This window comes from Yoonia sp. 67-2, from assembly GCF_035117555.1.
Classification (GTDB): Bacteria; Pseudomonadota; Alphaproteobacteria; order Rhodobacterales; family Rhodobacteraceae; genus Yoonia.
Genome location: NZ_JAYKPK010000008.1, coordinates 1 through 211,979, shown reverse-complemented (window position 1 = coordinate 211,979; position 211,979 = coordinate 1). Strand labels below are relative to the sequence as shown.

General features: G+C 60.7%; 219 protein-coding genes, 2 riboswitches and 1 other annotated feature. Of the genes, 102 read left to right on the top strand and 117 right to left on the bottom strand.

All coding sequences use genetic code 11. The annotated features are described in order from the left end of the window. The first annotated feature begins 115 nt into the window (after positions 1 to 115). Genes VOY09_RS14245 through VOY09_RS14235 form a run of 3 tightly spaced genes read left to right on the top strand, consistent with a single transcriptional unit; the run spans position 116 to position 3,679 of the window. Positions 116 to 934, top strand: coding sequence for a Mu transposase C-terminal domain-containing protein (locus VOY09_RS14245; protein WP_322894354.1), 819 nt, complete (start codon positions 116 to 118; stop codon positions 932 to 934). Continuing rightward, positions 924 to 1,874 carry an ATP-binding protein gene (locus tag VOY09_RS14240; protein WP_322894355.1) on the top strand — a complete coding sequence of 317 codons (951 nt, stop codon included), beginning with the start codon at positions 924 to 926 and terminating at the stop codon, positions 1,872 to 1,874. The genes VOY09_RS14245 and VOY09_RS14240 overlap by 11 nt, the downstream gene beginning before the upstream one ends. Next, positions 1,871 to 3,679 (top strand): TniQ family protein, encoded by a 1,809-nt coding sequence (locus VOY09_RS14235; RefSeq protein WP_322894356.1) that lies wholly within the window; start codon positions 1,871 to 1,873, stop codon positions 3,677 to 3,679. Before VOY09_RS14240 ends, VOY09_RS14235 begins: the two co-directional genes overlap by 4 nt. A gap of 339 nt (positions 3,680 to 4,018) precedes the next feature. Here VOY09_RS14235 and VOY09_RS14230 read toward each other — a convergent pair whose 3' ends face one another. After that, entirely contained in the window at positions 4,019 to 4,744 is a 726-nt protein-coding gene (locus VOY09_RS14230) for a class I SAM-dependent methyltransferase (protein ID WP_323811287.1), read from the bottom strand. 27 nt (positions 4,745 to 4,771) lie between these two features. Continuing rightward, the gene (locus tag VOY09_RS14225; RefSeq protein WP_322894358.1) at positions 4,772 to 5,854 is read right to left on the bottom strand and encodes a glycosyltransferase family 61 protein; all 1,083 of its coding nucleotides are present in this window, start codon (positions 5,852 to 5,854) and stop codon (positions 4,772 to 4,774) included. A 610-nt stretch (positions 5,855 to 6,464) separates the two neighbouring features. Between VOY09_RS14225 and VOY09_RS14220 the strand changes: the two genes are divergently transcribed. Then, positions 6,465 to 7,595, top strand: a complete 1,131-nt coding sequence (locus tag VOY09_RS14220; protein WP_322894359.1) for a Hint domain-containing protein — start codon at positions 6,465 to 6,467, stop codon at positions 7,593 to 7,595. Positions 7,596 to 7,605: 10 nt separating this feature from the next. Here the strand turns inward: VOY09_RS14220 and VOY09_RS14215 are convergent, their stop codons facing one another. Both VOY09_RS14215 and VOY09_RS14210 read right to left on the bottom strand, forming a co-directional pair. Then, positions 7,606 to 10,725, bottom strand: a complete 3,120-nt coding sequence (locus tag VOY09_RS14215; protein ID WP_322894360.1) for an efflux RND transporter permease subunit — start codon at positions 10,723 to 10,725, stop codon at positions 7,606 to 7,608. Further along, positions 10,722 to 11,864 carry an efflux RND transporter periplasmic adaptor subunit gene (locus VOY09_RS14210; RefSeq protein ID WP_322894361.1) on the bottom strand — a complete coding sequence of 381 codons (1,143 nt, stop codon included), beginning with the start codon at positions 11,862 to 11,864 and terminating at the stop codon, positions 10,722 to 10,724. The genes VOY09_RS14215 and VOY09_RS14210 overlap by 4 nt, the downstream gene beginning before the upstream one ends. Positions 11,865 to 12,099: 235 nt before the next feature. Between VOY09_RS14210 and VOY09_RS14205 the strand changes: the two genes are divergently transcribed. The 4 genes from VOY09_RS14205 to VOY09_RS14190 are packed head-to-tail and all read left to right on the top strand — an operon-like array spanning position 12,100 to position 15,450. Next, entirely contained in the window at positions 12,100 to 12,843 is a 744-nt protein-coding gene (locus VOY09_RS14205; RefSeq protein WP_322894362.1) for a 5-oxoprolinase subunit B family protein, read from the top strand. After that, positions 12,843 to 13,862 (top strand): biotin-dependent carboxyltransferase family protein, encoded by a 1,020-nt coding sequence (locus VOY09_RS14200; protein WP_322894363.1) that lies wholly within the window; start codon positions 12,843 to 12,845, stop codon positions 13,860 to 13,862. Before VOY09_RS14205 ends, VOY09_RS14200 begins: the two co-directional genes overlap by 1 nt. Before the next feature lies 1 nt (position 13,863). Then, a complete protein-coding gene (locus VOY09_RS14195; protein ID WP_322894364.1) occupies positions 13,864 to 14,622 on the top strand; it encodes a 5-oxoprolinase subunit PxpA in 759 nt (252 codons plus the stop codon). 15 nt (positions 14,623 to 14,637) lie between these two features. Further along, a complete protein-coding gene (locus tag VOY09_RS14190; RefSeq protein WP_322894365.1) occupies positions 14,638 to 15,450 on the top strand; it encodes a bifunctional allantoicase/(S)-ureidoglycine aminohydrolase in 813 nt (270 codons plus the stop codon). A 28-nt stretch (positions 15,451 to 15,478) separates the two neighbouring features. Here the strand turns inward: VOY09_RS14190 and VOY09_RS14185 are convergent, their stop codons facing one another. Beyond that, a complete protein-coding gene (locus VOY09_RS14185; protein WP_322894366.1) occupies positions 15,479 to 16,504 on the bottom strand; it encodes an NAD(P)/FAD-dependent oxidoreductase in 1,026 nt (341 codons plus the stop codon). A 47-nt stretch (positions 16,505 to 16,551) separates the two neighbouring features. On the opposite strand from VOY09_RS14185, the gene mnmD reads away from it, so the two are divergent. After that, positions 16,552 to 17,232, top strand: a complete 681-nt coding sequence (mnmD, locus tag VOY09_RS14180) for a tRNA (5-methylaminomethyl-2-thiouridine)(34)-methyltransferase MnmD (RefSeq protein ID WP_322894367.1) — start codon at positions 16,552 to 16,554, stop codon at positions 17,230 to 17,232. Continuing rightward, positions 17,219 to 18,103, top strand: coding sequence for a DMT family transporter (locus VOY09_RS14175; RefSeq protein ID WP_322894368.1), 885 nt, complete (start codon positions 17,219 to 17,221; stop codon positions 18,101 to 18,103). The genes mnmD and VOY09_RS14175 overlap by 14 nt, the downstream gene beginning before the upstream one ends. A gap of 6 nt (positions 18,104 to 18,109) precedes the next feature. Here VOY09_RS14175 and VOY09_RS14170 read toward each other — a convergent pair whose 3' ends face one another. Beyond that, positions 18,110 to 20,071: a lytic transglycosylase domain-containing protein gene (locus VOY09_RS14170; RefSeq protein WP_322894369.1), complete on the bottom strand. Its 1,962-nt coding sequence runs from the start codon at positions 20,069 to 20,071 to the stop codon at positions 18,110 to 18,112. A 163-nt stretch (positions 20,072 to 20,234) separates the two neighbouring features. Between VOY09_RS14170 and dapA the strand changes: the two genes are divergently transcribed. The 6 genes from dapA to VOY09_RS14140 all read left to right on the top strand — a co-directional run bounded on the left by dapA (position 20,235) and on the right by VOY09_RS14140 (position 25,834). Then, positions 20,235 to 21,107 (top strand): 4-hydroxy-tetrahydrodipicolinate synthase, encoded by an 873-nt coding sequence (gene dapA, locus VOY09_RS14165; RefSeq protein WP_322894587.1) that lies wholly within the window; start codon positions 20,235 to 20,237, stop codon positions 21,105 to 21,107. A 23-nt stretch (positions 21,108 to 21,130) separates the two neighbouring features. Beyond that, on the top strand, positions 21,131 to 21,604 hold the full coding sequence (gene smpB, locus VOY09_RS14160; RefSeq protein ID WP_322894370.1) for an SsrA-binding protein SmpB: 474 nt from the start codon (positions 21,131 to 21,133) through the stop codon (positions 21,602 to 21,604). Positions 21,605 to 21,676: 72 nt separating this feature from the next. Then, complete coding sequence (gene sseA, locus VOY09_RS14155) at positions 21,677 to 22,543, top strand: 3-mercaptopyruvate sulfurtransferase (protein WP_322894371.1); 867 nt, start codon at positions 21,677 to 21,679, stop codon at positions 22,541 to 22,543. After that, positions 22,543 to 23,727: an amino acid aminotransferase gene (locus tag VOY09_RS14150; RefSeq protein ID WP_322894373.1), complete on the top strand. Its 1,185-nt coding sequence runs from the start codon at positions 22,543 to 22,545 to the stop codon at positions 23,725 to 23,727. Before sseA ends, VOY09_RS14150 begins: the two co-directional genes overlap by 1 nt. A gap of 114 nt (positions 23,728 to 23,841) precedes the next feature. Further along, on the top strand, positions 23,842 to 24,801 hold the full coding sequence (locus VOY09_RS14145; protein WP_322894375.1) for an L-malyl-CoA/beta-methylmalyl-CoA lyase: 960 nt from the start codon (positions 23,842 to 23,844) through the stop codon (positions 24,799 to 24,801). A 70-nt stretch (positions 24,802 to 24,871) separates the two neighbouring features. Beyond that, positions 24,872 to 25,834: an acetyl-CoA carboxylase carboxyltransferase subunit alpha gene (locus VOY09_RS14140; RefSeq protein WP_322894376.1), complete on the top strand. Its 963-nt coding sequence runs from the start codon at positions 24,872 to 24,874 to the stop codon at positions 25,832 to 25,834. Positions 25,835 to 25,848: 14 nt separating this feature from the next. Here VOY09_RS14140 and VOY09_RS14135 read toward each other — a convergent pair whose 3' ends face one another. Genes VOY09_RS14135 through VOY09_RS14120 form a run of 4 tightly spaced genes read right to left on the bottom strand, consistent with a single transcriptional unit; the run spans position 25,849 to position 28,739 of the window. Next, on the bottom strand, positions 25,849 to 26,457 hold the full coding sequence (locus tag VOY09_RS14135; RefSeq protein ID WP_322894378.1) for a pyridoxamine 5'-phosphate oxidase family protein: 609 nt from the start codon (positions 26,455 to 26,457) through the stop codon (positions 25,849 to 25,851). Then, positions 26,450 to 27,178: a lysophospholipid acyltransferase family protein gene (locus VOY09_RS14130; protein WP_322894380.1), complete on the bottom strand. Its 729-nt coding sequence runs from the start codon at positions 27,176 to 27,178 to the stop codon at positions 26,450 to 26,452. Before VOY09_RS14130 ends, VOY09_RS14135 begins: the two co-directional genes overlap by 8 nt. Further along, a complete protein-coding gene (locus tag VOY09_RS14125; RefSeq protein WP_322894588.1) occupies positions 27,175 to 28,044 on the bottom strand; it encodes a cell division protein FtsX in 870 nt (289 codons plus the stop codon). The genes VOY09_RS14130 and VOY09_RS14125 overlap by 4 nt, the downstream gene beginning before the upstream one ends. Positions 28,045 to 28,064: 20 nt before the next feature. Beyond that, positions 28,065 to 28,739 carry a cell division ATP-binding protein FtsE gene (locus VOY09_RS14120; RefSeq protein ID WP_322894381.1) on the bottom strand — a complete coding sequence of 225 codons (675 nt, stop codon included), beginning with the start codon at positions 28,737 to 28,739 and terminating at the stop codon, positions 28,065 to 28,067. Positions 28,740 to 28,905: 166 nt separating this feature from the next. On the opposite strand from VOY09_RS14120, the gene VOY09_RS14115 reads away from it, so the two are divergent. After that, positions 28,906 to 29,634, top strand: coding sequence for a zinc-ribbon domain-containing protein (locus VOY09_RS14115; RefSeq protein WP_322894382.1), 729 nt, complete (start codon positions 28,906 to 28,908; stop codon positions 29,632 to 29,634). Here VOY09_RS14115 and VOY09_RS14110 read toward each other — a convergent pair. The 4 genes from VOY09_RS14110 to argH all read right to left on the bottom strand — a co-directional run bounded on the left by VOY09_RS14110 (position 29,631) and on the right by argH (position 35,265). Further along, entirely contained in the window at positions 29,631 to 32,144 is a 2,514-nt protein-coding gene (locus VOY09_RS14110) for a TIGR02302 family protein (RefSeq protein ID WP_322894383.1), read from the bottom strand. The genes VOY09_RS14115 and VOY09_RS14110 overlap by 4 nt on opposite strands. A 42-nt stretch (positions 32,145 to 32,186) precedes the next feature. After that, the gene (gene lysA, locus VOY09_RS14105; protein WP_322894385.1) at positions 32,187 to 33,455 is read right to left on the bottom strand and encodes a diaminopimelate decarboxylase; all 1,269 of its coding nucleotides are present in this window, start codon (positions 33,453 to 33,455) and stop codon (positions 32,187 to 32,189) included. 9 nt (positions 33,456 to 33,464) lie between these two features. Next, the gene (locus tag VOY09_RS14100) at positions 33,465 to 33,779 is read right to left on the bottom strand and encodes a DUF2834 domain-containing protein (RefSeq protein WP_322894589.1); all 315 of its coding nucleotides are present in this window, start codon (positions 33,777 to 33,779) and stop codon (positions 33,465 to 33,467) included. Between the two features lie 97 nt (positions 33,780 to 33,876). Further along, positions 33,877 to 35,265 (bottom strand): argininosuccinate lyase, encoded by a 1,389-nt coding sequence (gene argH / locus VOY09_RS14095; RefSeq protein ID WP_322894386.1) that lies wholly within the window; start codon positions 35,263 to 35,265, stop codon positions 33,877 to 33,879. 13 nt (positions 35,266 to 35,278) lie between these two features. On the opposite strand from argH, the gene VOY09_RS14090 reads away from it, so the two are divergent. Further along, positions 35,279 to 35,839 carry a TlpA disulfide reductase family protein gene (locus tag VOY09_RS14090; protein WP_322894388.1) on the top strand — a complete coding sequence of 187 codons (561 nt, stop codon included), beginning with the start codon at positions 35,279 to 35,281 and terminating at the stop codon, positions 35,837 to 35,839. On the opposite strand, the gene VOY09_RS14085 is transcribed toward VOY09_RS14090, so the two are convergent. Beyond that, on the bottom strand, positions 35,836 to 36,405 hold the full coding sequence (locus VOY09_RS14085; RefSeq protein WP_322894389.1) for a YqgE/AlgH family protein: 570 nt from the start codon (positions 36,403 to 36,405) through the stop codon (positions 35,836 to 35,838). The two genes, VOY09_RS14090 and VOY09_RS14085, sit on opposite strands and share 4 nt — an antisense overlap. 103 nt (positions 36,406 to 36,508) lie before the next feature. On the opposite strand from VOY09_RS14085, the gene VOY09_RS14080 reads away from it, so the two are divergent. After that, the gene (locus tag VOY09_RS14080) at positions 36,509 to 37,306 is read left to right on the top strand and encodes a protein-disulfide reductase DsbD domain-containing protein (RefSeq protein WP_322894390.1); all 798 of its coding nucleotides are present in this window, start codon (positions 36,509 to 36,511) and stop codon (positions 37,304 to 37,306) included. A gap of 55 nt (positions 37,307 to 37,361) precedes the next feature. Here the strand turns inward: VOY09_RS14080 and VOY09_RS14075 are convergent, their stop codons facing one another. The 4 genes from VOY09_RS14075 to VOY09_RS14060 all read right to left on the bottom strand — a co-directional run bounded on the left by VOY09_RS14075 (position 37,362) and on the right by VOY09_RS14060 (position 43,590). Continuing rightward, positions 37,362 to 40,757 (bottom strand): efflux RND transporter permease subunit, encoded by a 3,396-nt coding sequence (locus VOY09_RS14075; RefSeq protein WP_322894391.1) that lies wholly within the window; start codon positions 40,755 to 40,757, stop codon positions 37,362 to 37,364. Then, complete coding sequence (locus VOY09_RS14070) at positions 40,757 to 42,208, bottom strand: efflux RND transporter periplasmic adaptor subunit (RefSeq protein WP_322894392.1); 1,452 nt, start codon at positions 42,206 to 42,208, stop codon at positions 40,757 to 40,759. The genes VOY09_RS14075 and VOY09_RS14070 overlap by 1 nt, the downstream gene beginning before the upstream one ends. A 72-nt stretch (positions 42,209 to 42,280) precedes the next feature. Next, positions 42,281 to 42,823, bottom strand: a complete 543-nt coding sequence (gene moaB / locus VOY09_RS14065; protein WP_322894393.1) for a molybdenum cofactor biosynthesis protein B — start codon at positions 42,821 to 42,823, stop codon at positions 42,281 to 42,283. Continuing rightward, the gene (locus VOY09_RS14060) at positions 42,820 to 43,590 is read right to left on the bottom strand and encodes a uracil-DNA glycosylase (RefSeq protein ID WP_322894394.1); all 771 of its coding nucleotides are present in this window, start codon (positions 43,588 to 43,590) and stop codon (positions 42,820 to 42,822) included. The genes moaB and VOY09_RS14060 overlap by 4 nt, the downstream gene beginning before the upstream one ends. A gap of 104 nt (positions 43,591 to 43,694) precedes the next feature. Between VOY09_RS14060 and VOY09_RS14055 the strand changes: the two genes are divergently transcribed. The 4 genes from VOY09_RS14055 to plsY are packed head-to-tail and all read left to right on the top strand — an operon-like array spanning position 43,695 to position 47,082. Beyond that, a complete protein-coding gene (locus tag VOY09_RS14055) occupies positions 43,695 to 44,651 on the top strand; it encodes an aspartate carbamoyltransferase catalytic subunit (RefSeq protein ID WP_322894395.1) in 957 nt (318 codons plus the stop codon). Positions 44,652 to 44,655: 4 nt separating this feature from the next. Beyond that, on the top strand, positions 44,656 to 45,171 hold the full coding sequence (locus VOY09_RS14050) for a hypothetical protein (RefSeq protein WP_322894396.1): 516 nt from the start codon (positions 44,656 to 44,658) through the stop codon (positions 45,169 to 45,171). Positions 45,172 to 45,193: 22 nt separating this feature from the next. Then, positions 45,194 to 46,477 (top strand): dihydroorotase, encoded by a 1,284-nt coding sequence (gene pyrC, locus VOY09_RS14045; RefSeq protein ID WP_322894397.1) that lies wholly within the window; start codon positions 45,194 to 45,196, stop codon positions 46,475 to 46,477. Then, entirely contained in the window at positions 46,477 to 47,082 is a 606-nt protein-coding gene (gene plsY, locus VOY09_RS14040; protein WP_322894398.1) for a glycerol-3-phosphate 1-O-acyltransferase PlsY, read from the top strand. The genes pyrC and plsY overlap by 1 nt, the downstream gene beginning before the upstream one ends. A 115-nt stretch (positions 47,083 to 47,197) precedes the next feature. Here the strand turns inward: plsY and VOY09_RS14035 are convergent, their stop codons facing one another. Genes VOY09_RS14035 through VOY09_RS14020 form a run of 4 tightly spaced genes read right to left on the bottom strand, consistent with a single transcriptional unit; the run spans position 47,198 to position 50,696 of the window. Further along, on the bottom strand, positions 47,198 to 48,568 hold the full coding sequence (locus VOY09_RS14035) for a glutamate--cysteine ligase (RefSeq protein WP_322894399.1): 1,371 nt from the start codon (positions 48,566 to 48,568) through the stop codon (positions 47,198 to 47,200). A gap of 58 nt (positions 48,569 to 48,626) precedes the next feature. Then, the gene (locus tag VOY09_RS14030; RefSeq protein WP_322894400.1) at positions 48,627 to 49,145 is read right to left on the bottom strand and encodes a hypothetical protein; all 519 of its coding nucleotides are present in this window, start codon (positions 49,143 to 49,145) and stop codon (positions 48,627 to 48,629) included. Beyond that, complete coding sequence (locus VOY09_RS14025) at positions 49,138 to 49,977, bottom strand: GNAT family N-acetyltransferase (RefSeq protein ID WP_322894401.1); 840 nt, start codon at positions 49,975 to 49,977, stop codon at positions 49,138 to 49,140. Before VOY09_RS14025 ends, VOY09_RS14030 begins: the two co-directional genes overlap by 8 nt. Further along, positions 49,974 to 50,696, bottom strand: a complete 723-nt coding sequence (locus VOY09_RS14020; protein WP_322894402.1) for a 16S rRNA (uracil(1498)-N(3))-methyltransferase — start codon at positions 50,694 to 50,696, stop codon at positions 49,974 to 49,976. The genes VOY09_RS14025 and VOY09_RS14020 overlap by 4 nt, the downstream gene beginning before the upstream one ends. 12 nt (positions 50,697 to 50,708) lie before the next feature. Between VOY09_RS14020 and ubiA the strand changes: the two genes are divergently transcribed. From ubiA to VOY09_RS13990, 6 genes are all read left to right on the top strand, one after another. After that, on the top strand, positions 50,709 to 51,674 hold the full coding sequence (ubiA, locus tag VOY09_RS14015) for a 4-hydroxybenzoate octaprenyltransferase (protein ID WP_322894403.1): 966 nt from the start codon (positions 50,709 to 50,711) through the stop codon (positions 51,672 to 51,674). Positions 51,675 to 51,729: 55 nt separating this feature from the next. Then, positions 51,730 to 53,634 carry an OmpA family protein gene (locus VOY09_RS14010; RefSeq protein ID WP_322894404.1) on the top strand — a complete coding sequence of 635 codons (1,905 nt, stop codon included), beginning with the start codon at positions 51,730 to 51,732 and terminating at the stop codon, positions 53,632 to 53,634. A gap of 14 nt (positions 53,635 to 53,648) precedes the next feature. Further along, entirely contained in the window at positions 53,649 to 53,975 is a 327-nt protein-coding gene (locus VOY09_RS14005) for a hypothetical protein (protein WP_322894405.1), read from the top strand. Between the two features lie 5 nt (positions 53,976 to 53,980). Then, positions 53,981 to 54,739: an NAD(P)H-dependent oxidoreductase gene (locus tag VOY09_RS14000; RefSeq protein ID WP_322894407.1), complete on the top strand. Its 759-nt coding sequence runs from the start codon at positions 53,981 to 53,983 to the stop codon at positions 54,737 to 54,739. Positions 54,740 to 54,817: 78 nt separating this feature from the next. After that, positions 54,818 to 55,435: an FMN-binding negative transcriptional regulator gene (locus VOY09_RS13995; RefSeq protein WP_322894408.1), complete on the top strand. Its 618-nt coding sequence runs from the start codon at positions 54,818 to 54,820 to the stop codon at positions 55,433 to 55,435. A gap of 157 nt (positions 55,436 to 55,592) precedes the next feature. Next, entirely contained in the window at positions 55,593 to 56,147 is a 555-nt protein-coding gene (locus VOY09_RS13990) for an AAA family ATPase (RefSeq protein ID WP_322894409.1), read from the top strand. 112 nt (positions 56,148 to 56,259) lie between these two features. Here VOY09_RS13990 and VOY09_RS13985 read toward each other — a convergent pair whose 3' ends face one another. Then, positions 56,260 to 57,207, bottom strand: coding sequence for an L-threonylcarbamoyladenylate synthase (locus tag VOY09_RS13985; RefSeq protein ID WP_322894410.1), 948 nt, complete (start codon positions 57,205 to 57,207; stop codon positions 56,260 to 56,262). A 113-nt stretch (positions 57,208 to 57,320) separates the two neighbouring features. Between VOY09_RS13985 and VOY09_RS13980 the strand changes: the two genes are divergently transcribed. Both VOY09_RS13980 and VOY09_RS13975 read left to right on the top strand, forming a co-directional pair. After that, a complete protein-coding gene (locus VOY09_RS13980) occupies positions 57,321 to 59,027 on the top strand; it encodes an acyl-CoA dehydrogenase (protein WP_322894411.1) in 1,707 nt (568 codons plus the stop codon). Beyond that, a complete protein-coding gene (locus VOY09_RS13975; RefSeq protein WP_322894412.1) occupies positions 59,027 to 60,067 on the top strand; it encodes an MBL fold metallo-hydrolase in 1,041 nt (346 codons plus the stop codon). The genes VOY09_RS13980 and VOY09_RS13975 overlap by 1 nt, the downstream gene beginning before the upstream one ends. On the opposite strand, the gene VOY09_RS13970 is transcribed toward VOY09_RS13975, so the two are convergent. Continuing rightward, entirely contained in the window at positions 60,051 to 60,290 is a 240-nt protein-coding gene (locus VOY09_RS13970; RefSeq protein ID WP_322894413.1) for a DUF6356 family protein, read from the bottom strand. The two genes, VOY09_RS13975 and VOY09_RS13970, sit on opposite strands and share 17 nt — an antisense overlap. Before the next feature lie 105 nt (positions 60,291 to 60,395). On the opposite strand from VOY09_RS13970, the gene VOY09_RS13965 reads away from it, so the two are divergent. Both VOY09_RS13965 and hchA read left to right on the top strand, forming a co-directional pair. Beyond that, complete coding sequence (locus VOY09_RS13965; protein ID WP_322894414.1) at positions 60,396 to 60,857, top strand: Lrp/AsnC family transcriptional regulator; 462 nt, start codon at positions 60,396 to 60,398, stop codon at positions 60,855 to 60,857. Positions 60,858 to 60,961: 104 nt separating this feature from the next. Beyond that, positions 60,962 to 61,825 (top strand): glyoxalase III HchA, encoded by an 864-nt coding sequence (hchA, locus tag VOY09_RS13960; protein ID WP_322894416.1) that lies wholly within the window; start codon positions 60,962 to 60,964, stop codon positions 61,823 to 61,825. Positions 61,826 to 61,843: 18 nt separating this feature from the next. Here hchA and VOY09_RS13955 read toward each other — a convergent pair whose 3' ends face one another. Continuing rightward, positions 61,844 to 62,725 (bottom strand): LysR family transcriptional regulator, encoded by an 882-nt coding sequence (locus tag VOY09_RS13955; protein ID WP_322894417.1) that lies wholly within the window; start codon positions 62,723 to 62,725, stop codon positions 61,844 to 61,846. Positions 62,726 to 62,797: 72 nt separating this feature from the next. Between VOY09_RS13955 and VOY09_RS13950 the strand changes: the two genes are divergently transcribed. The 3 genes from VOY09_RS13950 (at position 62,798) to VOY09_RS13940 (ending at position 63,793) form a co-directional block, all read left to right on the top strand. Next, a complete protein-coding gene (locus tag VOY09_RS13950) occupies positions 62,798 to 62,959 on the top strand; it encodes a hypothetical protein (RefSeq protein ID WP_322894418.1) in 162 nt (53 codons plus the stop codon). A 72-nt stretch (positions 62,960 to 63,031) separates the two neighbouring features. Next, positions 63,032 to 63,166 (top strand): aa3-type cytochrome c oxidase subunit IV, encoded by a 135-nt coding sequence (locus tag VOY09_RS13945; RefSeq protein WP_322894419.1) that lies wholly within the window; start codon positions 63,032 to 63,034, stop codon positions 63,164 to 63,166. A 9-nt stretch (positions 63,167 to 63,175) separates the two neighbouring features. After that, on the top strand, positions 63,176 to 63,793 hold the full coding sequence (locus VOY09_RS13940; RefSeq protein ID WP_322894420.1) for a hypothetical protein: 618 nt from the start codon (positions 63,176 to 63,178) through the stop codon (positions 63,791 to 63,793). Here VOY09_RS13940 and VOY09_RS13935 read toward each other — a convergent pair. Beyond that, positions 63,780 to 64,115 carry an AzlD domain-containing protein gene (locus tag VOY09_RS13935; RefSeq protein ID WP_322894421.1) on the bottom strand — a complete coding sequence of 112 codons (336 nt, stop codon included), beginning with the start codon at positions 64,113 to 64,115 and terminating at the stop codon, positions 63,780 to 63,782. The two genes, VOY09_RS13940 and VOY09_RS13935, sit on opposite strands and share 14 nt — an antisense overlap. After that, positions 64,112 to 64,834: an AzlC family ABC transporter permease gene (locus tag VOY09_RS13930; protein WP_322894422.1), complete on the bottom strand. Its 723-nt coding sequence runs from the start codon at positions 64,832 to 64,834 to the stop codon at positions 64,112 to 64,114. The genes VOY09_RS13935 and VOY09_RS13930 overlap by 4 nt, the downstream gene beginning before the upstream one ends. A gap of 61 nt (positions 64,835 to 64,895) precedes the next feature. Between VOY09_RS13930 and VOY09_RS13925 the strand changes: the two genes are divergently transcribed. The 5 genes from VOY09_RS13925 to VOY09_RS13905 all read left to right on the top strand — a co-directional run bounded on the left by VOY09_RS13925 (position 64,896) and on the right by VOY09_RS13905 (position 69,585). Continuing rightward, positions 64,896 to 65,777 carry a formate dehydrogenase accessory sulfurtransferase FdhD gene (locus VOY09_RS13925; RefSeq protein ID WP_322894424.1) on the top strand — a complete coding sequence of 294 codons (882 nt, stop codon included), beginning with the start codon at positions 64,896 to 64,898 and terminating at the stop codon, positions 65,775 to 65,777. 73 nt (positions 65,778 to 65,850) lie between these two features. Next, positions 65,851 to 66,432, top strand: a complete 582-nt coding sequence (mobA, locus tag VOY09_RS13920) for a molybdenum cofactor guanylyltransferase MobA (RefSeq protein ID WP_322894425.1) — start codon at positions 65,851 to 65,853, stop codon at positions 66,430 to 66,432. Further along, the gene (mobB, locus tag VOY09_RS13915) at positions 66,429 to 66,920 is read left to right on the top strand and encodes a molybdopterin-guanine dinucleotide biosynthesis protein B (protein ID WP_322894426.1); all 492 of its coding nucleotides are present in this window, start codon (positions 66,429 to 66,431) and stop codon (positions 66,918 to 66,920) included. The genes mobA and mobB overlap by 4 nt, the downstream gene beginning before the upstream one ends. Next, complete coding sequence (gene glp, locus VOY09_RS13910; RefSeq protein WP_322894427.1) at positions 66,920 to 69,007, top strand: gephyrin-like molybdotransferase Glp; 2,088 nt, start codon at positions 66,920 to 66,922, stop codon at positions 69,005 to 69,007. Before mobB ends, glp begins: the two co-directional genes overlap by 1 nt. Next, a complete protein-coding gene (locus tag VOY09_RS13905; RefSeq protein WP_322894428.1) occupies positions 69,007 to 69,585 on the top strand; it encodes a GNAT family N-acetyltransferase in 579 nt (192 codons plus the stop codon). The genes glp and VOY09_RS13905 overlap by 1 nt, the downstream gene beginning before the upstream one ends. On the opposite strand, the gene mbfA is transcribed toward VOY09_RS13905, so the two are convergent. After that, positions 69,582 to 70,559, bottom strand: coding sequence for an iron exporter MbfA (gene mbfA, locus VOY09_RS13900; protein WP_322894429.1), 978 nt, complete (start codon positions 70,557 to 70,559; stop codon positions 69,582 to 69,584). The genes VOY09_RS13905 and mbfA overlap by 4 nt on opposite strands. A 151-nt stretch (positions 70,560 to 70,710) precedes the next feature. Here mbfA and VOY09_RS13895 point away from each other — a divergent pair, with 151 nt between their 5' ends. Next, a complete protein-coding gene (locus VOY09_RS13895; protein WP_322894430.1) occupies positions 70,711 to 70,890 on the top strand; it encodes a hypothetical protein in 180 nt (59 codons plus the stop codon). Between the two features lie 93 nt (positions 70,891 to 70,983). Then, positions 70,984 to 71,607, top strand: a complete 624-nt coding sequence (locus tag VOY09_RS13890; protein ID WP_322894431.1) for a TetR/AcrR family transcriptional regulator — start codon at positions 70,984 to 70,986, stop codon at positions 71,605 to 71,607. Here the strand turns inward: VOY09_RS13890 and VOY09_RS13885 are convergent. Both VOY09_RS13885 and VOY09_RS13880 read right to left on the bottom strand, forming a co-directional pair. Then, positions 71,604 to 72,341, bottom strand: coding sequence for an NYN domain-containing protein (locus VOY09_RS13885; RefSeq protein ID WP_322894432.1), 738 nt, complete (start codon positions 72,339 to 72,341; stop codon positions 71,604 to 71,606). The genes VOY09_RS13890 and VOY09_RS13885 overlap by 4 nt on opposite strands. A 25-nt stretch (positions 72,342 to 72,366) precedes the next feature. Continuing rightward, positions 72,367 to 73,479, bottom strand: a complete 1,113-nt coding sequence (locus tag VOY09_RS13880; protein ID WP_322894433.1) for an S-(hydroxymethyl)glutathione dehydrogenase/class III alcohol dehydrogenase — start codon at positions 73,477 to 73,479, stop codon at positions 72,367 to 72,369. Positions 73,480 to 73,578: 99 nt separating this feature from the next. Here VOY09_RS13880 and VOY09_RS13875 point away from each other — a divergent pair, with 99 nt between their 5' ends. The 4 genes from VOY09_RS13875 to VOY09_RS13860 all read left to right on the top strand — a co-directional run bounded on the left by VOY09_RS13875 (position 73,579) and on the right by VOY09_RS13860 (position 74,947). Then, positions 73,579 to 73,848 (top strand): I78 family peptidase inhibitor, encoded by a 270-nt coding sequence (locus VOY09_RS13875; protein WP_322894434.1) that lies wholly within the window; start codon positions 73,579 to 73,581, stop codon positions 73,846 to 73,848. A gap of 38 nt (positions 73,849 to 73,886) precedes the next feature. Continuing rightward, positions 73,887 to 74,222, top strand: a complete 336-nt coding sequence (locus VOY09_RS13870; protein ID WP_322894435.1) for a DUF2794 domain-containing protein — start codon at positions 73,887 to 73,889, stop codon at positions 74,220 to 74,222. A 120-nt stretch (positions 74,223 to 74,342) separates the two neighbouring features. Further along, positions 74,343 to 74,498, top strand: coding sequence for a hemin uptake protein HemP (gene hemP / locus VOY09_RS13865; protein ID WP_322894436.1), 156 nt, complete (start codon positions 74,343 to 74,345; stop codon positions 74,496 to 74,498). Continuing rightward, complete coding sequence (locus tag VOY09_RS13860) at positions 74,495 to 74,947, top strand: hypothetical protein (RefSeq protein WP_322894437.1); 453 nt, start codon at positions 74,495 to 74,497, stop codon at positions 74,945 to 74,947. Before hemP ends, VOY09_RS13860 begins: the two co-directional genes overlap by 4 nt. On the opposite strand, the gene VOY09_RS13855 is transcribed toward VOY09_RS13860, so the two are convergent. The 3 genes from VOY09_RS13855 to VOY09_RS13845 form a co-directional block, all read right to left on the bottom strand. Further along, positions 74,944 to 75,759: an NlpC/P60 family protein gene (locus VOY09_RS13855; protein WP_322894440.1), complete on the bottom strand. Its 816-nt coding sequence runs from the start codon at positions 75,757 to 75,759 to the stop codon at positions 74,944 to 74,946. The two genes, VOY09_RS13860 and VOY09_RS13855, sit on opposite strands and share 4 nt — an antisense overlap. Beyond that, positions 75,756 to 77,135, bottom strand: a complete 1,380-nt coding sequence (locus tag VOY09_RS13850) for a leucyl aminopeptidase family protein (protein WP_322894441.1) — start codon at positions 77,133 to 77,135, stop codon at positions 75,756 to 75,758. Before VOY09_RS13850 ends, VOY09_RS13855 begins: the two co-directional genes overlap by 4 nt. Before the next feature lie 73 nt (positions 77,136 to 77,208). Next, positions 77,209 to 77,625, bottom strand: a complete 417-nt coding sequence (locus VOY09_RS13845) for a hypothetical protein (protein WP_322894443.1) — start codon at positions 77,623 to 77,625, stop codon at positions 77,209 to 77,211. A gap of 111 nt (positions 77,626 to 77,736) precedes the next feature. On the opposite strand from VOY09_RS13845, the gene VOY09_RS13840 reads away from it, so the two are divergent. The 3 genes from VOY09_RS13840 to VOY09_RS13830 are packed head-to-tail and all read left to right on the top strand — an operon-like array spanning position 77,737 to position 79,681. After that, positions 77,737 to 78,384 carry a carbonic anhydrase gene (locus VOY09_RS13840; protein WP_322894444.1) on the top strand — a complete coding sequence of 216 codons (648 nt, stop codon included), beginning with the start codon at positions 77,737 to 77,739 and terminating at the stop codon, positions 78,382 to 78,384. 9 nt (positions 78,385 to 78,393) lie between these two features. Continuing rightward, on the top strand, positions 78,394 to 79,371 hold the full coding sequence (locus VOY09_RS13835) for a sodium-dependent bicarbonate transport family permease (protein WP_322894446.1): 978 nt from the start codon (positions 78,394 to 78,396) through the stop codon (positions 79,369 to 79,371). Position 79,372: 1 nt separating this feature from the next. After that, on the top strand, positions 79,373 to 79,681 hold the full coding sequence (locus tag VOY09_RS13830; protein WP_322894447.1) for a P-II family nitrogen regulator: 309 nt from the start codon (positions 79,373 to 79,375) through the stop codon (positions 79,679 to 79,681). Between the two features lie 46 nt (positions 79,682 to 79,727). Here the strand turns inward: VOY09_RS13830 and zapE are convergent, their stop codons facing one another. The 8 genes from zapE to greA are packed head-to-tail and all read right to left on the bottom strand — an operon-like array spanning position 79,728 to position 85,933. After that, on the bottom strand, positions 79,728 to 80,789 hold the full coding sequence (gene zapE, locus VOY09_RS13825) for a cell division protein ZapE (RefSeq protein ID WP_322894448.1): 1,062 nt from the start codon (positions 80,787 to 80,789) through the stop codon (positions 79,728 to 79,730). Beyond that, positions 80,786 to 81,697 (bottom strand): ornithine cyclodeaminase, encoded by a 912-nt coding sequence (locus VOY09_RS13820; RefSeq protein WP_322894449.1) that lies wholly within the window; start codon positions 81,695 to 81,697, stop codon positions 80,786 to 80,788. The genes zapE and VOY09_RS13820 overlap by 4 nt, the downstream gene beginning before the upstream one ends. Continuing rightward, positions 81,694 to 82,317 (bottom strand): HAD family phosphatase, encoded by a 624-nt coding sequence (locus VOY09_RS13815; protein WP_322894450.1) that lies wholly within the window; start codon positions 82,315 to 82,317, stop codon positions 81,694 to 81,696. Before VOY09_RS13815 ends, VOY09_RS13820 begins: the two co-directional genes overlap by 4 nt. Positions 82,318 to 82,329: 12 nt before the next feature. Next, entirely contained in the window at positions 82,330 to 82,776 is a 447-nt protein-coding gene (locus VOY09_RS13810; RefSeq protein WP_322894451.1) for a YaiI/YqxD family protein, read from the bottom strand. Next, complete coding sequence (gene fghA / locus VOY09_RS13805; RefSeq protein ID WP_322894452.1) at positions 82,773 to 83,603, bottom strand: S-formylglutathione hydrolase; 831 nt, start codon at positions 83,601 to 83,603, stop codon at positions 82,773 to 82,775. The genes VOY09_RS13810 and fghA overlap by 4 nt, the downstream gene beginning before the upstream one ends. A gap of 5 nt (positions 83,604 to 83,608) precedes the next feature. Continuing rightward, a complete protein-coding gene (locus VOY09_RS13800; RefSeq protein ID WP_322894453.1) occupies positions 83,609 to 84,544 on the bottom strand; it encodes an AEC family transporter in 936 nt (311 codons plus the stop codon). 4 nt (positions 84,545 to 84,548) lie between these two features. After that, positions 84,549 to 85,448, bottom strand: a complete 900-nt coding sequence (locus VOY09_RS13795) for a hypothetical protein (RefSeq protein ID WP_322894454.1) — start codon at positions 85,446 to 85,448, stop codon at positions 84,549 to 84,551. Positions 85,449 to 85,462: 14 nt separating this feature from the next. Next, complete coding sequence (gene greA, locus VOY09_RS13790) at positions 85,463 to 85,933, bottom strand: transcription elongation factor GreA (RefSeq protein WP_322894455.1); 471 nt, start codon at positions 85,931 to 85,933, stop codon at positions 85,463 to 85,465. A 201-nt stretch (positions 85,934 to 86,134) separates the two neighbouring features. On the opposite strand from greA, the gene VOY09_RS13785 reads away from it, so the two are divergent. After that, complete coding sequence (locus VOY09_RS13785) at positions 86,135 to 87,781, top strand: electron transfer flavoprotein-ubiquinone oxidoreductase (RefSeq protein ID WP_322894456.1); 1,647 nt, start codon at positions 86,135 to 86,137, stop codon at positions 87,779 to 87,781. Here the strand turns inward: VOY09_RS13785 and VOY09_RS13780 are convergent. The 9 genes from VOY09_RS13780 to VOY09_RS13740 all read right to left on the bottom strand — a co-directional run bounded on the left by VOY09_RS13780 (position 87,766) and on the right by VOY09_RS13740 (position 96,935). Next, complete coding sequence (locus tag VOY09_RS13780; protein ID WP_322894457.1) at positions 87,766 to 88,983, bottom strand: PLP-dependent aminotransferase family protein; 1,218 nt, start codon at positions 88,981 to 88,983, stop codon at positions 87,766 to 87,768. The two genes, VOY09_RS13785 and VOY09_RS13780, sit on opposite strands and share 16 nt — an antisense overlap. 76 nt (positions 88,984 to 89,059) lie before the next feature. Further along, positions 89,060 to 90,403, bottom strand: coding sequence for a S41 family peptidase (locus VOY09_RS13775; RefSeq protein WP_322894458.1), 1,344 nt, complete (start codon positions 90,401 to 90,403; stop codon positions 89,060 to 89,062). Between the two features lie 13 nt (positions 90,404 to 90,416). After that, positions 90,417 to 91,484: a hypothetical protein gene (locus tag VOY09_RS13770; protein ID WP_322894459.1), complete on the bottom strand. Its 1,068-nt coding sequence runs from the start codon at positions 91,482 to 91,484 to the stop codon at positions 90,417 to 90,419. Next, on the bottom strand, positions 91,481 to 92,995 hold the full coding sequence (gpmI, locus tag VOY09_RS13765; protein ID WP_322894460.1) for a 2,3-bisphosphoglycerate-independent phosphoglycerate mutase: 1,515 nt from the start codon (positions 92,993 to 92,995) through the stop codon (positions 91,481 to 91,483). The genes VOY09_RS13770 and gpmI overlap by 4 nt, the downstream gene beginning before the upstream one ends. Positions 92,996 to 93,095: 100 nt before the next feature. Then, positions 93,096 to 93,566 carry a 23S rRNA (pseudouridine(1915)-N(3))-methyltransferase RlmH gene (gene rlmH, locus VOY09_RS13760; RefSeq protein ID WP_322894461.1) on the bottom strand — a complete coding sequence of 157 codons (471 nt, stop codon included), beginning with the start codon at positions 93,564 to 93,566 and terminating at the stop codon, positions 93,096 to 93,098. Continuing rightward, positions 93,566 to 94,024, bottom strand: a complete 459-nt coding sequence (rsfS, locus tag VOY09_RS13755) for a ribosome silencing factor (protein ID WP_322894590.1) — start codon at positions 94,022 to 94,024, stop codon at positions 93,566 to 93,568. Before rsfS ends, rlmH begins: the two co-directional genes overlap by 1 nt. Before the next feature lie 89 nt (positions 94,025 to 94,113). Next, positions 94,114 to 95,139 carry a zinc-binding dehydrogenase gene (locus VOY09_RS13750; RefSeq protein WP_322894462.1) on the bottom strand — a complete coding sequence of 342 codons (1,026 nt, stop codon included), beginning with the start codon at positions 95,137 to 95,139 and terminating at the stop codon, positions 94,114 to 94,116. Then, on the bottom strand, positions 95,136 to 95,924 hold the full coding sequence (locus VOY09_RS13745) for an exodeoxyribonuclease III (RefSeq protein ID WP_322894463.1): 789 nt from the start codon (positions 95,922 to 95,924) through the stop codon (positions 95,136 to 95,138). The genes VOY09_RS13750 and VOY09_RS13745 overlap by 4 nt, the downstream gene beginning before the upstream one ends. Positions 95,925 to 95,945: 21 nt before the next feature. Next, on the bottom strand, positions 95,946 to 96,935 hold the full coding sequence (locus tag VOY09_RS13740) for an asparaginase (protein WP_322894464.1): 990 nt from the start codon (positions 96,933 to 96,935) through the stop codon (positions 95,946 to 95,948). A gap of 195 nt (positions 96,936 to 97,130) precedes the next feature. Here VOY09_RS13740 and VOY09_RS13735 point away from each other — a divergent pair, with 195 nt between their 5' ends. Then, the gene (locus VOY09_RS13735) at positions 97,131 to 97,661 is read left to right on the top strand and encodes an invasion associated locus B family protein (protein ID WP_322894465.1); all 531 of its coding nucleotides are present in this window, start codon (positions 97,131 to 97,133) and stop codon (positions 97,659 to 97,661) included. Between the two features lie 128 nt (positions 97,662 to 97,789). After that, positions 97,790 to 98,965: a 23S rRNA (adenine(2503)-C(2))-methyltransferase RlmN gene (rlmN, locus tag VOY09_RS13730; RefSeq protein ID WP_322894466.1), complete on the top strand. Its 1,176-nt coding sequence runs from the start codon at positions 97,790 to 97,792 to the stop codon at positions 98,963 to 98,965. A gap of 34 nt (positions 98,966 to 98,999) precedes the next feature. Here the strand turns inward: rlmN and VOY09_RS13725 are convergent, their stop codons facing one another. From VOY09_RS13725 to VOY09_RS13695, 7 genes are all read right to left on the bottom strand, one after another. Next, entirely contained in the window at positions 99,000 to 100,118 is a 1,119-nt protein-coding gene (locus VOY09_RS13725; RefSeq protein ID WP_322894467.1) for a Gfo/Idh/MocA family oxidoreductase, read from the bottom strand. Positions 100,119 to 100,128: 10 nt separating this feature from the next. Next, on the bottom strand, positions 100,129 to 100,875 hold the full coding sequence (locus VOY09_RS13720; protein WP_322894468.1) for a sugar phosphate isomerase/epimerase: 747 nt from the start codon (positions 100,873 to 100,875) through the stop codon (positions 100,129 to 100,131). Between the two features lie 19 nt (positions 100,876 to 100,894). Beyond that, positions 100,895 to 103,261: a beta-mannosidase gene (locus VOY09_RS13715; protein ID WP_322894469.1), complete on the bottom strand. Its 2,367-nt coding sequence runs from the start codon at positions 103,259 to 103,261 to the stop codon at positions 100,895 to 100,897. Beyond that, entirely contained in the window at positions 103,261 to 104,340 is a 1,080-nt protein-coding gene (locus tag VOY09_RS13710) for an ABC transporter ATP-binding protein (protein ID WP_322894470.1), read from the bottom strand. The genes VOY09_RS13715 and VOY09_RS13710 overlap by 1 nt, the downstream gene beginning before the upstream one ends. A 3-nt stretch (positions 104,341 to 104,343) precedes the next feature. After that, positions 104,344 to 105,243, bottom strand: coding sequence for a carbohydrate ABC transporter permease (locus VOY09_RS13705; protein ID WP_322894471.1), 900 nt, complete (start codon positions 105,241 to 105,243; stop codon positions 104,344 to 104,346). Then, complete coding sequence (locus tag VOY09_RS13700) at positions 105,236 to 106,129, bottom strand: sugar ABC transporter permease (protein ID WP_322894472.1); 894 nt, start codon at positions 106,127 to 106,129, stop codon at positions 105,236 to 105,238. Before VOY09_RS13700 ends, VOY09_RS13705 begins: the two co-directional genes overlap by 8 nt. Positions 106,130 to 106,197: 68 nt before the next feature. Then, positions 106,198 to 107,424 carry an ABC transporter substrate-binding protein gene (locus tag VOY09_RS13695; protein WP_322894473.1) on the bottom strand — a complete coding sequence of 409 codons (1,227 nt, stop codon included), beginning with the start codon at positions 107,422 to 107,424 and terminating at the stop codon, positions 106,198 to 106,200. A 203-nt stretch (positions 107,425 to 107,627) separates the two neighbouring features. Here VOY09_RS13695 and VOY09_RS13690 point away from each other — a divergent pair, with 203 nt between their 5' ends. Next, on the top strand, positions 107,628 to 108,671 hold the full coding sequence (locus VOY09_RS13690; RefSeq protein ID WP_322894474.1) for a LacI family transcriptional regulator: 1,044 nt from the start codon (positions 107,628 to 107,630) through the stop codon (positions 108,669 to 108,671). Here the strand turns inward: VOY09_RS13690 and VOY09_RS13685 are convergent. Together VOY09_RS13685 and VOY09_RS13680 are read right to left on the bottom strand one after the other, a co-directional pair. Next, positions 108,654 to 109,139 carry a gluconokinase gene (locus tag VOY09_RS13685; RefSeq protein WP_322894475.1) on the bottom strand — a complete coding sequence of 162 codons (486 nt, stop codon included), beginning with the start codon at positions 109,137 to 109,139 and terminating at the stop codon, positions 108,654 to 108,656. The genes VOY09_RS13690 and VOY09_RS13685 overlap by 18 nt on opposite strands. A gap of 1 nt (position 109,140) precedes the next feature. After that, positions 109,141 to 109,986 carry a TIGR00730 family Rossman fold protein gene (locus VOY09_RS13680; protein ID WP_322894476.1) on the bottom strand — a complete coding sequence of 282 codons (846 nt, stop codon included), beginning with the start codon at positions 109,984 to 109,986 and terminating at the stop codon, positions 109,141 to 109,143. A gap of 83 nt (positions 109,987 to 110,069) precedes the next feature. Here VOY09_RS13680 and dapD point away from each other — a divergent pair, with 83 nt between their 5' ends. From dapD to VOY09_RS13665, 3 genes are read left to right on the top strand one after another with little or no spacing between them, the layout of a single operon-like run. Continuing rightward, a complete protein-coding gene (gene dapD, locus VOY09_RS13675; protein ID WP_322894477.1) occupies positions 110,070 to 110,897 on the top strand; it encodes a 2,3,4,5-tetrahydropyridine-2,6-dicarboxylate N-succinyltransferase in 828 nt (275 codons plus the stop codon). Further along, on the top strand, positions 110,848 to 111,180 hold the full coding sequence (locus VOY09_RS13670; protein WP_323811285.1) for a hypothetical protein: 333 nt from the start codon (positions 110,848 to 110,850) through the stop codon (positions 111,178 to 111,180). Before dapD ends, VOY09_RS13670 begins: the two co-directional genes overlap by 50 nt. Continuing rightward, positions 111,177 to 111,509, top strand: coding sequence for a hypothetical protein (locus VOY09_RS13665; protein ID WP_322894480.1), 333 nt, complete (start codon positions 111,177 to 111,179; stop codon positions 111,507 to 111,509). The genes VOY09_RS13670 and VOY09_RS13665 overlap by 4 nt, the downstream gene beginning before the upstream one ends. A gap of 66 nt (positions 111,510 to 111,575) precedes the next feature. On the opposite strand, the gene VOY09_RS13660 is transcribed toward VOY09_RS13665, so the two are convergent. The 5 genes from VOY09_RS13660 to VOY09_RS13640 form a co-directional block, all read right to left on the bottom strand. Next, a complete protein-coding gene (locus VOY09_RS13660) occupies positions 111,576 to 112,442 on the bottom strand; it encodes a D-amino-acid transaminase (protein ID WP_322894481.1) in 867 nt (288 codons plus the stop codon). Beyond that, entirely contained in the window at positions 112,439 to 113,401 is a 963-nt protein-coding gene (dgcA, locus tag VOY09_RS13655) for an N-acetyl-D-Glu racemase DgcA (protein WP_416236749.1), read from the bottom strand. The genes VOY09_RS13660 and dgcA overlap by 4 nt, the downstream gene beginning before the upstream one ends. Before the next feature lie 55 nt (positions 113,402 to 113,456). Beyond that, complete coding sequence (dgcN, locus tag VOY09_RS13650; protein ID WP_322894482.1) at positions 113,457 to 114,458, bottom strand: N-acetyltransferase DgcN; 1,002 nt, start codon at positions 114,456 to 114,458, stop codon at positions 113,457 to 113,459. A 148-nt stretch (positions 114,459 to 114,606) separates the two neighbouring features. After that, on the bottom strand, positions 114,607 to 115,959 hold the full coding sequence (locus VOY09_RS13645; protein WP_322894483.1) for an ammonium transporter: 1,353 nt from the start codon (positions 115,957 to 115,959) through the stop codon (positions 114,607 to 114,609). A 25-nt stretch (positions 115,960 to 115,984) separates the two neighbouring features. Next, complete coding sequence (locus VOY09_RS13640; RefSeq protein ID WP_322894592.1) at positions 115,985 to 116,323, bottom strand: P-II family nitrogen regulator; 339 nt, start codon at positions 116,321 to 116,323, stop codon at positions 115,985 to 115,987. A gap of 269 nt (positions 116,324 to 116,592) precedes the next feature. Between VOY09_RS13640 and VOY09_RS13635 the strand changes: the two genes are divergently transcribed. Further along, positions 116,593 to 118,755: a PBP1A family penicillin-binding protein gene (locus VOY09_RS13635; RefSeq protein ID WP_322894485.1), complete on the top strand. Its 2,163-nt coding sequence runs from the start codon at positions 116,593 to 116,595 to the stop codon at positions 118,753 to 118,755. An 11-nt stretch (positions 118,756 to 118,766) separates the two neighbouring features. Here the strand turns inward: VOY09_RS13635 and VOY09_RS13630 are convergent, their stop codons facing one another. Then, the gene (locus VOY09_RS13630) at positions 118,767 to 119,132 is read right to left on the bottom strand and encodes a hypothetical protein (RefSeq protein WP_322894487.1); all 366 of its coding nucleotides are present in this window, start codon (positions 119,130 to 119,132) and stop codon (positions 118,767 to 118,769) included. A 195-nt stretch (positions 119,133 to 119,327) separates the two neighbouring features. Here VOY09_RS13630 and VOY09_RS13625 point away from each other — a divergent pair, with 195 nt between their 5' ends. The 5 genes from VOY09_RS13625 to VOY09_RS13605 are packed head-to-tail and all read left to right on the top strand — an operon-like array spanning position 119,328 to position 122,891. Next, positions 119,328 to 119,789: a RidA family protein gene (locus tag VOY09_RS13625; RefSeq protein ID WP_322894488.1), complete on the top strand. Its 462-nt coding sequence runs from the start codon at positions 119,328 to 119,330 to the stop codon at positions 119,787 to 119,789. Then, entirely contained in the window at positions 119,786 to 120,538 is a 753-nt protein-coding gene (locus VOY09_RS13620) for a glycerophosphodiester phosphodiesterase family protein (RefSeq protein ID WP_322894490.1), read from the top strand. The genes VOY09_RS13625 and VOY09_RS13620 overlap by 4 nt, the downstream gene beginning before the upstream one ends. Before the next feature lie 31 nt (positions 120,539 to 120,569). Next, positions 120,570 to 121,748 carry a GNAT family N-acetyltransferase gene (locus tag VOY09_RS13615; protein ID WP_322894492.1) on the top strand — a complete coding sequence of 393 codons (1,179 nt, stop codon included), beginning with the start codon at positions 120,570 to 120,572 and terminating at the stop codon, positions 121,746 to 121,748. Continuing rightward, entirely contained in the window at positions 121,745 to 122,044 is a 300-nt protein-coding gene (locus tag VOY09_RS13610) for a 4a-hydroxytetrahydrobiopterin dehydratase (RefSeq protein ID WP_322894494.1), read from the top strand. The genes VOY09_RS13615 and VOY09_RS13610 overlap by 4 nt, the downstream gene beginning before the upstream one ends. 1 nt (position 122,045) lies before the next feature. Further along, positions 122,046 to 122,891: a mechanosensitive ion channel family protein gene (locus VOY09_RS13605; protein ID WP_322894495.1), complete on the top strand. Its 846-nt coding sequence runs from the start codon at positions 122,046 to 122,048 to the stop codon at positions 122,889 to 122,891. A 29-nt stretch (positions 122,892 to 122,920) separates the two neighbouring features. On the opposite strand, the gene VOY09_RS13600 is transcribed toward VOY09_RS13605, so the two are convergent. Continuing rightward, positions 122,921 to 123,412 (bottom strand): peroxiredoxin, encoded by a 492-nt coding sequence (locus tag VOY09_RS13600; RefSeq protein WP_322894496.1) that lies wholly within the window; start codon positions 123,410 to 123,412, stop codon positions 122,921 to 122,923. 76 nt (positions 123,413 to 123,488) lie between these two features. Here VOY09_RS13600 and VOY09_RS13595 point away from each other — a divergent pair, with 76 nt between their 5' ends. Both VOY09_RS13595 and rsmD read left to right on the top strand, forming a co-directional pair. Continuing rightward, on the top strand, positions 123,489 to 124,703 hold the full coding sequence (locus VOY09_RS13595) for an NAD(P)/FAD-dependent oxidoreductase (RefSeq protein ID WP_322894497.1): 1,215 nt from the start codon (positions 123,489 to 123,491) through the stop codon (positions 124,701 to 124,703). Beyond that, on the top strand, positions 124,700 to 125,263 hold the full coding sequence (gene rsmD / locus VOY09_RS13590; protein ID WP_322894498.1) for a 16S rRNA (guanine(966)-N(2))-methyltransferase RsmD: 564 nt from the start codon (positions 124,700 to 124,702) through the stop codon (positions 125,261 to 125,263). The genes VOY09_RS13595 and rsmD overlap by 4 nt, the downstream gene beginning before the upstream one ends. Here rsmD and VOY09_RS13585 read toward each other — a convergent pair. From VOY09_RS13585 to VOY09_RS13560, 6 genes are all read right to left on the bottom strand, one after another. Beyond that, positions 125,251 to 126,147: a 4-(cytidine 5'-diphospho)-2-C-methyl-D-erythritol kinase gene (locus VOY09_RS13585; protein WP_416236750.1), complete on the bottom strand. Its 897-nt coding sequence runs from the start codon at positions 126,145 to 126,147 to the stop codon at positions 125,251 to 125,253. The genes rsmD and VOY09_RS13585 overlap by 13 nt on opposite strands. Further along, positions 126,104 to 127,795, bottom strand: a complete 1,692-nt coding sequence (locus VOY09_RS13580) for a tetratricopeptide repeat protein (RefSeq protein WP_322894500.1) — start codon at positions 127,793 to 127,795, stop codon at positions 126,104 to 126,106. Before VOY09_RS13580 ends, VOY09_RS13585 begins: the two co-directional genes overlap by 44 nt. 242 nt (positions 127,796 to 128,037) lie before the next feature. Beyond that, positions 128,038 to 128,544 carry a hypothetical protein gene (locus VOY09_RS13575; protein WP_322894502.1) on the bottom strand — a complete coding sequence of 169 codons (507 nt, stop codon included), beginning with the start codon at positions 128,542 to 128,544 and terminating at the stop codon, positions 128,038 to 128,040. Beyond that, complete coding sequence (locus VOY09_RS13570; protein WP_322894593.1) at positions 128,541 to 129,782, bottom strand: folylpolyglutamate synthase/dihydrofolate synthase family protein; 1,242 nt, start codon at positions 129,780 to 129,782, stop codon at positions 128,541 to 128,543. Before VOY09_RS13570 ends, VOY09_RS13575 begins: the two co-directional genes overlap by 4 nt. A 29-nt stretch (positions 129,783 to 129,811) precedes the next feature. After that, positions 129,812 to 130,747 (bottom strand): acetyl-CoA carboxylase, carboxyltransferase subunit beta, encoded by a 936-nt coding sequence (accD, locus tag VOY09_RS13565; protein WP_322894503.1) that lies wholly within the window; start codon positions 130,745 to 130,747, stop codon positions 129,812 to 129,814. 54 nt (positions 130,748 to 130,801) lie between these two features. Continuing rightward, positions 130,802 to 131,707, bottom strand: a complete 906-nt coding sequence (locus tag VOY09_RS13560) for a CPBP family intramembrane glutamic endopeptidase (protein ID WP_322894504.1) — start codon at positions 131,705 to 131,707, stop codon at positions 130,802 to 130,804. 108 nt (positions 131,708 to 131,815) lie between these two features. On the opposite strand from VOY09_RS13560, the gene ilvD reads away from it, so the two are divergent. The 8 genes from ilvD to VOY09_RS13520 all read left to right on the top strand — a co-directional run bounded on the left by ilvD (position 131,816) and on the right by VOY09_RS13520 (position 139,963). Continuing rightward, entirely contained in the window at positions 131,816 to 133,549 is a 1,734-nt protein-coding gene (gene ilvD, locus VOY09_RS13555; protein WP_322894506.1) for a dihydroxy-acid dehydratase, read from the top strand. Positions 133,550 to 133,553: 4 nt separating this feature from the next. Beyond that, positions 133,554 to 134,141 carry a dihydroxy-acid dehydratase gene (locus VOY09_RS13550; protein ID WP_322894507.1) on the top strand — a complete coding sequence of 196 codons (588 nt, stop codon included), beginning with the start codon at positions 133,554 to 133,556 and terminating at the stop codon, positions 134,139 to 134,141. A gap of 42 nt (positions 134,142 to 134,183) precedes the next feature. Further along, a complete protein-coding gene (locus tag VOY09_RS13545) occupies positions 134,184 to 134,957 on the top strand; it encodes a DUF6478 family protein (RefSeq protein WP_322894508.1) in 774 nt (257 codons plus the stop codon). Positions 134,958 to 134,975: 18 nt separating this feature from the next. Further along, positions 134,976 to 135,341 (top strand): hypothetical protein, encoded by a 366-nt coding sequence (locus VOY09_RS13540; protein ID WP_322894509.1) that lies wholly within the window; start codon positions 134,976 to 134,978, stop codon positions 135,339 to 135,341. Positions 135,342 to 135,440: 99 nt separating this feature from the next. Continuing rightward, positions 135,441 to 135,929, top strand: a complete 489-nt coding sequence (locus tag VOY09_RS13535) for a fasciclin domain-containing protein (RefSeq protein WP_322894510.1) — start codon at positions 135,441 to 135,443, stop codon at positions 135,927 to 135,929. A 77-nt stretch (positions 135,930 to 136,006) separates the two neighbouring features. Continuing rightward, positions 136,007 to 138,031 (top strand): NADPH-dependent 2,4-dienoyl-CoA reductase, encoded by a 2,025-nt coding sequence (locus VOY09_RS13530; RefSeq protein WP_322894511.1) that lies wholly within the window; start codon positions 136,007 to 136,009, stop codon positions 138,029 to 138,031. 165 nt (positions 138,032 to 138,196) lie between these two features. Next, on the top strand, positions 138,197 to 139,102 hold the full coding sequence (locus VOY09_RS13525) for a LysR family transcriptional regulator (RefSeq protein ID WP_322894512.1): 906 nt from the start codon (positions 138,197 to 138,199) through the stop codon (positions 139,100 to 139,102). 117 nt (positions 139,103 to 139,219) lie between these two features. Continuing rightward, on the top strand, positions 139,220 to 139,963 hold the full coding sequence (locus tag VOY09_RS13520) for a GGDEF domain-containing protein (protein ID WP_322894513.1): 744 nt from the start codon (positions 139,220 to 139,222) through the stop codon (positions 139,961 to 139,963). Positions 139,964 to 139,967: 4 nt separating this feature from the next. Here the strand turns inward: VOY09_RS13520 and VOY09_RS13515 are convergent, their stop codons facing one another. Genes VOY09_RS13515 through VOY09_RS13500 form a run of 4 tightly spaced genes read right to left on the bottom strand, consistent with a single transcriptional unit; the run spans position 139,968 to position 142,912 of the window. Beyond that, positions 139,968 to 140,888, bottom strand: coding sequence for an OmpA family protein (locus VOY09_RS13515; RefSeq protein ID WP_322894514.1), 921 nt, complete (start codon positions 140,886 to 140,888; stop codon positions 139,968 to 139,970). 8 nt (positions 140,889 to 140,896) lie between these two features. Beyond that, a complete protein-coding gene (locus VOY09_RS13510; protein ID WP_322894515.1) occupies positions 140,897 to 141,463 on the bottom strand; it encodes a peroxidase-related enzyme in 567 nt (188 codons plus the stop codon). Then, positions 141,453 to 142,193 carry a GNAT family N-acetyltransferase gene (locus VOY09_RS13505; protein WP_322894516.1) on the bottom strand — a complete coding sequence of 247 codons (741 nt, stop codon included), beginning with the start codon at positions 142,191 to 142,193 and terminating at the stop codon, positions 141,453 to 141,455. The genes VOY09_RS13510 and VOY09_RS13505 overlap by 11 nt, the downstream gene beginning before the upstream one ends. Further along, the gene (locus VOY09_RS13500; protein ID WP_322894518.1) at positions 142,190 to 142,912 is read right to left on the bottom strand and encodes a competence/damage-inducible protein A; all 723 of its coding nucleotides are present in this window, start codon (positions 142,910 to 142,912) and stop codon (positions 142,190 to 142,192) included. The genes VOY09_RS13505 and VOY09_RS13500 overlap by 4 nt, the downstream gene beginning before the upstream one ends. 126 nt (positions 142,913 to 143,038) lie before the next feature. Here VOY09_RS13500 and map point away from each other — a divergent pair, with 126 nt between their 5' ends. The 3 genes from map to VOY09_RS13485 all read left to right on the top strand — a co-directional run bounded on the left by map (position 143,039) and on the right by VOY09_RS13485 (position 146,462). Beyond that, complete coding sequence (map, locus tag VOY09_RS13495; protein WP_322894519.1) at positions 143,039 to 143,851, top strand: type I methionyl aminopeptidase; 813 nt, start codon at positions 143,039 to 143,041, stop codon at positions 143,849 to 143,851. A gap of 3 nt (positions 143,852 to 143,854) precedes the next feature. Further along, positions 143,855 to 145,351, top strand: a complete 1,497-nt coding sequence (locus VOY09_RS13490) for an alpha/beta hydrolase (RefSeq protein WP_322894520.1) — start codon at positions 143,855 to 143,857, stop codon at positions 145,349 to 145,351. A 76-nt stretch (positions 145,352 to 145,427) separates the two neighbouring features. Beyond that, positions 145,428 to 146,462 (top strand): TRAP transporter substrate-binding protein, encoded by a 1,035-nt coding sequence (locus VOY09_RS13485; protein ID WP_322894594.1) that lies wholly within the window; start codon positions 145,428 to 145,430, stop codon positions 146,460 to 146,462. A gap of 2 nt (positions 146,463 to 146,464) precedes the next feature. Here VOY09_RS13485 and VOY09_RS13480 read toward each other — a convergent pair whose 3' ends face one another. Continuing rightward, the gene (locus VOY09_RS13480) at positions 146,465 to 147,463 is read right to left on the bottom strand and encodes a polyprenyl synthetase family protein (RefSeq protein ID WP_322894521.1); all 999 of its coding nucleotides are present in this window, start codon (positions 147,461 to 147,463) and stop codon (positions 146,465 to 146,467) included. 55 nt (positions 147,464 to 147,518) lie between these two features. Here VOY09_RS13480 and VOY09_RS13475 point away from each other — a divergent pair, with 55 nt between their 5' ends. From VOY09_RS13475 to VOY09_RS13465, 3 genes are all read left to right on the top strand, one after another. Continuing rightward, on the top strand, positions 147,519 to 147,737 hold the full coding sequence (locus tag VOY09_RS13475; protein ID WP_322894522.1) for a DUF2007 domain-containing protein: 219 nt from the start codon (positions 147,519 to 147,521) through the stop codon (positions 147,735 to 147,737). Continuing rightward, the gene (locus VOY09_RS13470) at positions 147,709 to 148,485 is read left to right on the top strand and encodes a tRNA1(Val) (adenine(37)-N6)-methyltransferase (RefSeq protein ID WP_322894523.1); all 777 of its coding nucleotides are present in this window, start codon (positions 147,709 to 147,711) and stop codon (positions 148,483 to 148,485) included. The genes VOY09_RS13475 and VOY09_RS13470 overlap by 29 nt, the downstream gene beginning before the upstream one ends. A 118-nt stretch (positions 148,486 to 148,603) precedes the next feature. Beyond that, positions 148,604 to 148,771: a DUF465 domain-containing protein gene (locus VOY09_RS13465; RefSeq protein ID WP_322894524.1), complete on the top strand. Its 168-nt coding sequence runs from the start codon at positions 148,604 to 148,606 to the stop codon at positions 148,769 to 148,771. Positions 148,772 to 148,857: 86 nt separating this feature from the next. On the opposite strand, the gene phbB is transcribed toward VOY09_RS13465, so the two are convergent. The 3 genes from phbB to VOY09_RS13450 all read right to left on the bottom strand — a co-directional run bounded on the left by phbB (position 148,858) and on the right by VOY09_RS13450 (position 151,752). Then, the gene (gene phbB, locus VOY09_RS13460) at positions 148,858 to 149,583 is read right to left on the bottom strand and encodes an acetoacetyl-CoA reductase (protein ID WP_322894525.1); all 726 of its coding nucleotides are present in this window, start codon (positions 149,581 to 149,583) and stop codon (positions 148,858 to 148,860) included. Positions 149,584 to 149,642: 59 nt separating this feature from the next. Next, positions 149,643 to 150,818, bottom strand: coding sequence for an acetyl-CoA C-acetyltransferase (locus VOY09_RS13455; protein ID WP_322894526.1), 1,176 nt, complete (start codon positions 150,816 to 150,818; stop codon positions 149,643 to 149,645). Positions 150,819 to 150,957: 139 nt separating this feature from the next. Next, positions 150,958 to 151,752 (bottom strand): EAL domain-containing protein, encoded by a 795-nt coding sequence (locus VOY09_RS13450; protein WP_322894527.1) that lies wholly within the window; start codon positions 151,750 to 151,752, stop codon positions 150,958 to 150,960. An 83-nt stretch (positions 151,753 to 151,835) separates the two neighbouring features. Between VOY09_RS13450 and VOY09_RS13445 the strand changes: the two genes are divergently transcribed. Beyond that, complete coding sequence (locus VOY09_RS13445) at positions 151,836 to 152,417, top strand: DNA-3-methyladenine glycosylase I (protein ID WP_322894528.1); 582 nt, start codon at positions 151,836 to 151,838, stop codon at positions 152,415 to 152,417. Here VOY09_RS13445 and VOY09_RS13440 read toward each other — a convergent pair. The 9 genes from VOY09_RS13440 to VOY09_RS13400 form a co-directional block, all read right to left on the bottom strand. Further along, the gene (locus tag VOY09_RS13440; RefSeq protein ID WP_322894529.1) at positions 152,403 to 152,843 is read right to left on the bottom strand and encodes a molybdenum cofactor biosynthesis protein MoaE; all 441 of its coding nucleotides are present in this window, start codon (positions 152,841 to 152,843) and stop codon (positions 152,403 to 152,405) included. The two genes, VOY09_RS13445 and VOY09_RS13440, sit on opposite strands and share 15 nt — an antisense overlap. Then, the gene (moaD, locus tag VOY09_RS13435) at positions 152,843 to 153,088 is read right to left on the bottom strand and encodes a molybdopterin converting factor subunit 1 (RefSeq protein WP_322894530.1); all 246 of its coding nucleotides are present in this window, start codon (positions 153,086 to 153,088) and stop codon (positions 152,843 to 152,845) included. The genes VOY09_RS13440 and moaD overlap by 1 nt, the downstream gene beginning before the upstream one ends. Continuing rightward, complete coding sequence (gene pgsA / locus VOY09_RS13430; RefSeq protein ID WP_322894531.1) at positions 153,085 to 153,672, bottom strand: CDP-diacylglycerol--glycerol-3-phosphate 3-phosphatidyltransferase; 588 nt, start codon at positions 153,670 to 153,672, stop codon at positions 153,085 to 153,087. The genes moaD and pgsA overlap by 4 nt, the downstream gene beginning before the upstream one ends. 88 nt (positions 153,673 to 153,760) lie before the next feature. Then, entirely contained in the window at positions 153,761 to 155,617 is a 1,857-nt protein-coding gene (gene uvrC / locus VOY09_RS13425; protein ID WP_322894532.1) for an excinuclease ABC subunit UvrC, read from the bottom strand. Positions 155,618 to 155,902: 285 nt separating this feature from the next. Beyond that, positions 155,903 to 156,679 carry an SDR family oxidoreductase gene (locus tag VOY09_RS13420; protein WP_322894533.1) on the bottom strand — a complete coding sequence of 259 codons (777 nt, stop codon included), beginning with the start codon at positions 156,677 to 156,679 and terminating at the stop codon, positions 155,903 to 155,905. After that, the gene (locus VOY09_RS13415) at positions 156,676 to 156,843 is read right to left on the bottom strand and encodes a hypothetical protein (RefSeq protein ID WP_322894534.1); all 168 of its coding nucleotides are present in this window, start codon (positions 156,841 to 156,843) and stop codon (positions 156,676 to 156,678) included. The genes VOY09_RS13420 and VOY09_RS13415 overlap by 4 nt, the downstream gene beginning before the upstream one ends. Further along, positions 156,840 to 157,631 (bottom strand): S49 family peptidase, encoded by a 792-nt coding sequence (locus VOY09_RS13410; RefSeq protein ID WP_322894535.1) that lies wholly within the window; start codon positions 157,629 to 157,631, stop codon positions 156,840 to 156,842. The genes VOY09_RS13415 and VOY09_RS13410 overlap by 4 nt, the downstream gene beginning before the upstream one ends. A gap of 47 nt (positions 157,632 to 157,678) precedes the next feature. After that, a complete protein-coding gene (locus VOY09_RS13405) occupies positions 157,679 to 158,440 on the bottom strand; it encodes an ABC transporter permease (protein WP_322894536.1) in 762 nt (253 codons plus the stop codon). After that, positions 158,437 to 159,363, bottom strand: coding sequence for an ABC transporter ATP-binding protein (locus VOY09_RS13400; RefSeq protein WP_322894537.1), 927 nt, complete (start codon positions 159,361 to 159,363; stop codon positions 158,437 to 158,439). The genes VOY09_RS13405 and VOY09_RS13400 overlap by 4 nt, the downstream gene beginning before the upstream one ends. A gap of 209 nt (positions 159,364 to 159,572) precedes the next feature. Between VOY09_RS13400 and VOY09_RS13395 the strand changes: the two genes are divergently transcribed. Next, positions 159,573 to 160,124, top strand: coding sequence for a thermonuclease family protein (locus VOY09_RS13395; RefSeq protein ID WP_322894538.1), 552 nt, complete (start codon positions 159,573 to 159,575; stop codon positions 160,122 to 160,124). 2 nt (positions 160,125 to 160,126) lie between these two features. Here VOY09_RS13395 and VOY09_RS13390 read toward each other — a convergent pair whose 3' ends face one another. Next, positions 160,127 to 161,098: a type I glyceraldehyde-3-phosphate dehydrogenase gene (locus VOY09_RS13390; protein WP_322894539.1), complete on the bottom strand. Its 972-nt coding sequence runs from the start codon at positions 161,096 to 161,098 to the stop codon at positions 160,127 to 160,129. Between the two features lie 306 nt (positions 161,099 to 161,404). Here VOY09_RS13390 and VOY09_RS13385 point away from each other — a divergent pair, with 306 nt between their 5' ends. From VOY09_RS13385 to VOY09_RS13300, 18 genes are all read left to right on the top strand, one after another. Further along, positions 161,405 to 161,827 carry a hypothetical protein gene (locus tag VOY09_RS13385; protein ID WP_322894540.1) on the top strand — a complete coding sequence of 141 codons (423 nt, stop codon included), beginning with the start codon at positions 161,405 to 161,407 and terminating at the stop codon, positions 161,825 to 161,827. After that, entirely contained in the window at positions 161,824 to 162,519 is a 696-nt protein-coding gene (locus VOY09_RS13380) for an FHA domain-containing protein (RefSeq protein WP_322894541.1), read from the top strand. The genes VOY09_RS13385 and VOY09_RS13380 overlap by 4 nt, the downstream gene beginning before the upstream one ends. Beyond that, positions 162,503 to 162,685 carry a hypothetical protein gene (locus VOY09_RS13375; RefSeq protein ID WP_322894542.1) on the top strand — a complete coding sequence of 61 codons (183 nt, stop codon included), beginning with the start codon at positions 162,503 to 162,505 and terminating at the stop codon, positions 162,683 to 162,685. Before VOY09_RS13380 ends, VOY09_RS13375 begins: the two co-directional genes overlap by 17 nt. After that, positions 162,685 to 163,842 (top strand): hypothetical protein, encoded by a 1,158-nt coding sequence (locus VOY09_RS13370; RefSeq protein ID WP_322894543.1) that lies wholly within the window; start codon positions 162,685 to 162,687, stop codon positions 163,840 to 163,842. Before VOY09_RS13375 ends, VOY09_RS13370 begins: the two co-directional genes overlap by 1 nt. 151 nt (positions 163,843 to 163,993) lie before the next feature. After that, a complete protein-coding gene (locus VOY09_RS13365; RefSeq protein ID WP_322894544.1) occupies positions 163,994 to 166,078 on the top strand; it encodes a dynamin family protein in 2,085 nt (694 codons plus the stop codon). Then, a complete protein-coding gene (locus tag VOY09_RS13360; protein ID WP_322894545.1) occupies positions 166,078 to 166,878 on the top strand; it encodes a hypothetical protein in 801 nt (266 codons plus the stop codon). The genes VOY09_RS13365 and VOY09_RS13360 overlap by 1 nt, the downstream gene beginning before the upstream one ends. Positions 166,879 to 166,939: 61 nt before the next feature. Next, positions 166,940 to 167,302 carry a hypothetical protein gene (locus VOY09_RS13355; RefSeq protein WP_322894546.1) on the top strand — a complete coding sequence of 121 codons (363 nt, stop codon included), beginning with the start codon at positions 166,940 to 166,942 and terminating at the stop codon, positions 167,300 to 167,302. Then, a complete protein-coding gene (locus tag VOY09_RS13350; RefSeq protein ID WP_322894547.1) occupies positions 167,292 to 168,092 on the top strand; it encodes a hypothetical protein in 801 nt (266 codons plus the stop codon). Before VOY09_RS13355 ends, VOY09_RS13350 begins: the two co-directional genes overlap by 11 nt. Positions 168,093 to 168,205: 113 nt before the next feature. Further along, positions 168,206 to 169,411: a zinc metallochaperone GTPase ZigA gene (zigA, locus tag VOY09_RS13345; RefSeq protein ID WP_322894548.1), complete on the top strand. Its 1,206-nt coding sequence runs from the start codon at positions 168,206 to 168,208 to the stop codon at positions 169,409 to 169,411. 64 nt (positions 169,412 to 169,475) lie between these two features. Next, positions 169,476 to 169,745 carry a DUF6525 family protein gene (locus tag VOY09_RS13340; RefSeq protein ID WP_322894549.1) on the top strand — a complete coding sequence of 90 codons (270 nt, stop codon included), beginning with the start codon at positions 169,476 to 169,478 and terminating at the stop codon, positions 169,743 to 169,745. A gap of 67 nt (positions 169,746 to 169,812) precedes the next feature. Further along, entirely contained in the window at positions 169,813 to 171,045 is a 1,233-nt protein-coding gene (locus VOY09_RS13335) for a putative DNA modification/repair radical SAM protein (RefSeq protein ID WP_322894550.1), read from the top strand. Further along, on the top strand, positions 171,042 to 172,460 hold the full coding sequence (locus tag VOY09_RS13330) for a UdgX family uracil-DNA binding protein (RefSeq protein ID WP_322894551.1): 1,419 nt from the start codon (positions 171,042 to 171,044) through the stop codon (positions 172,458 to 172,460). Before VOY09_RS13335 ends, VOY09_RS13330 begins: the two co-directional genes overlap by 4 nt. Positions 172,461 to 172,477: 17 nt before the next feature. Further along, positions 172,478 to 173,806, top strand: coding sequence for an AarF/ABC1/UbiB kinase family protein (locus VOY09_RS13325; RefSeq protein ID WP_322894552.1), 1,329 nt, complete (start codon positions 172,478 to 172,480; stop codon positions 173,804 to 173,806). Positions 173,807 to 173,857: 51 nt separating this feature from the next. Next, positions 173,858 to 175,075 carry an FAD-binding domain-containing protein gene (locus VOY09_RS13320; protein ID WP_322894553.1) on the top strand — a complete coding sequence of 406 codons (1,218 nt, stop codon included), beginning with the start codon at positions 173,858 to 173,860 and terminating at the stop codon, positions 175,073 to 175,075. Continuing rightward, complete coding sequence (locus VOY09_RS13315; protein WP_322894554.1) at positions 175,072 to 175,995, top strand: NAD(P)/FAD-dependent oxidoreductase; 924 nt, start codon at positions 175,072 to 175,074, stop codon at positions 175,993 to 175,995. The genes VOY09_RS13320 and VOY09_RS13315 overlap by 4 nt, the downstream gene beginning before the upstream one ends. Then, positions 175,985 to 176,689 carry a bifunctional 2-polyprenyl-6-hydroxyphenol methylase/3-demethylubiquinol 3-O-methyltransferase UbiG gene (ubiG, locus tag VOY09_RS13310; RefSeq protein ID WP_322894555.1) on the top strand — a complete coding sequence of 235 codons (705 nt, stop codon included), beginning with the start codon at positions 175,985 to 175,987 and terminating at the stop codon, positions 176,687 to 176,689. Before VOY09_RS13315 ends, ubiG begins: the two co-directional genes overlap by 11 nt. Next, positions 176,686 to 176,895 carry a DUF2805 domain-containing protein gene (locus tag VOY09_RS13305; protein ID WP_322894556.1) on the top strand — a complete coding sequence of 70 codons (210 nt, stop codon included), beginning with the start codon at positions 176,686 to 176,688 and terminating at the stop codon, positions 176,893 to 176,895. The genes ubiG and VOY09_RS13305 overlap by 4 nt, the downstream gene beginning before the upstream one ends. A 71-nt stretch (positions 176,896 to 176,966) precedes the next feature. Further along, positions 176,967 to 179,480, top strand: a complete 2,514-nt coding sequence (locus VOY09_RS13300; protein WP_322894557.1) for a cation:proton antiporter — start codon at positions 176,967 to 176,969, stop codon at positions 179,478 to 179,480. On the opposite strand, the gene VOY09_RS13295 is transcribed toward VOY09_RS13300, so the two are convergent. The 3 genes from VOY09_RS13295 to VOY09_RS13285 all read right to left on the bottom strand — a co-directional run bounded on the left by VOY09_RS13295 (position 179,464) and on the right by VOY09_RS13285 (position 184,449). Next, positions 179,464 to 181,287 carry an SLC13 family permease gene (locus VOY09_RS13295; RefSeq protein ID WP_322894558.1) on the bottom strand — a complete coding sequence of 608 codons (1,824 nt, stop codon included), beginning with the start codon at positions 181,285 to 181,287 and terminating at the stop codon, positions 179,464 to 179,466. The genes VOY09_RS13300 and VOY09_RS13295 overlap by 17 nt on opposite strands. Positions 181,288 to 181,308: 21 nt before the next feature. Further along, the gene (locus VOY09_RS13290; protein WP_322894559.1) at positions 181,309 to 182,685 is read right to left on the bottom strand and encodes a GntP family permease; all 1,377 of its coding nucleotides are present in this window, start codon (positions 182,683 to 182,685) and stop codon (positions 181,309 to 181,311) included. Positions 182,686 to 182,793: 108 nt separating this feature from the next. Continuing rightward, the gene (locus VOY09_RS13285) at positions 182,794 to 184,449 is read right to left on the bottom strand and encodes a BCCT family transporter (protein ID WP_322894560.1); all 1,656 of its coding nucleotides are present in this window, start codon (positions 184,447 to 184,449) and stop codon (positions 182,794 to 182,796) included. A 170-nt stretch (positions 184,450 to 184,619) separates the two neighbouring features. Between VOY09_RS13285 and VOY09_RS13280 the strand changes: the two genes are divergently transcribed. Further along, positions 184,620 to 185,417, top strand: a complete 798-nt coding sequence (locus VOY09_RS13280) for a potassium channel family protein (protein WP_322894561.1) — start codon at positions 184,620 to 184,622, stop codon at positions 185,415 to 185,417. Between the two features lie 106 nt (positions 185,418 to 185,523). On the opposite strand, the gene VOY09_RS13275 is transcribed toward VOY09_RS13280, so the two are convergent. The 11 genes from VOY09_RS13275 to VOY09_RS13225 form a co-directional block, all read right to left on the bottom strand. Next, on the bottom strand, positions 185,524 to 186,387 hold the full coding sequence (locus tag VOY09_RS13275; protein WP_322894562.1) for a universal stress protein: 864 nt from the start codon (positions 186,385 to 186,387) through the stop codon (positions 185,524 to 185,526). Positions 186,388 to 186,399: 12 nt separating this feature from the next. After that, positions 186,400 to 187,890 carry a SulP family inorganic anion transporter gene (locus VOY09_RS13270; RefSeq protein WP_322894563.1) on the bottom strand — a complete coding sequence of 497 codons (1,491 nt, stop codon included), beginning with the start codon at positions 187,888 to 187,890 and terminating at the stop codon, positions 186,400 to 186,402. Between the two features lie 49 nt (positions 187,891 to 187,939). Next, positions 187,940 to 187,996: a sequence feature (sul1 is cis-regulatory element that is thought to sense ions involved in sulfur or methionine metabolism; They are found in Alphaproteobacteria), on the bottom strand. A 90-nt stretch (positions 187,997 to 188,086) separates the two neighbouring features. Beyond that, positions 188,087 to 188,878, bottom strand: a complete 792-nt coding sequence (gene thiD, locus VOY09_RS13265) for a bifunctional hydroxymethylpyrimidine kinase/phosphomethylpyrimidine kinase (RefSeq protein WP_322894564.1) — start codon at positions 188,876 to 188,878, stop codon at positions 188,087 to 188,089. Positions 188,879 to 188,980: 102 nt separating this feature from the next. Beyond that, positions 188,981 to 189,075: riboswitch (TPP riboswitch) on the bottom strand. 112 nt (positions 189,076 to 189,187) lie between these two features. After that, positions 189,188 to 189,973, bottom strand: coding sequence for an MBL fold metallo-hydrolase (locus tag VOY09_RS13260; RefSeq protein WP_322894565.1), 786 nt, complete (start codon positions 189,971 to 189,973; stop codon positions 189,188 to 189,190). Position 189,974: 1 nt separating this feature from the next. Then, the gene (locus tag VOY09_RS13255; RefSeq protein ID WP_322894566.1) at positions 189,975 to 190,646 is read right to left on the bottom strand and encodes a hypothetical protein; all 672 of its coding nucleotides are present in this window, start codon (positions 190,644 to 190,646) and stop codon (positions 189,975 to 189,977) included. Further along, positions 190,643 to 191,257, bottom strand: a complete 615-nt coding sequence (locus tag VOY09_RS13250) for a cysteine hydrolase (protein WP_322894567.1) — start codon at positions 191,255 to 191,257, stop codon at positions 190,643 to 190,645. Before VOY09_RS13250 ends, VOY09_RS13255 begins: the two co-directional genes overlap by 4 nt. Before the next feature lie 10 nt (positions 191,258 to 191,267). After that, positions 191,268 to 192,068, bottom strand: a complete 801-nt coding sequence (locus VOY09_RS13245; protein WP_322894568.1) for an ABC transporter permease — start codon at positions 192,066 to 192,068, stop codon at positions 191,268 to 191,270. After that, positions 192,068 to 193,036, bottom strand: coding sequence for an ABC transporter permease (locus VOY09_RS13240; RefSeq protein ID WP_322894569.1), 969 nt, complete (start codon positions 193,034 to 193,036; stop codon positions 192,068 to 192,070). Before VOY09_RS13240 ends, VOY09_RS13245 begins: the two co-directional genes overlap by 1 nt. Continuing rightward, positions 193,033 to 194,094 (bottom strand): ABC transporter ATP-binding protein, encoded by a 1,062-nt coding sequence (locus VOY09_RS13235; protein WP_322894570.1) that lies wholly within the window; start codon positions 194,092 to 194,094, stop codon positions 193,033 to 193,035. The genes VOY09_RS13240 and VOY09_RS13235 overlap by 4 nt, the downstream gene beginning before the upstream one ends. Before the next feature lie 4 nt (positions 194,095 to 194,098). Beyond that, positions 194,099 to 195,187: an ABC transporter substrate-binding protein gene (locus VOY09_RS13230; RefSeq protein ID WP_322894571.1), complete on the bottom strand. Its 1,089-nt coding sequence runs from the start codon at positions 195,185 to 195,187 to the stop codon at positions 194,099 to 194,101. Between the two features lie 82 nt (positions 195,188 to 195,269). Further along, complete coding sequence (locus VOY09_RS13225) at positions 195,270 to 195,437, bottom strand: hypothetical protein (RefSeq protein ID WP_322894572.1); 168 nt, start codon at positions 195,435 to 195,437, stop codon at positions 195,270 to 195,272. A 16-nt stretch (positions 195,438 to 195,453) separates the two neighbouring features. On the opposite strand from VOY09_RS13225, the gene VOY09_RS13220 reads away from it, so the two are divergent. Continuing rightward, positions 195,454 to 196,524, top strand: coding sequence for an isopenicillin N synthase family dioxygenase (locus tag VOY09_RS13220; protein ID WP_322894573.1), 1,071 nt, complete (start codon positions 195,454 to 195,456; stop codon positions 196,522 to 196,524). Between the two features lie 80 nt (positions 196,525 to 196,604). Here VOY09_RS13220 and atzF read toward each other — a convergent pair whose 3' ends face one another. Genes atzF through VOY09_RS13185 form a run of 7 tightly spaced genes read right to left on the bottom strand, consistent with a single transcriptional unit; the run spans position 196,605 to position 206,016 of the window. Beyond that, positions 196,605 to 198,383: an allophanate hydrolase gene (atzF, locus tag VOY09_RS13215; RefSeq protein WP_322894574.1), complete on the bottom strand. Its 1,779-nt coding sequence runs from the start codon at positions 198,381 to 198,383 to the stop codon at positions 196,605 to 196,607. Then, on the bottom strand, positions 198,380 to 201,886 hold the full coding sequence (locus VOY09_RS13210) for a 5-oxoprolinase/urea amidolyase family protein (RefSeq protein ID WP_322894575.1): 3,507 nt from the start codon (positions 201,884 to 201,886) through the stop codon (positions 198,380 to 198,382). Before VOY09_RS13210 ends, atzF begins: the two co-directional genes overlap by 4 nt. A gap of 3 nt (positions 201,887 to 201,889) precedes the next feature. Beyond that, positions 201,890 to 202,486, bottom strand: coding sequence for an urea amidolyase associated protein UAAP2 (locus VOY09_RS13205; protein ID WP_322894576.1), 597 nt, complete (start codon positions 202,484 to 202,486; stop codon positions 201,890 to 201,892). Continuing rightward, positions 202,486 to 203,292 (bottom strand): urea amidolyase associated protein UAAP1, encoded by an 807-nt coding sequence (locus tag VOY09_RS13200; RefSeq protein WP_322894577.1) that lies wholly within the window; start codon positions 203,290 to 203,292, stop codon positions 202,486 to 202,488. The genes VOY09_RS13205 and VOY09_RS13200 overlap by 1 nt, the downstream gene beginning before the upstream one ends. After that, the gene (locus tag VOY09_RS13195) at positions 203,292 to 204,113 is read right to left on the bottom strand and encodes an ABC transporter ATP-binding protein (protein ID WP_322894578.1); all 822 of its coding nucleotides are present in this window, start codon (positions 204,111 to 204,113) and stop codon (positions 203,292 to 203,294) included. Before VOY09_RS13195 ends, VOY09_RS13200 begins: the two co-directional genes overlap by 1 nt. Then, a complete protein-coding gene (locus VOY09_RS13190) occupies positions 204,110 to 204,928 on the bottom strand; it encodes an ABC transporter permease (protein WP_322894579.1) in 819 nt (272 codons plus the stop codon). The genes VOY09_RS13195 and VOY09_RS13190 overlap by 4 nt, the downstream gene beginning before the upstream one ends. A gap of 14 nt (positions 204,929 to 204,942) precedes the next feature. Beyond that, positions 204,943 to 206,016 (bottom strand): putative urea ABC transporter substrate-binding protein, encoded by a 1,074-nt coding sequence (locus tag VOY09_RS13185; protein ID WP_322894580.1) that lies wholly within the window; start codon positions 206,014 to 206,016, stop codon positions 204,943 to 204,945. A gap of 66 nt (positions 206,017 to 206,082) precedes the next feature. Beyond that, a riboswitch (guanidine-I (ykkC/yxkD leader) is annotated at positions 206,083 to 206,191 on the bottom strand. A gap of 496 nt (positions 206,192 to 206,687) precedes the next feature. On the opposite strand from VOY09_RS13185, the gene VOY09_RS13180 reads away from it, so the two are divergent. Beyond that, on the top strand, positions 206,688 to 207,554 hold the full coding sequence (locus tag VOY09_RS13180; protein ID WP_322894581.1) for an aminoglycoside phosphotransferase family protein: 867 nt from the start codon (positions 206,688 to 206,690) through the stop codon (positions 207,552 to 207,554). Between the two features lie 19 nt (positions 207,555 to 207,573). Here VOY09_RS13180 and cysW read toward each other — a convergent pair whose 3' ends face one another. From cysW to VOY09_RS13155, 5 genes are all read right to left on the bottom strand, one after another. Next, positions 207,574 to 208,392 carry a sulfate ABC transporter permease subunit CysW gene (cysW, locus tag VOY09_RS13175; RefSeq protein WP_322894582.1) on the bottom strand — a complete coding sequence of 273 codons (819 nt, stop codon included), beginning with the start codon at positions 208,390 to 208,392 and terminating at the stop codon, positions 207,574 to 207,576. Then, positions 208,389 to 209,237, bottom strand: a complete 849-nt coding sequence (cysT, locus tag VOY09_RS13170; RefSeq protein WP_322894583.1) for a sulfate ABC transporter permease subunit CysT — start codon at positions 209,235 to 209,237, stop codon at positions 208,389 to 208,391. Before cysT ends, cysW begins: the two co-directional genes overlap by 4 nt. Positions 209,238 to 209,241: 4 nt before the next feature. Next, positions 209,242 to 210,240, bottom strand: a complete 999-nt coding sequence (locus VOY09_RS13165) for a sulfate ABC transporter substrate-binding protein (RefSeq protein WP_322894584.1) — start codon at positions 210,238 to 210,240, stop codon at positions 209,242 to 209,244. Next, positions 210,237 to 211,346: a sulfate/molybdate ABC transporter ATP-binding protein gene (locus VOY09_RS13160; protein WP_322894585.1), complete on the bottom strand. Its 1,110-nt coding sequence runs from the start codon at positions 211,344 to 211,346 to the stop codon at positions 210,237 to 210,239. Before VOY09_RS13160 ends, VOY09_RS13165 begins: the two co-directional genes overlap by 4 nt. Positions 211,347 to 211,684: 338 nt before the next feature. Then, positions 211,685 to 211,825, bottom strand: coding sequence for an entericidin A/B family lipoprotein (locus VOY09_RS13155; RefSeq protein WP_322894586.1), 141 nt, complete (start codon positions 211,823 to 211,825; stop codon positions 211,685 to 211,687). Positions 211,826 to 211,979 lie beyond the last annotated feature (154 nt).

The window sequence follows — 211,979 nt, the reverse complement described above, 5'->3', positions numbered from 1 at the left end:
GCATCACACCCGTCATGAAATTGAATATGGCTGCATGAATTCTACGGATGCACCCCGTTAAAAAAGGGGAGATTACCGCTTCTTCCGGACGGTCGGTCATAAGTTGATGCCACTCTTGTCAGGACGCACGTTCTTCAACCCAGTCGAACGAGCGGATTATCCGTCGGGAAAGCTGGCTTGCCTAAGCGATGACGATCTCATCGGCATTCTTTTGACCTTCGTTGTCGACATCTACCACAACGAACTGCATGGCTCACTCTACGGCGAAACCCCTGCGAACTGCTGGAAGCGGCTCGTTAAAGAGCAAGGTGTCTTGCCTGTCCCTGACGGGCTGGCACTTCGCAAGACCTTTGGTCGCCCGCTCGTGCGCAAACTTCGTGGTGACGGGGTGCGCTTTGCAGGCCTCTCCTACAGCTGCGAGGCTCTGCGTGACGCGTTCCTTCACTCGCCCGAACGCGAAGTGGAAATTCGTGCTGACCTTTTCGACATAGGATGGATCGCGGTTCGGGTCGGCGATACGTGGCGCGCTGCCATCTGCAATCATCGCGGGTTCGACGGTGTAGCATATACCGACTGGCAGGAAGCCTGCCGGGCGTTGCGGGTGAAACATGGCAAGGCTGCCGTTTTGTCCGAAGATACGGTCCACCGGGCCTTAGCCCGAATTTCCGCAACCAATCGCTCAGCCATGCTGCGCATGCAGCTGACCCCTTTCCACATCACCGACGAGGAAGTCGAGCGGAATGAAAGGTCACTACATTTCTCGCTCAGCTCGTCTTCAAATGTGGGATCCACCTCGCCTCTCACCAACGACCCATTGAATGACGGCTTGGAAATTGTCCCCGCGCTCGAGCCGCTGGCTCTTGGCGCGATACCGGAAAAGCAAACGCCGCCGACACAGACGCCGCGCCGCAAATGGGGTTTTGATGATGTGTAAGTTAATTATCCAGACGGCACAGCGCATTACAGATTTGCGCGGGCGCTTCATACGACATGAAAGGTACGAACCTTTGCAGGCGCGGTTCCAGCTGTTGATCGAGAAGCGACTGGCTGACATCGCTGCAGGGCGGACAACAGATGCCCACGGAATCGCGCTGTCCGGAGCCTCAGGGACCGGCAAGAGTCGCGTCATGGCGCAACTCCTCAACACAGCACTTGCTGATCTGTCAGCATCAAGCTTTCCAGAGGCCTCGATCATTAGCCTTCGCGTACCCTCTCCTGCCACACTGAAATTTGTAGGCCAGATGGTTCTCAGGGCACTTGGCTACAACCTCACGACAGAGCGGCAGGCTTGGTACATCTGGGATCTCGTACGCCATCAGCTTCGAGCCAGAAAAGTTCTGTTCCTGCATCTGGATGAGGCGCAAGACCTCAGCTCACGCGGTACAGCCAAAGAACTGAACGCTGTTGCTTCCATGCTGAAGACACTGATGACCGACGAACACTGGCCGGTCGGCATTTTACTTTCGGGGACGGAAGAGCTGGAAACAATTCTAAATCACGACGCGCAGCTCGCACGGCGGATGGATATGGTCCACTTCGGACCACTTTCAGCTGTCCACCATGCCCCGGACGTCATTGGATTGGTGGACGGTTATGCCCAGAGAGCCGGTATCATCGCAGATGCTGGCGTATCGCTCCCTGCGTTTGCAGAGCGCCTGATACACAGCGCAGCATTCCAGTTCGGCCTTGTTATCGAGATCATCATAGCAGCAATCGAAGTCGCTCTACTCGAAGAAGCGGCGGCGCTGACACAGGCGCATTTCGCAACCGCATATGAAATTCGTTCGTCTTGCGCTGACGCGTTCAACCCGTTCATCGTTCGGGATTACTTCAAGATTGACGCTCGCAAAGTTTTCACCAGGGAGATGCAATGATGCCTTCACATTTCGCCAAGTTGGCCCTCACCGTACCGCATGTTCCTGGAGAAACGGCAACTTCGGTCGCCTCACGCCTAGCGCTTCTGAACGGTGCGCCACGATTGATTGCCTTCTGTTCTGACCTCGGGATCAGCCACTCCGGTCTCACAAACGGTCGCGAAAAGGAAATCCGGGACATTGCCGCGCTGGCCGGTCATGATGCGGACACTTTAGTTTTTTGGACTCCTCAGCACTTCGAAACTCGATGGTTTCGATTGGGGCGCAAACGGCTGAAGTTCACGGCGTTTTCCCGCACGCAGTTACGAGCTTGCCCGATGTGCGCCAGCGAAGGGCTAACCACGGACATCCGAGTAGATGTCGGACATCTGGGCCTCTGGCAGCTGAGCTCAATCCGTTCCTGCGCAAAACACCGTTGCTTGCTCGTCTCCCTGCCAGTGACAAGCAGTGACAAAAATGTCTTTGATTTTGCACGCCTTGTCGAAAACCATAGGTTCCAAGCACCCGTGCTGGATCCTTTGGACTCTGCCCTTGAGGCCTACCTCGCCCAACGGATCTTGAATGGCCCCGCCAGCAGCTGGTTAGACACACTCCCCGTTCACGTCGCCGCTCAGACCTGTGATAATCTGGGTGTTCTACTGACGCTCGGGCCTGATGCAAAACGATCAGAAATTTCAGATAAAGAATGGAGAGCCGCGGGTGACGCTGGCTACCATGTCCTGAAGGACGGACCGGATGGCTTGAATGCCGCACTGCGCGACCGGAAAGTCGGGCACATAAATGAAACAGGGCGATATCGCACTCGCTACCGGTTCTTCTTTGATTGGCTGCGCTTCAGGGATGAGGACCGTGATTTTGACGTTATCCGGGATCTGGTTCGCGACTTCGTCTGGAGAAACTTTCCAGTCGCACAAGGGGCACTCGTGCTTGGGAAACCGTGTCCCGAGCAACATGTTCACTCGCTGTCAACGGCTGCGATCGCCACTGGGATTACCCGCCGCCAGCTAGGACGCCGCCTCTGTGTCAAGGGCTGGGCACGCCCAAGCAACGGAACAAACGGTATCGAGTTGCTCGATTTCATTCCAACCAAGGTGGTCGACAGCATCAAGTCCGAGTTCTCCAGCCTGCTCAACGCAACCGAAGCCGCCGCCTATCTTGGCATTAAACGCTTCATGCTGACAAAGCTAACCCAGCCGCAGCTCATCCCACTCTTCATGTCCCAAGCCAAAACCTATCCGCTATATCAGCAGGCAGATTTGGAAGACTTTCTTGCGCGCCTGGGGCAACTGCGTCAGCCATACACTCCCATTGCCGGATGGCTGGAAATCGCAACCGCCGCACATCGGCTGAAAATCACGACAGAGCGCGCCGTTACGCTCATTCTATTGCATAGACTATCGCTGCGCTCTGAGCGCAAACATGTGGTCGGGTTCCGGGATTTTTACGTCGTGCTGACAGACCTGCGTAATGCGCTAACCCTACCTGAGCATGGTGCAGTTCACCCAGCCCGCGCTGCGCAACTTCTCTGCCTGAAGCCCAAAACCGTGACTGCACTGATTGAGCACAACCACATCAATCAGATAGTCATGCCGGAACCAACAACCGGCAGAGAGATCGCGTATGCGTGCCCGGTGTCAATCAAGCTATTTGCTGAAAGATATGTTTCTTTGAAAGAACACAGCAAAGAAAATCGCCTTTCACCGGCAGACCGTCACATACGTGGCCTCGAGCTCGAACCCTACCAGCTCGACATCAGCGCAGAAACAGAGCCGATCTACCAACGGGAAGACATCTTTCACATCTGACAGACTTGGGCCGGCGGTTTCGCCGGCCTTTCTTTGACCTTTGTGGGAAAAACTATGTGGCAAAAATGGAAGGGTAGATGCTTCAATGGGAACAATGGGTGTTGATTTTGTTGAGTTTTTCAGGCCAAAGATGGAACATCTATGTGGCAGTTTTCATCATTTTAAGTTTCTGACAGTGTTTCTTCCAGTTTTTGAGGATGGAACATCTGTGGAATGGGACCTTGCCTGCGCTACCCGATACCTGCCATCTTTCAGACCCGATCCTGACGGACTTGCCGTGACCATTCTGGCAAGGTCGACACCCGCACGCACCAATGCGCAGGCAACGTCCGTTCACCCTTACGGCGTGATCTTTTCGGGCTTCAACGCTGCGGCTTCGGGCAGCCTGACATCTGAAAACAGCGGATATCCGGCAGCAATGAATGTGCTGGTGACCTCATAATCGAACAGGGCGTTAAACGCATCCAGTCCGAATTCCTGCAATGTTGTTGTGGTGTAACATTCAACGATTTCGGCATAATTTCTCTCCAGCACCTGTGATTGCGGGTCAAGCTTGCTGATGAGGACAAGCCCGGTCGGGGCCGCATCCAGCACCGTGATCTGCAGATCGGGGCGGTAATGCTTCAAAATTGGAATCAGCTTCCAGACATCCCCCGTCCAGGCCTGTTTTGGCATGGCCGATAAATCTCGGGTCGTCATCTCATGGCTGAACGGGCAGCAATCGTGCAGGGCGATCACGCCCTTGGGGTCGCTGGCTTTTTCTGCAGCCATGAAATCACGCAGCAGAAATTCGAACAAATGCATGCCATCCAGAAAGCTGAAGGACAGTTTCACTTTCATCGCCTTGAGAAAATCACTGGCAAAGAAATCGTCACTGGTTTGCTGGAAAACATGCAGCGCAGGCTTGCTGCCGATCACATTTGTATCGCAGCGGAAAAACGGGTCGACGGCAATTGTCTTGCCACGGGCATTGGCAAAGATACGCCCGGTCCGACACCCTATTTCCATATACCAATCGAACAAGACATCGCGGTGCAGCGCCGCCATGAACGTTGTGTATTTCATACCATTGGCTTGTTTGAACATAACCACTTACCCTTTCCGCCGTGCGTCACGCCGTTGTTTTAACCACTTGTTCCTTTGGCCTGTATCCATCAGCTCTTCGTCTGGCGACAGACCGGCCGTTAAGGACCTGTCAAGCTGCGCCTGCGTCGGGCCGTGCCAGCCCATCCCAGAGATCAGCCCGAGCCGGGTCAGGCCATCGCGCAGGGCAGTGAAATCCAGCACTGACAGCCCCAGATGCCCGCCCCGCCGCGGCGGCCACCAAAGCGCGCTGATCGCGTTGATGGCGATGGTGGGGCTGCCGGGACGATCAGCCATTTGTGCCAGCATGACATCTGGCAAAACCGCGCGCCGGTGGATCACCGCTGACAATTGACCGGGTTGTCGGATCAAGGCGAAAAGATGCACGGCAGAGCCTTCTGCAAAGATCAATTTTTCGGCCGCCTGAAAGGTCGCGATCTGATGCGCCAGACTATGGGCCTCTGGCCGGTAAATCTCATACCCTTCGTCGGCCAAAAGCGTTTCAAGATGCTCTTCGCAGGCGTATCGCCCCATCGCCGCACCCAGCCCGGATCGCGTGACATAAACTTTGCGATTTGGGTCAGGCAGGGCTTTTGCAGGCCAGCGGCTGTCAATCCAGTCATAAAAGGCCGGACGACCCGTACCCCCCAAACATTCGCCAAAGCGTTCCTCGGCACTATGCAGCGTTTCAAAGCGCAATGCGCCTTGGGTGATCACGACCGGGTTTAAAACCCCCAAGGACCGCAGGATCATCGACACGAAACCATAATTGGGCGATCTGGGCATAGGCTTTTCGCCGTACACAATGACCGTCTCACGCGGGAGCGCATCAAGCGCCCAAAGTCGCCCGAGAGAATTCAACAGCACAAAGCCGAATTGCTTGTCGACGCTGCCCGCAAAAAGCGCCGGACCAAGAACCATCGTCGCATTTCTTTGTGCCGCGGCCCGATCCGGGGCCCTTGTTGTCCATGGTGTCGTGCGGATCGCGCAATCAGGCAAAAGGGCGCCATCGGCATCATAGACGCCAAAGCCTGTTGTCAGACGGTCGATCTGATGCCCGGGCAGCAAAAAGGCGTTCTTGAATGTCTTCATCTACGCAACTTGCTACATTACCCGCGATCACGACGCCTGCGTTTTACAATCGGTAGCCGCAACCATCCGGCATTCCCGAGCGCCCTGAGGCTCGTCGGAACCTTGCCTAGTTTTACTGACGGATCAAGTGATTTGCGTCCGAAGCCGGGCAAGGGGAACCGCATGCTATTTCGGCTGCTGTGTAAAGCGGGCCCATGTTGACCAGCATGCAGCGGCAGTGGCGGTGATGAAATCCCCCAAGGATCGGTGCATCAGGTCATCAATCGTTGCGGGAGCGCAATTTCTATCGACACCCGCCCATGGACGGTCATTTCCCAAATAGCTTTGCCGCAGAATCCGTTTTGGGAATGGCTAGCCAGAATGAAACGTTTACGAAGCTGTAATTGCAGCGCGACCTAACGTCGAAAGCTGGCAGGCCCCGCGGCGGGTTTCCAATCAAGAGTTGCAGACGAGGTAAAATCGTTGTAGATTTTTGGAACTTATTGATTTGACTATGTTTTTGTAAATAATATTCGAAGAATAGGACTATTTGACCGGGTCAAACCATTTGGCCGAGCCTTTTCTATTTCAGGACAGATATTCGCTTAACGATTAAAGAAAGATGTTACTCATGGACCGAGACAATGTCGTAATCCTTCTCACCGGGGATCAAATCGCGACGCTTTCACGCGAGCCGACCAATCAAAATAACAGCAGTGATGCCGATTTCGGCATGAAGCTCGACGGTGTTACAGCGCTGAGCGATGAAAACACTGTTTACCGTCTGGTGTGGTGGGCGAATAACAACAATGTCGATCAGTATTTCGTCAACGGTCAGCGATGGCGGCTGGAGGCCTTTACAGGATCAGGTGATCCGGCCAGCAGCCCAGACCAAAGCAATTGGACCGTTGTGCCCGGCCGCGATGAGATGTCACCGCGCCCGGATCTCGTGGGCGGATTGGGTGGTGGTGACGAATATATCGTCTTTGCAACCAATGCCGGGCATATGATTTACAATATCAACGGCGGCTTTACGAAGACGCCAAGCAATCAGGTCTACCTCCAGGCAGATGAAAATGGCGATCCGGAAAGCGGCACCGAAAACCGCGAGCTGAATTTCAGTGATTCCATCAACGCCTTTACGCCGATCTGCTTTTGTGCGGGGACGCTCATCGCAACCGATGAAGGCCCCGTGCCAATCGAAAACCTCAAAATCGGTGATCTTGTCGTGACGCGGGACCACGGCCTGCAACCGATCCGCTGGATCGGGCGCAGCGAGATGAGCCTCGCCCAGACGACGATTTTCCCAAAGATTTTGCCGGTCCATGTCGCGGCTGGCGCGATGGGGCCCGGCCTGCCCCGGCGTGATCTGTGGCTGTCGCCCCAGCACCGCGTGATGGTCAGGTCAAAGATCGTCGCCCGCATGACCAATCAACCAGAGGCGCTGGTCGCCGTCAGGCAATTATGCGCAACGCCCGGCATCACCCAGATGACCAAGCCGCAAGCGGTGACCTATCTGCATCTGCGCCTTGACCAGCACGATATGGTCTGCGCCGAAGGCTTATGGGCCGAAACACTGCTGCTTGGGCCGCAGGCCTTGCGCAGCATGGGGCCAGCAGCCCGTCAGGAACTGGCGCTGATCTTTCCCGGCGTGACCGAGGATCTGCAACAGGCCGCGCGACCTGTCATCTCTGGCCAGAATGGCCGCAATATGGCGCAGCGCCACGTCAAGAACGACAAGCACCTGCTGGACCTGCCCTGAGGCCGCCGCCTTATTCCGCCGGGGCCAGCGCCGGACCCGGCAGATGCCGCTTGGCGCGTTTTTCGCCCAGCATCAGCATCGCAGGGGTGACCAGCAACGTCAGCACGGTCGCAAAGACCAGCCCACCGGCAATGGCGCTCGACAGTTCCGTCCACCATTGCGTGGACGGCGCGCCATAGACAATCTCGCGCGTGAAAAAGTTGATGTTCAGACCGATCACCATCGGCAGCAGCCCCAGCGCTGTGGTCAGCGATGTCAGCACGACCGGGCGCAAACGCTGGGCACCGGTGCGCAACGCCGCCTCTAACGCGGATTGACCTGCGGCGCGCAACTCATTGTAGGTGTCGATCAGCACGATATTGTTGTTCACCACGATCCCCGCCAGCGCGATCACCCCGATGCCGCCCATGACAACGCCAAAGGGTCTGCCGGTGATCATCAGCCCCAAGAGCACACCAGCGATGGAAAAGATGATCGCCGACATCACGACAAAGGCCTGCCAGAAACTGTTGAACTGGGTCAGCAGGATCAGGAACATCAATCCGATGGCCGAGATAAAGGCCCCGATGAGGAAGATCATGGATTCCGCCTGATCCTCGGCCTCACCACCAAACACGACGTTGACGCTGGGCGGCAGGTCCAGTTCATCAATCGCCGCCTGCAAGGCCAGCGTCTGATCATTCGCCAGAATACCCGGTGCCACATCGGCAGAAATCGTCAGCACGCGCGCCTGATCGATCCGCGTGATCACGCCAGAGCGCGGTGCGGGATTGAACGACACGAAATTTGAAATCGGCACCAGACCTACGGATGTCGGCACGCGCAACGATTCCAGTTCTGCCAAGGTTCGGCTTTCAGCGGGGAAACGCACGACAATATCCACCTCGCCATCGCCATCCTCGGGGCGGTAATTGGCAACGTTGATCCCGCGCGTCAGCAATTGCACCGCTTGCCCCAGCAAAGCGACATCAGCACCGCTGCGTGCCGCCTCTGACCGGTCCACACCGATCTGCCATTCCACACCGGGGCTGGGGCGCGAATCGACGATGTCGGTAAAGCCACCGATCCGGCCCATCGCATCAAGGATCGCCTCTACCGCGGCGGTCTGGTCGGCATCGATATTGCTGAAAACCTCCAGATTGATCGGTTTGCCACCACCCGGCCCGCCCGCATCGGTCTGGACCTGCACCTCGATCCCCGGGATCTGGGCCATATCGGCCCGGATATCCTCGGCGATCAGGGCGACAGGGCGGCGGGTGTCCCAATCAGTCAATTCCAGTTGCAGCCCGCCGATTACATCGCCGCCTTCGCGCGAGCCGCCGGAACGGGCATAGACGCTGGCGACCTCATCATATTGTTCGAGTTGCGCTTCGACCTGACGGATCAGGGCATCTTGTTCAAAAACGGAAAAATTGTCTTTGGCCAGAATTTCGACCTGCGCATATTCCGGCTCGACCTCGGGAAAGAATGTCAAACCATTGCCGAAATGGCCGTAAGCGACAAAAGACGCCACCAGCGCGATCATCGCCATGCTGAGCGTGGTCCAAGGCCGCAGGATCGACCATTCCAGAACCCGGATATAACCGCCAATGAAACCCGTCATATCACGCGGATCGCCTTGTTCGGCGGCATGCAATTGTGCTTTGGCCTTTGCTGTCTGACCTTGACGCTTGCCGATCATGCCGCCCACTACGGGGATAAAAATCAGCGCCATGAACAAAGAGGCCGACAGGGTCACGATCACTGTGATCGGCAGGAATTTCATGAATTCACCGACAACACCCGACCAGAACAGCAGCGGAAAGAACACGCAAAGCGTTGTCGCGGTCGAGGCGATGATCGGCCAGGCCATCCTTTTTGCCGCGCGGGCATAGGCGGTTTTGGCATCGTCACCTTCATGCAGATAGCGGTCGGCCAGTTCGACGGTGACAATCGCCCCGTCCACCAGCATCCCGACCACAAGGATCAGTGAGAACAGGACCACGATATTCATCGTGAAGCCCATGAAATAAAGCACAGCGACGCCGGTCAGAAAGGCCCCGGGAATGGACAGCCCGACCAGCACGGATGACCGCAGGCCCAAGGCATAGACAATCACGATCATCACCAGAATGATCGCGGCGATCACATTAGCCTCAAGATCGGACAGCATCGTCTTGACGGTTTCGCTTTCGTCCAGCGTATAGCTGATTTCCACGCTGTCAGGCCATTCCTGACGTTCGCGGTCGATCACTTCGCGCACCGATGCGACAGTGTCGATAATATTGGCCCCGGCGCGTTTCTTGACCTCCAGCGCCAGCGCTGGCTGGCCATCGATCCGGGCAAAGCCGGTCGGGTCCTCGAACGTGCGGCGGATCGTGGCGACATCGGCAAAGGTCACCACGGTCTGGCCGCGCGTGATGATCGGCAGATCCATCACATCCTGCACGTTTTCGATCAATCCCGGCACTTTCAGCACGATGCGCCCGGCCTCGCTTTCGATGGCACCGGCGGCGATCAACTGGTTGTTGCGGGTGATCGAATTGATCAATTCGTCAAAGGTCAGGTTATAGGTTTCAAAGACAGTCGGGTCGATCAGCACCTCAAGCAATTCATCGCGCTTGCCTGCGACATCCACCTCCAGCACGCCGCCCAGCGCCTCGATCTCGTCCTGTAGATCGTCGGTGATGGCATTCAGCGTGCGTTCGGGGACCGGGCCGGACAAAACGACCGTCAGGATCGGAAACAGGGCCGTATTGATTTCATTCACAGTCAGGTTCACGCTGTCGGGCAGGTCATTTTCGGCCCGGTCAGCGGCTTGGCGCACATCATCAAGCGCCTCACCGGCATCATAGCCGGGCTCAAATTCCAGCTGGACGGTGGCAAAGCCTTCGCCAGCCTTGGCGATCATGGTTTTCAGCCCGGTGAGGGAGGCAAATTCCGTCTCCATCGGGCGGACAAGCACATCTTCGGCATCCTGTGGCGAAATGCCATCCAACGTGGTCGAGACATAGACGATGGGGATCGTGACCTCTGGATTGCTTTCCTTCGGGATCGCCAGATAGGCGGCCGCGCCGACCAACAACAAAAAGCCAAGGATCAGCCCGACAACTTTGCTGCGGCTGAAAGACGCGTCGATGATCCCGTTCACGGCTGCACCAAGGCGGTCATATCCTGTGCCTGAACGCGTGGATCAACGGCATCGCCATCGGTGACAAACCCTTGTCCGATGGTGATGATCCGCGCCGCGTCTGGCAGGCCAGCGACCCAGACACCATCGGTCTGGGCGCGCACAATCTCGACCAGCGAAAATACCACCCGGTTGTCGTCATCGACGGTTTTGATCCCCAATTCGCCATTGGTGCCCAGCGACAGCACGGCGGGCGAAACGAAATGCCCACGCGCTTGCCCGGTCGGCAAGGAAACCCGCGCGCTGAGCCCGGCAGGCATGACGCTGTCGGGGTTATCGACCACGATTTCAACGCGGAAGGTGCGTGTCTGCTCATCTGCATTGGCCCCGATAAAGGCCACTGTGCCGCTTTTCTGTTCGCCGGTGATAAAGGACACCTCTGCTGGCTGCCCCGTCTGCAACCGGGACAAGGCCTGCTGCGGCACCTGCACGACAACAGTCAGCGGATCATTGTCCAGCACTTCCGCGACGACAGTGCCGTTTTCGACAAATTCGCCCTCATTGATCGTCAGATCATTCAGACGCCCGGTGAAAGGCACGGTGATGATGGTGTTGTCGAGCTGGTCCTGCGCCGATGTCAGCGCGGCTTCGGCGGCGGCCTGTGCGGCACGCGCCTGCGACACACGGTCCTCGGTCGCGATGCCGCGCTCTTGCAGAGCCAAGGCGTTGTCGTAATCGCGCTGTGCCTGCGCCAGTTGCGTTTCGGCCTGCACAAACTGCGATTGCGCGATTGTGCCGTCAATCCGCGCGATTTCCTGTCCGGCAGTCACCAGATCGCCGCGCGATACGGCGACAGAAGCGACCTCGCCATCCGCCTTGGCACGGATCGTCGTCGCGCGGTCGGGTATGGACTGGCCTTCGGCGGTCAACACGAGCGGCACATCCTGCGCCACCGACTCCATCACTGCCACGCTGATCGTGCGCTCTGGCGGGATATCGGCCTCTTCCGTCGCGTTGGCAGATGGCAGAATTGCGCCGCTACCCATCCATCCGACTAAAACCAATGCCAGAAATCCGGCGATCCATTTGGACCGCCCGGCACCTTGATCCGTCGCAAATTGCAGTTGTCCCGTCTGATCGCGGGGCGTTTCACCAGCCATCTGGTTTTCCTCATTGCAGGGCTGCGGCGCAGCCCGTAGCCAATCCGACAATAGGTAGTGTGCCCGCGTTAGCGTTACCAGATCCCGGCAACGCGTTATCGCAATATCATCACAGGAAGATGATACTGTGTCACAGATTTACGCGCGATCTGCCTTCTACAGGGCAAATGCACGCGTCTGGACATTCCCCCACCCGCCGTGCCTATAAATGTCCCGACCCAAGCAGGAGCACTGCATGCCCGATATCACGGCCCCTCTGGCTGACCCCGTCTTCTGCCCTTTGGGCATCGACGGTGTTCTGGTCCGGTTTGCGCGCGATCTGACGCCAGCCGCCAATGCCAGCGCCAGCGCTTTTTGCGCGCAAATCAGGTCCGCCGATCTGTCCGGCGTGACTGAGGTGGCGTCATCCCTGACATCTGTAAGGGTCGGCTTTGATCCCGGGCTGACCGACCGGCAGGCCGTCACCGACCAGTTGCGCGACATGCTGCGAGATCTGCAAAGCATCGATACATCACCCCGCCGATTGTGGCATATTCCGGTGGCTTTCGGCCCGGCCCATGCGCCCCAATTGAAAGAGGCAGCCGCGCTTGCCGGGCTGACCCCCGATCAGGCCGTGCAAGAGATTACAGCGACACGCCTGCGTGTGCTCGCCATCGGTTTTGCCCCCGGCCAGCCCTATCTGGGCCTGATGCCCGCGCATTGGGACATCCCGCGCCAGCCGGACCTGACACCGAAAGTGCCACGCGGCGCGCTGGTCACCGCTGTGCGCCAGTTGATCATCTTTGCCGCCGACACGCCGACCGGCTGGCGCCAGATCGGGCAAAGCGCGTTTTCGGTCTGGCGGCCTGACAGCGACACGCCCTTCCCGCTTGACGCTGGTGATGCGGTGCAATTCAGCGCGGTGTCCGACGATACCCTGCGCGATCTGCAAGCCAATGCCGACAGCAACGGCGGCGCGCGCTGCGAGGTGTTACGCTGATGCCCGAATTGACAATCCACAGCATCGGGCCGGGCGTGACGGTGCAAGACCTCGGTCGCCCCGGATGGACCGCGCAGGGCCTGTCGCGTGGCGGCGTTGCCGACCGGCTCGCCCTGCTGGAAGCAGCGGCCTTGCTGGGCGGCGACACAGATTTCGCGGTATTGGAGATGATGGGCGCAGGCGGTGTGTTCAGCCTGGACGCGCCGACGCGGATCGTCCTGACCGGGGCTGCGATGCAGGCCGGTATTGATGGCGCGCCGGTGCCGCCGAATACGACGCAAGTGCTGCCCGCCGGAGTTAAGCTGACCATCGGCGGTGCGCGGCGCGGCGTCTTCGGCTATCTGGCCTTTGCGGGTGGGATCAGGACCACGCCGGTGATGGACAGCCGCGCCACCCATCTGACCGCAGGGCTGGGCCGCGCGCTGGACGAGGGCGACCGCCTGCCGCTGGGGGGTGACCCGGCCCCTGATGCGCCACCGCTGCGGCTTGAGATCGCGGACAGATGCAATGGTGGCACCATCCGCATGATGCCCGGGCCCCAGACGGATCTGTTTGATGAGGCGACCCTGCGCGCATTTCTCGCCGCTGAGTTCCAGCGCAGCCCGCGCGGCAACCGCCAAGGCGTGCGGCTGGATCACGACAGCGCGAAATTCGCAGCGCAAGGCGGATTGTCCGTCACCTCGGACCTGATCGTGCCGGGCGATGTGCAAATGACCGGTGACGGCGTGCCTTTCGTGCTGCTGGCGGAATGCCAGACCATCGGTGGCTATCCCCGCATCGGCAGCGTGATCCCCGCCGATCTGCCCCGTGTGGCGCAAGCCGCCCCGGGCACCGCGCTGCGGTTTGACATGCTGAGCGTGGAAGATGCTGATGCAACCGCACAATCCGACGCAGCACGACTGCGTGATCTGCGCGCCGCCTGTCAGCCGCTGATCCGCGATCCGCATGACATTGCCGATCTGCTCAGCTACCAATTGATCAGCGGTGTGACCGCTGGCCGTGATCTGGAAAGTGATTGATATGACGATGAAAGTCGACCTGAACGCCGATATGGGCGAAAGTTTTGGCCCTTGGGTCATGGGCGATGATGCGGCGCTGCTCGACATCATCACCTCGGCCAATGTGGCTTGCGGGTTTCACGCAGGCGATCCAGATGTGATGGACCGCACGATGCGGCAGGCGGTGGCAAATGGCGTGAGCCTTGGTGCGCATCCGGGTTTTGCCGATCTCAAAGGCTTCGGTCGGCGTAACCTGCCGATCCCGGCGGTCGAAATGGCCAATGCCGTGGCCTATCAGGTCGGTGCAGCACAGGCGATGGCCCGGCGCGCAGGCGGGCATATCCGGCATCTGAAACTGCATGGGGCGCTGGCCAATATGGCCTCGGTTGATGTGGAACTGGCGCGGACCTGCTATCAGGCCGCTTTGGAGGTGGACCCTGATCTGGTGATCATGGTGCTGGCGGCGACAGCGCAAGAAGAAGCTGCCCGCGATCTGGGCTGCAACTGGGCGGGCGAGATTTTCGCCGACCGCGCCTATAATGATGATGCAACCCTTGTGGACCGCCGCCAGCCCGGTGCCGTGCTGCACGATCCCGCACTGGTCGGGCCGCGCATTCTGGCGATGTTACAGGCGGATGCGATCATTACAGAGACCGGCAAACATATCCCCTGCAAGATCGACACGATCTGCCTGCATGGCGACACGCCCGGTGCCGTCGCCATCGCGCGCGGATTGCGCGATCACCTGACGCAGGCGGGGATCACCCTCGCCTCGCTGTAATTTCCGGAGCCTGCCATGACCAGCTACTATGCCCCCAAAGGCGGCCTGCCTCCGCAAAGCGATCTGCTGACAGGCCGTGCGGTCTTCACCACTGCCTATGCCGTGATCCCCAAGGGCGTGATGACTGATATCGTCACGAGCAACCTGCCGTTCTGGGACAAGACCCGCGCCTGGGTCATTGCCCGGCCCATGTCAGGCTTTGCCGAGACCTTCAGCCAGTATATTGTTGAGGTTGCACCCGGTGGCGGCAGCACAAGGCCCGAGACGGACAAAGCCGCGCAAGGCGTGATTTTCGTCGTGAAAGGTGGTTTTACCCTGACCATTGCAGGCACAGATCACGCGATGCGCCCCGGCAGCTACGCCTATCTGCCTGCGGGGGCTGACTGGCAGGTCCAGAATGATGGGGATGCGGCGGCGACATTTCACTGGGTCCGCAAGACCTATCAAGCGGTCGAAGGCATCGACGCACCCGTGGCCTTTGTCACCGACGAAGGCGCTGCGACGACGATTGCCATGCCCGACACGAATGGCGTCTGGGCCACGACCCGCTTTGTCGATCCTGCCGATATGCGCCATGATATGCATGTCAATATCGTCACCCTACAGCCGGGCGGGGTGATCCCCTTTGCCGAAACCCATGTGATGGAGCACGGGCTTTATGTGCTGGAAGGCAAGGCTGTTTACCGGCTGAACCAAGACTGGGTCGAGGTTGAAGCAGGCGATTTCATGTGGCTGCGCGCCTTTTGCCCGCAGGCTTGTTATGCCGGCGGGCCGGGGCCGTTCCGCTATCTGCTTTACAAGGATGTGAACCGGCATATGCCGTTGTAAAAAGATTCTATGCCTCCGGCGGGGATATTTAGGCTCCGACGATGGGGGGCGTGGCGCGGAAGCCATCGGGGATCGAGTCTTTCTCATTAAGCAGCAGGTCCGCCATGACCTGCCCCACCTTCGGGGCCATGCCAAAGCCGATCTTGAAGCCGCCATTGGCGATATATTCGCCCTTGCGGATCGGATGATCACCCAGCACCGGCGCGCGGCTGGGCGCGCGGGGGCGGACACCGGCCCAGGTCTCGATCACGGCGGCCCCTTGCAAGACAGGAAAGGCTGCCACGGCGCGCGCGATCACATCATCCAAGGCGCTGTCGGTGCTGGTCGGATCGGTGAAATCCCGCTCTGACGTTGAGCCGATGGCGACGGTCCCGTCCAGATGCGGGATGATATGCAGCGCATCGGCGAAAAGCTGCGGCGCGCCTGCTGCGTCATGGCGCAACAGCGCCGCCTGCCCTTTGACGCCATTGCCGCCGATTTCCTGCATCCCAGCCCAGCCGGTGGCCCAGACGATTTTGCCATAAGGGGTCCCCACAGGCCGGATCGTTCCGCCAAGTGCGGTCACCGCATCAGCCAGAGCCTGCGTCGCGCGGCGCGGATGGATCAATGCGGACAAAGTATCACGCACGACATGGCCGCTGGGGGATGGTGGCATCCATTGATTGTCGCTGACAGGTTCCACCTGCCATGTCGCCAGCCCCTGCCACAAATCCTCCGCCGAGACCGCCCGCGCCCGCGCCAGATCGACCGCGCGAGCATCAGCCAAAGGCTGCAACCGCCCGGTGCGAGCATAGCCGGTCTCAGCGCCAGTCAGCTTGGCCACCTCAGCCCAGAACGTCTCTGCCATAATCAGGCTGTCGAATTGAAACGCTTTCTTGTCGTTCCAGTGCTCCGGCACATGGGGCGCGAGCGCGCCGACAAGGCCGCCGCTGGCCCCCGCTGCAATACCGGCAGGGTCGATCACCTGCACCTTGGCACCGCGCCGCGCGCAGGCGTAAGCCACTGACAGGCCAAAGACCCCTGCCCCCATTACCGTCACATCAGCAATTGCCATTCCGCGCCCTTCCGCCCAAAGATGCCCCAGACCTAGGGCAGCAGCGCATGACAGACCAGACGGCAAAACTTCAATGGCGCGACGGCGTGCCGATTGCGCAGGATTTTGATGATCCTTATTTCTCGCTCGACGATGGTCTGGCGGAAACGCGGCATGTGTTTCTGGACGGCAATGACCTGCCTGCGCGCATCATGGGTGATTTCCAGATCGGCGAATTAGGCTTTGGCACCGGGCTGAACCTGCTGGTGACATGGGATGCCTGGGTGCAGGCGGGCAGGCCGGGACAGCTACATTTCACCTCTTTCGAGGCTTTCCCGATGGCCTTGCCCGATATGGCCACCGCTTTGGCGCAATTTCCGGCGTTGGGCGATTATGCAGACAAGTTGCTCGCGGTATGGACGCCACAGGCAGGTGCCGTGACGCTTGACACCGGGTTGACCCTGCACGTCATCACCGGCGATGCGCGCCAGACCTTGCCCAAATGGGAAGGCAGCGCCGATGCCTGGTATCTGGACGGGTTTTCGCCTGCCAAGAACCCCGAACTCTGGGAACCCAGCCTTTTGCAAGCCGTCGCAGATCATACCAAGCCGGGCGGCACGGCAGCGACCTACAGCGCTGCAGGCCATATCCGGCGCAGCCTGTCAGACGCCGGTTTCACGGTCACAAAACACCAAGGCTATGGCCGCAAGCGGCATATGACCCGCGCAAGGATGGATGATGCAAAGTAATACAAGGCTCGGGGTCATGTTGATGATCCTGGTCACCATCATTTTTGCCGTGCAAGACGGGATTTCGCAGCATCTGGCGGTGAACAATAACGTCGTGATGATCGTCATGGTGCGCTATTGGTTCTTTGCCGCCTTCGTCATCGCTATTGCGCGCAAGCAATCCGGCTCGATCCGCGCGGCGGCGCGCACCAAGCAACCGATCCTGCAAATGGCGCGCGGCACGATCTTGGCGCTGGAAATCTGCGTGATGGTCACGGCTTTCGTTTACTTGGGGCTGGTGGAAAGCCACGCGATCTTTGCCTGTTATCCGCTGCTGATCGCGGCGCTCTCTGGCCCGATCTTGGGTGAAAGCGTCGGCTGGCGGCGCTGGACGGCGATCGGGATCGGCTTTGTCGGGGTGCTGGTGATCCTGCAGCCGGGCTTCGCGGTCTTTGCCCCGGCTGCGGCGATCCCGCTGCTCGCGGCGTTCATGTTCGCGCTTTACGGCTTGCTGACGCGCTATGCCGCACGGCTGGATGATACGACCACATCGTTTTTCTGGACCGGCACGTCAGGGGCGGTGGTGATGAGTGTCATTGGCATCTGGTTCTGGGAACCAATGTCAGCCGCAGACTGGCGCTGGATGGCGCTCTTATGCATGACCGGCGTAACCGGCCATTGGCTTTTGATCCGCACCTATGAAGTGGCCGAGGCCAGCGCCGTCCAGCCTTTTGCCTATCTGCAACTGGTCTTTGCCAGCATGATCGGCGTCGGGTTGATGGGCGAGACGATCCGGCCTAACGTGGCCATTGGTGGGGCCATCGTTGTCGGCGCGGGGCTGTTCACGCTATGGCGTGCCCGCAAAAAGGCCGCATCCCCGCCGGGGGCGTAAAAGCCCTCAATCCCGCACCGGCCTTGCCACGGGCCGCATCACCGGTTTTTGCCCGATCAGTAAAGGTGTAAACCGCACCGGTCCAGCCTGCCCGGTCAGCCGCGCCTGATAGACAGGCAGGCTTTCCGTGACACGCTGCACGTAATTGCGGGTCTCGACAAAGGGGATATGTTCGATCCAATCGACGATATCCATCTCGCGCAGGCGCGGATCGCCCCGTTCCGACATCCATGTGCGCGGACGGCTTGGCCCGGCGTTATAGCCTGCGGCGATCATCACCGGGCTGGGGCCGAACATATCCTCAAGATAGGCCAGATATTCCGCGCCCAAGGTCGCATTATATTGCCAGTCGCTGGTCAACCGGGCGCGGGAATAGGGCAGGTTCAGGCGGGTCGCCACCTCCTCCGCTGTGGCGGGCATGACCTGCATCAGGCCCAGCGCCCCGGCTGGGCTGCCGATCCCGATATTGAATTCGCTTTCCCGCCGCGCGATGGACAGGGCAAGGGCGGGATCGACCGGCAGGTCCATCTGGGCCAGATCATGGACCGGATAGTAAATCTCGGGCAGCACCGCGCCGCGGGTCACGGCGGTTTTACCCAAGAGCAACGTATAATAATCCTCACCGATAGAGCTGAGATAGGCGCCCAATTGGACCAAGGCGTCGGGGTCGAGCCTTTCGCCCAAGGCGGCAAAGAAGGTCACGGCGGCCCCGCGTTCACCGCTTTCCAAAAGGATCAAAGCGGCGCGCGTCAATTCATCGTCAAAGACCTCCGCCCCGTCCCATGCCACCTGTGATCCGACCAAGGCGGCATCCAGCGGGCGGTCGATTTTTTCAGAGGCCAGCAGGCCATAAAACGTCGTCTGATGCGCCGCGGCCAAGCCATAGGCCGCGCGCGCAAGGTCGCTATTGCCTTTCACCTCCTGCGCGCGGCCAATCCAATATTGCATCCGCGCGGTGGATATCGGGCCGGACACGCCCGCCGCCGCAGTTTCGAAATGTGCCAAAGCCTGCACCGGATCGCCCTGATAGATCAGCGCGATATAGCCAGCCAGCCATTCCAGATCGGCAAAGGATTCGCCTGTGGTCAGAAAATGCCGCGCGGCGAGTTCATAAGCCAGATCGGCGCGGCCTTCGCGCATATGCCAGCGCGCCAGCACTTGGCGGTAGCCGGACCAGCGGAACGGTTCCTGCAAAGCCTCTGCGGTGGTTGATTGGGCGCGCAGCACCTCGGTCGCGTCGGTCCAGTCGCCGCGCGCGGCCAGCCAGCTGTAACGGGCGTAGAGAAGGCCGGGATTGTCACGCAGGTTTTCCGGCACGGCATGGAACAAGGGCAGCATATTGTCAGTGCCATTGGCATAGCCGATGCGCGCCGCGATCAAGGCACGCTGCCCCTCGGGCAACAGCGGCAACAGGCGGGCCGCGTCACTGGTCCGGCTGCGCCAGAGCAGCGCATCGGCACGGGCGGCGTGTTGGGGCGCAAGATCTGCGGCAAAACGCGCCATCAGCGCGGCATGGCCTTCATCGTCAAGACCAAGGTTCAGCCAAGCATTGCGCAGGGCAGTCGCGGCGGCCTCATCCTGCCCTGTCGCCAGCAAAGCATCGACCAGCCGCACCACACCTGCGCCGGTCAGCGGCGGGCTGTCGGCAAACCATGCGGTCACTGCGTCCGGGTCGGCATCATTGGGGATCACCGCCTCTGCCTGTCGGCGCAACAGGGCAAGTCCCGGCCAATCCGGGCGGGCGGTGACAAAAGCCTGATAATCCGCGAAAGGCGCATCCCCCGCGCGCAGGCGCAGCCATGTCAGCACATCGCGTGTGACCGGATCGGCGCTGTCCGCGATCTGAAACGCGGCGTCCCAGCCGGTATCCTTGGCCGCAATTGCAGCCACGGCGGTCTGATCGACGCGCTGCGCAAAGCTGGGGCCTGCCGTGGCAAGACAGAGGAATGACAGGGCCAAAAGCCGCATGGGAATGACTGCTCCTTTCCGTTTTGGCCTAAGGTAACCGCGTGGTTTCACAAGGCAACTGACAAACTTGGCAACAGGCAGAAAGGCGTCTAGTGTCCGCCAACTTTCGACCGGGCGACTCATCGTCCCGCATATAAGGAATTGTCGCATGTTCAAGGGCTCCATCTTCAAGGGCTCCATCCCCGCACTCGTCACACCGTTCATGGACGGTCAGGTGGATGTTGCGACACTCAAGAAACTTGTGAACTGGCATATTGAGCAGGGCAGTCATGGGCTGGTCCCCGTCGGCACGACCGGCGAAAGCCCGACCCTGACACATGGCGAACATGATATGGTCGTCGAGATTGTGGTGCAGGAGGTCGCAGGCCGCATTCCGGTGATCGCCGGTGCCGGGTCGAACAACACGATCGAAACCGTGCGTCTGGTGCAGGCAGCACAAAAGGCGGGGGCCGATGCCGCGCTTGTCGTGACGCCCTACTACAACCGGCCTACTCAGGCGGGTTTGATTGCGCATTTCACTGCCGCCGCCGATTGTGGCCTGCCGATCATCATCTACAATATCCCCGGACGGTCCGCCGTCGATATGACCCCCGACACGATGGGCGAGTTGGCGCGCCATCCGATGATCATCGGGGTCAAGGATGCGACTGGCGATCTGGCCCGCGTCCCCAAGCAGCGCCTGCGCTGTGGCAAAGACTTTCTGCAGATATCGGGCGAGGATGCGACGGCCTTAGGTTTCAACGCGCATGGCGGCGTGGGATGCATCTCGGTCACAGCCAATGTCGCCCCAAAACTTTGTGCGGAATTTCAGGAAACCACGCTTGCCGGGGATTACGCCAAGGCGTTGATCCAGCTGGACCGGCTGATGCCGCTGCATGAGGCAATCTTTGCCGAACCGGGTGTCGCGGGGGCCAAATATGGCATGTCCTTGCTGGGTCTGTGCAATGAGGATGTGCGCAGCCCGCTGACACCTTTGACCGATGCGACCAAGGCACGGATGCGCGCGGCGATGGTCCATGCGGGCTTGCTGAACTAGGCCTCAGGGCTTATCTGCACCCGATGGCCAAGAAAAACGAAAAGACAAATTACAAAGTCGTCGCCGAGAACCGGCGCGCGCGCTATGACTTTGCCATTGAGGATGACATCGAAGTCGGCATCATCCTGATGGGGTCAGAGGTCAAATCGCTGCGCGTCGGGCAATCGAATATCGCAGACAGCTATGCCTCGGTTGATAATGGCGAACTCTGGCTGACCAATGCCTATATCGCACCTTACGAGCGCGCGATGTTCAGCCATGAAGAACGCCGCAAGCGCAAGCTGCTGGTCAGCCGCAAGGAATTGTCGCGCCTGTGGAATGCGACCAAGCGCGAAGGCATGACCTTGGTGCCGCTGGTGATGTATTTCAACGACCGTGGTTTGGTGAAGCTGAAGATCGCGACGGCAAAAGGCAAGAAAAACCACGACAAACGCGCGACAGAGGCAGCACGTGACTGGGGACGCCAGAAACAGCGGTTGTTGCGCCACGGCGATTGAGGCGCGTGAGATACCTTGTTTCCGGGTTCACAGCGCGATAGTCACATGCGCAAGTGACCGAAAGGCAAGTTGATGAGCATATCTGCGCCGGATGACCCCAAAACGCTGGTCGGCACCGACTGGTTGGCGGAGCATCTCAAAGACCTCGAATTACGCGTGCTGGACGCATCCTGGTATCTGCCGGATACGGGTCGGTCGGGTCTGGCCGAATATGAGGCGGGCCATATCCCCGGCGCGCGGTTCTTTGACATTGATGAAATCAGCGACCTAAGGTCTGAATTGCCGCATATGGCACCGCCGGTCGAGAAATTCATGTCGCGGATGCGCGCTATGGGTGTCGGCGATGGGCATCAGGTGGTGGTTTATGACGGGGAGGGGCTGTTTTCAGCCGCGCGCGTCTGGTGGCTGTTCCGCCTGATGGGACATGACAATGTCGCGGTGCTCGATGGTGGCCTGCCGAAATGGCTGGCCGAAGGCAAGCCGGTGACCGATGCCGCCCCGGTGATCCGGGATCGGCATATGACCGTGCAGCGGCGCAACCAGATGGTGCGTGATGTGACCGATGTCGCCCGCGCAGCCAAGCTCGGCGATCACGTCATCATCGATGCGCGTGCGCCGGGCCGGTTTCGCGGGGAAACTCCCGAACCGCGCCCCGGTATGCGGTCGGGCCATATTCCGGGTTCGCGCAATGTCTTCTATCAGGATCTGTTGAACGAAGATGGCACGATGAAACCACTGGCCGCTTTGCGGGCTGCTTTCACCGATGCCGGTGTTGATCTGGACAAGCCTGCGATCACCACCTGCGGGTCTGGCGTGACGGCGGCGATCCTGTCGCTGGCGCTGACCCGGCTCGGCAAGTCCGATCATTCACTTTACGACGGCTCATGGTCCGAATGGGGCATGTATGCTGATCTTCCCCTTGCAACCGGAGCCGCCTGATGCTGCAAAACCTGAAATCGCAACCTGCCGATAAAATCCTTGCCCTGATGGCGCAATATCGCGCCGATCCGCGCGACACCAAGATCGACCTTGGCGTCGGTGTCTATAAGGATGCAACCGGCAACACACCCGTCATGCGCGCCGTGAAAGAGGCAGAGCGCCGGATTCTGGCCGACCAGACCACCAAAGCCTATACCGGGCTGGCCGGTGATCCCGCCTATGGTGCCGCGATCCGCGATCTGGTGTTGGGCGACAGCGTGGCCGCCGACCGCGTGGCCGTTGTGGCGACACCGGGCGGCACGGGTGCGATCCGGCAGGCGCTGGAACTGATCAAGATGGCGTCCCCTGACGCAACTGTCTGGCTGTCGAACCCGACCTGGCCGAACCATCCGTCGATCATCAAATATCTCGGGATGAAAATGGCGGAATACCGCTATTTCGACAATGACACGCGGGGCATTGATTTTGCCGGGCTGATGGAAGATCTGGATGGGCTGCAGGCGGGCGATGTCGTGTTGCTGCATGGCTGCTGCCATAATCCGACAGGGGCCAACCTGACCTCTGACCAGATCGGGCAGGTCATCACGCTGATGCAGGCCAAAGGTGCCCTGCCCTTTGTCGATATCGCCTATCAGGGCTTTGGCGATGGTCTGGAGGCCGACGCCCAAATCACCCGACAGATCGCTGCCGCTTTCGACAATTGCCTGATCGCATCAAGCTGTTCCAAGAATTTCGGCATTTACCGTGAACGCACCGGCGCGCTGATGGCGATTGCGCGCGATGCGGATGAACAGGCGCTGGCACAGCAGAACCTGAACTTTCTGAACCGGCAGAATTTCTCTTTCCCGCCGGACCATGGCGCACGGGTTGTCACTACGATCCTGACCGACCCCGATCTGCGCGCGGATTGGGAGGCAGAGCTGGAAGACACCCGCCTGTCGATGCTGAACCTGCGCCAGCAACTGGCGGATGAACTGAAACGCCTGACCAATGGCGATAATTTCGACTTTATCGCGCATCATCGCGGCATGTTCAGCCGGTTGGGGGCGACGCCGGAACAGGTCGAAACAATGCGCCAGACCAATGGCATCTATATGGTCGGCGACAGCCGGATCAACATCGCCGGGCTGAATGCCGAGTCTGTGCCGATCCTCGCCAAGGCGATTGTCGCCGCTGGCGTCTGACAGGTCGCACCCGTGGCCGATGCTGCGGGTGCGAAATCATCCTTGTGACCCATTGCGCAATATTATACCCAAGACAAAACCCCTTGCGCAATTTTGATACTCACGAGGTCTGTCATGTCATTCCGCCTGCAACCCACACCCCCGGCCCGCCCGAACCGCTGCCAATTGTTCGGGCCGGGATCGAACACCAAACTGTTCGCGAAAATGGCGGCCTCGGCGGCGGATGTGATCAACCTTGATCTGGAAGACAGTGTGGCCCCGTCCGACAAGGACACAGCCCGCGCCAATGTGATTGAGGCGATCAATACGGTCGATTGGGGCAAGAAGACGCTGAGCGTGCGGATCAACGGGTTAGACACGCCCTATTGGTATCGCGATGTCGTGGATGTGCTGGAACAGGCAGGCGACAGGCTGGACCAAATCATGATCCCCAAGGTCGGCTGTGCGGCGGATGTCTATGCAGTGGATGCGTTGGTCACCGCGATTGAACGCGCCAAGGGCCGCAGCAAGCAGATCAGTTTCGAGGTGATCATCGAATCAGCCGCCGGTATCGCCCATGTTGAGGAGATCGCCGCCAGTTCCCCACGAATGGCTGCGATGTCGCTGGGGGCTGCCGATTTTGCCGCCTCGATGGGGATGCAGACCACCGGCATCGGTGGCACGCAGGCGAATTATTACATGCTGCATGGCGAGACGCGCCATTATTCAGATCCGTGGCATTGGGCGCAGACAGCGATTGTCGCCGCCTGCCGCACGCATGGTGTGCTGCCCGTCGATGGCCCCTTCGGTGATTTCAGCGATGACGAAGGCTACCGCGCGCAGGCGCGGCGGTCGGCGACGCTTGGCATGGTCGGCAAATGGGCGATCCACCCCAAACAGATCGCCTTGGCAAACGAAGTCTTCACACCATCTGAAGAAGCTGTGGCCGAAGCCCGCGAGATTCTGGCCGCAATGGAAGAGGCCAAAGCACGCGGTGAAGGGGCGACCGTTTACAAGGGTCGCCTTGTCGATATCGCCTCGATCAAGCAGGCCGAAGTCATCGTGCGGCAGTCAGAGATGATCGCCGCCGCCTGACCTGCCGTTGCCATTGGTCAGCGCATACGCCATATAATGCAGACTTGTGGCAAAAAGGTGCGCTGATCCGATGACCCTATACCTCGACTTTGAAAAACCGCTGGCCGAGATCGAAGGCAAGGCCGAAGAATTGCGCGCCATGGCCCGCGACAACGCGGATATGGATGTGTCGAAAGAAGCAAATGCGCTGGATAAAAAGGCCGGTGAATTGCTGACCTCGCTTTATGCGAACCTCACCCCCTGGCGCAAATGTCAGGTGGCCCGCCACCCCGAACGGCCGCATTGCATCGATTATATCGAGGCTTTGTTTACTGAATTTACGCCCCTCGCAGGGGATCGCAACTTTGCCGATGACCATTCCGTCATGGGCGGCATCGCGCGGCTGGATGGCCAGCCGGTCATGGTGATCGGCCATGAAAAGGGCAATGACACCAAATCCCGCATCGCGCGCAATTTCGGCATGGCCCGGCCCGAAGGATACCGCAAGGCGATCCGCCTGATGGATCTGGCCGACCGTTTCGGCCTGCCTGTCATTACGCTGGTCGATACCCCCGGTGCCTATCCCGGCAAAGGTGCGGAAGAACGCGGCCAGTCCGAGGCAATCGCGCGATCGACCGAGAAATGTCTGGCACTGAAAGTGCCGCTGATCAGCGTGATCATCGGTGAAGGCGGGTCCGGCGGCGCTGTCGCCTTTGCCTCGGCCAACCGTGTCGCGATGCTAGAACACTCGGTCTATTCGGTGATCAGCCCCGAAGGCTGCGCCTCAATCCTGTGGAAGGATTCCGAAAAGATGCGCGAAGCCGCGGAGGCCTTGCGCCTGACCGCCAAGGACCTGCATGAACTGGGCGTCTGCGACAAGATCATTGCAGAGCCGAAAGGCGGCGCGCATCGCGACCGTGATACGGCGATCAAGGTGGTGGGTGAGGCGCTGAAATCCATGCTGGCCGAGCTGACCGGCAAATCGGGCGACAAGCTGCGCAAGGACCGGCGCGATAAATATCTCAATCTGGGCAGCAAGGGCTTGGCGGCTTAACGCCGCCTACCCCCTTACCACATCGTCGCCTTGGCGCGGTCCAACCATGCATCATCATAGGAGGCGCCGTCAAAACCGGCGTCCTGTTCCGATAGCATCTGGCCGACGCTGGGCAGATCAGCGCTTTCATCCACCCCGGCCCAAAGCCCGGCGCGCATGATGGCACGGGCGCATTGGCTGTAAACCTCTGCCACGGTAATCACGATCACCGACCTTGGCCTGCGACCTTTGTCATCGAACAGATCCAGATGCTGCGCCGCGACAGACACAATCGCACGCCCATTGACCCGCACGGCATTATCCGAGCCCGGCACCATGAACATCAGGCTGATCCGGCCGTCCTCAACGATATTGCGCAGGGTATCGATACGGTTATTGCCGCGCCAATCCGGCATCAACAGGGTCTGCGCATCGATGGCGCGCACCACCGGGCCGTCATCGCCACGCGGGCTGCCGTCTGTGCCGCCAGAGCCGACGGTCGAAACGATGCAGAACCGCGACGCCATGATCCATTTCAGGTAAAGCGGCGTCAGGTGCTGCGCGACCTTGGTCAATGACGCTTTGGCAGGTTCGCCATAGATCGCCTCAAGCGCGGCAATATCAGATATGATGTCATCAGCCATGAAACCCTGCCTCTGCGTTCAGCCGGTCAGAGGCTGTTTCAATGACCGTTTCCAATTGCGTCATGAATGTTGCGATCTCCAGCCCGGGTTCGATCCGGGGCAGGAACTCAAACACCGCCGTCCCCTGATGGCGGTAAATCCCACGCTTGGGCCAGAACAGGCCGACATTGGTGGCCACCGGCACGACAGGTTGCCCCAGTTCACGGTAGAGCGCGCCGGTTCCGATCTTATAGGGCGCTTTGACACCCGGCGCGATGCGGGTGCCTTGCGGATAGATGATCAGCTGTCCGGGCAAGGCACGCCCCGCCTGCACATCGGCCACCATCTTTTTGATTGCCTGCCCGCGCTTGCCGCGATCCACCGGGATACAGCCGATCCGCAGGCCAAACTGCCCGATGACCGGCGCATATTTCAGCACCGCCTTGAAGATGAACTTACCGCGCGGCATCGCGCCATAGATCATCAGCACATCAAGGAAAGACTGGTGTTTGGGGGCAACCATCACCTCGTCCACCGGCGGGGTGCCGCGGATTTCGACCTTCAGGCCGATCATCCAACTGGCCGACCAGCGAACCCAGCGGCAATAGGCATGGCAGGCCGCAATCGCACCTTCACGCGACCAGATCGCAGCGGGGGTATAAAGGATGCCAAACACCAGCATCGCCAGATAGATCTGGCCGTTGAACACCAAAGACCGCAGCCATTGTATGCCGTATCTCATGTCTGTTCCTTCAGACGTCGGAAAGCCGCCCTGCGTGTCGCCACGAAGGCCACGATAGCGGCGGCCACAGGTATTGCCAGCGGCCAGAGCCATTCGATACCCTGAAATCCAAAGCCTGTGTCGGAAACGCCCATCGCATCGGGCTGCGGCATCACCTGCAGCAGCGCAATCGCCAGCAGCGCACCAATGGCCGCCCCAAATGCCGCGCGCAGGGTAAAGCGGCGCACAAAGGCCCCCGCGATATAGACGTCACGCGCGCCGACCAGCCGCAGCACCCGGATGACCTGCGCATTGGCGGCCAGTGAGGCATGGGCGGCGGTGGTGATCATTGCCGCCATGACGGCCGCAATGATCGCAAGAATCGTCCAGCCCACCAGACGCAGCCGCTGGGCCGCCTCCAGCAACGGTTCGCGCCAGGCACCGTGATCATCCAGCACCGCCTCTGGCACCTCGGCCTGCAGCCGCGCGCGCAGACCCACGATGTCATAGCCATCCTCATCCGGCAGGATCGTGATCAGCTGCGGGATCGGCAGATCCTCGACCGGCATATCGGGGCCGAACCATGGGGCGAGCAAGGCGCGCTGTTCCTCCGGTTCCAGCACGCGGGCCGAGGCCACACCTTCTGTCGTCTGCAAGACATTGACGGCAGCGCGCAAGGCCTCATTCGTCTGGTCCAGATCGGCGGGCAGACGCAGGGTCGCTGATTGCGCCAGATCGTCAGCCCAATTGCTGGCGACGCGGCCTGCGGTCAACGACAAGACCAGCGCAAAGATCGCGAGAAATGCCATCGCAGCGGCCACGAAGACCGTCAGCTTTGCCAGAATACCTGTCGGGGGCACAGCACGATCCGCCAGCGGATCGCCCATGATGAAACGCAGGAGAAAATTCACAGTTCTGCCCCCGCCTGCATCAACTTGCCACCTTTGAGCCGCAGGACCCGCGCATTCACATCCGCCTTCATCGACCGGATCATCGCCAGATCATGGGTCGCGATCAGGATCGTCTTGCCCATCCGGTTCAGCTCGACCAGCAGGGCGAGCAGGCGCTGCGACATTTCCCAATCGACATTGCCAGTCGGTTCATCGGCGATCACCACATCGGGCGACATGATCACAGCCCGGGCCAAAGCGGCGCGTTGCCGTTCACCGCCCGACAATTCAGGCGGTAATTGCCCGGCCTGCGGCGCAAGGCTGACCCAAGACAATAATTGCGTCAGATTATCCTGCGCCTCCGTCAGCCGACCTGCGACGGTCAGCGGCAGGGCGATATTCTCGGCAATCGACAGATGGTCCAGAAACTGGCAGTCCTGATGGACGACACCGATCCTGCGGCGGGCCATTGCCACCTCGTCACGGGTCCAATGGGCGGCATCCTGCCCAAACAGGCGCACTTGCCCCTGATGGGCGCGCAGATCGGCATAGCACAGGCGCAGCAACGTGGTCTTGCCTGCCCCCGAAGGCCCGGTTAGAAAATGAAATGACCCCGGCGCCAGTTTGAGCGAGACCCCGGAAAATAACGGCGTCCCGCCATAGCCATAAGTGACATTGTCGAGTTCAATCACGATCTTTCCTTTACTCACGCTGCTGTAGTGCCTAAATCCGCGCCGGGATTCAATGATCACCATCGGCGCATCGCTGCAAATCCTTTGCCTTTGGGTGTGGCATTGGTAAGTTGCGTCGGATGCACTGGCGCAATATGGTCCAAAGCCGGAATAAAGGTTTAATAAGATGCGGTTGATATGCCCTAATTGCGGCGCGCAATATGATGTTCCTGATGGGGCCATCCCACCTGCGGGCCGCGAGGTGCAATGTTCCAGTTGCGGCCATGCCTGGTTCGAGATTGAAACCCCCGAACCGGCTACGGAATCAGCCCCCATCCCGCCGGAAGCACCGCTGATAGCGCCGTCCGACCCAGCCAAAGTGGCACGCGACCTGCGGCAGCCGATTGACGCCAACGTCAAAGCGATCCTGCGCGAAGAAGCCGCACGTGACCGTGACCTCAACGCACCGGCCAATAAGACGGAAGATGAGACACACAAGCCGATCCGTCGCATCACCCGCGACGAGGATACCTCGAAAAAACCGCCCGCCCCAGTGCCAGCGATTGTTCCCGTGCAGCCCGATCCCGGCCCGCGTGACATGCCCAGCATGGACGAAATCAATGCCAATCTGCGTGCCCGGTCATTGACAGCACGCCCCAGCCTGACCGAGTCCGAACAACAAGAGGTCGTCGCGCGGCGGGGATTCCGCTATGGCTTTGGCCTGATGCTGCTGATTTTCGCAATCCTGCTGCTGCCTTATGTGTTCGCAGATCAAATCACCGCCGCCTTGCCGCAGCTACAGGATGGCATGGCCAGCTATGTCGCGCTGATCGACCGGTTGCGGATCACCTTGAACCAAGGCGTGACGGATATCGCAGCGCGCGTGGCAGAGCTTATGAACGGCGCCGACGCCTAGAACTGACCCAGCAAGCGGCGCAGATAGTCGCGTTCCACCTCGGGTCTTTCCTGTTCAGCCGACCGACGACGGATTTCATCCAGCAATTCCGCCGCGCGGCGGTTGGTATCGGTGTTGCCCAACATATTCTGGTCTCTGCCCATCTGGCCGGTATCGCCCGCCTCGCGGCCCAACGGGTCGCGCTGGCCCGGCACGGCATTGCCCGCGGCTTCACCATCTTCGCCATCCTGACCAGTCTGGGCTTCGGCCATGGCCTGACCCAATTCGCGCATCCCGTCGCGCAAGGCATCCATCGCTTCGGCCTGACGGTCAATCGCCTCGGCCAGATCGCCGCCGCGCAGGGCCTCTTCCGCCCCTTCCATCGCACCTTCGGCCCGATCGAGCGATTGCCGCGTCGTGTCACCGGCTTCACCCGGCAAATTGGGCAACCCGTCGCGTTGACGTTGTAATTCCTGCCGCAGCGCCTGCTGGCGGTCGGTCAGACCGCTCTGGTTATCGCCCGGACCAGATCCGCCCTGATCACCAGGCTCATTGCCTTGACCCTGCCCTTGGCCCGGCTGATCCTGCCCTTGGCCTTGCTGGCCATCCTGCTGGCCTTGCCCGCTGCCATCGGCGCGGTCCTGCAGATCGCGGAACGCCTCGTCCGACAGCCCCTGCTGCTCGCGCAACGTATCGGCCAGATCATCCATCGATTGCTGACCGGGGCTGGGTGGGCCATCGCCGCCTTCGCCTTGGGTCACGCGCATATTTTCCATCATCTGGTTGAGCTGTTCCATCAGCGCCTGAGCTTCGGCCATCCGGCCTTCCTGCATCAGCTCTTCGATCCGGTCCATCATGGCTTGCAGATCGTTCATCGAAAGCTCCATGCTTTCGCCGCTGTTATCCGCCTGATCGGTGCCATCGCCGGGTTCGGCCTGTTCGGCCAGCATGCGCATGTAGTCATTCGTCGCGTCGCGCAATTCCTGCATCAATTCGGCAATCTCGGCCTCTGACGCCCCATTGCGCATCGCCTCGGCCAGCCGTTCCTGCGCGCGTTCCAGACGTTCGCGGGCATCGGCCAGACTGCCTTCCTCTAACTGGATCGCAAGCTCCCAAAGTGCTGTGGCAATTTCGGCCTGCGTGTCATCATCCAGACCGACCAAAGTGATCGCATCCATCTGCCGGATGATCGCGCGGACCCGCAGATACATGGTTTCCGAAGGAAAGATATCCTCGGGCCGATGCGCAATCGCGCGCAGCAATTGCCCGACACGTCGGGCATTGTCGCGCGACCAGAGCAGATCGCGGCGCTGTTCGATCACGGCGCGCGCAACCGGCTGAAAAAACCGCCGCCCCGGCAGGATCAGCGGCTCCGCCTCAGTGCTGGCCGTCTGGCCCGCCGCATCGGTGACGCTGAGCTGCAAGGTCACCGGCAGATTGGCCAAAGGATGTTCGCTCAGATTTTCGACCAGAAACCCTTCAAACGCGGCCCGGTCGCCGGTGAAGGGCATCGGCAGGTCCAGCACCAGATCGGCAATCGGATCAGGATCAACGGCAAGGCCATAGCTGCGCTCGACCGCAGCCAGATCCAGCGCGATGGTCGCGGTGCCACTTTCCACGCCGTAATCATCGCTGGCGGTAAAGGCTTGCGACAGCTCGCCCAGCGCATCGGCGGTGATCGGCGCGGTCAGCGCGACCTGCGGCGCGGCATCGGCGATTGCGGTGACATTCCAGACCACATTGCCCGGGCCATCAATGGCCAGCGTGCCGGATCTGTCGATCGTGACTTGCTGCTGGCCATCCACCGGCTCTGCCGCGGCATCGGACACGCTTTGCGTCAGGCGCAGCGCGCCAACCTCGCCATAAAACCGGATTGTGACATTGCTGCCCACCGGCACCTGCAATGCGCCAGCAGGAATATCGTTGAGATACAGCGTCGGGCGCCCGGTATAGGCGGGCGGTTCCACCCAGCCTTCCCAGACCGGGCCAGAGGCCAGCGCCGCCGAGGGCCCCGCGACGATGTCACCGACCGAAGTGACCCGCAGCACCGACCCGAATAGCAAGGCCGCGACAAAGAACAACACCGCGATAAACCGCAGCCCGTAAGGATCGCGGTCGGCAATCCGCAGGTCCGGTTCCACAGCGCGGGCAGATTTACTGCGCGCCGCCATCCGCGTGACATGGGCCTGCCATACGGCAATCGAGGCGGGATCATCCGCGCCAATCGCCTGCACATCGCTGATTGCCGCAATCGGCCGGCCCGGCAATGTGGCATCGACACGGGCCAAAGCCTCGATTGTGCTGGGCATGTGAAAGCGCCGCCAGCCGATGATCAATGTGGCCGCAAGCCCGATGATCACACTGGCGGTCAGCGCCCAGACCACCTCCAGCGGCAGCATATCCTGCCAGCCCATCATCAAAGGCGCGAAAGCCAGCAAAAGGATCGTCCAGAACGGCCAGAAACACCGGACCACGTTTTCCGCCACCATACCGATGCGGGTCCAGCGGACAGGCTGGCGCAGATGGCGCATCTGGTCGGGGATCTGTGTCAGCGTTACTCTCCGCGGTTTGGGCTACTCCAGCCACTCTGGCAGGCTATCGCGCGCGATCATCTCTTCATAGCTAGGACGCTTGCGGATAACTGCAAATTGATCGCCCTTGACCAGCACTTCGGGGATCAGCGGGCGTGAGTTGTATTCCGATGCCATCACCGCACCATAGGCCCCGGCTGACCGGAAAGCGACCAGATCGCCCGCCTGCATCGGCGGGATCTCGCGCCCTTTGGCAAAAGTGTCGCCGCTTTCGCAGACCGGACCGACGATATCATAGCGCGCCTGTGCCGTGCCCGGCGCAGGTTCCACCACCGGGACGATATCATGCCAGGCATCATACATCGCAGGCCGGATCAGATCATTCATGGCCCCATCAAGGATCAGGAAATCGCGGTCTTCGCCGGATTTGACATAGATGACCGAGGCCACCATCAGCCCGGCATTGCCGGAAATCAGGCGGCCCGGTTCAATCTCGATCTCACAGCCCAGATGACCGAGCGTGCGTTCGATCATCGCGCCATAATCCGACGGCAGCGGCGGTGCCTCGTTCGACCGCGCATAGGGAATGCCCAACCCGCCACCCAGATCAAGCCGGGTGATCTCATGCCCGTCAGCGCGCAACACTTCGGTCAGTTCGGCGACTTTGGCATAGGCCGCCTCGAACGGGGCAAGATCGGTCAGTTGCGACCCGATATGCACGTCGATGCCGATGACCTTCAGCCCCTTCAGGGTTGCAGCCAGCGCATAAACCTGACGCGCGCGCGAAATCGGGATGCCGAATTTGTTTTCCGATTTGCCAGTGGCGATCTTGGCGTGCGTCTTGGCATCGACATCGGGGTTGATGCGCAAGGTGATCGGGGCAATCACGCCCAATGATTGCGCAACAGCATCGAGCGCAATCATCTCGGGCTCGCTTTCGACGTTGAACTGGCGGATGCCGCCTTCCAAGGCGAGGCGCATTTCATCCGCCGTTTTACCGACGCCGGAAAAGACGATCTTATCGCCCGGCACACCCGCCGCCTTGGCGCGCAGATATTCCCCGCCAGATACAACATCCATGCCCGCACCGGCCTGCGCCAGCACCCGCAGAACCGCCTGATTGGACAAAGATTTCATCGCAAAGCACACCAGATGATCGGCAAAGCCCAAGGCATCATCGAACAGCTGAAAATGCCGCGTCAGTGTCGCGGTGGAATAGACATAGAACGGCGTGCCAACTGCGGCGGCAATCTCGGCCAGCGGCACATCCTCGGCGTAAAGCGCGCCGTTACGATAGAGAAAATGATCCAAAGCGAGGTCCTAACGGGCGAAACCGGGGCGGCTGCGTAAATACAGATACAATGGCAGACCACAACTGACACCGATCATGAAGGTCGCGGGCACGGCCAACAGGCTCAGGTAATTCTTGCGCGACACCCCTTCATAAATCGCCCAGATCGTCAGGGTGATCGCAGCGATTGTCAGATCCCAGACCAGCCCGCTGGTCGCCAGGTTGGCATGCCAGGCATCCACCATCGCCATGATGTCCCAGGTGTTCGCGTTGAACCAGCCGATGAAATAATACATCGGGTGGATCGTGCCCCAGATCGCCAGCAGCAGCCAAAGATTGCGGATCATTGCCCCACCTCCGCATTCGCACTTGGCGGTATTGGCGCGCCATCCGCCCCGCAGGCGGCAAGTGCTGTCAGCACAGCAATCAATGCGAAGTATTTCATGACAGAACCTTTCTCCAGCCAGCGATCTGCGCGCGCACCTGAGCGGGGGCCGTGCCGCCGTAACTCATCCGCGACGCGACCGAATTTTCAACCCCCAACACGTCGAACACATCCGCCCTGATCGCATCGTGAACGCCCTGCATATCCGCCAGGGTCAGATCCGGCAGATCGCAGCTTTTGGATTCCGCCAAGGCGACCAGCGACCCGGTCACATGATGCGCCTCGCGGAACGGCAGGCCGAGTTCACGCACCAGCCAATCGGCGAGATCCGTGGCGGTGGAAAATCCGCTGCTGGCTGCGGCCTTCAGATTATCGCGGTTGGCGGTCATATCGGCGACCATCCCGGTCATTGCGGCCAAGGCCAGCATCAGGCTGTCGGCGGCATCAAAGGTCTGTTCCTTATCTTCCTGCATATCCTTGGAATAGGCCAAGGGCAGACCCTTCATCACCATCGTCAGCGCCACATTGGCCCCGAAAATCCGGCCAATCTTGGCGCGGATCAGTTCTGCCGCATCGGGGTTGCGCTTTTGCGGCATGATTGATGACCCGGTGGACCATTTATCCGACATCTTCACGAACCGGAACTGCGCCGATGACCAGATCACCAGTTCTTCGGCCAACCGGCTCAGATGCATGGCGCAGATGCTGCTGGCGGCCAGAAACTCCAGCGCGAAATCGCGGTCGCTGACGGCATCCAGCGAATTGCCCATCGGTGCGTCAAAGCCCAAGGCCTGCGCCGTCATGTCGCGGTCAATCGGGAACGATGTGCCAGCAAGGGCCGCAGCCCCCAAAGGCGATTGGTTCATGCGTTTGCGCGCATCGGCGAAACGGCTGCGATCCCGCGCCAGCATTTCGACATAGGCCAACATATGGTGGCCCCAAGTCACCGGCTGGGCGGTTTGCAGATGGGTGAAACCGGGCATGACCCAATCTGCGCCCGCCTCTGCCTGACCTAACAAAGATTGCTGCAAAGCCGCCAAAGCCGCATCCGCCTGATCGCATTGATCGCGCACCCAGAGCCGGAAATCGACGGCGACCTGATCATTGCGCGACCGTGCGGTGTGCAACCGCCCTGCCGGTTCGCCGATCAGCGCGCGCAAGCGCGCTTCCACATTCATGTGGATGTCTTCAAGGGCGGTCGAGAACGGGAAATCCCCAGTTTCAATCTCTGACAATACGGTGAGAAGGCCTTCCCTGATCGCATCCGCATCTGTATCTGAAATGATGCCACAGGCGGCCAACATGGCGGCATGGGCACGCGAACCAGCGATGTCTTGCGGGGCAAGGCGGCGGTCGTATCCGATCGAGGCATTGATTGCCTCCATGATCGCGTCCGGTCCGGCGGCAAAGCGGCCGCCCCACATCGAGTTTGCGTTGTCGGTCATAAAGGAAGCGCCCATGCGAAAGTTACTGTCAGCCCTGCTTTATACGGCCCTGCTGGGTGTTGCAAACCTTGGCACAGCACAGAGCGCCGATATCGCAGACCTGCGGGAAGGCGAGATGCGCAAACTGGTGTTCCATCCTGCCCCGGTTGCGACAACGGAGGAGGCGTTCACCAGCGAAGACGGCACCGAAATGACGCTGGCCGATTTGGAAGGCCGCTATGTCGTGCTGAACTTCTGGGCGACATGGTGCGCGCCCTGCCGGGTGGAAATGCCGCATCTGTCGGCTTTGCAAAGCGACCTTGGCGGCGATGATTTCGCGGTCGTGACTGTCGCTGTCGGTCCAAACCCGCAGCCTGCGATGGAACGGTTTTTTCAAGAAATCGGCGTCGACAATCTGCCATTGCACATCGATCCGCGCCAAAGATTCGCCCGCGCCATGGGCGTGCTCGGCCTGCCGGTGACGGTGATCCTCGATCCTGATGGCATGGAAATTGCCCGGATGCAGGGCGAGGCGGATTGGTCCAGCCCCAGCGCTGTGGCGATCCTCACGGCACTGCTGGATGATCCGGCCTAGGCATGGCCTGCGGTGGACGACAACAGCACCGGGTCAATCCCGAGAAGTTTCAGCGCACCTGCCCATTTATCCTCATTCGCCAGACCAAAGATGATCCCGGCATCGGCGTCACAGGTCAGCCAGCCATTCTGCCTGATCTCATTTTCCAACTGCCCCGGCCCCCAGCCGGCATAGCCCAAAGCCAGAAACGCCTGTTGCGGCCCACGCCCGGCGGCAATGTCTTCCAGCACATCCAGCGTGGCGGTCATGCCGACGCCCTCCGCCGCCTCCAGCGTGCCCAGCCCGGATTGGTAATCACCCGAATGCAGCACAAAGCCGCGACCGGGTTCCACCGGCCCGCCGAAATGCACCGCAAGATCGGGGGCATCCGCGCCATGCGGGATCTCCATCTGATCCAGCAGATCGGGAAAGCGGATCTGGCGCTGCGGTTTGTTGATGATCACCCCCATCCCGCCGTCCTCGGAATGGGCGCAAAGATAGATGACAGCGCGCGCAAAACGCGGATCAGACATATCCGGCATCGCGATCAGCAGCTTTCCGGCAAGCGAGGTGGCGGTCAGTTCCATCCTCGTACAATGGTGGCCCCACCGATCAGGTGCAAGGCGGCACGTGTCAGTCAATCGCCCAATCGTGACTTTTCATGTCAGCCGGAATCGCCCAAATAGACCTATGCGCAAAAATCTGCTGATCACTCTGGCCCTGTCTTGCCTGCCATCCCTGAGCTTTGGTCAAGCTGTCGGTGACCTGGCTTCGGTCACCGTCCTGCCCGGCTGGCGCGAGGCCGATGGCACCCACGTCGCCGCCTTGCGGATCGATCTGGCCGAAGGCTGGAAAACCTATTGGCGCGCCCCGGGCGATACCGGTATTCCGCCCGCTTTTGCCATTGCAGGCACTGGTATTGTCGCCGTGCAACCCCATTTCCCAGTGCCCGAAGTTTATGAGACATTCGGCATGCGGTCCATCGGCTATGAAAACAGCGTGACTTTCCCGCTGCGCTTGCAAGTCGGCGATGATGGCCAGCCGGTGGGCATCAGCGGCCAGATCGAAATCGGCGTCTGTGACGAAGTCTGCATTCCCGTCACCTTGGATTTCGCCGCCTTGCTGCCGCCGGTGGGGGCCTCTGACCCTGCGATTCTGGCCGCGCTCCGCGACCGGCCGCTGACCCGGACCGAGGCGCAGGTCGGAACGGTTGCCTGCAGTGTCACGCCGATCAGTGACGGGTTGCAGCTCGCGACGACCATCACCATGGCCCCCACTGCCGCGCAGGAAACTGTCGTGATCGAGGCGGGCGATCCGCAGGTCTGGGTCTCTGAACCGCAGGTCACCCGGCAGGGCAATCAACTGACCGCCGTGGTCGATATGGTCCATGTCTCAGGCCAGCCTTTCGCGCTCGACCGGTCCGCCCTGCGCTTTACCGTGCTGGGTGACGGCACGGCTGTCGATATTCAAGGCTGCACAGCGAACTAAGCGCGCGCATCGTCAGAGTATAAATATCCCCGTCGGAGACTGCGGCGCAGCCGCATCAGGCCCGCGCACGCCGTAGCGCGAAACCCGCCATAGCGACCGCATAGATCACCACCATCATCACCAACATCGCCAGCATGAAGACCGCCAGTGCCGGGCCAAAACCACCGGCCAGAAATGGCAGTGCCGCCAGCATCGGTGCCCAAGGCGCGCCGGTCAGCACCAACGGCAGCACCAGCGCACCAAACAGGATCGCCGCAACCAGAACGCCCAGCGCCGCAGGCAGCACCATCGCCATCCGCCGCCCGCGCAAAGCCCGCCGCGCCGCCTGCATCTGCCGCGCGATATCGGCCTGCATCGCCATGATCGCAGGCACCACCAACAACACCAGAACCATCCCAAACCCCAGACCAAAGACCAACGTCACCACCGTGGGTTTCAGGAATTCCGCCTGCGTCGATCCTTCATAGAGCAGCGGCGCAAGGCCCAGCACCGTGGTCAGCGTCGTCAACAGCACAGGTCGCAGCCGGTCCACTGTGCCATCGATGATTGCGGGGACCAGCCCACGCTCTGCCGCATATTCATCCACCGTGGTCACCAGCACGATGGAATCGTTGATGATGATCCCGACCATCCCGATCAGACCCACAACGGTGAACAGGCTCATCGGGATCTGCCAGACGTAATGGCCCCAGATTGTCCCGACCAAGGCAAAGGGGATGATCGACATCACCACGATGGGCCGGGTCCAGCTGCCGAAAATCCATGCCAGCGTCAGGTAAATCCCCAAAAGCACCAGCATCAGCCCGACCGTCGCATCGCCCAGAAACTGCTGTTCCTGTTCGTTCTGGCCCGCGAGTGTCGTTTCAATCCCATAAACGCTCTGCAGTCGCGGCAGGATATCGCCCGCGATGATCTGCTGAATCTCGGTCGCGCGGGCGGCGTCATCACTGTCTAACTCGCCTGTCACCGAAATCAATTGCACGCCATTTTCGCGCCGCACGGTGGAAAAGCCGCTGCGGGTTTCGACCGTCACCACATCGGCCAGCGGCACATAGGTCCGCTCGCCAGTGCGGATCTGGATATTGTTCAGAAAATCCGCCGTCAATTCTGCCTCCGGCAATTCCACACGGATCGTGGCGGACCTCGTGCCATCAGGAAAGCTCGCCGCTTCGATCCCCGCCAAAGTATTACGCAAAACACGGCCCAGCCCGTCAATCGACAGCCCCAGCGCCTGACCTTGCGGTGTCAATTGCAACACCAGTTCTTCCTTGTCGTAAGACAGCGAATCCTCCAGCGCAGACACTTCCGCATATTGCGCAAGTTCGGTCTTCAACGCCTCGGCAGCGGCTTTCAGCGTCGTGCTGTCGGCACCGGACAATTCCACCTCGATCCCATCCGCCGCAGGCCCGGCCCCCCAGCTGCGGAAACTGACGGTTTCGGCCATCGGATGCTGGATGATGCTTTCCTGCAAGGCAGTCACGAATGCGCTGCTGGAATAGGGACGGCTGTCGGCATCGACCAGTTCGATGGTGATGGCACCCAATTGATCAGCATCCTTGTTTTCCGCCCCGGCAATGGGCCGGCCCGAATTGCCGCCAATCTCGGCAATCACGGCCAGCAGAGGGTTGATGCCATATTCGGCTTCATATTCCGCGCCCAAAGCCTCGGTCGCGCGCTGCATTTCGCGCATCATCTCCAGCGTGTCGTCGCGTGTCGCGCCGGGCAGCATGGCGAAATTCCCGCTGACCTGACTTTGTTCCGGCGAGGCAAAGAACCGCCATGACACATCGCCACGAATGACCATGGCGCAGGAGGCCGCAAGCGTGACAATCGCCAGCGCCACCACCGGATAGCGCGCCCGGATTACCAGCGCCATGAACGGCGCGAACAAGGTGAATCGGAACCAGTCAAAGCCCCGATTGACGTATTTCGACGGGCGGTCATACCAATGATCCTTCGCCGAATGCGCAATCGCATGGGACAGGTGATTGGGCAGGATCAGGAAACATTCCACAAGGCTCGCGATCAGCACGACGATCACGGTATAGGGGATATCGGCGATCAGATCACCAAAGCGCCCGCCGATCACCACCAGCCCGAAAAACGCGATGATCGTGGTGATCGTCGCCGAAAACACCGGGCTGAACATCCGCCTTGCCGCGTTTTCAGCGGCGACCGTGGGCGGTTCCTTCAACTGCCTGACCCGGAAATCCGCATGTTCGCCAACGACAATCGCGTCATCCACCACGATCCCGAGCGTGATGATCAGCGCGAAAAGCGAAATCATGTTGAACGTGATCCCTGCCACATACATCAGTGCGACTGCCGCCAGCATCGCCACCGGGATACCCGCCGCGACCCAGAACGCCGTGCGCGCGTTCAGAAAAAAGAACAACAGCGCCACGACGAGCGCGAGCCCGGTCAAGCCATTGCGCACCAGAATATCCAGCCGTCCGGTGATCTGTTCGGCGCGCGCATTGGTCAGTTGCACCGTCACACCATCCGGCAGAACCGCCTGCATTTCCGCCGCGACCCGTTCAACACTGCGCTGCAAGCCAATCGCATCGCCAGTGGCAGAGCGCTGCACCACCACCATGATCGCCGGATCGTCTCTCACAAAATAGGCACGGTCGCGGTCGATCCCTTCGACCTGCAGATTGGCCACATCGGCAATCGTCAGGGTCGATCCGTCAGGATTGGACCGCAGGGCAATCGCGCCGATCTCCTCGGCACTGCGCCGGGCGACGCCGGTGCGCACACGCGCGTTCGAGGATACATCACCGGCAGGGGCGGCGGCGGTTTCCTCGGCAATCCGCTGCGCGATATCGGCGATCCCGATATCATGTTCGATCAGCGACAAGGACGGCACCTCCACGATGATCGATGGCGCTGCGACACCTTGGACCGAAACCTGCGTCACCCCTTCGGCAAACAGCCGGATCGCGAATTCATCGGCAAAGCGGCCCAGTTGATCCACACCGACGGGGCCTGCGATCACCACATCAGTCACTCGGTCCGACCAGCCGCCGCGCCGGATGCTGGGGTCATCGGCATCTTCCGGCAGGTTGCTTGCCCCATCGACGGCGATCTGCACATCCTCGGCGGCGCGGTCCATGTCATAGCCGGGTTCAAATTCCAGCGAAATCCGCGCAGAGCCTTCGGTCGAGCGTGACGACGATCCCGTCACCCCCTCCACCGCCAGCAGCACAGGTTCCAGCACCTGCACGATGGCGGCATCCACATCCTCGGCCCCGGCACCGGACCAGCCGACATTCACCGACACGCTGTCGATGATCACATCGGGAAAGAACTGCGCCCGCATATTGGGGATCGCCAGCACACCGGCTGCCAGCATCAGCACCAAGAGCAGGTTCGCCGCTGTCTTGTGCCTTGTGAAATAGGACAGCAATCCGCCTGCCCCCGCCGTCAGCCTGTCACCCCCGGTCGCCATCAGCTGCCCATCCGGCTTTCCAGCCGTTCCACGGTCTCGGACGACACCTCATCCTGTTCCAGTTGCGCGATGATCCGTGCCTTGACCTCATCGGGCATCGGCCCGTCAGTCACATAAGCGATCAGCCGCGCGCGCCTGTCGGCATCAAGCGGGATCAATGCGGCGGTTTCTTCCACGACCACGCCGGGCCGGATCGGGCGGACCTTGATCCCGGCCCCCAACAAAGGCGAGCGTTCCATCACCACCATCGCCCCCGCCAGATCAGCGGCGGCGATGATCACGTCATCACCCTGACGGCGCAGGACATCGACGGCGACGGGCTGCAACCGTTCATCCGCATCGACGGTCAGGATCATATCATCCGACCCGACAGCGGTCGCAGGCAACAGCGCCACATTGTCCAGCATCGGTTCGGCGATACTGACGGTGACAAAATCGCCGGGGCGAAATCCCGGCGCTTTATCCAGCCGAGCGAACAATTGCCGCCCGGTCTGGCCTGCGCCAACACTGGCCCCTTCACGGGTGATCTGGCCGCTGGCAGACAGGTTCACGCCAGAGGCATCAAGCGCCACAGTGACAGGCGCGCGGGTCAACTGGCCATCTGCACCCAGCAGGCGGGCATATTGTGAGGTTGAGACGCGGAACGCGACCTCAAGCTGCGCCGGATCAATCAGCCGCGCGAAAAGCTCATTCGCGGTGACCCTTGCGCCGGGGGTGATTGTGACCTCGGTCAAGGTCCCGTCAAAGGCGGCGGTGATTTCGGTATTGGCCAGATTACGCTCTGCCTCTGCCAGATCGATCTGCGATCGCGCAAGGCGGGTTGTGGCCTGATCAATCCGCGCCTCGGCCGTCGCAATCGCCTGCCTGCGGGTCAAAACCGCCGCCCCGGCGCTGGAGGCGGTCAGTTCCGCCTCTTCCACTGCCGAGGTTGTCCCCACACCGCGCCCCTGCAAATCCAAGGCCCGCGCCAGCGCCTGTTCGCGCAAAGCCGCCTGCGCGCGGGCGGCGGTCAATTCATCCTGCCCCAGATCCAACGCGCGGCGCGCATCGCGCAATTCAGCCTCGGCATCCTGCACATCGGCACGAATCCGCGCCAATGCCGCCTCTGCCTCGACCGGGTCAATGCGGACCAGCACTTGGCCCGCAGTGACGGTGCCGCCTTCAACCAGCGCGGCATCCGCGTCCAACACCGTGCCGCCTGTGGCCGAGCGCAAATCCAAAGTGCGTTGGCTACGCAATTCGCCGAACACTACCAATTCAGGCGTCAGGCTCTGCGCTTCCAGCGTCAGCACATTGACGGTGAATTCCCGTTCATTCTGGGCAAAGCTGCGTGGTTCCTGGTTCATCCGCGCCTGAACGGCGCTAAACACCATACTGCCCGCCCAAGCCAGCAGGACCAAGGTCAGGGACAGCAGAAAAATGCCCGTCAGGCTTCTTCGCAGAAAACGCATCAAATAATCCTTATTGCCGCACGCAGGATCAGGGCGCGCGTGGCCTTCTGTCCCCTCATACGATGGAACAGATCATTTCCGTCGCAAATGTTCATCCAATCGCGGCATGATCTCGACAAAGTTACAGGGCCGGTGCCGGAAATCGAGCTGACGGCCCAGAATTTCATCCCAGGCATCGCGACAGGCCCCGGGGGAGCCGGGCAACGCAAACAGATAAGTCCCCTGCGCGACACCCGCTGTGGCACGGCTTTGCACAGCAGAGGTCCCGATTTTCTGCATGCTGACTATGGTAAAGATCGTCCCGAAAGCATCAATCTCTTTCTCATAAACATCGCGATGCGCCTCGACCGTCACATCGCGCCCAGTCAGCCCTGTGCCGCCCGTAGAGATAACCACATCGACCCCATCATCCGCACACCACGCGCGCAATTGATCCGCGATCAGGACGCGTTCATCGCGGATGATCTTGCGATCCGCCAGATGATGCCCGGCGGCGGTAATGCGATCCACCAAAGTCTGGCCGGATTTATCATCCGCCAGCGCGCGGGTATCACTGACCGTCAGCACCGCAATGCGGACGGGGATAAACTCCAGCGTTTCGTCAATCCGGCTCATTGTTTCAACCTTGCATTCAGCGCCAAAAGATCCGCCCAAGCCTCGCGCTTGGCGGCAGTGTTGCGCAAAAGGTAAGCGGGGTGAAACATCGGCAAGCAAGGCTTACCCAACACTTCGGTCCAATTGCCGCGCAGCGTGGTGATGCCCTTTTGCCCCAGCAAAGCCTGACACGGCGTATTGCCCATCAGCACGATGATCTGCGGATCGGCCAGCTGGATATGGCGTTCCAGAAAAGGCAGCATCATCGCGATTTCATCCGCATCCGGCGTGCGGTTCGACGGTGGCCGCCAGGGCATGACGTTGGTAATATAGACGGCACGGTCCTGATCGGGATGCGCGCGGCCCAGATCAATCGCGGCGAGCATCCGGTCCAACATCTGCCCTGCCTGCCCGACAAAGGGCTTGCCGGCGCGATCTTCCTCGCGCCCCGGTGCCTCGCCCACGATCATCACCCGCGCGCCGGGCTGGCCATCGGCAAAGACCGCATTGCGCGCACCGCGCTTGATCTCACATAATTCATAGGCGGCGATGGCGGTGGCCAAGGCAGGCAGATCGCTCGCGGCCTCTGCCGCCGCACGCGCGATGGCGACCGGATCTGCCTCTTGCACGACAGGCGCGGCAACCTCAGCGACAGGCGCGGCCTTCACCGGCACCGGGTCAAGCGTATAGCGGTCCACCGGCGCATCCAGAATGGCATCGGTCACGCCCAGTTCGACCTGCCATTCCAGCGCCGCGCGGTCCTGCCAATATGTGTTCTGCGAATCCATGTCGCGACATTAGGCGCAAACCATACCTTTGTGCAGGCCCTGCGGCATTGAAGCCCGGCAGCGCGCGGCCTATAACCCCGCAACGGGCTGCAAAGGATCAGGGCATGACATTCCGCGCAAAGCATCTTTTGGGGATCGAACAGCTGCATCCGCTGGAAATAACGACCCTTCTGGATCTTGCAGATACCTATGCCGACCATAACAGCCGGGGATTAGCGCATCGCGAAGTCCTCGCCGGTCTGACCCAGATCAACATGTTTTTCGAGAACTCGACCCGCACGCAGGCCAGTTTCGAACTCGCGGGCAAGCGTCTGGGTGCCGATGTGATGAATATGGGGATGCAGGCATCCTCCATCAAAAAGGGCGAAACGCTGATCGACACGGCGCTGACGCTGAATGCGATGCGCCCTGATCTTCTCGTCGTGCGGCATCCGCAATCGGGCGCGGTGGACCTTTTGGCCCAAAAGGTCAATTGCGCCGTGCTGAACGCCGGTGACGGACGCCACGAACATCCGACCCAAGCCCTGCTGGACGCCCTGACCATCCGCCGCGCCAAGGGCCGGTTGCACCGGCTGAACATCGCGATTTGCGGCGATATCGCCCATAGCCGCGTGGCGCGGTCCAACATCATGCTCTTGGGCAAGATGGAAAACCGCATCCGCCTGATCGGACCGCCCACCTTGATGCCATCGGGCATCGGTGATTTCGGGGTCGAGGTTTACGATGACATGGTCACCGGGCTGAAAGACGTTGATGTGGTGATGATGCTGCGGCTGCAAAAGGAACGGATGGATGGTGGGTTCATCCCGTCAGAGCGGGAATATTTCCACCGATACGGCCTGGATGCAGCAAAATTATCCCACGCAAAGCCCGATGCGATTGTCATGCATCCCGGCCCGATGAATCGCGGGGTAGAGATTGATGGGACTATCGCCGACGATATCAACCGATCCGTCATCCAGAAACAGGTCGAAATGGGCGTCGCCGTGCGGATGGCCGCGATGGACCTGCTGGCGCGCAACCTGCGCGAAGCGCGGCGCGACACCAGTGTGATGGTGTAACCGGATGCTGGATATCCCCGCAAATGACCATGGCGCGCTTTACATCGTCGAACATTTCGGCCCGCCGCTGACCGGGTCAAAGGCCGGGATGATCGGCAAGATCATCGGGCAGGTCGATCTGAACCTTGATTTCGTTGATCTGATCCCGCCCGCAGGCAAGGCCGAGATGGCCCTGCCTGATCTGATCCAGCAAGGCTATGAAATGCCGCTGACGCCCGCGCAGGTCACCACCTTGCGCCGTGTGACGGGGCCAGTGGTGCTGATCATGTCGCGTGCTTTTGGCAGCAAGGCGCAGCAGATCACCCTGCCCGAGGACAGCCGCGCCGTCATGGTCCTGCGCGACGCCGCCCAGATTCAAACCTCCGAAAAACTGACCTCGGACGGGGCGGCGGGCGAGATGAATGGCCCGCAAACCGCCAAACCCCGCAAATCCGACGCAAGGATGAGCGGAATGGTCGCCACCGCCGCCCTGCTGGTGATGTTCGCGCTGGTTGCGCTGATGGTCTGGGTCGGCCAATGATATCTTGCAAAGGAAACCAGTGATGACAGCCATTTTCTTTGCCAATGCGCGGGTGATCGACCCGGTCGCACTGACCGATGCGCCGGGCGCTGTGTTGGTGGTGGACGGATTGATCCACGCCGTTTTGGGTGCGGAAGCAACGCCACCCGTTGGCGCAAAGGTCATCGACTGCGCGGGCATGTGCCTTGCCCCCGGCATCATCGACATCGGCGTGAAAGTCTCTGAACCGGGTGAGAGGCACAAGGAATCATTCCGCTCTGCCGGACGGGCCGCAGCGGCGGGCGGGGTGACAACCATCGTCACCCGTCCCGATACTGACCCCGCGATTGACACGCCCGAGAAACTCGAATTCGTCGCGCGGCGCGCGCAGCTCGACGCGCCGGTGCATGTCTTGCCGATGGCTGCGCTGACCAAGGACCGCGCGGGGCAGGAAATGACCGAAATCGGCCTGCTGAAAGACGCCGGTGCCGTCGCCTTCACCGATTGTGACCGCGTGGTCGTCAAAACCAAGGTCCTGTCACGCGCGCTGACCTATGCAAGATCACTCGACGCTTTGGTCATCGGCCATACACAAGACCCCGGCCTGTCTGAAGGCGCGGTGGTCACATCGGGCAAATTCGCCTCCTTGCGCGGCCTGCCGGGCGTGTCGCCAATGGCGGAACGCATGGCGCTTGACCGTGATATCAGCCTGCTGGAAATGACCGGCGCGCGCTATCACGTGGATCAGATCACCACGGCCCGCGCCTTGCCAGCGCTGGAACGGGCAAAACGCAATGGCGTGAAAATCACCGCTGGCGTCAGCATCCACCATTTGACGCTGAACGACATGGATGTGGCCGATTACCGCAGTTTTTTCAAACTGACACCGCCCTTGCGGGCCGAGGATGACCGGATCGCCGTGGTCCGCGCCGTCGCCGAAGGGCTGATCGACATCATCTGTTCGATGCACACACCACAGGATGAGGAAAGCAAACGCCTGCCCTTTGAAGAAGCCGCCAGCGGCGCTGTGGGCCTTGAAACCCTGCTGCCCGCCGCGATGCGGCTGTATCACGCAGGCCAGATCGACCTGCCGCGGCTGTTCCGGGCACTCTCATTGAACCCCGCGCGCTTGCTGGGTCTGGCCGCTGGCCGGATGCAGGAAGGCGCGCCTGCCGATCTGGTCCTGTTTGACCCTGATGCGCCCTTCCTGCTCGACCGGACAAAATTGCAGTCAAAATCCAAAAATACCCCCTTTGACGGCGCGCGTCTGCAGGGCAAAGTGATCGGCACATGGGTGGACGGCACCCGCATCTGGGGAGAGGCGTGATGCCCGCGATCGAAAGCAGCCTTGCCATCCTCGCGCTTTGGGGCGCTATCGGCTATCTGCTGGGGTCGATCCCCGGCGGGGTGATCATGGCGCGACTGATGGGTCTGGGCGATCTGCGCAATATCGGGTCGGGCAATATCGGCGCGACCAATGTGCTGCGCACCGGCAACAAAAAAGCCGCCGCCCTGACGCTGATCTTTGACGCAGGCAAAGGCGCTGTCGCCGTGCTCGCCGCGCGGCATTATGCGGGTGAAGACGCGGTGCAGCTCGCCGCGCTGATGGCCTTTGTCGGCCATTGTTTCCCGGTCTGGCTGGGGTTCAAGGGCGGCAAAGGTGTGGCGACCTATCTGGGCATCCTGCTGGCGCTGGTCTGGCCCATGGGCCTTGCCGCCTGCGCGATCTGGCTTGCCACCGCCGTGATCACGCGGTTTTCATCGCTCGCAGCACTGGTCGCCGCAGGGGTCCTGCCCATCGTGATGGTCGCGACCGGCTTTGCGCAAACCGCCGTGCTTGCCGTCCTGCTCGCCCTGCTGATCTATGCCCGCCATTGGGGCAATATTCAGCGCCTGCGCGCTGGGACAGAAGGCAAGATCGGGGCGAAATAGAAGCAAACCTTCCCCGCGGGGAAGAAACCGGGCATCTTCCCCGCGGGGAAGGTTGCCTCGCTTTGTGCAAAATACTCCCGCGCGGAGCGCCTCCGTCGCGCAAAGCGCGGCGGAGTTAATAGCTGTAGGCCTGATAAATCCGGTCCAGATCACCATCCCAATCGCCGTGATAATGATCCAGCAATTCATCCGCCGGGGTCTTGCCGGTTTCGACCGTTTCTTTCAGCGCATTCAGAAAATGCGTCTCATCCGGCACCAGCCCGCCAGCACCGGGCAGGGCGCGGGCGCGCAACCCAGCCTCAGATATCGCGACGACTTCGCGGGCCAGATCATGCATATTGATCCCGTCGACCTGCGCCTGCAATCCATCCACAGATGCCGCCACACGCAGGGCGTCGCGCTGTTCCGCCGTCCAGTTCTTGCACAGGTCCCAAGCCGCATCCAAAGCGGTCTGATCATACATCAGCCCGGTCCAGAACGCGGGCAGCGCGCAGAGCCTGCGCCAAGGCCCGCCATCGGCACCGCGCATTTCGATATATTGCTTCATCCGCGCCTCTGGGAAGACCGTGGTCAGGTGATCCGCCCAGTCCGACATCAGCGGCTTTTCACCCGGCAGGGCCGGCAATTCACCGCGCAGGAAATCGCGGAACGACATGCCCAAAGCGTCGATATATTTCCCGTCGCGATAGACGAAATACATCGGCACATCGAGAACCCATTGCACCCAAGCCTCAAACCCGAATCCTTCCTCGAAAATAAATTGCACCATGCCGGTGCGTGCGGGATCAAGATCACGCCAGATTCGGGCGCGCCATGATTTATGTCCGTTCACCTTGCCTTCAAAGAATGGAGAATTTGCAAACAATGCGGTCGCTACCGGTTGCAACGCCACGCCGACGCGCATTTTCTGGACCATATCCGCCTCGGACCCGAAATCGAGGTTGACCTGCACCGTGCAGGTCCGGCGCATCATCGCGGTGCCCATCGTGCCCACGGATTGCATATAGCTGTCCATCAGCTTGTAGCGCCCCTTGGGCATCAGCGGCACCTGATCATGGGTCCAGACCGGGGCCGCGCCAAGGCCGATAAACCCAACGCCGATGTCGTCAGACACGGCTTTCACCTCGGCCAGATGGCTGTTCACCTCATCACAGGTCTGGTGGATCGTTTCCAGCGGCGCACCGGATAGTTCCAGCGCGCCACCCGGTTCCAGACTGACATTGGCGCCCTGTTTGGTCAGGCCGATGATTTTGCCGTCTTCCTCGACCCGGTCCCAGCCGAAACGGCTATGCAACGCCTCCAGCACCGATTTGATCGACCGCTCACCTTCATATTGCAGCGGCAGCAACGTATCTTTGCAATAGCCAAACTTTTCATGCTCGGTGCCGATGCGCCATTGATCCTTGGGCTTGGAGCCTTTGGACAACAGTTCCGCCAATTGGTCGTGATGTTCGATCGGGCCAGCGCCGGTTTGGGGGATGGACATCGGGAAGGCTCCGTTCAATGGATCAAAGTATTATCGCTGACCTGCACCTTTGCATCTGTCAATGCAAGACGGGACGCGCCCGCGACCAGATAATCACCTGCGCATCGGGTGTGCGTTCCAGCACATCCAGCACCGCGGCGGTCCTGATGCCGGGCAAGGCGGCAAAGACATCAAACAGATCATCCGCCCCTGCCGCATTGATCGGAATGGCGATGCGCTGGCCGCCGACACCTGACAGAATCCAGCTTGGGTCAGGGTGGCTGGTCGGGTCCAGCGTCAGCTGCGTCAGATCGTCCACATCCATGATCCCGCCATCCAGCGGTCCAAAATAGGCCAGCCTGCGTTCGCGCACCTGCACGACGCCGGGGCCATCACCATCACTGGCAAAGCGCGCCCGCTGCACCGCGGCAGCACCCCAGCCGAGCCCGATGGCGATGACGACATAGCCGAGCCAGATGGTCATGCCCGCCGCATTCAGCGCCCACCAGAGGCCGAAAATGGCGACGGCACCTGCTGCCATCACCTCGCGCCAGCGCCAGAGAAAGGCGCGCGCCTCCGGGCGGAAGAAATCAGCCATGCACCACCTGCGGGTTCTCGAAGATCGCGATGCCAAAGGACCCGATACGCGCGAAACCAATCGCCTCATAGGCTTTCGCAGCATGAACAGTTGCAGCGAACAGGACCGCCTCGCTCACCCCAGCCGTACGCGCCTGCGCCAGATGCAGCGCCACCGCCCGCCGCGCCAGACCGCGTGCGCGCTGGTCGGGCGGCGTATAGACGCCGCCGATCTGCACGGCGTCAGGTAAAGTCGCGTTGAACCCGGTCATCGCCACAGGCTGATCACCCTGATACAGCACCCGGTGGCTGTCCGCCGCGCTATAGCTGTCGATTTCCTTGATCGCGGTTGTGTCCACGGCGTCACCCTGCATATGCATCGTCTCTCGCAGATAGGCACGCCGCCAGCCCAGCACCAGATCACGCGGCGCATCTGACAGCGGGCGCAAGGTAAAGCCGGTGACATCCGGCATGATCAGGTCATTCAGCGCCAGACGATACAGCGGTTCGGTGGTGACATGGCCCGCAGCCGCGGTCATGCCCAAAGCGTGGCGCAGCGCGTCAACCTGACCGGCATCGCCCAGCAGCCCGATGAGTGCGTGGCCTTTGAGCACGGCCTGCGCCGCCTCCCAAGGGCCAGTCGGGCAATGCGGGAAGATCATGCCTTCTTCGCTGATCGCCAGCGCGTCGGTGATCACATCGCCTTCTTTGCGCAGCCAGATTGTCAGTGCGCGTGGATGCCCGCCGTTCATGCCGTGGCGGCGCAGGTTAGCCATCGAAAACATCGCTGTCGTGATATGCTGGCGCAGGAACGCCTCGATCGCGGGCTGGTCCGCCGCTGTGGCAAGGATCATCCCCAATCCCCTAGACGATCTTGCCACAGGGTCAGCGCCGCGACCGCCGCCGTATCGGCGCGCAGGATTCGCGGGCCAAGGCTGACCGCATGGGCAAAGGGCAAGGCCTGCAGTCGTGTGCGTTCACTGGCTGAAAACCCACCCTCAGGCCCGATCAGAACAGCCCAAGGGCCGGGCAGATCGGGCAGGCCTACGGCTGCGCCGATTTCAGCTTCGTCGCAGAACATCAGCTGTCTGCCTTCGGGCCAATCGGCCAGCACCCTGTCTAGCTTTACGAGATCATCGACTGGCGGGACAAAGGTGCCGCCACATTGCTCTGCCGCCTCAATCGCATGGGCTTGTAGCTTGTCCTGCCTGATGCGGTTGGCGGCTTGGGTATAGTCGGTCTGCACCGGGATGATCCGGGCGGCCCCCAGTTCTACCGCTTTTTCGACGATAAAGGCTGTGCGTTCCTTGCGGATCGGCGCAAAGACCAGCCACAGGTCGGGCGGCAATTGCAGGTCGCGTGTCCGGGTCTGGCAGAGCAATATGCCACCCCTGTTGCCCGCCTTTTCCACGACGGCATCCCATTCACCATCGCGGCTGTTGATCAGGGAGATCACGTCACCCGCCCCCAGCCGCATGACCCCAAAGAGGTAATGCGCCTGATCACGGTTCAGCGGAACCGATTGCCCTACCCCCAAGGGGTGATCTACATAAAGCCGGACCTTGGATGCCATGAAGCGGACCATATGACCCAAAACAGCCAGATGCCAGAGCCTGCGGGCACAGTCGCAGACGCAGTTGCAGGAAACTGGGTGGACCGGTTTGCGCCTATGCCGATCCGCCCCTATCTGCGGCTGTCGCGCGCGGACCGGCCTATTGGCACATGGCTTCTCTACCTGCCTTGCCTGTGGGCTTTGGCGCTGGCGGTGCTGACCACCGGCACCTTCACCCCTTTCGCAATCTGGATCATCGCAGGCTGCGGGATCGGCGCGTTCCTGATGCGCGGTGCGGGCTGCACATGGAACGACATCACCGACCGCGACATCGACGGTTCGGTCGCGCGGACAAGGTCGCGCCCGATTCCATCGGGGCAGGTCAGCGTCAAAGGCGCGCTGATCTGGATGATCGCACAAGCCTTGGTGGCCTTCCTGATCCTGATCACTTTTCCACCCTTCGCCATCGGGCTGGGCATCCTTGCCCTGCTGCCGGTCGCGATCTACCCTTTTGCGAAACGGTTCACATGGTGGCCACAAGTGTTCCTTGGCCTTGCGTTCAACTGGGGCGCTTTGCTGGCCTGGGCCGCCTATACCGGCAGCATCGGGCTTGCGCCGATATTCCTGTATCTGGCGGGCATCGTCTGGACATTATTCTATGACACAATCTACGCCTATCAGGATGCCGAGGATGACGCCCTGATCGGCGTCAAATCCACCGCACGGCTGTTTGGCGATCACGCGCGCTGGTGGCTGCGGCTGTTCCTGACGCTGACGGTGATTCTGTTCGGCGCTTCTGTGGTCTTTGCCACCTATGACCGCTCGATCCTGTCGCTGCTCATCGCCTTGGGTGGGCCTTGGGCGATGGGCTGGCACATGACCTGGCAATTGCAGCGGTTTGACGCCGATGACAATGACCGTTTAATCCAGATATTCCGGTCTAATCGCGACGCAGGGCTGATCCCCCTGCCGTTTTTTGCCGTCGCTTTCATGCTTTGATTGATCCTGCCCGCCGCAGGGCCTATGCACTCCGGGACACAAGAAACGGATATAAATGCGCCTCTCTGCCATCTTCATTCGCGTTGTTGCTTTTGGCTTTGCCGCCGCTGGCTCTGTCGGCGCCGCGCAACTGACCGTCGCCACGGTCGAGGATCGGTCGGTTGAAGCCGTGCAAGAAAGCCTTGTCGCAAACGGCCATGACTGGGCCGCCGTGCTAGGCGACGGGTTGCAGGTGATCCTTGAAGGCACCGCACCGTCCGAGGCTGTCCGGTTCCGCGCCGTCTCTGCCGCAGGCGGGGTCGTCGATGCCAGCCGGGTGATCGACAATATGGCGGTGGTGGATCAGGCCGACTTTACCGCGCCCGAATTCAAGATCGAGATTTTGCGCAATGACAGCGGCGTGTCACTGATCGGGCTGATCCCGGCCAGCACCGACCGCGAACAGCTGGCCCGCCAGATCACCCGGATCGCCGATGGCCAGAATGTCACCGATCTGCTGGAAAGCGGCGATTACCCGACGCCTGCCAATTGGCGCGCGGCGGTGGATTTCGCGCTTGATGCGCTGGAGCTGCTGCCACGGTCCAAGATTTCGGTCACCGCCGAACGGGTCACCGTCAGCGGCATTTCCGACTCGGCTGTCGAAAAACGCCGGTTGGAAGCCGCGCTGACCCGGATCCGGCCAGAAGGCCTGCGCCTTGCGCTGGACATCAGCGCGCCGCGTCCCGTGATCTCGCCCTTCACCGCGCGGTTCATTCTGGACGATGACGGCGCGCGGTTCGATGCCTGCGCAGTCGACACGCCCGAGGCGCGCGATCAGATCCTGACCGCTGCGACATCCGCCGGTCTGGAAGGCCGGGTAAATTGCACGCTGGCACTCGGTGCACCATCGCAGGATTGGGGGCAGGCCGTCGCGCTGACGATTGAGGCGCTGAACGATCTGGGCGGCGGAACGGTGACGATTGCCGATACCGATATCGTGGTCGCCGCCCAGCCCGGCACCCCGCAAAGCGATTTCGACGATGTGATCGGCACATTGCAGAACGCCCTGCCAGACGTGTTCGCCCTCAACGCCGAACTGCCCGCATTGCCTGATCCCCGCGCCGATGGGCCGCCGCGGTTTACCGCCACGCTCAGCCCCGAAGGATTGGTGCAGGTGCGCGGGCGGGTGCCTGATGATATGACGAATATGGTGATCGAAAACTTTGCCACTGCAAAATTCGGGCAGGCCAACATCACGATGGGCACGCGTGTGATCGAAGGTCTGCCCACCGGCTGGTCGGTGCGGGTTCTGGCCGGGATCGAGGCTTTGTCGGAATTGTCCAACGGCTCGGTCACCGTTGAGCCCGATAGCATTGTGGTCCGGGGCGAGACCGGCGATGAAAATGCCGCCGGTGAAATCTCGCGCCTGTTGATCGAAAAACTGGGACAGGCTGCGGATTTCGACCTTGACGTCACCTATATCGAAGAGCTTGATCCGGTTGCCGGTCTGCCGACGCCGGAGCAATGTATCGCCCAGATCATCACCGTGACCGAAGGCCGCAAGATCACCTTTGACCCCGGCTCGGCCAGTATCACCGCCGCCGCCCAGCCGGTGATCGACGATATCGCCGAAGTCCTGCGCCTGTGCGGCGATCTGCAGATCCGCGTGGCCGGTTACACCGACAGTCAGGGCCGCGAAGAAATGAACCTGCGCCTGTCGCAGGACCGTGCCGATGCGGTCCTGACCGCCCTGCGCAGTCGCCGCGTGCCTGTGTCAACCTTCGAGGCGGTGGGTTACGGTATCGCCGATCCGATTGCCGATAATGACACCGAAGAAGGCCGCGAAGCGAACCGCCGCATCGAATTCAGCCTGATCCTGCCGGAACAGGACGCCGAGGAAACCGACGAAACTGCGACCGAAGAGCTTGAAACCGAGGACGAAACCCCGCAAGACAATGCTGACGCTCCGCAAGAGGGCTAGGCAAAGGCAAGACCTTGAACAGAACCGAATTCATCATTGCCACGGCGGTCATCCTTTTCGTGGCCTTCACGCTGGGCTGGTTTGCCAGTTGGCTGATCAACCGTTTCACACGGGTGACCACCTCTGAAATCGGCGAATTGGACAAGATGGCCCAAGCCTTGCACGAGGCCGAAGAAACCCGCGATCAGGCGATTACCTATCTGCAACAGCGCGAGGCCGAGATGACCAACCAGCTGTCCCAGACCGAGGCCGAATTGCGCGCCGCAATGGACGGCCTGCGCGAGGCGCGGCGCGAGGCCGAGGAATTGCGCGGCTATATCGAACGCCAGCACGCAGGTTAAGGCAGATGCCCACCACGCTCATCGTTCTGGCGCACCCGGAGCCGCAATCCTTCAACGCCCAATGGGCGCGGGCCAGTGCAGCGGCCAGCACCGCATTAGGCCATGAGGTGATCTGGTCCGACCTTTACGCGATGGGCTTCGACCCGGCCGAACGGGCGGCACATTACGATCCTTCTGCCGATCTGCCTTTTGACCCGCTCAAGGCACAAGCGCAGGCCGCCGCAACCGGATTGCCCGCTGATATCGCCGCCGAGGTCGATAAATTGCGCCGCGCCGACCGGATCATCTTTCACTTTCCGCTCTGGTGGTTTTCACCACCTGCGATGTTGAAAGGCTGGTGCGACCGCGCCCTGCCCCATGGCGCGCTGCATACAACGGCAGAGCGGTTCGACACCGGCATGCTGGCGGGCAAGAAAGCACTGCTTTGCGTGACCACCGGATCAAGCGCCGCCGAAAGCGCGCATAACGGCAAGGAAGGCGATGTCGGCCTGCTGCTTTGGCCTTTGGCCTACACGTTGCGCTATGTCGGGCTGAGTGTGTTGCAGCCAATCTGCGTCCATGGCGTGCATGGCTATCATCGCGGCGACGGGGCCGTGGCGCTGGGTGACAGGTTGCAGACAGCTCTGGCCGGGCAAGCCGATCTGATCGCCGGTTTCGACACCCTGCCCGAGATCGCGTTCAACGCCGACAGCGATTTCGACGCACGGGGCCGGTTGTTTGCCGACAAACCCAGCCACACACCCTTCATCCGCCACAAACCGTAGGCCGGGGTTCACCCCGGCGCACTTGCCATCGCCAGCCACCGCCCCCAGTATCGCGCCAAACCCAGCCAAGGTCCGCCGATGTATATCCCACCACATTTCGCACAAACCGACCCCGGCGCGATTGCGGCGATCCTTGAGGATGCCCCGCTCGCCTGTATCGTCGCCCAAACCAGCGCCGGGCTGATCGCCAACCACCTGCCGCTGCTTGCCACCCCCAAGGGTTGTCTGATCGGCCATGTCGCTTTGGCCAATGACATGCACCGCCTGATCGCCGAAAATCAGGAGGTGCTAGCGATCTTCCGGCGCGACGATGCCTATGTGTCGCCCAATTACTATCCGACCAAGCAGGACCACCACCGCCATGTGCCGACGTGGAATTATGAGGTTGTTCATGTCACGGGCCAGATCACATTCCAGCACGACACCCATGCCAAACGCGCCGCAGTCGGGTTGCTGACCCGCCATCACGAACGGCGGCGGCATGGGTCGGAGGCATGGCGCATGGCCGACGCGCCCGCCGATTACATGGAGCAGATGCTGGACGGCATCGTCGCCCTGCGCATCACAGTGACCAAGGTGCTGGCGAAATCAAAGCTTAGCCAGAACCGGGAACCGCGCGACTATGACGGCACGGTCAAAGGGCTCGCCGCAGCAGGACATCACGCCCTGGCAGAGCGGATGAAAGCCAAACCGTAGGGCGGGGTTCACCCCGCCTTGCGCCGCTTCATGTGTCGGGGTGAACCCCGACCTACGGCGGTGACAATCTCGATGATTGAGATGTGTCGCCGCGCCTGAAATCCGATTGACTTGTCACGTGAGGTTTACAGTGGGGAATGAAGACTCAGATCGCCCGATGGATAGAAGATCTCTTTGCCGCCATGTCATTCTGTCCGGCTGCTCTGGCGGGGGTAAAACGACACTTTTAACTGAATTGGACCGTCGCGGTTTTGATACCGTCGCAGAGCCGGGCCGAAGGATCGTCGCGCAAGAAATGTTTGGCAACGGTAAAGCTCTGCCTTGGATCGATCTTGAAGCATTCGCGCTGCGGGCGATCGACATGGCCAACACTGACCGGGAAATTAACGCTGCTGCAAAAGACTGGGTTTTCTTTGACCGCGGACTTGTCGATGCGGCTGTTGCCCTGGAGCATGCCACAGGCATTAAAATATCCGAAACGCTCAGCGGCCGGGCGCGATTTCATCGACAGGTTTTTCTGACGCCGCCCTGGCCTGAAATTTTCCGAAACGACGCTGAACGTCGCCATACCCTGGACGAAGCAGTCGCTGAATATCATCGGCTGCACGCGGCATTCGCCGCACTTGGCTATGACATTCTCGTCCTGCCAAAGACCGATGTGGCAAAACGGGCAGATTTCGTTCTGAAGTCTCTGCCTTCATATCCTCTTTGATTTAGTATGTGCTCTTGGCGCAGGCAGCCGCACACATGCGCTGTGGCTTTGTTGATCACCGTAGGGCGGGGTTTACCCCGCCACTGTCTGCCAAGTCGGGGTGAACCCCGACCTACCGCGGTGCCGCCGCCCGCCTCAACCGGTCGTTGATCGCCCGCCCCAGACCATGATCCGGGATCGGCGCGACGGCGATCTTCTGCGCGCCCATCGCGTCCAGCTGGTGCAGGCAGTCGAACAGACGCGCCGCCGCCTCGGTCAGGTCACCGCTGGGCGACAGGTTCAGATCCGCGGCCATCGCGCCAATGCCCAACATCACCTCGCCCGGTTTGACCTCTGTCACGTTCAGCCGAACCTGCCCCTGTGGCGCGTAATGTGACAGCAATTGCCCCGGCGATACGGGTGCTTCGGGGTTCTCTGCGGTGGCCAAGGCCTGGCCTAGACAATCCGCAATCGCCTCTGCCGGGATACCGCCGGCACGCAACAATGTGGGCGTGCCAAGGCAGGACACAATCGTCGATTCCACCCCCACGCGACAAGGCCCGCCATCGACCAAAGCGTCGATCCGGTCGCCCAAACCATCGCGCACATGGGCGGCCGTCGTCGGGCTGATCCGGCCAGAGGGGTTCGCGGACGGCGCGGCCACCGGCCCACCGAAAGCCGCCAATAACCCCGCCGCCACCGGATGATCCGGCACCCGCACCGCCACGCTGTCCAGCCCTGCCGTCACCAACCGTGATATCCCCGCATCCGCGCGCAACGGCAGCACCAGCGTCAGCGCGCCGGACCAGAAAGCCGCAGCCAGACGCTGCGCATCAGCGTTGAAATCGCAGATCGTCATCGCCGCCGCCAGATCACCCAGATGCACGATCAGCGGGTTGAAACTCGGGCGGCCTTTGGCGGCGAAAATACCTGCGACAGCACGATCATTGCGCGCATCGGCCCCAAGACCATAGACTGTCTCTGTCGGAAACGACACCAACCCACCCTGCGCCAGTATTTCAGCGGCGCGGGCCAACCCGGATTGATCCGGTTTCAGAAGAAGAGGCGTCTGCATGGTCATGACGTGGCGTTCAAGTTGAAGGGTGACGCGGTCTTGCTAACCTTGCCATTAAGCGACCTGCATAGCCATGACATCATTCATTGCCAAGCAGCCTATTATGCGGAGTTTTTCAAATGCCATACCGTGCCCCTGTCAGCGATTTTCAATTCCTGCTGGATCATGTCGTCGGGTTCAGCGACGTCGCAGCGACTGACCTTTTTGCCGAGGCCACCCCCGACATGACCAGCGCGATCCTGACCGAGGCCGCGAAAATGTGCGAAGATATCCTCGCCCCGTTGAACCATGTCGGTGACAAAAACCCCGCGCATCTGGAAAACGGCATCGTGCGCACAGCGCCCGGTTTTGCCGAAGGCTATCGCGCGATTGCCGATGGTGGCTGGATCGGGATGTCGGCGCGGGCGGAAAACGGCGGGCTGGGCCTGCCGATGACGCTGACCACCACGGTGAATGAAATGATGTCTGCCGCCTGTCTGGCGCTGCAACTGAACCCGCTGATGAGCCAAGGCCAGATCGAGGCGTTGGAGCATCACGCCTCCGATGCGATCAAATCCGTCTATCTGCCGAAACTGATCGCCGGTGACTGGTCCGGCACGATGAACCTGACCGAGCCGCAGGCGGGGTCCGATGTCGGTGCATTGCGGACCAAGGCCGAACCGAATGGTGACGGGTCTTACGCGATCACCGGGCAGAAGATCTATATCTCTTGGGCCGATAACGACTTCACAGAAAACGTCTGCCATCTGGTGCTGGCCCGCCTGTCCGATGGCAAACCCGGCACCAAGGGGATCAGCCTGTTCATGGTCCCCAAGATCATTCCCGATGCCGATGGCAATCTGGGTGAAAAGAATGACCTGCGGGTCGTCAGTCTGGAACATAAGATGGGTCTGCATGGATCGCCCACCGCAGTCATGGAATATTCCGGTGCCAAAGGCTGGCTTGTCGGGCCGGAACATGGCGGCATGGCGGCGATGTTTACGATGATGAACAATGCCCGTCTTGGGGTTGGCGTCCAAGGGATCGGCGCGGCAGAACGCGCACTGCAACATGCGCTCGCCTATGCGCAGGATCGCAAGCAGGGCCGAGCGGAAGGCACCGGGGCCATCATCGAACACGCCGATGTGCGCCGGATGCTGACGACAATGCGCGCTGATATCTATGCTGCCCGCGCGATTGCGCTGATGAATGCCGTTGCCATTGATATGGCGACTGCCACCAGCGATGCGACATGGAATGCCCGCGCCGCCTTTCTGACGCCGATCACCAAGGCCTTTGGCACCGATGTCGGGGTCGAGGCGACGAATACCGGCGTGCAGGTCCATGGTGGCATGGGCTTTATCGAAGAAACCGGTGCCGCCCAATTCGTCCGCGACGTGCGTGTCAGCACGATCTACGAAGGCACCAATGGCATTCAGGCGATGGACCTTGTCGCGCGCAAGCTGATGGATGGCGGCGATGCGGCGTTCCGGCTACTCGACGATATCGTGCGGGGCGCAGAGGCGGCGAAAGCCACCCATCCCGATCTGGCCAATGCCGTCTGGGAAGCGGCAGAGACCTTGCGAGAAACCACCGAATGGCTGGTCAGCCAGCAGGACCTGAACGACCGCTTCGCCGGGGCCGTGCCTTATCTGCGCGCCTTCGCGCGGGTCTTGGGTGGGCATGTCCATCTGGCCAGTGCTGTGGCGGGCGATGCCGGGCATCTGCGACTTGCGACCTTCTATATCAAGCGGATGTTGCCGGAACATGCCGCCCTATTGGCCCATACCCGCGAGGGGGCGGCCGATCTGGTGGCGATCACCGCCGAAGATCTGGCAGCGGCCTGATGCCGGATGGTGTTGCGGGGATCAGGTATCCCTACCCCGACCCGCCCGAAGCCGGACAGGCGATAAAGGTGGCGGAGGGCATCCTGTGGATGCGCCTGCCGCTGCCGATGGCGCTCGACCATGTGAATGTTTATGCGCTGGATGACGGCGATGGCTGGACCATCGTAGACACCGGCTTTGCCAGCACAAAGACCAAGGCGATCTGGCAGGACCTGCTGGACGGCCCACTGGCTGGCAAACCCGTCAGCCGGGTGATCGTGACCCATCACCACCCCGATCATGTCGGGCTGGCGGGCTGGTTCGTCGCCCAAGGGGCAGAACTGCATATGCCGCGCACCGGTTGGCTGATGGCGCGGATGCTGGTGCTCGATGTGCAGGAAAGACCCGCACCCGAAACGATCCGGTTTTACGAACGCGCGGGCATGGACGCGGACGAACTGGCGCGCCGCAAGGCGGAACGGCCTTTCAATTTTGCAGATTGCGTGGAGCCTTTGCCCTTGGGCTTTCACCGTCTGCAGGATGGCCAGACGATCCAGATCGGTGGGCGGACATGGGATATCCGCATGGGAAATGGCCACGCGCCGGAACATGCGACCTTCTGGTCGCGGGATGATGCGGTGATCCTTGGCGGTGACCAACTCCTGCCCTCTATCAGTGCCAATCTGGGCGTCTACCCGACCGAACCGGAGGCTGACCCAGTCGGCGAGTGGATGGCGAGTTGTCAGCGCTTTCAACCCTTCGCGCGCGACGACCAATTGGTTCTTGGCGGCCATAAACTGCCGTTCCGGGGCCTGCCGCTCCGCCTGACGCAGATGATCGACAACCATCACAACGCGCTGGACCGGCTGGTCGCGCATCTGGCCGAACCGCGCGCAGCGGGTGAATGTTTCGCGCCGCTGTTCAAGCGCAGCATCGGCCCCGCCGAATATGGGCTGGCACTGGTCGAGGCTGTCGCCCACCTCAACCATCTGCACCAGACTGGCCGCGCCAGCCGGGCTGTCCGTGAAGACGGCGCCTATGTGTTCAGTGCCGCGCCATAATCCGGGTATGCAGGCGTTTCAGAATCCGGCTCGCCGTGGTTTCACATAGCGCCGGGATCACAGCATGGATCAAGGCCGCGAGTGACGCGACACCCAGCCAGAAGGCAAACCCGAAAGCAAAGCGCATATGCGCGAAATAGGATTCGTTCACGCTGGCAGGATGGTCCAGAAAGACCGTTGTGAACAGATTGCTGCGGGTGGTGTTTGGGGATGTCTCGAACATGGAAACCTCTGTTGGTGATGTTTTTCTGACACTAGCGCGAACCCAGTCAAACCCGGTCCCAAATTTCACTGCCATTTGTGGCAGCATTGGGATATTATCCACCACATGACACATATATTAGACGAAACAGACCGCCGTATCCTCACCATCCTGCAAAAAGACGCCAGCCTGTCCGTCGATGACATCAGCGCCGCCGTGCATCTGTCGCGCAACGCCTGCTGGCGGCGGATCAAGGCGCTGGAACAGGAGGGGATCATCACCGGCCGCGTCGCCCTGCTCGACCCTGCCAAGGTCGGCTTACCACTGATGGTGATGGTGCTGATCCGCACCAATGCGCATGACCGCAACTGGATGGACCAGTTTCAGGCCGCGCTGCGCAGCCTGCCGGAAGTCGTCGGCGCCTATCGCATGACCGGCGAGCTGGATTATGTGCTGCGGGTGCGGGTGGCGGATGTGCCCGCCTATGACGCCTTTTACAAACGGCTGATCGCGCGGATCTCGGTCAGCGATATCTCGGCCAGCTTCGTGATGGAAGAGATCAAGGAAACAAACGCCCTGCCTTTATAGCCGGGATCGGCAAACAACCTCTGATTGTGTTTGGCCTGTTTACGTGCAGGTTACTCTGACGCAGTATTCACGGTGAATCAGCGGCAGCATGAAGCGGAAAACCAATGGCCCTGCTCAAAAGCACGAAACCCACACCAGACAGCGGTCACGCCAATGCCTTTGAACCCTCGCCTTTGTCGCTGCGCCTGTTCACGGTCGACAAGGTTGACATGAAAGGATCGGATTATCCCGATCCTTATCGCGGCGGGCGGTGGAAAATCCTGATTGTCGGGTCAGATCAGCAATATCTGGAAATGGCCAATGGCACCTATTTTTCGACCGGCAATCACCCGGTCGAGACGCTGGTGCCGATGTATCACATGGAACAGGCCGGTTTTGGTTTCGATGTGGCGACCTTGTCCGGCAATCCGGTCAAATTCGAACATTGGGCAATGCCGTCGAAAGATGCGGCGATCAATGGGCTCTATCAGCGGCATCTTGGCAGTTTCGACCAGCCCTTGACCCTTGATCAGGTGGTCGCGGAAAGGCTTGGCCCCGACAGTGATTACATCGGCGTTTTCATTCCGGGCGGACATGGCGCCTTGATGGGCTTGCCCGACAGCCCGGCGATGAAGGCGGTGCTGCAATGGGCGGCGGACCAGGACAAATTCGCGATCTCGCTCTGCCACGGCCCGGCGGCGTTTCTAGCCTTGGGGCCGGACAACCCGTTTCGTGGCAAGAAGATCTGCGCCTTTTCCGATTTCGTCGATGCCCATACGCCGCGCATCGGCTATATGCCGGGCAAGCTGACGTGGAAATTCGGTGAAAAACTGACCGCGCAAGGATTTACCATCACCAACAGGCTGACGACCGGGGCTGTCTGCAAGGATGGCAGGATGCTGACCGGCGACAGCCCTTTGGCCAGTAACGCCTTGGGCCAGATGGTGGGTCGGGAATTGCTGCAATATGTCGGCGGCCTCGCAAACTGACAGAATGCGGGCGCGGCCTTACCCGCGCAAAGGCCGCTGCCCTGACAGCAAATCGGCATTATCGGCGTAAATTTTGGTGATCCGCTCGATCAGCCGCCGGATCGGGGCGCGATGGCGGTCATCGCCATGCATGACCAGATATTGCTGCTCGGTCAGATCCTCGATCACCGGCCCGGCGCGGGACAGCGACGGATCGCAATCGCCGATCATACACGGCATGACCCCGATCCCCGCCCCGGCGCGCACCAGATCATGCACCGTCGCCACGGTGCTGGCCATCGCAGCGATCACGTGATCCTGCCGGTGCAGCCACACCCCGGCGGGATGTTTCGCATGCACCGGATCCAGCGCCACCCAACCAAGCTGCGCGGGATTCGGCACGCTCCAGCTATGATAAGGCGCAAACCGCAAGGTCCCCAGTTTGAGCGAGGCGATATTCCCCGCCTCCGCCGCCCGGTTGCGGATGCCGAGATCAATTTCACGATGCGCGATATCCAGCACCGTCTCGGTCGTCACAAAATGCAGCCGAAACCCATCGGACTGGCGGCTGAGAAGATTGTATTTATCGGCCAGAAACGTCGCCGTCGCGGTCCCTGCGGACAGGCGGATCAGCGGTGTGGCGGCCTGCGCGAACAAGACCTCCTGCACCGGCACGGCGGCGGCCTGCATCAGCTTGACCCGCTCAAACAGCGCCTGGCCCGCGAGCGTCAGGCTATATCCGGTCTGTGCGCGGTTGAACAAAATCTGACCGGCACGCTGTTCCAGCGCCAGAATGCGGCGGCCCACGGTTGGCGGGCTGATGCCGATCACACGGGCAGCGGCGCTGAGCCCGCCACCTTCGGCGACATGGAAGAAAACTTCCAGATCATCCCAGCCAAGTCTTTCACTGCTGAACGACATACTTCACTATCCATGCTTTATTCGCGGCTTTTCGCAAACCATCTTTTCACTGTTGAATAGATGGAGAGACAGATGCAACCCCTGATCCGCCCGCTGCCCCGGCAGGACCTGACCGAAGGCGAATTTTATGCTTTGGGCGACACGACCCTGCGCAACCGCATCAGGGCCGCGCTGCGGTGCTTTGGCTGGCCGTGGCGGAAACAGCGGGCAAGCCAAAAGATTGACCAGATGTGACCACCTGACCGCGTGACAGCCCTGCGCAAATCGGCTAAACGGGGCGCAAATCAGACTTTCAAGGAGCCGAGAATGGCCGATCATGAGCCCGGTAAAATGGACATCACCGAACAGGAAAAAACCTTTAATGGGTTTATCAGCATGTCGACCAAAGGGGCGATCATTGTCATCGCCTTGCTGATTTTCCTCGCCCTTATCGGCGCCTAACGGGTCGCTGTGGAACGTCGTTTATTCCTGATCGGCCTGCCGCTGACCCTTGCCGGCTGCGCCGCGCAAGAAGTCTGGGCGCCCGAGGATGTCGTAGCGCGGTCGATCTTCCGCGATCCGGACAGCAGCTATCTGACGCTGTTCACGATGAAAAACAACGGCTCTGGCAATGGCGCGCATACGGCGCTTTTGATCAATGCCAGCCAAAGGGTGATCTTCGATCCCGCCGGGTCCTTCGTCCAGACCCGGATGCCAGAACGCAATGATGTTTTGTTCGGGGTCACCCCGGAACTGGAACAATTCTATATCAGCTATCATGCCCGCGTGACCTATCACGTCGTCGCGCAAAAGGTTGCCGTCGCCCCTGAAGTGGCGGAACAGGCCCTGAACCTCGCGCTGGCCAATGGCCCCGTGCCGCAGGCCTTTTGCGCGCGCGCCACATCGCGGCTGTTGCGGCAATTGCCGGGCTTTGAAGGGATTCGGCAATCTTGGGGTCCCAACAACGTGGCAGATGATTTCGCGAAATTGCCGGGCGTCGAAACCCGCGAATATCGCGAAGACGATCCCGACGATAAATCCATCGCTGCCGTAAGGATCGAAGCCGCACTCGCCGCTAGAGAGCAGTAAAGACCCACAAAGCCAGATAAAGCGTGCTGATCCCCGCCACGATCCCCCAGATCGCGCTGCGCGTCCAGATGCCGACGCCTACTGTCACAAAAGCCGCCAGCAAGCGCGCGGGGTCTGGCACGCCGCCAGTCGCGGCAGGCCATAGCACCAAAGGTGCCACCATCCCGGGTAACACCGCCACCGGCGTGAAGCGCAGCAGTTTCAGCACGATGGGCGGCATCGGGCGGTCGCCGATCAGCCCCAGAAACGAAAACCGGATCAGGAAGGTCCCCACACCCAAAAGCGCGATGATCAGCCAGATTTCAGCATTGCTATAGCTCATGCCTTGCGCCTTTCCATCCAAGTCTCGACCAGCGCGCCGGTTACCATCGCCGCGCAGGCCGCGATCAGCAGGCCGATGCCGGACGGCAACCCGACCAAGGCGAGTGCGACAATGACCGACACCGCCGCAGCCGCGACATGGGCCGATGATTTCAGCATCGGCGACACCATCGCCAGAAACATAATCGGCACGATGAAATCCAACGCCCAGGACTCAGGGATCGCCGAGCCTGCAAAAATCCCCACCAGCGTCATTGCGCACCACAATGGTGCGATGGCCGAGGCGACCCCAAAGAAATATGCAGCCCGGTCCGTGACGCTCATCTCCGGGCGGGCCTCGTATCGCGTGACCGACAGGATATAGGATTGATCAAAATTCAGATAGGCGACCAGCGCGCGCTTCCACAAAGGGGCCGGGCCCAGATAGGGCACCAGCGCCGCGGAATACATCGCCATGCGCAGATTGACCGCCAGCGCCGCGAGCAGAACAAAGGCGATCCCTGCGTTTTCAAGCATCATCTGCACCGCCGCGAATTGCGAGGCCCCGGCGATGACCAGCACCGAAAAGCCCATCGCCTGCGCCACGCTCAACCCGGCATCGGTGGCCACAACGCCGAACACTGTCGCGAAGGGCACGACCATCAGGATGAACGGGCTGCCGTCACGGAGCCCTTCCCAATAGGCGGATGTTGCGGGTGCTTTGACGGTGGAACTTGTCATGTCTTTGGCCTAGCTTATGCGCTGTCGCGACAGGCTTAACCGCGCAGGTAAGGAATGACAATTGGCACGACTTGACGATCTTTCATCCTATCTGCTGGCCCCTGATCCGGCGGCGCATCGCCTGACGCGGGCGGTGACGGGCACCGATCAGAACGGGCAAAAGGTCGATCTGCGCGTGGTCGAAGAACGCCCGCTGACGATCTATCTGAACGCGCAAGAAATCGTCACCGCGATGACGATCGGTGATTACCCGCAATATCTGGCCCTTGGGTTCTTGCGCAATCAGGGGATGCTGCGCGATGACGACCAGATCACTGGCGTGGATTATGACGAAGAGATTGAAACAATCGTCGTGCGCACCGCATCGAAAACCACCTATGAAGACAAGCTGCGCAAGAAAACCCGCACCAGCGGCTGCGCTGTCGGTACTGTCTTCGGCGATATGATGGAAGGGCTGGCCGGCGTCACCTTGCCCGACACCGCGCTGCGGACCTCCGACCTTTACGCATTGGCCGCCACGATCAACCGCACCCCGTCGCTTTATCTGGAGGCGGGCGCGATCCACGGCACTGTCCTGTGCCAAGGGGCGACACCGCTGGTCTATATGGAGGATGTCGGCCGCCACAATGCCGTCGACAAAATCGCGGGCTGGATGCTGCATCACGATGTCCCTGCCGCAGACAAACTCCTCTACACCACCGGCAGGCTGACCTCCGAAATGGTGATCAAGACCGCGCTGATGGGCATCCCCTGCCTCGCCTCACGCTCGGGCTTTACCGCCTGGGGCGTGGAAATCGCGCAACAGGTCGGGCTGACCCTGATCGGCCGCATGAAGGGCCAACGTTTCGTCTGCCTCGCGGGCGAACACCGCCTGATCCGCGACGCCGACCCGGCCCTGATCGCCGATGAACCGGCCCGCGCCGGGCGAAAGGCCAAAACATGATCCTTCCCGCTTCTTATTTCTCCAAATACTCCCGCCGGAGGCTCCCAAACCATCCGCGCCCACAGGTGGCGAAATGAACGCGCCCCTCGGCGTGATCCTCGCCGGTGGCCTCGCAACCCGGATGGGCGGCGGCGATAAAGGCCTGCTGCCCTTGGGCGACAGCACAATTCTGGGCCATGTCATCGACAGGTTCAGCCCACAGGTCGCCGGTCTTGCGCTGAATGCCAATGGCGATGCCGCGCGCTTTGCCGCGCTGCACCTGCCGGTGATCCCTGACACGCTGACAGGCTTCGCCGGTCCTTTGGCTGGCGTGCTCGCAGGCCTCGACTGGGCCGCGACCCAAGGGGCCGGCCATATCGTCACTGCCGCCGCCGACACGCCGTTTTTGCCCTGCGATCTGGTGCCCCGATTGCAACTGGCAGGCGGTGATCTAGGGTTGGCGCTGGCGGCAAGCCCCGGCGGACGGCAACCGACCTTTGGCCTTTGGCCTGTCGCGCTGCGCGATGATCTGCGCGTGGCTTTGCAAGAGGGCCTGCGCAAAGTCGTCCTCTGGACCGACCAGCATGGCGCAGGCACGGCGGAATTTCCCGATGACGCCGCCTTCTTCAACGTCAACACGCCCGATGATCTGGCCCGCGCGCAGGCGATGCTATGAGGGTTTATGGCATCGTGGGTTACAAGAACGCGGGCAAGACCGGGTTGATGGAACGGCTGGTGACCGAGATTGCCGGGCGAGGCTTTACCGTCTCGACCCTGAAACACGCACATCACAGTTTCGATGTCGATCATCCCGGCAAGGATTCCTATCGCCACCGTCAGGCCGGTGCGCAGCAGGTCCTGCTCGCTTCGCGCGACCGCTGGGCGCTGATGACGGAATTGCGCGGCGCGGATGAACCACCCTTGGCCGATCTTCTGGCACAACTTGACCCGGTCGATCTGGTGCTGGTCGAAGGCTATAAACGCGACACCCATCCCAAGGTCGAGGCGTTTCGCGCAGTGACCGGCAATCCGCTGATTGCCAAGGATGACCCGACCGTGCGTGCCGTGGCGAGCGACACGGCGCTGACGCTTGACCGCCCGGTGTTTGACCTGAACGACACCAGCGCCATCGCGGATTTCATTCTGGCAGAGGTCGGATTGTGATGTTCGATACGATCCTGATCGCGGATTGGTCGGGCGGGAACGACCGGGGGGCGACCCCCAAAAAAGACGCCATCTGGACCGGCGTGGCGCGCGCTGGCATGGCGGAAGAGCCGGTCTATCACCGCAACCGGCAGGTTGCCGAAAGCTGGATCACGGAATTCTTGGAGGCAGAGCACGCCGCAGGACGCCGCGTGCTGGCCGGGTTCGATTTCGCCTTTGGCTATCCCGCTGGCTTCGGGCAGGTCCTGACCGGATCGGATGATCCTTTCGCGATCTGGGATTGGTTCGCCGCACGGGTGCAGGACAGCGCAGCTGCCAATAACCGCTTTGATCTGGCAGGGCAGATCAACGCCATGTTTCCCGGCACGGGGCCGTTCTGGGGCAACGGATTGCCCAACCGCGATATCGACAATCTGCCGCGCAAAGGCTTGGCCCGTCAAAATCATGGCATGGCCGAAAAACGCAGCGCCGAACAAAGCGCCAAAGGCGCTTTTCCGGTCTGGCAACTCTCCGGCGCGGGCGCTGTCGGGTCGCAGGTCATCATGGGCCTGCCCACACTCGCCCGATTGCGGCAGCATTTCGGCGCTAATGTGGCGGTCTGGCCATTTGAACCGCTGACACCACCGATTGCTCTGGTCGAGGTATGGCCCTCGCTGATCAGCAGAACCATCGCCGCCACTTGCCCGCCCGGCAAGATCAAGGATGCCCATCAGGTCGAAGTGCTGGCGCGCGCGCTCTCGGCGCTTGCCCCCACTGATCTGCGCCTGATGCTTGATGTCCCGCCAACGTCCGAAGGATCGATCCTCGGCCTGCATCATGTCGCATTGCTCGAACAAGCCGCCAGCGCACCACAATTGCGCAATGATTGTTTCGCCCTACCACAAGGCGTGCAATGGACGCCGGTCGCCGATGCCCTTGCGCATCTGCGCCAGCATCTCACTTGCGTGGCCGGGGTGGAAACCCAGCCACTTGGCACCGCACCGGGCCGCTATCTGGCGCAGGATGTCACCGCTTTGCGCGCCCATCCCCCCGCCCCGAATGCTGCTGTGGATGGCTATGGCTTTGCCGGTCCGGCAGAGATCGGGCATCACAGCCTGCCCTTGGTCCAAGGGCGCGCTGCGGCGGGCCAGCCTTTTGCCGGAACTGTGCCAGCGGGCCATGCGATCCGCATCCTGACAGGTGCCAACCTGCCCGAAGGCGTTGATACGGTCATCATGCAGGAAGATGTGCAGGCGACAGACAGCGCGATCACCTTTCAAGGCCCGCTCAAACGCGGGGCCAATGCCCGCGCGGCGGGTGAGGATATGACCCAAGGCCAGATCATCGCCCACAAAGGCCGCAAGATCACCGCCGCCGATTTGGGCATGTTCGCGGCCACCGGCATCGGGCAGGTGCAGGTCCATCGCCAGCTGCGTGTCGGCATCCTGTCCACCGGCGATGAATTGCGTGACCCCGGCATGCAGGCCGACGTGGGCCAGATCTATGACGCCAATCGCCCGATGCTGGCGGCGCTGGTGCAGCAATGGGGCTACCGCGTCGTCGATCTGGGCCGCGCGCCGGATGAGCGCGAGACATTGCGGGCGATGCTGGATCAGGGGGCGGCGGACTGCGATGCGATCCTGACCTCTGGCGGTGCCTCCGCCGGGGATGAGGATCATATGTCCGCCTTGCTAGCCGATACTGGGTCCTTCGCGCTCTGGCGGGTCGCGATGAAACCGGGACGGCCCTTGGCGATGGGGCTGTGGCAAGGCGCGCCGGTGCTCGGCCTGCCCGGCAATCCGGTCGCGGCGATGGTCTGCGCGCTGGTCTTTGCGCATCCGGCCCTCACCCTGCTGGCAGGTGGCGACCCGGTTGAACCGGAAGGCTATCTGCTGCCCGCCGCCTTCAGCAAAACAAAAAAAGCCGGGCGGCGTGAATATCTGCGCGCGCGAATCCGGGACGGCCGGGCAGAGGTTTTTGCGTCAGAAGGGTCCGGGCGGGTGTCCGGGCTGTCCTGGGCCGAAGGGCTGGTCGTGCTGGGGGACAGCGCCATGCAGATCAGCCCCGGTGATCCGGTGACCTTCATCCCCTTTGGCAGCTTCATGTGATGCAGATCACCACCGGCATTCCCGCAGAGAACCGTGCCGAAGTGGCAGCGCTTTACTGGGAAGCCTTTGGTGAAAAGCTGGGTTTTGTGATGGGGCCAAAATATCGGGCGCTGGTCTATATCACGCAGGTGCTGCAAGCCGATCACGGGATCTGCGCGCATGATGATGACGGACGGTTGCTGGGCGTCGTCGGGTTCAAGACGCCGCATGGCGCGCTGGTCGATGGCAGTTTCACCGATCTGCGCCGGGTTTACGGCTGGGCCGGTGCCGCCCTGCGCACCGCGCTGATGGCGGCATTGATCCGCGACACGGATAATGTGCGTTTCCTGATCGACGGCATCTTTGTCGCGCCCGAGGTGCGGGGCTGCGGTGTCGGCACCGCCTTGCTCAACGCGGTCGTGGCCGAGGCAAAGAGGCGTGGCTACCGGCAGGTCCGGCTGGATGTGATCGACACCAATCCCCGCGCCCGCGCACTTTACCTGCACGAAGGTTTCGTGGAATTGCAGACGCAGAAGATGGGCCTGTGGCGGCATATCTTTGGCTTTAACGCCTGCACCACGATGGTGCGCGACGTCTAGCCCGATCCGATCAGCGCGCCAGCGGCAAAGACCAGCGCGCCGCCCAGCACCACCTGAAAGATCGCCCGCACCCAAGGGGTCTGCATATATTTATGCTGAATCCAGGTGATCGCCCAAAGTTCGACAAAGACCACGATCAGCGCGACAGTGGTCGCGGTCCAGAAATCCGTGATCAGATAGGGCAAGGCATGGCCCAACCCGCCCAGCGTCGTCATCACCCCTGCGGCCAGACCGCGTTTGAACGGGGAGCCTCGCCCGGAGATTTTGCCATCGTCAGACGCCGCCTCGGTAAAGCCCATCGAGATGCCCGCGCCGACCGAAGCGGCCAGGCCCACCAGAAAGGTCGTCCATGTGTCCTGCGTCGCAAAGGCCACCGCGAAAATCGGCGCGAGCGTGGACACCGACCCGTCCATCAACCCCGCCAGCCCCGGCTGCACCCAGGTCAGGACGAATTGCCGATAGGCGGCAGCAGCCTCGCTGGTTTTTACGTCATCGCCCAGATGGGCGGCGGCCAGCGCGCTGGCCTTGTCGGCATGTCCCGCCTCTGCCGCAGCCAGATCGCCCAGCAATTTGCGGGTGCTGGCATCTCGGGTCTGGCTGGCGGCCAGTTCATAAAACCGTTGCGCATCGCGTTCCATCTGCGCGGCCTCGTCCCTAATCCGGTCAAGGCTCAGGTTTTCAACCAGCCAGACCGGGCGGCGGGCATAAAACCCGGCCACATGCTCGCGCCGGATCAGGGGAATCACCTCACCGAACCGCGCGCGATGCAGGTCGATCAACCGACGCCGGTGGTCGTTTTCTTCCGCCGCCATGCCATCGAACACAGCGGCAGAGGCCGGAAATTCGCCACGCAGCTTTTCGGCATAGGACCGGTAGATCCGTCCATCATCTTCTTCGGACGAGATGGCGAGCGCCAGAATATCCTGTTCCGACAGGTCCTTGAACCGGCGACGGTTGGCAAAGCCCGGAATCATATTGCGACCTTTCCTGTTTTAGAATGATTCTAAAATAGACCTCTTTGCGTCTCTGGCAAGAGGAATAACTGAACCGTTTAGTTCATTTTCATACTTGCAATATGAACTGAACGGTATAGTTTGATTTCATGATCAACAGTGGATGACCCCCATGACCCGCCTTATCCTCACTTGTACCGCATTGACACTTGCCCTTTCCGGCCCCGCTGCGGCCTTTTCCTTCAGCCTGCCGCTGCTGACCTATCCCGCGCCATCCACACCTGACGTGACGCAATCTTGCGTCAGCGTGACGGAACAGGTGGTTGAAACCTGCACCGCCCCTGCCAAGTAAGACGGGGTGCAGGGCCGCTGCCGTCCGTCTGGCGTTATCGCCTTGCCCGAAGTGAACCGATCAGTTTATGATCGCATCCAAGGGGAGACGCAGATGCCAGATGGAACGGTACAGCCAAAAAAAGGGCGCAAATTCGATCAGGTCCTTGACGGCGCGCGGCAGGTTTTCATGTCCGATGGGTTCGAAGGTGCGTCGGTTGACGATATCGCCCGTGCGGCGGGTGTGTCAAAAGCCACGCTTTACAGCTATTTCCCGGACAAGAAGTTCCTTTTCATGCAGGTCGCCAAGACCGCCTGTCAGCGGCAGACTCAGCATGCGATCGAGACGATCAACATCAACGCCCCCGCCCGGCAGGTCCTGCGCACCATCGCGAGCGAGATGGTGGACTTCATCACCTCCGAATTCGGCACGCGGGTGTTTCGGATCTGCGTCGGCGAAAGCGAACGTTTCCCCGAACTCGCGCGGGAATTCTACGAATGCGGGCCGATGCTGATCCGCGAACGGATGGCGGATTTCTTTCATCTAGCGATGGAACGCGGCGAATTGCAGATCGACGATGTCGCGCTGGCCGCCGACCAGTTTCATGAACTTTGCAAGGCAGACCTGTTTTCGCGGATGGTGTTCAGCATGGCCAAGACGTTTACCCGCGTAGAAAAAGACCGCACCATTGACGGCGCGGTCGAGATGTTCATGGCCCGCTACGGCGTGAAACCCTAATCGAGGCGGCGGGCTTCCAGATGGTTGCCCTGGCCTTTCTTGACCTCGAACCGGCCTGATTTGACCAAAAGATCGCTGAGCTTGGCACTGCCATAGGTGCGCGGGTCGAAATCAGGCGCAGCACGGGTGATATATTGGCCGATCTGGCCCAGCGAATACCATTCGCCTTCGGGGTCGATGCTTTCCATCGCCTTGATCACCAACGGGATCGCCGCTGATGGCGCTTGCCGTGTGGCGGTCGCCGTGGCGGGCACCGGCTTGGCCGGTCCGCCGATATTGGGCTGATCCTTGTCCTGATCCACAAGATTTTCGATCAGGATGAACCGGTTGCAGACATTGCGCAGGCTGACCGGCGCCTTGCCTTCGCCGATGCCGATCACGACAACCCCGTTTTCGCGCAACCTGTTGGCCAAAGCGGTGAAATCACTGTCAGAGCTGACCAGCACGAAACCGTCAAACCGGCCCGTATGCAGGATATCCATCGCATCGATCACCAGCCCGATATCGCTGGCATTCTTGCCACGTGTATTGGCGGTTTCCTGATTGGCGACCAGCCCCAGTTCCACGACTTCCTTTTTCCAGCCGCCCAAGGCAGGGCTGGACCAATCGCCATAGACCCGGCGCAGCGCCGGTTCACCATAGGTCGTGACCTCACGCAGGATGGGTGCGGCATATTTTGCAGGAATATTATCCGCGTCGATCAACACGGCCAATAACATACGATCCTTGGCCATGTTCGCCCCTCTCGTCGCTTAAGGCTTAAAATTCGACGACAGCGCGGATGCTTTCGCCCGCATGCATCAGATCGAAACCTTTGTTGATATCTTCCAGCTTCAGCTTGTGAGTGATCATTGGATCAATCTCGATCTTGCCCTGCATATACCAATCGACGATTTTCGGCACATCGGTCCGGCCCCGAGCGCCGCCAAAGGCCGTGCCGCGCCAAGAGCGCCCGGTGACCAGCTGGAATGGCCGGGTTGAGATTTCAGCCCCCGCAGGTGCAACCCCGATGATGATGCTTTCGCCCCAGCCTTTATGCGCGGATTCAAGTGCCGTGCGCATCACATTGACATTGCCGGTGGCGTCGAATGTGTAATCCGCGCCGCCCTTGGTCAGTTCCACGAGGTGCGCGACCAGATCGCCGCTGACCTTTTTCGGATTCACGAAATCAGTCATGCCGAACCGCGTCGCCATCTCATATTTGCTATCGTTCAGATCAACGCCAACGATCTGATCCGCCCCGGCCAGACGCAGGCCTTGAATGACGTTCAGACCGATCCCGCCCAGACCAAAGACAATCGCGCGGCTGCCGATTTCCACCTTGGCGGTGTTAATGACAGCGCCGATGCCCGTGGTGACACCGCAACCGATATAGCAGATCTTGTCGAATGGCGCGTCCTTGCGGACCTTGGCCAGCGCGATTTCGGGCAGGACAGTATGGTTGGCAAAGGTCGAACAGCCCATGTAATGCAGGATCGGCGTGCCATCGAGCATGGAAAACCGGCTGGTGCCGTCCGGCATCACGCCCGCCCCTTGGGTCGTGCGGATCTTCTGGCAGAGGTTGGTTTTCGGGTTCAGACAATATTCGCATTCACGGCATTCGGGTGTGTAAAGCGGGATCACGTGATCGCCGGGCACCAGCGATGTGACGCCCTCGCCGACCTCAATCACCACACCGGCACCCTCATGGCCCAGAATCGCGGGAAACGCGCCTTCGGGATCATCGCCGGAGCGGGTGAATTCATCGGTATGGCACAGGCCGGTCGCCTTGATCTCGACCAGCACCTCGCCCGCGCGGGGACCGTCGAGATTGACTTCCATCACTTCCAGCGGCTTGCCCGCTGCCATTGCCACTGCTGCCCGTGTGCGCATCCTGATGTCTCCTGTTGGTTTGCATCTTTGATCTGCGAAAAGCGCAGCAAGTTCAACCTTGGTCTTGCCAAAGCCCCCCGCAGCAGCGCAAATATACGCATGCGACATTTGATCCCATTCCTGCTGCTTGCCGCCTGCGCCGTGCCCGATAATGATCCGGCACCTGCACCCACGCTGCCCGACACCTGCAATGTGTCGCGCCACATCGGGTTGATCGGTCAGCCTGCAACCGCGCTGGAACGGGTGCTGATCATGGATCAGGTCCGGGTGATCCGGCCCGACGACATGGTGACGATGGATTTCCGCGCCGAACGGATCAATTTCTACATCAGTGACGGTGAAGTGATCAGCGATATCCGCTGCGGCTGATGGCTTGATTTTCGCGCCTTTTCGCGCGACCCTTGTCCATGAGCATTCAACCCCCACAGTTTCACGCCCCGCCACAAGTCGCCTTTCACCGCACCGAACTGGGCCTGATCCTTGGCCTTTACGGGCGGATGGTCGCCGCTGGCGAATGGCGCGATTACGGCATCTCTAATCTGCGCGAGACGGCGGTCTTTGCGATCTTCCGGCGCACAGCGGAAAACCCGCTCTACCGGATCGAAAAACATCCCAAATTGCGGCTGCGCCAAGGACAATATGTCGTGATCGGCATGGATGGTCAGGTGCTCAAACGTGGCAATGACCTGCGGGCCGTGTTGCAGGTGCTGGAACGCAAACTGATCCGGCTGGTCGAGAAATAGTATACCTGACTAAAAAAGTCGGATTGACAAATTCAACCTGAAACCTGATTGTGGTGACACGTCCAGCCAGCCAGCCCCGTGCAGGCAAGCAAGAGCGCCCGCATGAAAGGTCCTTGGCAGATGAATATCCAGACGCAGATCAAACCCCAGCAAACCACCCCCGCGCATGATGCCGCACAGCTGACCGCCGGTGGCGATCAGGCGCATATCGTGCTGAATGATCAGGTCTATACCCTGCGCATCACCCGCGCGGGCAAGCTGATCCTGACGAAATGAGCCTGCATCACCGCGAAATCGCGGGCGATCCCACCGCATCCCTGCACCAGCTAGATGATCTGAACGCCTGCTGCGTGATCTATCTGCGGCTCTGGTGTGATGGCCCCGAAGGGCGCGCCGCCGTGCGCCGGGACCTGAGCAATGGATTGGGTCCCCGCCGCGCCAGCACCGCGATCGAGGCATTCGATACCGTGATCACCCTTTTGTCCCAGCACCACCGGCGCAAACTGATGCGCCATGCTGTCGATTGCCCTTGCCTCGGCGCGGATGAGGCCACTTTCGCGCAATTCGTGACGACTGCCGCCACGGGCGAACGGGAAGAGGCGCTGTGGATGGCGATGCTGCTGGTGCGCCCTGATATGGCGATGCATCTGACGGCGGCGGCCAGCGCCTTTGGCCTGCGGATAGCACAAATGCTGGCGTCACGCATCCCGCCGGTTCTGCATTAAATCCGGCGGCGGGCAGTGACCGGCCCGCCGTCCTGCGCGGCGATGCGCAGAGTGGCCGCCTCCAGCGGTTCATAGGCGGTGGCCATGTGATGCGCATTGGCGTGAATCAGCGTCGCCTCATCCACCATCATCGCGACATGGCCGCGCCAAAAGATCAGATCGCCGCGCCGCGCTGTCCCGGTGAAATCCGCGCCAAGGCCCTCGCATTGCAGATCGCTATCAGCAGGGCTGGGAATGCCGCAGGCGGTCAAGGCGGCGGCGACCAGCCCGGAACAATCGATCCCCCGCGTGGAATTGCCGCCCCACAGATAGGGGACGCCGAAATGCAATTGCGCGACGGTCGCGGGGTCAGTGAAAGGCCGGTCCAGCGGGCGCAGATGTTTTTTGGGGATGAAGCCAAGCGTCGTTTCAAAGAATTTCGCCCGCTCATCCAGCACACTCACACGCGCGCCGAACGGCAGGCACATCACATCGGGGGATTTGATATCCTCTGCCAGATAGGCATGGGTCGCCGCCGTGCCGACCATATGTGTGACGTCCCGGACCGGGCCAAGGCGGTCTGACGCAACATAGCCGACATAGCCATCCGCCGCCTGCACGAAGGACCAATTGTCGCGATCTTCAAAAACCGTGACAATCGCCCCCAACAGCAATTGCCGGTCGCGCGCGCCACCCGGTTCCGCGCAGAGATCACTGACCGGACAGGTCAGCATCATCAGCGCACCGGCCAGATAGCGCTCTGCGGGCACTTTCCCGGCCAGATGCAAGGCCGCGACACGCCCATTCGCCGGGGTCAGGCGGCGGTCTGTCACAGCTTCAGCAGCTTTGGCAAAGCGGCCAGCAAAGCCCGCGCGCCCATGCCGACGCCACCTTTGGGGCGGGACGGCGCGGCACTCGGTTGCCAGCCGTAGATATCGAAATGCACATAGGGGCTTTGCACGAAGCGGCGCAGGAACAAGGCCGCGGTGATGCAACCGGCCAAGCCCCCGCCCGGCGCATTGTCCAGATCGGCAATGCCGGGTTCGATCATCGCCTCATAAGGCTCATGAAACGGCATCCGCCAAACCGGGTCGGCCACCAGACGCGCGGCATCGGCAATCGCCGTAGCATGATCATCGTGATCGGTGAAATACGGCGCAAGGTCCGGCCCAACGGCAACCCGTGCGGCCCCGGTCAATGTCGCCATGGAAATCACCAGATCAGGCTTTTCCTCATCCGCCAGCGCCAAAGCATCGGCCAGCACCAACCGCCCTTCGGCATCGGTATTGTTGATCTCGACCGTCAGCCCCTTGCGCGAGTGCAGAATATCCTGCGGCCGGAACGCATTGCCCGCGATGCTGTTTTCCACCGCCGGGATCAGCACGCGCAGGCGCAACGGCAGGCCCAGCGCCATGATCATCTGTGCCAAGCCCAGCACAGTGGCCGCCCCGCCCATATCCTTTTTCATCAAACCCATCGACGCACCGGGTTTGATATTCAGCCCGCCGGTGTCAAAACACACGCCCTTGCCGACCAGCGTCAGTTGCGGGCCATTGTTCCCCCAGCGCATATCGATCAGCCGCGGCGCACGCGGGCTGGCGCGGCCCACGGCATGGATCAGCGGGAAATTGGCATCCAGCAGATCCTCGCCCGTGGTCACGCTGATCGTGGCATGCTGCGCCTCGGCCAGATCGCGCGCGGCTTGTTCCAACTCCTCCGGCCCCATGTCGGATGCGGGGATATTGATCAGATCACGCGTCAACGCCTCTGCCTGTGCGATAATCTCAATCCGCGCCGCATCAATGCCATCCGGCGCGACCAGCGCCGCAATCGGATCGGCAGGCTTGCGATAGCGGTCAAAACTATAGCCTGCCAACAGCCAGGCAAGTGCCGCCTCTTCCAGCGCAGCGCCGGTCAGGCCCGAAGCGATCTGATAATCCCCTTTCGGCAATTGCCGCGCCACCGCGCCCAGATGGAACCGGCCACGGGCACGGGTCTGTTCTGTGCCATAGCCGACCAAAACCTGCGCGATGCCACCCTGCGCATCGGGCACAACCAGCATTTGCCCCAAAGCGCCGGTAAAACCTTGGGTTGCGGCCCATGTCTGGCCCATGTCGGACAAATCGGCCACCGCGGCCTCTGCGCGATCTTTTTCGACGATATGCACCGGGATGGCGGCAACATTGGGACCAGCAAAGGCAAGCGACATAGGTTATCCTGACAAATCAATTCCACCGCCAGACTAACCCGCCACAGCAGCGCCGCAAGGGGCAGTTCGGTCGCTAGTGACGGCGGAACGTCCAGATCTCCGCCACCGCACAGTCAAAGGCGCGTTCCAAACGCCCGATGGTGGCCGCCAGCGCCACGCGGTCGCGCGATTGCAGACAAGACGTCACGTGACCCGCCGCACAGGCCAGCCCGGTCAGCCCGATCTGACTTGCCACCAGCCCGATCCGCCGGGCCGCTTTCTGACAAGGTGCCGGGCAGTCCGCGGCGCCCCCCTGCTGCAGTACATTCAGCCAATCGGCCATGTTTTCAAGGATACGGCACAGCATCTCCTCTGCCTCCACCGCGGATCTGTCGGCAAAGGCGCGCGCCAGGACATGATGGTCAAACTGCAGTTTGTCGTGACATCGCAGGATGATCACGTCACAATTGGCGGGGCGGTAGAACGTATAAAGAGGGTTTGAATGATCCATGCCGCCGGTTTACGCCGCCAGGGTTCCCAGAAGGTTGACGCGATTGTAAAAAATCGCTCGAAATTCTGGAAAATGCGACGTATCCCGTGCCAACAGCGCAAGGACTGACGAATGCATAATGCCCGCCCGCTTCCGGCCTATCTGGTTGACCGTTACAAGACGTGGAAATCCACTGTTTTTGAAGAGAACAGGACGATCTACGACGATCTGGCCACCAATGGCCAAAGGCCCCGGATCATGGTCGTGTCCTGTTGCGACAGCCGGTTGCATGTCTCATCCATCTTCGGGGCGGATGTGGGCGAATTGTTCATCCACCGCAATATCGCCAATCTGATCCCCGAATATGAACCCGACGGGCGGCATCACGGCACTTCGGCCGCGGTGGAATATGCGGTGCGCGCGCTGAAGGTCGAACATCTGATCGTGCTCGGTCATTCCGGCTGCGGTGGGATCGAAGGCTGTTACAATATGTGCGCGGGCCATGCGCCGGAACTGGAAGAACAGACCAGCTTTATCGGCCGCTGGCTCGACATCATCCGCCCGGGGTTCGAGACTTTGCCCGAGGGCGATGATGCCAGCCGCAAAACCGCGCTGGAAAAGGCCGCGATCCTGATTTCGCTGCGCAATCTGATGACCTTCCCTTTCGTGCGCAGCGCGGTCAAGGACGGCAGCATCAGCCTGCATGGCTTGTGGAAAAATATCGGCGACGGGAGCCTTGAACATTACGACCCGGCAACACAGCTCTTCGTGAATGTCTAAAGGCCCGCGATGAGTGAAATCCTGTCTCTTGCCGGGGCGAATCTGATCTCGCCTATTATCCTCAGCTTTGCCTTGGGGCTGCTCGCGGCTTTGGCGCGGTCCGATCTGACCATCCCCGAGGCGGTTGCCAAAGGCATGTCGATCTATCTGCTGTTCGCCATCGGTTTCAAAGGTGGCGTCGCGGTCAGCGCCCATGGGATTGATCAGACATTGATCCTGTCGCTGATCGCGGGGCTGGTTTTGTCCTTCGCCCTGCCCTTGCTGGCCTTTGCCTTGCTGCGGGTGATGACAGGCCTGTCGCGGGTGGATGCGGCGGCAGTCGCGGCCCATTATGGATCGATCAGCATCGTGACCTTTGTCGCGGCAACATCTGTGCTGCAAGGCCGGATGATCGCGTCCGAAGGTTACATGGTCGCCGTCGCCGCCGTGATGGAGGCCCCTGCGATCCTGTCTGCGCTCTGGCTGGTCGCGCGGGGCGGTGGCGGGGCGCGGATGGAACCGGGTCTGATCCGCGAATTGCTGCTCAACGGCTCCATCGTGCTGCTGGTCGGGGCGTTCTTCATCGGCGCGCTAACCGGCGCACCGGGCATGGCAGAAATCAGCGCCTTTATCGAGGCACCGTTCAAAGGCGTGCTCTGCCTGTTCCTGCTCGACATGGGCCTGATCGCCGGGCGCGGGCTGCGGCAGTCAAAAGGCTCGCTCAGCCTTGGCGCTGTCGGCTTTGCCATCGCGATGCCTTTGGTCAGCGCGATAATCGGGCTTGGGGTCGGCATGCTGATCGGCCTGTCGCTGGGTGGCATTGTGCTGATGATGGTGCTCGCAGCCTCCGCCAGCTATATCGCCGTGCCCGCCGCGATGCGCGTCGCCTTGCCAGAGGCGAACCCGGCTGTCTATCTGACCCTGTCGCTGGGCGTGACCTTCCCGTTCAACCTGACCTTGGGCATTCCGATCTACCTCGCCATCGCCCAGACCGTGACAGGAGGCTAAAATGCAGACCCATATCGCCAAACGCGTCGAAATCGTGATCGAAGCCCCTTTGGAACGCCGCCTGACCGATGCGCTGACCGCGGCGGGCGTCACCGGCTATACCGTGCTGCCGGTCTTGGGCGGGTCCGGCCGGTCCGGCCCCTGGTCGCGCGACGGGCAGGTCGGTCGTGCCGGCATGGTCAGCGTGGTCTGCCTGATCAAACCGGAACGGCTGGACGCTCTGCTCGACAGCATCTTTGCAGTGGTACAAAAACATATCGGCGTGGTCAGCGTGACCGATGCGCAGGTGCTGCGGGCGGAACGCTTCTGACCCCATCGTCCGAGTATAAATATCCCCGCCGGAGGCCTAAAAGTTTTTAGGCTCGACCTCGCCCCCACCCATCCGATTGCATTTCGCGCAAGCGGCTGGCCGTGCGTTCAAATTCAAACGTGCCTTCGCCTTCCAGATACAACATTTCCGGGCTGGCGGCGGCAGAGCAGATCAGCCGCACCTTCGCCTCGTAAAGCGAATCAATCAGCGTGACAAAGCGTTTCGCCTCGTTGAAATTGCTGCGCGACAGGGCGGGGATATCCTCTAGGATCAGCACACGGACGGCATCGGCCAATGCGAGATAATCCGCAGCCCCCAGCGGCCTGCCGCAAAGGTCATAGAACCGCGCCCGCGCCACGCCGTTGTGAAAATGCGGCAGCACGACCTCGCGCCCTTTGACATGCAGCACCAAGGCTTCGGACTGACCCTGACTGAAGCTGTCCCATATCGCCGTGATCGCCGCACGCGAATCTGCATTGATCGGCGTGAAATAGCTGGGGCTGCCGGACAGCCGGTCTTGCCGGTAATCCACCGCACTCGCCAGTTCATGCACGACCATGCGGTCTTTCACCAACGCGATAAACGGCAGAAAATGCTGCCGATTTAGGCCGTTGAGATACAGGTCATCCGGCGGCCGGTTTGATGTCGTCACCACAACAACACCGGCGGCGATCAGGGCCGTGAACAAGCGCCCCACGATCATCGCATCGGTGATGTCGCTGATCTGCATTTCATCAAAAGCCAAAAACCGCACGCGGCCTGCCAGTTTCGCTGCCACCGGGGCGATAGCATCATCGACACCATCCTTGCGCGCGAGCGCGATTTCAGCATGAACCCATTGCATGAAAGCATGGAAATGCCAGCGTTCCTTGGGCGCATCGACCGCCGCATAAAGCATATCCATCAACATGGATTTGCCACGCCCGACCCCGCCCCACAGATAGAGGCCCATGATCGGCGGCGGCGCCTTGCGGAAAAACCCGGTCTTGACCGGCACGGCCAGCGCCGCCCTGATCCGTTCCAGTTCCGGCAAGGCGGCTTGCTGCACCGGATCGGCGGTCAGTCTGCCCGCCGCGACGGCGGCGGCGTAATCGTCTTGTAATGTCATTTGCCTTGCCAGACATCCAGAATATAGCGGCAGGTCATCAGATCCAGATGCGCGCCGCCGCCGTTCTTGAATAATGTGATTTCATCGGCATCACGGCGTTTGAAATCATCCAGCGCGTAATAATCCGCGATCACATTATCCGCGCTGATCGCGCCGGTGCTGATCGGGATTTTCAGCTCGCCGATATGATGCGTCACCGTCTCGCGGCTATCCACGAAAATGCGCGCCTTCTGCAAGGCAACATCATCGACCTCGCGCATATCCGGGCGATAGGCACCGATCAAGTCAACATGGGTGCCGGGGCGCAGCCAATCGCCCTTGATCAGCGGCTCCGTGGACATTGTGGCAGAGGTCACGATATCCGCCTTCCGCACCGCCTGTTCCAGATCAGCAGCGATGGTCACATCGGGGAAAGCCACCTTGAACTGTTCTGCCCCGGCAGCCGAGCGGTTCCACACCGTGAACCGCGCATCCGGGAAAGCAGACGCATAGGCTTCCCGCAAAGATTGACCCACAATGCCTGCACCCACGATCAAGATATTGCGGCTGTCAGGCCGCGCCAGACGGCGCGCGGCAAGCAGGCTGTCGCCAGCGGTTTTCCATTTCGTGACCAGATGAAAATCGACGATCGCCTCCAACATCCCGTCAAGCGGCGAAAACAGATTGACCGCGCCATTCACGGCAGGCTTACCGCTCGCCTTGTTCCCCGGAAAGATGGTGGCACATTTCACCGCCAACCCCAGCCCCGCGATCCATGCGGAGCGGTTCAGCAACGTATTGTCGCCCTGATACAGAAACACATCCGCCACCTCTGCCTTTGGCCCGGCATGCCCGGCGGCCAAAGCATCACTCAGTGCCAACCAGTCCAGCATGGCATCGGCCTGATCAAAGGGGATGACTTGCGTCATTGCGCCTCAACCCCGGTCAGCAGACCTGCGGCGACCAGCCTGTCGGCCCAACCCTGCGGTCCTTCGAACAAATGGGTCTGCCAGCCACGTGATGCGGCCTGATTGATATTGTCGATCCGGTCATCCGTGAACAACAGGGCAGAAGGCTCCACCCCGCAATCCTCCTCCACCATCTGATAAATCTGCGCATCCGGTTTGATCACACCCATATGGCCAGAGATATAGCGCCGATCAAATTCCCCCAGAAACGGATAGACTGGTTCCGCAATCTCAAAGGTCTGAATGCCGAAATTGGTCAGCGCGAAGACCGGCACGCCTTTGGCGCGCAAGGCGCGCAGCAGCCGCACGGAATGGTCGATAGCGGGGGCCGCCATGTCGATCCAGCGGTCGTGCCACATCTGGACCTCACCCCGCCAATCGGGGTTGGCGTCAGCGGCAGCATAGATCGTGTCGCGGAAATTGGCTCCACGATCCACCGCGTCATTGATCCCATGCAGGTCGATTGCGGCAAACATCGCGGTCCGCCGTTCCGGCCCGATCACGCTGTCGAAAAACCGTTCCGGTTGCCATTCGATCAGCACATTGCCGATATCGAACACCACCGCTTTGACCTCTGACATGATCTTTCCTTTCTAAACCCGCGCCGCCGCGCGCACCATACGTTCCAAAGCATCCAGAAACCGCGCGCGGTCCGCCTTGCTGAACGGTTTGCCGCCACCTTGCCGGAACGGATCAGCAGCGCGCATATCGGCCATCAGATCGCGGGTCGCCAGCACATTGCCGATATTGGCCTGCGTCAGCGCCTCGCCATTATGTTTCAGCACCAAAGCGCCGTTTTCAATGCAACGCGCGGCCAAAGGGATATCGCCGGTAATCACCACATCACCCTTGGTCGCGCGATCCGCGATCCAGATATCGGCGATATCGGGGCCATCCGGCACAACCACAGTTTCGACCAAAGGATTGGGCGAAGGCCGGATACCGCCGTTCGAGACCACAAACATTTTCAGCCCATGCCGGGTGCCGACACGTTCCACCTCTGCCTTGACCGGACAGGCGTCGGCATCGACGTATATCATCTGTAAAGCGCCTGCGCATGGAAATCGACATGATCTTCCATGAAGGTCGCGATGAAGAAATAGGAATGGTCATAGCCCTTTTGCAGGCGCAACACCCCGTCCTGCCGGCGCGCGGCCATCGCAGCGGCCAGATGTTCGGTGCCCAAGAGATCGCTAAACTGATCCGCCGTGCCGGTGTCGATCAGGACCGGGCCGTCGAAACCCTTGTCCTTCATCAACAATGTCGCGTCATGGGCGGCCCATGTCGCCTCATCCGCGCCCAGATAGGCAGTGAATTGCTTGCGTCCCCAATCGCTCTGCGTCGGATGGCAGATCGGGGCAAAGGCCGACACGGACCGGAACCGTCCCGGCAAGCCCATCGCGAGGGTCAGCGCACCATGCCCGCCCATCGAATGGCCGGTGATCGCTTGCCGGTCCATGTCCAGCGCGAAATTTGCCGCCAGAAGATCGGGCAATTCGCGGCTGACATAATCCCACATCTGGAAATGCTTGGCCCAGGGGTCTTGCGTCGCATTGACATAGAAACCAGCACCCTGCCCCAGATCAAAGGCGTCGTCATCGGCCACACCTTCCCCGCGGGGCGATGTGTCGGGGAACACGACCGCGATGCCTTGTTCCGCGGCCCAGCCTTGCAGGCCCGCCTTGATCATCGCGTTTTCATGGGTGCAGGTCAGGCCCGACAGGAACCACAGGACCGGCACCGGGCCATCAATGGCTTCCTCCGGCAGGAACAGGCCAAAGGTCATCTCGACCCCGCAAGCCTCTGACGCGTGGCTATAGACGCCCTGTGTGCCACCAAAGCAGCGGTTTTCCGAAAGTGTTTTCATCTTTTCTATCCCATAAACCCGGTCACCCAGCCGATGACCAATGATAATGTCACCACGCTGCCCGCCGTCGACAGCAGGATCGAGGCAGAGACGCGCGCCGGTGCGACCCCGTAATGCTGCGCCAGAATGAACACATTCCCCGCCACCGGCAGCGCCGCAGCAGCGATCATCACACCGGCAGCATAAGGATCGACTGTAAACACCATAAGTGCCGCGATGGCCACCGCCGCCGGATGCAGGATCAGCTTGCAGAATGTCAGCCAGCCTGCGACCGCAATGCGTTCGGCGGATTTATTCGCGAGCGATGCGCCAATGGCAAACAGCGCGCCGGGTGTCGCCGCAGCCCCCAGCAAGACCATGAAATCATTGATCGGCACTGGCACCGTGAGACCAAAACCCGAGACCAGCAGCCCCAAAGTGATCGACACGATCATCGGGTTCTTGATCAAGCCTTTCAGCACCGTCAGCAGGATCAGGGGCGACATCCGTCCATCGCGCGACCCGGTGATCAGGATCACGATCAAACTGCCGAAAACGATCAGATCGACCGCCAGCACCAGCATGATCGGGCCAATCGCAGGTTCACCCAGCAACAGCACCAGCATCGGGATACCCAGAAAACCGACATTGCCGATCACCGCGCATTGCGCCTCGACTGCGGCTTCGGTCATCGGGCGGTTGCGGCGCAGGGCAACAAGCGTGGCGAGGATGTAGATCACAGCCGTCCCGGCCAGATAGGCAAAGACAAATTGCCAGTCCAATATCGCGTCAAGCGACAGATTGGCCGAAAACCGGAACAGCATCGCCGACAGGGCAAAGTAGAAGACGAATTTGGTCAGATAGGCGGTTGCCTCTGCCGAAAAGAACTTTGTCCGGCCAGACCCATAGCCCAGCGCGATCAGCATGAAAAACGGCAGGGTCTTGAGAAAGATATCCCACATGCCGCTAGTCGAAGATCCGGCTGGCCCGGCCCAGCAGCATAAAGGCGCGCGCGGTGCGGGTTTCCGCCAGCGCCATCAAGTCCGCATCTTTCGCTTGTTCCTCGAACCCCGCAAGGATCAGATCGAAACGGCGCAGGAAATGATGCACTGCATCACGGAACACGGTGTCTTCACGCATCCTTGCCGTCGCGATGGCCAAAGCCGCCTCTTCACGCACGGCACCGACGGCCTGCATCCCATGCCCACGCTCCCCTTTGGCAAAGCGACGCCACAGATCGGCATCGGGCGTATCGGGGCGCAGATCGTCCATATAGATGCCGTCCTGCGACAACAGCGTCAGCACATCCTGGCTCGCCTGCACCAGATGCCGCGCAGTGCGGTCACGCAGGGCAAGGCGCAGGGCGGAAAAACCTGCGGCATCGTCTTCGCTGTCAGGGAAGTTCAACGCACGGATCAGATCAGGGCGCGCAATCGGCGGGCTGTCATCCTCGGGCAAAGACCCCAACGCCAGCGCGGGTTGTTCGACGGGCAAGCTGCGCGCGGTGGGTTTGGCGGCCGGGCGCACGGCAGCGGCAGCGGGCGCTGTCATCTGACGTTGTGCTGGTTGGCTCTGCGGCGCGACACTGGGCTGGCGCAAAGCATCAAGCGACCGTTGCAGGCGGGACATCTCTGCCTCCATCGCCCGCATGGCGCGTGCAGTGGCCAGCACGATCCCGGCCATGCCGACGGGCACGAACATCACCAACAGCATCACGATATGGCGCAGACCGCCCACAATTTCATCCGCAGACCGCAGCCAGAAAAACAGCGCCACGGCGATCACCCACAGGACCGACAGCACGATCGCTACGGTTTCAGTCTGTGTCGGCCCTTGCGGTTGGTCGATGATCGGCCTTTGCGCCATGCGTTCAGCGCTTTCTATTTATAGGTGATCTTCAAAATCTCATAGCTGCGCGCACCGCCCGGTGTCGTCACCTCGATACTGTCGCCTTCATCCTTGCCGATCAAGGCGCGCGACAGCGGCGATTTCATGTTCAGTTTGCCCTTTTCGATGTCGGCCTCGTATTCGCCGACGATCTGATAGGTCTTTTCCTCGTCCGTATCTTCATCGACCAGCACGACCGTTGCGCCGAATTTCACCGAACCGGACAATTTCGACGGATCGATCACTTCGGCCAGCGAAATCACGCCTTCCAATTCCTTCACGCGGCCCTCGATAAAGGACTGCTTTTCCTTGGCGGAATGATATTCCGCATTCTCGGACAGATCGCCATGCTCGCGAGCCTCGGAAATCGCGCGGATGATAGCCGGGCGTTCCACGCTTTTGAGATGCTTGAGCTCTGCATCCAGTTTGTCGAAACCCGCACGGGTCAGGGGGATCTTTTCCATGTCGCAAGCCCTCCGGGCCAAAATTATCAGTCGGACGTTCATAGCCTATCTGGGCAAGGCAAAGTCAAGACCTGCCGCGATCCCATGTCGCGGCCCGCGATTTGACGCCGTGTCTTGATTGCCGCTGAACCTGCTATCAAGTAACTCTTGAAGGAACAGAATAAAAGGGGGACCCTGCCCCCGATGAACAAAGGATGTGATATGGCCCAGATCGAACGCGAAGCGATGGAATATGATGTGGTGATCGTGGGGGCTGGCCCTGCCGGTCTGTCCGCTGCGATCCGACTGAAACAGCTTGATGCGGATCTGAGCGTTGTTGTCCTGGAAAAAGGATCAGAGGTCGGCGCGCATATCCTGTCGGGTGCTGTGCTGGACCCTGTCGGCCTGAACAAGCTGATCCCCGATTGGAAAGACAAAGGCGCGCCGGTGAATGTGCCGGTCACGCAGGATCATTTCTACATGCTGGGTGAAGCGGGCAAAATCCGCATCCCGAATTTCGCCATGCCGCCGCTGATGAACAACCACGGCAATTACATCGTCTCGATGGGCAATCTCTGCCGCTGGATGGCCGAACAGGCTGAGGAACTGGGGGTCGAGATTTTCCCCGGCATGTCCTGTTCCGAAATCGTCTATGGCGCGGGTGGCGAGGTCAAAGGCGTCGTCGCCGGTGAATTCGGCAAGAATCCCGATGGCACCCAAGGCCCCAGCTATGAACCCGGTATGGAATTGCACGGCAAATATGTGTTTCTGGGCGAAGGTGTGCGCGGGTCGCTGTCCAAACAGGTGATCGCGAAATATGCGCTGGACGCGAAATCCGACGTGCAGAAATACGGCCTCGGCATGAAGGAAATCTGGGAGATTGATCCAGAAAAGCACAAGGAAGGCACCGTCACCCATACCATGGGCTGGCCGCTGGACAGCAATGCAGGTGGCGGGTCCTTCATCTATCACCTTGATAACAATCAGGTCTATGTCGGCTTTGTCGTCCACCTGAACTACAAGAATCCGCATGTCTTTCCTTACATGGAATTCCAGCGATTCAAGCATCACCCGATGGTGGCCGAACTGCTGAAAGGCGGCAAACGCGTCGCTTACGGCGCGCGCGCGATCAGCGAAGGTGGCTTCCAGTCAATGCCGCAACTCGCCTTTCCCGGCGGCGCGTTGCTGGGCTGTGCGGCTGGCATGGTCAACGTGCCGCGCATCAAGGGCAACCATAACGCCATGCTGTCGGGCATCGCGGCAGCAGAGGCTGCGGCAGAGGCGATCAAAGCCGGTCGCAGCGGCGATGAACTGGCCGATTACAACGCCGAGGTCCGCAAGGGCGAGATTGGCCGCGATCTGAAAAAGGTCCGCAATGTCAAACCTTTGTGGTCGAAATACGGTTTGCTTGCCTCGCTCGGGATCGGCGGCGCGGATATGTGGATGAACACGCTGGGGATCGGGATTCTCGGGACTCTCAAACATGGCAAATCCGATGCTTTGGCGACCGAACCGGCGGATAAGCACAAGCCGATCACCTATCCCAAACCGGATGGCAAGCTATCCTTCGAACGGCTGACCAATGTCGCCTTCAGCTTTACCAATCACGAAGAAAGCCAGCCCTCGCATCTGCGCCTGATTGACCCCGATATCCCGGTGCAGGTCAACCTGCCGACATATGCGGGGCCGTCGGCGCGCTATTGCCCGGCGGCTGTCTATGAATTCGTCGGCACCGGCGATGACACGAAGTTCCAGATCAATTTCCAGAACTGCGTGCATTGCAAGACCTGCGATATCAAGGACCCCAGCCAGAACATCGTCTGGACCGTCCCGCAGGGCGGCGACGGGCCAAATTACCCCAATATGTAAGGGCGCAACAATGCGCCCAACCGGCTGACGCCCGCGTCAATCGTCGCTTCATCCGCCAGTGAAAAACTCAAACGGATCGTGTTGCCGCCCGATCCGTCCGCATGAAACGCGCGGCCCGGCACAAAGGCGACGCGCGCGCTTTGCAGCGATTTCGCCAACAGTTCCGCGCCGTCGATATGGGCAGGCAGGGTGATCCAGACGAACATGCCGCCTTCGGGTTTTGTCCATGTCACGCCTTCCGGCATATGCTCCGCCAGCCGCGCCAGCATATGATCGCGCCGCGCGCGGTAGGTCTGGCGCAGGTTCGCCACATGGCTGTCAAACACCGTCTCCGCCACCCGCGCGATAGCCATCTGGTTGATCGTTGAGGAATGCAGATCCGCCGCCTGTTTCATCAACACCAATTGGCTGATCACAGGTTTCGCCGCCACGACCCAGCCCACCCGCAGACCCGGTGCCAGCGTCTTGGAAAAACTACCGCAATAGATCGTCCGACAGGCATCAATATCGCCCTTGGCCGCAATTTCCAGCGCCAGGATCGGCGGGATCGCGTCGCCGTCATAGCGCAAAGCCTGATAGGCAGCATCTTCGATCACCGCGATATCCAGCGCCTCGGCCAGAGCCAGCACATTGTCACGGCCCGCGCGGTCAATGGTTTCGCCGGTCGGATTGGCGAAATCGACCGACATATAGGCGAATTTCACCGCCCCGCCTTTGGCCGCCGCAGTGTCAGCATAATCAGCGGGCGCGCGATTGCCATGGGTCTGCAGGCGATCATAATTCGGTTCATAGGCGTTGAATGCGCCCAAAGCCCCCAGATAAGTGGGCCAGCCGACAAGGGCTGTATCATCCGGCGACAGGAACAATTTCCCCAGATAATCAAGGCCTTGCTGAGACCCGGAGGTGATCAGGATATTGTCGATCCCACAAGGCACGCCCAAGCCCGTCATATGATCCGCCAACCAGCGGCGCAGCGGCGCGTAACCTTCGCTGACCGAATATTGCAGCGCATCCTTGTGATCGTCCGATGCAAAGATATCCGCATAAGCCCGCTGAAAAGCAGCGGTCGGGAACAGTTTGGGGTCGGGGATACCGCCCGCAAAGGAAATGATATCCGGCTGATCCAGCAATTTCAGCAATTCGCGGATTTCGGATGCTTTCATCCGCGCGATCCGCGTCGCGAACACTTGGTCCCATTGCATGCTGCAATCCTCCCCCATCTGGTCTGAGGGGGAAGATTGCGGGGATTTCAGCCTAAGTCAACAATGCTGACATAAATCAATTGCCGCTCATCCGTGTCGGCCCCAAGGCGTTCAGACCTTTGAGGATATCGATCGCATAGGCCAGTTGATAATCATCCTCGCGCAATTGCGCGGCTGCTTCGGCACGGGCGCGTTCTTCTTCGATCTGACGGGTTTCGTCGTCGGACAACCCGCTGTTCAGCGCGCCGCGCAGATCAGCCTCTGACCGCATCAGAGGCGAGGTTTCATCCTCTTCCTCCGTCACCTCTGCGGGCCGCGGCTGTTCGACAATGATATCAGGCGAAATGCCCAAGGCCTGAATCGACCGCCCCGATGGCGTGTAATAGCGTGATGTGGTCAGGCGCATCGCCCCATCGCCACGCAACGGCACAACGGTCTGGACCGAGCCTTTGCCAAAGGAATTCGTGCCGATCACAATCGCCCGGCGGTGATCCTGCAAAGCGCCTGCGACAATCTCGGATGCAGAGGCAGAACCGCCATTGATCAGCACGACAATCGGCTTGCCTTCGGCCAGATCACCGGGTGTCGCATTGAATCTTTCGCCATCGGCCGGGTCACGGCCACGGGTCGATGTAATCTCGCCTGCATCCAGAAAGGCGTCAGAGACCATGATCGCCTGATTGAGCAGACCACCGGGGTTGTTGCGCATATCCAGCACGATCCCGTCGATATTGTCGATCCCGCCCGCCGCTTCGATCTGTTCCGCCATGCCGTCGCGCAGATTGGGGAAGGTCTGTTCGTTGAAGGTCGACACCCGCAGCACCACGGCATCACCCTCGGTCCGGGTGCGCACGGCGGTCAGGCGGATCGTGTCACGGATGATCGAAACGTCGAAAGGTTCCACTTCACCCTCTCGGACCACGGTGATCATGATTTCCGATCCGACCGGGCCGCGCATCAGGTTGACCGCATCGTCCAGCGTCAGACCCATGACGCTTTCGCCATCAACAGCGGTGATATAATCACCCGACATGATCCCCGCCGCATCAGCGGGCGTGCCATCCATCGGCGAGACGACCTTGACCCAGCCTTCTTCCTGCGTGACCTCAATCCCCAGCCCACCAAATTCACCCGAGGTCTGCACCCGCATCGCGGCAGCATCCTCGGCCGACAGATAGCTGGAATGCGGATCAAGCGAGGTGAGCATGCCGTTGATCGCTGCCTCGATCAATTCGCGATCATCGACCTCTTCCACATAGCCCGCGCGGATGCGTTCAAAGATATCGCCAAACAGGTCAAGCTGTTCATAGACGCTGCTGTCAGGCGCCTGATCCTGCGCCAGAAGAGGACCCGCCACCTGGCTCGTCACCATCAAACCCAGCACAGCACCGCCTGTCACGGCCATCATCAGCTTTTTCATCGCTTTTCCCATTCTATTCCAGCGCGAACCATGCGTCCGGGTTGATCGGACCTTGCCCGCCTCTGACTTCAAGATAAAGGGGTTGCGCGTCTTGACCCGCGCCAATCCCGGTATTGGCAATCAAATTAGCGTCATCCATCCCGACTTCGCCCCCCATGAGACCAAGTGGCGCACCCACCGCGATGATCTCGCCCACGGTGCCAAAGGTTTCGGCCATCCCGGCGATGACAAACAACACCTCTTCGGCGGGTTCCAGAATGACGACATTGCCGTAATCCAATAGCGGCCCCTCATACAGGATCGTCGCCCGCACCGGCGAAGTCACCAGCGCACGGGGCGCTGCGGCAATCGTGATGCCGGGCCGGTCCGAGGTGCCGGTCGAAATAAATCCCGCGACCGGCAAAGGCAGGTTTGCCGCCGCTTCCAGCGTTGTATCCTCTGGCGCGCCGGTCCCGGCAAGCTCATTGGCAAGGGCGGCCAAGGTTTCGGCGGCAGCCACACGCGCCGCCGTCTGCGCGGGGTCTTCGGCAAAGCGGCGCGGCACATCCTGCCGTTCCGAAATCGCCCGGCCCAAGGCGGCGCGCGCAGTCTGAGCAAAATCCAGACCATCGCGCAACAGATCCGTGGCCGCAATCCGCTGGTCGCGGCTGGTGCGGACCGCCGCCAACTCGCCCTGCAACGCTGTCGCCTCCTGCGTCAAAGCGGGCGTCAGATCGGCAATCATCATACCCGCACGCAAGGCCCCCACCGGCCCTTCGGGATTGGCAAGCAACACAGGCTGCGGGCTATGCCCGATGCTGGACAAGACCATCAGCAGATCGGCAATCTCGGCCTGACGTTCGGACAAGGCTGCGGTCAGTTCCGCCTCGCGCGCAGTAATCTCGCGCAGGCTTTGCCGCATCGCGACCAGCCCGGTCTCATAGGCTTTCACCGTCTCGGTCAAGGCGCTGACCTGATCCGCGGCACCCTCCGCCGCGGCCAGCTGCGCATTGGCAGCCAGAATCTGGGCTGCCGCTTCGTCCGGGCCTTGCTGGGCGCTGGCCGGCAGGGCGAGGAAAAGCAGGACGAAAAACAGCCTCATCGTATAATCAACGTGCGGCCTGTCATTTCGGGCGGCAGATCGAGGCCCATCAGATCCAGCACCGTCGGTGCCAGATCCGCCAGCCGCCCGTCGCGCAGGCTGACACCGTCCGGTCCACCGACCAGCGCGACAGGCACCGGGTTCAGCGTATGGGCCGTATGCGGGCCACCGGTGACAGGGTCGATCATCATCTCGCAATTGCCGTGATCCGCCGTGACGATCATCACGCCGCCAGCTGCGTTCAGGGCCGTCAGCACAGCGCCCAGCCCCTGATCGACGGCCTCGCAGGCCTTGATGCCCGCAGCGATGTCACCTGTATGCCCGACCATATCAGGATTGGCGTAATTGGTGACGATCAGATCGTAGCCTGCGCCAATCGCCTTCACAAAAGCCTCGGTCACCTCTGCCGCCGACATTTCCGGTTGCAGATCATAGGTCGCCACTTTCGGCGATTGCGGCATAAAGCGGTCCTCGCCCGGATAGGCGACCTCGATGCCGCCATTCAGAAAGAAAGTCACATGCGGATATTTCTCGGTCTCGGCCAGCCGAAACTGGCGCAAACCATGTCTCGCGACCCAAGCCCCCAAGGTATTCTGGATATCGCGCTTGGGAAAAACAATCTCGAACCATGAATCATGGCGATCCGAATAGGACACCATGCCCAGCAAGGCCGCCAGATCAGGCTTGTCACGCGCAAAGCCATCAAAATCAGGGTCAGCCATTGCCGCCAAAATCTCGCGCGCCCGGTCAGACCGGAAGTTCAGACAGAACAACCCATCCCCCGCCGCGAACCCGGCATAATCGCCGATCACATGGGCGGGAATGAATTCATCGGTCTGGCCCAAGGCCTGCGCCGCTGCCACGGCCGCTAAAGGATCAGCCGCCGCCACCCCCTGCCCCAGCGCCATCGCGCGATAGGCGGTTTCGACCCGGTCCCAGCGATTGTCGCGATCCATCGCGTAATAGCGCCCGGTCACAGTCACAACCTTCGCCTGTGCGGGAAGCTTGTCCAGCAAATCCGCCATGAAATGCGCGGCAGAGGATGGTGCCACATCGCGCCCATCGGTGATCGCATGGACCACCACCGGCACATTCGCATCCGTGATCGCACGCGCCGCCGCAACAATATGCGCCAGATGCCCATGCACCCCACCATCGGACACAACACCCATCAGATGGGCCGTGCCGCAAGAGGCGCGCAACGTCTCGATAAAGCCAGTCAAGGCGGGGTTCGCGAAAAACGATCCATCCTCAATCGCCAGATCGATCTGCCCCAGATCCATCGCCACCACCCGGCCTGCGCCGATATTGGTATGGCCGACCTCGGAATTGCCCATCTGGCCTGTTGGCAGACCGGCATCATTGCCATGCGTCAACAGCTTGGCATGCGGCCCCTGCATGATCGCGTCAAAATGCGGCGTCGCGGCCAGCAGCGGCGCATTACCCGCCGGATCATCGCGCAGACCCCAGCCATCAAGAATACATAAAACAACGGGCTTGGGTGCGGACATGGGACCTCCTGTGGCTCTGGCCGCTTTCTAACGGGAAACCGGGCCAAGGCCAAGCAACCCCCAGCTTCTTATTTCCAAAAATACTCGCGCGCGCAGCGCATCACAGTCTGTGATACGGCCCACCGGCGAGGATCGACGCTGCACGATAAAGCTGCTCCGCCAGCATCACCCGCACCAACATATGCGGCCAGACCATCGCCCCGAAACTCAAGCTGGCATCGGCATCTTTGCGCAGATCAGGGTCAATCCCATCCGCGCCGCCGATCACGAAAGCAACATCCTGCCGCCCCTGATCGCGCCATCCGCCGATCAATTCAGCGAATTGCGGCGACGACATCACCCGCCCGCGTTCATCCAAAGTGCAGATCAATGCACCATCCGGCACCGCGCGGCGCAGCAAAGCAGCTTCCGACGCCATACCGCCGCCCTTTTTATCCTCAACCTCGATCATCTGCGCGGGACCAAGGGCCAGCGCCCGGCCCGTGCGGTCAAACCGGGTCAGATAATCATCGTATAAGTCACGCTCTGGCCCCTGCCTGAGCCGGCCCACAGCGCAGATCTGGACACGCATCAGCCGGCAGAGACTTTTCCGGGCTGCCACATTTTTTCAAGCTGATAGAATTCGCGCACTTCGGGGCGGAAGATATGGACGATGACATCGCCGGTATCGACAAGAACCCAATCGCCGGTTTCCTTACCTTCGGTCTTGGAGATCAGGCCGAATTCCTGTTTCAGGCGATCCTGCAGCTTTTCCGCCATGGCAGAGACCTGACGGGTCGACCGGCCAGAGACGATGACCATGTAATCGCCCATCTCGGACTTACCGCGCAGATTGATCTGCACGATGTCTTCGCCTTTGTCATCATCAAGGGATTGCAGAACGGACGCCAGAATGGATTCGCTATTGGCGATTTTCAGAGCCTGCATGGCATGGGCTCCGGTGTTGGCTGGGGTTGCAGCCGATATGGAAAGAGACAGTGCATTGTCCTCCTGAAAGGGCACCGACAAAGCCTCGGTGCGGGGCGTAATGCTAAAATAGCAACCGCGCGGTCATTTTTCAACAAAATGACGCGCGAAAGCGCTCCAGTGGCGGATAGACGCGCGGATTGCAATGGTAATTATGCGGTCGGATCGATAAAGGCCTTGCCGTCCGGCTGTGCCAGAACCTCTGGCAGCTTGGTCATGACGTCGGACAAAGGCACGATCCCCGCCACATCGGTGATCCAGTCCCCCGTGACAAACCGTTCCTGAATCGTCGCAAAAGCCTGCGGAATACGTGCAGGATCGGCGTCTTTCATCCAGCGGGTCAACCAGAAGCCTTCAATCTGTTTGCCCTGAAAGATCAACTGCCCCATCTGCGCCAGTTTCGGCGCCTCGGTGGACAGCTTGCCGTAATTGATCCAACGCGCGCCATTCGGCATCGCAAAGAACAGATCAGCGGTGAACTGATCCGCCACAGCATCCAGCAGAATACGCGGCGTGTGATTTTTGAACGCAGCGCGGGCCTGCTCCAGCGGATCGGCTTCACCCGTCACAATCACCTCTGCCGCACCCAGTTCGCGCAGCGCCTCGGCCTGTTCGGCACGGCGCACCACAGCAATCGGCGCGATCTTGTGATCGCGGCCCATCGCGATCAGCAGCTTGCCCAATTGCGACCCGGCGGCGTTCAGCACGAAACTATCCGCCCCGCTTTGCTGGACGATATCGAACATCGCAATCGCGGTCAGCGGGTTGACCAACTGGCCCGCCGCATCGACCGGCGACAATTCCTCACGGCAGGGAACCAGCCCGCTGATATCGGTCATCGCATATTCGGCCCATGTGCCGGATGCGCTGGCAAAGAAACTGACGCGCTGGCCCAGCAGCGGTGTATCACCGGCGACAACCTCGCCCACAGCCTCGAAACCCGCTGGGGTGCCGTTCACACGCGGCTGGCCATATTCACCCTTGATGAAATGAATGTCAGACGGGTTCACGGCGGCCAATTGCACCTTGATCACCGCCTGCCCTTTGCCGGGGGTGGGCACAGGAATATCGCGCAAGGCGACAAAGGGTGTCAGATCATCGATATTGGGTCCGGTCTGGGTGCCGGCATAGCCGTCGTGCAATTGGACAAGAGCACGCATGTGGGTCGGTAAAGTCATAGATCAAAGCTCGCAAATACAGGGGCGTGGTCGCTGGGTTTGTCCCAGCCACGCACATGACGCAACACACGCGACCCGTGCGCTGCACTGCTTATGTCGGGTGTCGCCCAGATATGATCAAGCCTGCGGCCCTTATCCGCCGCATCCCAATCTGGTGATCGGTAGGACCACCAGCTATACAGATTGCCTTCGGGAATGTCCTGCCGGGTCACATCCACCCAAGCCCCCGCATCCATCACCTGCCCGAAATGATCAACCTCGATCGGCGTATGGCTGACGACTTTCAGCAGCGCCTTGTGGTTCCACACATCATCTTCACGCGGCGCGATATTCAGATCGCCGACCAGGATCGACCGTTCGGGCCGCATCGCGTGATAGGCATCGCGCATATCGGTCAGATAATCGAGCTTATTGCCGAATTTCGCGTTGATCTCACGATCCGCGATATCGCCGCCCGCTGGCACATAATGGTTATGGATCGTCACGCCATTTTCCAGTGTCGCCGCGACATGGCGGGCATGGCCAAGACCTGCGTAATCCTCGGCCCCGGCCTCGGTCAGCGGAAGTTTTGAGATGATCGCGACGCCATTATAGCCCTTTTGCCCGCGCGCAACCATGTGGGTGTACCCCATCGCCTGAAACTGCGCGACGGGGATCAGATCGACCGGGCTTTTGCATTCCTGCAGGCACAGGATATCGGGCTGCTCTTCGCGCAGCATTTGCAGCACCAGCTCTTCACGCAGGCGGACAGAATTGATGTTCCAGGTGGCAAGGGTAAAGGACATATCAGGCTTTCTTTTCAAATTTCACAGAAGGGCAGCAGTGGGCGCGATACGCCCCGTCACGCGGCCATCCCAGTTCAGCACCGGCGGTATCATCCGGGCCTTCGCCGCAGGATGATCCGCATGCAGCACACCCAGTTTCACCAAAATCGCGGTAATCGCCGCCTCACTCGCGCGGGTCGCGCCATCAGTGATCTTCAGCGCCACGCCAAGGCGTTTTTCCGGGATGATCGCGATGAACACGCCTTCGGCCCCGGTTTTCACCGCAACCTTGCCATCCATCGCGCGCATCAGATCGGTGCAGGCGCGGCCTTTGCCTGCGACCAGTTCGGGAAAGGCCATCATCGCATCGGTCAGCTTTTGTGCCGCCGTGCTGCGGATATCGGACCGATCCTGCGCCGAGGCGAAAAACGCCATCGCGCGCGCCAACCCATGCACCGTGCAGGCATGGTTTGGCGCAGTGCAACCGTCGATCCCGAACCCGGGGCTGGTTTCCTGCGTGACATCCTCGAACGCTTCCTTGCAGGCGATCTGCACCGGATGGTCAATCTCGGTATAATCCGGCCCGGCCTGCAGATATTTGGTCAGCGTCAGAAACCCTGCATGTTTGCCCGAACAATTGTTATGGATACGGCAAGGCTCCTGATGCGCGCGGATCATCGACAGATAGAGATCCTTGTCGCGCGACGCCTGCGGTCCGCAGCGGAAATCATCATCACCCAGCCCCAGATCCGCCAGCCAGTCACCGACCATCGACACATGCAACGGCGCACCTTCATGCGAGGCGCAGGCCAATGCCAGCTGCTCTGGCCGCAGGCCAGCCGCCGCCCCGCTTTCGACCAAAGGCAAGGCTTGCAGCATCTTGCAAGAAGACCGGGGATAGATCACCGCCGCCGGATCGCCCCAGGCCTGCACAATCGCGCCATTGTGATCGCAGACCACCGCATGGCCCTGATGCAGGCTTTCGATCATCTCGCCACGCCAGACTTCGACCAGATCAACGGGATGTGTCATGAATTTGCCTTTCTGATGCGCCGTATGGCCGCAATACCTTGCCGATTGGCGGATTGGGGGGTTTCCCCCAGCTGCATTTTTTTGATACCGTTTGTCTATCGTGTAGAAACCGGTCTTGCCAGTGCAAAGGGTGCCAGAAGATGCGCCCAGACGGGCAAGAACGTCCAGAGGCAAGGACAGCTTGGAGGCTGTAAGATGATCGTAAAACTGATGAAGACCTGTGGATTTCTATCCGCAGTGATGCTCGCCGGAACCGCATCGGCACAGAGCCAAAGCGAAAACCGTGTGGCCGCGGAATCCGACTGGGCCGTCTATGTCGAGGCTGATCCGCGCGAATGCTGGGCCGTCTCTGCCCCGGTCGAAACCCGCAACACCCGTGACGGTTCCCCCGTTGAGGTAAGCCGCGGTGATATCCAGATGCTGATCTTTTATCGCCCCGCCGATAATATCGCCGGGCAGGTGATGTTTGCGGGCGGTTATCCCTTCGCGCCCGGATCAACCGTGGCGCTGACAATCGGCGGAACAAATTACGAATTGTTCACCGAAGGCGATTTCGCCTGGCCCGCATCGGCGGAAGATGATGCCAGCATCATCGCCGCGATGAAACGTGGCGCGGATGCCACTGCCGTTGGCCGATCCGCGCGCGGAACCCAGACCAGCGACCGGTTCAGCCTGATCGGCTTTACCGCCGCCGTGGACGAGGCTGCGAGCCGCTGCACGGGGTGATGGGTCTGTTAAAATACTCTTAAGCCTCCGGCGGGAATATTTATACTCTGAAGATAAGGCTGGTTTTCTTGTGGAAACCGGCCTCTTTGCCTATATGGCAAGAATACCCTGACCAGAAAGACCGCCCCATGGACGTGCAAGCCCCGATCACGCAAGACGTGCTGACCATCCCGCGCAAGGTGCCGGACGGTTTGCCAAACCTTGTCGGCATGACCCGCGATCAGATGCGCGACGCGCTGATCGCCGCAGGCACGCCCGAAAAACAGGCGAAAATGCGGGTCGGCCAGATCTGGCAATGGATCTATCACTGGGGCATCCGTGATTTCGCCTTGATGACCAATCTGGCGAAAGATTACCGTGCCATGCTGGCCGAGAATTTTGTGGTGGCCGTGCCAGAGGTGGTCACCCGGCAGGTCAGCGGCGACGGCACCCGCAAATATCTGGTGCGCATCGCAGGCGGGCATGAGGTCGAGGTGGTCTATATCCCCGAAACCGACCGTGGCACGCTTTGCATCTCATCTCAGGTCGGTTGCACGCTGACCTGTTCGTTCTGCCATACCGGCACCCAGAAACTGGTGCGCAACCTGACCGCCGCTGAAATCGTCGGCCAGGTCATGGTCGCCCGCGATGATCTGGGCGAATGGCCCATTCAGGGCGCCCCCAAGGATGAAACCCGGCTTTTGTCCAATATCGTGCTGATGGGCATGGGCGAGCCGCTCTATAATTTCGAAAACGTCCGTGATGCGATGAAAATCGCGATGGACCCTGACGGCATTCAATTGTCACGCCGCCGGATCACCTTGTCGACCTCTGGCGTGGTGCCCGAGATCGCCCGCACCGCGCAGGAAATCGGTTGCCAATTGGCCATCTCCTTCCATGCGACCACGGATGAGGTGCGCGATAAACTGGTCCCGATCAACAAACGCTGGCCTCTGGCCGATCTGCTGGATGCTTTGCGCAGCTACCCCAAAGTCAGCAATTCCGAACGGATCACCTTTGAATATGTCATGCTGGACGGCGTGAATGACAGCGATGCCGATGCGCGCCGCTTGATCAAACTGATCGACGGCATCCCTGCCAAGATCAACCTGATCCCGTTCAACGAATGGCCCGGCGCGCCTTACAAGCGGTCATCGAACAACCGTATCCGCGCCTTTGCCGATATCATCTACAAGGCGGGCTATGCCTCGCCCATCCGCACGCCGCGGGGTGAGGATATCATGGCCGCCTGTGGTCAGCTGAAATCCGCGACCGAACGCGCCCGCAAATCCAAGGCCCAGATCGCGCAGGACGCCGGCCTGTGACGCTGCCGCCGAAGCCCGGCGGCAGCAAAGCGGCTTAGACCAACAGCGCGCGCGCCTGATCCGGTGACAGCGATGCCGGACGCTCGCAGGTCGTGGTCAGATCAATGAACCGCCGCTCCGCACCCGCGCGCAGGATCGCGGTCATCACATCGACGGCATGGACGGCAAGGTCGATGTTGCAGCGGTGCTCCCGCCCTTCGGCAATTGCTGCGGCCATATCGGCCAGACCGGCGCAGCGGTAATTGGCCTGTGCGTCCTGATTGGCGATCCCGAACGGGTGATCCCATTCCGGCAGGGCGGTGATTTCCTTATCCTGCCCGCCAATCTCGACCGTACCGCCAAAGAAATTCGGGTCGGGGATAAACAAAGACCCTGTTTCGCCGTAAAGTTCCATGTTCGCATGGCGATGCGTCCAGACATCCCAACTTGCGCCCAAGGTCACAGTCGCCCCATTCGCGAATTCCAGCAAAGCGTGGATATTGGTTGGCGTGTCCACAGGCACCTTTTCCCCCAGACGCGCGCCGTTGCCGATGGTCCGATCCGCAAAGGTCGCCGTGGCCAGCGCGGCGACGGATTTCACCGGCCCGATCAACTGGATCAGGTTGGTGATATAATAGGGGCCGATATCCAGCACCGGGCCAGCGCCGGGTTGGAAAAAGAAATCGGGGTTGGGGTGCCAGGCTTCCATCCCGTGGCTCATCACATGGCAGGTCCCGCCAATGATCCGCCCCACATCGCCCGCGTCAATCGCCGCGCGTGCCTGTTGATGCGCGCCACCAAGGAACGTATCGGGCGCAGATCCGATCCGCAGGTTCTTCGCTGCGGCCAGATTGCGCAATTCTTCCCCTTCGGCCAGCGTCAGGACCAAGGGTTTCTCGGAATAGGCATGTTTGCCCGCCTCCAAAATCTGCTTGGTCACCGCGAAATGCACCGCCGGGATGGTCAGGTTAACCACCACATCGATATCCGGCGCTTTCAGCAGATCCGCCACACTATCAGCGCGGACATTGAATTCCGCCGCCCGCCCGCGCGCTGCGTCCATATTGATATCCGCCACCGCCACCAGCCGCAAAGCTTTGAACAATGGGGCAAGCTTGAGATAGGCCGTAGAAATATTGCCGCATCCGATGATGCCGACGCCAAGTTGTGTCATATTTTTGTCCTTAGAATGATTGCACAGCAGCAAGGCTGCGGCGGGCAAAGCGCATATCGTCGCTGGGATTGTCGTGCTCGACGACATAATGATCGACACCCGCCGCTTGCAGCGCGGCATGGATCGCGGCCCAGTCCTGAATGCCATGGCCGACATCGGCCCAGCCATCCTCGTCCACAGCCACGCCATCGGGCGCGATATCCTTGACATGCACCGCAGTCAGGCGGCCTGCGTATTTCTTGATCCATGCCAATGGGTCATGGCCTGCAACGCGGACCCAGCCCAGATCAAGCTCCAGCATCAGGTCAGGCGCGGCAGCGGCGATCAGGTCCAGCGGGATATCGCCCTCGGGTGTCGTGTCAAATTCAAAGGCATGGTTGTGCCAGCCAAAGACCAGCCCGGCGTCCTGCACAGGCTTGCCTGCTGCGGCGAGACGTTTGCCAAAGGCGGTCCAACCGGCGCTGTCAGTCGGACGATCCTCTGCGGCAAGATAGGGGATGATCACTTTGCCGATGCCAAGGTCCTTGGCGGTGGCAACAGCGCCAGCGGCATCCTGCTCCACCATATCCAGCGCGAAATGGCAGCTTGGCATGGCCAGGTCATTGGCTTCCAGCGCAGATTTCAGACCGTCGACATCGGCCAGCAGGCCGCCGAAACCTTCGACATTCTCAAAGCCAAGTTCGGACAACTTGCGCATAGTTTCATCCAAAGGCGGGAAGTTGCGCGAGCAATAGAGTTGATAAGCAATACGAGGCATGGGTGTTTCCTTTTCTTGGTCAGGCATAGGTCGCGCTGTGCAGATCGCGCAGCGTGAAATTCGGGGTGGCACCGGGGTCAGCGGGGGTGAAGGTCAGGACCCGCGCCTCTCCCGGCAAAAGGTGAAAGGCATTGGCAGACCAGCGGCCCGGCACATCCGCCTCGATGGCGGTAAACAGCGAAAGTCCCTGCGCCGCGACGGTGACCGACAGGCCGTTTACGTCCATCGACAGCCCGCTGGGTTGCAGATCATAGCTTTTGAACGGCTTGGGCGCATGGATATCCGCGCCCGTCGCGCCACCCGCGCTTTCCCAACGAAAGGCGATCATCTCATCCGCCGCAAGACCCGCCAGCGGAATATCCATCACATCCACCGAATCAGCTTTCAGCGTCACCTCCGCCGTCCCGATATCCCGCAAGCTGCCATCCGGCCGCAAAGCTTGCGCCGTCACAACAACCTGCGCTTCCGGCCCGTCATTGATGCCGCGCAGGACAATCCGGTCACCGACAGGCACCGCCGTCACCAGCAAAGGCGCATAGAAATCCCGCGCCATATGGTGCAGCAACTTCCAGTCCCCGCCATGGTCCAGCGAGGCCCATGAACAGACCGGCCAGGTATCGTTCAACTGCCAGATCAGCGTGCCCATGCAATGCGGTTTCAGACTGCGCCAATGGGTGACAGCGGTCTTGATCGCCAACCCTTGCTGCACCTGCGACAGATAAACGAAATCGTCAAAATGTTTCGGCCAGCGGAAATAGCGGAACATCGTCTCTGCGATCCGTGCATTGCCGCCTGCATTCTTCTGATGGCTTTCCAGCACCGGGGCGGCGATATTCTGGTCCAGCACCCCAGCAAAGCGGTTGATCGCAGTCATCGACGGATAGCTTTGAAACCCAAATTCGGAACAAAACCGCGGTGCGATATCGCGGTAATGATCGAAATCGCGCCCTTCGTGCCAGACCGACCAGAAATGCATGTCGCCCGATCCGTCATCATGCCAGGCATCGCCAAAATTCATCGGCCCCGGCGAGGGCGAGGATGGCCACCAGATCGCTGCCGGATCAGTCTCTTTCAACGCCACCTCAATCGCGCGGTTCAGCCGGTCGTAATTCACCAGATAGCGGTCACGGTCCTTGCGGCTGACCTCATACCAGTTCAGCGCGCCGATCAACTCATTGTCGCCACACCAGAGCGCCAGACAGGCGTGATGCTGGATGCGGGTGACGTTCTCGACCACTTCCGCCGTGACCTCGGCCAGAAAACCGGGGGTGGAGGGGTAAAGATTGCAGGCAAACATGAAATCCTGCCAGACCAGCAGACCCAGTTCGTCGCAGGCATCATAAAAACTGTCCCGCTCATACCTTCCCCCGCCCCAGACGCGGATCATGTTCATATTGGCATCCACCGCCGATTGCAGCAGGCCGCGGGTCTTGGCGTCACTTATCTGACCGGGCAGAGCATCGGCGGGAATCCAGTTCGCCCCTTTGCAGAAAATATCCCGCCCATTGACGCGGAATTTGAACCCAAGGCCCGCCGCATCAGGCGTCGTCACCAGCTCCATCTGGCGCAACCCGATGCGGCGGTGGGCTGTCGCCCCACCCGCCGTGATCATCAGATCATAAAGCGGCTGATCCCCCTGCCCTGCGGGCCACCACAGATCAGGGTTCTGAATCGTCACGCTCAGCTGCGACGTGCCATCCACAACAGGTGCAGTTACACTTTGCCCTGCAATCGTGGCGCTGACATCGCCGCTGTGATGAGTGGTCTTGACCGACACATCCAGCGTCACCGCACCGTTCTGATGGGTTTGCGCCACCATCACACCATCAATCCGCGCTACCTCTGCCGGAACGATCTGCATCATCCCGTAAATCCCGAACGGGGCCAGCGCGATATTCCAGTCCCAGCCGAAATCGCAGGCCGGTTTGCGCAGCATATTGCCATTGGGGATCGGGCAATTGTCAGGGTGATGCGGCACCTCAAACGGCAGCGCCGCCTGTTTCGCCGCCCCCGCATTGACCGAGGAATGAAACGTCACGCGGATCATATTGCGCCCAACCTGCGCAACATCAGCCAAATTCACGCGGTAACTGCGAAACGCATTCTCGGCCCGCAACACCACCTGTCCATTGACCTGTACGGTCACAACGCAATCCATCTCTGACAGGACCAGATCGACATCCGTCGCTGTCAGGTCAAACTCCCGCACCGCATGCCAGTCACGCGCACAAATCCAGCGCAGGTCATATTCGTTGCGCCCCCAATAGGGATCAGGGATCAGCCCCGCGTCATGCAGCGCGCTGATCCCATCACTCGGCATCTGCATCGCGCAATTATGGGTGCCGCTGTCATCGGACAGCGACCATGCACCGGCAAGATCAAGCATTACAAACGATCCTCGGTCTTCTTGTCAAAGATCGACGCGCGTGACGGATCAATCCCGATCGCCAGCACCTCACCGGATTTCACCCGCGCCTGACCATCCATGCGGATACGGAACGGATGCCGGCCCAGCTTGGCATAGATCAGCGTATCGGACCCCATCGGTTCGACCAGATCGACGTCCACATCGAATTGCAGCGGCGCATTGCGCACCAATTCACCCGTCACAACATGCTCCGGCCTGATCCCGATCACGGCTGTATGATCGCTGGTCTGCGGGGTCAGAAACTCATAGCCCACCATGGGCATGACCATATCATCGACCTTGAAATTGCCGCCTTCCAGCCGCCCCTCAAGGAAATTCATCGACGGACTGCCGATGAAATCCGCAACATAAAGGTTGCGGGGCCGGTTATAAATCTCATCCGGGCTGCCCAATTGCATGATCTTGCCGCCTTTCATGACGGCAATGCGGTCGGCCAAAGTCATCGCCTCGATCTGGTCATGCGTCACGTAGATCATCGTGTTCTGCAATTGGTTATGCAGGCGCTTCAACTCGACCCGCAGATCAACCCGCAGCTTGGCGTCAAGGTTGGACAAAGGTTCATCGAACAAAAACACATCGACATCGCGCACCAGCGCCCGGCCAATCGCAACACGCTGGCGCTGACCACCCGACAAAGCCCCCGGTTTGCGGTCCAGCAGCGGCTGAATTTGCAGGATATCGGCGGCCCGGTTCACCCGCTTTTCAATCTCGGCCTTGGGCAGCCGCGCATTCTTCAACCCGAACGACAGGTTCCCCCGCACCGTCATCTGCGGATAAAGCGCATAGGATTGAAACACCATCCCGATGCCGCGTTCCGACGGTTCCGCCCAGGTCACATTGCGGCCCTTGATGAAGATCTGACCATCCGTGACCTCCAACAGCCCCGCGATGCAATTGAGCAAGGTGGATTTGCCACAGCCCGAAGAGCCCAGAAGCACCAGAAATTCACCTTCATGGATATCAAGGTCCAGATTTTGCAGGACTTTGACCGCCCCGAAAGCCAGATCGAGTTGTTTGATTTGTACAGAATACGTCATGGATCAACCTTTGACTGCGCCGGCGGCGATGCCGCGGACAAAAAGTTTGCCAGAGGCAAAGTAGATAACAAGTGGCACGATGCCGGTGAGAAGGGTCGCCGCCATATTGACGTTATATTCCTTCACCCCCTGCACCGAATTGACGATGTTATTCAGCTGCACCGTCATCGGATAGGTGGATGGCTTGGTGTAGATCACGCCGAACAGGAAATCGTTCCAGATACCCGTCACCTGCAGGATCATCGCGACGACAAAGATCGGCAGCGACATCGGCAGCATGATGCGGAAATAGATGCCCCAGAACCCGGCGCCATCGACACGGGCCGCCTTGAACAATTCCTCGGGCAGTGACGTGAAATAATTGCGGAACAGCAGCGTCAGGATCGGCATGCCGAACACCGCATGGACCAGCACCAACCCGCCAAGCGATCCCATCAGGCCCACTTCGCGCAGGATGATCACGATCGGATAGATCATCGTCTGATAAGGGATGAAGGCCCCGATGATCAGGATCGTGAAAAAGGTTTCCGATCCTTTGAACCGCCAGTTCGCCAGCGCATAGCCATTGATCGACGCGATCGAGATTGACAGGATCAGTGACGGGATCAGGATATTCACCGAATTCCAGAAACCACGCTGCAACCCGTCGCAATTGATGCCGGTGCAGGCCTCTGACCAGGCCTTGACCCAGGGTTCAAAGGTAATCTCCATCGGCGGGCCAAAGACATTGCCCATGCGGATTTCGGGCATGCCTTTCAGCGAGGTGACGATCATCACGTAAAGCGGCAGCAGATAGTACAGGCTGACCAGCAGCAATGTGCCATAAAGAAAGATATTGGCGCGGCTGAAGGATTTTTTCGGTTTTGGCCCGCGCGGGCCGTCTCGCAAAGCTGCGTCAGCCATTCTTCTTGCCTCCGAATTCCAGATAGGCCCAAGGGATCAGAATGATGATCACCGACACCAGCATCATGGTGGATGCGGCAAAGCCCTGACCAAGGTTCTGCGCCTGGAACATATAGTTGATGACGTATTTTGCCGGCACTTCAGAGGCGAGCCCGGGGCCACCATTGGTTTGCGCGACCACAAGGTCATAAAGTTTGATGATACCGCTGGCGATCAGCACCAGCGCGGTCACGAAAATCGGGCGCATCATCGGGATGATGATCACGACATAGGTTTTCCATGTCGGAATCCCGTCCACCCGCGCGGCTTTCCAGATATCTTCGTCGATCCCGCGCAGACCGGCCAGCATCACGACCATGATGAAACCGGACCCTTGCCAGATCCCGGCGATCAGAATGCCATACATGACGATATCGGGGTTGTTCAGCGGATCGAAGGCGAAACTGGTCCAGCCAAAATCGCGTATGACGCTTTGCATGCCGAATTCCGGGTTCAGAATCCACTGCCAGGCAAGGCCGGTCACGACAAAGGACAGCGCGAAAGGATACAGGAATATGGTGCGGAACACCGCCTCGCCCCGGATCTTGCGGTCCAGACAGGCAGCAAGCGTAAAGCCGATCACCAGCGTCAGGATCAATGAACAGATGCCGTAGATGGCAAGGTTCTGGATCGAGATCATCCAGCGGCTGCTTTCCCAAAGCCGTTCATATTGGTCAAGGCCGACAAAATCCAGCCGGGGCAACAGCCGCGAACTTGTGAATGAATGTACAACCGTCCAGATCGTACCGCCGACGAAAACCACCAGCACGGTCAATATCATCGGGATCGAAGCGATCTTGGAATTCAGGTTGCGGAATAGCTTGTTGGGCCGCTTGGCTGCGTCCATCATGGTTCCCCCAGAGCAAAGGCAATTGGTGGGCCCGGCGTTCAACCGGGCCCGGTCAGCGACGACGCTTAGTCAGCGGCGGCGATGATAGAGACGTAGCGGGATTGTGCATCCTCAGCGCTCATGCTTGAGGTCCAGAATTCCGCCATCAGTTCTTCGATCTGGGTCTGGGTGTCGGGGGTGAACAACATGTCACCAGTCGGCAGGATGTTGCCATCGGCAAGGATTTCAAGCCCTTTCTGCATGCAGGCGTTGGCAGCAGACATTTCGATGTCGCCACGCACCGGCAAGGAGCCCTTGGCAAGGTTGAACGCAACCTGCACCTCGGGCGAGATCATCAAAGCGGCCAGTTCAAGCTGTGCAGCCGTCACTTCTGGGTCGCTGTTCACGGGGAAATAGAAGGCATCACCGCCGGTATCTAGAATGGCGGCTTCACCCAGTCCCGGCAGACAGCTGTAATCTTCGCCAGCGACCTGTTCGGCGATCTGGAATTCACCCTGCGCCCAATCACCCATGATCTGGCCAGCGGCCTGACCCGCGATCACCATATTGGTGGCCTGATTCCAGTCCTGCACGTTGCTGCCGCTCGCCATGTCGCGCGCTGTAACGGCTGATTCGAACACGCGGGCATATTCCGGCCCGCCTGCGACGCTTTCGTCGCGGTCGACATGGACGGCGCGCCATGCCTCTTCACCTGCCAGCGCAATGGCCATCACGCCGAATGCACCCGATTGTTGCCAGCTTTGCTGACCCATGGCCAAAGGCAGGATGCCGGCCTCTTCCAACGCAGGGGCGGCAGCGACATATTCTTCCCAATTCGTGGGCACATCGATGCCCGCCTGTTCAAAGGCGGCATGGCTCAGCCACAGCCATTGCCAGGAATGGATGTTCACGGGGACGCAATAGATGCGGCCATCCAATGTGCAGCTGTCAAGCAGCGTTGACGGGTTGACGACATCGCGCCAGCCGCCAGCCTCGGCCACTTCGGTCAGGTCCAGCATCAGCCCGGCCTCAATCAGTTCCTCGGACTGCCGTCCGTGGTTCAACTGGGTCGCGGCCATCGGGTCGCCGCCCAGAATACGCGAAATGATGATCGGGCGGGCTGTGCCACCGGCACCGGCGATTGCACCATCGATCCATGTGTTGCCGGTGGCATTCCATGCTTCGGCGAATTTTGTGACAGCGGCGGCCTCCCCCCCCGATGTCCACCAATGTGTGACTTCCAAATCAACGGCCGAAGCCGCCGATGCGCTGACGATGCAAGTCGCCGCGAGCAGTTGTGTTGTCAGTTTCACGATTCTTTCCTCCCTGGTCCTAAATCGTTATAGATCAGCCTATATCGATTTAGATTGACCTCGCAACAAAAAATAAGCCAAACTTTCAACAAGCGCGGTCGCGATGTATAAGACCTTGTGGTTGATCAATTTTTACATGATGCCATGGCTTGAACACAGCGACAGACACGGGCGGAGTGACGCCAGAACAAGGATGCCAGCCGATGGCAACAAGCCGAACCAGCGCAGAAATTGCCGCCTCGACCGCGGCGGTGACCGGCAAACCGACGCTGAAAACCATCGCGCGGATCAGCGGTCTGGCCGTGCCGACCGTGTCACGCGCGCTCAGCGATGCGCCCGATATCGGTGCTGAGACCAAGAAACTGATCCGCAAGATCGCCAGCGACATCGGCTACGTCCCCAACCGCGCGGGCGTGCGCCTGCGCACGGGCCGGACCAATGTGATCAGCCTTGTCATGTCGACCGAGATGGATCTGATGAGCCATACCGCGCGGCTGATTTCTTCCGTTGCCGGGGCCTTGCGCGACACGCCCTATCACCTGATCGTCACGCCGTTTTTCCCTGATCAGGACCCGATGGAACCCGTGCGCTATATCGTGGAAACCGGATCAGCCGATGCGATCATCCTGAACCAGATCAGGGCCGATGATCCCCGTGTCAATTACATGATGGCCCGGCATTTTCCTTTTGCCACACATGGCCGGACGGATCAGGCCAGCCTGCATCCCTATTATGATTTCGATAACGAAGCCTTCGGCACCATGGCCGCGCAGCGCCTGATCGCGCGCGGGCGCAGGCATATCCTGCTGATCCCGCCCCCCGCCGCACATAATTACGCCCAGCACATGATCGCCGGTGTCAGCCGCGCGGTGCAGGAAGGTGGTGTCGGGCTGACGATCTCTGACACCGTCTCAAGCGACAACAAAAGCGCCGATGTCGTGCCCTTCATCCTCGACAAACTGACACACCAGCCCGAAATCGACGCGATCATCGTCGGATCAACGACATCGGCGATGGGGGCGGTCTCTGCCATTGAACAGGCAGGCAAAACCGTAGGCAAAGAGGTGGACCTTTTCGCGAAAGAGGCGGTGCCCTTCCTGAAATTGTTCCGCGCGGATATCCTGACCCTGTCCGAAAAGATCGGGATTGCGGGCGAATTTCTGGCCAAAGCCGCCATTCAGGCGATCCGCAACCCAGAGGCACCGCCGATGCAGGCGCTGGAAACCCCGTCAGACGATCCGTTGTAACGCGGCGATGATCGCCGGGATCGGCTGGTCGATGCGGACCACCGCTGCCGCATTCTGCGGCACTTCCAACGTGGCCAACTGACTGTCGAGCAGGCTTGGCGGCATGTAATGGCCTTGCCGTTCGGCCAGACGCGCCGTGACCACATCGCGGGGGGCCTCCAGATAGGCGATTTTCAGATCAGGCACCGCCGCGCGCAGATGATCGCGATAGGATTTCTTCAGCGCCGAACAGGCGAAAACCACCGGCTGATCCGCGCGCGCCGCCTGCACCGCCTGCCCCAGCGCGTCGAGCCACGGCCAGCGCATCGCATCATTCAGCGGCTGACCCGCCGCCATCTGGGCCACGTTTTCGGCGGGGTGGTAATCATCCCCATCCAGAAAGACGCCGCCAATTGCATCGGCCAGACCTGCGCCGATGGTCGATTTGCCGCAGCCGGATACGCCCATGACCATGATTGCAGAATACATCTCAGCGCCCCGGGATCGCACCGCGCTTGGTGCCTTTGCCGTCCCAAGTGTCGATGATTTCCACCGCTTCCTCTGCCGTTTCGACAAAGCGGAACAACGCCAGATCGTCGCGCGAAATCGTGCCAGCATCGGCAAGCGCTTCCCAATTGATGATCTTTTCCCAGAATTCGCGGCCAAACAGCAGGAACGGCACCTGCCCCATGCGGCCGGTCTGGATCAGGGTCAGCGCCTCGAACATTTCGTCCAGCGTGCCGAAACCGCCCGGAAACACACAGACAGCCGAAGCGCGCATCAGGAAATGCATCTTGCGGATCGCGAAATAGTGGAAGTTAAAGCACAGATCCGGCGTGACATATTCATTGGGCGCCTGTTCATGCGGCAGCACGATATTCAGCCCGATGGACACGCCGCCCGCATCCTGCGCGCCGCGATTGCCCGCCTCCATCACGCCCGGCCCGCCGCCGGTGGCGATGACGTCCTCACCGCCGCCTTTTTGGATCGACCGTTCGGTCATCAGCCGGGCGAATTTGCGCGCCTCGTCGTAGTATTTTGACAGATCGGCCAGCGTCTGCGACTTGGCTGTGTCTTTTTTCGATGGCTCGGGGATGCGCGCGCCGCCGAACAGGACCACGGTGGATTTGATCCCCGCCTCGTTCATCATCAGTTCGGGCTTCAGCAATTCCAGTTGCAGACGCACAGGCCGCAATTCCTCGCGCAGCAGAAAGTCCTGATCGGCAAAGGCCAGAGCATAGGATGGCGCGCGGGTCTGCGGCGTGTCGGGGATCTGGCGTGCGGTTTCCTGATCCTGCTGGCTGTCACGAAACGGATGGCGGCGGTCGTCTTTCATCATTCTTCCTCGCATTGCGCCCTTGGGCCGTTCCGGTCTATAGCCCATTGCAACCACAGACCACAGCTAAACCGGAGAATCCCATGTCGAATGCCGCCCTTGAGACCGCCATCGAAGCCGCCTGGGACGTGCGCGACACGATCACGCCCGCCACCAAAGGCGAGACCCGCGATGCGATTGAAACCACGCTGAACGCGCTGGACAGCGGCAGCCTGCGGGTCGCGGAAAAGCAGGATGACGGCAATTGGCATGTGAACCAATGGGCGAAAAAGGCGGTGCTGCTGTCGTTCCGTCTGAACGATATGGAGCCGATTTCCGGCGGCAATGGCGGGTCCACATGGTGGGACAAGGTGCCATCGAAATTCGACGGCTGGGGTGAAAACCAATGGCGCGCCGCAGGGTTCCGCGCCGTGCCGGGGTCGATCGTGCGCCGGTCGGCGTTTATCGGCAAGGGCGTGGTGCTGATGCCGTCCTTCGTGAACCTTGGTGCCTATGTCGATGAAGGCACGATGGTCGATGGCTGGGCCACGGTCGGGTCCTGCGCGCAGATCGGCAAGAATGTGCATCTGTCCGGCGGCGTCGGCATCGGCGGCGTGCTGGAACCGATGCAGGCAGGCCCGACGATTATCGAGGATAATTGCTTTATCGGTGCCCGCTCCGAGGTTGTCGAAGGCTGCATCATCCGTGAAGGGTCCGTGCTGGGCATGGGCGTGTTCATCGGCCAATCCACGAAAATCGTGGACCGCGCGACGGGTGAGGTCACCTATGGCGAGGTGCCGCCCTATTCCGTGGTCGTCGCCGGCACGATGCCATCGACCAATGGCGTCAGCCTGTACTGCGCGGTGATCGTGAAACGGGTCGATGAAAAGACCCGTTCCAAAACCGGCATCAACGAATTGCTGCGCGACTGAGATGATCCTCAGCCGGATCATCGCCCGCCGCCGCATCGCTGCGGGCCAGCAGCCATCGTTCATTGCGGGCTGGTGGCCGGTGGCGGCGGATATTGCGATGATCGCGGCGGTCTTGGCGATGCTCTGGCAGCCGCTATTGACGGCGATCTATGTGGCGGACCTGCCGCTTTATGGGACCATCCTGGTCCTGTTGTTCGCGATCTACCTGCCGTTTCAGATCGTCGTCGTGATATCAACGATCTGGGCGGTCAAATCCCGCTGGATAGAGGAAGACAGCAAATGAGTGCCAAGGAAAGCCGCCAAAAGGTATTCACCCTGCTGGTCGAGGTTGGGCGCAGCGCCGATGACGGGTTGCCCGATGGTGCGACCGGTGCAGCGCTGATGTGCTATGCCTCTGGCGTGGACGAGGCCGAGGCGGTGCGCGAAACCGTCGCGATCCTGAAACAGGCTGATCTGGCACCCTTGGACGTGTCAGGTTACGGCACGCTGGATGAGCGGCTGGCCGAAGGGCATGATATTTCGGATGAGGAACGCGAGCTGATGCAGCGGGCCTTGGATGAAAACAGCGTCATCGTGGCGCAGATGACGCCGTTTTACGATAAGGCAGAGTAGAGACCTGAAACCTTCCCCGCGGGGAAGATCGCCGTCACGTAAAACCTTCCCCGCGGGGAAGGTTTTTTACACCGCAGCCTTGCGGCTTTCGTCCAGATAAATCTCGCGCAGGCGCGCGGCGACCGGACCCGGCGTGCCTTTGCCGACGGCTTTGCCATCCACTTCGACCACCGGCATGACAAAGGCACTGGCGGAGGTGATGAAAGCCTCATCCGCCTCCTGCGCCTCGGCGATGGAAAAGCTGCGTTCCTCGACCTGCATCTGTGCTTCGCGCGCGAAGCGCAGGACGGCGGCGCGGGTGATGCCGTGCAGGATTTCATGGCCCAGATGGCGGGTGATGATCGTGTTGCCCTTGACGATATAGGCGTTGTTGGATGTGCCTTCGGTGACCATCCCATCCTCGACCATCCAGGCGTCATCGACTCCGGCGGCCTTGGCCATCATCTTGCCCATCGAGGGATAAAGAAGTTGCACGGTCTTGATATCGCGCCGCGCCCAGCGCTGATCGGCGACCGAGATGATCTTGATCCCAGTTTTCGCGGCGGGGCTGTTGGCGAGGCCCGGCTTGTTCTGAGTGAACAGCACGACAGTCGGCGTGCAGGTTTCGGGATCGGGAAAGGCGAAATCGCGGTCACCGGGCGCGCCACGGGTGATCTGCAGATAGATCATGCCTTCCTCAATCTCGTTCAGGCGCACCAACTCGCGGTGGATGTCCAGCAGATCGGGCAGGCAGGTGGGGTGCGGCATGTCCAACTCGCTCAGCGAGCGTTCGAGCCGTTTGGCGTGACCAGCGAAATCGATCAGCTTGCCATCCAGCACGGATGTAACCTCGTAAACGCCATCGGCCATCAGGAAGCCACGGTCAAAGATCGAAATTGTGGCTTCGTTTTCAGGCAGATAGGTGCCGTTGACGTAGACTGTACGCATATTCATCCCCAAAGGTCAGCGGCGGGCGGATGCACGCCATGTTCATCAAACTGCAAAGGTGTTGCGCGGTCTTCGGCCAATAACAGCGGCCCGTCAAGATCCGTGAATGCCACGCCTTGGGCAAGGATCGTCGCGGGTGCCATGGCGAGCGATGAGCCGACCATGCAACCGACCATCACGCCGTAACCTTCGGCCTGCGCCTGTGCTTTCAGCGCCAAGGCTTCGGTCAACCCGCCAGTTTTATCCAGCTTGATATTCACCATGTCATATTTGCCCCGCAGGCCGGGCAGGCTGGCGCGGTCATGGCAGCTTTCATCGGCACAAACCGGCAAAGGCCGCGCAATTTCACCCAGCATATCATCGGCCCCGGCGGGTAGCGGTTGTTCGACCATCTGCACGCCAAGGCGGATCAGATGCGGGGCGAGGTAGGCGTAAACCTCTGCCGTCCAGCCTTCATTGGCGTCGACGATAATCCGGGCATCTGGCGCGCCACGGCGGACAGCCTCCAGCCGGGCCATGTCATCGGGCGTGCCGAGTTTGATCTTGAGCAGGGGGCGGTGGGCGTTCTTTGCCGCCTGCAATTGCATCACCTCGGGTGTGTCGAGCGACAAAGTATAGGCGGTGATTTCCGGCCTTGGCGCGGGCAGGCCCAGCAAATCCCATACCCGTTTGCCCGCCTTTTTGGCCGCGTGATCCCAGAACGCACAATCGAGCGCATTCCGCGCGGCACCGGCGGGCAGGACGTGCTGCAAATCGGGCCAGGCACCCGCAAAGCTCATGACCTGTTCGGTCACGCTCTCCAGCGTCTCACCATAGCGCGCATAGGGCACGCATTCGCCGCGCCCGACATAGCCGTCACCGGCGACGGTCACGGTCAGCACTTTGGCTTCGGTCCGCGACCCGCGCGAGATGGTGAACACCTGCGCCAGCCGGAACACATCAGATGAAACTGCAACCTTCATCATCGTCCGAGCCCAAGTATCCCCGCCGGAGGCATCCGGTTTCGCCAGAAACCGGAATTCACAGTGCCACCAGCGCATCGACCAAACGCGCAGCGCCTTGGCGGTACGTATCGACCGTGGGCAGGCCCATCCGCGCCTCAACCTCGGCCATATAGGCGAGGGCCTCTTCCTCGGACATATGCTGTGTATTGATCGAGATGCCGACCACCTGACAGGCAGGGTTGGCGATGCGGGCGATGGGCAAGACCATGTCGCGCAGGGCTTCAAGGCTGGGCAGGCTATAGCCGGGCAAACCGCGCATATGTGTGCGGGTCGGCTCATGGGCGAGGATCAGCGCATCAGGCTGGCCGCCGTGGATCAACGCCATGGTGACGCCGGAATAGGAGACGTGGAACAGGCTGCCCTGCCCTTCGATATGGTCCCAATGGTCGGGGTCATTGTCGGGGGTCAGATATTCGACCGCGCCGGCCATGAAATCCGCCACGACTGCATCCAAAGGCACGCCGCCGCCGGTGATCAGAATGCCGGTCTGGCCGGTGGGGCGGAAGGTGGATTTCATCCCGCGTTTGTGCATTTCGATGTCCATGGCAAGGCCGGTATACATCTTGCCCACCGAACAATCGGTGCCGATGGCGAGACAGCGCTTGCCTGTCCGTTTGACACCATTGGCGATGGGATAGGCGACCGAAGGCACGCGCACATCGAATAATGTGCGGTCATTGGCGCGCGCGGCGGCAACAAGATCAGCCTCGTCCCGCAGCAGGTTATGCAGGCCGGAGGCGATGTCGAAGCCCATGTTCAGGGCCTCGATCAGCGCCTCTTTCCACGCGGCAGAGATGATTCCACCACGGTTGGCCACGCCAATCACCAGGGTTTTGGCACCTGCCGCCTTGGCCTCGGCCAATGTCATATCTTTGATCCGCAGATCGGCGCCGCAACCCGGCATCCGGTATTGGCCCACGGCGTTGTCCGGGCGCCAATCCTTGATCCCTTGCGCGACCTTGGCGGCAAGTTGGTCCGGCGCATCGCCAAGAAACAAAAGATAAGGGGTCTGGATCATGGTCACGCTCCGTCGATGGTTTGGGGTCACCTTGCCAGATCGACCGGCACTTCGCCAGTCCCCCACCGAACGGTGGGGCGCGCAACACCGCCATGAAAAAGCCCGGGCGCGAACGCCCGGGCCGATCCGAAACACTGACAGGAGGGGGTCAGCCTTTCGTGAATTCAGGATAGGCTTCCATGCCCAGTTCGGATGTATCCAGACCGCGCATTTCGGATTCTTCGCTGACGCGGATGCCCATGGTCATCTTGAAGATGTACCAGATGATCAGCGAGACGAAGAAGGTGAACACACCGTAAGCGACGATGCCGGTCAGCTGTGTCATCAGGCTGGCGCCATCATTGTAGAAGACCACAGCGATCGTGCCCCAGATACCGGCCAGCAGGTGGACAGGGATCGCACCGACCACGTCGTCGATCTTGAACTTGTCCAGCATCGGCACAGCGAAGACCACGATCACACCACCGATGGCACCGATCCACAGCGCACCGAACAATGTTGGTGCCAGAGGCTCTGCCGTGATGGCGACCAGACCGGCCAGCGCGCCGTTCAGCACCATGGTCAGATCGACCTTTTTGTACAGCAGCTGTGTCAGGATCAGCGCCGTCACCGCACCGGCAGAGGCTGCCATATTGGTGTTGGCAAAAATCCGGCCTACGTCTGTGATGTCACCGACTGTGCCTGCGGCAAGCTGCGAACCGCCGTTGAAACCGAACCAGCCCAGCCACAGGATGAACGTGCCCAATGTCGCCAGTGCAAGGTTGGAACCCGGCATCGGATTGACGCGGCCATCCTTGTATTTGCCCAGACGTGGACCCAGCACAAGAGCACCAGCCAGAGCAGCCCAGCCACCAACAGAGTGGACGAGAGTCGAACCGGCAAAGTCGGAAAAGCCCATTTCGGACAGCCAGCCGCCACCCCACTGCCAGGACCCGGAAATCGGATACATGAAGCCGGTCAGCACGACAACGAAGGCAAGGAAGGGCCAGAGTTTGATCCGTTCAGCCAAAGCACCCGACACGATGGAGGCTGTCGCCGCAACGAACATCAACTGAAAGAAGAAGTCTGATGCCTTAGAGGCATAGTCCAGCGATGCATCAGCGGCTGCCAGCCCCACAGGTTCGAGCGATGTAGCGTTAAAGAGCTCGCCCAGCCATCCCTCGATGATAAAACCGTTCTCAGGATACATCAGATGAAAACCAACCAGCCAATACATGATGCCTGCGATCGAAAACAGCGCGATGTTCTTGGTCAACTGGGTGGTGACGTTCTTGGACCGGACCAGACCGGCCTCCAGCATGGTAAAGCCTGCTGCCATCCAGAACACCAGAAAGCCGCCCACAAGGAACAGCAGGGTGGTCATGATATAGGGGCCGATTTCGTCGAAGGTGGGTGCCACCTCTGCCACTTCTTCGACAACCTCTGCGGCTTCCTGCGCGAATCCGATCACCGGAAGCAGGGCCAGCCCCGCGCCGAGTGTCAGTAGTTTTTTCATATTCATTTTCTTATCCCTCGTTCCGCCGCGATCACAGCGCGTCATCATTGGTCTCGCCGGTGCGCACCCGCAGGGCGCTTTCCACGTCGAGCACGAAAACCTTGCCGTCACCGATCTTGTCGGTCTTGGCGGTGGTGGCGATGGTAGAGACCACCTGATCGGCCATGCTGTCAGGCACGACGATCTCAAGCTTCACCTTGGGCACGAAGTTGACCGCATATTCCGCACCGCGATAAATTTCGGTGTGGCCCGACTGCGATCCGAACCCCTTGATTTCTGACACCATCATGCCGCGCACGCCCACGGTGGTCAGCGCTTCGCGCACCTCCTCGAGCTTGAATGGCTTGATTGTTGCAATGATGAGTTTCACGTTCTTCCCCTCGCAATGGATTGCGAAACCGCCCAGCCTGGCGTCCGCTTGCAGGAACCAAAGAACGCGGCAGTGCAGCATGAGCAAGGTTTTGCCGATGCTCTGACCCCCTGCAGAGAGGTATACTTGCACATTTTTTGCACAAATTAGCCTATCTGCACAATTTACAGGCAGATCAAAAATCGCGCAGAGCGACTCATCCGTCTCTACAATCGCTTTCGATCCGGTTAGGATGTCGCAAAACAAACGCACAAACAGTCGAGCGGATCATGAGTGGCAACGATAAACGACGGACACCGCTGGTGGCCGACAGGCGATATAAGAACAAAGCAGCCCTACAAAAGGCAGCGCCGAAGAAAGTCGCTGCGAAACCGGCGTCCCGCCGCAGGCAGGCCCCCGCGCGGGGCAGACCGCGTGGTGTGCTGGGCTGGATCCTGTGGCCTTTCGCCTTTGTCGCCCGCATCATCTGGGCCGTCACATGGCGGCTGGGGCTGGTCGCAGCGATCGTGGTTGGCGGCATTTCGTTCTATTTCTCGACCCAGATGCCCCCGATCGAACAGATCATCGACCAACGCGCGCGCGGCTCTGTCACGATGGCCGATCTGACCGGCGAGGTTTTCGCCTGGCGCGGTGACCAGTTCGGCGGTGTGGTGACCGCAACCAATGTATCCCCGCATCTGCATAATGCCGTTGTCGCGACCGAAGACCGGCGGTTTTACAGTCATCTGGGGGTGTCGCCGCGCGGTATCGCCTCGGCGGTGCGGATCAACCTGAACGAAGGGCGCGGGCCTTTGTCCGGTAACGGCGGGTCCACGATCACCCAGCAGACCGCCAAATTGCTGTGTCTTGGCGTACCATATGACCCCAATGCATGGGAGTCAGAAGCGGCCTATGAGGCGGATTGCCGTGAAAACTCGCTCGCCCGGAAAGCGCGCGAGGCGTTTTATGCTGTCGGGATGGAGATTGCCTATACCAAGGAAGAAATCCTGACGCTCTATCTGAACCGCGCTTATCTGGGGGCGGGCAGCCGTGGCTTCGAAGCCGCGGCGCAGCGCTATTTCGGGATTTCAGCGGCAGAGGTGAATCCCGCGCAGGCGGCGATGCTGGCCGGTCTGCTTGTCGCGCCGTCGACGCTGGCCCCCACAGCGAATATCGAAAGATCCCGCGCCCGCGCCGCGATTGTGATCGGTCTGATGCGGGATCAGGGCTATCTGACCGCCGAACAGGCTAGCGATGCTATCGCCAATCCTGCGGCCCTGTCACGCGCGGCAGAGGCGCGATCAGGCGGCTTTTTTGCCGATTGGGTGATGGAAAGCGGGCCGGAATTTTTCACCCGCAACACAACCGAGGACGTGATCATCCGCACCACATTGGATCAGCGTATCCAAAGTGCCGCGGAAGAGGCGCTGGTATCGGTCTTTGAAAATCAGGTTGCCGAAGGGTCCGACGCGCAGGCGGCCATCGTGGTGATGTCGGCAGATGGTGCCGTGCGCGCCATGGTCGGCGGGCGCAATCTGCGCGCCACGGGTGCGTTCAACCGCGCGACACAGGCCCTGCGTCAGACCGGATCGGCCTTCAAGCCGTTTATCTATGCGGCGGCGCTTGACCTTGGCGTGTCGCCTTTTGCGATGGTGAATGATACCCGCACCTGCTGGCGGGTGCGCGGGTCACCCGAATGGTGCCCGGAAAACTATGACCGGACGTTCAAAGGTCCGGTGACCCTGGTGCAGGCGTTGGCCGAAAGCCGCAACGTGCCGACCATCGTCCTGTCCGAGGATGTCGGCCGCGAATTCGTGCGCAATGTCGCCAATGGTTTCGGCCTGCAGGGTGATCTGGCCGTCGGTCCGGCGCTGGCGCTGGGCGTGTCGGAAAGCACGCTGCTGAACATCACGGGGGCCTATGCCGGTATTCTGAACGGCGGGTCCGAAGTGACGCCTTATGGGCTGCTGGACCTGCGAATTCAGGGCGACGAACAGGTCGTGATGGATTCGCAGGGTGCCGGTATCGGTGACCGGATCATCAGCGAAGAGGCGGCCCGCCAGCTGACCTGGATGATGACCAAAGTCGTCGAAGAAGGCACAGGGCGGCGCGCGCGCATCCCCGGCTGGGAAATCGCGGGCAAGACCGGCACGACCAATTCGTCACGCGATGCCTGGTTCATCGGCTTTACCGGCGATTACGTCACCGGCGTCTGGATGGGCTATGACAACAACCAGCCGCTCAGCGGTGTGACAGGCGGCGGTCTGCCTGCCGAAATCTGGCGTGAAACCATGGTGCGTGTGCTGGAAGGCCGGATTGCCACACCATTGCCGATGATGGTGCCGCAAGTCGCCGCCCCGGCAGGCATTCTGGAAAGTCAGGGTGGCGAGGTCGTGGATGATGACGTGATCGAGTTGCTGGACATTCTGATCAACGGCGACAACACCAATTAAGGCGCGGCGCGCTACGGCGCGCCGTTCGGACACAGGCTGTAGACGAAGACATAGCCGTCCCAGATCATATAGAGCCCTTCACCATCGGGGGTGGGCATCAGCATGGCCCTTTCGGTCCATTGTTCACCCTCGGCGGCGCATTCCATTGTATAGAGCGTCGCATTCATGCCGTTCACATCGACCGGGCGGGTCATCTGGCATTGCGTCTGGACCCCGTAAAAGATGCCGGAGGCGATCCGTACCGATCCCCCATCCGCGCCGATCAGCGCGCATTCGGCATTGGCCGTCTGCCGGTACACCCCATCATAGGGCCCTGCCAGCAAGGCTGACGGCAGCAAGCAGATCAGAGGTGCAAGACACCGAAAAAAGCTATTCATATGTGAACCATGCGGCAAGTTTCTGCGCAGATCAACTGCTTGACCACAACCGCGCACCGCTGACAAGGGCAGAGTGACAGCGCGTTGGCGCTTGCCCAATCCGCAGGCAGTTTTTTCCGCCCGCTGGCCCTGACGGGTGATTGCACCGCCCGGCTTTGCCCGCTAGCGTCCGCGCAAACAGCCAAGGAGAGTGACATGAGCGTGATCGAAACCCGTCTGGCCGAACTGGGCGTGACCCTGCCCGATGCCCCCGCCCCTGCGGCAAATTACGTGCCTTTCGTGCAGACCGGCAATCTGGTGCATGTCTCGGGCCAGATTTCGGCGGGTGCGGATGGCATGATCAAGGGCAAGCTGGGCGCTGATCTGGATGCAGAGGCGGGTGCGGCGGCGGCGAAAGCCTGCGCGATCAGCCTGCTCGCGCAGCTCAAGGCCGCTTGCGGTGGCGATATCGACCGGCTGGTGCGGGTGGTGAAACTGGTGGGTTTCGTCAATTCGACGCCTGATTTCGGCGATCAGCCCAAGGTGATTAACGGCGCATCAGATTTCATGGTCGCCGCTTTGGGTGACAAAGGCCGCCATGCGCGGTCTGCTGTCAGCGCCGCCAGCCTGCCCTTTGGCGTCGCGGTCGAAATTGAAGGCATATTCGAGATCGCATGATGTTGCCTGCATCCTTCCTGTCCCGCCCCATCGCTCACCGCGCCCTGCATGACCGCAAGGCGGGGCGGGTGGAAAATTCCACCGCCTCGATCAAAGCGGCGATTGACGCCGGTTATGCTATCGAAATCGACGTACAATTGAGCAGTGACGGCCATGCGGTCGTGTTTCACGATGACGTGCTGGACCGGCTGACCGCCGAGACCGGGCCCGTCCGCGCCCGCAGTCGGGCCGATCTGACAGAGATCGCGCTGACAGATGATGCAGGCACGATCCCCACTTTGGAAGATGTGCTGGCGCTGGTTGCAGGGCAGGTTCCGCTGCTGATCGAGATCAAGGATCAGGATGGCGCGATGGGCCCCGATGTCGGCCCGCTGGAAGAAGCGACCTGCAAGGCGCTTGTAGATTACACGGGCGATGTCGCGCTGATGTCGTTCAATCCGCATAGCATGGCGGCCTGTCAGACACTCGCGCCCGATCTGCCGCGCGGGCTGGTCACCTCGGCCTATGAGCCGCGATTCTGGCCGGAACTGCCCGCCGACGTCCGTGATCATCTGCGCGAGATCCCGGATTATGACCGCGTCGGGGCCTGTTTCATCAGCCATGAAGCGATTGATCTGCACCGTCCCCGTGTCGCGCAGATCAAGGCATCAGGTGCCCCGATCCTGTGCTGGACGATCCGTTCTGCCACGGCAGAGGCAAAGGCCCGCGAGATCGCGGATAATGTGACGTTTGAGGGTTATCTTGCTTGACGCCAGCCCCGCAGCGTCCAGTTAGAAGGGCATGGATGACGCGACGATTGAAATCACCACCCATGCCAGCATTAGCGGGATCAGCGCCGCTGACTGGGATGCCTGCGCCTGTCCAGAACCGGGACGGCCGACAGACCCGTTCACGACGCATCGGTTTCTCAAAGCCATCGAAGACAGCGGCAGTGTGGGCCCCCGCACCGGCTGGCAGCCGCGCTATCTGAGTGCGCAGCAGAATGGGCAGATCATTGCCGTCGCCCCGCTTTATGCCAAGGGGCATAGTCAGGGCGAATATATCTTTGATCACAACTGGGCGCATGCCTATGAAAACGCGGGCGGGCGCTATTATCCGAAATTGCAGATCGCGGTGCCGTTCACGCCCGCGACCGGGCGGCGGTTTCTGACCAGACCGGGATTTGAGGCGATTGGCATGTCCGCCCTGATCCAGGGCGCGGTGCAGATCGCCGCCGACAACAACCTGTCATCCCTGCACGCGACCTTCTGCACCGAGGCCGAGGCGCTGGCGGGTGAGGACATGGGCCTGCAGTCCCGGATCGGCCAGCAGTTTCACTGGGTCAATGAAGGCTATGCCAGTTTCGATGATTTTCTGGCGAACCTGTCCAGCCGCAAGCGCAAGAATATCCGCAAGGAACGCGCCACGGCGCAGGGCTTTGGCGGGCAGATCGTGGCGCTGACCGGGGATCAGATTGAACCTGCGCATTGGGATGCGTTCTGGGAATTCTATCAGGACACCGGCAACCGCAAATGGGGCACGCCTTACCTGACACGGGCGTTTTTCGCTCTGGCGCATGACCATCTGCGGGATGATATCCTGATGGTGCTGGCGATCCGCGAGGGCAGGCCGGTTGCGGGCGCGCTGAATTTCATCGGACGCGAGACGTTATATGGTCGCTACTGGGGCTGCACCGAACACCATGCCTGCCTGCATTTCGAATTATGCTATTATCAGGCCATCGACTTTGCCATCGCCCAAGGCATGGCGCGGGTCGAGGCGGGCGCGCAGGGTGAACACAAACTCGCGCGGGGCTATCTGCCGGTGCCGGTGCATTCGCTGCATTGGTTCGCCGATGCGGGCTTTCGCGATGCGGTGGCGCATTATCTGCAGGCGGAACGCGACGCCGTAGACCACGAAATCGAGGTGCTGACCAGCTATGGCCCGTTCCGTAAATCCCAAAGAGAGGAACAACAATGACCGAGAAACTGACACAGACCGAACGTGACGCCGACCTTGCGCCGCTGCTGGCCAAAGGCTGGACCATGGTCGAGGGCCGCGACGCCATTCACAAGGAATTCACCTTTGCCAATTTCGTCGAAGCCTTTGGTTTCATGACAAAGGTTGCCCTTTATGCCGAAAAATGGAATCACCACCCCGAATGGTCGAACGTTTACAAGACGGTCGATGTGACGCTGACGACGCATGATGCAGGCGGTCTGTCGGCGCTGGATGTCAAACTGGGCGCCAAGATGGAGGCGCTGTCCGGGGGTTAAATTGGAAAATCTGTTAACGACGGAAATCATCAATGGAAGGACGCTCGCCGATCTTCTGACACTGGAATTTCTGGTCGCGATCTTTGGCAGCGTCTTTGCCGCCATCGTGATTCTGATTGCAGGTTTCGTCATTGGCGGCTGGCTGCGCGGGCGGATCGTGCGGGTCGGTCAAATGAACCGGCATCTGGACGATACTTTGTTCAGCTTTCTGGGCAATATCATCCGCTATGTGATCATCGGCTTTGCGTTTCTGTTTGTTCTCAATACCTTCGGGGTACAGACGACATCCTTCATCGCCGTTATCGGTGCCGCAGGTCTGGCGATTGGTCTGGCGCTGCAAGGCACATTGTCCAATATCGCGGCGGGCGTGATGATCGTGTTTTTCCGCCCGATCAAGCTGGGCGATTTTGTCGAGGTGAACGGCCAGATGGGTACGGTGAAAGAGATCAACCTGAATTTCATCGAACTGGCCAATCTGTCGAATGTGCAGGTGATCATCCCGAACTCCCAAGTCTGGGGCAATACGATTGTCAATTATTCGGTCTATGACAGCCGCCGCGCGGAATGGACCTTTGGCGTGGGCTATGGCGCTGATCTGAAACTGGCCGAGGAGACGATCCGTGAGACGATTATGGCCGACCCACGGGCGCGGACAGAACCGGCCCCGTTCATTCAGGTGAATAATCTGGGCGATTTCTCGGTCGATTTTCTGGTGCGGGTCTGGTGCGCCAGCGGCGATCTGTTCGCGTTTCAGGCCGATATGAAGCGGCAGGTGAAAGAGGCGCTGGACAAGGCCGGGATCGAGATCCCGTTCCCGACACGCACGGTGGTCAATCTGGCGGAATGAAATGGGCGGCCAATTGGCCGCCCGCTTTGTTAGCTCAATTCCGCCAGCAGGGTTTCCCCTGCCGAAATTTCGCACTGTCCCGGCCCTGCCTCTTCGTTCAGGATCATGACCACGCCGTTTTCAACAAGCATGGAATACCGCTTGGACCGGTTCACGAAACCGACCGGCGGGGCGCTGAAATCCAGCCCGATGGCGGTGGTGAATGTGCTTTCAGGATCGGCCAGCATGGTGATGCCGGTCGCGGTCGCGCCGGTGCTTTCGCCCCAGGCTTTCATCACGAAAGGATCGTTGACCGACACGCAGATGATTTCATCCACGCCTTTGGCTTTGAAATCATCAAACGTATTCATAAAGCTTGGCACATGGGCCGTGGTGCAGGTGCCGGTGAAGGCACCGGGCAGGCCGAAAATCACGACCTTGCGGTCTTTCAGCTTGTCGGAAAGCGTGACGGGCTCCGGCCCGTTGTCGCCCATTTGCAGGAAAGTCGCGTCTGGTAGTGTATCGCCTGTCTTGATTGTCATGGCTATCGCCCCTTCTTCGCGTTGTGTCGCCGAAGGCTTCCCATATAGAGTGCCGCAAAACAAGTAGGGGAATATCATGACGCATGTTGTGGTCGTGGGTGCCGGGCAGGCTGGCGCATCGCTGGTGGCCAAATTGCGCGCCGAAGGCTTTGCCGGGGCGATCACCCTGATCGGTGCGGAAAATGTCCCGCCCTACCAGCGCCCGCCGCTGTCAAAGGCCTATTTGCTGGGCGATCTGGCGCAGGAACGGCTGTATCTGCGGCCTGTGGAGTTTTACGCTGATCAGGATATTGCGCTGCGTCTCGATACCCGCGTGGTGGCGATTGATCCCGCCGCCCGGACCATCACCCTGACAGGCGAGGAAATCGTGCCATATGACGCGCTTGTGTTGACCACGGGCGCGCATCCGCGAACCTTGCCTGCGGCAATTGGTGGCATGCTCGACGGGGTCCATGCGATGCGCGATCTGGCAGATGCTGATGCGATGGCCCCGGAACTGGTGGCCGGGCGGCAGGTGTTGATCATCGGCGGCGGCTATATCGGGCTGGAGGCGGCGGCGGTTGCCGCCAAACGCGGCTTGCGCGTGACGCTGGTCGAGATGGCGGACCGGATTTTGCAACGCGTCGCGGCACCGCAGACATCGGATTATTTCCGCGCCTTGCACCAGTCGCATGGCGTGACGATCCGCGAAGGTGTCGGGTTGGACCGGTTGCTGGGCGATGACCGCGTCACCGGCGCAAGGCTGACCGATGGCAGTGAACTGGCAGCGGATTTCGCGATTGTCGGCGTGGGCATCACCCCTGCGACGATCCTTGCCGACAGTGCCGGTCTGCATGTTGAAAATGGCATCACGACCGATGCCTATGGCCGCACCTCGGATCCGCATATCTGGGCGGCGGGGGATTGTGCATCAACGCTGTTTCACGGCAATCGCATCCGGCTGGAAAGCGTCGGCAATGCGATTGATCAGGCAGAGGCTGTCGCGCTGAATATCATGGGCCGCGACCTGCCCTATCAGCCGAAACCATGGTTCTGGTCGGATCAATATGACTGCAAATTGCAGATCGCGGGGCTGAACACCGGCTATACGGATGTTTACACCCGCCTTGGCGATGCGCCGGGCGTGCAATCGCATTGGTATTATCGCGGCGCTGATCTGCTCGCTGTCGATGCGATGAATGACCCGCGCAATTACATGATCGGCAAAAGGCTGATCGAGGCGGGGCGCAGCCCTGATCCCGCGCTCATCACCAATCCTGCGACCGATATGATGGCGCTGCTGCGCGGATGAGGATCATCGCAGGCACCCATCGCGGCACGCATCTGACGGAAGTTGGCGCGGGTGATGAGGCCGCCCATCTGCGCCCGACCAGCGACCGGGTGCGCGAAAGCATGTTCAACGTGCTGCAAGGCGGGCGCTATGGCGATCCGTTGCGGGGCACGCGGGTGCTGGATCTGTTCGCAGGCACGGGTGCCTTGGGGCTGGAGGCTTTGTCGCGCGGTGCGGCCCATGTGACTTTCGTGGACAATGGGCGCGTGGCGCAGGGTCTGATCCGTGCCAATATTGCCAAGCTGCGCCGACAGGATGATACCAAGCTGATCACCACCAGCGTCACCGCCCTGCCCACCGGTCAACCCTGTGATCTGGTGTTTCTGGACCCGCCTTACGGGCTGGGTCTGGGGCAGGCCGCACTTGAGGCGGCTTTGCGGCAAGGCTGGATTGCGGCTGATGCGCTGATCGTCTGGGAAGAGGCGCGCGCGCAGATGGCCCCTGCCGGGTTCGCCGTGGCCGATCAGCGGCGTTATGGCGAGACTTGGGTGACGCTGTTGCGCCGCACTCAGGCGGGCTGAAGCAAGGCCGCAGGCGCGACCCACCAATTCATATGCGCAACCTGCACGATCCGCGCGATCTGGCGGGCGGTGGCCATATCCTTGACCAGCCCGAAACAGGTGGCGCCGGACCCTGACATGCCTGCGAAACTGACGGCGGGCTGGGCTTGTAGCGCGCTGATCACCTCGGCAATGGCGGGGGCGATGGTTTGTGCGGAAGATTGCAGATCATTGCGCTGCGCGGCGAGCCAAGCGGCGAAACCGTCATAATCCAACCCATCCGGCAGATCATCCATTGCGCTGCCGTCGCGGTTGGCCAGGCCTTTGAACACATCCGCTGTCGGCACATCGACGGGTGGCCGCACCATAACCAAGGCGCAATCGGGCAGGCGCGACACGGGTGACAAGGTTTCGCCGATGCCGGTCATCCGTGTCGGGGCCGGGGCCTGCAGGCAGACCGGCACATCGGCACCCAAGGCCACCACTTCGGGTGCATCGGCGGGTAAAGGGGCCACGTCCCACAATTCTGCCAGCATCGCGAGGGTCAAGGCGGCATCAGAGGACCCGCTGCCGATCCCTGCGGCATGGGGCAGGTGCTTTTCAAGGGTGAGGGCAGCACCAAGCTCCACCCCGCGCGCCTGTTGCAAGGCAAGCGCGGCACGCATCATCAGATTGCTGTCATCACTGGGAACACCGGGCGAAAACGGGCCGCTGACATTGATCTTCAGATCGGGCGCTGTCGTCGCGCTTAGCTGGTCACAGACATCGGCAAAGACCACCAGCGAATCCAGCAGATGATAGCCATCATCGCGCTGCCCGGTGACATGCAGGGTCAGATTGACCTTGGCCGGGGCGGTGGCCTTAATCGTCGCCACGGGCAACCTTAATCGGGTCTGCGCCTTCATCCTGCAAGACAAGATCCAGCCCGCGTGAAAGTTTATCCCGGATCCGCTGCGCCTCGGTCTCGGTCGGGTCAAAGGACAGGGCGCGCTGCCATTGGAACCGCGCCTCGATCAGGCGGCCAACGGCCCAGTAAGCATCACCCAGATGATCATTGATCACCGGATCAACCGGTTCCAGCGATGCGGCCTGTTCCAGATAGTCGACGGATTCATCATATTGCCCCAAGCGGAACAGCACCCAGCCAAGGGAATCCACAATCGCCCCGTTGTCCGGGCGCGCCGCAGCGGCGGTCTGGATCATCTCCAATGCTTCATCCAGTTTTTCACCGCGTTCAACCAGTGAATAGCCGAGATAATTCAGCACCTGCGGGTGATCCGGTTGCAAGGCCAGCGCGGCGCGGAAATCGGCCTCGGCCTCGGGCCAGAGATCAAGTTCGTGGTTGGCGATAGCGCGGGTGTAATAGACCGCCCATTTCGCCGGGGCGTTATCATTGTAAAGCGCCAGAGCGCGGGAATAGGCTGCTTTGGCGTCTTCCATCCTGTCTGACTGGCGCAAAAGGTCGCCTTTGGCGGCGAAGACCTCGGGCGCGTCGGGGTAGATGCGCGACAGATTGTCCATCACCTCGATGGCGGCATCGAGCTTGCCCGCGGCGCGCAGCACTTCGGCGCGGCCCATCTCAGCAGCAGAAAAGGATGGGTCGTCGCGGGGCACGCTGGCATAGGCCGCATTGGCCAGATCATATTGCCCCAAACCTTCCAGCAGGTCAGCGGTCATCAGCACGGCGGGGGTTTTTTCGGGGGTAAGATAGGATGCGGCCCGCGCGAACAGCAGCGTGTAACTGTCTGGCGCATCTTCCTGCACCAGCCCTGCCAGCAAAAGGTAAAGATCGGCCAACCCCTCGACCGGTGTGGCGACGGCGGCATAGGGGACGGCAACGCCATCTTCCAAGGCATCGCGCAATTGCTGCAGGCGCGGGTCAAGCTGCACGCCGAAAATGGCGTCCAGCATGCGGAGCGCATCTTCATTGCGGTCAAGCTGGCTGAGGATTTCGATCCGGGCAATCGCGCTCTGGCGGCTGTATTGCATGTCGCTGCGGCTGGCAAACAGCGCTTCGGCCCCGTCGAAATCCCCGACCGAGGCCAGCGCATAGGCTTTATGCGTCAGACCATAGATGCCCATGCCATCCGCCTCGATCACCTGATCGAATTGCACAAGGGCGCGGCGGATATTGCCATTGCCGATATGCGCCCAGGCCTGTGTCAGCCCATCCGCCAGCGGCCCGACCGACCGCCCGCTTTCCAAAGCGTCAAAAATACCGTCCCAATCGCCAGCTTTTGCATCAGCGACATTGATCACCAGATCGGCGACCTGACTGGGAAGGCGCAGACTGACGATATTGCGCGCCAGCGTTTCCGCCTGATCGAACTGCCCCAGCGCCACGTAAGACGCCACCGCGTTTTCCAACAGAACGGGATTGGCGGGATCACCCTGCAAGGCTTGGGTGAAATAGCGCGCCCCTGCGCCAAAATCATTGTCATATCCTGCCTGACGCCCGGCCAGATAGGCCCCGGCATCCGCCTGCGCCACGGCAGGCGCGGCAGAGGTGAGCATCAAGGCGATTACGCCAGCAGACAGGGATTTTCGCAGCACGGTTTCAGCTTACCTTTCGCAGGTTACGCGGTCACGCTAACGGGTCATTGTCCGGCTTGCAAATGCGGCAAAGGGTCAACAGCGGATCGCTGCCACTCTCTGGGGTTTGCACACAAACCGGCAGGCCCGAAGACCTGCCTGTCCGCCCGCCCACTGCCCGGCTGCGCCTTTTTTCCATGGCGCTTCGCGTTGCAACGACCTTAGGCGATGAAGTGATTCGCAGTCAAGTGACTGATTCGCTTTCAGCTGGTTGGCGCGTATATTTCACAGATCGGGCTGACCGGCGTCGGGCTGACCAGAAACGGCGTTTCGGGCGGCATCCCGCTGTCTTCGATCCAGACGCCGTTCAGGCAGAAATCCTGCGCGTAATTGCCAAGGTTGAAACCAAAGCCGGGATTGCCGCAATCATCGGCATTGCCACCGGCGTTCCAGGCCTGGCTGACGCCGAGGCCGATCTGATCCGGCGTGTAGAAAAATCCGCCGCCCGGATCGAAATGCAGCACCCAAGGGGTGGTGTCATCGCGCATCGCGAGGTCCCATTTGCCGATCAGACCGCCATCAAGATAGCCTGCGATGCGAAAATCGGTTACATCGGCTTCGGTGATCAAGGGGCGTGAGATGGCGGCGGGCTCAACGCTCATCTGGCCGGTCATGGTGTAACCATTCGCGCCTTCCCAGCAGAAATAGAAATCCACCGCATGGGCCTGTGTGCCAATCAATGCGAGCGCCGTTGTCAGCATGCGGATCATTGACCGTTCTCCCGGATGACATGGCCTGCAAGGTAAAGCGACCCGCAGATCAGGATGCGCGCCTGTGGTGTGGCATCGCGGATCGCGATGATCGCATCCTGCACGCTGGCAGCGGTGCTGGCGGGCAGACCGACGTCGGTGGCGATCCGCGCGGTGTCTTCTGCGGGGATCGTCGCGGCCTCGCCGGGGATCGACACAGCGGTCAGGCTTTCGGCCACATCGGCCAAGGGCCGCAGATAGCCTGCGATATCCTTTGTGTTCAGCATTCCGCAGATCAGATGCGTTGGGCGCGCGCTTTGGGCGCGCAACGTCGCGGCCAGCGCTGCCCCCGCTGCCGGATTATGCCCACCGTCGAGCCAGAGTTCCGCAGGCGCTGCCAGATCGACCAAAGCGCCTTTGGTCAGCTTTTCCATCCGCGCGGGCCAATAGGCGCGGGTGACTGCCGCCTCGCAAGCGGCCTCATCCTTGCCCAGATAGCGCAGGGCGGCGATGGCACTACCAGCATTCATCACCTGATGCGGACCGCGCAAATTGGGCAAAGGCAGGTCCAGCAAGCCGTGATCGTCCTGATAGATCAGGCGGTTATGTTCGGCGCTGACATGCCAATGTTGGCCATAGGCCAGCAAGGGCGCGCCCAGACGGGCCGCGACGCTTTCGATCACATCCATGCTTTCGTCATGTTGCGGGCCAACAATGCAAGGCACGCCGCGTTTGATGATCCCGGCCTTTTCGCCTGCGATTGCGGCCAGAGTATCGCCAAGATAGCTTTGATGATCCAGATCGACCGGGGTGACGATGGTCAGCGCCGGTTTGGCGATCACATTGGTCGCGTCCAGCCGCCCGCCAAGGCCGACCTCAAGCAATGTATAATCCGCAGGGGTTTCGGCAAAGGCCAGCAAGCCCGCCACTGTCGTGATCTCGAAATAGGTGATCGGATCGGGGCCATTGGCGGCATAACAGCGGTCCAGCACATCGGTCAGCGCGTCCTCGGTGATCAGATCACCGGCCAGCCTGATCCGTTCGTGAAACCGCGCCAGATGTGGGGATGTGTAGGCATGGACCCGCGCGCCGCCTTGTTCGAGGCCGGCGCGGATCATCGCCTGTGTCGAGCCTTTGCCGTTGGTCCCGGCCACATGGATCACGGGCGGCAGGCGATCCTGCGGATTGTCCAAAGCCACCAGCAAACGCCAGACCCGGTCCAGCGTCAGGTCGATGACCTTGGGGTGCAGGGTCATCATCCGCGCCAGAATGGCGTCAGAGCTTTTGGTCACTTTTCCGCTTCCACCACAGGGGCGGGTTCAGGCTCTGGGGCTAGCTCCAAGGACGGCGCAGGCAGATCGCCTTTCACCGGTGCGGCCTGTTTGGTCAGCAGCCGCACGATGGTGACCAGTTCATCCTTCAGATCGGTGCGTTTGGTCACGCGGTCCAGCATCCCGTGATCCAGCAGATATTCGGCGCGCTGGAACCCTTCGGGCAGTTTTTCGCCGATGGTCTGTTCGATCACCCGCGCCCCGGCGAAACCGATCAGCGCATTGGGTTCGGCAATCTGCACATCGCCCAGCATTGCATAGGAGGCGGTCACGCCGCCGGTGGTCGGATGGGTCAGCACGACGATATAGGGCAGACCCGCCTCTTTCAGCATCTGCACCGCAATCGTGGTGCGCGGCATCTGCATCAGGCCAAGGATACCTTCCTGCATCCGCGCGCCACCGGCGGCAGAAAACAGGATCAAGGGGCGTTTAAGCTCTATCGCGCGCTGCGCCGCTGCGACGATTGCATTGCCGACATACATCGACATTGATCCGCCCATGAAGGAAAAATCCTGCACCGCGACGATAACGCCCGTGCGGCCCATATCGCCTTCGGCGACCAGCATCGCGTCTTTTTCGCCGGTTTTCTTGCGGGCTTCCTTGATACGGTCGGTATATTTCTTCTGATCGCGGAAATGCAGCGGGTCGGCGACCGGATCAGGCACCGCGACTTCGGTGAAGACACCGCCGTCGAACAAGGATGTCAGCCGCTCACGCGCGCCGATGGCCATGTGATGGTCGCAATTGGTGCAGACGTTCAGGTTATCGGCCAGTTCGCGGTGAAACAGCATGGTCCCGCATTCGGAGCATTTGGTCCACAGATTCTCGGGGACTTCGCGGCGCGAGAACAACGAATTGATCGTTGGGCGAACGTAATTGGTGATCCAGTTCATAGGCGACCCTTTGGTTGACCCCTGTCAGATATGGCGCTGCGGCAGAAAATGCAATCAGCGCCTGATCGCGATCCGGGCTGCCAGCCACATCACATAGACCAATGCCGCCTGGATCAGCAGTTGCACAATCGCCCATGATGACAGCAAGGTGCCAAGATCCGAGGCGAATTCTGCCGGATCGGCATAGGGATAGACAAACAACGCCAGCCCCGAGGCGGGCCAGCCCTGCACGCCATAAAGCAGCACCGCCAGAATGTTATTCGCCAGATGCAGCCCGATGGCCGCGCCCAGATTGCCGGTTCGCGCGGTCAGATCGGCACAGGCAAGGCCCAGCAAGGCCGCCCAGATCGCCCAGATCACCCCATCGGCGGTGCCAAACCCATTCCAGTAATGCACAAGCCCGAACAGGACCGAAGGAACCCCCATCCAGACCCAACGCGATGACGACAGACACGCCAACTGCTGTTGCAGATAGCCACGAAAGAACATTTCCTCCGCACCGACCTGCACCAGCAGGACCAGCAGCGCCACCGGCACCAGCGCCACCCAGATCCCGAAATTGCGCATTTGCGCACCCATGGCGGGATCACCCCAACGCGGCAAAGCTTCCAGCAAAAGCAGCACCGCCACCACGGCAACAGTCACCCGTTTCAGATCAACCCAAGCAGCCGGCGCGTCACCGATCAGCGACCAGAACCCCCGATGGTGCAGCAGATGCAGCAGGCCCACGATCCCCAAGGCCGGAATCCCAAAGGCTGCAAATTGCATCAATGTGCCGGTCGCGCTGGTGCCGTCGACATAGATTTCCAGCGCCGCGGGTGGCAACAACAACGCCATGATGCCGGGGGTCACGCCGAAAATGAACTCGACCAGCACCACCATCACCGCGATGCGCCAGATGTCCCGCAGCGGCCATGCGGGTCGGATAAAACGGGCATGGGCGGCATAGGGGTCCGACATCGCTGCATTTACACATCCCGCCACGATCCCCGCAACGCATGTTTCGCGCTTGTGTCACTGCCGCCCGTTATTTAGACCTGCTGCAACAGTTTCCGGGGAGTAGAAGTGATGTCCAACAACCGTGTCGATAAATCCAGATTGCCCAGCCGCCATGTGACCGAAGGCCCGTCGCGCGCGCCGCACCGGTCCTATTTCTATGCGATGGGTCTGGATGAAGAAGCCATCGCGCAGCCTTGGGTCGGCGTTGCCACCTGCTGGAACGAAGCGGCACCTTGCAACATCTCGCTCAACCGGCAGGCCCAAGCGGTCAAGCTGGGCGTGAAAAAGGGCATGGGCACGCCCCGCGAATTCACCACGATCACCGTGACGGATGGGATCGCGATGGGGCATGAAGGGATGCGGTCCTCGCTCGCGTCCCGCGAGGCGATTGCCGATACGGTCGAGCTGACAATGCGCGGCCATTGCTATGACGCGCTGGTCGGTCTGGCCGGTTGTGACAAATCCTTGCCCGGCATGATGATGGCGATGGTCCGGCTGAACGTGCCGTCTGTCTTCATTTACGGTGGGTCGATCCTGCCAGGCCGGTTGAACGGTCAGGATGTCACCGTGCAGGATGTGTTCGAGGCTGTCGGCAAGCATCAGGCCGGCAATATGTCAGATGCCGAACTTGAGGTTTTGGAACGCGTCGCTTGTCCGTCAGCCGGTGCCTGTGGCGGGCAGTTTACTGCCAACACCATGGCTTGTGTGTCAGAGGCGATTGGTCTGGCGCTGCTCAATTCCTCCGGCGCGCCTGCACCTTACGAATCGCGCGACCAATATGGTGTCGCCTCGGGTGAGGCGGTGATGAACCTGATCGCCAAGAACATCCGCGCCCGCGATATCGTGACCCGCAAATCGCTGGAAAACGCCGCACGGATCGTGGCCTGCACCGGCGGGTCCACCAATGCCGGGCTGCACCTGCCCGCGATTGCGGCAGAGGCCGGGATTGATTTCGATCTGTCCGATGTCTGCGATATCTTCCGCGACACGCCTTATTTCGTCGATCTCAAACCGGGCGGCAAATATGTGGCGAAGGACCTGTATGAGGCTGGCGGCGTGCCCGTCGTGCTGAAAGAATTGCGCAAGGCTGGGCTGATCCATGAGGATTGCATGACCGCTTCTGGCCGGGTCATTGGCGAAGAACTCGATATGATCAAAGGCGAGGCGGATAACCGCGTCATCTATTCCGTCAGCAACCCGATCACCAAGACCGGCGGCGTTGTCGGGCTGACCGGCAATCTGGCCCCCGAAGGCGCGATTGTGAAGGTTGCAGGCATGGCACCGGAAGAACAGGTCTTCACCGGCCCGGCCCGTGTGTTCGAATGCGAAGAAGATGCGTTCGAGGCGGTGAAAGCCCGCAAATATGAAGAAGGCGAAGTGCTGGTCATCCGCAACGAAGGCCCCGCAGGCGGGCCGGGGATGCGCGAAATGCTGTCCACCACCGCCGCGCTGTCGGGTCAGGGTATGGGCAAAAAGGTCGCGCTGATCACCGATGGCCGGTTTTCAGGCGCAACACGCGGTTTCTGCGTCGGTCACGTCGGGCCAGAGGCGGCACATGGCGGCCCCATCGGATTGCTGAAAGACGGGGATATGATCACGCTGAACGCGATTACCGGGGAATTGTCGGTCGATCTGACCGATGACGAACTGGCAGAACGCCGTGCCAATTGGAAAGGCCCGCGTGAGACGATCTATGCCTCGGGCGCTTTGTGGAAATATGCGCAGCTGGTCGGCTCCACCCGGCTGGGCGCGCTGACCCATCCGGGGGCCAAGGGCGAAAAACACATCTATATGGATCTTTAAGACCATGATCCGGGTTGCGCTGGCCTTGGCAGGAATGGCGGTCCTCGCGGCTTGCGATCCTGCCGGGGTCGCGGCACCTGTGGCGATGCTGGACGGTGATCTGGTGGTGACGCCACCTGCGGGCTATTGCTCTGATCCATTGTCCAGCAGGCCGCGTGCTGGTTTTGCCGTGTTTGCGCCCTGCGTGACTTTGGGCACCGAGGCTGCTTTGCCCGCGATCCTTGGCGTGGCAACCGTGCAGGCCGGGGATGCGGGATCTGCAATGGTGGCCGGTGACGAGGCTGACCTGCGCGATTTCCTGACCAGCCCGCAAGGCGCGGGCCTGCTCAGCAATGGCGGCGGTGGGGCGACGATATCGGTCGTTTCGTCACAAGCCTTTGACGGGCAGGTCACGGTGCATTTCCGCGACAGCGGTGCGCCCCCGATGGAGGGGCTTGGCAAGGAAGAATGGCGCGCCTTCACCGATGTCAGCGACCGTTTGGTGACCGTTTCGGTGCGTGCTTTGGACGATGCGCCGATCACGGCGGGCCGGGGCGCGGCCTTGCTTGATCTGATCCTCAAAGGGATCAGTCCTGAGACCGAGATGCCATAGTTCTGACCACGATCGCCCGACAGCAAAGGACCCGCCAGATCAATGCCGATCAAACCACATGGAATGTTGGGGCGTTTGTTCCACATCGGCGTATTGGCACGGTGGAAACTGGCAACAGCGGCTGCACGCCAGACAAGACGACGCATTCTGCGCCTGCAACGCGCGCAAGCGCGGCAGTTGAAGTCGGTGTTGCAGGAATTCTGCCATCTCGCCGATGACCGGCTGGCCCTGCCGCAGACCGGATCGGTCAATTTTGTCCGGCCGATTGGCACTGATTGGTCATGGCGGCCCAGGCTCTGGCGGCTGCGGTCTGATCAGCCCGGTCGCGCGCCGGTGTTCGACAAGACCCGGTTTGGCGATGAGATCGGCATTTTCCACGATTGCCCGCATCACGAAATCACGATCCGTCAGATCCGCAATCTGCGGGACACCGATATTTCCGCCTTCGGGCTGCGTGTCGATGTGCTGCATTTTGCCGGGTCTTACCTGTCCATCGTGGTCGATCTGCCGAATGAATCCTGCGTGGAGCTGAAAAAGCAGCATCTGATCCAGCTGTCAGCGGTGATTGAAAAAGAACACCCGACCCAGATTCATGCCCGGTTGAATGTCAAAAACGGCCCCAATACCGAACAGATCCTGCTGACCTTGCCGGATGGCGATGGCATGGCCAGTGTCGAATTTGACCTTGCCTATACCCAATTGAACGAAAAACGCGCGGAACGGATGTGGATCGATCTGATGATCGATGAGGCTTCGATGAACCAGATCACCTTTCGTGATCTGACCATCAGCCGGTATCCCCGTGCGCAGATCTGACCCGAGAGGCGTGGAACGATGACACAACCGACCCTGACGCAATCCCGTCTGCATGCCGGTCTCTGGGAAGCTTTGCTGGAAGGCGCAGATCATGACGCCCCCAGTCTGACCGCCACCCATGAAGGCCGCGCCGTGCCCGATCTGCACTGCGTTCCGGGTCCGCAGGACGGCACATGGCGCATCAGCCTGCCGATCCCGGCGCATGTGTTGAATGATGGTTTGCAGACCATCGTGATCAGTCTGGCCGATGGCACAAAGATCGGCAGTCTGGCCATCCTGGCGGGTGCGCCGCTGGCCGATGATCTGCGGGCGGAAATCGACCTGCTGCGCAGCGAACTCGATCTGCTGAAATCCGCCTTCCGGCGCAGGGTTCAGGAAAATTAACCTTGTCTTGCCCGCGGCATGATATGGCTGATGTCATCCCAGTAATCCTGTGATCATTGTATGTGTAAAACTGTTTAACCATTCGTAAAGGACCATCCCATGAACCGTCGTTTCGCCCTGAAATCTGCCATCTGCGCTGTGGCGACAGCCTCATTCGCCGCCTGTGTTCCGGTGGCGACAGAGGGGAATGTCATCGACGTGATGGCCGCAAACAGCGATTTCACCACGCTGATCGCGGCGGCGACCGCAGCTGACATTGTCACGCCGATGTCGACCTTGGGGCCCTTCACGGTATTTGCGCCCAGCAACGCAGCCTTTGACGCCCTGCCCGCAGGCACGCTAGAAAACCTGCTGCTGCCAGAAAACAAAGATCAATTATATGCCATCATGGTCTATCATGTCGTGCCAGGCACCGTGACGACCGAACAAATGGCAGGGCAGCGGCTGACCTTGGCGACGATCAATAACGCCGGTCTGCCTGTCGACGGGCGCGACGGGCTCAAGGTCGGCGGCGCCACGGTCACCGCCGGTGACACCCCGGCCAGCAACGGTGTGATCCACACGATCGACCGGCTGCTGATGCCATGATGCCCCCCCGGTGACGCCACGTTGGAGGTGACGTCACCGAAACCATTGGCCATTCTGCGACCAAAGGGAGGCCCGCAATGACCCAATATCCACATCTTCTGGCACCGCTTGATCTGGGCTTTACCACGCTGAAAAACCGCGTGGTGATGGGGTCGATGCATACCGGGCTGGAAGAAACCGGCGACTGGAACCGGGTTGCGGAATTCTATGCCACCCGCGCACGCGGCGGTGTCGCCTTGATGGTCACTGGCGGCATGGCCCCCAATGCCGAAGGCGGCGTGTTCCCCGGTGCCGCCGGGCTGTTTACCGATACCGATATCGCCAATCACCGCATCGTCACGTCCCGCGTGCATGACGCTGGCGGCAAGATCGCGATGCAGATCCTGCATGCCGGGCGCTATGCCTATAGCCCCAAATGCGTGGCCCCTTCCCAGATCAAATCGCCGATCTCGCCTTTCCCGCCGCAGGAACTGGATGCGGCGGGGATTGAAAAGCAGATCAGCGATATGGTCACCGCTGCCACCCGCGCCCGCACGGCGGGTTATGACGGGGTCGAGGTGATGGGGTCCGAAGGCTATTTCCTCAACCAATTCCTTGTCACCCATACCAATAAACGGACCGATGATTGGGGCGGGTCCTATGCCAACCGCATGCGCCTGCCGGTCGAGGTGGTGCGCCGCGTGCGCGCGGCTGTCGGCCCTGATTTCATCGTGATCTACCGGCTGTCGATGATCGACCTGATCCCGGATGGGTCAACCTGGGACGAGGTCCTGCAACTCGCCCGCGCGATTGAAGCCGCAGGTGCCACCATCATCAATACCGGCATCGGCTGGCACGAGGCGCGGATTCCCACCATCGCCACCTCTGTGCCGCGTCGCGCCTTTGCCTGGGTGACCAAGAAACTAATGGGCGAAGTGACGATTCCCGTCATCACCTCGAACCGGATCAACACACCTGATGTCGCCGAATCCGTGCTGGCCGATGGCTGCGCGGATATGATCAGCATGGCGCGGCCCTTTCTTGCCGATCCTGATTTCGTGGCCAAAGCCGCCGCTGGCAAAGCAGCAGAAATCGCACCCTGCATCGCCTGCAATCAGGCCTGTCTGGACCATACGTTCAGTGGCAAGCTATCCTCTTGTCTGGTCAATCCGCGCGCCTGTCATGAAACCGAACTGACCATCACCCCCGCCCCCGCCGCCAAACGTATCGCAGTCATCGGCGCTGGCCCTGCCGGTCTGGCCGCCAGCCTGACGGCGGCTGCGCGCGGACATGACGTCACCCTGTTTGACAAGGCGAATCAGATCGGTGGCCAGCTGAACCTTGCCAAACAAGTGCCAGGCAAGGAAGAATTCTGGGGGCTGGTAGACTACTACAAAACCATGGTCGCCAAATCGGGCATCACGCTGGCGCTGGACACCACCGCGATAGCGGAAAATCTGGTGGGTTTCGATGAGGTGATCATCGCCAGTGGCGTGATCCCGCGCGATCCGGCGATCCCGGGGCAGGAAGGCCCCAATGTGGTATCCTATATCGATGTGCTGCGCGGCAATGTGCAGGTCGGGCAAAAAGTCGCGATCATCGGGGCCGGTGGCATCGGTTTCGATGTCGCCGAATATCTGGTGACCGACGACAGCCCCACCGATCACCTGCCCGACTGGCTGGTCGAATGGGGCGTCGGTGATCCGGCAGAGGCGCGGGGCGGTCTGCGCCCGCAAGGACCGCAACCCACAGCGCCGGTCAGACAGGTGACCTTGCTGCAACGCAAGGCCGAAAAGCTGGGCAAACGGCTGGGCAAGACCACCGGCTGGATTCACCGCGCCGGGCTGCAGATGAAAGATGTGCAGATGATCGGCGGCGTGAATTACGAAAAGATCGACGCAGACGGCCTGCATATCAGCGACGGGGATGCCCGCAGCAACCCAAGATTGATTGCCGCCGATACGATCGTGCTATGTGCTGGCCAATTGCCCGAACGCAGCCTTGCCGATCAATTGATCGCCGCAGGGCGCAAGGTGCATGTCATCGGCGGCGCGGATGTGGCTGCCGAACTCGATGCGAAACGCGCGATTGATCAAGGGACACGTGTCGCCGCCGCGCTTTGACTCGGCGATAGGCTTTGCGCGGGGTCGCCCGGAAATTCTGCGTTAACCATACCTGAAATTGCATCAATCCTGTGACAGACCGCCTTATTGTCTGCTCCGCGCCGCTTTCCTGCCTAAATTGCGCGCAATACACATGCACGTGTAACGAGTAATCTGGATTTTGTAATGGATCGTTTGACCGAAATGGAAGCCTTTGCGACAGTTGTCGACCAAGGTGGCTTCACCGATGCCGCCCGGAAAATGGGTATTTCTAAATCTGCCGTCTCTAAACATGTCTCGGCGCTGGAATCGCGGCTTGGCACACGCCTGCTGAACCGGACGACCCGCCGCGTCAGCCCGACCGAGATTGGCCTTGCCTATTATGATCGCGCGCGGCGCGTCCTGAATGACGCGGGCGAGGCGGATGCCTTGGTCACCGCGATGCAAAGCCCGCCATCGGGCCTGTTGCGCGTCAGCGTGGCGACGGATTTTGGCGTCAATCACCTGTCGCCCATTTTGGGCGCATTTCTGCGAAAAAACCCCGATATCACTGTCAATATGGTGCTGAATAACCGCTATGTTGAATTGGTCTCCGAAGGTTTCGACATCGCGGTGCGGATCGGCGAGGTCGAAGATGGCACTTTGCGCAGTCGCAAACTGACCGAAACGATCCGGCGCATGGTGGCAAGCCCGGCCTATTTTGAGAAATATGGCCGGCCGGAAAAGATTGACGATCTCAACAATCACAAGCTGCTGCATTATTCCAGCAATGCCAATGCGGCGGTCTGGAAACTGACCGCGCCATCGGGCGAAAAACGTCAGGTGCGCACCGCCGGGTCGCTGACGGTGAACGACGGGCAATCCCTGCTGAACGCCTGCATCGGCGGGCTTGGCATCGCCTATCTGCCCTGCCTGCTCTACGCCGACGCGCTGCACAAGGGGCTGGTCCAGGATGTGATCCCCGAATTGCCGCGCGAAACCCAAGGGGTCTATGCCGTCTATCCACAAGGGCATTTTACCCAACCCAAAGTGCGGGCCTTTGTCGATTTCCTGACCGAGGCTTTTGCCGATAAAGGCCCCGAATCCTGGTGATGTCAGCGCCCCAAACGTTAAAATTTTTGGCGGTTTGCCGTGGGGCGTTAAGGAAATCTTAAGGTTTTGTTGCCAGTTTGTGCCAACAAAACTTTGGGGGTGCTTATGGAACGCATCATGCAAATCCTTGCACCACAGGATGTCTGCGGCATCTTTTCCCGCGTGCTGTTCTTCACGGCTGTCATCGCAGCCGCGAATGTGGCCTTCGCCTGGGCTGCGGGGCCATATCTGCCTTCCAACCGGCTGCTTTATCAGCTGATCAATGCGGCGATCGTCGGGACACCGTTCATCGGGGTTTTCTTTGTCGTGATGATGTTTCAGGTCCGGCTGCAACGCCGCCTGTGTCACCTGTCACGCAAGGACGGGTTGACAGGGCTGAACAATCGCGACACTTTTTTCGATCTCGCGGCAAAATGCAATAAACGCTATCAGACCGGCATCCTGTTGCTGCTGGATGCGGATCATTTCAAACAGATCAATGATACTTACGGCCATCAGGCGGGGGATAATTGCCTGAAATCCATTGCCTATATGCTGCAACGCAACCTGCGCGACGAAGATGTGACCGGGCGTATCGGGGGCGAGGAATTTGCTATTCTGCTGGCCAATGCGTCCGTCGAACAGGCCCATTTCATCGCAGAACGCCTGACGCGGCCCATTCCATTCCGCGGCGGTCCTGAAAACCAGCATCTGACCGTGACATTATCTGTCGGGGCGGTCGTGACATCGCCTGACCAACCGCTTGATCTGTTGTTCGCGCAGGCCGACCGCGCCCTGTATCAGGCAAAATCCGAAGGCCGGGCGCGGATTGTCTTTGCCAATGATCTTGCGCCGACGGCAAAACTGCAAATGGCCCTGTAAACCGCTATTCCGTCGATGTGATGATCACTTCGACACGCCGGTTTGCCTCGCGCCCTGCCGCGGTCAGGTTGCTGGCCAGCGGGGCGAGATAGCCCATGCCCTCCGCCGCCAATTGGCTGCGGTTCACGTCATAGGCACTGACCAGCCGTTCCAAGACTGACCCCGCCCGCCGTTTCGACAGCGCGATATTGCTGTCCAGCCCGCCCACGGAATCGGTATGCCCGACAAGGGCGACCGTCCGGTCAGGATGGCTGGCCAGATATGCGGCAAGGTCCGTCAGGACATCAAATTCCTGATCCGTTAAATCGGCCGACCCTGTTGCAAAGGCCAGACCGGGAAGAATGGCGCGACCTGCAGCATCCAGCTGACTGGCAAGACCGACCTCTGCGCTGTCGTCAGGCGAGCCGGCAGGCGGGATCGTGGCGGCGGCAAGCGGCGCTGGTTCCTGCGACACCGGGCTAACCCGCGTCACCTGCACGAACCCCGCCTGCGCCGTCCGGCTGATGAAAAGGGTGACATAATCCGGCCCCTCTGCTGTCACCCGCTCGGCTGTCAGAAACCGGAAATCGCCCAGATTGATCTGCATTTCGGGCGGTGGCAGCGCGGATGTGGCAAAGCGGAAATCAAATCCGCCGCAGGCTTCGGTCTGGCATTCAAAGATGATGCGGAACCTATCGTCGCGCAATTGTTCGCGCAACGGGCGCAGTAATTGCAATGTCGTCAGGGATTGCGAATCGATGCGCCAGGCCTCGCGGGTCAAGGCCCCTTCGACCGGGGTCACCGGCAGCAGGCCATCCGCCCAGATCCCGACCGGCAGATCATAGCTGTCCAGCGGGCTCGTCTCGCTCGTCTGCATGGCCGCATTGGCCGGGAAGTCAAGGATCTGCGCCTGCCCAGCCGAGGCCGAGAGGGCCAGAAAAACCAAGGCTCTGATCATCGGGCCTGCGCGTGATAGGCATCATTGGGGCGCATATCAGTGGCCGATGCGATCCGGTTGGTCATATTGTAAAATCCCGCCACAGCCGCAATATCCCAGATATCCCGGTCCGAAAACCCGACCTGCCGCAAGGCATCACGGTCCTTTTCTTCGATCCGGGCCGAGGCCAGTGTCACCTTTTCCGCAAAGTCCAGCATCGCCTTTTGCCGCGCGTCCAGCGGCGCGACCCGCCAGTTCATCACCAGCATTTCGCCCAAGGACGGATCGCCCGACATCTGCCGCACTGCCGCGCCATGCGCCGCCAGACAATAATAGCATTTGTTCACCGAGGACACGGCCACCGCGATCATCTCGCGTTCCAGTTTTGTCAGGCCGGACTCGGCCAACATCACGTCGTTATAAAGCCCTGTGAAGGCGTTCAGCTTGTCGATATCAAAAGCATAAGCGCGCAGCACATTGGGCACCATTCCCAGCTTGTCCTGACAAATATCGAAATATTTCTGTGTCGCCTCGGGCAGCGGATCGACCATCGGCAGGTCAAGGGCGGTGGGTTTATCGGTCACGATCGTCCTCCGGCTGGATGCGGTAATGGTACTGTCCCACAACCCCCATCCCGAGGGAAGTATAGAGCGCATGCGCGCCCGTATTTGCGCGGGTCGCCACCAAAGTCAGCCAGCGCGCGCCCTGCGCCTGCGCCCAAAAGGCCGCGGCAATCGTCATCTGCCGCGCCAAGCCTTGCCGCCGCTGCGCCACCGCGATTTCCAGCGCGTGGATCATGGCGCAATCGCCAGCAATACCGATGAACAAAGTGCCCGCAGGCCGGTCCTGCAACCGCCCGAGGATCGTGGTTTTCGGCAGCGGCGCACGGTCCATGATCGTAAGCCTGCCTGCACCGATCCCGCCCGCCGCCCAGATTTCCACCTGCGCGGCCAGCGGCGGCCAGACCTCGAACGTGGTCACTGGTGGGGGGCGCATTGTCGCGATCTGCGCCACCGGGGCGGCGTAGAGATTGACCGGGTCCTTGATCAGATAGCCAAGGTCAGCCAGTTCACGGTCAAGTGCCGCATCCTGATCGCGGATCATGAACAGCGGGCGCTGGCCTGCCGCGCGCATCGCTTCAGCCGCCTGCGCGATATCGCCCGATTGCCATGGCGCATCCGCTGTCGCGGCACTGACCCTACTGCTGCCGCTGGGATCAAACCGGATCGTCCATGACCCCAATCTCTGGCGCGCCTCGGGCGGCCATGTCGCGTCGATCACGTCGTAGCATTGCTGGGCTGAAGGCAATGTCATCCGGGGAAAAGCTGTTCCAGCGTGGCGAAAGCCGCATCAACCCGTGCCTGATCCTGGCCCCGGATCACAAGATTGGCGCCGTAAATCCCGTCCTTCTGAAACGGATAAGACCCGACCGACAGGTCAGGATGATCCGCGGCAAAAGCGCCCAAAGGCCCGGCGATATCCCCCTCGCCCCGCATCACGCGCAGGCTGCGCGATAGCAGCGGCGCGCCGCCGGTCAGCGTCGGCAGCACGCTCGCCACCATCGCCTGAAACACCGATGGCACGCCCGCCATCACATGCACATTGCCGATGCTGAACCCCGGCGCGGTGCTGACCGGATTGTCGATCAGCCGCGCTGTCGCAGGAATCCGCGCCATCCGTAGGCGGGCTGCGTTCAGTTCCTGCCCTGACCGGTCATAATGCGCCTGCAACAAGGCGCGCGCATCATCGCGCACGTCGATCGTGTCGCCAAAGGCGGCAGCGATGCAATCGGCAGTGATATCATCATGCGTCGGCCCGATTCCGCCGCTGGTGAACACATGGTCGAACGCTGCCGACAGGTCCTTGACCGCCGCGATGATCGCGGGCGCGTCATCGCTGACGATGCGGACCTCGCGCAGGTCAATGCCCACCTCGGTCAGCCGCCCGGCCAGATGATGCATATTGGCGTCACGGGTCCGGCCCGAAAGAATTTCATCGCCGATCACCAGCATGGCGGCAGTGGGATTGGGCATTTGGTATCTCCTGTCCTGTTGCAGGCTTTATAGATCGTGGCGACAGATTTGCCACGCCTGTTGCAGGCCTAGAACTTTGCGCGCTTTTGCCCTATATCGCCGCTGATAAGCCAAAGGATAACGCACGTGGACACCAACAAAGGCCGCCTGACCAAAGAGGGCATCCGCATTCATGAGCCCGTCGATTTCGACGGCATGGCCAAGGCAGGCGCGCTGGCCGCGACGATCTTGGATGAGATCGCGGCCCATGTGACCCCCGGCCAGACGACCGGAGAGCTGGATCGCCTGATCACCCAGATGGTCAGCGATGCCGGTGCGGTATCCGCAACCATCGGCTACAAAGGCTATCAACACGCCAGCTGCATTTCGGTCAACCATGTCGTGTGCCATGGCATCCCCGGCGATAAGATATTGAAAGACGGCGATATTCTGAACATTGACGTGACCGTGATCGTCGATGGCTGGTTTGGTGACACCAGCCGGATGTATGTCGCAGGCAATCTGTCCCGCAAGGCCGAACGGCTGATCGACGTCACCCATGACGCGCTGATGAAAGGCATTGCTGCCGCCAAGCCCGGCAATACGTTTGGCGATATCGGCCATGCCATTCAAGCCTTTGCCGAAAGCCACCGGATGTCCGTCGTGCGCGATTTCTGCGGCCATGGTCTGGGCCGGGTGTTCCACGCGCCGCCCAATGTGCTGCATTACGGGCGCGCCGGCACCGGTGCGGTGCTGGAAGAAGGGATGTTCTTCACCATCGAGCCGATGATCAATCTTGGCCGCGCAGAGACCAAAGTGCTGGCCGATGACTGGACAGCCGTGACCCGCGACAAATCGCTGTCCGCGCAGTTTGAACATTCCATCGGGATCACGGCGGATGGCGCCCAGATTTTCACGACATCGCCGAAGGGCCTGTTTCACCCGACTTACACCGTCTAGGTGATGCGGCGCTTCTGGCCCCTGCTGGTTCTTCTTCTGGCACTGGCGGGGGCAGGATTGTCGATCCTGCGGCTGGAACAGACAGGCGCAGGGCTGGTCGCGCAAGAGATCATGATCGGGCAGACGCCCGCCAGCGTGCTGCAACAGCCCGGTATCACCGCCGCCCCTGTCGTCGTCATCGCCCATGGCTTTGCCGGATCGCGCCAATTGATGCTGGGCTTTGCCCAGACCTTGGCGCAGGCGGGCTATATCGTTGTCAGCTATGATCTGCAGGGGCATGGCCGCAATCCGGTGCCGATGTCGGGCGATGTATCGTCCGTCGATGGCACCACGCGCTTGCTGGTCGAGGAACTCGCGCGCGTGGTGGATGCCAGCCTCGCCCTGACCGGTGCCGATGGGCGGCTGGCACTGCTCGGCCACTCAATGGCCTCAGACATTATCGTGCGGCAGGCGGTTGCGGATGACAGGGTCGATGCTGTCGTCGCCGTGTCGATGTTTTCAACCGAGGTGACGGCGGCTTCCCCCGCCAATCTGCTGATTATCAACGGCGCTTGGGAAGACAGGCTCGCGGCCGAGGCTTTGCGCGTCCTGCACCTGACCGACCCTGACGCAGAATTCGCGCAAACATTGGGCGATCCCGCCACTGGCACCGGACGTCGCGCGGTGCTGGCCCCGTCGGTGGAGCATGTCGGCGTGCTCTATGCGCCGACCAGCATGGTGGAAAGCCGCGACTGGCTGAATGCCGTTTTTGACCGCCCGACCGACACGCCTGCCGCCGCGCGCGGCGGCTGGATCGCGCTGCTAATCATCAGCGTCACCGCCTTGGCATGGCCCTTGGCGCGGCTGGCACGCCCGTTGCGCGCTGCGACACCGCCAAAGCGCCTTGCGCGAGGCAGGTTCTGGGCCGCGACTTTGGTGCCGACGATCCTGACCCCTCTCATCCTGCTGCCCTTCGACATCGGCTTCCTGCCGGTGCTGGTCGCGGATTATCTGGCGCTGCATTTCGCGCTCTTCGGGGTGATCAGCCTTGCCTTTCTGGCCCGCGCAGGCGCTTTGCGCTGGGACGCCACAGGCACGCTGCTGGCCCTGCCCGTCGCGATCTTCTGCATCGGCATTTTCGGCAGCATGCTGGATATCTATGTCGCCTCCTTCTTCGCCGTCGATGCAAGGATCTGGATCATCCTCGTTATCGCTGCCGGTGCTGTGCCGTTCATGATCGCCGATGCCTATCTGACCGAGGCCGGGCGCGCCCCGCTCTGGCGGGTGCTGATGGTGCGGGGCAATGCGTTGATCTCGCTCGGCATTGCGACCGCGCTGGATATGGAGGGGCTGTTTTTCCTGCTGCTGATCATGCCGATCATCCTGCTGTTCTTTCTGCTCTTCGGCACTCTGGGCGGCTGGATCGGGCGGGCCACGCAGCGCCCGCTGGCCGCGGGCATCGGGCTGGGCGTGTTTCTGGGCTGGGCCTTGGGGATGACATTTCCGCTCTTCGCGGTCTGATATTGCAATCACCCGCGATATCCTTATCTTTATGGGGTCGCTAGCGGTGACACCTTTCCCTGACATTTCAAAAAGGATGCATCCGATGCGCCTGAACCCCTATGCCGCTGCGCTGGCCGCGCTGACCTTGAGCACCCCCGCTTTCGCGCAAGAAGTAACATTGCGCTTTCAACATTTCGTCTCGCCCGCCAGCGCCAATCCGACCTATTTCATGCAACCCTGGGCCGATGCGATCGAGGAACAATCAGATGGCCGGATCAAGGTCGAAATCTATCCCTTCATGCAGCTCGGCGGATCAGCCACCAGCCAATATGACCTGATCCGCGACGGCGCGATCGATGGCGGCTGGGTGATCCCCGGCTATCAGCCTAACCGCTTTCCCGAGGCAGAGGCGCTGGAACTGCCCTTCATGACCACCAAATCCGCCGAAGAGGCCAGCGCCGCCGCGTGGGAATTCACCCAGACCTATCTGCTGGATGATTTCGCCGATATCCATATCATCGCCGCCCATATGCATGGCCCCGGCATCCTGCACAAACGCGGGTCCGCGCCGGAAAGTGCTGCTGATTTCGCCGGACTGAAACTGCGCGGCCCCTCGCGCATGGCGACCTTGTTGCTGGAAGACCTCGGCGCCTCGCCCGTCGGGATGCCGGTCCCGCAATTCCCCGAGGCGATTGCGCGCGGTGTCGTGGATGGCGGGGTGATCCCATGGGAACAATCACCCTCGCTGAAACTGGATGAGCTGACGGATAGTCACACCGATGTCGCGGGTGACAGGTCGCTCTATAACCTCTATTTTCTCTGGGCGATGAACAAGGCGACCTATGAGGCGCTGCCCGACGATCTGCGCGCGGTGATCGACGCCAATTCCGGGCTGATGGCCAGCCGCTGGGCCGGGCAGGCGCATGACACGGGCGATGCCTTGGGCCGCGATATCATGGCCGCCAGCGGCAATGTGATTGCGACCTTGTCAGAGGAAGCCACCGCGCAGATCAGGACCATCGGTGAAGGCGTCACCAGAAACTGGATCACCGAGATGGATGCCAAAGGATATGACGGTGCCGCCCTTGTCGCCGCCGCACAGCGCGCGGTCGCAGCCACGGCAGAATAAAGCTACCTGATCCGGGCGACCACGTAATCGGCCAGATCGACCAGCATGGTTTTCAACGCATGGTCAGGGATGACGCGCAAAGCATCCTTGGCCTTGCCCGCCCATGCAATCGCATCGGCCCGCGTGCTTTCCAGCGTGCCATGCCGCTGCAGCAGCGCAATCGCATGATCCAGATCGCCATCTTCCTGACGGCCCTTTTGGATCGTGCGATCCCAGAAGCTGCGTTCATCGGCATCGGCTGCCGCGACCGCACGGATCACTGGCAAGGTCAGTTTGCGTTCGCGGAAATCGTCGCCGATATTTTTGCCGGTGGCCTGCGTGCCGCCATAATCCAGCAGATCATCGACAATCTGAAACGCGATCCCCAAAGCATCGCCGAAATCGAACAGCGCCTGTTTTATTGCAGCATCCTGCCCCGCAATCTCGCCCCCGACCTCCATCGCGGCGGAAAACAAGGCGGCGGTCTTGCCGCGCACAACCTTGATGTAAATCTCTTCCGTGGTCGCCAGATCGGCGGCGGCGGTCAGTTGCAGCACCTCGCCTTCGGCAATCGTGGCGGATGCGTTCGCCAGAATATCCAGCACCCGCAAAGACCCGGTTTCCACCATCAACTGGAAAGACCGCGCGAACAGATAATCGCCCACCAACACGCTGGATGTATTATCCCACAACAGGTTCGCCGTGGGCCGCCCGCGCCGCTGGCGGCTTTCATCGACGACATCATCATGCAGCAGGGTCGCGGTGTGGATGAATTCCACAGTCGCCGCCAGATGGATATGATAGGGTCCATCATAGCCACACATCCGCGCCGCAGCCAAGGTCAGCATCGGGCGCAGGCGTTTGCCGCCCGCCTCGACCAGATGGGCGGTCACCTGCGGGATGCGCGGCGCATGTTCAGATGCCATGCGTTCGCGGATCATCACGTTCACCGCCGTCAGATCATCTGCCAGAGCCTCGGCCAGCTGTTCGTGGGGTTTGGTGGCAGCATGGTCAAGGCTCATGGAGAGGTTCCGTCTGTGAGTGGACAAGGGCGGACAGCCGCCGTAAATCATAACAATGAAAGAGCTTTTACGCACCAATGACGTCACTGTCATCGCCTTTGCAACAGCCCTGCTGGACGCGGAAGGTATAGACTGGTTCACCTTCGACGACAATATGAGCATCATGGAAGGCAGCATAGGCATTATGCCGCGCCGCTTGATGGTGCTCGACCGCGACCTGTTCATGGCCGAGGCCGTGATGCGCGATGGCGAGATTGATCTGGGGCGTGACTGATCCAACGACACTCGATGCCTTTCTGGGCGGGCGTTTGCAGATCAGGCAACCGCGCCGGGGCTATCGCGCGGGGGTTGATCCGGTGCTGCTGGCGGCTTCGGTCGCGGCCAAGCCGGGGCAATCGGTGCTGGAACTTGGCTGCGGCGTCGGTGTGGCGATCCTCTGCCTTGGGCGGCGGGTGCCGGGTCTGGCCCTGACCGGCGTGGAATTGCAGCCCGAATATGCAGCGCTTGCTGGGCACAACGCAAAGGCGAATGATCTGACGCTCGACGTGATCACCGCAGATCTGCGCGCCCTGCCCGCCGATCTGCGCCAACGGCGATTCGACCATGTGATCATGAACCCGCCCTATTTTGACCGCGCCGCGGGCACCGCCGCCAAAGACTCCGGTCGCGATACCGCCCTTGGCGGGGACACGCCGCTGACCGATTGGCTGGATATCGGCGCACGACGGCTGGCGCCACAAGGCTATCTGACGCTGATTCAAAGGATTGAACGGCTGCCAGAGGCTTTGGCAGCGTTACAAGGCCGGCTCGGCTCTATCGTTATTCGCCCCATTGCCGGACGGGCTGATCGCGCGCCGGGCCTGTTCATCCTGCGAGCAAGACAGGAAGGGCGCGCGCCCTTTCGCCTGCTGCCGACTTTGGTCATGCACATGGGTGTGGCGCATGTGGCGGACAAGGACAGCTATACATCACAGGTTGCAGAGGTTTTGCGCAATGGCGCTGATCTGCCCATGGATGGGTAATCTTTTGGCAGGATTTGGCTGCTAGCGTGTCGTGATGGGGGAATTGCTGCGTTGCGGCGTGACAGGGCTGCGGAACTGTGTTGCAATTCCTTTACATTCAACCAGCAGGAGGAAGATCATGAGCTTGAGTTCGCATGTACAGGAACTGAAGAAAAAGCACCAAACCCTCTCGGACCATGTGGAAGTGTTGCAGCGCAGTCCGGGCGTTGACGATCTGGAACTTGCGAAATTGAAAAAGAAAAAGCTGCAGATCAAGGAAGAAATCACACGCCTTGCCACGCATTGACGCTGATGTCGGCCTGACGCGCCGCCAGCGATGAACGCAAAGGGCCGCACCAATCGGGTGCGGCCCTTTTGTGTCTGACCTGACGATCAGGACATATATTGCCCGCCATTGGCCGAAATGGTCGATCCGGTGACAAAACCCGCATCATCCGAGGCGAGGAAAACCACCGCGCGCGCGATTTCCGATGCTTCACCCAGACGCCCGACCGGGATCTGCGGCAGAATCACCTCGTTCATCACCTTTTCAGGAATCGTGCTCATCATCTCGGTGTTGATATAGCCCGGCGCGATCACGTTCACCGTAATCCCCGCACGCGCGCCTTCTTGCGCCAGCGCCTTGGTGAAACCAATGTCACCGGCCTTGGCAGCGGCATAATTCGTCTGCGCGAACTGGCCTTTCTGGCCGTTGATCGATGAAATCGTGATGATCCGCCCGAATTTACGCTCGCGCATGCCCGGCCAGACCGGATGGGTCATATTGAACACGCCCGACAAGTTGGTATCAATCACCTCTTTCCACTGCTGCGGTGTCATCTTGTGGAATGGCGCGTCGCGGGTGATGCCCGCATTGTTCACCAAAACCTCGACCGGGCCCAGATCAGCCTCGACCTGCGAAATGCCAGCAGCGCAAGCCTCATAATTGCCGACATCCCATTTATAGGTCTTGATGCCGGTCTCTGCCGTAAAGGCCGCCGCCTTTTCGTCATTGCCCGCATAGGTCGCGGCCACGCGATAGCCTGCATCCTGCAAAGCTGTGGAAATGGCCGCCCCGATCCCGCGCGATCCACCAGTGACAAGTGCTACTCGTCCCATAATCTTCTCCTCCCTTTGGTTAATTTTGGGGGCAGCGCGCGGACGCGCCGCCCGTGGCGTCACATGCGTTCAACGCAAAGCGCGACACCCATCCCGCCGCCGATGCACAGGGTCGCGAGACCCTTTTTCGCACCGCGGCGTTTCATTTCGAACAACAGCGTGTTCAGAATCCGCGCACCAGAGGCGCCGATCGGATGCCCGATGGCAATCGCGCCGCCATTGACGTTCACGATGGCAGGGTCCCAACCCATATCCTTGTTCACGGCACAGGCTTGTGCTGCAAAAGCCTCATTCGCTTCGACCAGATCAAGGTCATTGACCGTCCACCCAGCCTTGGCGAGCGCCTTGCGGCTGGCCATCACCGGCCCGACGCCCATGATGGACGGGTCCAACCCGGCCGTGGCATAGGACACGATCCGCGCCAGCGGTTCGATCCCGCGCTTTTCGGCATTCTCCACCGACATCAGCAAAGTCGCCGCCGCACCATCGTTCAGGCCAGACGCATTCGCCGCCGTGACCGACCCGTCCTTGGTAAAGGCCGGGCGTAGTTTCTGCATCGCTTCAATCGTGGCGCCGTGGCGGATATATTCATCCTGATCGACAATGGTTTCGCCTTTGCGGGATTTCACTGTAAAGGCCATGATCTCATCCGCGAATTTGCCCGCCTTCTGCGCGGCTTCCGCCTTGTTCTGCGAAGCAACAGCGAATTCATCCTGCACGTCGCGGGTAATCTGCCACTGGTCGGCAACATTTTCAGCCGTCTGGCCCATGTGGTAATTGTTGAACGCATCCCACAAACCGTCACGGATCATCGTGTCGATATAGGTCATATCGCCCATCTTCTGACCCGCCCGCAGAAACGCGGCATGCGCGCTGAGCGACATATTTTCCTGACCACCGGCCAGCACGATCTCGGCATCGCCCAATTGGATATGCTGCGCAGCCAAAGCGACAGCGCGCAGACCGGACCCACAGACCTGATTGATCCCCCAAGCAGCAGCTTCAATCGGCAGGCCTGCGTTGATATGCGCTTGCCGTGCCGGGTTCTGACCCTGGGCGGCTGTCAGGACCTGACCCAAAATCGTCTCGCTCACTTCCGATTTGTCGATTCCGGCGCGCGCGACGACTTCGGACAAAACGGCAGCGCCCAGATCATGGGCAGGCGTGGTGGCGAATGCACCGCCAAAACTGCCCACCGCGGTGCGGGCGGCGGATGCGATAACGACATTGGTCATGAATATGTCCCTTCAGGTTTGTTCTGGGAAAATGACCGTCAAACACACGCATGACGTGTGAATTGACCCTATCCTCCCGCTTCGACACCATGCTATTGCGTTGAATCCCAGAGGGCAAATCAAATCCCAGACCATCCCCTCAGAATGTAAATCGTGGCATCCCGAACAGATATCCCTGCAGACAATCCACACCGATACTGCGCAGAAAAGCGGCCTCCTCCTCGGTCTCGACGCCATCGGCGACGGCGAACATTTCAAATTGATGCGCGACGGTCGTCAAAGCCTCTGCCAGCACCTGATTATCGTGGTCTTCATCGATCCCATGCACAAAGCTTTTGTCGATCTTGACCAGATCGAACATGAAATCTTTCAGATGGCGGAACGCTGTCATCCCGGCACCGAACCCGTCGAGGGCGAAAGCAACACCTTTGGGCTGCACTTCTGCCATGAAGCGGATCATCAGATCGGGCAGCATCATGGCCGAGGATTCGCTGACCTCGAAAATCAACCTTTCGCCCAGATCATTGCGGTCACGCAGCCCGTCTTCCAGCAGGCGGCGCCATTCCCCATCGCCCACTGACCGGGCCGACAGGTTGATCGACAGCCGTTGGCCAGGGTTCTGTTTCAACAGCCGCAGCGCAAGCGTCAGGCTGATACAATCGATCTGGCGGCCCAAGGTCGTATCTTCGATCAGTGGCATGAAATGCGCGGCCGGAATGACCCGCCCGGCGTCATCTTTCAGGCGGATCAACCCTTCATGAAAGGCGATCTGCGGGACCGGGTCGGTCGTGACAATCGGGTGAAACGCAAGACTGGTGCGCCCTGCGGCCATCGCGTCGCGCACCAGATCCAGCACATCGGCGTCCCGGCTCGCCAGCGCATAGAGCAGCGGATCCGCGACCGGCACATCATCAAGATCAGATTTAGAAAGCATGTTATTTTGCATTGCGATATCCATCCTTATGCCGGGACTATGCACCGCAAGATGCTAAGAAACGTTTAAAGGACTGCAAGAAAATGCCACGCTGCGACTGGGCCGGACCCGAACAGATCTATATCGATTACCACGACACCGAATGGGGCGTGCCGGAATATGACAGTCGCGCTTTATGGGAAAAGCTGGTGCTCGACGGGTTTCAGGCGGGCCTGTCCTGGATCACGATCCTGAAAAAGCGCGATAATTTCCGCGCGGCCTTTGTCGGGTTTGACCCTGATATCATTGCGGAATGGGGCGAAGATGACGTCCAGCGCTTGCTGGCCGATCCCGGCATCATCCGCCACAGGGGCAAGATCGCCGCGACGATCACCAATGCCCGCGCCTGGCAAAAGATCGAGGCGGATCAGGGCTTTGCGCAATATCTCTGGAACTACGTCGATGGCGTGCCTTTGCGCACGAATCTGGCGGACCGCAGCCAGATGCCAACGCAATCGCCGCTATCGGCGCAAATCTCGAAAGACCTGAAAAAAGCCGGGTTCAAATTCTGCGGCCCCACAATCGTCTATGCGTTCATGGAGGCGACAGGCCTGATCAACAATCACCTGACAACCTGCCCGCGCCACGCCCCCTGCGCGGCCTTGGCACGATCACCAGCGTTTTAGCGCCTGTTCATCCGCATCTTTCGCCGCGACCCAAGACGCACCGTCGCGGGTCACTTCTTTCTTCCAGAACGGCGCGCGGGATTTGAGGTAATCCATCAGGAAATCAGCGGCAGCAAAGGCCTCCGCCCGGTGCCCTGCCGCTGTGGCAACCATCATGATCGGCGCACCGGGGGCGAGCGCGCCATAGCGGTGAATAACCAGCACATCTGCCAGCGCCCAGCGCGCCACGGCCTGATCCACGATCCCGCCGATCGCGCGTTCGGTCATGCCGGGGTAATGTTCGATCAGCATATGATGCAGATCGCCGACCGTGTCGCGGACCACGCCGGTGAAACTGACGACAGCGCCGATATCGTGGCGGCCTTGCGCGAATTCCGCCAGCTCTGCCCCGGTGTCAAAGGCATCGGATTGCACGCGAACCTGCATCAGCCGCCCGTCATCGGGGGGAAAAACGCGACCTCGCGCACCCCGGCCAATGGCGCGTCGAAATCCGCCAGTTCCTGATCCACCGCCACACGCAAGGCGCTGATATCGGCAAAGGCCGCGGCATAGCGGTCTTCGCGCGCGACCAATGCGGCGACAAGACCGGCAACTGTCGTGGCATCGGTCTCCACCACCTCTTGCGGCAGGCCGATCCGTTCGCGGACCCAAGCGAAATACATCACATTCATGCCGTCGGCCCTTTCAGGAAAGGACGCGCTTTCTGGAAATAATCCCAGCCGGTGATCAGGGTCAACAGGGCCGCAATCCACAGCCCGACGATCCCGACCGACCAGGCGATCATGGTCGATGGCGCATCAATCCCCGCGTAATGTTCAAACGCGCCCTTGGCGAAAAGAATCGCAATCGCCACCATCTGCGCGGTGGTTTTCCACTTCGCCAATTGCGTCACCTTCAGCGTACCCGCCGTATCCCCCAGAAATTCGCGCAGGCCGGAGACAAAGACTTCACGGAACATGATCACCGTCGCGGGCAAGAGGATCCAAGGGTCCATCCCCGAAAACCCGGTGATCACCAAAAGCGCAATCACCACCATCGCCTTATCGGCAATCGGGTCCAACATCGTGCCGAGCTTGCTTTCCTGCTTCCAGCGGCGCGCCAGATAGCCGTCCAGAAAATCGGTCAGCGCTGCTGCCACGAACAGGATCAGCGCAAACCAATCCGCCGCAGGCCGCTGGAAATACAAAAACATGATCACCACACCCGGCGCAGCGGCCAGTCGCAGGATCGTCAGGATGTTGGGCAATGTCAGCATGACGTCAACATAAGCTGCCTTTGCCCCGGACACCAGCACCCCCCATCGTCAGAGCATAAATATCCCCGCCGGAGGCATAAAAGTTCTCCTACCCCTGCTCATGAAAGTAATCATAAATCACCTGCGCCATATTCGCCGACACCCCATCAACAGCCTTCAGATCAGCCAGATTGGCCCGCGCCACCGCCTTGGCCGAGCCGAAATGCGCCAAAAGCGCGCGTTTGCGCGTCGCCCCGACGCCCGGCACATCATCAAGCGGAGTTGCGCCGATCGCCTTGGACCGTTTCGCGCGATGCGTGCCGATGGCGAAACGGTGGACCTCATCCCGCATCCGCTGGATGAAATACAGCACCGGATCATTGTGCCGCAACGCCATCACCGGCTTGCCGGTGCGGTGGAATTCCTCTTTGCCCGCATCACGGTCCAGCCCCTTGGCCACACCGACCATCGGGATATCGCTGACGCCCAGTTCATCCATGATCTGGCGCACGGCAGACACCTGCCCTTGCCCGCCGTCGATCAACAGCAGATCGGGCCATGTGCCGAGGTTACGTTCGGGATCTTCCTTGATCAGGCGCTGGAAGCGGCGGGTCAGCACCTCTTTCATCATGCCGAAATCGTCGCCGGGGGTCAGATCGTCCCCCTTTATGTTGAACTTGCGATATTGATTCTTGTCGAACCCATCCGGCCCCGCCACGACCATCGCCCCCACAGCATGGGCGCCCTGAATATGGCTGTTGTCGTAAACCTCGATCCGCTGGGGGATTTTGGGCAGATCAAACGCCTCTGCAAGACCTTTCAGCAGACGACTTTGCGTCGCCGTCTCCGACATCTTGCGCGCCAGACTTTCGCGGGCGTTGCGCAGGGCGTTCTGCACCAGCTCCGCCTTTTCGCCACGCTGGGGAATGACGATCTCGACCTTGCGCCCGGCCTTCTCGGCCAGCGCATCCGCCATCAGATCATCATTGTCCAACCCATGCGACAGGATCAGCATCCGGGGCGGTTCGCGGTTGGCGTAAAACTGGCCAACAAAAGCTTCCATCACCTCGGCCATATCCTCATCGCCGCTGATCCGGGGATAGTAGTCGTGGTTGCCCCAGTTCTGATTGGCGCGGATAAAGAACACCTGCACGCAGGCCTGCCCGCCATCGGTATGCAGCGCGATCACATCCGCCTCTGCCGTGTTCTGCGGGTTGATGCCCTGTGCGGATTGCACCTGCGTCAGCGCCTTGATCCGGTCGCGCAGGGCAGCGGCGCGTTCGAACAGCATATCTTCACTGGCGGCCTGCATCTGCGCGGCAAGTGCTTCCTGAATCCCCTTGGTGCGGCCTTGCAGGAAATTCTCGGCCTCTTTCACCGACAAGGCATAATCATCCTTGCTGATCATCCCGCAACATGGCCCCGAACAGCGTTTGATCTGATATTGCAGACAAGGGCGGCTGCGGGTCTCAAAATCGCTGTCCGTGCAATTGCGCAGCAGGAACACGCGCTGCAATTGGCTTAGCGTGCGATTGACCGCACCGGCACCGGCGAAGGGGCCGTAATAATTCCCCTTCTGCGTTTTCGCGCCGCGATGTTTGCGAATCATCGGGAAATCATGATCGCCGGTCACAAGGATATTGGGGAATGATTTATCATCCCGCAGCAACACATTGTAACGCGGCTTGAGCTGCTTGATCAGGTTCTGTTCCAAGAGCAGCGCCTCTGTCTCTGTCCGTGTGGTCAGAAACATCATCATTGCTGTCTCAGAGATCATCCGCGCGATCCGGGGCGAATGTGGCCCGGGGCGCGCATAATTGCTGACCCGCGCTTTCAGATTGCGCGCCTTGCCGACATAAAGCACGCGGCTGTCGCCATCCAGCATCCGGTAAACACCGGGCGAGCTGTCAAGGCTGCGCAGATAGCCATGGATCACGTCATATCCGGTGGAGGCGGTGTCAGTCATGCGAGGCGGTCTTTGATTCTAGGGTCCCTGCAATGGTAACGCAGTGGGGACAAGAGGAAAGGCATCCACCGTTTGTGTGGATAAGTCGGTGGATGACCTGCGGGTATCAGGAAATTCTCCTTGTTTCAGGCGCACTTCGTCGGTTTGCTTAAAAATTGAGCGGTTTCTTAGATCATTGTTTTTCAACGAAATTTTAATTAATCACATGATAACGTGTTGAAAAATCGGGGCTTTATGACAGTTCCGTGAACTCTAGATGACACGGTGCGTAACTTTTGCGGCAGGCTATTCCACGCCCAGCACATCCGGGGTTTGCCAGGCCAGATGCTGCCCGCCATCTACCGCCAGCATTTGCCCGGTCACGCCCGGCGCATCAAGGAAATATCCCAGCGCCGCGCAGATATCTGCCGGGTGCGCGCCCCGCTGCAAAACCGTCGCTGCGCGCTGGCGGGCGAAATGATCTTCCGATTGCCGCCCGCCCCTCAGGGTCGGACCGGGGCCGATGGCATTGACCCGGATATCGGGGGCCAAAGCCTGCGCCGTTGTCTGTGTCATTGCCCAAAGGCCCATTTTGGCAATCGTATAGGTCATGAATTCCGGCGTCAGTTTCTGCACGCGCTGATCGATCATGTTCAGGATCATCGCCTGCGCCACAGGTTCGCCCATCGCATCCATCTGCGCCTTGGGCGCTTGCGCCGCAAAGGCCTGCGTCAGCAGGAATGGCGCGCGCAGGTTCGACCCGATATGGCGATCCCAACTCGCCTTGGTCGCAGACTGGATCGTGTCATATTCAAAGATCGAGGCGTTATTGACCAAGCACGTCAGCGGCCCACCCAGCGCCCCCACCGCGCGCCCGACCAGCGCCATCGTCGCATCCTCATCCAACAGATCAGCCTGAAGTGCGACCGCCTGCCGCCCCATCGCGCGCAATTGCGTCACCGTCTCCTGCGCGCCCGCCTGTGACCCGGCATAATGCACCGCCACATCATAGCCACGCTGGCCCAGATAGAGCGCCATCGCCTGCCCCAGCCGCGCGCCAGCGCCGGTGACCAGCGCCTTCACGGGCGGCCCTTTTCACAGGCGCAGGGGCCTTTGCCGATACGGAATCTCTGACACTTCGGGCATTTGGCATTGGCAAGGGTCTGCTGCCCTGGAAACCGCCATTTGCCGAACATCCCCAGCACCACGATGAAGGCCAGAAACAGCAGAACCGATTTGATGATCATAGGCCAAACCGCGCGAAAGCAGCGCGTTCTTCGATCCCGGCAATCGTATCACCGACAATCTGCGCACCAAAGCGCGACAGGATAGAGCGCTTCTGCCCATAGCGGCGGAACCGGACCTTGTCGCCAAACCGCGCTTTCATCACCGGCACCAGATGGCCGATGGCGTCCACGAGCCCGACGTCGATGCCTCTCTGGCCGATATAAACCTCACCCGTGAACAGGTCAGGATCATCAGTCAGCTTTGGCCCACGCCGGGATTTGACATAGGCGATGAACGTCGCATGCAAATCTTCCAGCCAGCCTTTCAGCTTGGCGACATCCTCGGGCTTTTCGGGTTTGAACGGGTCCATCAGGCTTTTCGATTTACCAGCGGTATGCACCCGCCGTTCGATACCGACCTTATCAATCGCCTCATGCGCGCCGAACCCGGCGCTGATCACGCCAATCGATCCCGTCAGTGAACAAGGATCAATGAAAATCTCATCCGCTGCACAGGCCAGCCAATAGCCCCCCGATGCTGCGACATCCTCGACAAAGGCAAAGACTGGCACTTTCTTTTCATCGGCCAGCCGCCGGATTTGCGCCGCAATCAGCGACGATTGCACCGGCGACCCGCCCGGGCAGTTGATTTCCAGAGCGACAGCGGCGGGCTTGCCCTTGCTGAACGCCTTGGCGATCACCGGGCCAAGGCTGGGGCTATCTAGGCCACGCCCGGAATTGGCAATCGCGCCTTGCAGGCGGATCACGGCGACAAAGGGGGGCGATTTCACGAAGGGGATGTATTTCATATGATCCTACTTAAACCGTTCAAGCCGCCCCGCAAGACCCCGTCACGTCATTGCCGGATGCGCCAGCCGGTGCGGAAAATCCAGCCGATGAAGCCAAGGCAAAGTGCTGTGAACAGCCCGATCGCCAGCAGCGACACCCCGATACTGACATCCGCCGCACCAAAGAACGACCAGCGGAAGCCAGAGATCAGATAGACCACCGGATTGAACAGCGTGATCGTCTGCCAGACCGGCGGCAGCATGGTGATCGAATAGAACGACCCGCCAAGGAACACCAAAGGCGTGATCACCAGCAAGGGGATCAGCTGCAATTGTTCAAAGTTCCCCGCCCAGATGCCGATGATGAACCCCAGCAGCGAGAAACTGATACAAGTCAGCACCAAAAGCGCAATCATCGCAAAAGGATGCGCGATCTGGATATCGATGAAGAAGAATGCTGTCGCGAGGATGATCAGCCCGATGAACATCGCCTTGGTCGCCGCCGCACCGACATAGCCCGCGACGATTTCCAGAAAACTGACGGGGGCTGACAGCAATTCATAAATCGTGCCGGTGAATTTCGGGAAATAGATCCCGAAACTGGCATTCGCCGTCGCCTGCGTCATCACCGACAGCATGATCAGCCCCGGCACGATGAAAGCGCCGTAACCTACGCCTTCAACCTGATCGATCCGGCTGCCGATGGCGGCACCGAAGACCACGAAATAAAGCGATGTCGACAGCACCGGCGAGATCAGCGATTGCATGATCGTGCGCCAGAACCGGCGCATTTCGTTCACATAGATCGTTTTGACGGCATGCAGGTTCATTGGTCTTCCTTCACCAAGCCGACAAAGATGTCTTCAAGGCTGCTTTGTTGCGTTTGCAGGTCGGTCATCTGCAGCCCGGCCTTTTGCAGATCATTGAGCAGGGTCGTGATCCCGGTACGCGGCCCCTTGGTGTCATAAGTATAGGTCAGGCTGCGACCATCCGGCGCGCGCTGCAATTCGTAACCGGCCAAGGCTGCGGGGATCTCCGCCGCAGGCTCTGCCAGATCGATGCGCAATTGTTTCTGCCCCATCTGCGCCATCAGTTCCGCCTTGTTCTGGATCAGCAGGATTTCCCCGTTGGCGATGATGCCGACACGGTCGGCAATCGCCTCTGCCTCCTCAATATAATGCGTGGTCAGGATGATCGTGACACCGGACGCTTTCAGCTTGGCCACCACATCCCACATATCCTTGCGCAATTCGACATCGACGCCCGCGCTGGGTTCATCGAGGAAAAGCACGCGGGGTTCATGCGCCAGCGCCTTGGCGATCAGCACCCGGCGTTTCATACCGCCGGACAGGGTAATCACCTTGTTGTCGCGCTTATCGGCAAGGGAAAGCTGCGCCAGAATTTCGTCGATCCGCGCATCATCGCGGGGCTTGCCGAACAGGCCACGCGAAAAACTCACCGTGCTGAACACCGTCTCGAACGGTTCAAGGCTGATCTCCTGCGGCACCAGCCCGATCATTGACCGGGTCTCACGAAAATCGTTCTGTGTGTCGAAACCACCCACTGTCACTGTGCCGGATGTCGGCGTGACAATGCCGCAGATCGTGGAAATCAACGTGGTCTTGCCCGCGCCATTGGGGCCCAGCAGGGCCAGAATCTCGCCCTCTTCAATCTCCAGATTGACGGATTTGAGCGCCTCGAACCCGCCGTCATAGGCTTTGCGCAGGTTCTTGACGGATACGATTGCTGTCATCGGGGGGCCTTTGTGTTGGATGGTCACGAGATAAGCTGGGTAAGGCTAAAGTAAAAGGCCCAGCGAAGGTGCGCTGATCAACAAAAGCAATGGCCGGTTTGCACAAGGCTCGGAATGAAAACGGTTCCGCAATCGCCTGCCATTCTGCATATTGCTTGGCAACCCCTTCATTACGGGTAATTTAACATCAGAATTATGAGGATTTTATTATGCTTCGACGTCTTTTATGGGCGCTTGGTTTCAGGATTGGACGAAGGCGCTATCTTCATGTCGCTTCGGCAAACCGGCAGCCTACTAGCGAAGACCTCCGAAAGCGGACCCTTGAAGCGCTTTCGCAGCGCCCGGAACCGACGCTCACGGATGACAAACCGGATCGTCCGTTGCCAGCCTTTCCACAAAGTGGTGAACTAACTGGCAAAGCTTATGTGATTGACGGCGATACGATTGCGATCAAGCGGATCAAAATTCGCATTTTCGGCATTGATGCACCGGAAATTGATCAACCCTTCGGGAAAAAGTCGAAATGGGCAATGATCAACATCTGCAAAGGTCATGTCATCACCGCCAAACTCAATGGTGAGAGATCACATGATCGTCTTGTAGGGAGCTGTTATCTTCCCGACGGCACCGACATCGGTGCAGAGATGGTGCGACGCGGTGAAGCCTTGGACTGGGCACTATTCTCAGATGGCAAATACCGACATCTGGAACCCATTGACGCTCGTCGACGATTGCTAGGGTTGGGCGCCCGCTACCACTGACATCACCCCATGCGTGCGGCCATATCCAGCATCCGGCAGGAAAAGCCCCATTCATTGTCATACCAGCCAAAGACCCGCAGCATCCCGCCAGCGGTGACACGGGTTTCCGGCAAGGCGACGATCAGGCTCTCAGACCGCGCGCGCAGGTCGGATGACACCAGCAATTTGTCCGTATGCCCGATCACCCCGGCCTGGGCGCGCAGCACCTCATGCAGCTGCGCGCGGTCCGGCGTGTCGCGCACCACCACGGCCAGATCAATGGCCGAGACTGACGCGACCGGCACCCGCACCGCGGCCGCCTCGATCTTGCCCGCGATCTGGGGCAACACATCGCCCAGCAGTTTCTGCGCCGATGTCGTCGTCGGCACCATCGACAGGCCCGCAGCCCGGCTGCGCAGGAAATCCCCGCGCGGCGCGTCAATCGTGGGCTGGCTGCCGGTGTAGCAATGGATCGTCGTCATCCAACCGGTGGTCAGACCCCAAGTATCATCAATCAACCGCACCAGCGGCGCCAGCGCATTGGTGGTGCAGGAGGCATTCGACACAATCGCCTGATCCGCCAGCAGGTGATCATTGGCACCCAGCACCAGCGTGATATCCGCCGCAGCCGAGGGGCCAGAGATCAGGACCCGGCCCGCACCCGCCCGCAGCCCGGCCTCTGCCACGGCGCGCGTGTCGGCCTTGCCGGTGCATTCCAGCAGCACATCGACACCGGACAGATCCAGCGTCGCCACATCAGCAGTGCGATGGATCGGGATCGGTTTGCCATTCAGCACCAGCGCATCGCCGTCCAGTTCCGCCTGCCCCGGAAACGGGCCAAAGACGCTGTCATAGGCAAACAAATGCGCGCAAAGATCGCTGGCGGCAAGATCATTGATCCCCACCACCTCCACCCCCGCGCCATAGCCCAGCGCATGGGCGCGCAGCAGGGTGCGTCCGATTCGACCAAAGCCGTTGATAAATATACGTGTCATGGCGGCCCTCAGCGGTTTTGCGCGGATGCTGCATCTTTGCGCAAAACTCTACAAGGCCATGTCGCGCGGCGCGCAGCGCGGCCTTTTCTGCCTTTGTGTTTTTACAGATGCGCAAATCTCACGTTGTGGTAAAATTGCGGAAAATGCGGCCAATTGTTGCGTTTTCACTGTGCCTCTGCCCGCCTTTGCAGGAAGATGGTGCAGAATGAGTCTCGCCGTGTTCCGGCCTGACTTTGATGTGTTGGTAAATGGTATGCGGGGCAGCCGGTCAGCGGGCGGCCATCGCGGTTAATAGTTGGAACAGCGATGCCCAAGCCGCAATTGCACGATCAGACCCACGATGACGCGGGCTTTGTCGATGAGTTGAAGCCCGGCACCACATTGCTGCACGGGCAATATACCATCGCGTGTTTTCTGCATGCCGGTGATTTTGGCATCACCTCTCTGGCGCGCGACACTCTCGACCGGAAGGTCGTGATCACGGCATGTTTCCCCTGGCCATTCTGCCGGCGCAGCCGCCATATCCTGCAGGCCAGATCGCGCGCACATCAGCAAGAGCTGACATTTATCGCCCGCCTGTTCGAGCAAGTGGAGCTGATCCTGCGCGATCTGTTGGCGCAATTGGCTTTATCCATGCGCAGGGCAGGTTGCACCGCGATATCGCAAATCAAACGATTGCGCCGCCACGCGGCGGCGTCCGTTCCGACAGCAGCAAGGGTCCCAGCATGAAGTTTATCCGTGATCTCATCCGCCGAAACCGTGACACGACGCCCACCATCCCGGCAGATGACATGGACCCGCTGGAAAAATCCTATCGTGAAACCATCGGATCGCTGACCGATGAAGCCGCGCTGCGGCAGCGGACAGGCCTACGGTTGACCGACGCGGATGATGGGCAAGGCAAGTCCGGCAGACCGCAGGTGAATATCTGGGATCTCGAACAGGATGACGAGGCCACCGCCCTGCCCGGCTTTGCAAGGTCTGATGGCGAGAGTGCCGATATGCTCAGCGACACGGCGCAATCTGCCCCCGCACAACAGGTCAGGTTTCCCGTGGGCTGGGTCGTCGTGGCCGATGGCCCCGGACGCGGCGAAAGCTTTGCGCTTCTGGCGGGCATGTCGCAGATCGGTCGGGGTGGAGATCAGGCGATCCCGCTTGATTTCGGCGATATCGCCATTTCGCGCAACAACCACGCGGCCATTGTTTACGACCCCGAAAGCCATCTGTTCTGGCTCGGCCAAGGTGGCAAATCCAACATCGTGCGGCTGAATGACAGGCCGGTGATCAGCACCGAACCTTTGAAATCCGGCGATGTGATCCGGATCGGGGAAACCACGCTGTGGTTTGTCGCGCTCTGCGACAGCCGTTTCAACTGGGCCAGCGGCAAAGATGCGGAGGATGATGATGTGGCGATTGCCTGAGCCGCGCGATGACCTTGCCGCCGCGATCAAAAAGCTGAACGACCCTGATCAGGGCAATTGCAGCTTTGGCGTGATCAAGCTGAACCATACCAACCCGGCCCGGCCGACCAAGCCTGCCGACGCCGCTGAAACGCCCGGCATCAAACCCATCGTCGGAGGGGCGTGATGTCGTCACAGGACCGGATGCAGCACGATCTGACACAGACGCTTGCGGCGGGCCTCTTGCCGCCAGAGGCAGAGCTTTGCGCCCAACAATATCTGGACCTGCTGCAAAAACCGCTGCGCATCGCGCTGCTTGGCAGGCCGGGGGCGGGCAAATCGACGATCCTCAACCTGCTGGTCGGCGCGGATATCCTGCCCCCCGATCTGGCCTTGCCGTCGATCGAACTTTGCTTTGCCGACCAGCCGCAGATCATCTGCACGCAGGCCGATGGCAGCAAAGTCACACGGCCCGACGCCGATCTGCACCGGATCACCGACCTTGCCCCGGTCTTTGTCGCGTTGCATCTGCCGCTGCCCGCGCTTGCGAAAATCTCGGTGCTGAAGGTTGCCGCCCCCGACGACCCGACAGCGCTGCACCGCGCCAGCCAATGGGCCGCAAAGCGCAGCGATCTGGTCATCTGGTGCAGCCCGACCTTTGATGCCGCAGAACAAATGGTCTGGGCGCAGATGCCGTACCGGATCAAGGACAATGCGATCTTGCTGTTGACCAGGGCGGATGCCCGCCGCGCACAAGGCCAGCCGGATCAGGCCAATGCCGCATCCGGCGATGATTTCCACAAGATCCTTGCCATCGCCGCTACAGATGCAATCGCGGCCCGTAACCCCGATGGGTCGGTCGATAAACACCGCATGCGCGACAGCGGCGGCACAGCCTTGATCGGGGCGGTGCTGCAACAGATTGCCCGTCGCAGACAGGCAATCCTCGACATGGCCGATCTGCTGCTGGCCCGTCATGTGGCCACCCAGCCCGCAGGGCCGCAGACTGCGATGCAATCCGCGACACGCGCGATCTGCCAGCACGCGCTTGACCAGATCACCGCGTTAGGTGCCCGGCTGGTCACGATGCTGACTGAAAACAACGGCGTAGCCTCTGCCGCAATCATGGGCCTCACGGCAGCCCAGTTGCAGTGGCTGTCCGCTTATCTGAACGACACGGGCGATGACACTGACCCGGCGCTGCACCGGCTGCGCGACATGGCCTTTGACGCCGCCGATCTGGTGCAATTGATGCAGATGGAAAAACGCGGTGATGCGACCGAAGACGCGGTCAGCCTGCTGTTGCAGATCAAACATGATCTTGAGGCTGAACTTGCCACTTAGCCTTATCACGCTTCCGTGATAATGCGCCCGGCAGGAAGAACGTGCAGCGCCTGCTTCACTGTTGTCTGGATGGTAAGTGTTTTAGGTTAGGCGGACATTCTCACCGCGCGACATCAACCGCGTGAGACGACGACAGTGAAGGCGGGGCAAGATGGACAAGGCGGAAGCGAACCAGGCAAACCGGGATGCCCTGCGGCACGCACAGCATGGATTCCTGCGCCATGGTCAGGACGGGCTTGACCTGCTGCACGAAGAAATCGCCGATCTGCAGGCCGTGCTGAACGATATTGCGGGGCTCAGCAGCCAGGACATTGCCAAGAAATCTACAAAACTTATCAGGCAGTTAGAAACGTTTGAACCCAGCGTGACGATGATCGGCCAGATCAAATCCGGCAAGACAACGCTGCTCAATGCGATGGTCGGGCGGCCTGATCTGTTGCCTGCCGATGTCAATCCCTGGACCTCGGTCGTGACCTCTGTGCATCTGAACACCCCCTTGCCCGATGATGCGCCCGCCGCGACATTCCAGTTTTTCAACAAGGATGAATGGGACCATCTGGTCGAAAACGGCGGTCGAATCGGTGAATTATCCGCCCGCGCCGGTGCCGATGAAGAGATGGAAAAAATCCGCATCCAGATCGCCGGCATGCGCGAAAAAACCAAACGCCGCCTTGGTCGCAAGTTCGAACTGCTGCTGGGGCAAAAACACAGCTATGCCGATCTGAACGAAGAGCTGATCCAGCGCTATGTCTGCATGGGCGATGATCTCGGCGATACCGAAGATTCCGATCAGCAGGGCCGCTTCGCCGATATCACCAAATCAGCCGATATCTATCTGGCGACCAAGGCGATCCCGATGCCGTTGTGCCTGCGCGACACGCCCGGTGTGAATGACACGTTCATGATGCGCGAACAGATCACGATCAATGCGCTGCGTGACAGCCGGATCTGCGTTGTCGTGCTCTCGGCGCATCAGGCCTTGTCATCGATGGATATGGGGCTGATCCGCCTGATCTCGAACGTGAAATCGCGCGAGGTGGTGATTTTCGTGAACCGGATCGACGAATTGGCCAATCCCGCCGATCAGGTGCCCGAAATCCGCGCCAGTATCCTGCAGACCTTGATCGACAATAACGGCCCGGAAAACCCCGAGGTGATTTTCGGCAGCGCCTATTGGGCCAATCTGGCCTTGGGCGACAATCTTGACGACATCGTCCCAGACAGTGCCGAGGCGCTGTATATCTGGGCCGAAGCCTCGCTCAGCCCGCAAACCGCCAGGTTGAATACCAAGGAACTGGTCTGGCATCTGTCCGGTCTGCCTAATCTTTACCGCGCAATTTCGGACCGAATCGTCGAAGGGCCGGGGGCGGAACTGCTCGCCGCCGCCCGCAAAAAGGCCCTGAACCTTGTGCGCGGTGTGCAGGCCTCCAGCACAATGGTCTCGATGCGTCTGGACGGCGATAGCGTCACCGTGCTGCCGCATGATCAGGTGATCCGCAGGTTGGATCAGATCGAACACAAGAGCATGACACGTTTGTCCAACCGTCTGGATATCGTGTTTCAGCAATTCAGCGCGCGGATTGATCAATCGCATCAGCGTTTTCTGGACCGCGCCCTTGAATCACTGCTGCAACATCTGGAAACCCGTGGCGAAGATGAAATCTGGCAGTACAGCCCCGATGGGCTGCGGCTGTTGTTGCGGACCAGCTATCAGGTGATGCGGCACAATGTGGTCACGACCTGCGATCAGGTCTTTGCCGCCGCCGCACAGGATCTGGCCGGAACCTATCGCGCCGCACTCGGCGTGGCGGTGGAAAACTTCAAGGTCACGCCCCCTGCCGCGCCCGAAATTCCAGCGCCCGTGACTTTGGGCCAGACGATTGCACTTGATCTGCAAACCTCATGGTGGAAAAGTTGGTGGCAACGGCGCAAGGGATATCGCGCTTTTGCCAGCGCATTCTACGATTTGATCGCTGCGGAAACCGCGCCGATCGTCGCGGAACTGAAAGTCCGGCAAGCAGGCGATATCCGCGCGCTGGCTGAACGGGAATTGCGCGATTTTCTGGAAGAACAGCGCGCGCTCTTGATCGATATCAGCGAAAAATCGACTGTCGATGTGAATGATTTAAAAGATATTTTTGGTATCACCGCACAGCAGGAACGCGCCGAGTTGTTTGATTATATTATTGACGAACTGACGGCGCAGACCCGCTTTTCAGCGTCAGGATCAGATTGATGACAACCGAAGCTCCAGCAACGCAGGTGCCGCGCAAACCACGGATCGCGTTGATGGGCGAATTCAGCGCTGGCAAAAGCACCCTGTCCAACCTGCTGTTGGGCGCACGGCCCCTGCCGGAAAAGGTCACCGCCACAAGGCTGGCCCCGGTCTGGATGTCTTATGGCACTGCCGCCCCGTTTCGCGTCGGTCTGGATGGCACGATGACACCTGTCGCACTGGAGACATTGGCACAAGTGCCGCTGCGTGACACAAGGATGATCCGGCTGTTTTTGGAATCCGACATTCTGGATATCTGTGATCTGATCGATTTTCCGGGCATTTCCGACCCGAATATGCCGTCAATCGTCTGGGAACGCCTGTTGCCAGAGGTGGATGCCGTGATCTGGTGTACCCATGCCACCCAGGCCTGGCGGCAATCCGAAGCCGCCGTCTGGGACACGATGCCCGATGCGGTGCGCGATTTTTCCGTCCTGCTGATCACCCGCTATGACAAGCTGATCAATGACAAGGACCGCCGCCGCGTGTTCCAGCGCGTGCGCCGCGAAACCGACGGGCAGTTCGGCGCGACCTTCCCGATCTCGCTGGTGCAGGCCTTGCAGGCCGGTGACGATCAGGACAAATGGAACGACAGCGGTGCCGGGCCTTTTGTCACCCATCTGGTCACAATGATCGAAAAACTGACACTGGTGATCGCACAGAGCGCGCTGCCGCTTTATAATATCCCCAACGGGACAGAGATTCCCGAACCGCCGCGCGCGCCGGTCATGCCGCGCCGCATGCGTCGTGTGTCATCATGACGTGTGTGATGCAGAGGTCCATCCCGCCGGTTCCGATGGCGGCCGCAAAAGAGCATCGACAATGGTTCTGAAACTGCTGGATAACCTGCATGATCAATTTCCCGGTTGTGAGACCGTCGCTTTTGCCGATCTATCCACGTTGGTGATCCTCGTGACCAATTCTGACACGCCGCACCACCGGGAAGAGCTTGACGCGCTCTGCGCCGAGGCCGCGGCGAGCTTTGGCCCACCGCAGGCACCCGCCTTGGGCAGTACCCCTGCGGGGATGGTCTTTGTCGCCACGCCGGATCGCCTGCGCATCTATCTGCGCGATGCAGATGAACCGGATGACGCCCTATGTTGCGTCTGTAGCCATGACATCGCGATCCCGCAGTTTCTGGCCGCAGCCCGGGCCTGTCTGGAAAAGATCAGCCATGGCGCCTGAACCCGCGATCGTTCAGGCCATACCGGACAGGCCTGAGACTGTCGGTTTTGCGACCAAATTGCAGGCATTGGCGGCAAAGAAGGCCGCGTTCATCGGCCCCGCCCGCATTATTTCCAGCACGGAAACGCCAGCACCTTTGGCGGCCATTCTGGCGGAAATCGACACTTGCGTGCTGGACCGCAGCCTGACCTTTGACATTGACGGGGTGATCCTGCGGATGGCCGTCGCAGGCCGCCGGTTGCGCGGATTGCTGGCGGGCAGCGACGACGCAACGGCGCTGATCGGCCTGGTTCTGACCCCCCATGACAAAGCCCTGCTGCGATCCGTCGGTGACCTGCTGGCCGGGCTTTGCAAGGATGCCCGCCAGATCACCGTGACCAGCCGGGCGGCTGAACCATTCGGCACCCCGTCAGAACGCGGCGTATCGGCCACCGTCCTGTCCGCGCTGTGGCAGCAGCAGGGGGCTGTGACAGCGCATTCCCCCATGCAGCGTTTTCTGGCCGCCAATGACGCGGTGCTGACAGCCTATGTGCAGGCCGCAGGCGGTGCGATCAGGGCGACGAAAGGCGATGCCACGGCGTTGGAGGTGATCTGGCACGATCAGCTCGGCCCGTTTCGTGACCGGCGACAGGCGTTGGTTCCGCAGGACAATACCCCGTTGCTGATCGGCCTTGAGGCTGGCGATGCGATCACCGCAATCGCGATTCTGGCTGATGAGGTCAGCATTTTCACCTGTGCTGCGGCTGATCTGAACGCGATTCTGACATCCTGGCGGACCCTCACCGCCTAGCCGACCATCCTGCTGGACAACCCTCTACCCACGATCGCTCCGTCCTGTGGGGCACTTGCCGATCCGCACAGGCCCCATTAGTTATGTTATAACATAACAAATAGGAGAATCGGATGACTGATAAACGTCTGCCCGTCACAGTCTTGTCAGGGTTTCTGGGCGCGGGGAAAACCACGCTGCTGAATCACGTGCTGAACAACCGCGATGGCCGCCGGGTGGCAGTGATCGTCAATGATATGTCCGAGGTAAACATCGACGCCGATCTGGTCCGCGATGGCGCGGAACTATCCCGGTCCGAGGAAAAGCTGGTCGAGATGACCAATGGCTGCATCTGCTGCACCCTGCGCGATGATTTGCTGCAAGAGGTGCGGCGGTTGGCGGCAGAGGGGCGCTTTGACTATCTGCTGATCGAATCCACCGGCATCGCCGAACCCCTGCCTGTTGCTGCCACCTTTGATTTCCGGGACGAGGATGGTGACAGCCTGTCCGATGTCGCGCGGCTGGATACGATGGTGACCGTCGTTGATGCGGTCAATCTGCTGAACGATTTCGCCAGCCATGATTTTCTGGCGGATCGCGGCGAAAGTCTGGGCGATGACGACAATCGCACTTTGGTCAATCTGCTGACCGAGCAGATGGAATTCGCCGATGTCGTAATCCTGAACAAGACCACGGATGCAGGCCCCGAAAAGGTCGATGCCGCGCGCAAGATCATCCGCGCGCTGAACCCCGATGCGCGGCTGATCGAGACGGATCAGTCCCGCGTCGATGCGGATGCGATTTTCGATACCGGGCTGTTTGATTTCGACAAGGCGCATGAGCATCCGTTCTGGGCCAAGGAACTCTATGGTTTCGCCCATCACACGCCGGAAACCGAGGAATATGGGATTTCATCCTTTGTCTACCGCGCCCGCGCGCCGTTTGATCCGGCAAAGGTGCATGCGGTGCTGACCGGCGATCTGCCCGGCGTGATCCGTGCGAAGGGGCATTTCTGGCTGGCGACGCGGCCCAATTGGGTGGCGGAATACAGCCTTGCCGGGGCGATTTCATCGGTGACGCCGCTGGGCGGTTGGTGGGCGTCCGTGCCCAAGGACCGCTGGCCGACGCATCCTGATATGCTGGCCGAGGTGGCGGGCAAATGGGCGGAGCCTTGGGGCGACAGGCGGCAGGAATTGGTGTTCATCGGCGCGGATATGGATGAGGCGACGATCCGGGCGATGCTGGATGCGGCCTTGCTGCCTGCTGCGGATTTCATGCCAGAGGCGTGGAAAACCTTGCAAGACCCGTTCCCGCAATGGGGCAACAGGCAGGCGGGGTGATGGGGTGGGGTCATCTGAAACCTTCCCCGCGGGGAAGGTTTTACGCTCAGCAAGGGCTGGCCCGATGACGGGGCGGCGGAACCTGAAATCTTCCCTGCGGGGAAGGTTTTGCGCGGACCCGATGCGTGAGTTTGACAGGCTGCCGCCCGCGTTGCGGCAATGGCTGGCGCAGGCGCATCTGCCGTGGAGCACAAGGTCAGTGCGCAGGATCTGGTTGCGGCATCACCTTGATACAACGGAAGCGTTAAAATTTCTTGAACGGGCCGAACGCGCAACACTGGCCCGCGACACGGCCAAAATCTGGGGCAAGGCGCATCCGCAGGCCAAGGTCTGACTGCGGCAGATCGCGCATGATCGCCGCAAGGCATTGACGAACAAAGCAGGAACACTATTGTCGTTGTATGGCGAAAATGACCTTGCAAGACAAGCTGGCGATCCTGTCGGATGCCGCGAAATATGATGCGTCCTGTGCATCCTCGGGCGGGGAACGCCGGGATTCGAAGAAGGGTGGCCTTGGGTCATCTGGTGGCGCAGGCATCTGCCACGCCTATACGCCGGACGGGCGCTGCATATCCTTGCTGAAAATCCTGATGACGAATTTTTGCATTTTCGATTGTGCCTATTGCATCAACCGGGTGTCATCGAATGTCGAACGCGCCCGGTTTTCGGTCGAGGAGGTCGTGACCCTGACGCTGGAATTCTACCGTCGCAATTATATCGAAGGGTTGTTTTTGTCGTCCGGCATCATCAAATCGCCGGATCAGACGATGGGCGATATGGCGCGGATCGCGAAAAGCCTGCGGCTGGATCATGGGTTTCGGGGGTATATCCATCTGAAAACCATCCCTGACGCCTCGCCCGAATTGATCAAAGAGGCGGGGCTTTATGCCGACCGTCTGTCGATCAATGTGGAATTGCCGCAGGATGCGTCCTTGCGCAAATTCGCGCCCGAAAAGCGGCCAGAGACGATCCGCGCCAGCATGGCGCAGGTCAGGTTAGAGGGCGAGGCCGCCAAGGATAAATCCCATAAAGGCAAACGGCCGCCACGCTTTGCGCCTGCGGGGCAGAGCACGCAGATGATTGTCGGCGCGGATGGCACGGATGATGTGACGATCCTGAACAGCGCGACGCGGCTTTATTCGGGGTATAAATTGCGGCGGGTCTATTATTCGGCGTTTTCGCCGATCCCAGATGCCTCGGCCATGTTGCCGTTGATCCAGCCGCCCTTGGTGCGCGAACATCGGCTCTATCAGGCGGATTGGCTGCTGCGGTTTTATGGGTTCACGGCAGAGGAAATTGCGACCGGCACCAATGCGGGGCATCTGGACCTTGAACTGGACCCAAAGCTGGCTTGGGCCTTGCAGCACCGCGCGCAGTTTCCGGTGAATGTGAACAAGGCGCCGCGCGATATGTTGCTGCGGGTGCCGGGGTTTGGGACGCGGATCGTGGACAGGATCATCGCGGCGCGTCGCAATGGCGCGCTGCGGTACGAAGACTTGATCCGCATGGGGGCGCTGATGAAAAAGGCCAAGGCCTTTGTTTCGATGCCCGGCTGGACCCCCGCCGCGATGACCGACAGCGTGGACTTGCGCGCGCGGTTCGCGCCGCCGCCGCAGCAATTGCAGCTGATTTGAACTACGCGGTCGCCCTGCCCGATCATGGCACGCTGGACCTTTGGCGTGCGGCTGCGCGGGTCGCGATATCGCATCGGATTGCGCCGGAGGAGATTGATTGGTCGGGCGCGGGTGGGTTGTTTGCGGCAGAGGATTTGCCGAAGGATATTGGCCCGCATCAGGTGCGGGTGCCTGCGGCTTTCCTTGATATCGCGAAATCGGCGATCTGGCATAAAAGCCCGGATCGGGCGGCGCTGCTGTATCAGGCGCTCTGGCGGATTGATCGGCGGGATGGTGATCCTTTGTCCGCTGCCGATTCTTTGGGGCGGCGGTTGCAGATGCTGGCCAAGAATGTGCGCCGCGATATCCATAAGATGCATGCTTTCGTGCGGTTTCGCGAGATGCCGGGTGACGGTGCCCGCCGCCGCTTTGCCGCGTGGTTCGAGCCGGAGCATCACACGCTGGAACCCGGCACGCCGTTTTTTGCCAAGCGCTTTGCCGATATGGATTGGATGATCGCGACACCGGACCTGACCGCGCATTTTGAGGGGGGCAAGCTGCGGTTTGGTCCTGCGGGTATGCGGCCCGATCTGCCGGATGATGCGTCGGAAGGCCTGTGGGCCACGTATTTCGCCAATATCTTTAACCCCGCGCGGATCAAGCTGGATGCGATGCGGTCGGAAATGCCGAAGAAATACTGGAAGAACCTGCCGGAAACGGCGCTGATCCCGGCGATGCTGAAAGATGCCGAGGCGCGTGTGCAAAGGATGCGGGAGGCGGGGTCAACGGCTGCCCGCCCCGGTGCGGCGGCGATCTCCACCCGCTACCGGGCGGCGATGCCACAAGCGCCGGATTTGCCGGGGAGTCTGGATGAGGCGCGTGAGGCGGCCCTGCACTGCCGCCGTTGTGGGTTGTGCGAAAAGGCAACGCAGACGGTCTGGGGGATAGGTGCGCCGGATGCGGGGCTGATGATCGTGGGCGAACAGCCGGGGGATCGGGAGGATTTGGAAGGGCGGCCTTTTGTCGGGCCTGCGGGGCAGGTGTTGCGTCAGGCGATGGATGCGGCGGGGGTTGATCCGGCCAAAGCGTGGCTAACCAATGCGGTGAAGCATTTCAAATTCACGCCGCGGGGGAAAAGGCGGATTCATCAGTCGCCCGACAGGTCAGAGATTGAACATTGCCGCTGGTGGCTGGGGCTGGAACTGGGCTTTGTGCAGCCGAAGCTGACGGTCGCTTTGGGGGCCTCTGCCGCCTATGCGCTGACGGGGAATGCGGGGCCGATGCAGGACAGGCAGGGGAAGGTTGAACAAGGATTGCATGACGGGCCGGTGCTGGTGACGTGGCATCCGTCCTATATTCTGCGTCTGCCCGATCCTGCGGCGGCGCGGGCTGATCTGGTGGCGGCCCTTTCCAAAGCGCAAGCGAGCGCCAGTTAGCAGGGTAGAGGTGCCAGATGACCAATCCTGATGATGATTATCGCGGCGTGGCCGTGCCGACAGGCCGTGCGCATCGCTTGTTCCGGATGGGCGGGATTGCGGCGGGGATCGCGGGCGGTGTAGCGGCGGGCGGGTTCAGGCAACTTGCCACGGGTCAGCGGCCCGGCATGACGGATTTGTTGCTGACGCCGGGAAATGCGCGGCGGTTGACGGAGGGGTTGTCGCAGATGCGCGGGGCAGCGCTGAAGATGGGTCAGATGCTGTCGATGGATACCGGCATCGTGCTGTCGCCGGAACTGACGGCGATTTTGGCGCGGTTGCGCGATGATGCCAAACATATGCCGCCCAAGCAGTTGCAGGCGGCGTTGAATGCGCAATGGGGCGAGGGTTGGCGCAGGCGCTTTGCGTCATTTGATGTGCGGCCCTTTGCGGCGGCATCGATCGGGCAGGTGCATCGGGCACGTGCGCTGGATGGCCGCGAACTGGCAATCAAGGTGCAATATCCGGGGGTGCGGGCCTCTATCGACAGTGATGTGGATAATATTTCGGGGCTGATGCGCCTGCCGGGGCTGTTGCCGCGCGGGATGGATATTGCGCCGCTGCTGGCTGCGGCCAAAGCGCAGTTGCATGAAGAGGCGGATTATCGGGCGGAGGCTGCGCATCTTCGCCGGTTCGGGGCATTGCTGGCGGGGGACGATGCTTTCGTCGTGCCGCAGGTGCAGCCGGATTTCAGCACGGATGCCGTGCTGGCGATGACTTATATCGCCAGCGATCCGGTCGATGTGCTGGCGGATGCACCGCAAGAGGTGCGTGACCGCGCGGCGCGTGATCTGATTGATCTGGTTCTGCGTGAGCTGTTCACTTTTTGCGCGATGCAGACCGATCCGAACCTTGCCAATTACCGGGTGGAGCCTGCGACGGGGCGGATCGTGCTGCTGGACTTCGGGGCGGTGCGCGGGATTGGTGCGGCACAACAGGCGGCGTTCCGTGACCTGATGAATGCCGGGTTGGACGGTGATGCCGGCAGCGTCCGGCAGGCGATGTTGGAGATTGGGTATTTCGGCCCTGCCACCCCGCCGCAACATCAGGACCTGATCCAGAAGATGTTCGATACTGCGATGGAGCCTTTGCGGCTGGACCAGCCGTTCGATTTTGGCACAACCGATCTGCTGGAACGCCTGCGCGATATGGGCATGGTGATCGGCAATGACCGTGATCTGATGCATGTGCCCCCGGCAGAGACCTTGTTCCTGCATCGCAAGATCGGCGGGATGTATCTGCTGGCGACCAAGCTGCGGGCGCGGGTCAATATCCGCGCCTTGCTGGAAAACTACCGCGCGCATTGATTTTCGCGGCTGCCGCCACATCATTGCGGTAACAGATCAGGACGTTTTCAGATGAGTGATTTCACCGCCACCCGCGACGCTGGCCTTGCCGCGCTGCAGGCTTTTGTGCCCGCGATGGGCAAACGTTATGCCAATGGGCGCAATTATGACCATGGGCCGGGGGCGCATAAGGCGGTGTCGCAGCTATCGCCCTATATCCGGCGGCGTCTGGTGACCGAGGCCGAAGTGGTGCAGGCCGCCATTGCGGCGCATGGTGCGGAGAAGGCCGAGAAATTTGTCGAGGAAGTCATCTGGCGCGGCTATTTCAAGGGCTGGCTGGAACGCCGCCCACAGGTCTGGGACAGCTATGTCGCAGGCGTGCAGGCCGATCTGGCAGCACTGGACCGCGACCGCAAGCTGCGCCGCGATGTGGACAAGGCGATGGCGGGGCAGACCGGGCTGGGCTGCTTTGATGCTTGGGCTGTCGAACTGGTCGAGACCGGCTATCTGCATAACCATGCGCGGATGTGGTTCGCCTCGATCTGGATTTTCACGTTTGGTTTGCCGTGGCGGCTGGGGGCGGATTTCTTTTACCGGCATCTGCTGGATGGCGATGCGGCGTCCAATACTTTGGGCTGGCGTTGGGCGGCGGGGCTGCATACGCGCGGCAAGCCTTATCCGGCGCGGGCGGATAATATCGCGACCTTCACCAATGGCCGGTTCACCCCGCGCCCCGGCGATCTGGCCGATGTGGCGCAGGGTTTGGAGGCGACGGAGCCGGAGGGGTTGCCGTCGGCTCTGGACCTGCGCGAGGTTGTTGCGCCGAAAGCCGGTGTTCCCACTGCGCTGCTGATCACGGATGAGGATTGCAGGGTGGAGGATTTCGATCTGGCAACCTTCGATATCCGCACCTGCGCGACATTGGCGGCGAGCCATCTGCGATCCCCCCTGCCCGTTGCGGGAATGGTGGTGCGGTTTGAGGCCGATGCGCTGGCCGATGCCGCCAGACGTGCCGGTGAAACGCCGGTTGCGCTGCGGGGGGATCACCCTGATGCGCTGGCGAAATGGGCGGATGCTGCGGGTGTGACGCAGATCGTCACGCCTTACATCACGCGCGGCCCGACCTATGACTGGCTGGTCGCGGCGCTGCCCTATCTGCAAGCCAAAGGCATCACGTTGGCCGAATGGCGGCGCGATTGGGATGCGGCGATCTGGCCGCATGCGACGGCAGGGTTTTTCAAAGTCAGGAAACAGATACCCCGCATCCTTGCTGATCAGGTGGCGGTATGAATCAGGTGATCATTGTCGGGGCTGGTGTCACCGGGCTCGCCTGCGCGCGCAGGCTGAGCGACGCGGGTGTGCCGGTGATCGTGCTGGATAAAGGGCGCGGGATCGGCGGGCGGATGGCGACGCGGCGGACGGATGGGCCTAGTTTTGACCATGGCGCGCAATATGTCAGCGCCAAGGGTGAAGGCTTTGCCAAGGTGCTGGCTGATCTGACCGGCGCGGGCCACGCCGCCGCTTGGCATAATGGCATCGTCGGCGTGCCGGGCATGTCGGCGCTGGCCAAAGCCTTGGGCGCGGGCGTGCCGGTGCAGCAGAATATGCAGGTCACGGCGTTGGTGCCGCAGGACGGTGGCTGGCAGGTGCAGGTTGGCGAGACGCGGCTGGCGGCGCGGCAGGTGATTGTCACCGTGCCTGCGCCGCAATTGGCGGATTTGCTGGGGGCGGATCATCGGCTGGTCGCACAGATTGCCCATGTTACCTATGCGCCGAACCTGACGCTGATGGCGGCGATCGATGGCCCGGCCCCTTTCGTCACCGCGCAGGACCCGGCGGCTGATCTGGCATGGATCGCACAGGACAGCAGCAAACCTGCCCGCCCGCAGGGGGTGACCGCTTGGGTTGCGCAAGCCTCTGCCGGGTTCAGCCAGCAGCATCTGGAACTGGACAAGGGCGCGATTGCCGATCTTATGCTGCCATTGCTGTTGGACCGGCTGGGGGCCAGCGCTGATCAGGTCCGCTATGTCAGCGCGCATCGCTGGCGCTATGCTTTCGTGACCCAAGCCCTGGGCCAGAGGTTTCTGCGCAGCGATGATGCAACGCTTTATCTGGGCGGCGACTGGTGCCTTGGCGCGCGGGTCGAGGATGCCTGGACCAGTGGCAGGGCGATTGCGGATGACGTGTTGGGGCAATCTGATGCGCAATGATCTGACGATCTATGACACCTTTGCGGACAAATGGTGGTCGGATGATATCCGCTGGGTGCGGACGTTGAAGAACCTTGTGCCCGGCAGGTTGAAGCATTTCGACCGGCTGATCGACTGGCGCGGCAAGGATGTGCTGGATCTGGGTTGCGCGGGTGGTTTCATGGCCGAGGCGCTGGCGCAACGCGGGGCCAATGTCACCGGGATTGACCCAGCCGCCGATGCGATTGACGCCGCCCGCCGTCATGCCAAGGCGGAAGGGCTGCGCATTGGCTATGATACCGGCGTGGGCGAGGCTTTGCCCTATGAAGATGCCAGTTTCGATGCGGTGGTCTGCGTCGATGTGCTGGAGCATGTCGCCGATCTGGGCAAGGTGCTGGCCGAGGTCGGGCGCTGTCTGCGCCCGGGCGGATTGTTCCTGTTCGACACGATCAACCGCAATCCGATTGCCCGGCTGGCGACGATTACCGTGGCCGAGGATATCCTGCGGCTTTTGCCGCGCGGCACGCATGATCCGGCGATGTTCATCAAGCCACGCGAATTGCGCGCGGCGATGCAGGTGGCGGGGCTGGAGCCGGGGCGGTTTACGGGACTTGGGCCGCGTGGGATCAACCGGCGGTTTGATCTGACCTTTGGACCTTTGCCGCTGACGGCGGTGCTTTACATGGGCCATGCCCGCAAGGCGGAGGGCGCGTGACAAAGAGCCTTGACCCGGCGACGATCAGCGAGATTATCGAGATGGCCTTGTCCGATCACACCAGTTTCGCCCAGATCCGCGACCTGCATGGTTTGTCGCCCGATGAGGTGAAAACACTGATGCGCCGCGAACTGGCCACCCGCAGCTATCGGGCCTGGCGCAAACGTGTGCGGCAATTCGGCGACAGGCGCGCGATTTACAAATAATTTGCCGTTTTGCGCATCTGATCGCGGTGCTTTGCAAATGCATTCCCTGATCCATGTGATATTTCAAGTGCATGGACATCATTCTGATCACGACAATCATTGCGTCACTTTTTCTTGTCATCGGCATTGCAGAGCCTGTTGCCGACCGTCTGAAAGTCCCGTTCAGCGTGATTTTGGCGGTGCTGGGGATCGCGATTGCGACCGGCGCGCTGTTTTTTCTGCGCACCGATCTGACTGATGCGCTGAACCCGGTGGCAGAGGCTATTCTGGGCCTGCCGATCCGGTCCAATGTGTTCCTTTACGTGTTTCTGCCGACCTTGCTGTTTCAGGCGACCTTGGGGATGAACCTGCGGCGGATGCTGGATGATTGGGTGCCGATCCTTGTGCTGGCCGTTGTCGCGGTGGTCGTAGCGACGTTCAGCATCGGCTATGCCTTGTCATGGGTCAGCACCCTGCCCTTGGCCGCCTGTCTGCTGGTGGGGGCAATCGTGTCGACGACTGATCCGTCTGCTGTTGTGTCGATCTTTCGATCTATCTCTGCCCCGCAGCGGCTGGCGCGGATCATTGAGGGCGAAAGCCTGTTGAATGACGCCGCTGCGATTGCGCTGTTCGGGCTGTTCATGGGTTTTGTCATGCTGGGCGTGCCGGACCCCGAACTGGGCAATGCGCTGGGCCGGTTCCCGATGCTGATCCTTGGCGGCGCTATCACCGGCTGGCTGGCCGCACGGGTGGCGGTCTGGCTGATGGCACTGTTCACGCGGTTTGAACTGGCGCAAATCTCGATCTCGGTCGCGCTGCCTTATTTGGCCTATATCGGGGCGGAACAGATCATCGGCGCATCGGGTGTGATCGCCGTTGTTGCCGCCGGGCTGACGCTGAACCTGACCGGGCCGGGCCGGTTGCCACCACAAGCCTGGACCAACCTGCGCGAGGTGTGGGACCTGTTGTCGCATTGGGCGGGCGCGCTGATCTTTATTCTGGCTGCGCTGTTCATCCCAAGGCTGTTGGAGGATGTGCGTTTCACCGATTTCGCCCTGATCGCCGTGGTGATCGGCGCTGCGATTGCGGCGCGGGTTTTGGTGCTGTTCGGCCTGCTGCCGTTGCTGACCTTGCTGCGCGCCTCGCCCGCAGTAGACCGGCCTTACCGGGTGGCGATCCTGTGGGGCGGGCTGCGCGGTGCGGTTACATTGGCGCTGGCGCTGGCGGTGACCGAAAGCGTGCGGGTGCCGGTCGAGGTCAAGCGCGTGGTGGGTATTCTTGCCACCGGTTTCACCTTGTTCACGCTGATCGTGCAGGGGTCGAGCCTGCGCTGGGTGATCGCGCGGCTGGGCCTTGACCGGCTGTCCCCGATTGATGAGGCCTTGTCGCGGCAGGTTGTCGCCGTGGCCTTGCAGACCGTGCGCGAGGATGTCGCGCGCACGACGGAAAATTACGAGCTCAGCCGCGAGATTATCCGGTCCGAGGCGAAACGCTTTGGTGACAGGCTGGACGGGGCGGTCAAGGATGCCGAAGAAAGCGCCAATATTCTGGACCGTGACCGGATCACCCTGGGGCTGATCGCGCTGGCGGGCCATGAACGCGACACGATTCTGGAACGGGTGCGCGAACGCACGATTTCATCGCGAATGGCCGAACAGGTGCTGGCCGATTCCGAACGGCTGATCGAAGGCGCGCGGACCGGCGGGCGCAGCGGCTATCAGCGCGCGGCGAAACGGTCGGTGACCTATGACCGGACGTTCCGGCTGGCGGTGTTCCTGCACAACCGGTTAAAACTGTCGGTGCCTTTGGCGCGGATCACGGCGGATCGGTTTGAATTCCTGCTGTCGCAACGGTTGATCCTGCGCGATGTGAATTCCTTTATCGACGGGCGCATCCGGCGGATTCATGGCCGCCGTGTCGCGGATCTGTTGCAGGAATTGCTGACCCGCCGGACCGAGGCAGTGGAAACAGCCCTTGAAGGGTTGCGCCTGCAATATCCGGGCTATGCCGAAGAGTTGGAGCGCCGTTTCATCCGGCGCACGACGCTGCGGCTGGAAGAACGCGAATATGCGACGATGCGCGACGATGGGCTGATCGGCACCGAGGTTTACACGAACCTGTCACAGGAACTCGCCGCACGCCGGGCCGCTGCCGAAGAACGCCCGCCGCTGGATATCGCGCCGCAACGCGCCGATCTGGTCCGGCAATTGCCGCTGTTTGCTGATCTTGACGATGCGACGCTGAAACAATTGGGGCGCGCGTTCCAGACCCGCTATGCCAATGCCGATGAGGTTCTGGTGCGCAAGGATAATGCCGCGAAAAGCGTGTTTTTCATCGCCTCCGGCGCTGTGGAATTGCAGGTCGCGGGTCAGACCTGGCGGCTTGGCCCCGGCGAAATGTTCGGCCAGATGGCGATCCTGATGCAACGCCCGCGCCGGGCGCTGGTGCGCGCGATTGCGCCTTCGACCCTGCTGATCCTGGATGAAGACCGGTTCCGCCGCTTACTGGAACGCAGCGAAGCCTTGCAACAGGCAGTGCGCGCCAGCGCTGAAAAGCGCGGCATCGCGCCTGACCGGCTGATGGCGGATATCACAGAGGCCAAATGATCAGCAAAAGCGGCATGGCGACCACGACGACGATAGCTTCCAACGGCAGGCCGAGTTTCCAGTAATCGCCAAAGCCAAAGCCACCGGGGCCAAGGATCAGCGTGTTGTTCTGATGCCCGATGGGGGTCAGAAACGCGCAGGACGCGCCGATGGCCACGGCCATCAGGAAACTGTCAGGGCTGACACCCAGTGATGCTGCGATGCCAATGGCGATAGGGCACAGCACTGCAGCCGTCGCGGCATTGTTCATCACATCGGACAAAAACATCGTGGTGATCAGCACGACAGCCAAAGCGGCGATTGGATTGCCCTGCGCAACCTTATCGACGAGAAACTGCGCCAGCACATCGGCGGCACCGGTGGTCTGCAAGGCCCCAGCGACCGGGATCAGCGCGGCCAGCAGCACGATCACCGGCCAGTCAATCGCGGTATAGATCGACCGTGGCGGCACGGTGCGGAACAGCATTGTGGCAATCACCCCGATGGTAAAGGCTGACGCCGCAGGCAACAGACCCACAGTGACGATCCCAACCGAGATCAGCATGATGGCCCCTGCGATCAGCGCCATCCGTTTGTCAGGGATGCGCAATTCGCGTTCGCCCAAAGGCACGCAACCGCTGTCGGAAATGAAATCGCCCATCACCTCTGCCGGGCCCTGCATCAGCAGCAGATCACCCGATTTCAGGCTTAACGTGCGCAAGCGGGTGCGCGGCCTGTGCCCTTGGCGCGAGACGGCCAGCAGGTTCAAGCCGTAGCGCGTGCGCAACCGCAGGTCGCTGGCAGAGCGGCCCACGATTGTGGACCCCGGCAGCACGGCGAGTTCGCGCAGCACGATATCATCCTCGCGCTTGGGTTTGTCATCCTCAGCATCGTCGGTCTTGGCGGGCTTGGCGGGTTTTTCCTCATCAGCTTTGGAGGAGCCTTCTTCCTCCAGCTTGATGCCAAAGACCGACAAAGCCTCTGCCAGCGCATCGACTTCGGCTTCCAGCACCAGAATATCGCCGCCACGGATGCGCCTGCCGCCATGCGGGGCGGTCATCCGCACCTCGTTGCGCACCATGCCGATGATCTGGGCGTCGCTGCTCTCGATTTCACGCTCGAACGCGCGCAGGGTCATGCCATTGGCCTTGCTTTCTTCCGGCACCCGGACCTCGGTCAGATAGGCCCCGGTGGCGAAATCGCCCTCGCTGCTGGATTTGCGCGCTGGGACCAAACGCCAGCCGAACAGCGCGACAAAGGCCACACCGGCAAGCGCGACAGCCACGCCGACAGGGGCGAAATCGAACATCTGGAATTGCCCCAGACCAGCCTCGGCCCGGAAGCCCGAAACAATCAGGTTGGGCGGTGTGCCGATCAGCGTGGTCATGCCGCCAAGGATCGTCCCAAAGGCCAAAGGCATCAGCACCTGTCCCGGCGTCAGATCCAGCCGCCCGGATAATTGCACGGCGACCGGCATCAGCAGAGCCATGGCACCGACATTGTTCATGAACCCTGACAAAAGCGCGCCCAGCCCCATCAAAGCGCCAAGGCTGGTCACCCGCCCGGCATTGCGCGGCAGGATATTGCGCGCCAGCCAATCCACCGCACCGGTGTTCTGCAACCCCTGGCTCAGCACCAGCACACAGGCGACCGTGATCACTGCGGGATGGCCGAAACCGGCAAAAGCCTCTTCTGAACTGATCAGCCCGGCGACGGTGCTGGCCATCAGCGCCAAAAGTGCGACGATATCGTGCCGGAACCGTCCCCAGAGAAACAGCGCCATGGTAGCGGCCAGAATGGCAAAGATCAGCATCTGTGGGGTGGTCATGGTGGCGACTTTCAAAAATGTTCAGAAGCTGCCAAAGACCGTGCCCAGCGCCACCAGCACGATCAGTGCTATAACCGGAATCACAACGGCTGTGACCGCGATGTCTTTATATGCCTCGCGATGGGTCAGACCGCAAATGGTCAGCAAGGTGATGACCGCACCATTATGCGGCAAGGCGTCAAGCCCGCCGGTGGCCACAACCGTCACCCGGTGCAGCAGGTCAGGCGAAATGCCTGCGGCATTGCCCAATTGCAGATAAGTATCGCCCAATGTGGCAAGGGCAATCGACATGCCGCCGGATGCTGATCCGGTCATACCCGCCAGCAGGCTGGTCCCGATGGCCAGTGAGATCAGCGGGTTATCGCCACCTACGGTGACCACCCAGTCGCGGATCAGCCCGAAAGCGCCGAGCGACGCAATGACAGCGCCGAACCCGACCAAAGATGCGGTGTTGAAGATCGGTTGCAAAGCATCCTGTGCGCCGGTGTCCAGCGTCTTGCCCAGTCGCGGCGCAAGCCTGCCCCAGTTCATCGCGACCAAGGCAATGCAGGCCAAGGTCAGCGCCGCGATGATCGACCAGATGCCGCGCAAGGCATCGACAGTGGTGCTGCCAAAGGATGGATCTGCCAGATAGCTGGTGTCCATCTGCGGGATGACAACAAAAGTGAAAACAAGGTTCAGCACCAGAACCATGACCAAAGGCAAAGCCGCGACGATCAGGCCGGGGGCATCCTGCAAGGCATCACTGCCCTGCTCTGCCGGCGCACCATAGCCTGGCCCCAGCACCCGGGCGCGATGTTCCAGCCAGAGCCAGCCAAAGATCAGCATGATCGCCGCCGAGATCAGACCAAGACCCGGGGCGGCAAACGGCGTGGTGCCGAAATAGGGCATCGGGATTGCATTCTGGATCGCGGGCGTGCCGGGCAAGGCTGTCATGGTAAATGTGAAAGCCCCCAGTGCGATTGACGCGGGGATCAGGACCTTGGGCAGGTCGGCTTCGCGAAATAGGGCCGCAGCGATGGGCCAGACCGCGAAAGCCACGACAAACAGCGACACGCCGCCATAGGTCATCACGGCACAGGACAGCACCACCGCCAGCACCGCGCGTTGCGGGCCAAGCTGTTGGATGATCCCATCGGCCAGCACGCGGGCCGAGCCAGAGGCATCCATCAGCTTGCCAAAGACTGCGCCCAGCAGGAACAACGGGAAATACTGGATGATAAACCCACCCGTCGCCTGCATGAAAATCTGGGTATAGCTGGCCAGCAGCGGCCCGCCTTCGGCCAACAGCACCGCCAGCATCGCCATTGCCGGGGCGAGCAACAGCAGGCTGATCCCGCGATAGGCCAGCACGATCAGCGCGATCAAGGCGGCGGTGATCACCAGAATGCCCAGCATGATGTCCCTTTTTTCGCAATGATCTGGGGCCATACCTAAGCCCGCTGCTGCAAAAGCGAAAGGGCCGGATCATCTCCGGCCCTGTCACAACTTTCAAAGGCTGACCCCCTAGCGCGGTTCGTTCATCAACCCGCGCACAACCGCATAGCAGGCGGCCAGCAGCACGAAGGTGAACGGCAGACCCGCCGACACGGCCATTGCCTGCAACGCCGCCAGACCGCCGCCCAAAAGCAGGGCCACGGCGACCGCCCCTTCAAAGCTCGCCCAGAACACGCGCTGGATCACTGGCGCATTCGTCTTGCCGCCCGCTGCGATCGTGTCGATCACAAGGCTGCCGGAATCCGACGAGGTCACAAAGAACACCACGACAAGGATAATCCCGATGAATGATGTGATCGCCGTCAGCGGCAATTGCGTCAGCATTTCGAACAGCTTCAGCTCCAGTGCGGCATCCTGCACGGCGGTAAAGCCGTCATTGACCACCTGCCCGATGGCGGTGCCACCCAGCGCAGTCATCCACAGCACGGACAACAGCGTCGGCACGATCAGCACGCCGATCAGGAATTCCCGCACCGTCCGGCCACGGCTGACGCGGGCGATAAACATGCCCACGAAAGGTGACCAGCTGATCCACCAGGCCCAATAGAACGCGGTCCAGCCTTGGGAAAAGTTCGCATCTTCGCGACCAAATGGCATCGACAGCGCAGGCAGATATTGCCCGTAGGCCAACAGATTGTCGAAGAACCCGGTCAGGATCGCCACAGTCGGCCCGGCGATGATGATGAACAACAACAGCAGGATCGCGAGGCCCATGTTGACCTCGGACAGGACTTTGACGCCGCCATCCAGACCACGCACAATCGACCCGATGGCGATCAGCGTGATCACGATGATCAGCAGGATCAGCATCGAATTGCCGGTGCCCAGACCGAACAGGAAGTTCAGACCGGCAGAGGCTTGCTGCGCACCGATGCCCAGAGATGTCGCCAGACCAAAGACGGTGGCAAGCACGGCAAGGATATCGATCACGTGACCCGGCCAGCCCCAGACCTTTTCGCCAAAGATCGGGTAGAAACAGGACCGCAGCGTCAGCGGCAGGCCTTTGTTATAGCTGAACAGCGCCAGCGCCAAGGCGACCACCGCATAGATCGCCCAAGGATGCAGACCCCAGTGGAAAATCGTGGCAGCCATGCCCAGACGGCTGGCTTCTGCGACATTGCCCTCGGCCCCGCCCAGCGGTGCCCAATCGGTGCGCAGCCCGTCTTCGCCGATGATGACCCCGCCAAGGGCGGCATCGAAATGACCCATCGGTTCAGAGACACCAAAGAACATCAACCCGATGCCCATGCCTGCCGCAAAGAGCATCGAGAACCAGCCGACATAGCCGTAATCCGGCGTCGCATCCGGCCCGCCAAGGCGCACGCGGCCCAAAGGCGAGACGATCAGCCCCAGACAGACCAGCACAAAGATATTGCCCGCGCTGAGGAAGAACCAATCCAGATTGCCGGTCAGCCAGTCGCGCAGACCGACGAACAGCGGCTCTGCCTGATTTTGAAAGGCGAGTGTGAGGAAGGTGAAAACCATGATGGAAATGGCCGAGACCGAAAACACGATCTTGTGCAGGTCCAGTTCCAGCGCGACGGCACCACTGAAATTATCCTGCCCGATGTCATAATCGGTCTCGATAATTTCAGTATCGCCTTCGGGTTCGGGTAGCGCGTCGATGTCCGGCAGTTCTTCGCCAGGATCGGTGTGATCGGTCATAACGTCCCTTTCTTTTTTTGTATCCGCCAAACGGTGGCCACAGCAGATGAGGTGTCGCCCCTAGCCTATCGGGGGCAGGCTTTCAATTGAACTACGCAATAAAAGCCCTTATTCTATTATAACTTACCACGTAACGGCCGTGTAAAGCCGTGCAAGGCGGGAACAATCGGATGGCAAAACAACGATTCGACGGTCGCCTTGCGCCACTGCGCGAGAAGCTGCACAGGCTGTATCACGGGCGCACAGAGACGAGCCTGCGGTTCCGGCTGGCGCTTTTGGTCTTTGATCTGGCGATCATTGGTAGCTATGTCGTGACCAGCGTCTTCGGGATCGAAAATGACGTTCCGGTGCTTGATCTGCTGCTGGCATTGATCGTGCTGGCCGATCTTGTCGCGCGCTGGTTGATCGCGCCCAATGCCCGCGATTTCATCCTGCGCACGCCGTTGAACTGGGCCGACATTGTCGTGATCCTTAGCCTGCTGGCGCCGCTGCTGTTTGGCGATTTCGCGTTCTTTCGGGTGCTGCGCGCCTTGCGGGTCGTGCGGTCCTATCGCGTTTTGCAGGAATTGCGCGACGACAGCCGGTTTTTCCGCCGCAATGAAGAGGTCATTCAACGCAGCGTCAATCTGACGGTGTTTATCTTTATCGTGTCGAGCGTCGTGCATGCGTCACAGCGGCTGATCAATCCCGATATCACGACATGGGTCGATGCGCTTTACTTCACCATGGCCGCGCTGACGACGACAGGTTTTGGCGATATCGTTCTGGTCGGCACATCGGGACGGTGGCTGTCGATTGCGATCCTGATCGTCGGGGTGGGCTTGTTCCTGCACCTGCTGCAATCGGTGTTCCAGCCGACCAAGGTGCGCGAGAAATGCAAGAATTGCGGCCTGCTGTTGCACGATATCGATGCGATCCACTGCAAACATTGCGGCGCTGAGATGAATATCGAGACCGAGGGATTGTAAAATTGAGCGCCGGACTGGTTCCCAAGATCGGCTGACGGTTTTTGTGGCGCTTTATCTGAGGCCAGCCGGCCCCCAATGACCTGATTGTCATCGGGGGCCTGTATCATCACCGCATCAAGACAACCGGCACTTTGCAGGACCGGATCATCGCAGTCGTGGTCGAGCCGATGATCAGGCTGCGGATGCGGCTGTGGCCGTAAGCACCCATCACCAGCATGTCATAACCCTCTGCCTCGATCAGATCGGCGAGCACCTTTTCCGGCTGGCCCGCCAAGACGGATGTCTGCGCCTCCAGCCCTGCGGCTTGCAGCATCGCCTTGGCGTTTTCGAGACCTTTGCGGACCTCAGCCGTGTCTGTTCCAACGGTGACCACATGGATCGCAAGCCCTTGAAACACAGGACTGCGGGCGATGTGATCCACCGCTTTCATCGCCGATGCGCCGCCGTCAAAGGCGACCAGCACTTTGGTGACAGGCTTGAACGCCCGTGCGGCGACATAGACGGGTTTGTGGCTGGTGCGCACGATCCGTTCCAGATTGGACCCCAGATGGCCCTTGGCGAAATCGGCATCTTCGCCGCGTTTGCCCACGATGATGACGCGGGCGTCACCTTCGACCTCGGCCACAGCCTCGACCACGTCGCCGTGGCGCAGGCGGGTGTTGATGTCGGTTACACCGTCTTTGTCCAGAATGGCGCGGGCATCGTCCAGAATGGCGCGGCCCCGGTGGCTCATCAGTTTGGACCGCTGCGCGTCAAGTTCTGTCAGTTCCTCCAGCAGCGCGGTGCGCGCGCCCAGCGCGATGGCACCGGAATGGTCACGCTTGCCCGATGTGTCGCGCGGGCCCAGCACGTGGATCAGTTCGACCGCCGCACCTGTGCGTTCGGCGATCCATGCGGCATTGTGGCAGACGCTTTCCGAATAGATTGACCCATCGATGAAAGCGACGATCTTTTGTGTGGGTTGTGTCATATCATCCGCTCCTTAATGGGACATCAACTTGTCCATCGCGCCGGGCTTGTCATGAATGGCAAGCTTGTCCACGATGGTTTCTGTCGCTTCGTTCATGCCGACGATTTCAACTTCTGCCCCGTCCCGGCGGAATTTGAGGATCGCCATATCCAGCGCCTGCACCGAGGAAATATCCCAGATATGCGCCTGGCTGACGTCGATGATGACCCTGTCCAAGGCTTCCTTGAAATCAAAGGCATTCATGAAATCCTCGACCGAGCCATAGAACATCTGGCCTTCGATGATATAGGTCCGCTCGCGCCCATCGGGCGAGATCGTGGTGCTGATCTTGAACAGCTGCGCGATCTTGGCGGCAAAGAAGATACCCGACAACAACACACCGACCAACACGCCAATGGCGAGGTTATGGGTATAGACCACCGTCACCACCGTCGCGATCATCACGATGGATGAGGATTGCGGATGCGTCCGCAGTGCCTGAATTGATGACCACGAAAATGTCCCGATACTGACCATGATCATGATCGCGACCAGCGCCGCCATCGGGATCTGGCTGACCAGATCACCCAGGACGACGACCATGAACAACAGGTATACCCCGGCAGCGAAACAGGACAACCGCCCGCGCCCGCCAGATTTGACGTTAATGATCGACTGCCCGATCATCGCACAGCCTGCCATCCCGCCGATGAAACCCGTTGCCGTGTTCGAGATACCTTGACCGATACATTCCTGATTGCGGTCGGATTTGGTGTCGGTCAGATCATCGACGATATTCTGCGTCATCAGGCTTTCCAGCAGGCCGACGATGGCGACCGCGATGGAATAGGGCAGGATGATCATGAAGGTTTCAAAGTTCAGCGGGATCTGCGGGATCAGGAACACAGGCAGCGTATCGGGCAAGGCACCCATATCGCCTACGGTGCGCACGTCCCAACCAAAGAACATCACCAGCGCCGTCAGCACGATGATGGTGACCAGCGGCGACGGGATCGCCTTGGTGATCAGCGGGAACAGATAGATGATCGCAAGACCTGCAGCTACCAACACATAGGTCAGCCATGTGACCAGCGCGGGGTCCAGTTCGGTCAATTGCGCCATGAAGATCAGGATCGCCAGCGCGTTGACAAAGCCGGTCATCACCGATTTCGACACGTAGCGCATGATAAAGCCAAGCTTCAGCACACCCGCCCCAATCTGGATCAGACCGGCCAGCACGGTGGCGGCCAACAGATATTCCAGCCCGTGTTCACGCACCAACGTGATCATCAGCACCGCCGTCGCCGCCGTCGCGGCAGAGATCATGCCGGGCCGTCCGCCGGTGAAGGCAATCAGCACCGCGATGGAAAAGCTGGCGTAAAGCCCGACCTTGGGGTCCACGCCCGCGATGATTGAAAAGGCAATGGCTTCGGGGATCAGGGCAAGGGCGACGACAAGCCCCGCCAGCAGGTCGCCCCGGATGTTACCGAACCATTCGGCCCGGTATGTATCGAGAGATATCATGTAAATCTTTCCTGTTCGGCGTCATGGGCCGACAACATTGGTTTTAACAGGTTGTCCGGCGGATCAGCGGCCGGAAGAGCCACCCAAGCTTTACCTCGGGTCCATGTTTACAAGACGCGATATACACGAAGTCTGACGCATGCCAACCCACCTTTGCAATTCAGGCAAAAACTTCACAAAGGGGCCGCGGATCGCATCAGAAGAAACGATGAAAATGATGCGTCGGGCCGTGGCCCTGCCCGACGGTCAAGGTATCCGCCCCTGTGATCGCATCCGCGACATAGGCTTTGGCCTGCGCCGCCGCCTGCACCAGCGGCACCCCTTGCCCCAGCAATGTCGCAAGCGCAGATGACAGGGTGCAACCCGTGCCATGGGTCTTGCGCGTCGCCTGCCTTGTGCCCGGCAGCCAGGTCAGCCCGGTGGCGTCGGCCAGCAGGTCAGGGCAATCATCCCCAGCGAGATGCCCGCCTTTGAGCAGCACCGCCTTTGGCCCCAGCGCCAGCAAATCCCGCGCCTGCGCCTGCATCTGGTCGCGGGTGGCGGCCTCTGACTGACCAAGCAGATCGGCGGCTTCCGGCAGGTTGGGCGTGATAACCGCCGCCATCCCCAGCATGTCGCGCAAGGCGTCCACCGCAGCCGTTTGCAACAGACGATCCCCGCTTTTGGCCACCATCACAGGGTCCAGCACGATGGGCGCCTGCAGCCCCTGCAGGGCCCGCGCCACTGCCGCGATGATCGCGGCATCGCCCAGCATCCCGATCTTGACCGCATCAATGCGGATATCTGCCCGGATCGCGGCGATCTGGGCGGCGACCATATCGTCGGGGATCATCTGCACCGCTGTCACGCCTTGCGTATTCTGCGCCGTCAGCGCCGTGATCACCGCCATCGCATAGCCGCCATTGGCCGAAATCGCCTTGATATCCGCCTGAATACCGGCCCCGCCGGATGGGTCAGAGCCTGCGATGGACAGGATATTCGCAATCATCCTGCTGCACCCCGCAGGATGGCACGTCTGTGATCATTTTCAGTCATCGCATGTCCCCCGCCGGATCGGGGGTCAGTGATGCGCGGACCAGACAAGCCTTGGCCGGGCGTATCACGGACTCCCTACGCCAGCATGATCTGGTTCAGGTTCAAAGGGTGCTTCTCAGCCCGCAATCGCGGACGCCCCTGTCGTGATAGTGAGGGTAAAGATCAGCGGGGCTGAGTCAAGAAGAGGTGACGTTTGCCTGTTCTGTGTTCATGGACGACGCCGCTCACGCGGTATTGGGGCTTATCGGCATAGCGTTCCCCCTTACGCGCGCCAGATCGCCTCGTAATGATCCATGATCTCACCAAGCCGCTCTGGCCCGAAGCTTGGGTCGTGGCCGCCGTGGATCAGCGTCAGCTCAAGCGCGCGCAGTTTGGCGAAAGTACTCAGGTAATCCGGCACCGACATGCCCGGCCCGTCATAGATCAGCGGGCCGTCGTAGATCGCATCGCCCCCGAACAGCACGCCGGTCGCACGTTCGAGCAGGCCGATGCCCCCCGGTGAATGCCCCGGCAGGTGCAGGATCTCATAGACATGATCGCCCAGATCGACGCTGTCGCCCTCTTGCAGCAAGCCCGTCGCCGGTGCGCCGCGCAGCACGTAGGACCGTGGGTCGTAGCCCTCATACGGCAATGCATCGATCAACACCTCGTCCAGCGGTGGATAACCAGCGTCCAGAAAGGTCTGGATCAGCCGCGCGGGCATGTCGTCGCGATAGAGCGAGTTCAGACCGGATGGCGCGGCCATTTCCTCGGCCTCGGCCGGATGCACCAGACGGATGTCGAATTCATGCACCCCGCCGATATGGTCGATATGGGTGTGGGATGAGACGCAGATAATCTCTTTCCCCGGATCGCGGCGCAAAGTGTCGAGGTACGGGCGCAACGGCACGATCCCCATCCCGGTATCAAGGATCATGTCGCGGTCGCGGCCTTGCACCAGAAACATATTCGCCTGTTCCAGCACATGGACATGCGGCTCAAGGATCAGGGTGACATCGGGGCCGACCTCGCGCGCGGTAAACCAATTTTCAGCGACGGGAAGTTTCATGTCATTGCACTTTCAAAGGACGCGGGTCCGACCCGCCGGTGAAGAGCGGCGCGTGCCAGATGAATCCGGTATCGCGGGTGATGACGGGCTGGCCGCAAGTAAAAGGATTGGTGGACAGATCAGCGATACCCGTCGCGCCGTCCCAATGGCCCAAGGCATAATGGCTGGTGAAAATCTCTGGCACCGGGCGGTCCTGTGGGGCGGGACCGATGCCGAACAGAAAACGATCCTCGCTGGCGATCAGCACACCGGTCATGTCACCCCATGCGATCCGAAGCCCCCGCAACGGCGCGGTCGCTTGCGCCAGCCAAGCCTCGCGATACTCGGCATGCACGCCGTCCTCGATCAGCACGCCGCTGTCCAATGACATGGCACCGACATCGGGGCGGGCCAAGGCCCCTTGCCAGTTGATTTCGCGATGCCAAGTGCATTGGCTGTCGGTGACGGTGATCTGCCCCGCAAAGCCCTCGATCCGCAGCAGCGATTGCAATGCCGCCTCACCCAGATCGGCAAGGCAGGTGCCCGTCAGCGCGGGCAGATCGGCCGGCACCCGCAGGTCGGCGAATAAATCACCCGCCTGCATCCAATGCACATGGGTGGTGGCATCCTCATATCCCGGCGCTGTGATCCAGTCGCGCCGCCAATGGCCTTGCAGATCCTTGGTGGTGATCACGCGGCAGCCTGTTGCCGTTTACTCAATTCCGCGATGATCTGCCCCGCGCTGACGACAGCCCCGGTTTGCAGATATTCCATCGCTTTCAAAGAGGCCTCATGCGCATCGGTCGATGACCCGCCGACACAATCGCCCACGACCCGGCAATAATAATCGCCCTGATGCCCGTCCGCGAAAGTGTAATGCACGCAGACATCGGTCAGCCCGCCGATCAGGATCAGGGTCTGCGCCTTCAGCCCTTTCAGCAGGATTTCCAGTTCGGTCCCGTAGAACGCGGAATAGCGGCGTTTATGAAGGAAGTAATCGCCGGGCTTGCGCCCCATTTCCTCGAACGCGACCGGCGTGCCGGGTTCGCCTTCCATGCAATGGACATCCTCGGTTCCGTCGAGTTCGCGCCCGTAATCCACCATATCACGGCGGTGGATTTCCTGAATGAACACCACCGGAATGCCCGCGTCATGCGCCGCATCCACCACGCTGCGCGCGCGTTCCATATTGGCACGATAGTCCGGCATGGCGGGGATACCGGCCTTGTGATCCATGAAAGCGGATTTCTGGATATCGATCACGACCAGCACGGGCTGACCGACAAGCATAGGTTGGCGTGGCATGGAAACCTCCTTAATTGCGGGATTGATCCGCGCCCATCAGGCGCGGCAGGTCGCCCCAGCGGGCGACAGCGGAAAAGACGGCGAGTGATACGATGATGAAAGCAACAGCCGCGACCGCCATCGTGGGGGTGTAACCGTTGCGCAGGGAATTGAAGATCTGCAGCGTCACCGTGGCATAGGCCGAGGCAGAGACGAAAAACATCACGATGAATTCGTTGAAGCTGAGCACCAGCGCGAAAAAGAACCCCGAGATCGAATAGGGCAGCGTCTGTGGCAGGATCACGGTGCGGAAGGTCACCGCCTCGGTCGCGCCCATGGTCGCGGCGGCGTCCAGATGCGCGCGGTCGATGGATTGCAACCCGATGGAAATGGTCACCAAAGGCAGCGCCATGAACAGCGCCGCATGGCTGACGATCCCAACCCAGAGCGCGCCCAGATTGCCGGTAAAGGCCCAGAGGAACCCCAACCCGACGCCGAACACGATGGGCGGTAAGGCAAAGGGCAATGACCCAAGGCCCGCCAGAACCTTGGACGCCTTGCTGCCCCGCGCCCAAAGGATATAGGCCAAAGGCCAGGCGAGCAGCACCGCCAGAGTTGACGCGCCAAAGGCCACGATGATGGAATTTTGCAAGGCCTGCACCCAGATCGTTTCGGTCACAAAAAATTCGACGAAGCGCGCGAAATTGGGGTCCTCCGGCGGGAACAGCATCGTGCGCCCGCCGTTCAACGATGCCCCTGCGACAACGATGATCGGCAGGGCCAGCACCAGCCCCGACAGCGCCATGAAGATATGGCCGAATGTGCGCCCCATCAGCGGGCCTCCGATCTTTTGGTCAGATATTGCGCCAGCGCAAGGAATGCCGCCGCAGTCACCAACAGGATCACCGCCTGTGCCGCACCGAAGGGTGCGTCCAGCGTTGAGCCCCTCACGCTTTCATAGACCGCCACGGCGGTGGTCTGTTTGGCCGGTTCGGCGAAAACCACGACGGTGACATAACTGCCCAGCAGGAAGACGAACAACAACAGGGTGGCGCCGATCAGCGGCAGTTTCACCGTGGGCAGGATCACCGAGGTCATCACCCGCGCGGGGCCTGCACCCATGGTGCGCGCGGCCTCTGTCAGGCTGGGGTCAAGGCGGGACAGGGCCGGATACAGCAGGATCACCGCATAGGGCCAGACGAGGTAGGACATGGTCAGGATTGTCGCGAATTCCGAGGTCTTGAATTTCACATTGCGCGGGTTCGCCAGCCCCCATTCGCGCAGCACCTCGAACCAGCCGGTTTCTTTCAGCCAATCGGTTGCCCCCGACACCTCGAACAACATCGGCAGGCCGGAACGGTTCGACAAAAGCACATCCCAGCCCATGACGATGAACACCTCGGACAGCGACAGACTGGCGAGGATGAAGACGAGCCAGATGCTTTGCGCGCGCCGCGACTGACGGGTCAGCAGATAGGTGAAAGGAAAGGCGGTCAGCACGGCAAGGACCGAGGCGATGACGGCGTAGTAAAGCGCGTAATACAAGCGTTGCAGGTGCAGCAGCGTCACCTCCTCCGGCCAAAGCGCACCGACGAAAAAGCGTTGGTAATTGGCAAAGGTGAAATCCCATGCCCAGCCCGCGCCTTCGATTTTTTGCCCAAAGGAGATGACGATAACAAGAACGAACGGCGTGACACACAGAAAGCCGATCACCAGCGCCAGCGCCCAAGTCCCCCAGGGACTTCGCGTCGGCGGTGTCTCTGCAGACAGGTTCGCCTTGGGGCTATCGACAGCTGTCATGCGGCGGCCTGATCGGACAGGCGGGGAAAGACATGGATCGCATCGGCAGGCAGCGTCACTTGCAAAGCATCACCGATGCGCAAAGGCTGCCCGCTTTCGCTGTCGGATACGATCATCCGCCCGATGGGTGTGTCCAGATGGATATCCTGCACCGGCCCGACATCGCGGACAAAGGTCACTTTCGCAGGCAGGCGGTTGATGTCATCTGCCCCCGCCAGCATTGCCTTTTCAGGCCGCACCGCCATTCGCACAGGCGATCCGTCGATGAAATTCGCGGGCGGTGTGACCTGCAGCAGATGCTGACCAATCCGGACATTGCCACCTTCCGTCACACCATCGAAGAAATTCGCCTTGCCGATGAAATCCGCGACAAAGGCATTCTCGGGATGGTGATAAATCGCCTGCGGCGTGCCCATCTGTTCGACCCGACCCTGCGACATGACGACGATACTGTCCGCCATCGTCATCGCCTCGTGCTGGTCATGGGTCACGACGATGGTGGTGATGCCCAGGCGCTGCTGCAACTGGCGCAGCTCGACCTGCATATCCTCGCGCAATTTGGCATCGAGTGCGGACATCGGCTCATCCAGCAGAAACACATCCGGTTCCTGCGCCAAGGCCCGCGCAATCGCGACGCGCTGACGCTGGCCGCCGGACAATTCCCCGATCCGCCGTTCGGCAAAGGCCGACAATTGCACCAGATCCAGCAATTCGCGCGCCCGCGCCGCCGCCTGCCCGCGCGGAGTGCCGGCAATGGTCAGCGCATAGCTGACATTGTCGCTGACATTCAGATGCGGGAACAAAGCGAAAGACTGGAACACCATCCCGAATTTACGCTTATGCGCAGGCAGGCGGGTGATATCCCGCCCGCCCAGCGAAATCGACCCGGCGCTGGGGTCTTCCAGCCCCGCGATCATCCGCAACAGCGTGGTTTTGCCACAGCCTGACGGGCCCAGCAGTGCTGTCAGCCCGCCATCGGTGAAATCAAGGCTGACATTCTCGACCGCCCGGACATCACCATAGGATTTGCGGATATATTTCAGACTCAGCCCGGCCATGCCCTTATGCCCCGGCGAGCATACGGTCCCAGGATTCCTTGATGAAGGTTTCCTTGTCCAGATAAGCCTCATAGGCCGGACGGATCGCGGGCGTGCCGGAGACGGAGCCGAATTCCTCCGGCGTCAGATCGGTCATCGCGACGTCAACCAGCGGGGCGGTCCCGATCATCCGCGACATCAGCGCCTGCGTCGAAGGCTGCGAGGTGAAGTTGATGAATTCTGCCGCTTCCGCAGCCTTGTCGGACAGGGACGACAGGCACCATGATCCATAATCCTGCGGATTGCCTTCTTTCGGGAACACCGACTGGATCGGGAACCCGTCAGCGGCCATCAATTGCGCCACGTCATGATAATATTGTCCACCGATCACATCGCCGTTCTTCATGGATTGTTCCATCTGGCTTTCGGCGGTCCACCACAACGCGACATTGGGCTTCAGTTCCGCGGCTTTTTCGATCAGCGCCACGATCCCGTCATCGGTGGCAAAGGTCGCCTCGCCCTCAAAGAAGGTCGCGGCGATGATGTCGAGCAATTGGGAATTGAAATTCTTGGACATGCCAAGGCTCGCCTCATAGACTGAACTATCCCAGAATTCGGTCCAGCTTTCGGGGGCTGTCACCTCATTGGGGTTGATCACCATCGCGCTGAACCATGACAGGGCGCCGACACCAATGGGGCCGGTGCCATCCTCGAAAATGAAATAGCCGTCCAGATTGGCGGCATCGGGGATCGCGGCCATATCAAGGGGCGAGATCAGATCACCCAACCGGCTGGCCTTGATCATCGTATCACGCGCGTAAAGCGACAGATCCGTCGGTACCGACCCGGCAGAGGTGGCCTGCTGCATCGTCACCAGCCAATCGGCGGAATTGGGCTGCGTGACACTTTCGACCTCGATCCCGGTCGCGGCGGTGAAGGCGGGAAAGACGTGTTCTTTGAAGCTGTTTTCAAAATAGCCACCGTATGACGCGACCCGCAAACTGCGCGTCTGCGCGATCAGCGGCGTGCCGATCACGCCGCTGGCCAGTGCAAGCCCGCCCGCGCTGGCCCCGGATTTAAGCAGATTGCGGCGGTTCATTTTGAAATGTGGCATTGGATGTCCCCTGATGAAATGACGCTGTGAACGCAGCATTGCGTCCTGATGTCATCAGCAGGCCAAGCCTGCCCTTGCCCTGTCAACATTGCCGCCTGCCGCCGCGATGCTGCGCCTGCATTCGCTGCAAATGCAGGCAGTCCTGGCGCAGAGTTGACAAAAAACAGGCATCCTTGCCAAAGCCGCGCGCCGCAGCGGCGGCAGGCTTGCCTGCGGCAAGGGCGCTGACGAACGCTGTCAGCAACCGCATTCAAAAGGAGTCCATTATGCCCGATACTGACCAGCACGCCCTGATCGTCGCCGAAGCGAACCTGCCCGTCATCGACCTTGGTGGGTTGAGCTCTGGCGATCCCGCGCAAAAGGCCGAAGTCGCTAAGGCGCTTGGCGATGCCGCGCGCACATCAGGGTTCTTTTACATCCGCAATCACGGCATTGATCAGGCGCTGATCGATGCCGCCTTTGCCGCGTCGAAACAATTTCACGACCTGCCCCGGCGCGAAAAGATGAAATATTGGTCCGGCTTCACCACCCATCATCGCGGCTATGTCCCGCTGGAAGAAAACGGATCGAACTTCCCCAAAAAGATCAATTTCAACGAAGCCTGGGACATGTCGTACGAGGCCCCGGCCGATCATCCGGATTATCTTGCCGGATGGCGGATGACCGGGCCCAATATCTGGCCTGACCTGCCCGGTTGGCAGGACACGATCGCCACATATTATGACGCGGTCTTTGCGCTTGGTCTGCGGATGCTGGATGCTTTGGCGCTGGAACTCGGCGTCGATCCCGCCGATCTGTTGCAGCATATCACCTGCCCCACGTCGCAATTGCGCCTTTTGCGTTATGTCCCCAATGACATGCCCGCGACCAAGGAAGTCGTCGGTATCGCGTCCCATTCGGATTTCGAATGTTTCACGATCCTGATGCAGGGCGGCCCCGGCCTGCAAGTGATGAACGCCGATGACGACTGGATCGAGGCCCCGCCCCTGCCCGGCTGTTTCGTCGTCAATATCGGCGATATCTTCGAGACATGGTCGGGCGGTCAGTTCAAATCCACCCAGCACCGGGTCAATAACATCGGGCACGAACGTTATTCTATCCCGCTGTTCTTTGGGCTGGATTACCATGCCGTGGTGGAACCATTGGAAAAATTCCGCACGCCGGAAACCGTGGCGAAATATCCACCGCTCAAAGCCGGTGAACATCTGATGCGGATGACGGTCAACGCTTTCCGCTACATGGCCGATGCCCGCGAAAAGGGCGTATTCACGACTGACTACGAGGTGCCGGAAGAGAATCCGTTTAAACGCGAAGCACGGGTGATGGTGGCCGAATAAACCCGCCCCGCGTCATTGCTGGCGGCAATGGCGCGGGACAGGTTGGAGCCTCCGGCGGGGATATTTAACCTCGGAAGATGTCAAAGGCTGGCGCAATAGGCGCGCCAACCACCAAAATCGGTGATGTCCTTGGCATTTGTGATCGCATGAGGTTCACACAGGAACCCTGACACCGTGCTGCCATCCGCAAGGATCAGTTTGCCGATGCCCAAAGGGGCCGGGATCGCGGTGACGAAACGGCCAAAACCCGCGTCGGGCAAAGCCCAGATTTCCACCTTGATCGCGGCCCCGTCTGGATCGCGGATCAGACCCGGTTTCGGCGGCACGGTCCCGTCGAGCGCATAGAGCCGATAGCGCGCCTCGGTGGTGGTTTCCGCGATCAGCCGCCCGCCTGCATCAGTAAGTTGATGGTTCAGCGGCATCCCGGTCAGATGCGCGCCGACGACGGCAAGGGCGATCATGCCTTTGGGAACGGTGGTCGCATCCAGAGCCGGGATCGCGGCACTCGTGTCGCGGCCCATCCCGCAACCCGCGGCCTGATGCATGGCGTCAGCGAAAGGCGCAAGACCATCATCGCTGAACGCCGGGCCAATCAGGGTGACACCGCCCGGCAGACCGTCCGGCGTGATCCCGGCAGGCACGGCGATGGCGGCATAGCCCAGCAGGTTCGCGAAATTGGTGTAGCGCCCGAAATGGCTGTTCTTGGTGACCGGATCGGCAAGCATGTCAGCAACTTTATAGATCGTCGGCGATGTTGGCAGCAGCAGCAGATCGACCTGATCCCAGACCGGGGCGACCTGCGCGCGCAGTTCTTCCAGCCGGTAGCGCCCGTTGAAAGCATCGACCGCGCTGTAGCGTCCGGCTGCGCCGATGATCCCGCCAACGGTCGGGTCGAAATCGGTGGCATTGGTGGCATAGAAATCTTCCACCGCCGCCAGCCGTTCCGCGACCCATGGTCCGTCATAAAGCAGCGCCGCTGCTTCCCGGAACGGCGCATAGTCGAAGGGGACAATGGTCGCGCCAAGACTTTCGGCCCGCACGATGGCGGCATCATAGAGCGCGACGTAAGCGGCATTGCCGTAGAATTCCCGCTCCGCCCCCGCCAGCACGCCGATGCGGGGCTTAGGCCGAATGCCGACAGGTTGCGCAGGGCGAGTGAACCCATCGCCCGCATCGACGCCGTCCATCACCGCGCGCACGGCAATCCCGTCGCCGACGCAGCCCGCAAATACCGTCACCACATCGACAGAACGGCAGGCAGGCACGACGCCAGTATTGGGCACCAGCCCCGGTGTCGGCTTGATGCCCACCAGATTGTTGAACGCCGCAGGCACCCTACCTGATCCGGCGGTATCCGTGCCAAGGCCAAAGGTTGCCAGCCCTGATGCCACCGCCACCGCCGACCCCGACGATGACCCGCCAGAGACATAATCCGCATCAAACACCGACCGCGGCGCGCCATGCGGTGACCGGGTCCCATTCAGCCCGGTGGCGAATTGGTCAAGGTTGGTCTTGCCGATACACAGCGCCCCCGCAGCGCGCAGCCTTGCGATCACGGCGGCATCCTGCGCCGGATCATAGGCATAGGCGGGGCAGCCCGCCGTTGTCGGCAGACCCGCAACGTCGATATTGTCCTTGGCGACGTAAGGAATGCCCCATAACGGCAGATCGCTTGGCCCCGCCATCACATCGCGCGCCGCCGCGCGCAGATCGTCATCAGCGACAGGCGTGATGAAGATCGCAGGATCGCTGGCGGCATGGCGGCGCGCGATGATTTCTTCCGCCAGATCAAGCGGGGTGGCACCTTTGGCATAGGCGTGACGCACGGCCTCTATCGTCAGCATTTCAGGGAACATCATTCAGCCTCCAATATTGCAATCACTTGGCCCGCGCGCAGGGTCTTGCCCGGTGTGGCGCGACATTCGCGCAGAATGCCCGCCGCCGGGGCCAGCACGCGGATTTCCATTTTCATCGATTCCACGATGGCGACTGTGTCACCGGCTGCGACCCTATCGCCGATAGCAGCGCTATATTTCCACAGATTGCCAGGGATCGGGCTTTCGACCCCGACGCAGCCTTCGGCGATATCCGAGGTCGAAACCTCGGCCACGCCCGCATCGCTGATGAAACTGTCCAGCCCTTCGGCCTTCCAGCGGGCGCGCTCTGCCTCGAACGCATCCTGCTGGCGGGTCTTGAAGGCAGTGATGCTGTCCGCCTCGGCGCTCAACCGCGCCTTGTGGTCGGCCCAGCGGAATGTGGTTTCCTCGATCTTCACGTCATAGCCGCCGTGGGGGAAGGCCGCGCGCGCCTCGGTCAATTCCTCATGCGAGACCGGGAAGAACCGGATCTGATCGAAGAACCGCAAGAGCCATGGCTGATCGGCAAAAGCCGCCGTGCGCCGCCACGTGTTCCAGATCTGGATCGTGCGCCCGAAAAGCTGATAGCCCCCCGGCCCTTCCATCCCGTAGATGCACATATAGGCACCGCCGATACCCACCGCGTTTTCGGGTGTCCATGTCCGGGCCGGGTTGTATTTCGTGGTCACCAGCCGGTGGCGCGGGTCAATCGGCGTGGCGACCGGCGCGCCCAGATAGACATCGCCCAGACCCAGCACCAGATAGCTGGCGTCATGCACGATCTGGCGGACGGCGTCTTCGTCGGGCAGGCCGTTGATACGGCGGATGAATTCGATATTCGACGGGCACCATGGCGCGTCGGGGCGCACAAGATCCTGATAGCGGGTCATCGCCAGCACCGCCTCCGGATCGTTCCACGACAAAGGCAGATGCACGATGCGCGATGGCACGGTGACGTCTTCGGCGGCGGGCAAAGTGCTTTCGATCTCGGCCAAGGCATCGAGCAGTTTGCTGCGCTTCAGCTTGCTGCTGTCATAATGGATTTGCAGCGACCGGATGCCGGGGGTCACGTCAATCAGCGGCAGGCCCGCGTCCTGAACCGCCTGCATCAGCAGATGCACGCGCAGGCGCAGTTCGATGTCCAAGGTCATGTCGCCATATTCGACCAGCAGATTGTCATCGCCTTGGCGGCGATAGACCACCGGCACAGGCCCGTCCGGGTCACCGCCCAGCACAGGTGATCCGGCACCATGGACGGCGGGGCCCGCCACCGGGTCAGCCTTGCGGTTTTCAGCGACGAACCGCACCCGGTCACCGGGGCGCAGTTGGCCCATTTTCCACAAATCGTCACTGGCGATCACGGCGGGGCAGACGAAACCGCCAAGGCTCGGACCGTCAGGACCAAGGATGATCGGCATGTCGCCGGTAAAATCAATCGCCCCCACGGCATAGGCGTTGTCATGCAGGTTTGAGGGGTGCAAACCCGCCTCACCCCCATCATCACGCGCCCATTTCGGGGCGGGGCCGGTGAGGCGCACGCCGGTGCGGTCAGAGTTGAAATGCACCTCATAGGCCGTGCTGAACAGGGTGGCGATATCGCCCTCCTGAAAGAAATCCGGCGCGCCATGCGGGCCGTAAATCACCGCAATCTGCCAGTCCTGCGTCAGATCGGCGGGTTCGGGGGGCAGCGGATCGCCGACTGGCGCATGCGCCAGCCCCAGCACATCGCCGGTGCGCAGGGTGCCGGTGGCATGGCCGCCAAACTGACCCAATGCAAAACAAGCACGCGACCCCAGCACCTGCGGCGCGGCAAAGCCGCCCGCCACGGCCAGATAGGCACGCTGTCCGGGTCCGGTGATCGCGCCGATGGCCAGCACACCACCGGCGGGCACATCGACGACGGGACCGACCGGCGCGCCGTCCAAGGTCATCACCATCTCTGCCCCCGCCAAGGCGACCCGCGCGGCAGTGGCAAAGCGCAAGGTCGGCCCGTTGACCGTCAGTTCCAGTGCCGCCGTGTCAGGGTGATTGCCCAGCGCCCGGTTGGCGTTGCGGAAAGATCGCGGGTCCATCGGGCCGGAAGGCGGCACGCCGACATGCCACAGACCCAGACGTCCGGGCAGTTCCTGCAGGCTCGATTGCGCGCCGGGCGCGATGACCTCGATCACTTGCGGATCGAAGGCAAAGCTGTTCAGCGCGGTGGTGGTGACCTGACCCGAGGCGAGCAATTCCGACCCCGCAATCGCGCGCAGATAACGCAGGTTGGTTTCCACCCCGCCGATCCGTGTGGCCGCCAGCGCCGCTTGCAGCGCAATGATCGCGGCATCACGGTCCGCGCCATGGACGATGATCTTTGCCAGCATCGGGTCATAAAACGGGGTGACATCGCTGCCTGTCTCAATCCAGCTGTCGATGCGGGCGCTGTCGGGAAAAGTTACCTCGGTCAACCGCCCTGCCGCCGGACGGAAATTGGCATGGGGGATTTCGGCGTAAAGCCGGGCTTCGATCGCGGCCCCCTTTAGCGTGGGAGCAACGTCCGGCAACACCAATTCGCCCGCCGCCTGTAGGATCATCCATTCGACTAGGTCGATGCCGCAAACCGCCTCGGTCACCGGATGTTCGACTTGCAGGCGGGTGTTGACCTCCAGAAAAAAGAAATCCTCGCGCAAAGGATCATAGATAAACTCCACCGTCCCGGCAGAGGCATATGAGACCGAGGCGCACAGATCCACCGCAGCCCGGTGCAGGGCTTCGCGCACGTCATCCGACAGACCCGGCGCAGGCGTTTCCTCGATCACCTTTTGATTGCGGCGTTGCAGGGAACAATCCCGCTCACCCAGCGCCAGCACGCGGCCTTTGCCATCGCCGAAAACCTGCACCTCGACATGGCGGGCCTGTGCGACGAAGCGTTCCAGAAATACGCGGGCATCGCCGAAACTGGCCGTCGCCGTACGTTGCACAGCGGCGAAAGCATCGCGCAGGGCGGCTTCATCCGCGCAAAGCTGCATGCCGATGCCGCCACCACCGGCGGTGCTTTTCAGCATCACCGGATAGCCGATATCAGCAGCGGCCAGCACCGCCGCATCGACATCAGGCAACAGATCGGTGCCGGGCAGCAGCGGCACGCCAGCCTTGCGCGCCAGATCGCGGGCGGTATGTTTGGCCCCGAAATCGCGCAGATGCGCGGGGTCCGGGCCGATGAAGGTGATCCCTTCCGCCGCCAGCCGTTCGGCAAAGCCGACATTCTCGGACAGGAACCCATAGCCCGGATGCACCGCCTGCGCGCCGGTTTCCCGGCAGGCGGTAATCACTGCATCCACATCCAGATAGCTTTGCGCAGCGGGCGCAGGCCCCAGACGCACCGCCTCATCCGCCATCCTTACATGGCGGGCGAAGCGGTCGGCGTCGGACCAGACCGCAACGCTGGCAATGCCCATCTGCCGCAAGGTCGAAATGACACGCACGGCAATTTCGCCGCGATTGGCGACCAGAACTTTGTCAAACATGGCTCAACCCCTGATGATGACGCGGCAGGGCGTCGGATCGAACCCGTTGCAGGGGTTGTTGATCTGCGGACAATTGGAAATGACGCAGAGCACATCCATTTCCGCCACCAGTTCCAGATGGTCACCGGGCGCGGAAATTCCGTCATCCACGGTCATCGCGCCATTGGGGCTGATCGGGACATTCATGAAGAAATTCAGGTTCGGCACGATATCGCGTTTGGTCATGCCGTGGCGGGCGAGTTCGAGAATGAAATTCTCGCGGCAGGCATGCTGGAACTTTGTGTCATGGCCGAACCGCACCGTGTTGCTTTCGCAGGAACAACAGCCCGCTGAAGTATCATGGCGACCGGCGCTATCGGCAGTGACCCGCAGCATGACACGGCCAAGGTTCGACATGATTGCGGTGCCGGTGGTGACATAGGCGGCACCTTGGGCGCGCAAGGTGTCCTGCGATGAATAACGCTCACCATGGTCAGCGGCATTGTAGAACAACGTATCAATCGCCTGCTGGCCATAAGTATCCTCGATCCGGATCGTCTGGCCTTTGCGGATGATCCCGGACCAAGGGGCGCGGGCGGGGATGTCGTGGATCATGTCCATCAGAACGCTCCTTGCAGGCGGGCGTTGTTTTCAAAGCCGCGCTGCGCCTCGGCTGTCGCCGTGCGGCACAGGTCATCTGCGGGGACAGGCTGCGCAGGCAGGCACATGACCGACAGGTCCGGCGGCACCTCTGCGGCATCCGGGTCAAGCGGATGGCGGCAGTTTGAGAGGGCGATAAATAAATCCATTTCCGCCCGCAGATCGACCCAATCGCCTGCTGCCAGCATCGCAGGTCGCCATGTGAACCGCCCTTCGGCATCGACACGCACCGGCGCGAACAGGTTCAGCACGGCAGGAATATCGCGCCTTTCCAGCCCCAGCTTGGCGGCGGCCAGCAGCATGTTGTCGCGCGTGTTGCGCGCTGCATCGCCAGTGTAATCCGCCACAGTTTCGGGCGTAGAGCCACCGGTCAGCACATCATGCGCGCCACTGCTATCCTCGACCAAGGACAGCATCACCCGGCCCATATCAGAGAAAATCACGCGGCCTTTGGTCAGGTCGGTGGTCCATTGCAGCTTCACCGTATCAGGCAGGCACAGCCGTTCACTCATATCCGCCAGCGCCCAAGCGGCGAGCGAGACACTCGACGCGCCACCCGGGACAAGGCGCAATACCTCGCCTGCTTTCAGATGCAGCGTGGTATACCAGCCGCCCCGCACCAGTTCTGTCAGGCGCGCATCGGGTGCTTCCGGTGCAGGGCGCGGGCTGGGTTCCGGCAGCGTCTTCGCCTCCATCCCTGCGCGCTGGAAATCAAGGTATCGCTGGCGGTCAGCGGCGATCTGTTCGGCGGTGCGGTGGATATGCATTATAACCTCTCCAAGTCGGGTCGTCCCGCGATCATTGTGTCCAGCGCGGGGTCGTCCCGCAGCGCCGGGTTGTCGTAAATCGTGCCACCGCCCGCCACGCGCGGCGGCCAAATCGCGATATCCTTGCCGATCTGCGCGCCATAGCGGTCGATTTCCTCGGGCCTTGTTCGGGTGCGTTCCAGCGCGATGATGCGGGTGCCAAGGGTGAACGCCTCGCGCAGATCATGGGTCACCATGACCACCGTCATCGGCAGCGCGTGCCACAGGCGTTGCATCAGCGCGTGAATGTCCGACCGGATGCCTGGATCCAGCGCGCCAAAAGGTTCATCCAGCAACAACACACGCGGTTGCATCATCAGCGCCTGCGCCAAGGCAAGGCGCTGCTGCATCCCACCCGACAATTGCGCAGGGTATTTGCTTTCCGCCCCCGCCAGCCCGACATCGGCGATCATCTGGCGGGCACTTTCCTGCAAGGCGCGTTTAGGCGCGCCGGTCAGACGGCCCCAGATCCGCGACCCGGCCATTTCCGGCCCCAGCATCACATTGCCCAGCACCGTCAGATGCGGAAAGACGGAATAGCGCTGATAGACCACGCCCCGGTCCGGCCCCGGCTCGGGCGGCAGCGGTTCGCCGTCCAGCAGGATCGTGCCGCGTGTCGGCTGTTCCTGCCCCAGCAGCATCCGCAACAGCGTGGTCTTGCCACAGCCCGAGGCCCCGACAAGGGCAACGAAAGACCGTGGCGCGATCTCCAAAGAGATATTTTCCAAGACAATCTGGTCGCCGTATTCTTTCCAGACGTGTTTGATCGACAGCGCGGTCATTTCGCACCTTCCATCTGCGACCACGGGAACAGCCAGCGGCGCAACCGGTCCAGCCCATAATCGGCCATCGCCGCGATAAAGGTGATCCATGCGACATAGGGAAAGATAATCTCCATCGACAGATAGCGCCGGACGAGGAAGATGCGGTAGCCAAGGCCGCTTTCGGATGAAATCGCCTCTGCCGCGATCAGGAACAGGAAGGCGGCGCCCAGTTGCAAGCGCAGGCTGATGATCAGCCGCGGCAACACCTGTGGCAGCACCACGCGCCAGACGACGAGCCAGCTATTGGCTGACAAAGTCTCTGCCTTCACGATCTGTTCGCGCGGCAGATCGCCGACGCGTTGCGCCATGTCGCGGATCATCAAAGGGGCGACGCCGATCACGATCAGCGCGATTTTGGACACTTCACCAAGGCCCAGCATGATGAACAAGACCGGCAGCAGGGCCAAAGGCGGGACCATCGACACGAACCCCACGAAAGGGCCCAAAAGCGCGCGCATCGCTGGAAAGATACCGATCGCCACGCCAACCACCAGCGCCAGTGCGGTGGAAATCCCCAGCCCCACGCCCAGCCGTTGCAGGCTCGCCGCCGTATCAGACCAGAGCAGGTAATCGCCCGTGCGCCGGTCCGGGGTGAAGGCCATCAGATCAATCGCATGCGCCATGGTGGACAAAGCCGGCAACAGCTTGTCCGCCGGATTATCCGCCAGTCGCGCCGCTGATCCCACCAGATAGGCGATGATCAGCAGCGCGAAAGGTGCCAGTTTCAGCGCCAGCAGCGCGGGCGGCGACAGATGTTGATTGATCAGGCGCATGGCAGCGGGCCTATTTACAGCGCGCCGTCAGCGGCCATTTGCATGAATTCCGTGGTAAAGCGAAATTGCACATTCTCGGGATCACCCAGAATGGTGCCACCCGGCAGTTCAATCCCCACAGCATCATCCGATGTGGCGGTCGGCGTCAGCAGCCCTTTGTCGAACAGGAAGGCGCGGACGAGGTCCATCGTTGTGCCAAGTTCGGGCGAGGCGGTGAAACTTACGGCGGCTGCCGGATCGGCAAAAAGCTCGGTCGCGGCCATCTGCGCCTCGAACCCCGCCTGATCGGTGCCTGATGCGGCACCCATCGCGGCGCGGGCCTCTGCCCCCTCAGCCGTGTCGGCGGTCATCAGCGTGACGGTTTCATACCAGATCCCCGCCAAAGCCTTGCCGAAATCGGGGTTGGCCTCCAGCACATCCGTATTGACGACCATCAGGTCGATAATCTCACCGGGGATCATGGCACTGTCGAACACCGGCACAGCGTCAGGCAAGGCGGCGATTTCCGACACCATCGGGTTCCATGTGACGAGCGCATTCACATCCGCCGTCTGAAACGCACCGACCATATCAGGGTCAGCGGTGTTGACGACCGACACGTCCCGTTCGGACAGACCCACCGAATCCAGCGCGCGGGCCAGCAGGTAATGCGAGACGGAAAATTCCACCAGATTGACCGACCGGCCTGCGATATCGGCGATACTTTCGGCGTCTTTGAGGAACACGACATCATTGCCCGCCGAGAAATCACCGACGATGACAGCGGTGGTATCCACGCCACCAGCCGCCGGGATCGACAAAGCATCCATGTTCGTCACCGTCACCGCATCATAGGCACCGGCGGTATATTGGTTGATCGATTCCACGTAATCGTTGAACTGGGTGACATTGATCGTGATACCATATTCCTCTGCCCAGCGATCCACGATCCCATTATCTGCAGCATAGCCCCAAGGCATCCAGCCGACATATATCGACCAGGCGACGTTGAATTCGGTCTTTTCCTGCGCGGCGACGGGTGCGGCCAGAAAGCTCGTCCCGATAATGGCCAGCGTGGACAATGTTCTGATGGTAAATGGTAGCGTCATGACAATCCCTTTCGAGGTGAATGGATTGGTCGCGCGACTTCGACGCCAATCCCTTGGCTGTGCGAGGTCTCCCGGGCTTTTATCCCGCCGTGTGCCTGAAGGATCTGTCTGCCCCTCAGGTGCAGCTCTTGGTCCAAGCGCATGTTGCCATGCCGGAACCCTAGCCGCCTTACTCGGGATCAGCTTCACATGAGCGATGCGCGCAGGACAACCGCGCAACGCCGGATCACCCGGCCTGCCGACAGACGCTGCCCGAAAATCAGGCATAAAGCAGGTGATGTGGTGATTATTCAGACGCTCCACAAGCGGGAATCACCGCGCGACGACAGCGCGCGGGCGGGCGGTCAGACGCTGCACCGGATCATGCGCAGGCCGCATTATGCCGGGTGGAGGGGCAAAATATCCCAGTCGCTTGGATGACGCGTAAATGGTTTAGATCGTTGTTTTAAATTGTGTTTTAGCCGAGTTGCCAATTGGCAATTTTTCGGTCCGGGCATCGCACCGTGGCCTTTGGTGGAGGTGAAATGGCTTTGAAATGGCCCCCTTCTTGTCAGACATCTTACCCTGCGCACCCTCTGTCACCGAAAGGAAAAGGTTGATCGACACTTGGTCAGAACATGGGATAGGTAGGCGCACAGACCGTCGAAACTGATCTACGAGGACGAGTATCTTTGCGACTTGATATTTCCCCACCTGCCAATGCGTATGACGTGGTTACAAAACGGTGGGGTCTGCAAAATGCCAGACAAATTCTGCAAACCTATCGATCAACAGTTTATCGTGTCGAGAGCCCGCATGGGCCTGCAAAACTGAAACTCTACACACAAATCGGATACCGGGGTGAACGGGCAGCGATCTCATTTTCGAAAGGGAGTGATAGTAAAGCGATCGCACAGATCTATCAGAGCGACTTTTACCGCGCGGCGGTCCTGAGCGAATGGATCGACGGCCCGACCGTCGGTGACACGCGGCGCAAGGGCGATTACGAAACTGCCACGCGCCTGGCATGTGACGTGATCCGTGGTTTAACGGAGAATAGCAGCGTCCGTTTTCCGTTTGCCTACCGCCGTAAAACGGCAAACAGGTTCCGTCTTATGCAGCGGCAACTCAAGAACACTCAGAGCCCCGAGCGCAAGGCATTGCTGGTCGAAGCTATGGGAATATTGGAGCGCCTTCTGGCGCTCAGAAGCACCGAACGGGTTATTCATGGCGATCTGCATTACGACAATATGATCCAGACGCCACAAGGCGCGCGGGCGATTGACCCGCGCGGTGTCAAGGCACATCCAATCGTGAATTGTGAATCCTTATTTTCAAACACTGGCCCAGATCTGGACCTGTCTGCTTTTGCGCAAGTGTTTTCCGATCAGGTAAAAATAATAACCGAAAACCTGGGCTATGATCGTGACCTTCTCATGCATTACGCGTTACTTGCATGGTTGGGGGAACTCATCGACATCGACGAGAGCAACCAACCGCTCCGCGAAAAACGCTTGGGCGAAGTTGAAATGATCCGGGCCGCCATCGCACGAAACTGAATGACCGATGGGTGGCGGATTAACCCCGCCGCCCTTCCAGCACAGATTTCACGATCAGCGCGACCACAGCGATCAGCGTCAGGGTCGATGCGGCGGCAAATGCCCCCACGGCGTTCAGATCGTTGAACAGCAATTCCACATGCAGCGGCAGCGTATTGGTCTGGCCCCGGATATTGCCCGACACGACCGAGACGCCGCCGAATTCCCCCACGGCCCGCGCCGTGCAAAGCACCGCACCATAAAGCAGCGCCCATTTGATATTGGGCAGGGTCACGCGGCGGAACACTTGCCAGCCAGACGCGCCGAGGGTCACTGCCGCCTCTTCCTGTTCGGTGCCTTGCGCCTGCATCAGCGGCAGAACCTCGCGCGCCACAAAGGGGGCGGTGACGAACATCGTGACCAGCACGATCCCCGGCAGGGCGAACATCACTTGCAGGTCATTGGCCTGCAACCACGGCCCCAGCAGGCCTTGGCGACCGTAAAGCAGCAGATAGCAGATCCCTGCGATGATCGGTGAGATCGAGAAGGGGATTTCGATGATCGTCACCAGAATGCCGCGCCCGGGAAACTTGTGCTTGGCTACGGCCCAGGCGGCGGCGATGCCGAAGGCAACATTGATCGGCACGACGATCACCGCCACCATCGAGGTCAGCCAGATCGCATGCAAGGTCGCGGGATCGAGGATGTTCTGCGCATAGACGCGCCAGCCTTCGGAAAAGGCGCGCACGAAGATATAGGCAAGCGGCGCGACGATGATCAAAAGCGTCAGCGCCACGGCGATGCCGATCAGGATGCGCGCGCCTTGGCGTGTCTGGCCGGGAAGCAGGGCGTGGCTCATCGTGTCGCCTCCCTATGGCGCGACGCCCAGTTCTGCAAAAAGTTCGAAACGATCAGCAGGATCAGCGCAAAGCCCAACAGGACCAGCGCGATGGCGGCTGCACCGTTATAATCGAATTCTTCCAAACGGATGAAGGCCAGCAAGGCGGCGATTTCCGTGCGGCCCGGCAGGTTCCCTGCGATGAAGACGATCGCGCCGAATTCACCCAAGGACCGGGCAAAAGCGGTGGTGCAACCTGCCAGCCAGGCAGGCAGGATCGCGGGAAATACGACGCGGGTGAAAATCGCCCAAGGCCGCGCGCCAAGGGTGATCGCGGCTTGTTCCAAGGCGGGGTCCATATCCTCCAGCACCGGCTGGACGGTGCGCACGACAAAGGGGACAGAGGTGAAGGCCATCGCCAGCGCGATGCCCCAGATCGTATAGACGATCTGCAACCCTGCAGCCTCTAACACGCCACCGAACCAGCCATTGGCGGAAAACAAGGCGGTCAGCGACAGACCCGCGACGGCGGTGGGCAGCGCGAAAGGCACATCCATCAGCGCGTCCAATATCCGCTTGCCACGGAATTCATAGCGCACCAACACCCAGGCCATCAGCAGGCCGTAGACCGCGTTAAAGAGTGTCGCGACCAAAGCCGCGGTCAGCGTCACCTGAAAAGCTGCCACCGCGCGCGGGCTGGACACGATCTGCCAGAACCGTGCCGGCCCGATCTCGGCCCCTTGCAGGATCAGGGCAAGGATCGGGATCAGCACGATAAAGGTCAGGTACAGCAGCGTCACACCAAGGCTCAGCGTAAACCCCGGCATGACGCGCTTGGCGCGGATTGGTGCGGTGGCGGCGGTCATTTTATCACTGGTTCACAAAGATCTGGTCAAGGATCGCGCCATCGGCCAGATGTTCGTCGCTGATCGCGTCCCAGCCACCAAAGACATCATCGACTGTCACCAGTTCAACATCGGCCTGGCTGTCGGCAAATTCGGCTGCGATTGTTTCATCCGTCAGACGGTAGAAATATTCGCCCAGAATTTGCTGTGCCTCTGCGGAATAGAGCCATTCCAGATAGGCGGTCGCGACTTCGGTCGAGCCGTTGTTTTCGGCGTTTTCAGCCACGACAGCGACGGGGAAAGCGGCAAAGACGCTTTGCGATGGCGTCACGCGTTCCAGACCTTGATCGGCATATTCGGCAGCGATACCGCCGGTTTCAGCCTCGAACGTGACCAGCACATCGCCGATATTGCGTTCGGCAAAGGTCTGGGTCGCCGCACGTCCGCCAGTGTCGAAGACGGGAACAGAGGAAAAAATATCGCGCACGAAGTCCTGTGCGGCGGTTTCATCACCATCGTTCTGGTCCAAAGCATAGGCATAGGCCGCCAGATAGGTATAGCGCGCATTGCCGCTGGTTTTCGGGTTCGGGAAAATCGGGGCAACGTCTTCGCGGGCCAGATCGTCCCAATCCTGAATATCCAGCGGATTGCCTTCGCGGACCAGAAAAGCGGGCAGCGAATAATAAGGCGATGCGCCATTTGGCAGCAGATCGCGCCAGTCGGCAGGCAGCAGGCCGCCTTCGGCCAGCACGTCGATATCGGTTTCCTGATTGAAGGTCACGACATCGGCGTTCAACCCTTCGAGGATCGCGCGCGCCTGACGGGACGATCCGCCATGGCTCATGTCGATGGTGACGGTGCGGCCTGTCGTTTCTTCCCAATGCGCGGCGAAGGCGGGGTTCAGCGCCTCGAACAATTCGCGGGCGATGTCATAGCTGACGTTCAGGATTTTATCCTGCGCCATGGCAGGGGCAGCGCCCAGGGACAGCGCAAGGGCAACAGCGGTCAGGGTGGGGAATTTCATCGCGAAGACTCCAGTCTTGTTGGGGTTGTCTTTTGAGTGTCAGCCGCCGCGTGCTGCGGGCGGTCATGCGGGAAAATTGTGCCCGCCTCGATCCTGAGCCGGACAGCGGCATCGGGGATCAGCGCCTCGGCCTTGACGGCGCGGCGGGGGACATCGGCCTCGGCCTCGCCCAGTTGCGGATGGTTCAGCACCAGCCGCAGATGCGCGCCGTTCGACATGCGCGTGGTGATGCGCCAAGGTGCGTCTGCGTCGGGGACCGGGGTGATATCCTGCGGGCGGACCAGCAATTGCGCCGGGCCATCGGGCAGCGCGCGGCGGGCAAGGGCCGACAGATCCAGCCCTGCACCATCGGCGCGACCTGCCTGCAAGGTGACGGGAAGTTCCACCGTCGCCCCCATGAACCGCGCAACAAAAGGTGTCGCGGGATGATCATGGATCGCATCGGCATGGCCGATCTGTTCGATCTTGCCCGCGCCCATGACGACGACACGGTCGGCCAGTTCAAATGCTTCTTCCTGATCATGGGTGACGAAAATCGTGGTGGACCCGGTCGCCTCATGCACGCCGCGCAGCCAGCGGCGCAGGTCGCGGCGGATTGCGGCATCCAACGCGCCAAAGGGTTCGTCGAGCAAAAGCACCTTGGGTTCAATCGCCAGCGCACGGCCCAGGGCCACACGTTGCCGCTGTCCGCCGGACAATTGGCCCGGGAAACGGTCCGCCAGATGGGCGATCTGCAGGAAATGCAGCAATTCATCGACCTTGGCCGCGATCACCGATTTGCCGGGGCGTTCTGCGCGCGGACGCACCGACAGACCAAAGGCGATATTGTCGCGCACCGACATATGCGGGAACAGGGCGTAGTGTTGGAATACGAAACCGATCCGGCGATCTTGCGCGGCCAGTTGCAGCCAATCCTGATCTTCGACCGCCAGTTGCCCGGCATCGGGCCATTCCAGCCCGGCGATGATTTTCAAGAGCGTCGTCTTGCCCGACCCCGATGGCCCCAGCAAAGCGACCAATTCGCCTTTTTGCACGGACAGGTCGATCCCGCGCAGCACTTCAGTCTGGCCGAAGCGTTTGGTCATGGCTGAAATCTTGATCGACATGGGATGCGCCTTTCTCGGGTAACGGTCAGCAGGTAAAGACCACCGGCGTAACCGACAAGGGGGGCGCGCCACCTGCCCGACAATACGGCACGGCTGCAATTCCATCGCAGGTCTATATGGAAAAACATATGTGCGGGGCATCGCGGGAATGAGAACGCGATGACCAGTTTTTATAATTTAATGGGAAGAAATTCTTATTCGATTGAAAAGTCGGGGCTGGGCCGCCTGACTTCATCTTGCACATTTTTCGGAGTTTGTACGGGTCTCGCGGTCGGGAATAACCTGTGACGCCGATGTTGCGGAGCCCGCCATGATTGATGGCAGGCCCTGCTTTGGAATTACTGTTGCGCTTCTTGCGACGTTTCCTGCACGACTGTGCCAGCGCTTTGAATGTCGCGGCCTGCGCCTTCGACAGTTTCGCAGGCAGCCAATGCGCCAGCGGCGAGCAGGGCAAGAATTGTGATCCGGGTGGTTTTCATAACAGTCTCCAGTTAATGATGTGTGCAATGCTAACGCGCGACGCGCTATTCGGTTCCTGCGGAATAATGAAAACAGTCTAGGCCGTGTTGACAAAAGGGATTCACATCGGGCCGCAGGCATGATTCAAACTGGTATCTGCAATGGAGACCAGCT

What these genes read in the sequence shown, in the direction of transcription:
- VOY09_RS13705 (WP_322894471.1), bottom strand. Translation starts at nt 105,243, where the DNA reads ATGGCTGACGCAGCTTTGCGAGACGGCCCGCGCGGGCCAAAACCGAAA.
- VOY09_RS14000 (WP_322894407.1), top strand. Translation starts at nt 53,981, where the DNA reads ATGCCCACCACGCTCATCGTTCTGGCGCACCCGGAGCCGCAATCCTTC.
- VOY09_RS13485 (WP_322894594.1), top strand. Translation starts at nt 145,428, where the DNA reads ATGCATCCGATGCGCCTGAACCCCTATGCCGCTGCGCTGGCCGCGCTG.
- argH (WP_322894386.1), bottom strand. Translation starts at nt 35,265, where the DNA reads ATGACCGACAACGCAAACTCGATGTGGGGCGGCCGCTTTGCCGCCGGA.
- VOY09_RS13440 (WP_322894529.1), bottom strand. Translation starts at nt 152,843, where the DNA reads ATGCAGGTTCGCGTGCAATCCGATGCCTTTGACACCGGGGCAGAGCTG.
- VOY09_RS13160 (WP_322894585.1), bottom strand. Translation starts at nt 211,346, where the DNA reads ATGTCGATCAAGATTTCAGCCATGACCAAACGCTTCGGCCAGACTGAA.
- VOY09_RS13335 (WP_322894550.1), top strand. Translation starts at nt 169,813, where the DNA reads ATGGCGAAAATGACCTTGCAAGACAAGCTGGCGATCCTGTCGGATGCC.
- VOY09_RS13530 (WP_322894511.1), top strand. Translation starts at nt 136,007, where the DNA reads ATGACCCAATATCCACATCTTCTGGCACCGCTTGATCTGGGCTTTACC.
- greA (WP_322894455.1), bottom strand. Translation starts at nt 85,933, where the DNA reads ATGGAAAAGATCCCCCTGACCCGTGCGGGTTTCGACAAACTGGATGCA.
- phbB (WP_322894525.1), bottom strand. Translation starts at nt 149,583, where the DNA reads ATGGGACGAGTAGCACTTGTCACTGGTGGATCGCGCGGGATCGGGGCG.
- VOY09_RS14230 (WP_323811287.1), bottom strand. Translation starts at nt 4,744, where the DNA reads ATGAAATACACAACGTTCATGGCGGCGCTGCACCGCGATGTCTTGTTC.
- VOY09_RS13475 (WP_322894522.1), top strand. Translation starts at nt 147,519, where the DNA reads ATGAAAGAGCTTTTACGCACCAATGACGTCACTGTCATCGCCTTTGCA.
- VOY09_RS13480 (WP_322894521.1), bottom strand. Translation starts at nt 147,463, where the DNA reads ATGAGCCTTGACCATGCTGCCACCAAACCCCACGAACAGCTGGCCGAG.
- VOY09_RS14090 (WP_322894388.1), top strand. Translation starts at nt 35,279, where the DNA reads ATGCGAAAGTTACTGTCAGCCCTGCTTTATACGGCCCTGCTGGGTGTT.
- VOY09_RS14190 (WP_322894365.1), top strand. Translation starts at nt 14,638, where the DNA reads ATGACCAGCTACTATGCCCCCAAAGGCGGCCTGCCTCCGCAAAGCGAT.
- VOY09_RS14025 (WP_322894401.1), bottom strand. Translation starts at nt 49,977, where the DNA reads ATGATCCTTGCCACAGCGGCGGACCAGCCCGCGATCGAGGCGTTCCTG.
- VOY09_RS13280 (WP_322894561.1), top strand. Translation starts at nt 184,620, where the DNA reads ATGGCAAAACAACGATTCGACGGTCGCCTTGCGCCACTGCGCGAGAAG.
- VOY09_RS13155 (WP_322894586.1), bottom strand. Translation starts at nt 211,825, where the DNA reads ATGAAAACCACCCGGATCACAATTCTTGCCCTGCTCGCCGCTGGCGCA.
- VOY09_RS13505 (WP_322894516.1), bottom strand. Translation starts at nt 142,193, where the DNA reads ATGACATTGCCTTCAGCCCAGCAATGCTACGACGTGATCGACGCGACA.
- glp (WP_322894427.1), top strand. Translation starts at nt 66,920, where the DNA reads ATGTTCGATACGATCCTGATCGCGGATTGGTCGGGCGGGAACGACCGG.
- VOY09_RS13715 (WP_322894469.1), bottom strand. Translation starts at nt 103,261, where the DNA reads ATGCTTGATCTTGCCGGTGCATGGTCGCTGTCCGATGACAGCGGCACC.
- VOY09_RS13860 (WP_322894437.1), top strand. Translation starts at nt 74,495, where the DNA reads ATGAGCCTGCATCACCGCGAAATCGCGGGCGATCCCACCGCATCCCTG.
- VOY09_RS13235 (WP_322894570.1), bottom strand. Translation starts at nt 194,094, where the DNA reads ATGGCCGGGCTGAGTCTGAAATATATCCGCAAATCCTATGGTGATGTC.
- VOY09_RS14010 (WP_322894404.1), top strand. Translation starts at nt 51,730, where the DNA reads ATGCGCCTCTCTGCCATCTTCATTCGCGTTGTTGCTTTTGGCTTTGCC.
- VOY09_RS13220 (WP_322894573.1), top strand. Translation starts at nt 195,454, where the DNA reads ATGCCCGATACTGACCAGCACGCCCTGATCGTCGCCGAAGCGAACCTG.
- VOY09_RS13595 (WP_322894497.1), top strand. Translation starts at nt 123,489, where the DNA reads ATGACGCATGTTGTGGTCGTGGGTGCCGGGCAGGCTGGCGCATCGCTG.
- VOY09_RS14130 (WP_322894380.1), bottom strand. Translation starts at nt 27,178, where the DNA reads ATGAGATACGGCATACAATGGCTGCGGTCTTTGGTGTTCAACGGCCAG.
- VOY09_RS13895 (WP_322894430.1), top strand. Translation starts at nt 70,711, where the DNA reads ATGACCCGCCTTATCCTCACTTGTACCGCATTGACACTTGCCCTTTCC.
- VOY09_RS13615 (WP_322894492.1), top strand. Translation starts at nt 120,570, where the DNA reads ATGGATGACGCGACGATTGAAATCACCACCCATGCCAGCATTAGCGGG.
- VOY09_RS13990 (WP_322894409.1), top strand. Translation starts at nt 55,593, where the DNA reads ATGGATAGAAGATCTCTTTGCCGCCATGTCATTCTGTCCGGCTGCTCT.
- VOY09_RS13400 (WP_322894537.1), bottom strand. Translation starts at nt 159,363, where the DNA reads ATGACAGCAATCGTATCCGTCAAGAACCTGCGCAAAGCCTATGACGGC.
- VOY09_RS14150 (WP_322894373.1), top strand. Translation starts at nt 22,543, where the DNA reads ATGCTGCAAAACCTGAAATCGCAACCTGCCGATAAAATCCTTGCCCTG.
- VOY09_RS13375 (WP_322894542.1), top strand. Translation starts at nt 162,503, where the DNA reads ATGTGGCGATTGCCTGAGCCGCGCGATGACCTTGCCGCCGCGATCAAA.
- VOY09_RS13985 (WP_322894410.1), bottom strand. Translation starts at nt 57,207, where the DNA reads ATGACCATGCAGACGCCTCTTCTTCTGAAACCGGATCAATCCGGGTTG.
- uvrC (WP_322894532.1), bottom strand. Translation starts at nt 155,617, where the DNA reads ATGACTGACACCGCCTCCACCGGATATGACGTGATCCATGGCTATCTG.
- VOY09_RS13870 (WP_322894435.1), top strand. Translation starts at nt 73,887, where the DNA reads ATGAGCATTCAACCCCCACAGTTTCACGCCCCGCCACAAGTCGCCTTT.
- VOY09_RS13520 (WP_322894513.1), top strand. Translation starts at nt 139,220, where the DNA reads ATGCAAATCCTTGCACCACAGGATGTCTGCGGCATCTTTTCCCGCGTG.
- VOY09_RS13665 (WP_322894480.1), top strand. Translation starts at nt 111,177, where the DNA reads ATGAGTGCCAAGGAAAGCCGCCAAAAGGTATTCACCCTGCTGGTCGAG.
- VOY09_RS13775 (WP_322894458.1), bottom strand. Translation starts at nt 90,403, where the DNA reads ATGAAAAAGCTGATGATGGCCGTGACAGGCGGTGCTGTGCTGGGTTTG.
- VOY09_RS13390 (WP_322894539.1), bottom strand. Translation starts at nt 161,098, where the DNA reads ATGACACGTATATTTATCAACGGCTTTGGTCGAATCGGACGCACCCTG.
- VOY09_RS13260 (WP_322894565.1), bottom strand. Translation starts at nt 189,973, where the DNA reads ATGAAACTTCCCGTCGCTGAAAATTGGTTTACCGCGCGCGAGGTCGGC.
- VOY09_RS13885 (WP_322894432.1), bottom strand. Translation starts at nt 72,341, where the DNA reads ATGGCCAAGGATCGTATGTTATTGGCCGTGTTGATCGACGCGGATAAT.
- rlmN (WP_322894466.1), top strand. Translation starts at nt 97,790, where the DNA reads ATGGACGTGCAAGCCCCGATCACGCAAGACGTGCTGACCATCCCGCGC.
- VOY09_RS14080 (WP_322894390.1), top strand. Translation starts at nt 36,509, where the DNA reads ATGCGCAAAAATCTGCTGATCACTCTGGCCCTGTCTTGCCTGCCATCC.
- VOY09_RS13830 (WP_322894447.1), top strand. Translation starts at nt 79,373, where the DNA reads ATGCAGACCCATATCGCCAAACGCGTCGAAATCGTGATCGAAGCCCCT.
- VOY09_RS13370 (WP_322894543.1), top strand. Translation starts at nt 162,685, where the DNA reads ATGTCGTCACAGGACCGGATGCAGCACGATCTGACACAGACGCTTGCG.
- rsmD (WP_322894498.1), top strand. Translation starts at nt 124,700, where the DNA reads ATGAGGATCATCGCAGGCACCCATCGCGGCACGCATCTGACGGAAGTT.
- VOY09_RS14030 (WP_322894400.1), bottom strand. Translation starts at nt 49,145, where the DNA reads ATGGCTGATTTCTTCCGCCCGGAGGCGCGCGCCTTTCTCTGGCGCTGG.
- VOY09_RS13735 (WP_322894465.1), top strand. Translation starts at nt 97,131, where the DNA reads ATGATCGTAAAACTGATGAAGACCTGTGGATTTCTATCCGCAGTGATG.
- VOY09_RS14225 (WP_322894358.1), bottom strand. Translation starts at nt 5,854, where the DNA reads ATGAAGACATTCAAGAACGCCTTTTTGCTGCCCGGGCATCAGATCGAC.
- VOY09_RS14240 (WP_322894355.1), top strand. Translation starts at nt 924, where the DNA reads ATGATGTGTAAGTTAATTATCCAGACGGCACAGCGCATTACAGATTTG.
- VOY09_RS13710 (WP_322894470.1), bottom strand. Translation starts at nt 104,340, where the DNA reads ATGACGTATTCTGTACAAATCAAACAACTCGATCTGGCTTTCGGGGCG.
- VOY09_RS14135 (WP_322894378.1), bottom strand. Translation starts at nt 26,457, where the DNA reads ATGGCTGATGACATCATATCTGATATTGCCGCGCTTGAGGCGATCTAT.
- dgcA (WP_416236749.1), bottom strand. Translation starts at nt 113,401, where the DNA reads ATGATGAAGGTTGCAGTTTCATCTGATGTGTTCCGGCTGGCGCAGGTG.
- VOY09_RS13780 (WP_322894457.1), bottom strand. Translation starts at nt 88,983, where the DNA reads ATGCAATGGGACCAAGTGTTCGCGACGCGGATCGCGCGGATGAAAGCA.
- VOY09_RS13355 (WP_322894546.1), top strand. Translation starts at nt 166,940, where the DNA reads ATGGTTCTGAAACTGCTGGATAACCTGCATGATCAATTTCCCGGTTGT.
- VOY09_RS14060 (WP_322894394.1), bottom strand. Translation starts at nt 43,590, where the DNA reads ATGGATTCGCAGAACACATATTGGCAGGACCGCGCGGCGCTGGAATGG.
- ubiA (WP_322894403.1), top strand. Translation starts at nt 50,709, where the DNA reads ATGACCCAAAACAGCCAGATGCCAGAGCCTGCGGGCACAGTCGCAGAC.
- VOY09_RS13815 (WP_322894450.1), bottom strand. Translation starts at nt 82,317, where the DNA reads ATGTCAGAGGTCAAAGCGGTGGTGTTCGATATCGGCAATGTGCTGATC.
- VOY09_RS13905 (WP_322894428.1), top strand. Translation starts at nt 69,007, where the DNA reads ATGCAGATCACCACCGGCATTCCCGCAGAGAACCGTGCCGAAGTGGCA.
- VOY09_RS13930 (WP_322894422.1), bottom strand. Translation starts at nt 64,834, where the DNA reads ATGACAAGTTCCACCGTCAAAGCACCCGCAACATCCGCCTATTGGGAA.
- VOY09_RS13585 (WP_416236750.1), bottom strand. Translation starts at nt 126,147, where the DNA reads ATGAAGGCGCAGACCCGATTAAGGTTGCCCGTGGCGACGATTAAGGCC.
- cysT (WP_322894583.1), bottom strand. Translation starts at nt 209,237, where the DNA reads ATGACCGCCGCCACCGCACCAATCCGCGCCAAGCGCGTCATGCCGGGG.
- VOY09_RS13465 (WP_322894524.1), top strand. Translation starts at nt 148,604, where the DNA reads ATGAGCTTGAGTTCGCATGTACAGGAACTGAAGAAAAAGCACCAAACC.
- VOY09_RS13165 (WP_322894584.1), bottom strand. Translation starts at nt 210,240, where the DNA reads ATGAAATTCCCCACCCTGACCGCTGTTGCCCTTGCGCTGTCCCTGGGC.
- mobB (WP_322894426.1), top strand. Translation starts at nt 66,429, where the DNA reads ATGAGGGTTTATGGCATCGTGGGTTACAAGAACGCGGGCAAGACCGGG.
- ilvD (WP_322894506.1), top strand. Translation starts at nt 131,816, where the DNA reads ATGTCCAACAACCGTGTCGATAAATCCAGATTGCCCAGCCGCCATGTG.
- VOY09_RS14205 (WP_322894362.1), top strand. Translation starts at nt 12,100, where the DNA reads ATGCCCGATATCACGGCCCCTCTGGCTGACCCCGTCTTCTGCCCTTTG.
- VOY09_RS13240 (WP_322894569.1), bottom strand. Translation starts at nt 193,036, where the DNA reads ATGACAGCTGTCGATAGCCCCAAGGCGAACCTGTCTGCAGAGACACCG.
- VOY09_RS13570 (WP_322894593.1), bottom strand. Translation starts at nt 129,782, where the DNA reads ATGATGACCCTGCACCCCAAGGTCATCGACCTGACGCTGGACCGGGTC.
- VOY09_RS13195 (WP_322894578.1), bottom strand. Translation starts at nt 204,113, where the DNA reads ATGACCGCGCTGTCGATCAAACACGTCTGGAAAGAATACGGCGACCAG.
- VOY09_RS13550 (WP_322894507.1), top strand. Translation starts at nt 133,554, where the DNA reads ATGATCCGGGTTGCGCTGGCCTTGGCAGGAATGGCGGTCCTCGCGGCT.
- VOY09_RS13645 (WP_322894483.1), bottom strand. Translation starts at nt 115,959, where the DNA reads ATGAATATGAAAAAACTACTGACACTCGGCGCGGGGCTGGCCCTGCTT.
- gpmI (WP_322894460.1), bottom strand. Translation starts at nt 92,995, where the DNA reads ATGTCCGCACCCAAGCCCGTTGTTTTATGTATTCTTGATGGCTGGGGT.
- VOY09_RS13315 (WP_322894554.1), top strand. Translation starts at nt 175,072, where the DNA reads ATGAATCAGGTGATCATTGTCGGGGCTGGTGTCACCGGGCTCGCCTGC.
- VOY09_RS13610 (WP_322894494.1), top strand. Translation starts at nt 121,745, where the DNA reads ATGACCGAGAAACTGACACAGACCGAACGTGACGCCGACCTTGCGCCG.
- VOY09_RS13955 (WP_322894417.1), bottom strand. Translation starts at nt 62,725, where the DNA reads ATGTCGTTCAGCAGTGAAAGACTTGGCTGGGATGATCTGGAAGTTTTC.
- plsY (WP_322894398.1), top strand. Translation starts at nt 46,477, where the DNA reads ATGCCCGCGATCGAAAGCAGCCTTGCCATCCTCGCGCTTTGGGGCGCT.
- VOY09_RS13250 (WP_322894567.1), bottom strand. Translation starts at nt 191,257, where the DNA reads ATGCCACGCCAACCTATGCTTGTCGGTCAGCCCGTGCTGGTCGTGATC.
- VOY09_RS14220 (WP_322894359.1), top strand. Translation starts at nt 6,465, where the DNA reads ATGGACCGAGACAATGTCGTAATCCTTCTCACCGGGGATCAAATCGCG.
- VOY09_RS14210 (WP_322894361.1), bottom strand. Translation starts at nt 11,864, where the DNA reads ATGGCTGGTGAAACGCCCCGCGATCAGACGGGACAACTGCAATTTGCG.
- VOY09_RS13540 (WP_322894509.1), top strand. Translation starts at nt 134,976, where the DNA reads ATGACACAACCGACCCTGACGCAATCCCGTCTGCATGCCGGTCTCTGG.
- VOY09_RS14075 (WP_322894391.1), bottom strand. Translation starts at nt 40,757, where the DNA reads ATGGCGACCGGGGGTGACAGGCTGACGGCGGGGGCAGGCGGATTGCTG.
- VOY09_RS14110 (WP_322894383.1), bottom strand. Translation starts at nt 32,144, where the DNA reads ATGCGCCATCTGCGCCAGCCTGTCCGCTGGACCCGCATCGGTATGGTG.
- VOY09_RS14195 (WP_322894364.1), top strand. Translation starts at nt 13,864, where the DNA reads ATGACGATGAAAGTCGACCTGAACGCCGATATGGGCGAAAGTTTTGGC.
- VOY09_RS14085 (WP_322894389.1), bottom strand. Translation starts at nt 36,405, where the DNA reads ATGGAACTGACCGCCACCTCGCTTGCCGGAAAGCTGCTGATCGCGATG.
- VOY09_RS13210 (WP_322894575.1), bottom strand. Translation starts at nt 201,886, where the DNA reads ATGTTTGACAAAGTTCTGGTCGCCAATCGCGGCGAAATTGCCGTGCGT.
- VOY09_RS13995 (WP_322894408.1), top strand. Translation starts at nt 54,818, where the DNA reads ATGTATATCCCACCACATTTCGCACAAACCGACCCCGGCGCGATTGCG.
- VOY09_RS13970 (WP_322894413.1), bottom strand. Translation starts at nt 60,290, where the DNA reads ATGTTCGAGACATCCCCAAACACCACCCGCAGCAATCTGTTCACAACG.
- VOY09_RS14020 (WP_322894402.1), bottom strand. Translation starts at nt 50,696, where the DNA reads ATGGCATCCAAGGTCCGGCTTTATGTAGATCACCCCTTGGGGGTAGGG.
- VOY09_RS13225 (WP_322894572.1), bottom strand. Translation starts at nt 195,437, where the DNA reads ATGCGGTTGCTGACAGCGTTCGTCAGCGCCCTTGCCGCAGGCAAGCCT.
- VOY09_RS13325 (WP_322894552.1), top strand. Translation starts at nt 172,478, where the DNA reads ATGACCAATCCTGATGATGATTATCGCGGCGTGGCCGTGCCGACAGGC.
- VOY09_RS13685 (WP_322894475.1), bottom strand. Translation starts at nt 109,139, where the DNA reads ATGTATTCTGCAATCATGGTCATGGGCGTATCCGGCTGCGGCAAATCG.
- accD (WP_322894503.1), bottom strand. Translation starts at nt 130,747, where the DNA reads ATGAACTGGATCACCAATTACGTTCGCCCAACGATCAATTCGTTGTTC.
- VOY09_RS13525 (WP_322894512.1), top strand. Translation starts at nt 138,197, where the DNA reads ATGGATCGTTTGACCGAAATGGAAGCCTTTGCGACAGTTGTCGACCAA.
- VOY09_RS13880 (WP_322894433.1), bottom strand. Translation starts at nt 73,479, where the DNA reads ATGCGCACACGGGCAGCAGTGGCAATGGCAGCGGGCAAGCCGCTGGAA.
- VOY09_RS13350 (WP_322894547.1), top strand. Translation starts at nt 167,292, where the DNA reads ATGGCGCCTGAACCCGCGATCGTTCAGGCCATACCGGACAGGCCTGAG.
- ubiG (WP_322894555.1), top strand. Translation starts at nt 175,985, where the DNA reads ATGCGCAATGATCTGACGATCTATGACACCTTTGCGGACAAATGGTGG.
- VOY09_RS13380 (WP_322894541.1), top strand. Translation starts at nt 161,824, where the DNA reads ATGAAGTTTATCCGTGATCTCATCCGCCGAAACCGTGACACGACGCCC.
- VOY09_RS13410 (WP_322894535.1), bottom strand. Translation starts at nt 157,631, where the DNA reads ATGAAATACATCCCCTTCGTGAAATCGCCCCCCTTTGTCGCCGTGATC.
- VOY09_RS13690 (WP_322894474.1), top strand. Translation starts at nt 107,628, where the DNA reads ATGGCAACAAGCCGAACCAGCGCAGAAATTGCCGCCTCGACCGCGGCG.
- VOY09_RS13795 (WP_322894454.1), bottom strand. Translation starts at nt 85,448, where the DNA reads ATGGCGCAAAGGCCGATCATCGACCAACCGCAAGGGCCGACACAGACT.
- VOY09_RS13965 (WP_322894414.1), top strand. Translation starts at nt 60,396, where the DNA reads ATGACACATATATTAGACGAAACAGACCGCCGTATCCTCACCATCCTG.
- VOY09_RS13840 (WP_322894444.1), top strand. Translation starts at nt 77,737, where the DNA reads ATGCATAATGCCCGCCCGCTTCCGGCCTATCTGGTTGACCGTTACAAG.
- VOY09_RS13545 (WP_322894508.1), top strand. Translation starts at nt 134,184, where the DNA reads ATGCCGATCAAACCACATGGAATGTTGGGGCGTTTGTTCCACATCGGC.
- moaD (WP_322894530.1), bottom strand. Translation starts at nt 153,088, where the DNA reads ATGAATGTGATGTATTTCGCTTGGGTCCGCGAACGGATCGGCCTGCCG.
- VOY09_RS13200 (WP_322894577.1), bottom strand. Translation starts at nt 203,292, where the DNA reads ATGCATATCCACCGCACCGCCGAACAGATCGCCGCTGACCGCCAGCGA.
- VOY09_RS13395 (WP_322894538.1), top strand. Translation starts at nt 159,573, where the DNA reads ATGCTTCGACGTCTTTTATGGGCGCTTGGTTTCAGGATTGGACGAAGG.
- sseA (WP_322894371.1), top strand. Translation starts at nt 21,677, where the DNA reads ATGAGCATATCTGCGCCGGATGACCCCAAAACGCTGGTCGGCACCGAC.
- VOY09_RS14050 (WP_322894396.1), top strand. Translation starts at nt 44,656, where the DNA reads ATGCTGGATATCCCCGCAAATGACCATGGCGCGCTTTACATCGTCGAA.
- VOY09_RS13820 (WP_322894449.1), bottom strand. Translation starts at nt 81,697, where the DNA reads ATGACGCAAGTCATCCCCTTTGATCAGGCCGATGCCATGCTGGACTGG.
- VOY09_RS13625 (WP_322894488.1), top strand. Translation starts at nt 119,328, where the DNA reads ATGAGCGTGATCGAAACCCGTCTGGCCGAACTGGGCGTGACCCTGCCC.
- VOY09_RS13890 (WP_322894431.1), top strand. Translation starts at nt 70,984, where the DNA reads ATGCCAGATGGAACGGTACAGCCAAAAAAAGGGCGCAAATTCGATCAG.
- dapD (WP_322894477.1), top strand. Translation starts at nt 110,070, where the DNA reads ATGTCGAATGCCGCCCTTGAGACCGCCATCGAAGCCGCCTGGGACGTG.
- VOY09_RS13740 (WP_322894464.1), bottom strand. Translation starts at nt 96,935, where the DNA reads ATGACACATCCCGTTGATCTGGTCGAAGTCTGGCGTGGCGAGATGATC.
- VOY09_RS13455 (WP_322894526.1), bottom strand. Translation starts at nt 150,818, where the DNA reads ATGACCAATGTCGTTATCGCATCCGCCGCCCGCACCGCGGTGGGCAGT.
- VOY09_RS13600 (WP_322894496.1), bottom strand. Translation starts at nt 123,412, where the DNA reads ATGACAATCAAGACAGGCGATACACTACCAGACGCGACTTTCCTGCAA.
- VOY09_RS13190 (WP_322894579.1), bottom strand. Translation starts at nt 204,928, where the DNA reads ATGCGCCTGATCAATCAACATCTGTCGCCGCCCGCGCTGCTGGCGCTG.
- mnmD (WP_322894367.1), top strand. Translation starts at nt 16,552, where the DNA reads ATGACAGACCAGACGGCAAAACTTCAATGGCGCGACGGCGTGCCGATT.
- VOY09_RS13500 (WP_322894518.1), bottom strand. Translation starts at nt 142,912, where the DNA reads ATGCCCAATCCCACTGCCGCCATGCTGGTGATCGGCGATGAAATTCTT.
- cysW (WP_322894582.1), bottom strand. Translation starts at nt 208,392, where the DNA reads ATGAGCCACGCCCTGCTTCCCGGCCAGACACGCCAAGGCGCGCGCATC.
- VOY09_RS13415 (WP_322894534.1), bottom strand. Translation starts at nt 156,843, where the DNA reads ATGATCATCAAATCGGTTCTGCTGTTTCTGGCCTTCATCGTGGTGCTG.
- VOY09_RS13745 (WP_322894463.1), bottom strand. Translation starts at nt 95,924, where the DNA reads ATGTCCTTTACCCTTGCCACCTGGAACATCAATTCTGTCCGCCTGCGT.
- VOY09_RS14185 (WP_322894366.1), bottom strand. Translation starts at nt 16,504, where the DNA reads ATGGCAATTGCTGATGTGACGGTAATGGGGGCAGGGGTCTTTGGCCTG.
- VOY09_RS13785 (WP_322894456.1), top strand. Translation starts at nt 86,135, where the DNA reads ATGGCCCAGATCGAACGCGAAGCGATGGAATATGATGTGGTGATCGTG.
- VOY09_RS13575 (WP_322894502.1), bottom strand. Translation starts at nt 128,544, where the DNA reads ATGATCCGCATGCTGACAACGGCGCTCGCATTGATTGGCACACAGGCC.
- hemP (WP_322894436.1), top strand. Translation starts at nt 74,343, where the DNA reads ATGAATATCCAGACGCAGATCAAACCCCAGCAAACCACCCCCGCGCAT.
- VOY09_RS13365 (WP_322894544.1), top strand. Translation starts at nt 163,994, where the DNA reads ATGGACAAGGCGGAAGCGAACCAGGCAAACCGGGATGCCCTGCGGCAC.
- VOY09_RS13945 (WP_322894419.1), top strand. Translation starts at nt 63,032, where the DNA reads ATGGCCGATCATGAGCCCGGTAAAATGGACATCACCGAACAGGAAAAA.
- VOY09_RS13800 (WP_322894453.1), bottom strand. Translation starts at nt 84,544, where the DNA reads ATGTGGGATATCTTTCTCAAGACCCTGCCGTTTTTCATGCTGATCGCG.
- VOY09_RS13770 (WP_322894459.1), bottom strand. Translation starts at nt 91,484, where the DNA reads ATGAGGCTGTTTTTCGTCCTGCTTTTCCTCGCCCTGCCGGCCAGCGCC.
- pyrC (WP_322894397.1), top strand. Translation starts at nt 45,194, where the DNA reads ATGACAGCCATTTTCTTTGCCAATGCGCGGGTGATCGACCCGGTCGCA.
- VOY09_RS13560 (WP_322894504.1), bottom strand. Translation starts at nt 131,707, where the DNA reads ATGTCGGACCCCTATGCCGCCCATGCCCGTTTTATCCGACCCGCATGG.
- VOY09_RS14170 (WP_322894369.1), bottom strand. Translation starts at nt 20,071, where the DNA reads ATGCGGCTTTTGGCCCTGTCATTCCTCTGTCTTGCCACGGCAGGCCCC.
- VOY09_RS13445 (WP_322894528.1), top strand. Translation starts at nt 151,836, where the DNA reads ATGCCACGCTGCGACTGGGCCGGACCCGAACAGATCTATATCGATTAC.
- VOY09_RS13850 (WP_322894441.1), bottom strand. Translation starts at nt 77,135, where the DNA reads ATGTCGCTTGCCTTTGCTGGTCCCAATGTTGCCGCCATCCCGGTGCAT.
- VOY09_RS13630 (WP_322894487.1), bottom strand. Translation starts at nt 119,132, where the DNA reads ATGAATAGCTTTTTTCGGTGTCTTGCACCTCTGATCTGCTTGCTGCCG.
- VOY09_RS13470 (WP_322894523.1), top strand. Translation starts at nt 147,709, where the DNA reads ATGGCGAGATTGATCTGGGGCGTGACTGATCCAACGACACTCGATGCC.
- VOY09_RS13290 (WP_322894559.1), bottom strand. Translation starts at nt 182,685, where the DNA reads ATGCTGGGCATTCTGGTGATCACCGCCGCCTTGATCGCGCTGATCGTG.
- mobA (WP_322894425.1), top strand. Translation starts at nt 65,851, where the DNA reads ATGAACGCGCCCCTCGGCGTGATCCTCGCCGGTGGCCTCGCAACCCGG.
- VOY09_RS13275 (WP_322894562.1), bottom strand. Translation starts at nt 186,387, where the DNA reads ATGACACAACCCACACAAAAGATCGTCGCTTTCATCGATGGGTCAATC.
- VOY09_RS13620 (WP_322894490.1), top strand. Translation starts at nt 119,786, where the DNA reads ATGATGTTGCCTGCATCCTTCCTGTCCCGCCCCATCGCTCACCGCGCC.
- VOY09_RS13935 (WP_322894421.1), bottom strand. Translation starts at nt 64,115, where the DNA reads ATGAGCTATAGCAATGCTGAAATCTGGCTGATCATCGCGCTTTTGGGT.
- VOY09_RS13185 (WP_322894580.1), bottom strand. Translation starts at nt 206,016, where the DNA reads ATGACGCTACCATTTACCATCAGAACATTGTCCACGCTGGCCATTATC.
- zigA (WP_322894548.1), top strand. Translation starts at nt 168,206, where the DNA reads ATGACTGATAAACGTCTGCCCGTCACAGTCTTGTCAGGGTTTCTGGGC.
- VOY09_RS13405 (WP_322894536.1), bottom strand. Translation starts at nt 158,440, where the DNA reads ATGAACCTGCATGCCGTCAAAACGATCTATGTGAACGAAATGCGCCGG.
- VOY09_RS13320 (WP_322894553.1), top strand. Translation starts at nt 173,858, where the DNA reads ATGAGTGATTTCACCGCCACCCGCGACGCTGGCCTTGCCGCGCTGCAG.
- VOY09_RS13875 (WP_322894434.1), top strand. Translation starts at nt 73,579, where the DNA reads ATGCGACATTTGATCCCATTCCTGCTGCTTGCCGCCTGCGCCGTGCCC.
- VOY09_RS13725 (WP_322894467.1), bottom strand. Translation starts at nt 100,118, where the DNA reads ATGACACAACTTGGCGTCGGCATCATCGGATGCGGCAATATTTCTACG.
- VOY09_RS13680 (WP_322894476.1), bottom strand. Translation starts at nt 109,986, where the DNA reads ATGAAAGACGACCGCCGCCATCCGTTTCGTGACAGCCAGCAGGATCAG.
- mbfA (WP_322894429.1), bottom strand. Translation starts at nt 70,559, where the DNA reads ATGATTCCGGGCTTTGCCAACCGTCGCCGGTTCAAGGACCTGTCGGAA.
- VOY09_RS13300 (WP_322894557.1), top strand. Translation starts at nt 176,967, where the DNA reads ATGGACATCATTCTGATCACGACAATCATTGCGTCACTTTTTCTTGTC.
- VOY09_RS13975 (WP_322894412.1), top strand. Translation starts at nt 59,027, where the DNA reads ATGCCGGATGGTGTTGCGGGGATCAGGTATCCCTACCCCGACCCGCCC.
- hchA (WP_322894416.1), top strand. Translation starts at nt 60,962, where the DNA reads ATGGCCCTGCTCAAAAGCACGAAACCCACACCAGACAGCGGTCACGCC.
- dgcN (WP_322894482.1), bottom strand. Translation starts at nt 114,458, where the DNA reads ATGATCCAGACCCCTTATCTTTTGTTTCTTGGCGATGCGCCGGACCAA.
- pgsA (WP_322894531.1), bottom strand. Translation starts at nt 153,672, where the DNA reads ATGCTGACATTGCCCAACATCCTGACGATCCTGCGACTGGCCGCTGCG.
- VOY09_RS13490 (WP_322894520.1), top strand. Translation starts at nt 143,855, where the DNA reads ATGCGGCGCTTCTGGCCCCTGCTGGTTCTTCTTCTGGCACTGGCGGGG.
- VOY09_RS14140 (WP_322894376.1), top strand. Translation starts at nt 24,872, where the DNA reads ATGACCCTATACCTCGACTTTGAAAAACCGCTGGCCGAGATCGAAGGC.
- VOY09_RS13660 (WP_322894481.1), bottom strand. Translation starts at nt 112,442, where the DNA reads ATGAATATGCGTACAGTCTACGTCAACGGCACCTATCTGCCTGAAAAC.
- VOY09_RS13845 (WP_322894443.1), bottom strand. Translation starts at nt 77,625, where the DNA reads ATGGATCATTCAAACCCTCTTTATACGTTCTACCGCCCCGCCAATTGT.
- VOY09_RS13285 (WP_322894560.1), bottom strand. Translation starts at nt 184,449, where the DNA reads ATGACCGATCACACCGATCCTGGCGAAGAACTGCCGGACATCGACGCG.
- fghA (WP_322894452.1), bottom strand. Translation starts at nt 83,603, where the DNA reads ATGAAAACACTTTCGGAAAACCGCTGCTTTGGTGGCACACAGGGCGTC.
- VOY09_RS13230 (WP_322894571.1), bottom strand. Translation starts at nt 195,187, where the DNA reads ATGCCACATTTCAAAATGAACCGCCGCAATCTGCTTAAATCCGGGGCC.
- rlmH (WP_322894461.1), bottom strand. Translation starts at nt 93,566, where the DNA reads ATGCGTGTCCAGATCTGCGCTGTGGGCCGGCTCAGGCAGGGGCCAGAG.
- VOY09_RS13270 (WP_322894563.1), bottom strand. Translation starts at nt 187,890, where the DNA reads ATGATATCTCTCGATACATACCGGGCCGAATGGTTCGGTAACATCCGG.
- VOY09_RS13205 (WP_322894576.1), bottom strand. Translation starts at nt 202,486, where the DNA reads ATGGACATGATCCACGACATCCCCGCCCGCGCCCCTTGGTCCGGGATC.
- VOY09_RS13700 (WP_322894472.1), bottom strand. Translation starts at nt 106,129, where the DNA reads ATGGACGCAGCCAAGCGGCCCAACAAGCTATTCCGCAACCTGAATTCC.
- VOY09_RS14125 (WP_322894588.1), bottom strand. Translation starts at nt 28,044, where the DNA reads ATGGGCGATCCGCTGGCGGATCGTGCTGTGCCCCCGACAGGTATTCTG.
- VOY09_RS14145 (WP_322894375.1), top strand. Translation starts at nt 23,842, where the DNA reads ATGTCATTCCGCCTGCAACCCACACCCCCGGCCCGCCCGAACCGCTGC.
- VOY09_RS13295 (WP_322894558.1), bottom strand. Translation starts at nt 181,287, where the DNA reads ATGACCACCCCACAGATGCTGATCTTTGCCATTCTGGCCGCTACCATG.
- VOY09_RS13340 (WP_322894549.1), top strand. Translation starts at nt 169,476, where the DNA reads ATGACGGGGCGGCGGAACCTGAAATCTTCCCTGCGGGGAAGGTTTTGC.
- VOY09_RS14070 (WP_322894392.1), bottom strand. Translation starts at nt 42,208, where the DNA reads ATGCGTTTTCTGCGAAGAAGCCTGACGGGCATTTTTCTGCTGTCCCTG.
- atzF (WP_322894574.1), bottom strand. Translation starts at nt 198,383, where the DNA reads ATGATGTTCCCTGAAATGCTGACGATAGAGGCCGTGCGTCACGCCTAT.
- VOY09_RS13635 (WP_322894485.1), top strand. Translation starts at nt 116,593, where the DNA reads ATGAGTGGCAACGATAAACGACGGACACCGCTGGTGGCCGACAGGCGA.
- VOY09_RS13360 (WP_322894545.1), top strand. Translation starts at nt 166,078, where the DNA reads ATGACAACCGAAGCTCCAGCAACGCAGGTGCCGCGCAAACCACGGATC.
- VOY09_RS14055 (WP_322894395.1), top strand. Translation starts at nt 43,695, where the DNA reads ATGACATTCCGCGCAAAGCATCTTTTGGGGATCGAACAGCTGCATCCG.
- VOY09_RS13670 (WP_323811285.1), top strand. Translation starts at nt 110,848, where the DNA reads ATGAAAAGACCCGTTCCAAAACCGGCATCAACGAATTGCTGCGCGACT.
- zapE (WP_322894448.1), bottom strand. Translation starts at nt 80,789, where the DNA reads ATGACATTACAAGACGATTACGCCGCCGCCGTCGCGGCGGGCAGACTG.
- VOY09_RS13950 (WP_322894418.1), top strand. Translation starts at nt 62,798, where the DNA reads ATGCAACCCCTGATCCGCCCGCTGCCCCGGCAGGACCTGACCGAAGGC.
- VOY09_RS13810 (WP_322894451.1), bottom strand. Translation starts at nt 82,776, where the DNA reads ATGATATACGTCGATGCCGACGCCTGTCCGGTCAAGGCAGAGGTGGAA.
- VOY09_RS13245 (WP_322894568.1), bottom strand. Translation starts at nt 192,068, where the DNA reads ATGGGGCGCACATTCGGCCATATCTTCATGGCGCTGTCGGGGCTGGTG.
- VOY09_RS13720 (WP_322894468.1), bottom strand. Translation starts at nt 100,875, where the DNA reads ATGCCTCGTATTGCTTATCAACTCTATTGCTCGCGCAACTTCCCGCCT.
- VOY09_RS13980 (WP_322894411.1), top strand. Translation starts at nt 57,321, where the DNA reads ATGCCATACCGTGCCCCTGTCAGCGATTTTCAATTCCTGCTGGATCAT.
- VOY09_RS14175 (WP_322894368.1), top strand. Translation starts at nt 17,219, where the DNA reads ATGATGCAAAGTAATACAAGGCTCGGGGTCATGTTGATGATCCTGGTC.
- VOY09_RS13835 (WP_322894446.1), top strand. Translation starts at nt 78,394, where the DNA reads ATGAGTGAAATCCTGTCTCTTGCCGGGGCGAATCTGATCTCGCCTATT.
- smpB (WP_322894370.1), top strand. Translation starts at nt 21,131, where the DNA reads ATGGCCAAGAAAAACGAAAAGACAAATTACAAAGTCGTCGCCGAGAAC.
- VOY09_RS13450 (WP_322894527.1), bottom strand. Translation starts at nt 151,752, where the DNA reads ATGCTTTCTAAATCTGATCTTGATGATGTGCCGGTCGCGGATCCGCTG.
- VOY09_RS13750 (WP_322894462.1), bottom strand. Translation starts at nt 95,139, where the DNA reads ATGACTTTACCGACCCACATGCGTGCTCTTGTCCAATTGCACGACGGC.
- moaB (WP_322894393.1), bottom strand. Translation starts at nt 42,823, where the DNA reads ATGAGCCGGATTGACGAAACGCTGGAGTTTATCCCCGTCCGCATTGCG.
- thiD (WP_322894564.1), bottom strand. Translation starts at nt 188,878, where the DNA reads ATGATTGCGAATATCCTGTCCATCGCAGGCTCTGACCCATCCGGCGGG.
- VOY09_RS14115 (WP_322894382.1), top strand. Translation starts at nt 28,906, where the DNA reads ATGCGGTTGATATGCCCTAATTGCGGCGCGCAATATGATGTTCCTGAT.
- VOY09_RS14200 (WP_322894363.1), top strand. Translation starts at nt 12,843, where the DNA reads ATGCCCGAATTGACAATCCACAGCATCGGGCCGGGCGTGACGGTGCAA.
- VOY09_RS14235 (WP_322894356.1), top strand. Translation starts at nt 1,871, where the DNA reads ATGATGCCTTCACATTTCGCCAAGTTGGCCCTCACCGTACCGCATGTT.
- VOY09_RS13385 (WP_322894540.1), top strand. Translation starts at nt 161,405, where the DNA reads ATGCCCAAGCCGCAATTGCACGATCAGACCCACGATGACGCGGGCTTT.
- VOY09_RS13535 (WP_322894510.1), top strand. Translation starts at nt 135,441, where the DNA reads ATGAACCGTCGTTTCGCCCTGAAATCTGCCATCTGCGCTGTGGCGACA.
- VOY09_RS14035 (WP_322894399.1), bottom strand. Translation starts at nt 48,568, where the DNA reads ATGTCCATCCCCCAAACCGGCGCTGGCCCGATCGAACATCACGACCAA.